Source organism: Streptomyces sp. NPDC014864, from assembly GCF_043081525.1.
Lineage (GTDB): Bacteria > Actinomycetota > Actinomycetes > Streptomycetales > Streptomycetaceae > Streptomyces.
In genome coordinates, this window is sequence record NZ_JBIBWT010000001.1 from 55,960 (window position 1) to 278,958 (window position 222,999).

Genomic DNA, 222,999 nt, shown 5'->3' on the forward strand with positions numbered 1-222,999 from the left:
CGAGCGGGTCGCCGAGCACCTCGCCTCGCGCGACGTCACCCATGTCGCCGCCTCCCCGCTGGAGCGGGCGCAGGAGACGGCGACGCCGATCGCCAAGGCGCACGGGCTGGACCTGGCGACCGACGAGCGGCTGATCGAGGCCGAGAACGTCTTCCAGGGCAAGTCCTTCGGCGTCGGCGACGGAGCGCTGCGCAAGCCGGGCAACTGGAAGCACCTGGTCAACCCGCTCAAGCCGTCGTGGGGCGAGCCCTACGTCGACCAGGTGGTCCGCATGATGGGCGCGCTGGACGCGGCCCGGGACCAGGCGCGCGGCCACGAAGCGGTGCTGGTCAGCCATCAGTTGCCGATCTGGATCGTCCGCTCCTACGTCGAGCGGCGGCGGCTGTGGCACGACCCGCGCAGGCGGCAGTGCACGCTCGCGTCGCTGACGACGTTCACGTACCGGGGCGACCGGATCGTCTCCGTCGGCTACACCGAGCCGGCCCGCGATCTGGTGCCGGCTCATCTCCTCGCGGGTGCCAAGCCGGTGAAGGGTCAGGGCAAGGCGTTCGGCGCCTGACAGTTTTCTTACATTTATTACAAAATATGTAATGAAGTGAGGAACCCCCCGGTTCGTCGCTGCCTCTCAGTGGGTGACCACCAGAGGACGTGACGGATCGGGGATCTTCATGCGCACCTTCAGCCGGAGGGGAATGCTCGGCCTCGGCGCGGGCACCGCGGCCGCCGTCGGACTCGCGGGCTGCGGCACCCTCAAGTCTTCGGACGGCACGGACCACGCCGGCGGTTCCGGAGGCGGGCGTTCACGCGGTACGGGGCATCCCGCCCGCCCCCTCGGTGACGGCTCGACCTCGTTCACCGGCAAGCAGCCGTATCAGCCCGCGCGGCCGGTGCCCCTGGAGCCGGGCCAGACCCCGCCCCAGTTCGTCGTCTTCTCCTGGGACGGGGCCGGCGAGGTCGGCAACGGACTGTTCCCGCGCTTCCTGGACCTCGCCAAGGAGCACGGCGCGCACATGACCTTCTTCCTCTCCGGGCTGTATCTGCTGCCGGAGTCGAAGAAGCGCCTCTACGACCCGCCGAACAACCCGCGCGGTGCCTCCGACATCGGCTACCTGACCGACGAGCACATCAAGTCCACGCTGGCGAACGTCCGCCGCGCCTGGCTCGAGGGCCACGAGATCGGCACCCACTTCAACGGCCACTTCTGCTCCGGCCGTGGCACGGTCGGCAACTGGACGCCGCAGCAGTGGCGCAGCGAGATCGACCAGGCCAAGTCCTTCGTGAAGCAGTGGAGGACCCACACCGGCTGGCACGACCTGCCCTCGCTGCCCTTCGACTACGACAAGGAACTCGTCGGCGGCCGCACCCCCTGCCTGCTCGGCCAGAACAACCTGCTGCCCACCGCCCGCGAGCTCGGCTGGCGCTACGACGCCTCCTCGCCCGGCGGCCGGCAGATGTGGCCGGAGAAGAAGAACGGCATATGGGACCTGCCGTTGCAGCAGATACCTTTTCCCGGACGCCGGTTCGAGGTCCTCTCCATGGACTACAACATGCTCGCCAACCAGTCCGTGAACTCCACCAAGGCCCCGGCCTACAACTACCCGGGCTGGCGGCAGCAGTCCGCGCAGGCCTATATCCAGGGCTTCCGGCGGGCGTACGAGTCGAACCGGGCGCCCTTCTTCATAGGCAACCACTTCGAGCATTGGAACGGCGGCATCTACATGGACGCCGTCGAAGAGGCCTTCAAGCACATCGCGCGGGAGAAGGAGAAGGGCGCGGACGTGCGCATGGTCTCCTTCCGGCAGTTCGTCGACTGGATGGACGTCCAGAAGCCGGAGGTGCTGGCCAAGCTGCGCACCCTGGAGGTCGGGCCGCGGCCGGCGGGCGGCTGGAAGGGCTTCCTCGGGGACGTCGGCACCACCTCCGGCGCCTCGTCCGCCACCACCGGCACGCAGCGCGCGAAAGGCACGTCGAACGGCACCCCGAAAGGCACCGCTTAAGACGCTTGACGTGCGACTCTCTCGCCGCCAGGGGGGTGGGCAAGATCCCCGGAACGGACATGCGAAACTTTTCACATGAGTGCCGCCAGCCGCGCCCCCCTGTGCCCGAAACGGTCGAACCGCACACGCCGCGCCGCCCTGACCGCCACGGGTGCCGCCGTCGCCGCACTCGTGCTGTCCGCGTGCGGCTCCGGAGGCACCTCCGGAGGCGGGAACAGCACCAACTTCGTCATGGGCAAGGACGGCATCGCCACCGTCGACCGGGGCGAGCGCACCGCCGCCCCCGACCTGTCCGGCAAGACCGTCGACGGGCAGCGGCTCGACGTCGCCTCCTTCAAGGGCAAGGTCGTCGTCCTCAACGTCTGGGGCTCCTGGTGCCCGCCGTGCCGCGCCGAGGCCCCCGGTTTCGAGAAGGTCTTCCAGAGCCTCAAGGGCCGGGGCGTGCAGTTCGTCGGCATCAACACCCGTGACACCAGCACCGCCCCCGCCGTCGCCTTCGAGAAGCAGCAGGGCGTCACCTACCCCAGCCTGTACGACCCCACGGGCCGGCTGATGCTCCGCTTCAAGAAGGGCACGCTCAACCCGCAGACCATCCCCTCCACGCTCGTACTGGACCGGCAGGGCAAGGTCGCCGCCCGCTCACTGTCCCCGCTGAGCGAGGAGAAGCTGCGCACCATGATCGACCCGGTCCTCGCGGAGAAGTGACGTGACCGGAGTGACCCTGCTCGCCGCGGTTCCCGGCCAGAACGCGACGGTTCTCAACGGAGCCCTGCTGCTCGCCCTCCCGGTGGCCGTGCTCGGCGGCCTCGTCTCCTTCTTCTCCCCGTGCGTCCTGCCGCTGGTGCCGGGATACCTCTCCTATGTGACCGGGGTCACCGGCACCGACCTGGCGGAGGCCCGGCGCGGCCGGATGGCCACCGGCGCCGCCCTCTTCGTCCTCGGCTTCACCGTCGTCTTCGTCTCCGGCGGAGCGCTCTTCGGCTACTTCGGGCAGACCCTCCAGGAGCACCGGGACACCCTGTCCGTCGTGCTCGGCGTGCTGATGATCCTGCTCGGCCTGTTCTTCATGGGCCTGATGCCGTGGCTGACCCAGCGCGAGTTCCGCTTCCACACCCGGCCCACCGCCGGGCTGGTCGGCGCGCCGCTGCTCGGCGCGCTGTTCGGGATCGGCTGGACCCCGTGCATCGGCCCGACCCTCGGCTCCGTGCTGGCCCTGTCCTCCCAGCAGTCGAGCGCGGCCCGCGGGGCCCTGCTCACGGTGGCGTACTGCGTCGGTCTCGGCCTGCCGTTCGTCCTCGCCGCGATCGCCTTCCGCAAGGCACTCGGCGCCTTCGGCTGGATCAAGCGCCACTATGTCTGGGTGATGCGCATCGGCGGCACGATGATGATCGTGACCGGTGTGCTGCTGCTGACCGGTGCCTGGGACCGCCTGGTGCAGGAGATGCAGACCTGGTCCGACGGCTTCACTGTGGGGATCTGATCGATGAGCAAGACCACGCACCCCGACGAGACGCCGGCCACCGGGTCCCCCGGTGACGAGGACCTGGGCGCCGCCGGCTCCCAGCTGTCCACCGCCCCCGAGGAGACCGCCGTCCCCGGTTCCTTCGGCGGCAACCGCGCCCCCGGCCTCGGCGGCCGGCTCGCCTGGACCGCACGGGAGATTTTCGGCTGGGCCCGCTGGTTCTGGCGGCAGCTGACCTCCATGCGGGTCGCGCTGCTGCTGCTGTTCCTGCTCTCGCTCGGCGCCGTCCCCGGCTCGCTGATCCCGCAGGACGGCAGCGACGCGCTCAAGGTCCAGGACTTCAGGACCACCCACACCACACTGGGGCCGATCTACGACAGCCTCGGCCTGTTCCACGTCTACAGCTCGGTGTGGTTCTCCGCGATCTACATCCTGCTGTTCGTCTCGCTCATCGGCTGCATCGTGCCGCGCACCTGGCAGTTCACCGGCCAGCTGCGCAGCCGCCCGCCGGGCGCCCCGAAGCGGCTGACCCGGCTGCCCGCCTACGCCACCTGGCGCACCTCCGCCTCCCCGCAGGAGGTCCGCGAGACCGCGCTGAAGGTGCTCAGGCAGCGCCGCTTCCGCGCGCACACCGCCCATGACGCGGTCGCCGCCGAGAAGGGCTATCTGCGCGAGGCCGGCAACCTGCTCTTCCACGTCGCGCTCATCGTCATGCTGGTCGCCTTCGCCTGGGGCCAGCTGTACAAGACCGAGGGCAACAAGCTGGTGGTCGAGGGCGGCGGGTTCTCCAACACCCTCACCCAGTACGACGACTTCAAGTCCGGCAACCTCTTCGACGACGACAACCTCGTACCGTTCAGCTTCGACCTGAACACCTTCACCGGCACGTACGAGCGCACCGGCCCGCAGAAGGGGACGCCGCGCGTGTACCGGGCGGACGTCGACTACAGCGTGGGCGCCGACGGCAAGGAGCGCACGGGCGTCATCTCGCCCAACCACCCGCTGGAGGTCGGCGACGCCCGGGTCTACCTGGTCAGCCACGGCTACGCCCCCACCATCACCGTCCGCGACGGCAAGGGCGCCGTGGTCTACCGCCAGGCCGTGCCCCTGCTGCCCATGGACGCCAACGTCACCTCGCAGGGCGCGATCAAGGTCCTCGACGGATACCGGAACGCGCAGGGAAAGAGCGAACAGCTCGGCTTCGAGGCGTTCTTCGTGCCGACCTTCGCCGGAGCCGGCAAGGGCACGATGTTCTCCCAGTTCCCCGCGCTGGACCGCCCGGTGCTCGCGGTGACCGGCTACCACGGCGACCTCGGCGTCGACGCGGGCGTCCCGCAGAACGTCTACCAGCTGAACACCAAGAACCTGAAGCAGTTCAAGGACGCCAAGGGCGACATCCTCAAGGCCCGCCTGACGCCCGGCCAGACCATGCGGTTGCCGAACGGCGCCGGGTCGATCACCTTCGACAAGGACATCAAGGAGTGGGCGGGCTTCCAGATCGTCCAGCAGCCCGGCACCGGCTGGGCACTGGGCGGTGCGGTCGCCGCGATCCTCGGTCTGGCCGCCTCCCTGTTCATCCAGCGCCGCCGCGTCTGGGTGCGCGCCGTCGAGGGCGTCGACGGCGTGACCGTCGTGGAGATCGCGGGCCTGGGCCGCAGCGAGTCCGCGAAACTCCCCGAGGAGATCGGCCACCTGGCCGCCCTCGTGCACGACCGGGCACCCACACAGACCGACGCCGACCCCGCCCGGGAGCCGGACGCCGACATCTCCGTATCTGCCGAAGGGGCTGAGAAGAAGTGACTCTCGCCGCCGCAACCGAGCTCGCCACGGCGACCAACGAACACCTCGCGAACATCAGCAACACGCTGATCTACTCCGCGATGGCCGTCTACACCCTGGCCTTCTTCGCGTACATCGCCGAATGGCTCTTCGGCAGCCGCAGCAAGGTCGCCCGCACGGCCGCCGCCCTCACCGCCAGGACCGAGGGCGCACAGGCCCAGGCCCCGGCGGTGACCGTGAAGTCGGCGGGCGGCACCGCCGTCCTGGAGCGCCCCAAGGTCGTCGTCCGGTCCGCCGCCGGCGCCCGGGACGTCCCCGACGGGCCCGGCGCGCACGGCGGCGACGAGCAGGGCGACCTGTACGGCCGGATCGCCGTGTCCCTCACCGTGCTCGCCTTCCTCGTCGAGCTCTGCGGCGTCGTCGCCCGCGCGGCCTCCGTGGAGCGGGCGCCGTGGGGCAACATGTACGAGTTCAACATCACCTTCTCCACGGTCGCCGTCGGCGTCTACGTCGCGCTGCTGGCGCTGAAGAAGAACGTGCGCTGGCTCGGTCTCTTCCTGACCACCACGGTCCTGCTCGACCTCGGCCTCGCCGTCACGGTGCTCTACACCGCCAGCGACCAGCTCGTCCCCGCGCTCCACTCGTACTGGCTCTACATCCACGTCTCCACCGCGATCTTCTGCGGCGCGGTCCTGTACGTCGGCGCGGTCTCCACGCTGCTGTACCTGTTCAAGGACTCGTACGAGAACAAGCTCGTCGCCGGCGGCAAGCCCGGCACCTTCGCCACCTCCGTCCTGGAGCGGCTGCCCGCCTCGGCGTCCCTGGACAAGTTCGCCTACCGGGTGAATGCGGCCGTCTTCCCCCTGTGGACGTTCACGATCATCGCGGGCGCCATCTGGGCGGAGTCCGCCTGGGGCCGCTACTGGGGCTGGGACCCCAAGGAGACCTGGGCCTTCATCACCTGGGTCGCCTACGCCTGCTACCTGCACGCCCGCTCCACGGCCGGCTGGAAGGGCCGCAAGGCCGCCTACATCGCGCTGATCGCGTTCGGCTGCTGGCTGTTCAACTACTACGGCGTCAACCTCTTCGTCGGCGGCAAGCACTCCTACGCGGGGGTATGAGCCGCGAGGGGCTTTCCCGGCCTGAATCGAGCCCCCGGCAACCGCGTGCGAAAGCCGGGGGCCCGGGTCAGGCTGGTGTCATGACCGGATCCGTCGAACAGGGCACCAGCCAGACCCACGGGAACACCCACATCCTGCACTTCCTGGTGCGGCTGCCCCGGCCGATGGAGACGGTCTGGCCGGCCCTGTCCACCCCGGAGGGCCTCGCGGGCTGGTTCACGCCGGCCGACGTCCTCCAGCCCCGGCTCGGCGGCGCGGTCACCCTGCGCGGCCTGGGCTCCGGGCAGGTCACCGCGTGGGACGTGGACCGGGTGGCCGAGTACACGGTGGGGGAGGGCGGGCGGATCCGCTTCCACCTGGAGCGGGACGGCGCGGACGCCTGCGTCCTGCGCTTCACGCACGAGTTCCGGGGCGGGACCGAGTCCGAGCGCCGCTGGCGGGACCGGTTCGAGCACCTGGTCGAGCGGGTCGAGGCCGGCCAGGGCACGCCCTAAGCGGGCCGTGCCGGGGGCTCGGCACCGATGTCCTCGTGCCACACGTCGGGGTGCTCCCGGGCGAAGTCGCGCATCAGCGCGCGGCACTCGGGGTCGTCGAGGAGCACGATCTCCACCCCGTGCTCCGCCAGCCAGTCGTCTCCGCCGCGGAAGGTGGCGGCCTCCCCGATCACGACCCGCGCGATGCCGAACTGGCGGACCAGACCGCTGCAGTACCAGCAGGGCGACAGGGTGGTCACCATCGTCGTACCGCGGTACGAGCGCTGCCGTCCCGCCGCCCGGAACGCGGCCGTCTCGGCGTGCGCCGACGGGTCGCCGTCCTGCACCCGCCGGTTGCGGCCGCGGCCGAGAAGGGTGCCGTCGGCGCCGTAGAGAGCCGCGCCGATCGGGATGCCGCCCTCGGCGAGCCCGGCGCGGGCCTCGGCGACCGCGGTGGTGAGCCATGCGCGCGCCTGTGCCTGGTCCATGCCCTCACTCTGCGGGCGGCGCGGCGCCGGGGCAACGGGCACGGGGCAACGGGTGACGCCCGGTGCCGCGCAGGTTGCGGCCCCCCTGCCGGGCGTGATCGCGTACGGTCCGGGAAGAGCGGCACGCACGAGGGCAGGAGAGCGCCATGGCCGAGAACAGGGACGAGCCCCGGGGCGGCGACGAGGAGACGGACCGGGACGAGGACGGCGCCTCCGACGAGGCCATGGCCCCGGACATCGTGGAGATCTCGATGAGTCTGCTGCGCCGGGTGGCCGGGGCCTACCCGGAGGAACGCATCCCCCAGGAGGCCCAGGCCGTCACCGACGAGGTCCTGGAGAAGTACGGCATGGAGGGGGTGCGCATCCTCGTCATGTGCCTCACCGCCTACGCGGCGGTCGAGGTCGAGCGCAACGCGCAGACGTCGGGCCGCAGCCTGGAGTCGATCCTGGACGAGATGGACGTGACCCGCTTCGAGATCGACTACGGCGACTGAACCGCCACGGCGACCGACGTCGGCCACGGTGTCCGGCATCGGCCACGGCTACCGGCAGGGGCGATCGCCCGCGGCCGCCGAGGCGGGGCCGGGAACTCAGCCCCCGGCCTCCTCGCCGCTCTCACGGCGGCGCAGCTCCTCCTCGCGGCGGCGCAGGTCGGCCTCCCAGTCCTTGAGGAGGGCCTCGTCCTTCCTGTTCTCCGCCTTCAGCGACTTGAGGAACTCCGGGTCGTCGTCGGGGGCGACCCACGTGCTGCGGTGGTTGCGGTGCCACTCGGAGGGGGTGGAGCCGCCCGCGGGGGCGTGGCGCACCTTGCCGGCGGCCAGCCAGGCGATCGGGCCGACCAGCACCTCGCCGAAGAGCAGGATGACGAGCACCCAGCCGACCTTCGGCAGCCCCCGTATCTCCTCCTCGGGAGTGTTCAGGCAGTCGATGAACGCGTAGATCCACAGTGCCAGGACCAGCAGGAACGGCAGATACCTGAACATGGTCGTGCGATCCCCCCACAGACGGCGACGGGCGTGATGCGGCCCCGGTGACGGGGTCAGGGTAGCGGGTGGCAGATACTGGGACGCATGGCTTACGACGATCTTCGCTCCCTGCTCAGGGCGCTGGAGCGCGAGGGCGACCTCAAGCGCATCAAGGCCGAGGTCGACCCGTATCTGGAGGTCGGTGAGATCGTCGACCGGGTGCAGAAGTCGGGTGGTCCCGCGCTGCTCTTCGAGAACGTGCGAGGGTCGAGCATGCCGCTCGCCATGAACGTCTTCGGGACGGACCGGCGGCTGCTGAAGGCGCTCGGCCTGAAGTCGTACGCGGAGATCTCCGACCGGATCGGCGGGCTGCTGAAGCCCGAACTGCCGCACGGGTTCGTCGGAGTGCGCGAGGCGTTCGGCAAGCTCGGCGCGATGACGCACGTGCCGCCGAAGAAGGTCAAGTCCGACAACGCGCCGGTGCACGAGGTCGTCCTGCACGGCGACGACGTGGACCTCGACCGGCTGCCGGCGCTGTTCACCTGGCCCCAGGACGGGGGGTCCTTCTTCAACCTGGGGCTGACGCACACCAAGGACCCCGAGTCCGGGGTCCGCAACCTCGGGCTGTACCGCCTCCAGCGTCACGACCAGCGCACCATCGGCATGCACTGGCAGATCCACAAGGACAGCCGCAACCACTACCAGGTGGCGGCCCGGCGCGGGGAGAGGCTGCCCGTCGCCATCGCCTTCGGCTGCCCGCCGGCCGTGACCTACGCGTCCACGGCGCCGCTGCCCGGCGACATCGACGAGTACCTGTTCGCCGGGTTCGTCGCGGGCCGGCGGATCGAGATGGTCGACTGCAAGACCGTGCCGCTCCAGGTGCCGGCCAACGCCGAGGTGGTCCTGGAGGGCTGGCTGGAGCCCGGGAAGATGCTCCCCGAGGGGCCGTTCGGCGACCACACCGGCTTCTACACCCCGCAGGAGCCCTTCCCGGCCCTGACCATCGACTGCGTGACGATGCGCCGGCGGCCCCTGCTCCAGTCGATCGTCGTGGGCCGCCCGCCGACCGAGGACGGGCCGCTCGGCCGGGCGACCGAGCGCTTCTTCCTCCCCCTGCTGAAGATCATCGTCCCGGACATCGTGGACTACCACCTCCCCGAGGCGGGCGGCTTCCACAACTGCGCGATCGTCTCGATCGACAAGAAGTACCCCAAGCACGCCCAGAAGGTGATGCACGCCATCTGGGGGGCGCACATGATGTCGCTCACCAAGCTGATCGTGGTCGTCGACGCCGACTGCGACGTGCACGACCTGCACGAGGTCGCCTGGCGGGCGCTCGGCAACACGGACTACTCCCGCGACCTCACCGTCGTCGAAGGCCCCGTCGACCATCTCGACCACGCCTCCTACCAGCAGTTCTGGGGCGGCAAGGCGGGCATCGACGCCACGCGGAAGCTGCCCGAGGAGGGGTACACGAGGGACGGGGGCTGGCCGGAGATGGTGCTGTCCGACCCCGAGACGGCGGCGAAGGTCGACCGCCGCTGGAAGGAGTACGGGCTGTGACTTCCGCTTCCGCCGCGATCCCGCAGCCGGGGCGCACCAAGGCCTTCCTGCGCCTGGTCATGATCGAGCACTCGGTGTTCGCGCTGCCCTTCGCGTACATCGCCTCGCTGACCGCCATGTACCAGTGGGACCGGAACATCCACTGGGGGCGGCTGCTGCTGGTCACCGTCTGCATGGTCGGCCTGCGCACGTTCGCGATGGCGGTCAACCGGATCATCGACCGGGAGATCGACGCCCGCAATCCGCGCACCGCCCACCGCGAGCTGGTGACCGGCGCGATGTCGGTCCGGCACGCCTGGACCGGTGCGCTGATCGCCCTGGCCGTCTTCCTGGGCGCGGCCGCCCTGCTCAACCCGCTGTGCCTGGCGCTGGCGCCCATCGCGGTGATGCCGATGGTGGTCTACCCCTACGGCAAGCGGTTCACGAACTTCCCGCAGGCCATCCTCGGTCTGGCCCAGGCGATGGGCCCGGTCGGCGGCTGGCTGGCGGTCACCGGCTCCTGGTCCTGGGAGGCGGTGATCCTCGGCCTGGCCGTCGGCATCTGGATCGGCGGCTTCGACCTGATCTACGCCTGCCAGGACGTCGAGACCGACCGCGAGATCGGCGTGATGTCGGTCCCGGCCCGCTTCGGCATCCCGGCGGCGATCTGGGGCGCCCGCGGCTGCCACGCCGTGACCACGGCCCTGTTCGTCTGGTACGCGCTCGCCACCGGCGCGGGAGCCTTCTTCTGGTTCGGCCTGCTGATCGTCGCCGTCGCCTTCGTCTACGAGCACACCATCGTGCGCCCCCACGACCTGTCCCGCCTCAACCGCGCCTTCTTCAGCGTCAACGGCTTCATCGGCATCGCCCTGTTCGCGTGCGCCCTGCTGGATCTGCTGGTCCGGGGTCTGAGCGTGTGAGGGCCCTCCGGCGCCCTTCGGCGCCCTCTTGGTGCCCCGGTGGCGCCGAGGGGACCGGCCGGTCCTGAGCGTGGGGCGCTGCGCCGGTAGGCTCAAGATGTGAACGCAGGAGAAACGCAGCGCACGCCTTGGATCGTGGGGGTGTCCGGAGCCTCCGGTACGCCGTATGCGGCCGCGGTGCTGCGCGCGCTCCTCGATGCGGGAGAGAGCGTCGACCTGGTGGTCAGTCGGGCCTCGCGGCTCACTCTGCTCGACGAGACCGGCATCGCCTTCCGGGACGCCCACTGGCGGGACGACCTGCGGGAATGGCTGTCGATGGGCGCCGACGGCAAGCCCGGCACCTTCGAGGTGGACCTCGCGGACGTGCGGTACTGGAGCGCCGGGGACCTGGCGGCCGGGCCGTCCTCGGGGTCGTACCCGGCGAAGGGCATGGTGGTCGTGCCCGCCTCCACGGCGTGCGTGGCGGGCGTGGCGCTCGGGCTGTCGAAGGACCTGCTGCAGCGGACCGCGAGCGTGACCCTCAAGGAGCGCCGCCCGCTGGCCCTGGCCGTGCGGGAGACCCCGCTGAACGGGCAGACGCTGCGGCACCTGGTGACGCTGGACGACGCGGGCGCGGCCGTCGTACCGGCCTCGCCGGCCTTCTACGCCGGGGCGACGCACATCCAGCACCTGGTGGACTTCGTCGCCGGCCGGGTCCTCGACGCGGTGGGCGTGCCCCACCGGCTCTACCGCCGCTGGGAGGGCGAACTGGGCGGCGCGCGGCCGGCCTGAGCATCAGCCGGCACCCGCGGCGCTCAGCACTCCCGGGAACACCACTTCAGGAACACCACTTCAGGAACTCTGCAGATCCTCATCGGATCTCTTCAGCGGAAGGCTTCGATCGCATGGACGCGGTGGACAGGCAGCTCATCCAGGCCCTGAGGGAGAACGGCCGGGCCTCCTACGCGGAGCTGGGGCGCCTCGTCGGCCTGTCGGGACCGAGCGTCACCGACCGCATCAACCGGTTGGAGGCGGCCGGGGTCATCACCGGCTACCGCGCCACGGTGGACGCGGCCTCCCTCGGCCTCGGCGTCATCGCCCTGATCGGCATCTCGCTCTCCGACGCCGCCGACCACGAGGACGTGGCGCAGCGGCTGAAGGATCTGCAGGAGATCGAGGACTGCTGGTTCATCGCCGGTGACGACTCCTTCATGCTCAAGGTCCGCGCCACGGACGTGGACGGCCTGGAGAAGATCATCCGGCGGCTCAGCGGCACCAAGGGCGTCTCCCGCACCCGGACCACGATCGTGCTCTCCACGAAGTGGGAGAACCGGGTGGGCGAGCTGCCCGAAGAGGTCCAGTAGGCCGGGCGTACGGTGGTCGGAGTCTTCCAGGAAAGAGGTAAGGGCATGGACGTCGGGCTCAAGCGCGAGCTGGAGGAGAAGGTCCGCTCCGGCGAGCGGCTGACCCGCGAGGACGGCATCGCGCTGTACGAGTCGGACGACCTGGCGTGGCTCGGCGGCCTCGCGCACGAGGTGCGCACGCGCAAGAACGGCGACGTCGTCCACTTCAACGTCAACCGTCACCTCAACATGACGAACGTGTGCACCGCGTCCTGCGCCTACTGCTCCTTCCAGCGCAAGCCGGGGGAGAAGGACGCGTACACGATGCGCATCGAGGAGGCCGTCAAGCTGGCCAGGACGATGGAGTCGGAGAACCTCACCGAGCTGCACATCGTCAACGGCCTGCACCCGAACCTGCCGTGGCGTTACTACCCCCGCTCGCTGCGCGAGCTGAAGGCGGCCCTGCCGAACGTCTCGCTGAAGGCGTTCACGGCGACGGAGATCCACCACTTCGAGACGATCTCCGGCCTGTCGGCCTCGGAGATCCTGGACGAGCTGATCGACGCCGGTCTGGAGTCGCTGACCGGCGGCGGCGCGGAGATCTTCGACTGGGAGGTGCGGCAGCACATCGTCGACCACCGCACCCACTGGGAGGACTGGTCGCGCATCCACCGGCTGGCGCACGAGAAGGGTCTGAAGACCCCGAGCACCATGCTCTACGGCCACATCGAGGAACCCCGCCACCGGGTCGACCACGTGCTGCGGCTGCGTGAGCTCCAGGACGAGACGAACGGCTTCCAGGTCTTCATCCCGCTGCGCTACCAGCACGACTTCGTCGACATGAAGGACGGCAAGGTCCGCAACCGCCTCCAGGCCCGCACGACCATGGCGAGCGGTGCCGAGGCGCTGAAGACCTTCGCCGTCTCCCGCCTGCTCTTCGACAACGTCCCGCACGTCAAGGTCTTCTGGGTGATGCACGGCGTGCAGACCGCGCAGCTCGCGCTCCAGCACGGCGCCGACGACATGGACGGCTCGGTCGTCGAGTACAAGATCACGCACGACGCGGACAACTTCGGCACCCCGAACAAGCTGACCCGCGAGGACCTGCTGGAACTCATCCGGGACGCGGGCTTCCGCCCGGTGGAGCGCAACACGCGCTACGAGATCATCCGCGAGTACGACGGCCCGGACCCGGCGCGCCGCGAGTCGCCGCAGCCGATGCGCGTCTGACGCGGATCCCCACCGCCGGGCCCGGTCGCGGGCCGCTGCACCCCGGCCCTGGTGGCGCACTGCCCCGGCGCCGGCCGTGAGGCCGGCCGCCGGGGGTACCCGTACGCCATGGCCACCACGAAGGCCCCCGAGGACGCATACACCGCCGAGCCCTTCGTGCCCGGGAAGGCCGGCGCTCTGGCCGAGCTGCGCGAGGCCGCGGCCGGCTGCCGGGGCTGCCCGCTGCACCGTGCGGCCACGCAGACCGTGTTCGGCGCCGGGGCGCAGGACGCGCGGGTCATGCTCGTCGGCGAGCAGCCCGGCGACCAGGAGGACCGGCAGGGCAGGCCGTTCGTCGGGCCGGCCGGGAAGCTGCTGGACCGGGCGCTGGCCGAGGTGGGCATCGACCCCGGTGAGGCGTACGTCACCAACGCGGTCAAGCACTTCAAGTTCACCCAGGCGGAGCCCCGCAAGCGCCGGATCCACAAGCAGCCCACGCTGCGGGAGACGACCGCCTGCGGTCCCTGGCTGGCGGCCGAGCTGGCCCTCGTCGAGCCCGAGCTGATCGTGGTCCTCGGCGCCACGGCGGGCAAGGCGCTGCTCGGCTCGTCGTTCCGGGTCACCCAGGCGCGCGGGACGGTGCTGGAACGGGAGATCCACGGGCGGCCGGAACGGCTCGTGCCGACCGTGCACCCGTCGTCGGTGCTGCGGGCCGACGACAGGGAGGCCGCATACCGGGGGCTGATCTCCGATCTGCGGGTGGCGGCCGACGCGCTGGAGTAATAGCTACAATCCTTTCATGCCCCTTACTTTCACGTTGGATCCCTCCGTGGACCGCGCCCTGCGCGACGGCATACTCGACCTGTGGACCGAGGTCACCGAGGCCGGCGGGGCGGTCGGCTTCGTGCCGCCGGTGACGCGGGAGACGATCCGGCCGGAGCTGGTCAGGCACCTGGTGGCGATGGCCGAAGGGCGCGCCCGGCTGCTGGTCGGCCACGACGAGGAGGGGCGGGTCGCCGCGACGGCCTTCCTCACCTTCAACACCCACCGGCTGATGACCCACTGGCTGTGGCTGTACACGGTGATGGTGCACCCGCGGCACCAGGGCAAGGGGTACGGGCGGGACCTGCTGGCGGCCGCGGCTCGGTCGGCCCGCGGCATCGACGGTATCGAGACGATCCGGCTCACCTGCCGCGGCGGCCACGGCCTGGAGCGGTTCTACGGCTCCTGCGGCTACAAGGAGGTCGGGCGGGTGCCCGGCGCCATCCGGGTCGGACCGGGCGACGACCGCGACGACGTGATCATGATGCTGCCGCTGACCTGAGCCGCCGCGGCCCCCGTGCAAGATCGGGTCCCGACCGTGCTTCACTGGATGAGCCGTTTGGGATTTTCGGAAACGAAAGAGTGGATTGAGATGCTCCGCTACACGCTGATGCGCCTCGGGATCTTCGTGGGCTGCTTCGTGGTCGTCTGGGGCCTCGTCTACTCCGGGATCGCCCCGCGCGGGCTCGGCGCCTCCAACGGCCTGTGGATGATCCTGCTCGCCATGGTCATCTCGGCCCCGATCAGCTTCGTCGTCCTGCGCAAGGAGCGGGACCGGGCGTCGGTCCAGGTCGCCGGCCGCGTGGACCGCATGAAGGCGAACATCGACGCCAACCGCGCCGTGGAGGACGGGGCCGACGACGCGGCGCGCGCCCAGAGCCGGACGTCGTGATTCGGCCGGTGTAGCCGCGCGGGTCCCGCATGGCCGCGCTGCCGCCGGTTCGCGAACCGTAGGCTTGCCCCCATGGGTGCCGTGAAGACCAAGCGGATGCCGCGGGCCGTGCGGGAACAGCAGATGCTGGACGCCGCCGTCCGGACCTTCGGCCGGCGCGGCTACATGGCCGCGTCGATGGACGAGATCGCCGAACTCGCGGGTGTCTCCAAGCCGTTGGTGTATCTGTACCTCAACTCCAAGGAAGACCTCTTCACCGCGTGCATCCGCCGCGAGGCCGCCGCGCTGACCGAGGCCGTGCGCGCCGGAGCGCGTTCCGGGCTGGCCGCCGACCGCCAACTCTGGGAAGGGCTGTGCGCGTTCTTCACACACACCGCGCGCCATCCGGACGGCTGGGCGGTGCTGCACCTGCAGGCCCGTACGCACGGTGAGCCGTTCGCGGCCGAGGTCGCCGTGATGCGCGCCGGGATGGTCGCGTTCGTCACGCAGCTGATCGTCGTCGCCGCCCGTGAGGCGCACCGCGATCCGGACCTGCCCGAGCGGGAGGTCGCAGGTCTCGCCGAGGCCCTCGTCGGCGCCGCCGAGTCCCTGGCCGACTGGGCCAACGCCACCCCGGGCGTCACCGCCCGGCAGGCGGCGGCCACCCTGATGAACTTCGCCTGGGCCGGCCTGGGCAGCCTGATGCGGGGCCGTCCCTGGACCCCGCCCCCCGCCCGCGCGGCCGGGAGCGCGGAGGGCGAGGTCACCCGGGCAGGGGACGCACCTCGCCCGTGAGGTGCACCCGGCCGCCGTCCGCGGCGCGCAGTTCGAAGCGGCCGCCGCGGTCCGCCGCGTAGGAGACGGAGGCGGGCAGCAGCACCGGCGCCCTGAACTCCGCCCGGACCAGGGCGGCCTGCGGTGTGCCGTGGGCGGCGACGCAGCGTGCCACGGTCCACATGCCGTGGGCGATGGCCCGGGGGAAGCCGAACAGGCGGGCGGTCAGCGGGGACAGGTGGATGGGGTTGCGGTCCCCGGACGCGGCGCCGTACCGCCGTCCGACGTCCCCCGCGATCCGCCACTCGGCGACGGCGGGCAGCGGCGCACGCTCCTCACGGGGCGGCTCGGCCGCAGGGCTCTCGGTCCGGTGGCGCGCCAGATAGGTGCTCGTCGACTCCCAGACCACGTCCCGGCCCGAGCGCACCTCGGTCACGACGGTGGCCTCGGTGCCGCGCCGGTGCGGGGCCAACCCGGCCACGTGCACGGTCAGTTCGTAGGTGCCCGTCGCGGTCAGGCCGGTGTGCCGGGTGGCGGTGAAGGACGTGTGCACCAGACCGAGCAGCGGAAGCGGGAAGTCCCGGCCGCTCATCAGGCGCATGGCCAGCGGGAAGCCGAGCACGTGCGGATAGGTGATCGGGAGCGCGTCGTCGCCGGTGGCGAAGCCGCACACCCGCTCGTAGGCGGCGAGCCGGGCGAGGTCCACGCGGACGGCGGGCAGCACCAACTGGGCCCGGGGGAAGGGCGCGTCGGCCCGGGGCCGCTTGACGGGGGAGCGCAGGGCGCCGCGGGCGAGCAGGGGCGCCAGGGCGGGGGAGCGGGCGAGGACGACCGGGGCGGGGTCGCCGGCGCGCGAGAGGGCCATGGTCAGGCCCCCAGCAGGCTCTGGCCGCAGACCCGGCCCACCTGGCCGTTGACGGCGCCGGAGGCCGGGTGGGCGAGCCGGGCCGTCGTCTCGGCGACGTCGGCGGGCAGGCCGCCCTGGGCCAGGGAGTTCATCCGGCGGCCCGCCTCGCGGAGGAACGGGGGGACCGCGGTGACCTCGTGGGCGTCGACGTGGATCGCCTGGCCGCTGACGCAGGCGGACCTGGGGGAGAGCAGGAGGCGCAGGGTGGACTCGGCGGCGGCCGCGTCGGTGAGCCGGACGAGGTTCACCGCCCTGCCCCGGCCGATCTCCTTGCCCAGCGAGCGCACGAAGCCCTCCAGTGCCTGCTGCGCGGCCGCCTGGTGGTGGTCGGCCGGGTCGAGCGGGGCGCCCAGCACGACCACGCGGCCGTTCGCGGCGACCGACCGCACGACGGGGTGCGGGGCGGCGTGCACCTCACCGAGCGCGTCGCCGTCCCGGACCCCGGCCGCGTCCAGGACGACGGCGGCGGGTTCCCGGTCGCCCTGGGTGAGTCCGGCGCGGTCCAGGACGGGAACGAGGCCCGGGAGGGCCGGTGTGTCCGCGGTGAGGCGGAGCAAGGGGCCGTCCAGGGAGGGCCGGTGTGCCGACCAGCGCCGCAGGGCGGCCGGCCGGGGAAGGCCCGGCCGGCGGGTCGGGAAGCGGCCGGGCGCGGTGCCGGTGAAGCTCAGACAGCGGTCGGCCATGGGGGTGTCTCCCGATCGGCTCACTTTTGCTTACTCTGAAGTAAGGTTACCGGTGGTAAGTCTATGTCACGGAGGAGGAGCAGGTCGAGATGAACCGAGCCCCGCGGGCAAGGAGCGCGGCCTGGCCCCGGGGGACCGCGCCCGGCTGAACGCGGCCGGGTCCTCGCCGGCCACCGGCCACCTCTTCCCCGCCACCGGCGCCCGGATCGTGGCGACCCGGGCCCGGCCGCTCGCCGAGCGCGGCGGCCCGGGGGCGCGGGCCGATCTCGGTCTGCGCGGCGGGCGGACAGGGGGTGGCGGCGGTCCTGGAGCGGGCCTGAGGGGCCATCGGGGAGCGGGGTCCGCGGGCCCAACGGCCGGGCCCCGCTGGAGTTTGAAGATTGCACAGCCCCGGCGCCGGACCATCTCGGGTCCCTCTCCGAACCCGCACGACCTCCCCACAGGCGAGCCGTACGATCGCGCTTCTGACCGGCGGTAACCCCCGCGTCGCACGCCACCGTGAACGGCGTCGCGCGCCACGGTGAACGACTCCGTACGTCCAGCACGTACCTCATGCAGCACAGCAGCGCGCAGCCGCTGGCGCTGCAGTCCCCAGGAGCTGCCATGCCCATCTCGTACTCGTCCCCGTCCTCCGTGCCGCCGGCCGCACCGGAGTTCGACTACGACCCCGACGGCGGGCCGGTGCTGTCCGCGCCGTTCACGCGCCGGCTGGACGGCGAGGTGCGGGAGGCCTACCTGCCTCCGCTGGTGCGGGCGGTGACCCACGGTTCGCTGGCCGACCTGCCGTTCGAGAACGCGGCCGCCGAACCCGGCAAGCCGGTGCTCAGCCGACGCGGCGCGGACGGCGGCTGGACGGACGTGACGGCGGCTCAGTTCGCCCACCAGGTACAGGCGGTGGCGAAGGGCCTGATCGCGGGAGGCCTGATGCCGGGCGACCGGATCGCGGTCATGGCCCGTACGCGCTACGAGTGGACGCTCCTCGACTTCGCCGCCTGGGCCGCCGGTCTGGTCACCGTCCCCGTCTACCCCACCTCCTCGGTCTTCCAGACCCGCTGGATCCTCCAGGACTCCGGCGCCGTCGCCCTGATCACCGAGACGACGGCCCAGGCGGCCGCACTCGGTCCCGAACGGCAGCACCTGCTCGGCCTGCGGCACCTCTGGGTCATCGAAGCCGGGCACGTGGACCAACTGGCGGAGGTGGGCGCGGCCGTCCACGACCAGGAGATCGACGTACGCCGGGGCGTCCTCGGCCCCGACACCCTGGCCACCCTGATCTACACATCCGGCACCACCGGCCGCCCGAAGGGCTGCGCGCTGACCCACGGCAACTTCCTCGCCGAGGTCGACAACGCGGTCGAGCTGCTCCACCCGGTCTTCCGGGCCAAGACGAAGGAAGAGCCGTCGACGCTGCTCTTCCTGCCGCTCTCCCACGTCTTCGGCCGCATGGTGGCGGTCGCCTGCGTGCGCGCCCGGGTCCGCCTCGGCCACGCGCCGAGCCTGCAGGCGGAGGACCTGCTGACCGACCTGGCGAGCTTCAGGCCGTCGTTCCTGCTCGCCATCCCGTACATGCTGGAGAAGATCTACAACAACGCGCGGGCGACCGCCGAGCGCGCCGGCCGGGCCTCCGCCTTCGACCGCGCGGCGGAGGTGGCCCGCCGCCACGGCGAGGCGACGGAGGCCCGTCAGCACGGCCAGGGCCGCGGCCCGACCCGCGCCCTGAAGACCGCGAGAGCCTTCTACGACCCGCTGGTCTACCGCCGTATCCGCAACGCCCTGGGCGGCCGCCTGCGCCACGTCATCTGCGGCGGCTCCCCGCTCGGCCGCCGCCTCGGCGCGTTCTTCGCCGGGGCGGGCATCGAGATCTACGAGGGCTACGGCCTGACCGAGACCACCGGCGCGGCCACGGTGACGCCCCCGCAGAGACCGCGCCTGGGCACGGTGGGCTGGCCGCTGCCGGGCACGAGGGTGCGCATCGCCGCGGACGGCGAGGTGCTCCTCTCCGGCGGTCAGGTCCTGCGCGGCTACTGGGACCCGAACGCGGGCGGGGTGGTGCCGGCCACCCAGGACGGCTGGTTCGCGACCGGCGACATCGGCCGCCTCGACGACGAGGGCTACCTGACGATCACGGGCCGCAAGAAGGAGATCCTGATCACGGCGGGCGGCAAGAACGTGGCACCGGCCCCGCTGGAGAACTGGCTCCGCTCCCACCCCCTGGTCTCCCAGTGCATGGTCCTCGGCGACGGCCGCCCCTACATCTCCGCCCTGATCACCCTGGACCCCGACGGCATCACGCACTGGCGCCAGATGCACGGCAAGCACCCGGTGCCCGCCGAGTTCCTCGTCGACGACGCCGATCTGGCCGCGGTGCTCCAGCGGGCGGTGGACGAGGCGAACAAGCTGGTCTCCCGTCCGGAGTCGATCCGCCGCTTCGCCGTCCTCCCCGTCGAGTTCACCGAGGAGGCGGGCCACCTGACCCCGTCCATGAAGCTCCGCCGCGAGGCGATCATGCGGGACTTCGCACGCGAGGTGGAGCGTCTGTACGTCAGGTGACCCGGGTTTGCCGGTCCCGGTCCGACCATGAAAGTCGCGGTCGGTCATGGCGGCGGCCACTGACAACAGGGCCTCGCCGGACGCGCCGCAAGGAGACCAGTGGGGCGCCGGGAACGGCGTCCGGCCGACGCCAGGAGTTCGCCGAGAATTCACCCGCCCACGGGCCGGACGGAGGGAAGCGGGCGGGAAAAGGCAGGAGCCCCGTCGCCGAAAGGCGCGGAGCTCCTTGGGTACTGCAATCAGAATTTTACTGCGCGTCGTCCGCTCAGACCGGGGTGACGTTCTCCGCCTGCGGGCCCTTCGGACCCTGGGTCACGTCGAAGCTCACCTGCTGGTTCTCTTCGAGGGAGCGGAAGCCGGTCGCGTTGATCGCGGAGTAGTGGACGAAGACGTCGGGGCCGCCGCCTTCCTGGGCGATGAAACCAAAGCCCTTTTCGGCGTTGAACCACTTCACGGTTCCGGTAGCCATAAGCCCTCCTTGGGCTCAAAGGGTCGCCCTGCTCCAGAACCTGCAAGTAATAACGGCACGGCCGCACAACTGCATGCGTCTGAAAACGATCAGAGCCCGCGGTTACATGCTCCGCAGGCTCTGTACTGCAAGGGAAACCAAACTGCAACTTGCTGGTGAGCCTAGCATGAGGGCAGCCGAAAGCAATAGAGGTCAAGATCACGTCACCCGGACGTTTGAAGGCTCTGGTGAGAGGTTGACGCTAAGGGGTGCTGGGGGTCCGCGTCCGAGCCCTCCGGGCAGGGTCTAGCCTCACGATGTGGACAATTCTCGCACCCGGCCGCGCGTCGGGCACATCCAGTTCCTGAACTGCCTGCCCCTGTACTGGGGGCTCGCGAGAACCGGCACCCTCCTCGACTTCGAGCTCACCAAGGACACCCCGGAGAAGCTCAGCGAGCAGCTGGTGCGAGGAGACCTCGACATCGGGCCCGTCACCCTGGTGGAGTTCCTCAAGAACGCCGACGACCTGGTCGCCTTCCCCGACATCGCCGTCGGCTGCGACGGCCCGGTGATGTCCTGCGTGATCGTCTCCCAGGTCCCGCTGGACCGGCTGGACGGCGCCCGGGTCGCCCTCGGCTCGACCTCCCGCACCTCCGTGCGCCTCGCCCAGCTGCTGCTGGCCGAGCGGTACGGCGTGACCCCGGACTACTACACCTGCCCGCCCGACCTGAGCCTGATGATGCAGGAGGCGGAGGCCGCGGTGCTCATCGGCGACGCCGCCCTGCGCGCCAACCTGCTCGACGGGCCCCGCTACGGCCTTGAGGTGCACGACCTGGGCGCTCTGTGGAAGGAGTGGACCGGGCTGCCGTTCGTCTTCGCGGTGTGGGCGGCGCGCCGGGACTACCTCGACCGCGAGCCGGTCATCACCCGCAAGGTCCACGAGGCCTTCCTCGCCTCCCGCAACCTCTCCCTGGAGGAGGTCGGCAAGGTCGCCGAGCAGGCGGCCCGCTGGGAGGCCTTCGACGAGCAGGTCCTGGAGCGGTACTTCACCACCCTCGACTTCAGCTTCGGCGGCCCGCAGCTCGCGGCGGTCCAGGAGTTCGCCCGGCGTGTCGGGGCGACCACCGGGTTCCCGGCGGACGTGAAGGTGGACCTGCTCCGGCCACTTCAGCCATAAGGATGCGGCCGACCGGCTGACGGGGGGCTGCCGGCGTACTGGCGTACGAACCTTCCGCTGCCTCGGACGGTGGCCCAGGCACTACCCCGCTGGAGCAGGCGTGCCAGCGGTCGCGTACCCCGCTGGAGCAGGCCCACCGGCGGTCGCGGACGCCGGTCCGCTGCCCGCCCACTCCGTACGGGGCCTGGGCGCGGGCCTCGCCGAGGTGCTGGGGGCGGTGCACGAACTGGGCCCGGTGCACCGGGACGTGAAGCAGTTCGTCGCGACGTCCGTGGGCGCCCCCGTCGATCACGCGGGCTGCGCGGGCCCCACACCGTGCGTCTCACCCCGGTCTGGGACGACCTCCAGTACACGGCGGACGGCTCGCCGGAGGGCATTCCGCGGGCGCGGGTGCCGAAGGTCAGGCAGCCGCGGGGGAGGAGGACTCGGCGGCCGCCTCGCCGGAATCGGCCTTTGCCTTGGAGAGTCTGACGAGCAGGGCGACGAGGAGCGCCCCCACGGCCAGCGCCGTGACCAGCCCGACCGCCCAGACGAACGGGTAGTGCGCGTGGACCCAGCACCCCCCGCCCCGCGCGTAGCAGCCGGCGTCCCAGTCGCGCCGGTGCTTCGGGCGCGTGGTGCTGCCGATCACGATCCCGAGCCCCCAGCACGCGGCCAGTCCCGGCAGCGCGGCGGCGGCCCAGCCCAGCGAACGCACCTTGCTCTCACGCCAGTTCATGCGGATCAACGCGGCGATCACCGAACCCAGGGCGACCGGCACCAGGGCTCCGACGGTCGCGGCGAACGCGTAGCCGCCACCGGGCCAGGCGGGAGCGAGACCGCCCCAGACGTCCCTGCCGTAGGCCCTCATCATCATGACCGTCGGCACGAGGAACGCGGTGAAGCCCAGAACCACCAGGCACGCGAAGAGGCACGAGGCACCCCGCTCCTTCTTGCGCGGCGCGGCGGACGGGCCCTTCCGGTGCTCGTAGCGCAGCGCCGCCGCGGCCGCCTTCCTCCGCTTCGGCTTCGCCGATCCCCCGCCCATGCCCGCCTGCCTCCGCCCGTCCGCCGGCCGTCCGCCGGTCATCGTCCTGCCGCCCGGTCCACGCCGCATCGTCCTGTCACTCGGTCGACGCCGGTCGCCACCCTGCCGCCCGCTCTACGCCGGTGTCGTGACCGCCATGTGCTCCCCGGTGCCCAGGTGCAGCATCCCCCTGCCCGGTGTGACCGCGCCGCCGACCATGCTCCGCGTCGTACGGATGCCGATCAGCTCGCCCGCGGAGGAGTCCTGCGGCGACAGCAGGATGCCCCGGCGGGCCTTCTTCGCGTCGACCTGCCAGCCGGAGAAGCCGTCGCAGATCTCCTCCTCGTCACCGGCGATGACGAGCGCCAGGCCCTCCTCGGCCCCGCGCTGGACGATCCGCTTGAACACGTCCTCGGCGTCGCAGTCGTCCAGCACCTCGGCGTCGTCGACCAGGACGGCCACCGGCTGCCCGGGGGAGGCGGACCCGACGGCCTCCTCCAGCTCGTCCTCGTCGATGTCCCGGCCCGTGAAGACCTTCAACACGCCCTCCTGGCCATCCAGTTCGCGCAGCGGTGACTGGCGCGGCGCGGCCACGACCAGGCGGACGCCCTGGGCGAGGTAGGAGCGGGCGAAGTTCAACAGCACCGTGCTGCGGCCGGACTTCGCCGGGCCGCCGATCACGAACGCGGGCACACCCTCGGCCAGGTCGGGTCCGAACGCGGTCAGTTCGTCGCCGCCGACGCCCACCAGGGCCCACAGCGGGGACGCGGCCGCGGCCGTGTCGCGCATCGCCCAGGCGTCCGCGAAGGAGATCCGGCTCGGCAGGACGTCCACCCGGAACGGCCGCCGCGCGCGCGGCACGTCCGCGTCCCGGGCCGCCGCCGCGTCGCCGATCGCCATCAGCGCGGCGGCCTGGCCCTGACCGGTGGTGTCCTCGCAGAGCAGCGCGAACTGCGTCTCCGCGGCGGTCTCGTTGCGGAACGCCCGGCCCGGCGGGATCTCCTCGGGCACCTTGCGGGCGTTGATGTCCAGCATGGAGAAGTCGCTGCGGTCCGCGAGGCGCAGACCGTACTTGTCCTCGGTCAGGGAGGAGATCCGGCCCGCGAGGACCTGCCGGTCACCGGTGATCACGACGTGCAGGCCCACGCTCGCGCCCTCGCGCATCATCGCGAAGAGCTGGTCGGTCAGGTCGCCGTGCTCGTACTCGCCCAGCGTGGGCAGCCAGCCCTCCCAGCGGTCGAGCAGCAGCACGATGTGCGGCAGCCGCTCGTCCTCGGCGACCGCGGCCCGCTGCTCGCCGATGTCCGCGAAGCCCTTCTCGGCCAACAGGTCCTGGCGGCGGCCGAGTTCGCCCGAGAGCCGGGTGAACAGCCGGACGACCCGCTCCACCTGGTTGCGTCCGACGACCGCGCCGCAGTGCGGCAGCCGGGTCAGCGCGTTCAGGGCGCCGTTGCCGCAGTCGATGCCGTACAGGTGCACGTCGGCGCACGAGTGGGTGCGCGCCAGCGAACCGGCGACGGTGCGCAGCAGCTGCGAGCGGCCGGTGCGCGGGGCGCCGGCGACGAGCAGGTGCCCGAAGGTCGCGAAGTCGACGGCGACCGGCCGGCGGGCCTGCTCGGCGGGCAGGTCCTCGAGGCCGTACGGAGCGGCGGGCAGCGCGCCCTGGGCCCGCACGGCCGGGATCTCGTCCAGCAGCAGGGTCTCCTCCAGCGCGGGCAGCCAGGGGGAGTGCTGGGCGGGGATGCCGAGCGCCCGGTCGGCCTCGCGGACGGCATCCACCAGCACCTTCAGGTCGGTGATCTCGTCGTCCTCGCGCGCCTCCGACTTGGGCTTGTGCAGCGCCCCGCGTCCCAGGTCCTGCCAGGCGAGCTGTCCCGCCCAGGGCGCCAGCGTCTGCGGGTCGGCCGCCCCCGGCCGCCGACCGCCGACCCGGCCGGACTGGAACGGGATCAGGGAGGCGTGCCCCAGACGGACGTACGCCCGGCCCGGGGTGCTCTTGGAGATGTGGCCGGCCTCGGGGGCGTCGATCACGTCGGTCGACTCACCGGCGTCGGTCACGCGCAGCGCGATGCGCAGGTTGGTGTTGGCGCGGATCTCGGGCGAGACGACACCGCTGGGGCGCTGGGTGGCCAGCAGCAGGTGGATGCCGAGGGAACGGCCGCGCTGCGCGATGTTGACCAGGCCGGTGACGAAGTCCGGCAGGTCGCGGACCATGGACGCGAACTCGTCGATGACGATGAGCAGTCGGGGTACCGGAGCGTGGGACGGATCCCGGCGCACCAGGTCCTGGTAGTCCTCGATGTCCTTGGCGTCGGCGGCCGCGAGGATGTGCTCGCGCCGCTTCAGCTCGGCACCCAGCGACTCCAGGGCGCGCTCGACGAGATGCGCGTCGAGGTCGGTGACCATGCCCACGGTGTGCGGCAGCTTCACACAGTCCTTGAACGCGGACCCGCCCTTGTAGTCGACGAGCACGAAGGTCATGTTCTCGGGCGTGTTGGCCACCGCGAGGGCCGCCACGATGGTCTGGAGCAGCTCCGACTTTCCGGAACCGGTCGTACCGGCGATCAGGCCGTGCGGGCCGTCCCTGCGGATGTCGATGCCGAAGGGACCGTCGTAGGACTCGCCGATGACGGCCATGGTGGACTGCCCGCCCATGCGCCAGCGCGCGGCGATCGCGTCGCGCGTCGGCGGCTCCAGCTGGAGCACGTCCAGCAGCCGGCTGGCGGCGGGCAGCGCGGAGTCCTCGGTCTCGCCGCTGATGTCGCGCAGCGGGGACAGCGCCCGGGCCAGCCTGGCGCACCACGCCGGCGAGACGAAGTCGGGCCGTACGTCGGTCCTGCGCCGGGCGCCGCTCTGCTCCACCCTCAGCCGCAGTTCGAGCGCGCGTTCCCGGGTCTCGTACGCGGTCTGCTCGGCGGTGTGGTGCCAGGCCTGGAAGGACGGGAACCCGCCGGCGGCGGCCGGCTGCGCGGCGGTCGGCGCGGGCGTCGCGGCGTCGCCCGCGCGCCGCGGCTCGGCCACGACGACGGCCTGGCACTCGCCGGGCAGGAACCGCTCCTCCTCGTCCAGGCAGATCGCGTGGATGGCGACCGCGGGACCCTCGCGCAGCAGCTTCACGACACCCGGCATCGACCGCAGCCTGCGGGAGCCGTCCCAGACGACGACGATGTCGGGGTCGGAGAACGCGGGGCCGTCTCCGTTGCGCCCGCTCTCCCGCAGCGCCTTCTGACGCGCCGTCAGGATCTGGGTCAGCTCACCGACGCGCGCGCCGACCGTCTCGGAGTCCGTCCCGATGAGGACGTTGACGTCCTGGCCGCCGGCCGGCCGCGCGTGCGGCAGCCAGCGCACCCAGTCCCACCGCTGGTGGGCGTCGTTGTCGGTGAGGACGTAGAACTGCACGTCCATGGGGCTGTGCAGCACCGCCGTCTGGGCGACCGCCCACCGCCCCAGGGCCTGCGCGGAGTCGTCCGGCCCCGCGATGCCGACGACCCCGAGGTCCTTCAGCGGCAGCGCGACGGGGGAGTCCTCCAGGGACCAGGTGACCTGCCGCTTGTGGTCGTCCTGCTCCGGGTCGCTCAGGACGACCTCGGACGGGACGCGGCCGGTGCCGACGCGGAGCAGGAGGTGGTCTGCGTCGGTGCGCCGCCGCTCCCACAGCCGGGTGCGCGGACCGGTGCCGAAGGCCAGCACGGCGGCCGGGTCGGGCATCGCCTGCCGCCGGTCGGCGCGTTCGGCGCCGAGGGCGTCCTCGGCGTCCTGCTCGATCCGCGCCTTGTGCTCCTTGTACTCCTTGAGCTGCTTGGCGTGCGACTTCCGGCCGTGCTTCTTGTCCATGAAGTAGTTGCCGAACAGCATGATCGGGCTCATCACGGCCATGATCAGGTAGTACCAGCGGCCGAAGATCACCACCGAGACCACGGCGCCGACCAGCGGGAACAGCGCCATCAGCCACGGCAGCGGCCGTGCCTCGTACTCGCCGGGCGGGGAGGGCAGCGCGAACTCGGTCCGGCGCTCGGCAGGCCGCAGCCGCGGCGGCCGGTTGTAGTCGAGTCCGGCACCGTCCTCCGACCACTTCAGCGCCGCGTTCGGCGCGGTGTAACCGGTGATCTCCAGCAGGCTGTTGCCGAGGGCGAGCTGCGCGCCGAGCGGCCAGGCGCCCCCGTCGAACTCCTCGCCGTCGAGCCGGGGGAGCCGGTGGTCCCTGTCACCGCCCTTTGCACCTTTACTCCTGCCGTCCTTGCTCCTGCTGTCCTTGCTCCTGCCGTCCTTGGCGTTGTCTTCCTTGGCCTTTTCGTCCTTCCCACCGGATCCGCCGCTCCGAACACGGCTGGACGTGCCCCCGTGCAGGGTCACCTCGCAGGTGCCGTCGATGGATATCGACAAGGTGGCGGCGCGTTCGGCGAGTTCGGGGTCGTCGATGCGCAGGTGCGCGGCCGGGCCGCTGCCGATGTCGTACCGGCCCACGCCGAGCCGGTGTACCGACCCGGCCCCGGGACCGCCGGCCACGCGGAACTCCACGACGCCGGTCGGCTCGCCGAGGACGCAGCCCGCCGGGTCGTGCAGGCTGACGACGGCCCCCTCCCGCAGCGGCGAACCGACCACGGTCGCCGCGGGGTCGAGGGGATAGCCGTCGACGTAGGCCTGGGGCGTGCCACCGGGGTTCCGCTGGCCGCCGATGGGGATGATCCGCGCACCCTCGGCCGCGCCGACCTGCCGGGCCAGCTCCCGCGTGATGTCACCGACCGTCGACTCCGGATCGGCGTCGAGCACCACGTCGGCGCCGCCCCCGCCGAGAGGGTCGACGACGGTCAGACTCAGGCGCACGTTCGTCCTCCTCGTGGGGCTGAGGCCGTCCCCGGAACGCTGAACACAGTGGAAGTGACCTTAGCCGCCGCGCCGTTGGCCCGGGCAACGGGATGCGCACGGCTGTGCGGGCCTTCACGGTCCTGTTGCCTGACGTCCCTGTCATCCCAACAGCCCCACCCGTAAGATCTTTGCTCATGCGGACGGCCGGTGGGCGACCGGACGACCGGACGACCGGGTCGGCCGCGCGACGCAAGCCACGGGGGCAGGCCCTGCGGCGTACGAAAACGGGAGGGAGCCGTCATGGCCGGCAAGGGCAAAGACACGGACCTTACTTATGCCGAGATGGAGAAGACCGCCAGCGATCTTCTCAAGGACATGCACGACCTGGAGACCCAGATCCACTCGGTCGAGAAGCGGGTCAAGAAGCTGGTCGAGGACGGCTTCACCACGCAGAAGGCGTCCGGTGCCTACGAGGACTCCATGCGCGAGTTCGCCAAGGGCGCCGTCAAGACCATCCACGGCCTCCACGGCCTCTCCGAGTTCCTGAAGAAGGCCAAGCAGGCCTACGAGGACCTGGACGACCAGCTGGCGCGGGGCGTCAAGGGCAGCTGAGGTCGGTCAGTAGGACCCCATTCCGGTGCAACGGAGCACGCATTGCTCCGTTGCACCGCTGTGTCGCCGACGAAAAGGTCGGCCATCCAGCGGAACTGCAACAGCGCACACGGGGGTGTCGTGGGCGGCGAAGCCGATCACACCCGGCTCGACCTTGAGGTGATCAGGGGCATGGGGACGGGGCTCAGCACTATCAAAAAGGCCTTCGACGGTCTGGAGAAACTCGGCGACAAGTACGAGGACGACTTCGGTGACGGCGATCTCGCCGAGAAGTTCGGGGACTTCGCGAGCAACTGGGAAATCAGCCGCGAGAAGCTGACCGGTGAGGTCGACGCGCTTGCTCAGATCGCGAAAGCGGCCGCGAAGGCGTACGAGGACATCGACCACCAGCTGGCCGAGGCGATTCGTGGTGCCCAGGACCCGAAAAAGGGGAGGAAATAGCCCATGACGGGACGGCCGCGTGACTGGCATCCGATAGCGGACAGCGACCCCGTACCGGGCGACCCGGATCGCATGGCGGCCCTGGGCAAGCAGCTGCGGAAGACGGCGGACGAACTCGAACGGCAGATCCGCAACCTCAAAGCGGTTGCCGAGGTGGACGCCTGGGACAGCAAGGCCGGCAAGGAGTTCCGCGAGAAGGCCAAGGGAAACGTCAAGAAGCTCGAGGCGGCTTTCAAGCGATACGACACGGCTGCCACAGCCATCGGATCCGAGGTCGTCGAGGAGGGGGGCGGCTACCAGGACAAACTGCATGCCCGCCCGCGGAACTATGCCTCGGACCTGAACCGCGCGCAGGAGATCGCCGACGCCGCACTGAAGGACGCGAAGGACGCCGAGGAGCGCAAGGGGGCCGCACAGAAGAGCCTGGACGGCCTGTCGAGACGGGACAAGAAGGACCACTCCGGCAAGGACCGCAAGGACTTCGAGGCGGAACGCGACCTGGCCGGGGACGACATCAGCGCGGCCCGCGAGAAGATCAACGAAGCGAAGAAGATCCGCGATATAGCTGCCAAGCGGGCTCGGGATTCCATCGACGCCGTCATCAGTCACGACTCCCTGAAGGACGGCTTCTGGGACACACTGGTCAAAGAGATCGCAGACATCACTTCGTTCATCGCGACATGGTGTGGGATCCTCTCTCTCGTCGTCGGATGGATTCCGGTCATCGGGCAGGCCTTGGCCGGCGTTTTGGGCGCTATCGCCATGATCGCCACGTTGATCAACTTTATTGCGACCTTCGTTCAGGTCCTCCAGGGAAACGCGGAGTGGCTGGACCTGGGTCTGGCCGCCCTCGGATTTGTCATGATGGGTGTCGGCAAGGGGTTCTCGAAGATCGCGGGCAAGTTCGCCAAGGGTGCCCTCGGTCGCCTGGGCAGGGCCGGAGTCGCCCGAACGGCTCGGCAGGTGAGCCGGGCGAACAAGAATCTGCGCAGCCTTTCCGGAAAGCAGTTCAAGCTCGGCAAGGGCGACGTCTGGAAGTCGATGAAGGAGCCGTTCACCGAGCCCTTCTCGAAGAGCGCGTGGAGCGACAATCTCAAGACTCTCAAGCCGGGGAGCGGCAACTACAACCAGGCCTGGAGCGAGTTGCGCGGGCGCGGTGGCGGGAGTCTGCTCAAGGGTCTCCCCAAGTCGTTCTCCATGGCCGACCCGGGAGTTGCCTCCGACCTGAAATCCGTCAAATTGGGCACGGCGGCTCTGGGCGGACAGTTCGATGTGAACGCCCTGAACAAGATCTCCAGCACCGCCAGCCGGATGTCCGTCGTGGGGGCCGGGATTACGCTGGGCGGCCTGGGCCTGGACGGAAACCTCAACCCGCTCCTCGGCTGAGCCGACGGCCACGTCCCGCGCGAAAGGAAACAGCATGACCCCATCGGACGACGCCGTCCCTCTGACCGAGACCTTCGAGTGCACGTTTGAGTTCCAGCCCGGTTGGGTCGACCTGACGCTGCAGGAAGGCACGAAGGCCGAGGCCAAAGCGCTGGCCACAGCGGTCGTCAACGATCTCAACCCGATGGCGCTGGAGATCGAGAAAAGCGCCGTATTCGACGACATGGTGGAACGGGCGGTCGACCTGAACGAGGACGTGCCCGTCCTCGCAGCCGCCTACTACACGGAGGCGGGCGAGGCCCTCGCCAACCTGGTGGTCGATTCGTACGGTGATGAGGGCGTGCCGAGGCCCGGCCCCGACGAGGTCATTCCCTTGCTGCTGCAGTGGGCGAATGCCGAGGTCACGGGCGATCCACAGATCACCCGGCACGACCTGGCGGTCGGCCCGGCGGTGCGTGTCCAGGCCATGCTTCAGGTGAAGCGGCTGTTCGGCTTCGGCCGCAAGCTCACCGAGTTCGTCAAGTGGGCCGTCTTTCCATCCGGCTTGCAGAGCCTCGTCGTGGTCACCGTGACCTGGGAGAAGATCGCCCTGACGGAGCAGATCACGGAGCTGGCCGACGAAGCCGTGCGAACTTTGCAGATCAACCGACTCCCCACCGGAGGATCGGAATGAAGACGGCGGATCAGTTCACCTCGCCGCCCCAGGACTACAACGTCGTGGTTCCGGACGGCTGGTTCCAGCTCTCGCTGGACCCGGAAGACCGCGACCGGGGAATTGTCGCCCTCGCCGACGTGACGTTCCGCGGTGTGGACAACGCCCCCCATCTCAAGCAGCAGTTCATGCGTGACCTCCAGCGCAGGGCGAAAGACGCCTATCGAGTGGGTGGCACCGAGCTGTACCTCTCCACGATGACGGTCGGCCCGGTGCCGCTGGCGTCCTCACTGCTCATCAGTGTTCCGGCCCCCGACGAATGGCCGCAGACCTCGGATGCGGACGAACTGGCCGAGCACCTGGCCGGGCAGGATCTCGGCGAGAACGGGGAACTCGGTGTCGTGGCACTGGACGCGGCGGGCAAGGCGGTACGGCACCGCTGCCGCGAGGCCGCCGACCCCGACACGCAGATGGGCAACACCCTGCCGACCACCAACCTCACGTACTACGTCCCGATCCCCGCGACCACCCGTTGGCTGCTGCTGAACTTCTCCACCCCCGTCGATCCGCTGGCGGACCGCATGGTGGAACTGTTCGACACCGTCGCGGGAACGCTGCACTGGGGATGACGGCGTCGCTCCCCAGCCGTGCCGCGGCGCTTGCCGCTCGCTTCCGTGAAGGGCGCTCGCCAACCAGAACCGAAGACCGGCACAGGATGCCTGGACAGCAAGCGTTGACTGGGCGATCGGTTGCCGAGACCAAGCTCCCGGAGCCAGTTCTGCGACCCCGCCTCGCCTCTGCTCATGCCGTGGACGTGGCGCGTCGCGCACGGATCTACGCGGTTGACGGCGAGATCGTCGTCAGGGACGGGCACGCGCGCGAGCGGTCCTATCCCCTCGGGGAGAACGGCATCGCGCGAGCCCGTTTTGTTCCGCCGGCCGTCCACGAGGGCGGTGGTGCGAAGAGGAATTCATCCGACCGGTGGGGTGTGGTCGACTTCCAGAAGGCCGACGGCCAGTCGATTCTTCAGGTTCCCCTGGCCGAGTGGCTGCCGGAGGCCGGGCTCACGGGGTTGATCGCCCTGACCCCTGAGGAGTGTCTCGAACGCACGGGACTGCGGTCACTCTTGACGCGGCTGCGCGTTCCCTGGGACGACACCGCTGCGCCGTGCGCAGTCTCACCCACGAGCAAGAGGCCGATCAGTCGTCCTGATCGGGCCGTTCACCGGGACTTGCCCGCCTGGCACAACTGGGTCCGAGGCGTCGGGACGCTCGTGTGGTTCGTCTGCTTCCTCCTCCTCCCCATGACGGGCAACGGCAATCGCTGGACGGTCCTGACGGCTGTCTCCGGGCTGCTCCTCGTGCCGGGAACAGACCTGCTCGTTCGTCTTCTCCTCAGTTTCCGCATGCGCAGGGACACCTCGCTCACCGGCGCCGTGGTGATCAGGCCCTGCCCTCCCACGCACTGCGGAGCATCGAACCGGTTCTGCGGCACTGCAGCCATACGCGTACTGCCGGGGGACGTCGTGATGACGAACACGGTGGGCGAGGAGCGCTGGCTCGCCAGGAACGCCGGCCATGGCGTGACTCGCCTCGTGCGGCTGCTGGACCCCTGCACCGGCGACGTGCTCGGTGTGGAGTTCCGTGACGGCGCGGATCATCCGCGAGTGCTGCTTCCCTGGCAGTGCTGGTTCTCGGGTGCAGGCGGCCAGGAGAGCTGGAGCCGTCTGGTCGCCGCTCTCGATGTACCCGTCTCGGACCGGGCCGCGCGGCGTGTGCGAGCGGAGGCTGCCTGGTGGGATGGCCACACTCTGGCTGCCGACGCCGTGAAGTTCTCGCCGGTCGAGGCGAATGAGGCTCGGCGGGCAACGAGCCGGTACTCCTCGGTCATCGGAGAAGGAGAAGCGATTGTCGTGCCCGTGCTCAGCCTGCTTCCCCTGCTGGGCCTCTTCTCGCATCAGCCTACGGCTCAAGTGGCAGGGGTTCTCGCCGCCCTGACCGTGATCGCCGGGCTCGGGCCGGCCCTCGGTCACCAGTTCACCAGCCGTTTCAAGCTCGACCGCCCCGCTGACCGGGAGCCACCCATTGGTGCTGCCGGATCGGGATCGCAGGCTGACGCACATGAGCGACGCGGTTGAGTTGCGCAAACGGGAGTTCATCGGCCGCAGAGGAACCCAGCCCGTGTGGGCCCCTTCCTTGCGATCGGTGTGAAGCCGTCAGACGTGAAGGGGCAGTCTTTGCGCGTTACCCGAGGTCCAACTGCCTCATCAGGTGCATATGGATGTCGCTGCGCGGCTCGTCGGTGACGACCGTCAGCCACGACCCGTCGGCGAACCTGATGCGCAGCCTGTCGCTGGGATGCAGCCCGGTGAGGGGATCCTCGATCACCGCATCCGTGGCCGGGATCTCGGCGACGATCTGCATCCGATCCTCCTGTCGTACGGATACCCGCTTGGGCGGCGCGGCCAGGACGATGCGGTCGGGAGCCAGGACAAGCAGCCGCTTGGGGTGGGACGAGTGGCTGTACCAGCGCAGCAGGAACTGGCCGGCCGCCGCGGTCCAGTCGCCGTCGAAGAGTTGGTCCAGGGCCTGCGCGGCGATCGCCGTCTTCGCCGCCTCGGCTTCCTGCGCCTCGGCGCGGGCTCTGGTCCCGTGCGCCTTGGAATTCAGCAGCCGCTGTGCTGCTTCCTCCACCACTGAGAGGAGTGCCAGGAGCATCACCAGGGGCGCGAAGAGCGCGGCCACCAGAGTGCCGAGGGCCCCCAGCGGGGTCATGCGGGCAGGCCGCAGGGGCGCGTTGCCGATGATGTCGCGTATTTCCTTCGGCGGCGTGGGAATCCTTTCGATTCGGCACCAGGAGGCGCACTCGGCCGCCACCCCAAGCTGCTCGCCTCTGCGTTTCGTGGGGTTCCTCCTGCTCATGTCCTCGACCAACACGTCACTCAGCGGTTCACGGACTGGATCTCCTGAACCGTGACGTCCTGGGTGGTCCCGAAGGTGCCGTCGGGGAGATCACCACCCGTGCCCCCGGTGCCGGTCCAGTTGATCTGCCATGTGACGGTTGCCCTGAGCTTGAAGGCTCCGTCGGCGGAGGAGCGGAGGTACTTGATGCCGCACGGTGGGGTCCGGTCAGCCTTGCCCTTGGCGTAGGGCTCGCCGATCGAGCCGTCGTCGTTGATCGTGCACTCGCCGGAGGCCGGGTATGTCCGCGCGTCCTCGGCGCCCGGTTCCAACTCGAGGGCGACCGGCTCGGCTGTCGTCGTCGCCTGGATGTCGAGGCCGGCGGCGTTGAGGGTCGCTGTGACGGAGACCCTTTTTGTGATGCGCGACTCGATGGCGTTACCGGATTTCTTCCCGGAGGTCTTCACTCCGCCGTCGAAGCCCCCCGGACCACGTGCTGCGAATGCGGGACCGGCGGCCAGCACGCACGCGATGGTGAGGACGCCGACGACCGGCCCGCCTCGCCGTGGCTTCACCGGGCGCACTTCTTGCTCCCCCTCTCGGACGCCAGCTCCGTAGTCTGCCAGACGCCATCCTTGTTCTTCTTCAAGTGCGTGTTGTAGTAGACGTAGGAATCGTCGTCCGCAGGCGTCCTGTCGACCTTCTTCGTCTTCCTGTTCTTGTTGAAGGCCTTGGTCTCGTCGGTGCAGAACGTGACGCCCGCCGACGTCTTTCCGTAGACCACCACGCTGGGGTTGAAGTACCGCACGGTGCCCGTGTAGGTGATCCCCGCGTCCACGAACGACTTGACCCACCTGGCGCCGCTGACGAGGGCGTCTCCCTGCCGGTAGAAGGCGAGGGCCGGCTCGTCCGGATCACCCTTGACGATGGCGTAGTTCGTGGCGGTCGGGGCTCGGCCGGCGTCGGCGAGGATGGCGTCCTTGGCCGCGTCCCCTGTCTTCCAGCTCTCGAAGTCGTCCCGGACATCACTGTGCAGAGTCGCCCTTCGAGTCGGTGTCGCCGCTGCCGCTGCCGCATCCGCTCAGCAGCAAGGTCGTGGCCGCGGCAAGCGCGACAGCAAAGGACAAAGAGCGGCGCTTCACAGTTGACTCCCCGTGAGACAAAGCCTCAGCCAAGGAACGTAACGGTACTGGGGCGTTGGCGGACCCGTCAGATGGCCCTTGGGTCACGGTGGTCAAGGTCACGCGGCGTTGGCGTCATGCGCCGCGTCGTCAAGGACGCGGTGCAGTCGTGGACGCGGGCCCCGGACTGGACAGAGAGCCACGGCCACTTCCACCTGACCGGGGTGTACTTGGCAAGGGTGCGTCGCCGTCGGCGACGGTGCCGCACACTCAGGTGAGTGAATGGTGCAGGCCTGATGGTCACCCCGTGACGAACGCCTCAGTCGGCCCTGTTCCGAGTTGGAGTGCGTTCGCTGTCGGTGCGGTGGCGGATTCGCTTCCGCACAGTGTTCAGGGTGCGTCGATGGGCCGCCCAACTGGAGTGCGTGAAAAGCCAGTTGCAGACGTAGAACACCGTGCGTCAGGAGGCCCCTGAGGTCGGGCGCGCCTTGAGGGGGATATGCGCTGCTGATACGGTGCGATCGCTTGACACTCATCCGAGCAGTGGCTAATCGCCCAGGTCGGGTGGTACGCCCGGTGCATCCCGCATGTGGGGGACGGGGCGGAGTGTCCTGAATGCTGAGAGTCTGACACATCTTCTTGGGTGTACGGGGAGCGGTTGCGTGAAGATCCAGGAGCGTACGGGGGCGGGCGCGGGACGTTCCGCGGCTCCGGCTCAGCCGTCGGTCGGTGACCGGCTTCCCACACCGCCTCGCGAGCGCAAACCGGCCCTGGCCGCCCTCGCGGTGCTGCTGATCCTGGTGGGTGCGCTGGGCGCCACGATGCTCGTCCTGCGCGCCGGGGACCGGGTCGAGGTCATCAAGCTGACGGGCGACATCCAGGCGGGCGAGTCCATCAGCGAGAGCAAGATCACCTCGGTGATGGTGTCCGAGGACTCGGGCGCCGACTTCGTGCCCTGGTCGCAGCGGCAGAGCCTGGAGAAGCTGCAGGCCAAGTCCACCCTCTACGAGGGCACCGTGGTCGTCGGCCAGATGTTCGCGGCAAAGACCTCCATGGGCGCCGGTAAGGCGACCGTCGGAGTCTCGCTCAAGGAGGGCCAGTACCCGATCAACCTCAAGCCCGGTGACAACGTCGCCGTCTACCGCGTGGGCAACGACAGCGCCGCCGGCAGCCGGGGCTCGTCGGGCTCCTCCTCGTCCTCCTCGTCGTCCGCCGCCGGCAACTCGCTGCTGGTGGAGCGTGCCGTGGTCAGCGACGTGAAGCGGGCCGGGGGCGACGTCATCAGCAGCACCAGCCTGCCGGTGGTCCTCACCGTCGACGCCTCCGAGGCCGCCGCCCTCACCCAGGCCGCGTCCGCGGGCGAGGTCGCCGTCGTCACCATTCCCGGCAACTGAGGGCGGCAGCGCACCCATGGCCCTCATCGCCCTCGCCGCCGACAAGGGTTCCCCCGGCGTCACCACCGCCGCCGTCGCCCTGGCCGCGGTCTGGCCGCGGCGCGTCCTGCTCGCCGAGACCGATCCGGCCGGCGGCGACCTCGTCTACCGCAGCGCCGCGGCGCACGGCGGGCCGCTCAATCCCAACGTCGGCATGTTGTCCATCGCCGCGACCGCGCGCCGCGGCCTCGTGCCCGACCAACTCTGGGATCACGTACAGCCGTTGAGTGGCGGCCTGGAAGTCCTGGTCGGGCTCGGTGTCGCCGAGCAGGCCGCCGGACTGACCGGGCTGTGGCCCACCCTCGGCCACGCCTTCGCCTCCCTCGCCGACTCCCCGAACGCACCCGCCGACGTCATCGCCGACTGCGGCCGCATCAGCGGGGACACGCCCGCCGTCGAACTGTTCCCGCACGCCGCCCTCGTCCTGCTGATCGCGCGCACCGAGCCGGAGTCGCTCGCCCGCGTCCGGGACCGCGCCGCCGCGCTCTCCGCCAAGCTGCACGGCGGCCCGCGCGGTGCCGCGAGCCTCGCCACGCCGGCCATCGGCGTCGTCCTCGTCGCCGACCCCAACAGCGCCGGCAAGGTCTCCGGCCAGGTCAACGACATGCTGGTGCACGCCCAGACCGGCGCCCGCGTGGTCGGCACCATCGCCGACGACCCGTCCGGCGCAGACCAGTTGGCCGGCCGCAGGCGGGGGCGGCTCGACAAGTCGCTGCTGATCCGCTCGGCCCGCAAGGTCACCGCGGACGTCTACCAGCAGTACGGCGCCGCGTGGGCCGCGGCGACACAGGCGCAGCAGGTCCCCCAGGCGCAGCCCCAGGCCCACCAGCCCCAGCCCCCGCAGCAGACCCACCCCACCCAGGGACGGACGACCGGTCACGCGGAGGCCGGCCGATGACCGCTGTCGACCACCAACTGGTCAAGCGGTTCCGGCAGGAAGCCGGTGACCGCATCGCCGAGCAGCGCCGCCTCGACCAGGTCAACGGCGTCACGCCGATGTCCGGCGAGGACGAACGGCAGTACGCGCGCGCGGTCATAGCCCAGATCCTGGAGGAGTACGCCCGCACCGAGATCAACGCCGGTCGCACCCCTCTCGACGCCGAGACCGAGGAGCAGTACGCGGCCGCCGTGCACGCGGCGCTCTTCGGCGTGGGTCGGCTGCAGCCGCTGCTCGACAACCCCGAGGTCGAGAACATCGACATCAACGGCTGCGACCAGGTCTTCGTCGGCTACGCCGACGGGCGCGAGGTCAAGGGCGATCCCGTCGCGGAGACCGACGAGGAGCTCATCGAGCTGATCCAGGTGCTCGGCGCGTACTCGGGGCTTTCCTCCCGGCCCTTCGACTCGGCCAACCCCCAGCTCGATCTGCGGCTTCCGGACGGTTCGCGTCTGTCGGCCGTCATGGACGTGGCCCGGCGCCCCGCCCTCTCCATCCGCCGCGCCCGCATGGGCAAGGTCTTCATCTCCGACCTGGTCGGCAACGGCACCCTGACCCCCGAGGTCGCCCACTTCCTCGCGTGCGCGGTCCGCGCCCGCAAGAACATCATGATCGCGGGGGCGACGAACGCGGGAAAGACCACCCTGCTGCGCGCCCTCGCCAACGAGATCCCGCCGCACGAGCGCCTCATCACCGTCGAACGGGCGCTGGAACTCGGGCTCGACACCTTCCCCGAACTGCACCCCAACGTGGTCGCCTTCGAGGAGCGCCTGCCCAACTCCGAGGGCCAGGGCACCATTTCCATGGCCGAGCTGGTCCGCCGCTCGCTCCGTATGAACCCCTCCCGGGTCATCGTCGGTGAGGTGCTCGGCGACGAGATCGTGACCATGCTCAACGCGATGTCGCAGGGCAACGACGGCTCGCTGTCCACGATCCACGCCAACAGCTCCAGCGAGGTCTTCAACCGCATCTCCACCTACGCGCTGCAGGCCTCGGAACGGCTTCCCATCGAGGCCAGCCAGATGCTGATCGCCGGAGCGGTGAACTTCGTCGTCTTCATCCAGCGGCGCAACAACTACCAGACCGGCGGCCGCCTCCAGCGCGTGGTCACCTCCGTCCGCGAGGTCAACGGCGTCGACGGACGCGTGCTGTCCAGCGAGGTGTTCGCCGAGGCGTCCGACGGCCGGATCGTGCCGCACGCGCCCATAGCCTGCCTGGAGGACCTGATGGCGTACGGCTACCAGCCCCACGGATCCTGGGGGTGACCGGCATGACAGGCATGACGGGTGCGACGAGTGTGACGGGCATGGCGTCGGAGGCCGGCCCCCTCGCCCTCGGTTCTGCCGGATCGCTCGGCTCCATGGGCGGTCTGTTCTCCACCACCGTCCTGTACTCCATCGGCTGCGGTGTCGCCGTCGGCGGCGGACTCGCGCTGCTGATGATCGCCGTACGCGGCCTGCCCGCGAAGCCCGAGCACGAGAAGCGGAAGGCGAGCCGGCGCGCGAACGAGCTGATCCGGTTCGCCGGTCAGCGGGGCTCCCTGGCCGCCATCGTCGGCCTCGTCGTCCTGCTGCTCACCCGCTGGGCGGTCGCCGGAATCGCCGCCGGTGTCCTGGTCTTCTTCTGGGACCGGCTCTTCGGCGGCGCGGCCGAGGAACGGGCCGCCATGCGCCGGGTGGAGGCGCTGGCCTCCTGGACGGAGTCGCTGCGCGACACGATCGCGGGCGCGGTCGGCCTGGAGCAGGCCATCCCGGCGTCCGCGCGGGCCGCCGCCCCCGTGCTGCGGCCCCACCTCGACTCGCTCGTCGACCGGTTGCGCGCCCGTACGCCGCTGCCCGACGCGCTGCAGATGCTCGCGGACGAGATCGACGACGCGTCCGCCGACATCATCGTCGCCGCGCTCATCCTCAACGCCCGCCTGCGCGGCCCGGGTCTGCGCCAAGTGCTGGGCGCGCTGGCCAAGTCGGCGCGCGAGGAGGTCGACATGCGCCAGCGCGTGATGGCCCAACGGGCCTCCACCCGCCGTTCGGTGCAGATCGTGGTGGCGGTGTCGATCGCCTTCGTGCTCGGCCTGTCCATCTTCAACCGCGAGTTCGTGGCGCCGTACGGGACCGCGGTCGGCCAGCTCGTCCTCGCGGTCGTGTGCGGGCTGTTCGCGCTCGGCTTCTGGTGGCTGCGCAAGCTGTCCACCATCGAGACGCCCGAGCGCTTCCTGGTGCGCGACGAGACGGCGGTGCAGTTCGTCCGCCCGCGGACGCCGGCTCAGTCAGGTCAGTCCGGCCAGCCGGGGCAGTCGCTGCCGTCCCAGTCGCCCCAAGCATCCCAGCCGTCTCAGCCGCCTCAGTCGTCTCAGTCGGTCCAGCAGGGAGAGGGGCTACGACGGTGAACCTGACGATGCCGATCGTGGTCGGCGCGGTCCTCGGCCTCGGCGTCTACGCCCTCGTACGCGCCCTCATGCCGTCCAAGCGCAGCGCGGTCGCCCAGGTCGCGCGGATCGACGCGATGCGGGCGCGCGGATCGGCGTACCAGACGTCGCGCCGGGCCCGGGAGGCCGGACGCTTCGGCTCGCTGCGGGCCGAAGTCGGCTCTCGTGTGGCCGAGTTCTACCTCCAGCAGGGCTGGGAGCAGCGCTCGCTGCGCGCGGACCTGGCCGTACTGGAGCGCAGCTGGGAGAAGTTCCTGGCGACGAAGGCGCTGCTGGCGGTCGCGGGGCTGTTCTTCGGGCCGTTCCTCTTCGCCGTCGTCTGGACGCTCGGCTTCGGCAGCGGCCCGGTCATCCCGGTCTGGCTGGCGCTGGTGTGCGCGGCGCTGTTCTTCTTCCTGCCGGACCTGGAGGTACGGCGGGACGCGGCCGAGAAGCGGCGCGACCTCCGGCGGGTCATCGGCGCCTACCTGGACCTGGTGTCGATGAGCCTGGCCGGCGGCCGCGGTCTGCCGGAGGCGCTGATGGCGGCGGCCGAGGTGTCCGACGGCTGGGCGAACCAGCGCATCCGCAACGCGCTCGCCGACGCCCGTATCACCGGCATCAGCCAGTGGCAGGCGCTGGGCCAGCTCGGCGAGGAGCTGGGCGTGGAGGAGCTGAAGGACCTGTCGGCCTCTCTGGCCCTGGTCGCCGACGACGGCGCGAAGGTGCGTGAGTCGCTCGCCTCCCGCGCGGAGACCATGCGCCACCGCGAACTGGCCGAGATCGAGGGCAGCGCGGGTGAGAAGTCGCAGTCGATGCTGGTGGCCCAGTTGCTGCTGTGCGCCGGCTTCCTGGTCTTCCTGATCTTCCCGGCGGCGATGCGGGTGTTCCAGGTGTGAGTCGTACGCAATGTGAGCCGGCGGCTGTCGGACGCCAACTACCCCTGATCTCCTGATCTTCAGCTGAGTCGAGAGGAAACTGTCATGAACGGACGAGACTTCCACACCGGGATCCCGGCCGTGGACTTCCTGGTCACCTTCCTGCGGGGCCGTGTGGAGCGGGCCCGCTCGGGCGAACTGGACCGCGGTGCCTCCGCGGTGGAGTGGGTCATCATCTCCGCCGTCGTCGTGGCGATCGTCGGCGTGGTGGCCGCCATCATCAACTCCGCGCTGAGCGAGGGCGCCAACAAGGTCGGCGACTGCATCAAGGGCGCGGACGCGGGCAAGACCTGCTGACCGCCGTACGAGGACGCCGGTCGACGGCGTGATCGGTCAACGGGGCGACAGGACCACGGGGTTACGGGGACACGGGTACACGGGGATGCTGGCGGACGTGAGCAGAGGGATGCGCCGCAGGGTGCGGGCCGCGCGTGAGGCGGCGGCGGACACCGGCGGCGACGCGGGCATGACCGCGATCGAGTTCGTGCTGCTCACCCCCGTACTGTTCTTCATGATCTTCGCCACCGTGCAGTTCGCGCTGTACTTCTTCGCCGACCACGTCGCCCAGGCGGCGGCCCAGGCGGGCGCCCGCAAGGCCCGCGCCACGGCCGACGAACAGCCCGGCGGCTGGCGCGGCGAGGCCCGGGACGTCGTGGACGCCTACATCCGCCAACTGGGCCCGCAACTGGTCCTGTCACCGGACGTCCAGACGGTCCAGCCCGACCAGGGCACGGTGGGCGTGGAGATCTCGGCCCGGGTGCCGACGGTGTTCCCCGGCCTCGACCTGACGGTGCACGCGCAGTCGGCGGGGCCGGTGGAGAGGTTCGTGAAGGAGGGGCAGAACTAGATGAACTGCCCACGCCGGAGTCGTCTTCGCCTCGCGCGCGACGACGACCGGGGCCTGTCCACCGTCGAGGTGGTGATCCTCGCCCCGGTGATGATCCTGTTCATCCTCGTCCTGGTGGCCTTCGGCCAACTGGTCGACGGACGTGGCGCGCTCGACGGCGCGGCCCGGGACGCGGCCCGCGCGGGCTCGATCCAGAAGGACCACGCGACGGCGATGGCCGAGGCGCGGAGGGCGGCCGAGGCGGACCTGTCGGACGTCTGCTCCGGTCCGGTCTCCGTCGTCCAGACGAGCCAGGGCTTCGAGCCCGACACCATCTTCACGGTCGAGGTGAGCTGCCAGGTGCGCGGCCTGGCCATGCTCGGCCTGGACGTCCCGACGACGCTGTCGGCCAGCTTCAGCTCCCCGCTGGACCCGTTCCGGAGGACGGCATGAACGGCCGCGGACGCATGAGGGACGCCGGGCGTATGAGGGGCCTTGGGCGTATGAGGGGCGGCGGAGGGATGAGGGGCGTCGGGCGAACGGGGAAGGCCGTGCGCACCTGGGGGACCACCCGCCGCTCGGCGCTGGACGACCGGGGCTCGGGTGCCGGCGCGGTGATCCTCTTCGCCCTGGTCTTCCTGTCCCTGTCGGCCTTCGTCATCGACGGCGGCCTGTCCATCTCCAAGCGCGAACGCGCCGCCGACATCGCGGAGCAGGCGGCCCGCTACGCCGCCCAGGACATCGACCGCGAGGCCCTCTACGACAACGAGGGCGGCCCCGCGCCGATCAACTACCAGGACTGCGACACCCGGGTGAAGACCTTCGCCCGCGAGATGGGGATGACGACCGTCGACATCGCCGCGAGCCACTGCGTCGCGGCCGACGTGGAGCAGGTCCAGGTCGAGATCCAGCTGACGTACTCCCCGGTCTTCACCGGCATGTTCTACGGCGGCGACGTCGTCGTCCACGGCCAGGCGGTGGCCAAGAACGAGGTCGGCTGACGCGGGCGGGGCGTCACTTGGCGCGTGAGCCGTTTGCCTCCCCGCTCGTCCGCGGTCCTTACCTCGCCCGTGGCCCTCTTGGCCAGGTCGTCATCGAGTCTCTTGAACTCGCGCACGACGGCGTCGGACATGTCGGCCAGGGCGTCGAGCTGCTGGGTGATGTCCTCGCGGCCGTCCTCCCAGTTGGACTCGAAATCGCTCGGTTGGTCTCCCCCGGGGCTGCGGGTGGGCAGCTGTTGCAGTAGGGAACGAAGCTGTCAACCTGTTTGCCTGGGCACGTGATGGTTGACGGGCGGGGTGGAGGGGCGGTCGGCACGGGGGCACTTCAGCGGTTGATCGACTGGATTTCCTGGACGTTCATGTCCTGGGTCGATACGAAGGTGCCGTCGGGCAGGTCGCCCTCGGTGCCATCGGATCCCTTCCATGTGATCTGCCAGGTGACACTGACCCTCAGGTGGTAGGGAGCACCGTTGCTTGCGCGGAGATAGGTGAGGCCGCAGGGCGGGGTCTTGTCGGCGTCGCCCGCGGTGTAGGGCGTACCGATGCTGCCGTCGTCGTTGATACGGCAGTTGCCGGAGCCGGGGTAGGTCGTGGCGTCGTCTGTGCCTGGCTCCAGATGCAGCGCGACCGGTTTCGCCGTCGTCTCCGCCCACAGACCCGTTTTCGGGAGGGAGGCGCGGACCTTCACGTCCTTGAATGTGCCCCGGTCCAGCCAGACCCAGGTCGGGAGGTTCACCGTCGACTTGGTCTCCGGCTTCAGCTCCACCTCGGTCTTGGGGACCTTGATCTTGTTGTAGGCGTACTCGGCGAGCGTCTTGGGAGTGGGAGTGTTCGGGTCGTCCGGGATCCGGCCGGCGGTGACCCAGAACATGATGCGACCGCAGTCCCATGAGTTCGGGTCGTTGTCGTCCGGTGCGACTCCACGCCAGAAGTAGCCGTGTTTCCCCAGGTTGTACTTCTTGTATCCCTCGGCGCTGCTGTTGGAGGCGGAGTGCAGGTCGAAGTTGTCTGCTGGCTTGCCGTCCCGGTAGTGATCGGTCCAGAGCCCTTTGCCCCACCACGACTCGTGAATGCCGACGTCGCCACCGCCGTCGGTGTCCACGAACCTCTTGAGCTCGGCGGGCGTGAAGACGGGCTCGTACCAGCAGGCCGGCGGCTTCCAGTTCGGATCGACCGCTCCGAGATTCCCCTGATTGTCCCCGCCGTCGTCGCCGCTCACATACGTGAGCTGGATGTGGGAAACCGAGGCCGAGAGCGTTCCCTTGCCGTCGGTGCCGCCGCTGGGCTGGTCGGCGGACGGCACAGTGGTGTTGTCTTCCGGTCCGGCGGCGTACGCCGTACTTCCGGACCACAGGACGGCCGCGACCGCCAGGGCAGCCGTGAATCGGCGAGGAGCAGGCCGCGTGGATGTCATCGCCGGCATTCCTTCACGCGTCCCTGCACCTCGATCTGAAGCACCTTCCAGGTCTTCTGCGCGCCCTTGGGTGCGGCCATGAGGAGGCGGAACTGCTGGTAGTCGTCGAGGCTCGGCTCGGTGTACTTGACCTTCTTTGTCTTGACGTTCTTGCCGTAGAACTTGCTCTGGTCGCGGCACATCGTGACGAGCACACCACCGGTGGAGCCGACGTCGTCGGTCCGGGCTCTGTAGTAGCTGTCGGTTCCGGTGGCGGTCCACTCGTCGTTCACCCACGCCTGGATCTGCTTCTTGGCGTATTTGGTGGCGTTCCCCAACGAATAGAACTGATACGCCGGGTCCTCGGGATCCTGGGCCGTGATGCCGTGATTCAGGGCGAGGACGTAGTTCTTCGCGTTCTCCAGGGCCGCGGCGTGATCTGCGTCCGACGGCTGTGTGACGTCGAACGTGACGCGCAGGTCCCTCGGCAGACTCACGTCCGGTCGGCCGGAACCGGACGCTGCGGTCGCGGAAGCCGACGGGCTCCCCGCCCCCGTGTCCGCGCCTTTGATGTCGTCCGGCTTTCCGGTGCCGCTTCCGCCGCAGGCGGTGAGCAGGAGGGTGGCTGTCGCGGTGAACGCGATGGCGGCGGCGGTCAGGGCGCGGCGGGCCACGGTTGGTCTCCCCCGAGTCGGTGGCTGGAAGGGTGTTGCAGCAGGGAACGAAGCTATCAGTTGCCCCTGAACGGCACTTGAGCGGTCATCGAAGACTGTGTGGGGGTGTGAGGACTGTGACGTGGCGGTTGTGAACGACGCAATTCGGCTCACAGTCGCGAAGTGCGGTTCCAGGGTTAACTCGGGAACCTCTGCGGAGCAGGGCAAGGGAGTCCGGTTCGCTGCCAGGGCGAACCGGCGCCTGTCACCGACAACCCAGGCAGTCACAAACGGATCGGTTAGTATGTGAGTTGTGGAGGTAACCCCCGTGAAGCGGGCGTTCAAGTACCGCTTCCATCCGACCGATGCGCAGGCGGCAGAGCTGTCGCGCACGTTCGGGTGCGTGCGGAAGGTCTACAACCTGGCGCTCGCCGCCCGTACGCAGGCGTGGACGCTGCAGGCCGAGCGGATCAACTACAGCGCCACGTCGGCGATGCTGACGGCGTGGAAGAAGACCGAGGAACTGGCCTACCTCAACGACGTCTCCTCCGTCCCCCTCCAGCAGGCCCTGCGCCACCTGCAGGCGGCGTTCACCGCGTTCTTCGCCAAGCGGGCCAAATATCCGCGGTTCAAGTCGAGGAAGAAGTCCCGCAGGTCCGCCGAATACACCACGTCCGCGTTCCGGTTCCGCGACGGGCGGCTGACGCTGGCGAAGATGGCCGAGCCGCTGGACATCGTCTGGTCGCGTCTCCTCCCGCAGGGGGCGCAGCCGTCGACGGTGACCGTCTCCCAGGACGCGGCCGGACGCTGGTACGTCTCCCTCCTCGTCGAGGACCCCGGCGTCGCACCGCTGCCCGCCACGGACACGGCCGTCGGCGTCGACGCCGGGCTGGACCACCTGCTCACCCTGTCCACCGGGGAGAAGATCGCCAACCCGCGGCACGAGCGCCGCGACCGGGCCCGCCTGGCCAGGGCCCAGCGGGAGCTGTCCCGCAAGCAGAGAGGGGCGAAGAACCGGGAGAAGGCCCGGCGCAGGGTCGCCCGCATCCATGCTCGGATCGCCGACCGGCGCCGTGACCACCTGCACAAGCTCACCACTCGGCTCGTTCGTGACAACCAAACGATCGTGATCGAGGACCTCACTGTCCGCAACCTGCTCAAGAACGGCAGACTCGCCCGCGCCATCAGCGAGGCGGCATGGTCGGACTTTCGCAGCATGCTGGAGTACAAGGCTCAGTGGTACGGCCGCGAGGTGATCGCGGTGGACCGCTGGTTCCCCTCCTCCAAGCTGTGCTCGCACTGCGGAGCCCTGCAGGAGAAGATGCCGCTGCACGTGCGCACCTGGACGTGCGAGGGCTGCGGCATCACCCATGACCGCGACGTGAACGCGGCGCACAACCTTCTGGCCGCCGGGCTGGCGGTGTCGGCCTGTGGAGCCGGTGTAAGACCTCAACGGAGAACTCCGGGCGGGCGACCGGCGATGAAGCAGGAAACCCTACGGCGCGAGCCGTAGGAATCCCCCTCCATCAGGAGGGGGAGGAAGTCAAAAGATCTCTGTAGGCTCAGCACACCCCCGTGCCCCACGCCCTCTCCACACGACCCAGGACTCCCGCCATGGCGCGACGCAGTACTTCCAGTCCGACCGGAAGCCCGACGGGCCCGAGGAACCGGACGCCGCAGCCGGTGCGGGTGCGGCGGCGCACGTTCGGGGATGTCGTGAAGGCGTTCCTCGCCTTCGTGGCCCTGCTCGTGCTGGTCGTCGGAGTGCCGGGTGCGCTCGCCGTGCTCGTCGGGTGGCCGCTGCCGCACGGGGCTCCCAGCCTGGACTGGCTGCAGCAGGAGATCACCGTCACGACCTTCCTGCACATCCTCACCGTCGTGGTCTGGCTCGCCTGGGCGCAGTTCACGGCGTGCGTGCTGGTCGAGGTGAAGGCCGCACTGTCCGGCGTCGGCGTGCCGGGGCGGGTGCCGGGCGCCGGGCCGACTCAGCTGCTCGCGCGGCAGCTCGTCGCCGCGCTGCTGCTCGTCGGCGCCACGGCCGCGAGCCTCACCCCGGGCCTGTCGCAGCTGGGGCACAGCCTGGAGGGGAACCAGAAGGGCACGGTCGCCGCGGCCCAGCAGCTGCCGGGTGGGCTGTTCGCGCAGCAGCAGGAGCAGGCCGCGAGCACGGCCGCCGCCGTGGCCGAGCAGGCCTCCCACGCCGCCGCCCACGCGGACACCGGCGGCGCCGCCAGGCAGGGGGACACCAAGTACTACCGGATCCAGCCCCCCGAGGGCCGGCATCACGACTCCCTCTGGGAGATCGCCCAGCGCCACCTCGGCGACGGACGCCGGTACAAGGAGATCTACGAGCTCAACAAGGACCGTGTCCAGCCGGACGGTTCCCGGCTCTCCGAGGCCAGCCTCATCCGGCCCGGCTGGATCATGGAGATGCCCGCGGACGCGCACGGCGGCGAACTCGTCGAGATGCCGGACCCGTCGGGCAAGGTCTCCGAGCAGGAGCAGCGGCAGATCCACGACTACGCCAGGACCGGCGACCACGCCCAGGGCGGCGGTGCGCAGGCCCAGGGCGGCGGCCACGCGCAGGAAGGCGCCCACGCGCAGGGCGGCGGCCACGGCGGCGCGGGCCGGGCCTCCGTGCCCGCCCAGCGCTCCGCCTCCGACGCCGGGCACGCCCAGCACGCCACCGGCTCCGAGTCCGGCGACCACTCCTTCGGCCTGCCCGAAGCCCTCCTCGGCGCCCCGCTCCTCGCCGCCGGCCTCCTCGGCGCCCTGGGCCGCCGGCGCCGGCAGGCGCTGTGGCAGTCGGCGTTCGGCGCCGTCGGCGGGCGGCGCGGCATGGAACCGCCGACGCCGACCGGGGACGCGCTGGACGTGCAGGACGCCCTGCTGGTGGGTGCGGACCCCGAGGGCGTACGCCTCCTCGACCGCTCCCTGCGCGCCCTCGCCGCAGCCCTCGCCGCCGAGTCCCGGCCGCTCCCCGTCGTCTACGCCGCCTGGCTCACCGGCGGCGACCTGCACCTGCAACTGGCCCAGCCGTCCGGGAAGCCGCCCGCGCCGTGGCAGACCGGGCAGGACGAGACGTTCTGGATGCTGGCGCGCGCCGACGCCGAGCGGTACGAGGACGTCGACACCGCCGCCCCGTACCCCGGCCTCGTCAGCCTCGGCACCATGGACGACTCGCGCCTGCTGCTCAACCTGGAGGCGGTGCCCGGCATCGTCTCGCTGAGCGGCCGCGAGGCCGACCGCGCCGCCGTCTTCGCCTCCGTCGCCGCCGAACTCGCCACCAACGGCTGGTCCGACCGCATGACCATCACGCTCGTCGGGTTCGGGCAGGACCTCACCCCGCTCGCCCCCAACCGGCTCCGCCACCTCGACGGCGTCGAGGCGCTCCTGGAGACCATGGAGGCCGAGACGCGGCAGCGGCGCGGGGCGCTCGGCGCCGCCGGGCACGACTCGGTGCTCACCGGGCGCACCGGCCCGGCCCAGCACACCCGTTGGGCCCCGCACCTGGTGCTGCTCGCCGCCCAGCCCTCCGCCGAGGAGGCCCGCAGGCTCGCCGAACTCGCCTCCGACGCGAGCCGGTTGGGCATCGGCTATCTCGTCGGCGCCGAGTCCGGTGAACTGCCCGGCGCCGCCTGGGAGATGGAGATCACCAGCGAGGGGAGGCTGCTCGCCCCGCTCCTCGGTCTCGAACTCGACGCCCAGCGGCTGCCGTTGACCCAGCAGCAGGCGGTCGTCGAACTGTTCGTCGAGGCCGACCCGGAGAGCGGCCCCGACGGGCCGACGACCACCCCGCCGTTCCTCGTCGACATCAGCGAGCAGGGACGTCCCGCGGTGTACGCGCGGCTGGTGGGCCCGTACGAGATCATCGGCCTCGACAGCCCGGACGGCGAGCGCAGCGCACTGCTGCACGAGGCGCTGGCCCTGCTGCTCCTGCACCGGGAGGGTGTGCACCCGCGGGTGCTGTCCTCCGCGCTGTGGCCACGTGGCGTCACCGACGACGTGCGGGAGGCGCTCCTGGAGCGGCTGCGGGCCTGGCTCGGCAACGACCCCGACGGCGGTGCCCGGCTGCGGACCGACGGCGCCGGGCGGCTCACGCTCGCCAAGTCCATCGTCTCCGACCTGGACGTGCTGCGGTCGCTGTACCACGAGGCCACGCAGGGCAAGGGCGTCGACAGCCGGGTCGTCCGCGGGCGGCTCCTCACCGACGCGCTGGTACTGGTCCGCGGTCCGTTGCTCGCCGACCGGCCCGAGGGCCGCTACCGCTGGCTCACCCACGAGATCGTCGACGCCCAACTCCCGCTGCTCGTGGCGGACATCGGGCTCGCCCTGTCCGCCTTCCACCTGGAGAAGGAGCGGGCGGAGAAGGCCATCGAGGCGCTGAACGCCGCGCTGCGCACCGCCCCCGCCGACGAGCGCCTGTGGCACGAGTTGCTGCGCGCCACCCACGCCACCGCGGACACCGACCGCCTCAGGGCCGTCGCCGCGGACCTCGCCGGCCGCAGCGGCGCCCGCGGCCTGCCACCACGCACCGAGGCGCTGCTGGACGAACTCCTGCCGACCTGGCGCGACGACGTCGCCGCAGTGGGATGAACGACCTGCTGCCGCTGGCCGGCGCCGCCGCGCTGTGGGGTGCGGCGGCGGGTGCGCTGCTGCCCCGGCCCGCGTACCGCTTCTCCGTGCCGGCGGGGGAGCCCTGGCGCGCGCACTGCCCCGCCGGGCACCCACTCCGCGGCTGGCTGGGCCCGGCCCGATGCGCCGGCTGCGCGACCGAGCCCGGCTCCGGGCCCGTGGGGCCTGCGGGTACGGAGGGGGCGGCGGACACGGCTGCCTCCGGCCGCCGGGAGGCCGGTACGGCGATACGTGCGGACGGGGAGTCGTCCGTGCGCCGCGACGCCGATATGCCCGAGCCCGGTGACGGTGACATAGATGCGGCCGCGCCGCGCGACGCTGATGCGCCTGGGCGTGGGGACGTTGAGAAGTCCGGGCCCAAGACCGGTCCGGCCGCCCCCGAGGTCGCCGGCAGGGCCGTACAGGCGGCTCCGGCTCCGGCTGCGGACCCGGCCTCGGCTCCGGCCCCTGATCCGGACCCGGCCAGGGGTGCGGACCCCGCCAGGGACACGGACCCGGCCAGGGCCACGGATCCGGCCAGGGACACGGACCCGGGCCCGATCCCGGACGTGTGTCCCGCCCCCGCCCCCCGAGCCCCCCGCACGTTCCCGACGGCCGTCGTCACCGCGGTCGTGTGTGCCGTGCTCGCCGCCGCCACCGGCGCCCGGCCCGAGATCGCCGTGTGGCTGATGCTCGCGCCCGTCGGGGTGCTGCTCGCGCTCGTCGACCTCCGGGTGCGGCGGCTGCCCGACGTGCTGACGCTGCCGCTCGCGGGCGCCGCACTCGCGCTGCTGGGCCTGGCCGCCCTGCTGCCCGAGCACGCGGGGCACTGGCCGACCGCCCTGTACGGCACCTTCGCGCTCGGCGGCGGCTACTTCGTCCTGTTCCTCATCAACCCCTCGGGCATGGGGTTCGGCGACGTGAAGCTGGCGCTCGGCGCGGGCGCCGTGCTCGGCTGGTACGGGTGGCCCACCGTGATGCTGGGCACCTTCGCCGGGTTCCTGCTCGGGGCGCTGTACGGCGGTGCGCTCGTCGTCACCCGGCGGGCGGGACGCAAGTCGGCCATCGCGTTCGGGCCGTTCCTGATCGCGGGCGCGTTCGTCGGGCTGCTGATCGGCGCGTACGCGGCCTGACCGGCAGCCCGTAGCGGGGCCTGTTCTCCGGTGCGGGGCCGGCCCGGTCGGTGGCGCGGGCGCAGCCTGGGGCCCGGGGCGGGAAACGGCTGTCGTAGGCTGGTTCGGTCCGTCCGACCCCTTACGAAAGGGACGCTCCGGTGACCGAGAAGGCCGACCTCACGTCTGTTGATGTCACAGCCGTCCTCGACCGTGCCGCCGCGGGCGGACGGATCACTCCAGAGGAGGCGCTCGACCTCTACCGCCACGCTCCGCTGCACGCGCTCGGCGCCGCCGCCGACGGCGTGCGCCGCCGTCTGTACGCGGGCACCGAGCACATCGCGACGTACATCATCGAGCGCAACATCAACTACACGAACGTGTGCGTCACGGCGTGCAGGTTCTGCGCCTTCTACGCGGCCCCCAAGGACACCGAGAAGGGCTGGACGCGCGACCTCGACGACATCCTGCGCCGCTGCGCGGAGACCGTGGAGCTCGGCGGCACCCAGATCATGTTCCAGGGCGGCCACCACCCCGACTACGGCGTGGAGTACTACGAGCAGCACTTCCGCGCCATCAAGGAGGCCTTCCCGCAGCTGGTGATCCACTCGCTGGGCGCGTCCGAGGTCGAGCACATGGCGCGCATCTCCGGCGTGAGCGTCGAGGAGGCGATCACCCGGATCCACGAGGCGGGTCTCGACTCCTTCGCCGGTGCCGGCGCCGAGCTGCTCCCGGAGCGGCCGCGCAAGGCCATCGCCCCGCTGAAGGAGTCCGGCGAGCGCTGGCTGGAGATCATGGAGGCGGCGCACAGGCTGGGCGTGGAGTCCACCTCCACCATGCTGATGGGCACCGGCGAGACCAACGCCGAGCGCATCGAGCACCTGCGGATGATCCGGGACGTGCAGGACCGCACGGGCGGCTTCCGCGCCTTCATCCCGTACACCTACCAGCCCGAGAACAACCACCTGAAGGGCCGCACCCAGGCGACCCTCTTCGAGTACCTGCGGATGATCGCGATCGCCCGACTGTTCCTCGACAACGTGCGGCACATCCAGGGCTCCTGGCTCACCACCGGCAAGGACGTCGGCCAGCTGACCCTGCACTACGGCGCCGACGACCTCGGCTCGATCATGCTGGAGGAGAACGTCGTCTCCTCCGCCGGCGCCAGGCACCGCTCCAACCGCCTGGAGATCATCGAGCTGATCCGCCGGGCGGGCCGCGTCCCGGCGCAGCGCTCGACGACGTACGAGCACCTCGTCGTCCACGACGACCCGGCGAACGACCCGGTCGACGACCGCGTGATGTCCCACATCTCCTCCACGGCGATCGCGGGCGGGACGGCACATCCCGAGCTGAAGCTGCTCACGTCCAACTAGGCGCGCCGTGCTGACGATTCACGCGGACTCCAGGGGCCGTGCGCTCGCGGTCGAGGGCGAATGGATCGTCGCCGCGGCCTCCCTGGAGGAACTCGCCGTCACCCACCCGCACGCGCGAGTGCGCCGGTGGCCCGGCATCCTCACGCCCGGCCTCCTGAACCCGCACGGCACGGAGCTGCTGGAGGAGGCCTACCACCCGGATCCGCGCGAGGCCGACGAACTCGGCACCGAGCCGCTGACCGGGGACGCGCTGACCGCGCTCGCCCTGGACGACGCGCGCTGGGGCGCGAGCGCCCGGCGCGGGGTGCAGCGGATGCTGGCGCACGGCACGGTGGCGGCGGCCTGCGCGCCCCTGACCAACCGTGCGGTGCGGGACGCCGTCCGGCGCACCGGGCTGGGGGTCGTGGGCCGCCTCGGGCGCCCCGCCGGGACTCCGTCCCTCGACCCGTACGCCTCCGGGCTCCCGGTGGAGTTCCAGCCCGAGCGTGAACGTGGATCCGCCGCCCGGTTCGCGGTGTTCGACGTGCGGGACGAGGCGGAACTGGCCGCACGCGGAGCCGGTACCTGCGTGGCGACCGTCGTGGCCGGGCGCCTGGTGTACCGGCGCCGCTGAGCCCGCGGGACCTCACCCGGCGAACACCTCCGCGAACGCCCCCGGAGCCTGCCTCACCCCGCTGCAGTCGGTCGCCGCGTCGTCCCTCGACGCGTCCCCTTTCTCGCACTGCCGGTCCCGGAAGGCCGACCACATCGAGACCCAGGCGATCTCCTTCTCCCGCGCGAAGGAACGCACCTGGGCCGCGTCGGAGAGTGTGAAGGTCTCGCCCGCGACGTCGTTGACGCCGATCATGGAGGTGAGGGCCATGCCCCTCCAGGCGTCCGCGTCGGACAGGCCGAAGACCTTCTTCAGCTGGGTGTGGGCGGCCTTCGCCGCGGTGACGGCGTAGTCGCCCATGTCGCCGTCGTACGACTCGCCGTAGTTCATGGTCATGATGTCGACAGTGGTGACCTGGACGTCGTAGGTGTTCGCGGATTCCAGCAGGGCCAGGCCGTCGGCGTCCAGACCGGACGGCATCACGGGGAGCGTGAAGGAGACGCTGAGGCCGGGACGTTCCCGCTGGAGCCGGGCGATCGCCCGCGAGCGCAGGGCGACCGAGGCGGAGTCGGTGAGTTCGTCGCCCTCGATGTCGAAGTCGGCCTGGGACGAGCCGGCCGCGTCCAGCGCCTCGCCGTACGCCGCGGCCAGTTCGGACACGCTGCCGCAGGTGGCCGCCAACTCCTTACCGGAGGCCCCGCCGAAGGAGACGCGCACCGTGGCGCCCGACGCCTTCAGGCGCGCGATCCGGGACTTCACCGCGGCGTCGCCGATCGCGCGGCCGCCGTCCCACTGCGGTGCGCAAGCGCCGCCGTCGGAGACGACGAAGGCGAGGTTGTACGTCCTCGGGGAGCCCGCGGAGTCGTTGCCGGCCGCCGTGGTGGCGCTGACGTAGGGGGCGTAGGAGGGAAGGGAGGCCGACGACGCCGCCGCCGGGGACGGCGAGGCGCTGCCCTGCCGGGGTGCCGCGGGGGCCGCAGGCGCCGCGTCGGCCGTGCCGCCGGAACCCGAGGAGCACCCCGTGACGGCCAGGGCGCACAGGCAGGCGAGCCCGGCCGCCGGCTTCAGGAAACTCCTCATCGCACGTGCACCAGCCCTCGTGATGTCCGTCCCGCGAGCGGGACGGAGCGGGATTTCAGGACTGGGAATCTGCCACAGGGGGCCGGGGGCGCGAGCGGTTTTCCGGAGGGTCGGCCGAGGGACCGTGTTCGTCCGGACGGCCGGGAGTCCGGTCGGGGGTGCCCGCGGCTGTACCGCCGGAGGCCGGTCGGGGGTCCCCCCGGCGGGAGGGCGCCCGGTGTGCCCGGCCCTCGGCGCCGTGGGGCCTGCTGCCACAATGGGCCCGTGACCCGCGCATCCCTGGAGAAGCAGCCGCACGAAGTCGCCTCGATGTTCGACGACGTGGCGGAACGGTACGACCTGACCAACGACGTGCTGTCCCTGGGACAGGACCGGCGCTGGCGCAAGGAGGTCGCCAGAGCGGTCGACGCCCGCCCGGCGCAGAAGATCCTCGACCTCGCCGCCGGTACGGCCACCTCCTCGCTGCCCTTCACCCGCGCCGGCGCCTACGTCGTCCCCTGCGACTTCTCCCTCGGGATGCTCCAGGTCGGCAAGCGGCGCAACGCGTGGCTGCCGTTCACGGCCGGCGACGCGACGAGGCTGCCGTTCAAGGACGACACCTTCGACGCCGTCACCATCTCCTTCGGGCTGCGCAACGTGCAGGAGACGGACACGGCCCTGCGGGAGATGTACCGGGTGACCAAGCCGGGCGGCCGCGTGGTGATCTGCGAGTTCTCGCACCCGACCTGGGTGCCGTTCCGCACCGTCTACACCGAGTACCTGATGCGCGCCCTGCCCCCGGTGGCGCGGGCGGTGTCGTCGAACCCCGACGCGTACGTCTACCTCGCCGAGTCCATCCGCGCCTGGCCGAACCAGCCGGCGCTCGGCGAACGGCTGCGTGCTGCGGGCTGGTCGAAGGTCGCCTGGCGCAACCTCAGCGGTGGCATCGTGGCCCTGCACCGGGGCTTCAAGGAGAGCTGAGCGCTTCCGGGTTCACGGGGGCCGACCCGCCGATCAGGTCGCGTCAGAGCCCGACGACCGCGAACGGATCGTCGGGTTCCCCGGCCTCGCGCCGGATCCCTCCGCTCGGCGGACGCGGTACGCGCGGCTCGCGCACGCCCGCGCCCCCGCCGCCCTCGCCCTCGGCGAGGTCGAACCAGACGGTCACCACCGCACCGCGCGGCACCTCGACGCCCGGCTGCGGGTACTGCCGTACGACGTAGTCGACCACGGTGCGGTGGAAGTCGGGCCGGTCCGGCGCGGTGAGCAGGACGCCCCGCGCGTGGGCCGTCTCGCGCGCGTCCACGGCCATGAGTCCGACCAGGCGCGGTACGCGCACTTCGGGTGTGTTGGGCGTTATGTACACAGACGTCACCCCCAGTGGTACTGGAAGGGTAACTCCCGCGGTGCACCGGCCGGAAGCGTCCGGTACCTTTCCGTGACAATCGACTACGTAGAGTCACCCGGTCGCAGGTCGAGGCGGTAACAGTGCCCCTTGCGCCGTGACACGGGCGTCAGGAAGGTCTCGCCGAGGCTCATGCCCAGCCGCCGCGTCACCGCGATCGAGCGCGCGTTGCGGGCGTCGACCATCGCGACCACGTCCGGCACGCCCGCCGTTCTCAGCCGCTCCAGCGTCATGTGCGCGGCCGTCGTGACGTACCCCTTGCCCCAGTGCTCCCGGCCCAGCCGCCAGCCGATCTCTATCTCGCCCTTCGGCCCCCACTCGTGCGGCCACGGCTGGGCTCCCGTGAATCCGATCACCTGGCCCGACTCGTCGAGCATGGTCCACAGACAGAAGCCGCGCTCGGCGTCGTGCCGCCGCTGCCGCGCGGTGAGTTCCTCGTAGACCGACAGCGCCGCGGACTTGCCGCCGTGGAACTCCATGACGTCCGGGTCGTCGAAGATCCGATGCCAGGCGACGGCGTCCTCGTCGGTGGGGACGCGGAGCCGTACGACGGGGAGAGGTCGGTTCACGGGGGCAGCCCTTCAGCCGGGTGATCAATTGTCCTGCATAGACTGCCCATGTCCAGTGCCGGTCGGCACGCAGATTTCGAACCTTGGGGAGATCCCGCCGTGACCGAGCCCCTCTCCGACAACACCGCCGATGTGATCGTCGTGGGCGCGGGGCCAGCCGGCTCCACCACCGCCTACCACCTGGCCCGGTCCGGACTCGACGTACTCCTGCTGGAGAAGACCGAGTTCCCCCGGGAGAAGGTCTGCGGCGACGGACTCACGCCGCGCGCCGTCAAGCAGCTCGTGGCCATGGGCATCGACATCTCCGAGGAGGCCGGCTGGCTGCGCAACAAGGGTCTGCGCATCATCGGCGGCGGCAGCCGCCTCCAGCTGGACTGGCCGGATCTCGCCTCCTTCCCGGACTACGGACTCGTCCGCAAGCGCGACGACTTCGACGAGCAACTCGCCCGTCAGGCCCAGAAGGCGGGAGCGCGCCTGTACGAGCGCTGCAACGTCTCGGGCCCGATCGTCGACGACCGCACCGGCCGCATCACCGGTGTCACCGCCAAGCTGGGCGAGGAGAAGCGCGAGGTCACCTTCCGCGCCCCGCTCGTCGTCGCCGCCGACGGCAACTCCACCCGCCTGTCCCTGGCGATGGGCCTGCACCGCCGCGAGGACCGCCCCATGGGCGTCGCGGTCCGTACGTACTTCACCTCGCCCCGGCACGACGACGACTACCTGGAGTCCTGGCTGGAGCTGTGGGACCGCCGCGGTCCCCAGGACCGCCTGCTGCCCGGTTACGGCTGGATCTTCGGCATGGGCGACGGAACCTCGAACGTCGGCCTGGGCGTCCTCAACACCTCCGACTCCTTCAAGGAGCTGGACTGGCGCGAGGTCCTGAAGGCCTGGTGCGCGTCGATGCCGGAGGACTGGGGCTACACCCCGGAGAACATGACCGGCCCGATCCGCGGCGCCGCGCTCCCCATGGCCTTCAACCGCCAGCCGCACTACACCAAGGGCCTGCTGCTCGTCGGCGACGCCGGCGGCCTGGTGAACCCCTTCAACGGCGAAGGCATCGCCTACGCCATGGAGTCCGGGCAGATCGCCGCCGACGTCATCGTCCAGGCACACGCCCGCACGACCCCGAGCCAGCGTGAACTCGCCCTCCAGCGCTACCCGCGCGTCCTGAAGGACACCTACGGCGGCTACTACACGCTGGGCCGGGCGTTCGTGAAGCTCATCGGCAACCCGAAGGTCATGCAGATCGCCACCCAGCGCGGCCTGACCCACCCGGTGCTGATGAAGTTCACCCTCAAGCTGCTCGCCAACCTCACCGACCCGACGGGCGGCGACGCCATGGACCGCATCATCAACGGACTGAGCAAGGTGGCGCCGAAGGCCTGAGCGACGGCCTGAGCGACCGTCCCGGCGAAGGCCCCGGCAGGGGCCTCAGCGAGGCTCTGAGCGACGACTGGAGGATGGTCCGGGGCGGGAACGCTCCCGGACCCTCCCGGACCCTCCCGTGGCCCGGAAGGGGCGCACGCCGACGAGCGTGCGCCCCTTCGTCGTGCCTCCCCGCTCTGCGCGCCCGTGTCGCCGCGGGGCCCTGCGCCCGGCCGCGGCTCATGCCGGAAGGGCCGCAGCCCTCGAGCGGCTGCGGCCCTTCACTCCCTACGGCTGTGCGGCTGCTCTCAGAGCACCCGGACCGCGCCGGTCGGCGGGTCGTACGACAGCGGCTTCTCGACGACGCCGGAGGACGGGTTCTGCGCGCCGACGAACATGCCGTCGCCGACGTACAGCGCCACGTGGTAGGCGCTGCCGGAGCTGCCCCAGTAGAGGATGTCGCCCGGCTGCAGGTTGGACAGGGAGACCTGGGTGCCCGCGGTGGACTGGTCCTGCGAGACACGCGGCAGGCTGATGCCGGCCTGCTTGAAGGCGGCCTGCATCAGGCTGGAGCAGTCCCAGGAGTTGGGGCCGGTGGCGCCCATGACGTAGGCGTCGCCGAGCTGCGCCTTGGCGAAGGCGATGACCGCGGCGGCCGAACCGGTCGCCGTGGAGGAGGTGGAGGTGCTCGCCGACGCGGCGAGCGTCGTCCGCGGGGCGCTGCGCGTCGCGCGCTCGGCGGCGGCCTTGCGGGCGGCCGCCTCGGCCGCCTTCTTCTTGGCCTCCGCCACCTGCTTCGCCTCGGCGAGGTCCGCCTTGGCCTGCTTTGCGGCCTTCGCGGCGGCCGCGTCACGCTCGGCCCGCAGCTGGTAGTTCGCGGCGGCCTGCTGGGTGGCGTCCGCGGACTGGGCGACCTGGGCGGCCAGGTCGGCGGTGAGGGTGGGCAGTTCGACGGTCTGCGTCACGGGCTCGGCGGCGTTGGCCGACGAGGCCGACGCGCCGGCCACTGCCAGCGTGCCGAGGACACCGCCGGCAACTCCCGCCCGCATCGCGATTTTCGACGCGCTACGGCGGGGCTTCCGGTGGCTGCGTATGTGAGCGGTGTGGGACATGGGAATAACCGGTACCAGGGGCTCCTTCATATCTTCAAGAAACGTGTGCTGCGCCACATTTACTCAACGGGCCGCCCAAATCCCCCTCGCCTACGTCCTTATTGACGCCGTAACGGACAATACGGACGCGAGTGATCATGGCTTTGATCATGGTGTTTCGCTTTTACGCCCGAATTGCCCCGCGCTTACCATTGGTTGGGACCGTTGGCCAAGCCCGGTTCTCACGCTCCTCTCATGAGTGTGGCCGAGGTCACGGAACGGTCACCGCGGCGGGGGCGTCTCGCGAGGCACTCCGTCCGGCCGCCGGGGGACCTGGAACGGCCTTCGACGGCCCGGTGGCACACGCCGCACCGGAAGGGGATGACATTCCGTCCGCTTTCATGGCGTCTGGCGCCGATTCGTCTCGCGCGGCGCCCCAGCCGAGCGGCCACCGCTGGATGCGGCGCTCCCGCAGGGAGTTGACTCGACGTAGTGGAGCGAGCGCGGAGGGTGCGCGGCCCGGTCGCCGCGGCGTGACCGGCGGCGGTGGTGACGCGCCGCCGCAGCCGGCACCGGGTCGGGCCGCGTCGCCGTCATGTCCCCGCCGCCTCGGCGCCGCCCCTGGGGGGTGCTTGTTCGTGAAGGCACGAACGTGTCCACATCACGGTTCGCCTGTCCCCCTGATGTGTGAATGACGGCCCCATACCAAGGGCTTGACACCCCGCGCCACTTTGCGCCGGACGCCAGGCATCTGATAGTGCAGGACCCCTCTCACCAGCAGAAACGAACAGAAATGTCACCGCTGGTGATCACAGATGAGCTTCGCGTGTGAAGATCACTGCTCATCCGACTTCATGATCGTTCGTCAGGTGGTGGAGATCACAAAGCTTGTGTAATACCCCGTGTCGCAGATCACAGACCGCCGGGCATAGGATGCGAGGCAGTTGGGCTTGTGACCTGCTTCACATGTTCCCGATCTTCGCCGGGACGGGCGGGGTTCGGGGTGCGGGTGAGGCAGATGTGAGTCCAGCGCAACCGCCAGCAGTCAGTGCCGACTGAGAGGAGCGAGGAGCGGTGAACGCGTATGCGCCCATCCTCGTACTGGGAGCCCTCGGGGCAGGCTTTGCGATCTTCTCCGTGGTCATGGCCACGCTGATCGGTCCGAAGCGGTACAACCGGGCCAAGCTCGAGGCCTACGAGTGCGGTATCGAGCCGACCCCCACGCCGGCCGGCGGCGGGCGCTTCCCCATCAAGTACTACCTGACGGCGATGCTCTTCATCGTCTTCGACATCGAGATCGTCTTCCTCTACCCGTGGGCCGTCACCTTCGACGCCCTGGGTGTTTTCGGGCTCGTGGAGATGCTGCTCTTCGTGCTCACCGTCTTCGTCGCGTACGCGTACGTATGGCGGCGCGGCGGCCTGGAATGGGACTGAGGGGCCTTTAAAGACATGGGACTCGAAGAAAAGCTGCCGAGCGGTTTCCTGCTGACCACCGTCGAGCAGGCCGCGGGCTGGGTGCGCAAGGCGTCGGTCTTCCCGGCCACCTTCGGCCTGGCCTGCTGCGCGATCGAGATGATGACCACCGGCGCCGGCCGCTACGACCTGGCGCGCTTCGGCATGGAGGTCTTCCGCGGTTCGCCCCGCCAGGCGGACCTGATGATCGTGGCCGGCCGGGTCAGCCAGAAGATGGCGCCGGTGCTGCGGCAGGTCTACGACCAGATGCCCAACCCCAAGTGGGTCATCTCCATGGGTGTCTGCGCCTCCTCCGGCGGCATGTTCAACAACTACGCGATCGTGCAGGGCGTCGACCACATCGTGCCCGTCGACATCTATCTGCCGGGCTGTCCGCCCCGGCCGGAGATGCTGATGGACGCGATCCTCAAGCTCCACCAGAAGATCCAGACCTCCAAGCTCGGCGTGAACGCCGAGGAAGCCGCCCGAGAGGCGGAGGAGGCGGCGCTCAAGGCCCTGCCCACGATCGAGATGAAGGGGCTGCTGCGGTGAGCGACGCACACGGCAACGGCGTGAACGGGTCGAACGGGGTCAACCCCGAGAAGGACCTGTCCGCCGACAACCTCCCCGGCCGGCGTGGCCAGGGCGGCGAGGAGATCCGCGTCCAGCGCGGCATGTTCGGCGCCAACAACGGCGGCGACACCTCCGGCTACGGCGGCCTCGTCCGCTCGGTCCGGCTTCCGGGGCCGGCGACCCGGCCCTACGGCGGCTGGTTCGACGAGGTCGCCGACGAACTCGAGGGCGCGCTGGAGGAGCAGGGACTCCTGCCCGGCAACGCGATCGAGAAGACGGTCGTCGACCGGGGCGAGCTCACCTTCCACATCGAGCGCGAGCACCTGGTCCGCGTGGCCCGCACCCTGCGCGACGACCCGGCCCTGCGCTTCGAGCTGTGCACCGGCGTCAGCGGGGTCCACTACCCGCACGACAAGGGCCGCGAGCTGCACGCCGTCTACCACCTGCGCTCGATCACCCACAACCGGCTGCTCCGCCTGGAGGTCAGCACCCCGGACGGCGACCCGCGCATCCCGTCCCTGGTATCCGTGTACCCGACCAACGACTGGCACGAGCGCGAGACCTACGACTTCTTCGGGATCGTCTTCGACGGTCACCCGGCCCTGACCCGGATCATGATGCCGGACGACTGGCAGGGCCATCCGCAGCGCAAGGACTACCCGCTCGGCGGCATCCCCGTCGAGTACAAGGGCGCCCAGATCCCGGCTCCGGACCAGCGGAGGTCCTACTCGTGAGCACTCAGTCAGCTTCGGCACGTGAGACAACCGAAGGCACCGTATACACGGTCACCGGTGGCGACTGGGACGAGGTCGTCCAGTCCGCGGCCCGCGCCGACGACGAGCGCATCGTCGTCAACATGGGCCCCCAGCACCCGTCCACCCACGGGGTGCTGCGCCTGATCCTGGAGATCGAGGGCGAGACGGTCACCGAGGCCCGCTGCGGCATCGGCTACCTGCACACCGGCATCGAGAAGAACCTCGAGTACCGCACGTGGACGCAGGGCACCACCTTCGTCACGCGCATGGACTACCTGACGTCCTTCTTCAACGAGACCGCCTACTGCCTCGGCGTCGAGAAGCTCCTCGGCATCGAGGACCAGATCACCGAGCGGGCCAAGATCATCCGGGTGCTCCTGATGGAGCTGAACCGGCTGTCCTCCCACCTGGTGTGCATCGCCACCGGCGGCATGGAGCTCGGCGCCACCACGATCATGATCTACGGCTTCCGTGATCGTGAAATGATTCTCGACATCTACGAGCTCATCACGGGCCTGCGGATGAACCACGCGTACATCCGCCCCGGCGGACTCGCCCAGGACCTGCCGCCCGGCGCGGTGGACCAGATCCGCGAGTTCGTGAAGAAGATGAGGAAGAACCTCCCGGAGTACGACAAGCTCGCCACCGGGAACACCATCTTCAAGGCCCGTATGCAGGACATCGGCTACCTCGACCTGGCCGGCTGCATGGCCCTCGGCGCCACCGGCCCGATCCTGCGCTCCACCGGCCTGCCGCACGACCTGCGCAAGGCCCAGCCGTACTGCGACTACGAGACGTACGACTTCGAGATCCCGACCGCCGACACCTGCGACGCCTACGGCCGCTTCCTCGTCCGCCTGGAGGAGATGCGCCAGTCGCTCGGAATCGTCGAACAGTGCCTGGACCGGCTCCAGCCCGGCCCGGTCATGGTCGCCGACAAGAAGATCGCCTGGCCCGCCCAGCTCGCCCTGGGACCGGACGGACTGGGCAACTCCCTCGACCACATCAAGAAGATCATGGGCACCTCCATGGAGGCCCTGATCCACCACTTCAAGCTGGTCACCGAGGGATTCCGCGTACCGGCGGGACAGGCGTACGCGGCGGTCGAGTCGCCCAAGGGCGAGCTCGGCGTGCACGTCGTGTCCGACGGCGGCACCCGCCCCTACCGGGTCCATTTCCGCGACCCGTCCTTCACCAACCTGCAGGCCATGGCCGCGATGTGCGAAGGCGGCCAGGTCGCCGACGTCATCGTCGCCGTGGCGTCCATCGACCCCGTGATGGGAGGCGTCGACCGGTGACCACCTCTTCTTCCGAGCGGGGCGTCAGCCTGGGCATGCCCGAACTGCCCGCGCCCGGCTACCCGGACGACGTTCGAGCACGACTCGAGGCCGACGCGCGCGAGATCATCGCCCGCTACCCGGACTCCCGGTCCGCGCTCCTTCCGCTGCTGCACCTGGTGCAGTCGGAGGAGGGGTACGTCACGCGCACCGGGATGCAGTTCTGCGCGGACGTGCTGGACCTGACCACGGCCGAGGTCACCGCGGTCGCGACCTTCTACACCATGTACCGGCGCAGGCCCAGCGGCGACTACCAGGTGGGCGTCTGCACCAACACCCTCTGCGCGGTGATGGGCGGCGACGCGATCTTCGAGTCGCTCCAGGAGTACCTCGGCGTCGGCAACGGCGGGACGACCGAGGACGGCAAGGTCACCCTGGAGCACATCGAGTGCAACGCGGCCTGCGACTTCGCGCCGGTCGTGATGGTCAACTGGGAGTTCTTCGACAACCAGACCCCGGCGACCGCCCGGAGTCTCGTCGACGACCTCCGCGCCGGCCGGCCGGTGACGCCGACGCGCGGGGCGCCCCTGTGCACCTTCAAGGAGACCGCCCGGATCCTGGCGGGCTTCCCCGACGAGCGGGAGGGGGCGACCGAGGCCGGCGGCAGCGCCGGACCCGCCTCGCTGGTGGGTCTCCGCCTGGCCAAGGGAGAGACCGCACCCGCGCGCGTGGTCCACCCGCGCGACGGCGGACCTCACGACGAGCCCCAGGACCGGGCCGTGCACGAGCCGTCGCCGAAGGAGCACCTCAGCTCCCACGACGCGCCGCAGGAATCCTCGGCCTCCGACCCGTCCCACCCCGCAGGGCCCACCGCAGAGGAGGGGGAGTGATGACCGTGGCCACCGAAGGTGGGGGCACCTCCCGCCCGAGCAAGTTCGAGGGTGGGGGAGTGTCCAGCCCCGAGAAGCTGCTCGCACCCGTGCTGTCGGCCTTCTGGGACGAGGACAGGTCCTGGTCGCTGGACGTGTACCGAAGGCACGAGGGGTACGAGGGACTCCGCAAGGCACTCGCCATGTCACCGGACGACGTCATCGCGTACGTCAAGGAATCCGGTCTGCGTGGACGCGGCGGGGCCGGCTTCCCGACCGGAATGAAGTGGCAGTTCATTCCGCAGGGTGATGGAAAACCGCACTATCTAGTTGTCAACGCCGACGAGTCGGAGCCCGGGACCTGCAAGGACATCCCGCTCCTCTTCGCGAACCCGCACAGCCTCATCGAGGGCATCGTCATCGCGTGTTACGCCATCAGGTCGTCGCATGCCTTCATCTATCTGCGGGGTGAAGTCGTCCCCGTACTGCGGCGGTTGCACGCGGCCGTGCGCGAGGCCTACGCGGCGGGCTACCTCGGCGAGAACATCCTCGGCAGCGGACTCGACCTCGAACTCACCGTGCACGCGGGCGCGGGCGCGTACATCTGCGGTGAGGAGACCGCGCTGCTGGACTCGCTCGAAGGCCGCCGTGGTCAACCGCGGCTTCGTCCCCCCTTCCCTGCCGTCGCGGGCCTCTATGCCTGCCCGACTGTGGTGAACAACGTCGAGTCGATCGCGTCAGTTCCCGCGATCCTGAAAAACGGCAAGGACTGGTTCAGGTCGATGGGCAGCGAGAAGTCCCCGGGCTTCACGCTCTACTCGCTCAGCGGCCACGTCGTGAGCCCCGGCCAGTACGAGGCCCCGCTCGGCATCACGCTGCGCCAGCTGCTCGACATGAGCGGGGGCATGCGCCCCGGGCACCGCCTGAAGTTCTGGACGCCGGGCGGCTCCTCGACGCCGATGTTCACCGACGAGCACCTCGACGTCCCCCTCGACTACGAAGGAGTGGGCGCCGCGGGTTCCATGCTCGGCACCAAGGCCCTGCAGTGCTTCGACGAGACCACCTGCGTCGTGCGCGCCGTGACCCGCTGGACCGAGTTCTACGCCCACGAGTCCTGCGGCAAGTGCACACCCTGTCGCGAAGGCACGTACTGGCTCGTCCAGTTGCTGCGCGACATCGAGGCGGGCAAGGGCGCCATGTCCGACCTCGACAAGCTCGCCGACATCGCGGACAACATCAACGGCAAGGCCTTCTGCGCCCTCGGCGACGGTGCCGCCTCGCCGATCTTCTCCTCGCTCAAGTACTTCCGCGAGGAGTACGAGCAGCACATCACGGGCCGGGGCTGCCCCTTCGACCCGGCAAAGTCGACGGCCTGGGCCGACCGCCCGGAGGTGAACGCATGACCGTACAGCAGGCTGACAGCGGCTCCGCCGCGGGCCGGCGCTCCGCGGGAGGGGGAGAGGCGGCGGTCCCGCCGGAGGACCTCGTCACGCTGACGATCGACGGCATCGAGATCAGCGTGCCCAAGGGCACCCTGGTCATCCGCGCCGCCGAGCAGCTCGGCATCGAGATCCCCCGCTTCTGCGACCATCCCCTCCTCGACCCGGCCGGCGCCTGCCGCCAGTGCATCGTCGAGGTCGAGGGCCAGCGCAAGCCCATGGCGTCCTGCACGATCACGTGTACGGACGGGATGGTGGTGAAGACTCAGCTCACCTCGCCGGTGGCCGAGAAGGCGCAGCACGGTGTGATGGAGCTGCTCCTCATCAACCACCCGCTGGACTGCCCGGTCTGCGACAAGGGCGGCGAGTGCCCGCTGCAGAACCAGGCCATGTCGCACGGCAACGCCGAGTCCCGCTTCGAGGGCCGCAAGCGGACGTACGAGAAGCCCGTCCCGATCTCCACGCAGGTGCTGCTCGACCGCGAGCGGTGCGTGCTGTGCGCCCGGTGCACCCGCTTCTCCAACCAGATCGCGGGCGACCCGATGATCGAGCTGCTGGAGCGGGGCGCGCTGCAGCAGGTCGGCATCGGTGAGGGCGACCCGTTCGAGTCGTACTTCTCCGGCAACACCATCCAGATCTGCCCGGTCGGCGCGCTCACCTCGGCGGCGTACCGCTTCCGCTCCCGCCCCTTCGACCTAGTCTCCTCGCCCTCGGTCTGCGAGCACTGCTCGGGCGGCTGCGCCACCCGCACCGACCACCGGCGCGGCAAGGTCATGCGGCGGCTCGCCGAGAACGACCCCGAGGTCAACGAGGAGTGGATCTGCGACAAGGGGCGGTTCGCGTTCCGGTACGCGCAGATGAAGGACAGGCTCCAGACGCCGCTGGTGCGCAACGCCGAGGGCGTCCTGGAACCCGCGTCCTGGCCGGAGGCCCTGCAGATCGCCGCGCAGGGGCTGCTCGCCTCGCGCGGCCGCACGGGTGTCCTCACCGGTGGCCGGCTCACCGTCGAGGACGCCTACGCCTACAGCAAGTTCGCGCGCGTGGCACTCGACACCAACGACATCGACTTCCGCGCGCGCGTGCACAGCGGTGAGGAGGCCGACTTCCTGGCCGCCCGGGTCGCCGGACGCGGGCGGGACGTCGACGGTACGGGCGTCACGTACACCTCGCTGGAGAAGGCGCCCGCCGTCCTGCTCATCGGCTTCGAGTCCGAGGAGGAGGCGCCCGGCGTCTTCCTGCGGCTGCGCAAGGCCTGGCGCGGGCACGGGCAGCAGGTGTTCGCGCTCGCCACGCACGCCACCCGGGGCCTGGAGAAGGCGGGCGGCACCCTGCTGCCGGCCGCGCCGGGCACCGAGACCGAGTGGCTGGACGCGCTCGCGAGCGGTGTCGGCCTGGAGGACGGCGGCGCGCAGGCCGCTCAGGCGCTGCGCGGCGAGGGCGCGGTGATCGTCGTCGGCGAGCGGCTGGCCGGTGTCGCGGGCGGTCTGACCGCCGCGGTACGGGCCGCGTCCGCGACCGGCGCCCACCTGGTGTGGATCCCGCGCCGGGCGGGCGAGCGCGGCGCCGTCGAGGCGGGCGCGCTGCCCTCGCTGCTGCCGGGCGGACGGCCCGCGACCGACCCGCGCGCGCGGGAGGAGGTCGCCGCCGTGTGGGGCGTCGCCGACCTGCCGCACCGCTACGGCCGCGACACAGGCCAGATCGTCGAGGCCGCCGCGCGGGGCGAACTGCAGGCGCTGCTCGTGGCCGGGGTGGAGATCGCCGATCTGCCCGATCCGGCACGCGCGCGTGAGGCACTCGCCGAGGCGGGCTTCCTGGTGTCGCTGGAGCTGCGGCCCAGCGAGGTCACCGAACACGCCGACGTCGTCCTGCCGGTCGCCGCCGTCGCCGAGAAGGCCGGCACGTTCCTCAACTGGGAGGGCCGGGTGCGTCCCTTCGAGGCCGCGCTCAAGCCCGACCAGATGACCCGCCGGCTGTCGCCCTCCGACGCGCGCGTGCTGCAGATGCTGGCCGACGCCATGGACGTCCACCTGGGTCTGCCGGACCTGCGGACCGCGCACACGGAACTGGACCGGCTCGGCGCCTGGGACGGCCCGCGCGCCACGGACCCGCTGGAGACGTCGGGCGTGCTGCCGCGGCCCGCCGCCGGGGAGGCCGTGCTCGCCGGGCACCGGCTGCTCCTCGACCGGGGAGTCCTCCAGGAGGGCGACGAGGCGCTCGCCGGGACGCGGCACGCCGCACACGCGCGCGTGTCGGCCGCCACGGCCGCCGAGGCGGGCGTCGACGACGGCGGGCTCATCGCCGTGACCGGCACCGCCGGGACGGTCGAACTCCCGCTGCGCATCACCGAGATGCCCGACCGGGTGGTCTGGCTCCCGCTGAACTCCGTCGGCGGGGGCGTCGCCTCCGACACCGGCGCACTGCCCGGCTCCCTCGTCCGCATCGGACCGGCGACCGTCGCCGGCGAGGCCCCCAAGGAGGTGGAGGCATGAGCCCGTACCTCGCCGCTGAAAACCTCTCGATGTTCGGCACCGACCCGTGGTGGCTGGTCGTCATCAAGGCGGTGTTCTGCTTCGCCTTCCTGATGATCACGGTGCTGTTCTCCATCGTCTGGGAGCGCAAGGTCGTCGCCTGGATGCAGCTGCGCATCGGCCCCAACCGGCACGGCCCCTGGGGCATGCTCCAGTCGCTCGCCGACGGCGTGAAGCTGATGCTCAAGGAGGACCTCGTCGTCAAGCGCGCGGACAAGGCGGTGTACGTCCTCGCGCCGATCGTCGCGGCCATCCCGGCCTTCATGGCGATCGCGGTGATCCCCTTCGGGCCCGCGGACAACGAGATCTCGATCTTCGGGCACCGCACCGCGATGCAGCTGACCGACCTGCCGATCGCGATGCTCTACATCCTCGCGGTCGCCTCGGTCGGCATCTACGGCATCGTGCTGGCGGGCTGGAGTTCCGGATCCACCTACCCGCTGCTGGGCGGGCTGCGCTCCTGCGCGCAGATGATCTCGTACGAGATCGCCATGGGCGCCGCGTTCGCCTCGGTGTTCCTGTACTCGGGGTCGATGTCGACGTCGACGATCGTCCAACAGCAGCACGACCGCTGGTACATCCTGCTGCTGCCGGTCTCCTTCATCCTCTACATCGTCACCATGGTCGGCGAGACCAACCGCGCCCCCTTCGACATGCCGGAGTCCGAGGGCGACCTGGTCGGCGGCTTCAACACCGAGTACTCGTCGATCAAGTTCGCGATGTTCATGCTCGCCGAGTACGTCAACATGGTGACCGTCTCGGCCGTGTCGACCACGCTCTTCCTTGGCGGCTGGCGGGCACCCTGGCCGATCAGCACCTTCTGGGCGGGCGCCAACCACGGCTGGTGGCCGCTGCTCTGGTTCGTGATCAAGGTCCAGCTGCTGCTGTTCTTCTTCATCTGGCTGCGCGGCACGCTCCCACGGGTCCGCTACGACCAGCTGATGAAGCTCGGCTGGAAGGTCCTCATTCCGGTCTCCGTGACCTGGCTGATGCTCGTCGCGACCGTGCGGACCCTGCGCAACGAGCACTACGACTTCGCCGACGTCGCGCTCTACGTCGGCGGTGGCGTCCTGGCCCTGCTGCTCCTGTCCTTCGTCGCCGACATGTTCCGCGAGAAGGCGAAGAAGGCCGAGCCGCCCGCCGAGGAACCGGCCGCCTTCGACCCGATGGCCGGCGGGTTCCCCGTACCGCCGCTGCCGGGACAGGACCTGCCGTCGGTGCCGCGCCGGCGCCCGCGCCACGAGCGGGAGCTGATTGTCAGTGGCGGGCCCGATACTGAGAGTGACGGATCTCTGGATGGAAAGGAGGCGTCCGATGGCTGAGGAACCCAAGGAGACCAAGCCCGGTTTCCTGAACCCCGTGGCCGGCTTCGGCGTGACCTTCAAGGCCATGTTCAAGAAGCGGCTGACCGAGCAGTACCCGGAGCAGAAGAAGACCACCGCTCCGCGTTTCCACGGACGGCACCAGCTCAACCGCCATCCGGACGGCCTGGAGAAGTGCGTCGGCTGTGAACTGTGCGCCTGGGCCTGCCCCGCCGACGCCATCTACGTCGAGGGCGCCGACAACACCGACGAGGAGCGCTACTCGCCGGGCGAGCGGTACGGCCGCGTGTACCAGATCAACTACGCCCGCTGCATCCTGTGCGGCCTGTGCATCGAGGCGTGCCCCACGCGCGCGTTGACGATGACGAACGAGTTCGAGCTGGCCGACTCCAGCCGGGCCAACCTCATCTACACCAAGGAACAGCTGCTCGCCGGCCTCGAAGAGGGCATGGTCGACACGCCCCACGCGATCTTCCCGGGGATGGACGAGCAGGACTACTACCGCGGCCTGGTCACGGAGTCCGCGCCCGGCACGGTGCGCCAGGTCGCCGTCTCCAAGGGGGAGCAGCCTCGCAAGGCGGGCCCCTCGGGCGTGGCGCAGGAACAGGGGGCCGACGCATGAGCCCGCAGCTCGCCGCCTACACCACCTCCACGGCCGAGGCCTTCCAGTTCTGGGTCCTCGGCACCGTGGCGGTGATCGGCGCCCTGTGCACCGTCTTCATGAAGAAGGCCGTCCACAGCGCGCTCTGCCTGGCCGGCACCATGATCGTCCTGGCGGTGTTCTACCTCGCCAACGGCGCGTACTTCCTCGGCATCGTGCAGATCGTCGTCTACACCGGCGCGATCATGATGCTCTTCCTGTTCGTGGTGATGCTCGTCGGCGTCACGGCCGCGGACTCCCTCAAGGAGACCATCAAGGGCCAGCGCTGGCTTGCCCTGCTCTGCGGGCTCGGCTTCGGGGTCCTGCTGCTCGGCGGGATCGCCAACGCCTCCCTCAAGGAGTTCGACGGCATCGGCAGGGCGAACGCCGGCGGCAACGTGGAGGGCCTGGCGGCCCTCATCTTCACCAAGTACGTCTTCGCCTTCGAGATCACCGGCGCCCTGCTGATCACGGCCGCGGTCGGCGCCATGGTGCTCACCCACCGCGAGCGCACCGAGCGGGCCCGGACCCAGCGCGAGCTGTCCGAGCAGCGCGTCCGGGACGGCAAGCACGTACCGCCGCTGCCGGCGCCCGGTGTGTACGCACGGCACAACGCGGTGGACATCGCGGGCCTGCTGCCCGACGGCACGCCCTCCGAGCTCACGGTCAGCAAGACGCTGCGCGAGCGCGGCCAGATCCGTGACGTGTCGGCCGCGGCGCTCAACGACCTGCGGGCCCTGGAGCAGCGCGCCGAGGAGCGCCTGGAGCGGACCGAGATCGAGCCGGCGACGTTCAAGCGGCCCGAGGAGGCGTCGAAGTGAACCCGGTCAACTACCTCTATCTCGCCGCCCTGCTGTTCACGATCGGCGCCACCGGTGTGCTGATCCGGCGCAACGCCATCGTGATCTTCATGTGCATCGAGCTGATGCTGAACGCCTGCAACCTCGCGTTCGTCGTCTTCTCCCGGATGCACGGCAACCTCGACGGCCAGATCATCGCCTTCTTCACGATGGTCGTCGCCGCAGCGGAGGTCGTGGTCGGGCTCGCGATCATCGTGTCGCTGTTCCGTTCCCGCCACTCGGCCTCGGTCGACGACGCCAGCCTGATGAAGCTGTAAGGGGTCGGAAGAATCGTGGACAACCTGATTGCGCTGCTCATCGCGGCGCCCCTGCTCGGAGCGGCCGTCCTCCTGGTCGGCGGCCGGCGTCTCGACGCCGTGGGCCACTGGCTCGGCACGCTCCTGTCGGCCGCCTCCTTCGTGATCGGCCTGGTCCTCTTCGCCGACCTGCTCGGCAAGGACCCCGAACACCGCACCCTGATCCAGCACCTCTTCACCTGGATCCCCGTCGAGAGCTTCCAGGCGGACGTCACCTTCCGCCTCGACCAGCTGTCGATGACGTTCGTGCTGCTGATCACCGGCGTCGGCTCGCTGATCCACCTGTACTCGGTCGGGTACATGGAGCACGACGAGCGCCGCCGCCGCTTCTTCGGCTATCTGAACCTCTTCCTCGCGGCGATGCTGCTGCTCGTCCTCGCCGACAACTACCTGTTGCTGTACGTCGGCTGGGAGGGCGTCGGTCTCGCCTCCTACCTGCTGATCGGCTTCTGGCAGCACAAGCCCAGCGCGGCCACCGCGGCGAAGAAGGCCTTCCTGGTCAACCGCGTCGGCGACATGGGACTGTCGATCGCGATCATGCTGATGTTCACGACGTTCGGATCCTTCGCCTTCGGGCCGGTGTTCAGCCACGCCGGCGACACCTCCGAGGGCAGGCTCACCGCCATCGGTCTGATGCTGCTGCTCGCCGCCTGCGGCAAGTCCGCCCAGGTGCCGCTGCAGTCCTGGCTCGGGGACGCGATGGAGGGCCCGACCCCGGTCTCCGCCCTCATCCACGCGGCGACCATGGTGACCGCGGGCGTCTACCTGATCGTCCGCTCCGCCGCGATCTTCAACCTCGCCCCCGACGCACAACTCGTCGTCACCGTCGTCGGCGCCGTCACGCTCCTGTTCGGTGCGATCGTCGGTTGCGCGAAGGACGACATCAAGAAGGCGCTGGCCGGCTCGACCATGTCGCAGATCGGCTACATGGTGCTCGCCGCGGGCCTCGGCCCCATCGGCTACGTCTTCGCCATCATGCACCTGGTGACGCACGGCTTCTTCAAGGCCGGGCTGTTCCTCGGCGCCGGTTCGGTCATGCACGGCATGAACGACGAGGTGGACATGCGCCGTTACGGCGGCCTGCGCACGTACATGCCCATCACGTTCATCACCTTCGGCCTCGGCTACCTCGCCATCATCGGCTTCCCGTTCCTGTCCGGCTTCTACTCCAAGGACGCGATCATCGAGGCGGCCTTCGCCAAGGGCGGCACCCAGGGCTGGATCCTCGGCGGCACGGCCCTCCTCGGCGCGGCCATCACCGCGTACTACATGACGCGCGTGATGCTGATGACCTTCTTCGGGGAGGAGCGTTGGAGGAACCGGCCGACGCCGTCCCCTGCCGAGCCCGGAGTGGAACCGGCGGCCGAGGAGCACGGCGACCATGCCGTACCCCACCCGCACGAGTCGCCCAAGGTCATGACGATCCCCATGATCGTGCTGGCCGTCGGATCGGTCTTCGCCGGCTTCTTCTTCCACCTCGGCGACCGCTTCCTGCACTGGCTGGAGCCGGTCACCGGGCACAGCGAGGGGAACTCGCCGGTCAGTGCCCTGACCGTCACCGGCGCCACCGTGTTCTGCCTGGTCGTGGGCGTCGCCATCGCCTACGCCCAGTACGGCCGCAAGCCGGTCCCGGACGTCGCCCCGCGCGGGTCGCTGCTCACCCGGGCCGCCCGGCGCGACCTGCTCCAGGACGACTTCAACCACGTCGTCCTCGTCCGCGGCGGCGAGCACCTGACGCGGTCCCTGGTGTACGTCGACCACACCCTGGTCGACGGCGTCGTCAACGGCACGGCGGCCTCGGTCGGCGGCCTGTCCGGACGGATGCGCCGGATGCAGAACGGCTTCGCGCGCTCCTACGCGGTCTCGATGTTCGGCGGTGCGGCACTCCTCGTCGCCGCGACCCTGCTGATGAGGGCGGTCTGATACCGATGTCCTTTCCTCTGCTGACAGCGACGGCGGTGCTCCCGGCCATCGGGGCGGTCGCCACGGCCGCCGTCCCGGCCGCGCGGCGCACTGCCGCCAAGTGGCTGGCGCTGGTCGTCTCCCTCGCCACGCTCGCCCTGGCCGCCATGGTCCTGGTCCGCTTCGACCCGGGCGGCGCCCGCTACCAGCTCACCGAGTCCCACGCGTGGATCGCGGACTTCGGGGTGAGGTACGAACTGGGCGTGGACGGCATCGCGGTGGCGCTCGTCGCGCTGACCGCCCTGCTGATGCCGTTCGTGATCCTCGCGGGCTGGCACGACGCGGATCCGGAAGAGACGGGCAACAGGCGGTGGCGGCCGACTCAGGGCTACTTCGCTCTCATTCTCGCCGTCGAGGCGATGGTGATCCTCTCCTTCGAGGCCACCGACGTCTTCCTCTTCTACATCTTCTTCGAAGCCATGCTCATCCCGATGTACTTCCTCATCGGCGGCTTCGGCGACCGTGCCCACGGCGCGTATCGATCTGCCGCTACCGCGGCGCGGGGCGAGGAGGCGGCGTCGACGCAGCGGTCGTACGCGGCCGTCAAGTTCCTCCTCTACAACCTGGTCGGCGGTCTGATCATGCTGGCCGCGGTGATCGGCCTGTACGTGGTCGCCGGGAACTTCTCGCTCACCGAGATCGTGCAGGCCCGCGCCAACGGCTCGCTGCACATGGCGACCGGCACCGAACGCTGGCTGTTCCTCGGCTTCTTCTTCGCCTTCGCGGTGAAGGCGCCGCTGTGGCCGCTGCACACCTGGCTGCCCAACGCCATGCAGGAGTCCACGGCGCCGGTCGCCGTGCTCATCACGGCGGTCGTCGACAAGGTGGGCACGTTCGCGATGCTCCGCTTCTGCCTCCAGCTCTTCCCGGAGGCCAGCAAGTGGGCGACGCCCGTCATCCTCGTCCTGGCGCTCGTCAGCATCGTCTACGGGGCGCTGCTCGCGGTGGGCCAGCGGGACATCAAGCGCCTGGTGGCGTACGCGTCGATCTCGCACTTCGGCTTCATCATCATGGGCATCTTCGCGATGACCAGCCAGGGCCAGTCCGGGGCGACGCTCTACATGGTCAACCACGGCATCTCGACGGCCGCGCTGATGCTGGTCGCCGGATTCCTGATCTCCCGGCGCGGCTCCCGGCTCATCGCCGACTACGGCGGCGTGCAGAAGGTCGCCCCGGTGCTCGCCGGCACCTTCCTGATCGGCGGTCTGGCGACCCTGTCGCTGCCGGGTCTGGCGCCGTTCGTCAGTGAGTTCCTGGTACTGGTCGGCACGTTCACCCGCTACCCGGTGATCGGGATCATCGCCACCTTCGGCATCGTGCTCGCCGCGCTGTACACCCTCGTCCTCTACCAGCGGACGATGACCGGCCCGGTGAAGCCGGAGGTCTCCGCGATGCCGGACCTGCGGGTGCGGGAGCTGGTGGTGGTAGCCCCGCTGATCGTGCTGCTGATCTTCCTGGGCGTCTACCCGAAGCCCGTCACGGACATCGTCAATCCGGCGGTCAAACAGACCATGTCGGACGTACACCAGACCGACCCCAAGCCCGAGGTGGAGGCGGCCAAGTGAGCGCAGCAGCCGTCCACAGCCTGTGGACAACCGCGGCCGACCCGATCTCGAAGATCGACGCGCCGAAGATCGAATACGGGCAGCTCTCGCCCACCCTGATCGTCGTGGGCGCGGCGATCATCGGGGTGCTGGTCGAGGCGTTCGTCCCGCGCAAGTCGCGTTATTTCGCCCAGCTGTTCGTCTCCGCCGTCGCACTCGCCGCCGCCTTCGCCGCGGTGATCGCGCTGGCGGCCGGCGGATACGGCACCACCAAGGCGCACATCGCGGCGATGGGTGCCATCGCGGTCGACGGCCCGTCGCTCTTCCTGCAGGGCACCATCCTGCTGGCGGGCCTGGTGGGCCTGTTCACCTTCGCCGAGCGGCGGCTGGACCCGGTCGCGCACGGCAACCGGGTCGACTCCTTCGCCGCGCAGGCCGCGTCCGTGCCGGGCAGCGACAGCGAGAAGGCCGCGGTGAAGGCCGGATTCACCACCACCGAGGCGTTTCCGCTCCTCCTCTTCGCCGTCGCCGGAATGCTGGTCTTCCCTTCGGCCAACGACCTGCTGACCCTGTTCGTGGCCCTGGAGGTCTTCTCGCTGCCGCTGTACCTGCTGTGCGCGCTGGCCCGCCGCAAGCGGCTGCTCTCGCAGGAGGCCGCGGTCAAGTACTTCCTGCTCGGCGCCTTCGCCTCCGCGTTCACGCTGTTCGGCATCGCGCTGCTGTACGGGTACGCGGGTTCGGTGTCGTACGCGACGATCGCGCAGGTCGTCGACGGGAACGTGGCGAGCGTCGACCCGGCGCTGGCGAACACCATGGGCAACGACGCACTGCTGCTCGTCGGCGCGGCCATGATCGTGATGGGCCTGCTGTTCAAGGTGGGCGCGGTGCCGTTCCACATGTGGACGCCCGACGTGTACCAGGGCGCTCCGACCCCGGTGACCGGGTTCATGGCGGCGGCGACCAAGGTGGCGGCCTTCGGCGCGCTGCTGCGGCTGCTGTACGTGGTGCTGCCGGGCATGCGCTGGGACTGGCGTCCGGTCATGTGGGGCGTCGCGATCGTCACCATGCTGGTGGGTGCGATCGTCGCGATCACGCAGACCGACATCAAGCGGCTGCTGGCCTACTCGTCGATCGCCCACGCGGGCTTCATCCTCGCCGGTGTCATCGCGACCTCGAAGGACGGTGTCTCCTCCGTCCTGTTCTACCTGGCCGCGTACTCCTTCGTGACGATCGGCGCCTTCGCCGTGGTGACGCTGGTGCGCGACGCGGGCGGCGAGGCGACGCACCTGTCCAAGTGGGCCGGTCTCGGCCGCCGCTCGCCGCTGGTGGCGGCCGTGTTCGCGGTGTTCCTCCTGGCCTTCGCCGGCATTCCGCTGACCTCCGGCTTCGCCGGAAAGTTCGCCGTGTTCAAGGCGGCGGCCGAGGGTGGCGCGGCTCCGCTGGTCGTGATCGGTGTGATCTCGTCGGCGATCGCGGCGTTCTTCTACATCCGGGTGATCGTGCTGATGTTCTTCAGCGAGCCGCGGCCCGAGGGCCCGACGGTGGCCGTCCCGTCACCCCTGACGATGACCGCGATCGGCCTCGGCGTGGTGGTCACCCTCGTACTCGGTGTGGCCCCGCAGTACTTCCTGGACCTGGCGAGCCAGGCAGGAGTCTTCGTCCGCTGAACCACCCTTCACCCAGCACTCTGCCCGGCATCATCATCAGGTGCCGGGCAGCGGCGTGTGCGGGTGTGCGCGGATCACCCTTCCTCGGCGAACCGTGCCTGGATCCGTGCTCCCAGGGGACTGAGTCTCGCGGCGCATTCGGACTGCCCGCCGGAAACGGGCAGGTCTCCCGCGAACGCGTGAACGACCATCGTGTCCTTGACATGGAGTGTGCCGGGCGGTCTGTGGATAACTGCGGTGCTGTCGGTGTCGGCCCCTATGGTGGAGGCAGTGGTCGAGGGACGACGTACGGGGGACGAGACGATGGGCGGGACGGGCGGTATCACCGAGATGCCAGTGACGCAGAGTGAAGCGCTGGCCGCGCTGCATCGTGTCTTCGGATACGAGGCCTTCCGGGGCGAGCAGGAAGCGGTCATCGAACACGTGGTGGCGGGCGGCGACGCAGTCGTGCTCATGCCCACCGGCGGAGGCAAGTCGCTCTGCTACCAGATCCCCGCCCTGGTCAGACCCGGCACGGGCATCGTGGTCTCGCCGCTGATCGCGCTGATGCAGGACCAGGTGGACGCGCTGCGGGCGCTGGGCGTGCGCGCCGGGTTCATCAACTCCACCCAGGATTTCGACGAGCGACGCGTGGTGGAGGCGGAGTTCCTGGCGGGCGAGCTCGACCTGCTCTATCTCGCCCCGGAGCGCTTGCGCGTGGACGCCACGCTGGACCTGCTGTCCCGGGGCAAGATCGCGGTCTTCGCGATCGACGAGGCCCACTGCGTCTCCCAGTGGGGCCACGACTTCCGCCCCGACTACCTCGCCCTGTCGCTGCTCGGCGAGCGCTGGCCGGACGTCCCGCGGATCGCGCTCACGGCGACCGCCACCCGCGCGACGCACCAGGAGATCACCCAGCGGCTGAACATGCCGCAGGCCCGTCACTTCGTGGCGAGCTTCGACCGGCCCAACATCCAGTACCGCATCGTCGGCAAGACGGACCCCAGGAAGCAGCTGCTGAGCTTCCTGCGCGAGGAGCACCCGGGCGACGCGGGCATCGTGTACTGCCTGTCGCGCAACTCGGTGGACAAGACGGCCGAGTTCCTCACCGCCAACGGCATCGAGGCGGTCCCCTACCACGCGGGCCTCGACGCGGGCACCCGCGCGGCGCACCAGTCCCGCTTCCTGCGCGAGGACGGCCTGGTCGTGGTCGCCACGATCGCCTTCGGCATGGGCATCGACAAGCCGGACGTCCGCTTCGTCGCCCACCTGGACCTGCCGAAGTCGGTCGAGGGCTACTACCAGGAGACCGGCCGCGCCGGCCGTGACGGACTGCCCTCCACGGCCTGGATGGCCTACGGGCTGAACGACGTCATCCAGCAGCGCAAGCTGATCCAGTCCGGCGAGGGCGACGAGGCGTTCCGCCGCCGGGCCGCGGCCCACCTCGACTCGATGCTCGCGCTGTGCGAGACGGTGCGGTGCCGTCGCGGCCAGCTGCTCGCCTACTTCGGCCAGGACCCGGACCCGGCGGGCTGCGGCAACTGCGACAGCTGCCTGACACCGCCGGAGACCTGGGACGGCACGGTCGCGGCCCAGAAGGTGCTGTCGACGGTGGTACGGCTGCAGAGGGAGCGGAGGCAGAAGTTCGGCGCGGGCCAGATCATCGACATCCTGCTCGGCAAGCGCACCGGCCGGGTGATCCAGTTCGACCACGACCAGTTGTCCGTGTTCGGCATCGGTGAGGAGCTGACCGAGGGCGAGTGGCGGGGCGTGGTGCGTCAGCTCCTGGCGCAGGGGCTGCTCGCGGTCGAGGGGGAGTACGGCACGCTGGTGCTGACCGACGCGAGCGCCTCGGTGCTGCGGCGGGAGCGGGAGGTGCCGCTGCGCAAGGACCCGAAGAAGCCGGCCGCGTCGCGGGGATCGGCCACCCGCTCCGACCGCAAGCCGAAGGCGGCTGCGGCCGAGCTGCCCGAGGCACTCCTGCCCGCCTTCGAGGCCCTGCGCGCCTGGCGCGCCGAACAGGCCCGCGAACAGGGCGTCCCGGCGTACGTCATCTTCCACGACGCCACGCTCCGGGAGATCGTCTCGGTCTGGCCCACGTCGGTGGCACAACTGGGCACGGTCGGCGGCGTCGGCGAGAAGAAGCTCGCGACGTACGGGGAAGGGGTGCTGGAAGTCCTCGAGTCGCTGAACGGCCCGTCCGTAGAAGGCCCGTCCGGGGAAGGCCCGTCCGGGGAAGGCCCGTCCGGCGACGGCCCGTCCGGGGAAGGCCCGTACGAGTCCGGCTCGCTCGGCCACGGCCCGGACCGGGCCGCCGCCCGCAGGTCCCCCACGACGGCGGACGAGGACTGGCCGGAGTCCGAGCCGGAGCCGGGCGAGCCCGGGGGGCCGGACGACTGGATATGACCCCCGCCGGGACGGTCTGAGGCGTCCACGGCCTCTTCTCCGACTCGCCCGCAGGGGGAGTCCGAGGGCGCCGGCCGAGCCCCTCTGTCCGAGCCCCGTCAGTCCAGGACCTTGAGCGTCCGAGCCCCGTCAGTCCAGGACCTTGAGCGTCCGTGCCCCGTCAGTCCAGGACCGTCACCCCAGTGCCGTCAGCCCCGGAGCGAAAGTGATCAGCAGAGGCAGCAGGGGCACCAGCGCCGCCGCTGTCGTCGTCAGGGCGCGGTGCCGGCGGCCCAGGCGGGGCGGGGGTTCCAGGAGGCGGTCCACGCGCTCGCCGAGCAGGCGGTGGCTGGAGGCGCAGGAGAGGACCCCGCGGTGCTGGTTGAGCTCGATCAGGGCCAGGGCCGTGGTCAGATGGCCGTGGCGGCGTGACGCCGTGTCGTCCGCGGCGAGTTCGACCAGCCGGTGGGTCTGGTCGCAGAAGTGGGAGAACAGCGGCACACGCGGGAAGCCGGTCGCCAGGGCCGTCGACAGATGCAGCAGCCAGTCGTGGTGGGCGCGGGCGTGACCGCGTTCGTGGGCGAGCACCGCGTCGAGCTGATGGCCGGTGAGACGGTGCAGGGCACCGGTGGTGACCACGAGCTGCGGCGGGTGGCCGGGCATCCACCAGGCGTCGGGGTACTCGTCCTCCAGCACCAGCAGGGGGCCGCGGCTCGGCGGCAGGCCCGCGGGCAGGTCGGGGGCGCGTTCACGCAGGTGTGCACGGGCCCGGCCGCGGCGCCGACGCGCCTCGGCGACCTCCCGTGCGAGCATCGCCGCGGTCCAGGCGGCGCCGCAGGCCAGCAGCAGGGTGAGGGCGGCCGACCAGAGCGGGGTGGCCGAGAGGTCGTACGCGGCGGTCACCGCGGGCGGCGCGGGGGCGAAGACCCGGTCGCGGACGGTGTGGAAGACGGCCGCGGCCCCCAGGACGAGGGCGGTCAGACAGCACAGCAGAACGGTCGCGACCAGGCACTGCCACACCCACAGCGCGACGACCGGTTCCCGCTCGGGCCAGGCGGCCCGGGTCAGCGCGCGGGGTGCCGGCACGGCGGCCGTCAGGGCGACGACGCTCAGCAGGAGCAGGCAGACGGTCATGCCACGGACTCCGCATCCTGATCGGAGGTGGGCGGGTGTCGGGTCGTGTTGTGGGGGCGGCCGGCGCGGTGCGCGCACGGCCTGCCGTCAGTATGACGGCGTCGGGCGGCGGGGGTGAGGGTTCGGCGGCAACCGATTCCCGCACCCCACCGCCCCCACGTGTCCGCCCGGCGTACGTCTTGGCCTTGCGTACCTCGCGCAGGTCTCTGCTTTCGCGGACGTCCCGGCCTCGCCCAGGAGTCCGTCCTCCGCACGTGGGTCCGGACCGGTCAGCCGGCCACGATGCGCCCGGTCACCTCCCCGAGGCCCACCCGGACGCCGTCCGGCCCCGGTGCCCAGGCCGTCAGGGTCACCACGTCGCCGTCCTCCAGGAACGTGCGCTTGCCGTCGGGCAGTTCAAGGGGGTCACGGCCGTTCCACGTCAGCTCCAGCAGGGAGCCGCGCTGGGCGGGCTCGGGGCCGCTGACGGTGCCGGAGCCGTACAGGTCCCCGGTGCGCAGCGAGGCGCCGTTGACCGTCATGTGGGCGAGTTGCTGCGCCGCCGTCCAGTACATGGTGGAGAAGGGGGGCTCGGACACCACGTGCCCGTTGATCGCGACGGAGATCCGCAGGTCGTAGCCGCCGGGCTCCTCATCGGCGTCGTCGAGGTACGGCAGGAGCGGGTGGGTGCGCCGCGGCGGTGCGACCCGGGCGTCCTCCAGCGCGTCCAGCGGGGTGATCCACGCCGACACCGAGGTGGCGAAGGACTTGCCGAGGAACGGGCCGAGGGGGACGTACTCCCAGGCCTGGACGTCACGCGCGGACCAGTCGTTCAGCAGGCACAGCCCGAAGACGTGCTCGCGGAAGTCGCCGAGCGGCACCGGCCTGCCGAGCGGCGAGGGCACGCCCACCACGAAGCCGACCTCCGCCTCGATGTCCAGCCGGACGGACGGCCCGAAGACCGGCGCGGGGTCGGACGGGGCCTTGCGCTGGCCCGACGGCCGTACGACGTCGGTGCCCGACACCACCACCGTGCCCGAGCGGCCGTGGTAGCCGATCGGCAGGTGCTTCCAGTTGGGCGTGAGGGAGTCCTGGGCGTCGGGGCGGAAGATCTGGCCGACGTTCCGGGCGTGGTTCTCGGAGGCGTAGAAGTCGACGTAGTCCGCGACGTCGAAGGGGAGGTGCAGGGTCACCGAGTCCAGCGGGTACAGGAACGGCGCGACGGCCTCCTGGTGGGACGGCACCGTCACCCATGCCGTCAGCGCCCGCCGGACGTCCGACCAGGCGGTGCGGCCCGCCGCCAGCAGCGGGCCGAGTGTGGGCCGGGCGAGCAGGGAGGCGTACGGCGAGCCGAGCGCCCGCGCCGCCGCGCCCGCGTCGAGGACGTGGTCGCCGAGCCGGACACCGACGGTCCTCTCCTGCGAGCCCTGCGAGCCCTGCGGACTCTGCGGAGCCTGCGAACTCTGCGACCCGGCGCGGGAGAAGACGCCGTAGGGGAGGTTGTGCGGGCCGAAGGGGTCGCCCTCGGGGACCTCGAAGGGGAGCATGGAGTGCTTGCCTTCCTCTCGTGCTCTCTCGTGCGCGCAGGGCACGGGACGTCTTCCATGTGGTCGCGCCACACGTTACGGCTGAGTTGGCCGTCTTGGGCAGTGCCTAAAGAGTTTGCAATGTCCGGTTTGGGGTTGTCGGAGCAGTCAATTCCGGCTTAGCGTCCTTTGGGGGACGGGCGGGGTGGGTCCGCTCCGTAGGGGGGACACGTGGGGGGACCCGTGGCCAGGAATGCCGCCGGTGTGCCTTTCGAGGCGGACCGTGATGTGCCGGGCCTGATCGTGAAGTTCGGCGACTACCCGCTGCACCACGGAGGCGTCGGCGCGATCCGCAGCCTGGGCCGTCTGGGCATCCCCATGTACGCGATCACGGAGGACCGCTGCACCCCAGCCGCCTCCTCCCGCTACCTCACCCGCGCGTTCGTCTGGCCCACCAGGGGCACGGAGGAGCCGGACCGTCTGGTCGAGGGCCTGCTGCGGATCGGCCGCCGCATCGGCCGGCCCACCGTCCTCGTCCCGACCGACGAGGAGGCCGCCGTCCTGATCGCCGAGCACCAGGAGGAGCTCGGGGGACCCTTCCTCTTCCCGCCCGTCGCCCCCCGCCTCCCGCGCCGCCTGGCCAGCAAGCAGGGGCTGCACGAACTGTGCGGGGAACACGGGGTCCCGAGCCCCGCGGCCGCCTTCCCGCGGTCGTACGACGACATCGCCGCGTTCGCCGAGAAGGCCCGCTTCCCGGTGGTGGCCAAGAACCGTGAGGCGTTCGTACGGCGCAGCCGCCCGGCCGTGAGCGGCACCACGCGGATCACCACCCGCGAGGGCCTGCTGAGGCTCGCCCGCGACTGGGGCGAGGAGCCGGGGGTGATCCTCCAGGAGTACCTTCCGCGGGAGGAGGCCGAGGACTGGATCGTGCACGCCTACTTCGGCGCGGACTCGACCCCGCTGGCGATGTTCACCGGCGTGAAGGTCCGCTCCTGGCCGCCGCACGCGGGCATGACCGCCCATGCCTACGTCGTCGACAACCCGGAACTCGCCGACCTCGCCGCACGTTTCATCAAACAGATCGGCTTCAGCGGCATCATCGACCTGGACCTGCGCTTCGACCGGCGCGACGGACAGTACAAGCTCCTCGACTTCAACCCGCGCATGGGCGCCCAGTTCCGGCTCTTCGAGAACGAGTCGGGGGTGGACGTCGTCCGGGCCATGCACCTCGATCTGACCGGACGCGCCGTTCCGGACGGGGAACAGCGGGCCGGCCACCGGTACGTCGTGGAGAACATCGACCTGCCCGCCCTGCTCGCCTACCGCCGCAGCGGCTACACCACGCCGCACGCGCCGGCCCGGTCGAGCGGGACGGAGCTGGCCTGGTTCGCGGGTGACGACCCACTGCCGTTCCTCACGATGCTCGCGCGCTTCGTGCGGCCGGGCGCGAAGCACCTCTATCAGCTGTGGCGGACCAACCGCCGTGGCAGCACCACCGGTTCGGGTGGCTGACCTGCTCGATCACCCATCTGCCCGCTGGCCGGGCCGGCCACGAAGTGACGAACAGTTCGTCCTGGGGAGGGACTTCGTGAACCAACCGGTAGCAGTCATCGGTGCCGGGCCGTATGGCCTGTCCACCGCCGCGCATCTGCGAGGGCGCGGCATCCCGGTCCGCGTCTTCGGGAAACCCATGGTGAGCTGGCGCGACCACATGCCCGCCGGGATGCTGCTGAAGTCGACCCCGGCCGCCTCGAACATCGACGCCCCGCAGCGCGGCCACACCCTCGCCGACTACTGCGACGCGGCCGGCACACGACGGCTGGTGACGGACGAGGACATCATCCCGGTCGAGACCTTCACCGCCTACGGCGAGTGGTTCCAGCAGCGACTGGTGCCCGGCCTGGAGCGGGTGCGGGTGGTGTCGGCCGACCGGCGGCCGGGCGGCGGATTCGAGCTGAAGCTGGACTCGGGGGAGCAGTTCGCCGCCCGCGCGGTCGTGGTGGCGACCGGCCTGTCCGGCCTGGCCCACCTGCCGCCGGAGCTGGCCGGGGCGGCGCCCGACGGCCCCACCCCGACCGGCCCGCTCTCCCACAGTTCCCAGCATCACGACCTGTCCCGGTTCGCCGGCCAGGAACTCGTCGTCGTCGGCGCGGGCCAGTCCGCGCTGGAGACGGCGGCGCTCGCGGCGGAGGCCGGCGCGCGGGTGCGACTGGTGTCCCGGGGCCGCGGCAGGGTCGCCTTCGGCGCGCCCCCGTGGCGGCAGCCGCGACTGCGCCCCGAGTCGCCCTTCGGCCGCGCCTGGTCCCTGTGGGCCCTCAGCCATTACCCGCACCCCTACCGCCACCTCCCGGCCCGGACCCGTCACTACCTGGTCCGCCGCGTCCTCGGACCGCTCGGCGCGTGGTGGCTGCGGGACCGCTTCGAGGGCGAGGTGCCGGTCCAGGAGGTCGCCGCCATCGTCCGCGCCGAGATCGGGGACGGCCGCCCGACGCTGACCGTGCGCACTCTCGGCGGCGGTACGCGGGACCTCACCGCGGACCACGTCATAGCCGCGACCGGCTATCGCGTCGACATCGCTGCCATGGACTTCCTCGGCCATGAACTGCGTGCCGAACTGGCGGTGAGCCGCGGCACCCCGAAGCTGGGTGCCGGGTACGTCTCCTCGGTTCCCGGTCTCTACTTCACGGGTCTGCCCGCGGCCGCCTCCTACGGGCCCGTGATGCGCTTCGTGTGCGGGACGGAGTTCGCCTCCCCGAGGCTGGCCGCCCACCTGGCGGGATCACACGGCTGAGCACACGCCCCCGGAGCGGTGTGGAGCTGACTGCGCGGGGCGTGAGGGGTGCAGGGGAAGCGGTGCGGGGGCGGGGAGTGGTGCCGTGATCTCGCTCACCCTCACTCCCGGCCGCTGCCGCGTCGCCCTCACGCCCCGCACGGCCGCGTGGACCGGCACGGGATGAAGAACCGCCGCATACAAAGGAGTTCAGGAGGTGCGGGCGGGAATGAGGCGGCGGCCGTCGTCGTCCGGTTCCCGTCGAGTCGGCGGCGCGGCGGATCCGTATTCTCTGATCATGGCCGCCTCCCTCGCATATGCCCTCATCGCCACTGACCTGGACGGAACGCTGCTGCGCGGCGACGACACCCCGTCCGAGCGGTCCCTCGCCGCGCTCGCGCGGGTGGCGGCCGCGGGTTCCCGGCACCTCGTGGTGACCGGGCGGCCGGCGCCGAGGGTGCGGCCGCTGCTCGACGCCCTGGGCACCACGGGCCTCGCGGTGTGCGGCCAGGGCGCGCAGCTCTACGACGCCGGGGCGAACCGCCTGCTGTGGTCGGTCACCCTGGACCGGGAGCCGGCCGAGACCGCGCTCGGCAAGATCGAGGCCGAGGTGGGGCAGGTGTACGCGGCGGTCGACCAGGACGGGGTGGACGGGCTGACGCTGACCGAGCCCGGGTATCTCATGCCGCACCCGACGCTGCCCGCCGTGCGGGTCGACCGGCGCGACGACCTGTGGAGCGCGCCCATCAGCAAGGTGCTGCTGCGCCACCCCGTGCTGTCCGACGACGAGTTGGCGGCGGTCGCGCGCGGGGTGGTCGGCTCCCTGGCGACGGTCACCATGTCGGGCCCGGGAACCGTCGAGCTCCAGCCCTGCGGCATCACCAAGGCGACCGGGCTGGCCATGGCCGCCGAACACCTGGGGCTGAGCGGTGAACACGCCCTCGCCTTCGGTGACATGCCGAACGACGTCCCCATGTTCCAGTGGGCCGCCCACGGTGTCGCCATGGCCAACGCCCACCCCGAACTCAAGGCGGTCGCCGACGAGATCACCTTGTCGAACGAGGACGACGGCATCGCCGTCGTCCTCGACCGGTTGTTCCCGGGGCGGTAGGCGCTCCGGGAGGCCTCCGCCCGCCGTTGGCACCTCGGGTGCCGCTGGGTGCCCGCCCCGGCGGCCGGTGGGCGCCGCTGGAGCGCCCACCGGCGTCCGTCAGTAGGCGCCGAAGACGTTGTCGATGGAGCCGTAGCGGGTGGCCGCGTACTTGCAGGCGGCCGTGATGTTGGCGACCGGGTCGTAGATGTTCCACGCCGTGCCGGGCACGTGGTAGGCGGTGAACGTCGGGTCGATGACCTGGAGCAGGCCCTTGGACGGGATGCCCGCGAGCGCGTTGGAGTCCCAGAGGTTGATGGCCAGCGGGTTGCCGGAGGACTCGCGCATGACGTTGCGGTGGATGCCGTTGTACGTGCCCGGGATGCCCTTGTTGGCCATGACCCGGAGCGACGCGCGGATCCAGCCGTCGAGGTTGTTCGGGTACCCGAGTGTGCTCGCGGTGACGGGGGCGGAGGTGGTGGCCGCGGACGCGTTGGTCGCGCCGATGAGCGGGAGGGCGAGCACGGCGGCACCGGTGCCGACGGCGGCGAGGGCGCGGGCGAGGCGGGTGGCGCGGGGACGGCGGAGCAGACCCTGGGCAGGCATGGTGAATTCCTCTCCGTCGCCTGCGAGGTGAGCTGTCGGGTTCGGGCGGGGAGGCGCCCGGCCGTGGCCCCTGAGGGCACGGCTTCACCCCGAGCCGTTCCGGCGCGGCGTACGACATGCGGTGTGCGACGTACGGCGTCCGGCCCGGCGACTTACCTGGGTCCCCCGCTCCTGCCATGCGTGGTTCGTTCGATGGGTTCATGGGCGGCGGCAGGATTCGGCGTCCGCCCGGTGGCCCGGAACGTATGCGAGAGCACATGTCCTGAACAAGTAGGCGATTCACAGCTCGTCCCTATTGACCTTGATGTGCGGCTAATGAGGTACTTGATCCTTTGCGTTCGCACAGGGTCAACTCGCCTGCGAGGAAAGGGGAAGCGCGGGTATGCGACCGGAGGGAAGGTGAGGGGATCGTGTGACCCAACTCACGGTTTAAGTCGGCGAAGAGCAATTGCGACCAAGGGGATTTGAGGCAGCAAGGTGGACTAATCGGACTTCGTCGCGCCTATCCATCCGGGCGGTGCCGGACGTCGTCGGCGGATGGCTCGCGTGTCACCCGGGTGCCACGAGTGTGCCGCGGTGCGAGTCGTTCGGCGGGAGGGTGGCGTACGGGTGTGTATGAACGTGGTGCGGGGGGATCGAAAGGGGCGAGTCGATATTTATGCGGTCATATGTATGGATCACTTGCATACCGGGCGTGATCCGATACCGCCTGGCCTGTATAGGTGGGCGCTAGCGGTGATCGAAACGTGACCGGATACGCTGACTTGAGTGAGGGCAGCGACCTATCGACAAACCGTGTAATCGCCAGCAGACACCAGCAGACAGGAGACCCCTCGTGACCGTCGTCGGGCCGTTCGGGCTGAGCGTGCGGGACCAGGCTCTGGAAGCCGATGTCCAGGCCGGATTGGCGGCTGTCGAGGAAGGGCTGCTCGAGGCCACCAAGAGCGAGGTCCCCTTCATCACGGAGGCCGCCCAGCACCTCGTACGGGCGGGCGGGAAGCGGTTCCGGCCGCTGCTCGTGATGCTCGCGGCGCAGTTCGGTGACCCGGAGGCGCCGGGGATCGTGCCGTCGGCCGTGGTCGTGGAGCTCACCCACCTGGCGACGCTGTACCACGACGACGTGATGGACGAGGCCGCGGTGCGCCGTGGAGTGGCCAGCGCGAACACCCGCTGGGGGAACTCGGTCGCCGTCCTGACCGGCGACTTCCTGTTCGCCCGGGCCTCGCAGATCCTCGCCGATCTCGGTCCGGAGGCGGTGCGCGTGCAGGCCGTGGCGTTCGAGCGGCTGGTCACCGGGCAGATCCTGGAGACGGCGGGGCCGCAGGACGGCCGCGACCCGGTCGATCACTACCTGGACGTGCTGAGCGGCAAGACCGGATCGCTGGTCGCGGTGTCCTGCCGGTTCGGGGCGATGATGTCCGGGGCCGACGAGAACGTCGTGGACGTGCTGACGCAGTACGGGGAGCGGCTCGGCGTCGCCTTCCAGCTGGCGGACGACGTGCTGGACATCGCCTCGGACTCGCACGAGTCGGGCAAGACGCCGGGGACGGACCTCCGGGAGGGGGTCGCGACACTTCCGGTGCTGCGGCTGCGGGAGCGGGCGGCGCGGCTCGGTCTGGCGGAGGACGTCGCGCTGTGCGAGCTGCTGGACTCCGACCTGACCGACGACGACCGGCTCGCGGAGGCGCTGGCGGCGCTGCGCACCCACCCGGCGCTGGAGCAGGCCCGCAAGGACACCGTGCGGTACGCGGAGGACGCGCGGGCCGCGCTGGCCCCGCTGCGGGAGTGCGACGCCAAGGCGGCGCTGATGGAGCTGTGCGACGCGGTGGTGCACCGGGCCGGCTAGCGACGCCCCCACCTGCGGAGCTGAGCCCTCGATCTCACGGCAGGCCCCTGTCGTAACGAGTCCCGGGAAGCCGGTGCAGGCAGCGTCGGCACAGTCGGTGCTCCCTGCCGTCCCGGGGCGCCTCGCCCCCACCCCGCCCCGCCCCGCCGCTCCGTACCACCCCCTACGGGGCGGCGGAGACGCAGCCCTCCGGCGTCATACCCCAGGCGTAGGCGGAGTTGAGTCCGCGGTCTGACGCATCCTCACGGCCGATTTGGTCAGATGGAACACACGGACAACACCACTCCTCACCGATTCGGGTGAGAATGGCGGCTCGGGGTGGTGGGTGCACCGCCCCGCTCGCGCGATGCCGGGAGCACCGGGGAGAGCGCGGACGAGCAGCCGCCGCCGACGACGGAGGTAAGGCACAGATGGCACCGTACGAATCCGACGACAGCACCGGCCTCGAGGACGCCGACGAACTGCGCTCGGGACGGCGCAGGGCCGCGCGCTACGTCGTACCGGCCGCGGTGGTGGGGGTCGCGGCGGCGACCATCGGGCTGGTCCCGGCGCTCGCCGACTCCGGCGACCCCGACCTGCCGAAGATCACCGCGCAGCAACTCATCGAGAAAATCGCCAAGTCGGACGTCCAGCAGCTCTCGGGGACGGTGAAGGTCAGCACGGACCTCGGTCTGCCGGACCTGGGCGGCCTGGAGAGCGGCCTCGCCTCCCGTGCGGCCGGCAGCGGTGACGGTTCGTCGGCCGACCCGACGTCCAGGCTGACCGAGCTGGCCTCCGGCACGCACACCCTGCGCGTCGCGTCCGACGGCGAGGACCGGCAGAAGGTGTCGCTGATCGAGCGCGCCGCCGAATACAGCCTCGTCCACAACGGCAAGGACGTCTGGGGCTACGACAGCAAGTCGAACGAGGTCTACCACGGCACCGCCTCCCAGGACGGCGGCAGGCGGCACGACCAGGTCCCCGCCACGCCGAAGGACTTCGCCGACCAGGCCCTGAAGTCGGTCGACGACACCACGTCGGTGACGGTCGACGGCACGGCGCGGGTGGCCGGCCGGGACGCCTACAAGCTGGTCGTGAAGCCGAAGCAGTCGGGGACCACGGTCGGTGCGATCAGCGTCGCGGTGGACGCGAAGACCGGGCTGCCGCTGAAGTTCACGCTGACCCCGGCGAGCGGCGGCGCCGCCGTCGTGGACGCGGGCTTCACCCAGGTGAGCTTCACCAGGCCGGCCGCCTCGACCTTCGCCTTCACCCCGCCCAAGGGCGCGAAGGTCACCGACGAGAAGGACGCGGCACACGACGGCGCCAAGGCGCCCGAGCACGGCCTCCTGCCCGGAATGCCCTCGCAGAAGGACCTCGCCAAGGACGGCCGGGGGGACTTCGCCAAGGAGGGCCCGAAGGTGCTCGGCAAGGGCTGGAACTCCATCGCCACCTTCGACACCGGCGGCAAGGGCGGCGCCCCGTCGGGCTCCGGCAGCGGAGACCTCGGCGGCATGCTCGGCTCGCTGGGCGACCAGGTGACCGGCAAGTTCGGCAAGGGCACGGTCTTCTCCACGCGCCTGATCAACGCGCTGATCACGGACGACGGCAAGGTCTACGTCGGTGCCGTCACCAAGGGCGCACTGGTGAAGGCGGCGAACGCCGGGTAGTAACCGTCCGGAACGCGGGTACGACGAATCGAGGGAGCCGATGGACGAGGCGTCCGCCAAGCCGCTCGCCGACCCGCCGGCCGGCCCCTCCGCCCGTCCGCCCGTAACGGGTCCGGACGCGGAGCCGGGGACCGCGGGGCCGGAGGCGGACGCGGGCCCGGAGGCGCGGGAGGGGGCCGCCGGGCCGAGCGTCATCCACACCCGCGGCCTCACCAAGCGCTACCGCGGCGGCCAGCTCGCCGTCGACGGTCTCGACCTGACCGTCCCGGCGGGCAGCGTCTTCGGCTTCCTCGGCCCGAACGGCTCGGGCAAGACCACCACCATCCGCATGCTGATGGGGCTGATCGAGCCCACCTCCGGCACGGCACGCGTCCTGGGCCGCCCGATGCCCCGGTCAACGCGGGCCGTGCTGCCGCACGTCGGAGCCCTGATCGAGGGGCCCGCGCTGTACGGCTTCCTCTCCGGCCGGGACAACCTGCTGCGCTACGACGCCGCCGACCCGTCCGCCGACCCGCGCACCCGGCGTGCGCGGGTCGCCGCCGCCCTGGACCGGGTGGGGCTCACGGCGGCGGCCGGCAGGAAGGCCAGGGCGTACTCCCTCGGCATGAAGCAGCGCCTCGGGCTGGCGGCCGCGCTGCTCCGGCCCCGGAAGCTGCTCGTCCTGGACGAGCCGACCAACGGCCTGGACCCGCAGGGGATGCGCGAGATCCGCTCCCTGGTCCGGGAACTGGCCTGCGACGGCACGACCGTCTTCCTCTCCTCCCACCTGCTGGACGAGATCGAGCAGGTGTGCACCCATGCGGCCGTCATGGCCCGGGGCAGACTGGTGACCCAGGGCCGGGTGGCCGAGCTGGCCGCCGGGATACGGGGCCGGCTCGTGGTGACCACGCCCGACACCGGGGACGCGACCCGGGTGCTGAAGGAGCGGGGGGTCGGCGACGTGGTCGTCGACGGCGACCGGGTCACCGGTGAACCGCCGGACCGCGACCTCGCCGAGCTGAACGCGGCGCTGGTCGCGGCGGGCGTGCGCGTCCGCGGCTTCGGCCTCGAACGCGCCTCCCTGGAGGACGCGTTCGTGGCCCTCACGGGGGAGGGGTTCGATGTCGCGGGCTGACACTCCGCCGGAGACGGCCGAAACACCCGGAGGACCGGCCGAGACCACCGTAGAGCCGGGCGGGACGGGGGACCGCGCTCCGCACGCGCTGTGGACGCTCGGGCTGCTGCGCAGCGAGCTGGTGACCACCTTCCGGCGCTGGCGCACCCTCGCCCTGCTGGGCGTGCTGGCGGCCGTCCCGGTCCTGGTCGGGATCGCCGTCCGGATCGAGACGAGGGGCGGTGCCCCGGCCGGGCGCGGGGGCGGTCAGGGCCCGGCGTTCATCGCACAGGTCACCAACAACGGCCTGTTCCTGGTCTTCACCGCGCTGGCGGCGACCCTGCCGTTCTTCCTGCCTATGGCCGTCGGCGTGGTCGCGGGCGACGCGATCGCCGGCGAGGCGAACGCGGGGACGCTGCGCTACCTGCTGGTCGCCCCCGCCGGCCGCACCCGCCTGCTGCTCACCAAGTACGCCACGACGATGGCCTTCTGCCTGGTCGCCACGCTCGTCGTCGCCGTCTCGGCGCTCACCGTCGGCGCGCTGCTCTTCCCGCTCGGGGACCTCACCACCATCTCGGGCACCCAGATCGACTTCGCCGAGGGACTGGGCCGGGCCCTGCTGATCGCCCTGGTCGTCGCGGCCTCCTTGACCGGCGTCGCGGCCCTCGGACTGTTCGTCTCGGCACTGACCGACAGCGGCATCGCGGCGATGGCGACGACCGTGGGCCTGCTGATCACCGTGCAGATCCTCGACCAGATCCCGCAGCTCCACGCGATCCAGCCGTACCTCCTCCCGCACTACTGGCTGTCCTTCGCCGACCTGATGCGCGATCCGGTCTACTGGGACGACCTGGTGAAGAACCTTCAGCTGCAGGCCGTGTACGCGGCCGTGTTCGGCTCGGCGGCCTGGGCGCGCTTCACGGCGAAGGACATCACCGCGTAGGCACCAAGGCGTCGGGCGTCATCGCGGAGGGGTCACCGCGTCACCGTTCCCGTGAGGCGGGTGAGCGCCTCCGTCTCGCGCGGGGGCCGGCCGTCGAGCTCGCCCACCCGCCAGGCAGGTACCCACGGGACGCGGTACACGTCGATGACGGCCTCGATCGGCTTCACGCGCTGCGCGAGCTGCCGCGGCAGCCGCCCCGGCGCGTCCGCGACCAGGACGACGGCGTCCAGATCCAGCCCGGCCGGTGCCTCGCCCCGGCGGAACACTTCCAGGGTCCGGATCGCGGCGTCCAGCCCGGCCGCGTGCGTCCGGGCGACGAGCAGGACCGAGCGGGGGGAGTCGGGACCGGGCCAGCCGCGGCCGCAGTCGTGACCGCCGTACACCGCCGCCAGCGTGGTCGTGCCCGCGCCGCCGTGGGTGGCCACCCACGAGAAGCGCCGGGGCGTGACCGGCCCGCCGACGGGCCGTTCGGGCGCACCCTCCCGAGCGTCGGCTTCGGCCACCGGCCCGCGAATCCAGATCTCCGGTCCCTGCTGCACGACTGTCCCCATGCCCGTTCCCCTCCTCCGTCATCCCGACGATCTTCACGCTCGGCGCGTTACCGACGACACGGCGGCGGAGTTCCTGGTGCGAGTCTGTGACGTCGTGGTGACGTGAGAACCGCAGGCGAGCGGAGAGACTCGACAGTACGCGTACGACCGGATCGCGCGCATCCGAGTGAGGGAGCCGATGTCTCGACTGAGCCGCGAGAAGAAGCGGGAACTGAAGCGTGCCGCGCGTGCGGCGGCACCCGCGGCCACACCGATCTCCGTGCACGTGCCCGCGGACGGCGCTGGAGCCTCGGTCGGAGGCGTACCGGTCCGTAACGCCGCCGGCGAGGAGATCCAGCACGCCGTCCTGAACCACCTGCACCGCCTCGCCCTCGCCACCGGCCACCCCGTCCTCGCCACGGTCACCGACGAACGCATCGGCTACGTCGTCCCCCTGCGCGTCCAGAGCGACGGCTCCAGCGACTTCACCGCCGAGCCCCTGCGCACGACCCCGCCCCAGCCGCCGCGTCCGCCGAGGCCGGTCTCCACGACGGCCGCACCGGAGCCCGCCGCCCCGTACGAGGGGGCCGCGCCGCCCGTGCCGTCGTCAGGCTCTGCCGAGCCCTCCGGTGCTCCCGGCCCCTCGCCCGAGGAGCCGGAGTCCGAGCCAGTCACGGACGCGCCGCGGTCGTCGGCCGATCGGCGCACGCACCTCCTGCGGAAGGTGCCGGAGCCGGTGCGGGAGTCCGCCCCCACGTTCCCGTTGCGGGCGGTGCCGGAGCCGCGGGGCGAGACGCCCCCGACCTTCCCGCTGCGCGCGGTGCCCGAGCCGCAGCCGTCCGCCGGACCCGCGCCGACCTTCCCGCTGCGGGCCATACCGGAGCCGGCCGACCTGCCGGACTCCGGCACGTCCGCCACGCCGGGGGACCGGTCGGCATTCGGCGCGGTGACCCCCGGCACCGTGAGCGCCCCGACCGGGCAGTTCGGGCCGCCCCCGGTGATGGACGCGCGGCCCACAGCCGCACCCGGCCCCGCGCCCGCGTCCGCACCGACGTCCGCGGTCGCCCCCGCGCGGACGCCCCCCGCCAAGCCGTCCACCCGGGAACCGGCGCCCGCTCCGGTCGCTCAGCCCGAGCGCGTACCCGTACCCGAACTCGAATCCGCACCGGAAGCCGTGTCCGAGGCCGAGATCGCCTCCGAGCCCGAGCCCGTAGCCGCCTCCGAGCCCGAGCCCGAGCCCGAGCCCGACCCCAAGCCCACTCCCGCCCGCGGTTTCGACGCCGTGGCCGAAGCGGTGCTCGGGGACGATCCCAGGACCGCGACCGGCGAGGGCGGTACCGTCCTGCTCGCCGAGCCCATGGCGCGGATCAACGGGGCCGTGAAGTCGGGCCGGATCGAGGAGGCGGCGACGCTGGCCGAGCGCACCGTCACCGAGGCGTCGGCCACGCTCGGCCCGGAGCACGCCGAGGTGCTGCGCCTGCGCGAGCTCACCGCGTACATCGCCTATCTGGCGACCGACCCGGTCCGCTCGTTCGGCCTGTCCCTCGAGCTGGCCCGCATCCGGCGCCGCGCCGGCGACGCGGAGGCCGCCTACGGCAACGTGCAGAGCGCGGCCGCCGCCTGGCGCGCGGTTCGTGACCCCGAGCAGGGCCTGCGGCTCGGCCGTGACCTGATCGGGCTGTGGACCGAACTCACGGCCGAGGAGGGTCCGGCCGCCGACGACATCGAGCAACTGGAGTCGGCCCGCGCCCGGATGGGCCGCCTCGCCGAACGGGCCGGGAGGGCGGCACCCCCGGCACGCTGACCCGGCCCCGCTCCCTGGGCTCCCTCGGCGCAGACGGGACTGGTCGGCTCACGCGGAAATCGTCGGGCTCACGCCGAACTCGTCAGCACACGCAGAACTCGTTGCCCTCCGGATCCGCCATCACCACCCACTCCCCGGCGGGCTCCCTCACGTGGCGCAGCACGCTCGCCCCGAGCTTCTCCAGCCGCTCCACCTCCACCACGCGCCGGTCCTCGCCGGGGTGCAGGTCGAGGTGGAGCCGGTTCTTGCCGCTCTTGGGCTCCGGCACGCGCTGGAACAGCAGCCGCCGCCCCAGTCCGGTGCCGCGCTCCTGGTCGTAGGGGTCGTCGGGATGGCGTACGCCGACCAGGTCCCGGAAGGCGGCGCGGCCGTGGAACTCCACGGTGGCCGCGCCCGGCAGCGCGCCGAGTTCCAGCAGCCGTTCGACGAGTGCGCTGTTGTCCTCGACCTCGTAGTGCAGCGCGCCGGCCCAGAAGTCGGCCTGCGCGTGCGGGTCGGCGGCGTCGATGACGAGCTTCCAGTGCAGCGGGATCGCCGCCGGCGTCTGAGTCATGTCACCAGTCATATGCGTTGCGTGAGCCGCGGACCAGGGGAACGCCGGAATCCCACCCGGCCCGACACCGCACCCCTGCGACGGCAGCTCCTGCCGAGCGGCACGCGCGGGCAGACGCTCCCTAGGCTTCCGCCGAGTCGGCCACCGGCCCCGTACCCGGCTCACCGGCGCCCGCCCCGGAGCCCGCCTGGGCGGGGACCGCCCCCAGGCCCGGTTCAGGGGCCACCGCTCCCGGGACCACCTGCGCGGCCACCACAGCGGAGGCCGGCAGGGTGTCCGCCGCCCCGGAGGCCCGCCCGGACCCTGCCACCCCGGACCCCGCCACCGTCCGCGGCGGGATGCCGAGCGTCGCCCGGAGCCGGGACGCCCGGCGCGCGGCGCGCAGCCCGTCCCAGGTCAGCAGGGACAGCGCCAGCCACACCAGGGAGAACCCGGCCCAGCGCTCGACGGGCATGGCCTCGTGGAAGTAGAGGATGCCCAGCAGGAACTGGAAGACCGGCGCGAGGTACTGGAGCAGCCCCAGCGTCGACAGCGGCACGCGGATCGCGGCGGCGCCGAAGAGGACCAGCGGCAGCGCGGTGACGAAGCCGGTCGAGGCGAGCAGGGCGGCGTGCCCGGCGCCCTCGGCGGCGAAGGTCGAGCGGCCCTGGGCGCTCAGCCACAGCAGATAGCCGAGCGCCGGCAGGAACTGGATCGCGGTCTCGGCGGCCAGCGACTCGACGCCGCCGAGGCCGACCTTCTTCTTCACCAGGCCATAGGTGGCGAAGGAGAAGGCGAGGCACAGGGAGATCCACGGCGGACGGCCGTACCCGACGGTGAGCGTGAGCACGGCCGCGAGGCCGACGCCGACCGCCGCCCACTGCACGGGCCGCAGCCGCTCCTTGAGGATCAGGACGCCCATGGCGATGGTGACCAGGGGGTTGATGAAGTAGCCGAGGGAGGCCTCGACGACATGGCCGCTGTTGACGGCCCAGATGTAGACGCCCCAGTTGACGGTGATCACCCCGGCGGCCAGGACGACCAGTGCCAGTCGGCGCGGCTGCCGCAGCAGCTCGCCGGCCCAGGCCCAGCGCCGTACGGCCAGCAGCGCGACGGCGACGAAGGCCAGGGACCACACCATCCGGTGGGCGAGGATCTCCGCCGCCCCGGCCGGCCTCAGCAGGGGCCAGAACAGGGGGACGAGCCCCCACATCCCGTAGGCCGCGAAGCCGTTCAGCAGTCCTGTGCGCCGCTCCCCGCTCGACCTCTCGGACACGGGCCCCTCCTTCGTGCGTGACTGCGTCCCGTGCAGCAAGGACGAAGGTAACGCCGAACACCCCCGCCTGTCATGTCCGTATCGCCATACGGTCATGACAGGCGGGGAAGGGGGATCCGAGGGTCCCGCCGGGGCGTCAGCCCTTGAGTGCGGCGGTGATCGCCTCGGCGACCGGCGTGGCCGGCCGGCCGATCAGACGGGAAAGGTCCCCGGAGCCGACGACCAGCTCGCCCTTCTCGATGTGGGCGTCCACGGCCGCCAGGATCGCGGCGAGCGGCGCGGGCAGCCCGGCGCCGGTCAGGACGGCCTCGTACTCCGCGACGGAGATCGGGGTGTACGCGATCTCCCGGCCGGCCTGCCTGCTCAGCTCGGCGGCGAACTCGGCGAAGCTCCATGCCTCGTCCCCGCCCAGCTCGTACGTCGAGTTCTCGTGGCCCTCGCCGGTCAGCACCGCCACCGCGGCGGCCGCGTAGTCGGCGCGGGCGGCGGAGGAGACCCGGCCCTCTCCGGCCGCGTGCACGAGGACGCCGTGCGCGAGCGCCGGGGCGAGCTGCTCGGTGTAGTTCTCGTGGTACCAGCCGTTGCGCAGCAGCGAGTACGGCAGGCCCGAGGCCTTCAGCGCCTGCTCGGTGCCGCGGTGGTCGTCGGCGAGGGCGGCCCGCAGGGTGCTGGGCGCGCTGGTGTACGCGAGCAGCGCCACGCCGGCCGCCTCGGCGGCGTCGATGACGACACGGTGCTGCCGGACCCGGTCGTCGGTGATCTCGTTGCCGGAGACGAGCAGGACCTTGTCGCCGGCCGCGAACAGGCCGTCGAAGGTCTCCGGCGCGTTGTAGTCGGCGACCGCGATCCGCACGCCCCGCTGCGCGAGGTCGGCGGCCTTCTCGGGGGAGCGCACGACCGCGGTGACGTGGCCGGCCGGAACCTTCTCCAGCAACTGCTCGACGACGAGGCGGCCGAGGTGTCCCGTGGCTCCGGTGACGACGATGCTCATGACGGAATCTCCTTGAAGGGGGTGTCTGACACTCACCCTAGGAGATGCGCTAACTATTGGAAAGTACCCACTTTCAAGTAAGGTACGGGCATGACAGTAAGTACCCCGCCGAGGAGCACCGGGCGCGACGGCGACGCGGCGATGTGCCCCCACCGCCTGGTCCTGGACCACGTCACCAGCCGCTGGGGCGTGCTCGTCCTGATCGAGTTGCTGGAGCGTCCCTGCCGCTTCGGTGAGCTGCGCCGGGCCGTCGGCCGGGGACGCGGGCGGACCGTCAGCGAGAAGATGCTGACCCAGACGCTCCAGACCCTGGAGCGCGACGGCCTGGTCCACCGGGACGCCAAGCCCGTCATCCCGCCGCGCGTCGACTACTCCCTCACCGGTCTCGGCCGCGAGGCGGCCGAGCACGTGCGGGCACTGGCGCGCTGGACCGAGGACCGTCTGACGGAGGTGGAGCAGGCCCGCCGGGCATACGACGAGGCCCGGGCGCCTGGGGCCCGGGCCTCGTGACGAAGAGCCGACACGCTCAGCCGACGACCGTCCAGGTGTCGCCGCCGGCCAGCAGCGCGGCCAGGTCGCCCTTGCCGCGCTGTTCGATCGCCGTGTCCAGCTGGTCGGCCATCGCCGTGTCGTAGACCGGGCGGTCGACGGACCGGAAGACGCCGATGGGGGTGTGGTGCAGCGTGTCCGGGTCGGCGAGCCGCGACAGCGCGAACGCCGTGGTCGGCGAGTCCGCGTGGGCGTCGTGGACCAGGACGTCGGCCTCGTTGTCCGCGGTGACGGTGACGACCTTGAGATCGCCGGTCTGCCGGTCCCGTACGACACCGCGCGCGCCGTCCGCGCCGAAGCGGATCCGCTGCCCGTGCTCCAGCCGGATCAGGGCCTCCTCGGCCCGCTGCCGGTCCTTCAGGGCGTCGAAGGCGCCGTCGTTGAAGATGTTGCAGTTCTGGTAGATCTCGATCAGCGCGGTGCCCGGGTGGGCGGCCGCGGCGCGCAGCACCTCGGTCAGGTGCTTGCGGTCGGAGTCGATGGTGCGGGCCACGAAGGAGGCCTCCGCACCGATCGCCAGCGAGACCGGGTTGAAGGGCGCGTCCAGCGAGCCCATCGGCGTCGACTTGGTGATCTTGCCGACCTCGGAGGTCGGGGAGTACTGGCCCTTGGTCAGGCCGTAGATCCGGTTGTTGAACAGCAGGATCTTGAGGTTGACGTTGCGGCGCAGGGCGTGGATGAGGTGGTTGCCGCCGATGGACAGCGCGTCGCCGTCGCCGGTGACCACCCAGACGCTCAGGTCGCGCCGCGAGGTCGCGAGGCCCGTGGCGATGGCGGGCGCGCGGCCGTGGATGGAGTGCATCCCGTAGGTGTTCATGTAGTACGGGAACCGGGAGGAGCAGCCGATGCCGGAGACGAAGACGACGTTCTCCCTGGCCAGGCCCAGCTCCGGCATGAAGCCCTGGACCGCCGCCAGGATCGCGTAGTCGCCGCAGCCGGGGCACCAGCGCACTTCCTGGTCCGACTTGAAGTCCTTCATGGACTGCCTGGCATCGGCCTTGGGCACCAGAGTGAGCGCCTCGACCGTGCCCGTGCCTTCCATGGACGTCTCAGCCATCGATGGCCTCCTTGAGAGCCTTGGCGAGCTGCTCCGCCTTGAACGGCATGCCGTTCACCTGGTTGTACGAGTGCGCGTCCACCAGGTACTTCGCTCGCACGAGTGTGGCGAGCTGCCCGAGGTTCATCTCGGGGATCACCACCTTGTCGTAGCGCTTCAGGACCGCGCCGAGGTTCTTCGGGAAGGGATTGAGGTGGCGCAGGTGCGCCTGGGCGACGGACTCCCCGGCCGTCCGCAGCCGGCGCACGGCGGCCGTGATCGGGCCGTACGTCGAGCCCCAGCCGAGCACCAGGGTGCATGCCTCGTGCGGGTCGTCGACCTCCACGTCGGGCACCTCGACGCCGTCGACCTTGGCCTGGCGGGTGCGCACCATGAAGTCGTGGTTGGCCGGGTCGTAGGAGATGTTGCCCGTGCCGTCCTGCTTCTCGATGCCGCCGATGCGGTGCTCCAGGCCCGGGGTACCCGGGATCGCCCACGGACGGGCCAGCGTCCTGGCGTCCCGCTTGTACGGCCAGAACACCTCGGTGCCGTCGGCGAGCGTGTGGTTCGGGCCCTGCGCGAACTGCACCCGCAGGTCGGGCAGCTCGTCCAGCTCGGGGATGCGCCACGGCTCGGAGCCGTTGGCCAGGTAGCCGTCGGACAGCAGCATCACCGGGGTGCGGTAGGTCAGCGCGATCCGGGCCGCCTCCAGCGCCGCGTCGAAGCAGTCGGCCGGGGTGCGCGGGGCGACCACCGGGACCGGCGCCTCGCCGTTGCGGCCGTACATCGCCTGCAGCAGGTCCGCCTGCTCGGTCTTGGTGGGCAGGCCCGTCGACGGCCCGCCGCGCTGGATGTCGATCACCAGCAGCGGCAGCTCCAGCGACACCGCGAGGCCGATCGTCTCGCTCTTCAGCGCGACACCCGGCCCGGACGTGGTCGTCACCGCCAGCGATCCGCCGAAGGCCGCGCCCAGCGCCGCGCCGATGCCGGCGATCTCGTCCTCGGCCTGGAAGGTCCGCACACCGAAGTTCTTGTGCTTGGACAGCTCGTGCAGGATGTCCGAGGCCGGGGTGATCGGGTACGAGCCCAGGAACAGCGGCAGGTCCGCCTGGCGAGAGGCGGCGACCAGACCGTAGGCCAGAGCAAGGTTGCCGGAGATGTTGCGGTAGGTGCCGACCGGGAAGGCCTGGGCGGCCGGGGCGACCTCGTAGGAGACCGCGAAGTCCTCCGTCGTCTCGCCGAAGTTCCAGCCCGCGCGGAAGGCGGCGATGTTGGCGGCCGCGATGTCCGGCTTCTTGGCGAACTTCGACTTCAGGAACTTCTCGGTGCCCTCCGTGGGCCGGTGGTACATCCAGCTCAGCAGGCCCAGCGCGAACATGTTCTTGCTGCGCTCGGCCTCCTTGCGGCTGAGCTCGAACTCCTTCAGCGCCTCGACCGTCAGCGTGGTCAGCGGCACCGGGTGGAGGTGGTAGCCGTCGAGCGAGCCGTCCTCCAGCGGGGAGGCGGCGTAGCCGACCTTCTGCATCGCGCGCTTGGTGAACTCGTCGGTGTTGACGATGATCTCCGCGCCGCGCGGCAGGTCGCCGATGTTGGCCTTCAGAGCGGCCGGGTTCATCGCGACCAGTACGTTCGGCGCGTCGCCCGGGGTGAGGATGTCGTGGTCGGCGAAGTGCAGCTGAAAGGACGACACGCCCGGCAGGGTGCCGGCGGGCGCCCGGATCTCGGCCGGGAAGTTCGGCAGCGTCGACAGGTCGTTCCCGAAGGACGCGGTCTCGGAGGTGAAACGGTCACCCGTGAGCTGCATACCGTCGCCCGAGTCGCCCGCGAACCGGATGATCACCCGGTCCAGACGCCGGACGTCCTTCGTCCCGGCCGCCCCGCGCTGCTCTCCCACGACGGCTCCGTCGGCCTGCTCCGCTGGACTGCTGACCTGGCTGGTCACTGAACTGGACCTCCTTCGAGGCGGCTGTGCGGGAGCGGCCTTCCCGAAGACCTTCCCAGGATCAACCCTACGACCGTGAGGGTCGCCTTCCTTGTGCCGTTCGCATCGTGGACGCGCTCATGAGACGCCCCTGTGCCCTGATGTGTCCCTCTTCCGTGCCTTTCTTCACACCGGGAAGACGCCTCCCGTCGGCTGTACGGTTCTAGGCTCGTCCCTCCGCCTCTTGCCGCGTTCGTATCTCGCTCGATCCCGGTGTCCGACCAGTGTCGGCCCCTCACGAGTTCAGATAGGTGAGCACGGCCAGAACACGCCGGTGGTCCCCGTCGCTCGGAGACAGACCGAGCTTCATGAAGATGTTGCTGACGTGCTTCTCGACCGCGCCGTCGCTCACCACCAGCTGCCGGGCGACCGCCGAGTTCGTCCGCCCCTCGGCCATCAGCCCCAGCACCTCGCGCTCCCGCGGGGTCAGCCCCGCGAGCACGTCCTGCTTGCGGCTGCGCCCGAGCAGCTGTGCGACCACCTCGGGGTCCAGCGCCGTACCCCCCTGGGCCACCCGAACCACCGCGTCCACGAACTCCCGCACCTCGGCCACGCGGTCCTTGAGCAGATAGCCGACCCCGCGACTGGAGCCGGCCAGCAGCTCGGTGGCATACCGCTCCTCCACGTACTGCGACAGCACGAGCACGCCCAGATCCGGGTGCGTCCTCCGCAGCCGCACCGCCGCCCGCACCCCCTCGTCGGTGTGCGTCGGCGGCATCCGCACGTCCGCCACGACGACGTCCGGCAGCTCGCCCTCCTCGTGCAGCGCGGTGACGGTCTTGATCAGCGCGTCCGCGTCGCCGACACCGGCCACCACCTCGTGCCCGCGGTCGGTCAGCAACCGGGTCAGGCCCTCCCTGAGCAGCACCGAGTCCTCGGCGATGACCACCCGCACCCTGTCCTCCACCTTCGCCGCCCCCCGCTTCGTGCCACGCCCGTCCCTGCGGCCGCGGCTTCGACCACGACATGGTCCAGCATTCCAGTACTTGGGCCCGGGCGCGCCCGAGCCGGGAGATCAGGGGAACAGTGGTGCGGATTAGGCCGTTCGGTGGCCTGTTCGTGATGGGTGAGCTGATCTAGGGAGGAAGAGAGGGGGAGGCCGAGAGGCGGGCGGGGAGTGACACGCGGACGCGAGGGGGAGTGAGAGGCGGGCCGGAGGGGAGAGGCGCCGTTCAGCGCCGCCAGGGCAGCTCCGCGGTCACCCGGGTGGGCCCGCCCGCCGGGGAGTCGACGACCAGGATCCCGTCCACCGCGTCCAGGCGCTCCGTCAGCCCGGCCAGCCCCGAGCCCCCGGACGTGTCGGCGCCGCCGACGCCGTCGTCCGTCACCTGCAGCAGCAGCCGGTCCTCCGCGCGCCACACGTCCACCGAGGCGGAGCGCGCCCCGCTGTGCCTGCTGATGTTCTGCAGCAGTTCGGAGACGGTGAAGTACGCGATCCCTTCGATCGCCGGGGCCGGCCGCTCGGCCAGGTCCACCTCCACGCGCACCGGAACCGTGCACCGGGAGGCGACCGCGGAGAGCGCGGCGTCCAGCCCGCGGTCCGTCAGCACCGCCGGATGGATCCCGCGCGCCAGGTCCCGCAGCTCCTGCAGTGCCGTCTTCACTTCGCCGTGCGCCTCGCCCACCATCCGCGCGGCCGCTCGCGGGTCCTCCGCCAGCTTCTCCTTCGCCAGCCCCAGGTCCATCGCCAGCGCCACCAGCCGGGCCTGCGCCCCGTCGTGCAGGTCCCGCTCGATGCGCCGCAGGTCCGCGGCGGCCGTGTCGACGACGACCCCCCGGTCCGACTCCAGCTCCACCACCCGCGCCGACAGCCGCGACGGTCCGAGCAGCCCGAGCACCAGCAGCCGGTCCACCGTCGTCAGCGCACGCACGATCCACGGCGCGGCCAGCGTGAACAGCATCCCGACGAGTGCGGTCACCGTGATCTCGAACGGGTTGTCGAGAAAGACGCGGTGGTGCTCGTCGCCGTAGAGCTGAAGGCCGCCCTGTCCGGCCCACATCGGGAACACCCAGAACCACAGCGGATACGTCAGCAGCGACCAGCCCAGCGTCCAGACGGTCACGGCAACCGTGAAGGAGAAGACCGCCCACGGGAAGTGCAGCACCGCGTACAGCATCGCCCGCCACGAGGTGCCGCTCCTCAGGACGGCCCCCATCCAGGCCGCCGGGCCCCGGTCCCGTGGACGCAACGGCTGCGGCTCGCCCACCTCCAGGCCGAGCAGCCCGCGCGCCCGCGCCCGCTCCATCGCGCCGAAGCCGCGGCAGCCCGCCAGACCCGCCGCCAGCACGGGTACGCCGAGGAAGGTGACCAGCAGACCGGCGCCCACCGACACCATCGTGACGGTGCAGGTGAACAGCAGGATGCTGATCGGCAGGCTCAGCAGGACGTACCCGAACTCGCGCAGGCTGCGGCCCTCGAAGGGCGCTCGCAGGCCGGCGGGCAGGCGGTGCCGGCCTGGGCCGGCCCCCGTGCCGGTCCATGGGTCCGTGCGCGGGTCGGTCCGTGCGCCCGCACCTGTTCCCGAGGTCTGTCCGTACCCCTGTCCGTATCCGGTGGCCATCGGTCTCGTCCCGTTCCCCTCGTCCGTCCTGAGGTCCGCGCCAGGCGGTCCGTGGTGTGCGGTCTCCAGCCTGTTCGGGTCCGGGGCACGGGACCATGGAGCGCGTCGGCGTCCCGGCCGGGGGGTTTTCCCCACCTACCGCCGGTCGGGGACCTCGGTCCGGTCCCGCCAGGGCAGCTCGGCCGTGACGGTCGTGGGGCCGCCCGGCGGAGACTCGACCACGAACAGGCCGTCGACGGCGTTCAGGCGCTCGGCCAGCCCCCGCATCCCCGTGCCCCCGTCCAGGCGCGCTCCGCCGCGGCCGTCGTCCCACACCTGGATGAGCAGCCGGCCGTCGGTCCGCCACACGTCGACGGAGGCGGACCGTGCCCCGCTGTGCTTGCTGACGTTCTGCAGCAGCTCGGAGACGGTGAAGTAGGCGATGCCCTCGATGGCCACGGCCGGACGTTCGTCCAGGTCGGCGGTCACCTTCACCGGAACCGTGCAGCGCGAGGCGACCGAGGAGAGGGCCGCGTCCAGGCCGCGGTCGGTCAGCACCGCCGGATGGATGCCGCGGGCCAGGTCGCGCAGCTCCTGCAGCGCGAGCTTCACCTCGCCGTGCGCCTCCTCGACCATCGCGGCGGCGGAGTCGGGGTCCTCCAGCAGCTTCTCCTTGGCCAGCCCCAGCCCCATGGCCAGATGGACCAGCCGGGCCTGCGCGCCGTCGTGCAGGTCCCGCTCGATGCGCCGCAGGTCGGCGGCCGCGGTGTCGACCACCACACCCCGGTCGGACTCCAGTTCGGCGATCCGCCGCTCCAGCTCGTCGGACGGCGACAGCAGCGCGCGTGCCATGGCCCGGTCCGCGTTCGTCAGTGCCCGCGCGACGAACGGCAGCACCGGCCACAGCACGAACAGCGAGGTCAGGGTCACGGCGAAGGTGAGGACGCCCCACGGCAGCCGTATGACCTCGTACAGGGCCGTGCGCCAGGCCACCGGGTCTGCCAGCGTCAACCACAGCCGGTTGAACCACCCCTTCGTCCGGTGCAGCGGCAGCGGACTCGGTTCGTCGATCCGCAGGGCGAGCAGGGACCGGAGCCGGGCGCGTTCGAGCCGGCCCAACTGCCGCGCCCCCAGCAGCCCGGCCGCGAGCAGCGGCAGCCCGACGACGGTGAGCGTCAGCCCGGCGCCGGTGGTGAGCACGACCACGACGTAGACGAAGCCGACCAGTGACACGGGCAGGTTCGTCAGGAGATGCGTGATCTCCTTCCAGGTGGGCAGGTCGTAGGCGAGACGGGCCGGGGGCAGGCGATCCTCGGGGCCGGACGCCGCCGGACCGGCGGCGGGGGTGCGTGCGGTCATGGGGGTCAGCGTGCCGTGCGGCGCGGCCCCGCGCCATGAGGTCGGCCGCCCCGGTGGACGGGGGAAAACCCCACCCCCGCGTCCCAAGGCGTGCACGGGCTTCTTACCGCGCCTTTATCAGGGCCTAGACTCCCGTGCGTACAGATCGTCGAACACAGGGTTCACGACGGTACGCGGCGGTCACGAAGACCACGAAAGCCGCGGACAGGACCACGAAGGCCACGGAGACCACGAAGGTCACCCGGGTCTCGAGGACAGGGAGCGAGGGAACGGACGGTGCGGGAGACGTTGCGGGGGTCGACCGTCGTCATCGCGGCCGACTACTTCCAGTCCTATGCGGTCGTCGGACTGCTCGCCTTCGTCGGCGTGCTCTTCGTCGCGGTCGCCTTCGGCGCGGGCCGCCTGCTGCGCCCGGTCGTGCCCACCCCGGAGAAACTCCTGACGTACGAGTGCGGCGTCGACCCGGTCGGCGAGGGCTGGGCCCACACCCAGGTCCGCTACTACGTCTACGCGTTCCTGTACGTCGTCTTCGCCGTCGACTCGATCTTCCTGTTCCCCTGGGCGACGGTCTTCGCCGCCCCCGGCTACGGCGCGGCGACGCTCGTGGAGATGTTCATCTTCCTCGGCTTCCTCGCCGTGGGCCTGCTGTACGCATACAAGAAGGGCGTCCTGGCATGGACGTGAACCCCTCGGCCCCCGAGACCCCCTCGGCCTCCGGGCCCGTCTCGGCTCCCGAGTCCGCCTCGGCCTCCGAGTCCGTCCCTCCTGCGGCTTCCGAGGCCGCCGCTCCCGGTCCCGTGCTCCTTCCGGAGCCGAAGCGGCTGGGCGCCCTCGCGCGCCTCGCCCCCGAGCCGATGAAGGTCGTCCTGAACTGGGGCCGCCGCTACTCGCTCTGGGTCTTCAACTTCGGCCTCGCCTGCTGCGCGATCGAGTTCATCGCCGCGTCGATGGCCCGGCACGACTTCATCCGCCTCGGCGTGATCCCCTTCGCGCCGGGTCCGCGCCAGGCCGACCTGATGGTCGTCTCCGGCACGGTGACCGACAAGATGGCCCCGGCGGTCAAACGCCTGTACGAGCAGATGCCCGAACCGAAGTACGTCATCTCCTTCGGCGCCTGCTCCAACTGCGGCGGCCCGTACTGGGACTCCTACTCCGTCACCAAGGGCGTCGACCAGATCATCCCGGTGGACGTCTACGTCCCAGGTTGCCCGCCGCGTCCCGAGGCGCTGCTCCAGGGCATCCTCAAGCTCCAGGAGAAGATCGCGCGCGAGTCGCTGGGGGAGCGGTACGCGACCGGGACAGCGCGCCCCTCGACGGCGGCGCTGCAGAGCGGACTCGTGCGACCGCCGGGCCCCGCCGCCGAGGAGGGACGATGACCGCCGTGGGATGGCTGCCCGCCACCGCCGAGGAACTGTTCGGCCCGGACGCCACGGCCGAGGAGTCCTACGAGGTCCTCACCGTCGACGTACCGCCGGCGTCCTGGGTCTCCGCGCTGCGCACCGCCCGTGACGAACTGGGCTGCACCTACTTCGACTGGCTGAGCGCGGTCGACGAACCGGGCACCGGCTTCCGCGTCTCGGCCCACGTCGTCGCCCTCGCCCCGGTACGCCGGCTGCTCCTGCGCACCACGGTCCCCCACGAGGCACCGGCCCTCGCCACGGCCGTCGACGTCTACGCGGGCGCGGCCTGGCACGAGCGCGAGACGCACGAAATGTTCGGCGTCGTCTTCGAGGGCCACCCGGCCCTGGACCACCTCCTCCTCCCGGAGAGCTTCGAGGGCAACCCCCTCCGCAAGGACTTCGTCCTCGCGGCCCGCGTCGCCAAGGCGTGGCCGGGCGCGAAGGAGCCGGGGGAGTCGGACCACGGCGGGCCCAAGCGCCGCCAGATGCTGCCCCCGGGCGTGCCCGACCCCAACGAGTGGGGCCCCCAGAAGGGCCAGCTCCCACCCGCCCCGGCCCGCCCGGCCCGTGGCGCCCGAGCGGCGGGGGAACGCCCGGCCCGCGCCGCGGGCGAGCGTCCGGCCCGTGCGGCACGCGGGGCAGGGGAGGGCACCGCGACCGCGGCGGGCGAGCGTGCCGTGCGCGCGGCCGGGGAGCGCCCGGCGCGGCGCATGCGCAGCGCGGCGGAGGGCTCGGCCAGCCAGACGGCAGAGCGACAGACGGCAGAGCGACAGACGGCAGAGCGACAGACGGCAGAGCGACAGACGGCAGAGCGACAGACGGCAGAGCGGCCTACGGCGGAACAGCAGGCCGGTGAGCAGCGGGCAGCCGGGCCGCGGGCGACTGAGGAGCGGTCGGCTGGGCGGTCGGCGGCCGAGGGTGCGTCGACGCGGGCCGCGGCCGCAGAGGGGCCGGCGGTGGCGGAAGCCCCCGCGACGGGGGACTCGGCGGCCCGCGAGCCGGTCAGCCCGCCCGCGACGACGACCGGCGACACCGACACCGACACCGGCGTCGGCGGCGGTACGGAGACCGGCACGGGCACCGGCACCACCCCGCGGCCTCCGGCGTCCGTGGACGCGGCCTCTCCGCCCGAGGGGCCGGCCTCCGGGGCCCCGGCCGGTCCGCGCCGCGCCCGCAGCGTGAGCGAGGGCTCGGCCTCGCAGCGGTCGCGGCCGGAGACTCCCACTTCGCCCCGGTCCCCCGCGGCCCCCCGCAGCTCGGACGCACCCTGGCACCACGCCCGCCCGGCCTTCGACGAGCCCGAGCCCGAGCCCGAGCCCGAGCCGGAGCAGAGCGCCGAGAAGAGCCCGAAGCCCGCCCCCGAGCCGGAGCGGCACGCCAGGAAGCCCGACCGGCCCGGCGGCGATGCGCCCGAGCAGCCCCCGGGCGACCGGACGGACGACCGGACCGGCGATCGAACGAACGACCGGACCGACGCCCGGACCAGCGACCGCGCCGGCGACCGGCAGAACGACTCCACGGACACCCCGACCCCCGACGCCCCCGAAGGAGGCCCGCAGTGAACGACGCGGTCGACGTCGCCCTGCGACTCCTGATCGTCTTCGTCGTCTTCCTCACCTTCCCGCTGATCGTCGGCCAGACCGAGCACAAGGTGATGGCGCACATGCAGGGCCGCCTCGGCCCGATGTACGCCGGCGGCTTCCACGGCTGGGCCCAGCTCGTCGCGGACGGTGTGAAGTTCGCGCAGAAGGAGGACGTGGTCCCGGCGGGTGCGGACCGCCGTATCTTCCAGCTCGCCCCCGCCGTCGCCCTGCTGCCGTACCTCCTGGTGCTGCTCGCCATCCCGATCGGCCCCGGCGAGGGTGCAGTCGGTCAGGTCCTGGACGCCGGTGTGTTCTTCGTGCTGGCCGTCATGGGCGTCGGCGTCCTCGGCTCCCTGATGGCCGGCTGGTCCTCCGCGAACAAGTTCTCCCTCCTGGGCGGCCTGCGCACCGCCGCCCAGCTCCTCGCCTACGAACTTCCGATGCTGCTCACCGCCGCCTCCGTGGCGATGGCGGCGGGCACGGTGTCCCTCCCCGGCATCGTCCACGCCTTCCACTGGTGGTGGCTGCCCTGGCAGATCGTCGGCGCGATCGTGTTCTTCGTCGCCGGCCTCGCCGAACTGCAGCGCCCGCCGTTCGACATGCCCGTCGCCGACTCGGAGATCATCTTCGGCGCGTACACCGAGTACACCGGACTGCGCTTCGCCCTGTTCCTCCTCGCCGAGTACGCCGGGATCGTCGTCCTGTGCGGCCTGACCACGGTCCTCTTCCTGGGCGGCTGGCACGGGCCGTGGGGCGCCGAGGGCCTCGGCTGGGTGTGGACCCTGCTGAAGACGGCCGTCCTCGCCTTCGTCGTCATCTGGCTCCGCGTGACCTACCCCCGTCTGCGCGAGGACCAGCTCCAGAAGCTCTCCTGGACCCTCCTGGTCCCCCTCTCCCTCGCCCAGATCGCCCTCACCGGCATCGTCAAGGTGGTGATCTCCTGATGTCGCCCTTCCCCGGCTCCGGCCTCGCCAAGGGCCTGGCCGTCACCCTGCGCACGATGACGAAGAAGACCGTCACCCAGCAGTACCCGGACGTCCAGCCGGACCTGCCGCCCCGCACCCGCGGGGTGATCGGCCTGTTCGAGGAGAACTGCACGGTCTGCATGCTGTGCGCCCGCGAGTGCCCGGACTGGTGCATCTACATCGACTCGCACAAGGAGACCGTCCCGGCGGCGACCCCCGGCGGCCGCGAACGCAGCCGCAACGTCCTCGACCGCTTCGCCATCGACTTCTCCCTGTGCATGTACTGCGGTATCTGCATCGAGGTCTGTCCTTTCGACGCCCTGTTCTGGTCCCCGGAGTTCGAGTACGCCGAGACCGACATCCGCGACCTCACACACGAGCGCGACAAGCTGCGCGAGTGGATGTGGACCGTCCCGGCCCCGCCCGCCCTGGACCCCGGCGCGGAGGAGCCCAAGGAGATCGCCGCCGCCCGCAAGACCGCCGAGAAGCTCGCCGCGGCACAGGCCGAGCCCCAGGAGGGAGACGCGTGATCCTCTCCGCCGCCGCCGCGACGGCGCACGTCACGACGACCGCCGCCGCCCCGGGCCACGGCTTCCTCTCCCCGACGGGTGTCGAGATCGCCTTCCTCCTGGTCGGCCTGGGCACCTTCGGCGCCGCGCTCGTCACCGTCACCACCCGCCAGCTGGTGCACGCCGCCCTCTGGCTGGTGGTGACCCTCGGCGGCCTGGCCGTCGAGTACCTCCTGCTCAGCGCCGAGTTCATCGCCTGGGTGCAGGTCCTCATCTACGTCGGTTCCGTGGTCGTCCTCCTCCTGTTCGGCCTGATGCTCACCCGGGCCCCCATCGGCGGCTCCCCGGACGCCGACTCCGGCAACCGCTGGGCGGCCCTCACGGTGGCCGTCGCCGCCGCGGCCGCCCTGGTCTGGGTCGTCGTCGACGCGTTCCGCACCACCTGGATCGACCTGGACGGCGCCCCCGCAGGATCGACCAGGGTCACCGGCGAGAGCCTCTTCCAGAACTGGGTCCTGCCCTTCGAGGCACTCTCCGTCCTCCTCCTCGCCGCGCTGGTCGGCGCGATCGTGCTCTCCCGCAGGGCGAAGGCAGACGCCACAGTCCCGGAACCCTCGGCCGCCGGGGCCGCGGGCGCACCGGAGTCTCCCGGCGCCCCCGGTGATCGGGCCGCCCAGGAAGGTGTCCGCTGATGCACCTCGCCTATCCCGCCGTGCTCTCAGCCCTCCTCTTCTGCACGGGCCTGTACGGCGTCCTCGCCCGCCGCAACGCGATCCTGGTCCTGATGTCGGTCGAGCTGATGCTCAACGCCGTCAACCTCAACCTCGTCGCCTTCGACGTCTGGCTCAGCAGGACCGCCGCGGAGACCCTGCACTCCGGCCAGGCCCTGACCCTGTTCACCATCGCCATCGCCGCCGCCGAGATCGGCATCGGCCTGGCGATCGTCCTCGCCGTCTACCGCAACCGCGGCACCTCGGACATCGACCGGCTCCGCGACGCCGCCGAAGGCCACGACGACGGCCCCGACAGTGACGCCCCCGCCACCACCGCACGGGCCGCGAAGAAGGCTGAGGCCACCGCGTGACCACGACCACCCTCGCCGTCCTCGTCCCCCTCCTTCCGTTCCTGGGCGCCGTCGCCGGCCTGCTGCTCGGCCGCACCGCCCCGGGATTCGTCCGCCCGCTCGCCGTCCTGCCGGCCCTCGCCTCCTTCGCGCTGGCCGTACTGGTCGCCGCGCGGCAGGGCGGCGGCCCGGCCGTCGACGCCGCCACCGAACTCACCCCCACCGGCTCGGTCCCGATCTACCTCGCCCTGCACATCGACGGCTTCGCCGCGCTCGTCGCCGTCCTGGTCGGCCTGGTCGCCGGCTGCGTGCAGATCTACTCGACGGGCTACCTGCGCGACGACCCGCGCTACTCCTCGTACGCCGCTCTCGTCTCCCTCTTCACCTCCGCGATGCTGCTCGTCGTCTACTCGGGCGACCTGATCGTGCTGCTGGTCGGCTGGGAAGTCATGGGCATCTGCTCCTACTTCCTCGTCGGCCACTACTGGGAGACCCCGGAGGCCCGCGCCGCCTCCCTCAAGGCCTTCCTGGTCACCAAACTCGGCGACGTGCCCTTCCTGATCGGGCTGTTCGCGCTCGGCACCGACGCCGGCTCCTTCCGGATCACCAGGATCCTCGGCACCGTGGCCGGCGGCGGGCTGCACCACCCGACCCTCGTCGCCCTGCTGCTCCTCGCCGGCGTGGCGGGCAAGTCGGCCCAGTTCCCGCTGCACACCTGGCTCCCCGACGCCATGGCGGGCCCGACGCCCGTCTCCGCGCTGATCCACGCCGCGACGATGGTCGCCGCCGGTGTCTACTTCGTCGCACGTCTCCTCCCCGTCTTCCAGGCCTCCTCGGCCGCGATGGTCGTCCTCGCGGTCATGGCCGCCGTCACGATGGCCGGCTCCGCCGTCGCCGCACTCGCCCAGGACGACATCAAGCGGGTCCTCGCCTACTCGACGATCGGCCAGCTCGGCTACATGACCGGCGCGCTCGCCGTCGGCGACCGCGGCGCCGCCGTCTTCCACCTCCTGTCCCACGGCGCCTTCAAGGCGCTGCTGTTCCTCGCCGCCGGCGTGATCATCCACGCCGCAGGCACCAACTCGCTGGCCGCCATGTCCCGCATGAGCCACCTGCGCGACCGCGTCCCCGACGCCTACTGGACGATGACCGTGGCGCTGCTCGCGCTCGCCGCGATCCCGCCCTTCAGCGGCTTCTTCTCCAAGGAGTCCGTCCTCGGCGCCGCCGAACAGGCCGCCACCGGCCACGCCGGCCACGCCCCCGGCGCGGCGGGCTGGGTCGTCCTCGTCTCCGCGCTGCTCACGGCCCTGCTGACCGCCGCCTACGCGATGCGCCTGTGGCTGCTGGCCTTCCGCGGCCGGGGCGCCGAGGCCCCCGACCACGGCAGGCAGCCCCTGGTCATGAACGCCGTGCTGTGGGTACTCGCCGTGCCCTCCCTCGCCTTCGGCGGGCTCGCCTTCCGGCTGCTGCCCGACTGGTTCGGCGGCGGCGACCTCACCCCGACCCTCACCACATCCGTGCTCGGCACCGGCCTGGCCCTGACCGGCGGGATCGTCACCTACGGCGCCTGGCGGCACACCACCGCCGTCGCCGCACGCGTCCCGCTCGGTGCGGTCGCCGCCCACCCGAAGGCCGACGCCGGAGCCGTCGAGGCCGAGGCCATCGCCAGCCACGCGCCCGCCTACGGCGACGTCGCCTACGCGCCCGACCCCGCGGACCCCGGACGGCTGCTGCTCGGCCCGCTGCACCGCCACGCCGCCGTCGGCTTCCACCTCGACGCCGTGTACGCGGTCCTCTTCGTCCGGCCGGTGCTGGCCGCAGCGAGTCTCGTCCGGTTCCTGGACCGCGAGGTCGTCGAGACCTACGTACGCGGTGCCGGGGCCCTGCCCCGGCTGCTCGGGGCCGCCGTACGGCGTGCCCAGACCGGCAATGTGCAGACCTATGTGAGCGCACTGCTCGCCGGCACCGTCGTCCTCGCGGTCGCCGCCGTCCTCGTCGCCACGGGAACGTGAGCAGGCGTGATCGATATCAGCGAGTCCGTGATGCAGTTCCTTCTGGCGTTCGTCGTCGTCGCCCCGCTCCTCGGCGCGCTCGCCGCTCTCCTGCCGGCCCCGCCCGGGCTGAAGGGGAAGTCGCCCGAGCAGGCCGTGCTGCGGCACGGCGTCACCGTGACCGGCGCGGTCCTTCTCGCCGCGATCGCCCTGGCGCTCGGCTTCGACCACGACCACCCGTCGAAGATGCAGGCCACGACCGACATCAGCTGGATCCCCGCACTCCACGTGCGCATCCACCTCGGCATCGACGGCATCTCCCTCCCCCTCGTCGTCCTGACCGCGCTGCTGACCTTCCTCTGCGCGCTGTACAGCTACTTCAAGATGCCTTCGGGACCCACCCCGAAGGCCTTCGTCGCGCTGGTGCTCGTCCTCGAGTCCGGCACCCTCGCGACCTTCGCCGTCCTCGACCTGCTGCTGTTCTTCCTCGCGTTCGAGACGGTGCTCGTCCCGATGTACTTCCTCATCGCCCGCTGGGGCGGAGAGGGCCGGCAGGCCGCCGCCTGGCGGTTCATCCTCTACACCCTGCTCGGTTCGGTCGTCATGCTGCTCGGCCTGCTCCTGATCGGAATCAAGGCGGGCACGTTCGACATGGTGGCACTCGCCACTGACAACGGCCGGTCGCTGACCACATCCGTGCAGGTCATCGCCGTTCTGGCGATCGGGATCGGGCTCGCGGTCAAGACCCCGATGTGGCCCCTGCACAGCTGGTTGCCGGACGCCCACACCGCCGCTCCGACCGTCGGCTCGGTCCTGTTGGCCGGTGTACTGCTGAAGATGGGTACGTACGGGTTCGTCCGTATTCTTCTGCCGGTCGCGCCCGACGGCTTCCGCACCTTCGCCCCCTACCTGGCCGCCCTCGCCGTCGTCGGGATCATCTACGGATCCCTGGCCTGTCTCGCCCTGGCCAAGCGGGGCGCCAAGGGCGACCTGAAGCGGCTCATCGCCTACTCGTCCGTCGGCCACATGGGCTTCGTACTGCTCGGCATCGCCACCATGACCCCGACCGGCGTGAACGGCGCGCTGTTCGCCAACATCGCCCACGGCCTCATCACCGGCCTGCTCTTCTTCCTGGTCGGCGCGCTGAAGGACCGCACCGGCAGCACCGACCTCGACACCCTCGCCGAGGACACCGGCGCCGCGCTGTACGGCAAGGCCCCGCGCCTCGGCGGTCTGCTCGCCTTCGGCGCCGTCGCCTCGCTCGGCCTGCCGGGCCTGGCCGGCTTCTGGGGCGAGATGCTGGCCCTGTTCGGCGCCTTCGAGCCCGCCACCGGCCTCAGCCGGCCCGCCTTCCTCACCTTCATGGCGATCGGCGCGTTCGGCACCCTGCTGACAGCCGCGTACATGCTCGTGGTGGTCCGCCGCGTCTGCATGGGCGCCGTACCCGAACAGGCACCGCGACTCGCCGACGTCCACACCTACGAGTTCGCGGCCTGGACCCCGCTCGTCGTCCTCACCGTCGTCGCCGGCCTCTGGCCGAAGGCCCTGCTCGGCCTGACCGACCCGGCCGTGCAGCAACTCCTCGCAGGAGGCACCCGATGAGCGCCCTGGCCCAGCCCACCACGCAGGCCGTGGCCCAGCCCCTGGCCGAATCGGCGGTCCAGTCCGTCGACTGGCTCGCCATCGCGCCCCCCACCCTCGCCGCGGTGGCCGCCCTCGTCGTCCTCGTCGCCGACCTCTTCGTCCCCGACGCGCGCAAGCCGCTCCTCGGCTGGACCTCGGTCGCCGGCCTCGCCGCCGCCACGCTGCTCCTGCTGCCCCTGCTCGACGGCGACCGCACCACCTTCTGCCTGACCGGCCACGCCGACGTCTGCAGCTACAGCGCCGACCGTTTCACCCTCGTCATCCAGTTCCTCGTCCTCGGCGGCGCCCTCCTCGTGGCCCTCCTGTCGGTCACCACCCTCAAGGACGCCCGCAAGGCGCTTCCCGAAGGGGAGTACTGGTTCCTGCTGCTGTCCTCGGCCGCGGGCGCCGCTCTACTGCCCGCGTCCCGCGATCTGGCCACCCTGATCGTCGCCCTGGAGGTCGCCTCCCTTCCCGCCTTCGCGCTCGCCGGCATCCGGCAGGGCGACCGCAGGTCCTCCGACGCCGCCCTGAAGTTCTTCCTGTCGTCGGTCACCGCCACCGCCGTCAGCCTCATGGGCATCAGCTTCGTCTACGCCTCGACCGGCACCCTCTACCTCACACAGGTGGCCGACCGGATCCAGCACGTCGACGGACAGCTCCACACACTCGCCCAGACCGGCGTCGTTCTCACCCTCGTCGGCTTCGCCTTCAAGACGGCCGCCGTCCCCTTCCACTTCTGGGTCCCCGACACCTACGCCGGCGCACCCCTGCCGATCGCCGCCTACCTGTCGGTCGTCGGTAAAGCGGTCGGCTTCACCGGCCTGATCCTCGTCACCGTCGTCGCCTTCCCGTCGTACGCGGACGTCTGGGGCCCGGCCCTCGCCGTCCTCGCCGCGCTCACCATGAGCGTCGGCAACGTCGGTGCCCTGCGACAGCAGGCCACGCGCGCGTACAGCGCGGTACGGCTGCTCGCCTGGTCCTCCGTCGGCCAGGCCGGCTACCTCCTGGTGCCGATCGCCGCCGCCGGCTACGCGAAGGACCCCCAGAAGGCGATCGGCTCCACCGTCGCGTACGCCCTCATGTACGCCGCCGTGAACCTCGGCGCCTTCGCGGTCGCCGCGCTCGTCGGCCGCACCAGGACCCGCAACCGCGTCACCGACTACCGCGGCCTGTACACCACCAACCCGCTGACCGCGCTCCTCCTGGCCTTCTTCCTGCTGTGCCTCGCCGGGCTCCCGCCTGGTGTCATCGGCCTCTTCGCCAAGGTCACGGTCTTCTCCTCGGCCGTCGACGCCGGACTCGGCTGGCTCGCCGTCGTCATGGCCGTCAACGTCGTCGTCGCGCTGTTCTACTACCTCCAGTGGACGGCCCTGCTGTTCCGCGCCCCCGAGGGCGAGCCCGCCGCGCACCGCCTCCCAGCCCCCCTCACGGCCGCGATCACCCTCACGGCCGTCCTCGGCGTCGCCCTGTCCGGCGCCCCCCAGCTCGTTCTCCGCTTCGCCGGTACGACCCTGTTCTGAGCCGCCGGCCGGTGCCGGGGCCCCGCCCGGCACCGGAAGGCCCAGGACCCGGCTCGACACCCGGGCGTCGGCACGTGCCCACGGGGCACTCACCCTCCACGCGCGCGTGCCGACCGGTCTCCCGCTCACCCGGACGGCCCGCGCGCCGACGCACGCACTAGGGAACCAGCGGCCCCCGCCTGGCGTTGACCAGTACGGAAGGGTCCACTGGACGTGACACCACGGCACCAGGGGCACCGCAGCACAGCAAGCGAAGGGTTCCCCTGCCGCACCACTTGGAGGGCGTACCGTGCACCGCCGGCACAACGGGCTCAGGACCGCAGTACTCCTCGGGGGACTGTCCGCACTCATCATCGTCATCGGCAGCTTCTTCGGCCGTACGGGCCTGATCGTCGCGGTCCTCGTCGCCATCGGCACCAACGCGTACGCGTACTGGAACAGCGACAAGCTCGCACTCCGCGCCATGCGCGCCCGCCCGGTCAGCGAGTTCGAGGCCCCGGCCCTCTACCGGATGGTCCGCGAACTCTCCACCCAGGCCCGCCAGCCCATGCCCCGCCTGTACATCTCCCCGACGGAGGCGCCGAACGCCTTCGCCACCGGCCGCAACCCGCGCAACGCCGCCGTGTGCTGCACGGAGGGCATCCTGCGCCTGCTCGACGAGCGCGAACTGCGCGGGGTCATCGGCCACGAGCTCAGCCACGTCTACAACCGCGACATCCTGATCTCGTCCGTCGCCGCCGCCCTGGCCTCCGTGATCATGTTCCTGGTCAACTTCGCCTGGCTCATCCCCGTGGGCCGCTCGGACGACGACGACGGCCCCGGCCTCCTCGGCCTGCTGCTGATCATGATTCTCGGGCCCCTCGCGGCCTCGCTCATCCAACTGGCCATCAGCCGCTCCCGGGAGTACGAGGCGGACGCCTCCGGCGCCCGGATCACCGGCGACCCCCTCGCCCTCGCGCGCGCCCTGCGCAAGCTGGAGATCGGCACCCAGCAGCTCCCCCTGCCCCCGGAGCCGCGCATCGAGGCCGCGAGCCACATGATGATCGCGAACCCGTTCCGCCCGGGGCAGGGGCTTGCCAGGATGTTCTCCACCCACCCGCCGATGGCGGAGCGCATCGCCCGACTCGAGCAGATGGCAGGTCGCCAACAGTGAAGACACTCCTCAACGTCATCTGGCTGATCCTCAGCGGCTTCTGGCTGTTCCTCGGCTACCTCCTGGCGGGCGTGCTGCTGTGCCTCACCCTCATCGGCATCCCGTTCGGCGTCGCGGCCTTCCGGATCGGCGTCTACGCCCTCTGGCCCTTCGGGTACACCACGGTCGAGCGCCGCGACGCGGGCGCCCCCTCGTGCGTCGGCAACGTCCTGTGGCTGCTCCTGGCGGGCTGGTGGCTGGCGCTCACCCACATCACCACGGGCATCGCCCTGTGCCTCACGATCATCGGCATCCCGTTCGGTATCGCCAACTTCAAGCTGATCCCGGTCTCCCTGTTCCCGCTGGGCCGCGAGATCGTCCGCACCGACGAGCCGTTCGCGACGCGCTGACGGACCGACGCGCTGACGGGCCGACCCGGTTGTCCACATCGCGCCGGTTGTCCACAGGCCCGCCCGACTGTCGGTGGCAGCCTGCATGATGAACCCATGACCACGCACGAGCAGTTGCTGACACGGCTGGAGGCCAAGGCCCGCGACACCCGTCCGTACGGGTGGACTTCGCTTCCCGCCCCCGTGGACACCGCCACGCTGGCCCGGGCCGAGGCCGCGCTGGGGTTCCGCCTGCCCCCGCTGCTCGCCCAGCTCTACCTGCGCGTAGGAGACGGCGGATTCGGCCCGGAGTACGGGCTGTTGCCCCTGCTCGACAGCCCCCCGGCCGGTGAACCCGCCGCCGTCCCGCACTACCTGTCCCAGCGTGAGAGCGGACGCAGGGACCCGGAGTGGCCCTGGCCCGAGGGCGTGCTGCCGATATCCCACTGGGGCTGCGCCATGTACGCGTGCGTGGACTGCTGGGCCCCGGAGGGCACCGTGCTGCTCTTCGAGCCGAACCCGGGCGACCCGGACCACGCCTGGTTCATCGACGCGCCCAGCCTCGCCGACTGGCTGCACACCTGGGTCGACGGCACGGGCTGGTACGAGGAGATGAACGAGGAGCTGGAGATGGCCCCCTGGCCCGACTTCCGCATACGCACGGGGCCGGCCCAGACGCCCTGAGCCTGCCCCAGGGAGCGCACGGCCACCGCACGCGCACCGCACCCGAGCCACAGCAACCGCGGCACCGACGCCCGAAGCACGGCCACCGCAGCCGCACCCGCACCCGCGCGCCCGAGTACGCGGCCACCGCGCCGAACCCGTGCGCCCGAGTGCAGGGTCACTGCACCCGCACCCTCACCCGTACCCGCGCGCCCGTCTACCGCGCCGCCGTCACCCACCGCCGTACGCCGTACGCGACCACGCCCACCGCCAGCACTCCCGCGCCCACGACCACGGAGATCCACGGCAGCGCGAACGCCAGCACCACGCACCCGACCAGACCCAGCGCCGGCACGACCCGCCGGACCGGGGCGGCGTCGAGGGTCCAGGCGGAGGCATTGGCCACCGCGTAGTACGCCAGCACACCGAAGGAGGAGAAACCGATCGCGCCCCGGACGTCCACCGTGGCGGCCAGGACCGCGACCACCGCACCCACGGCCAACTCCGCCCGGTGCGGCACCTGGAAACGCGGATGCACGCCGGCCAGAGGACGGGGCAGATGCCCGTCCCGGGCCATGGCCAGCGTGGTGCGCGAGACACCCAGGATCAGCGCCAGCAGCGACCCCAGCGCCGCCACGGCGGCCCCGGCGCGTACCACCGGGACCATCACCGGCGCTCCGGCCGCGCGCACCGCGTCGGCCAGCGGGGCGTTCGCGCTCCCGAGCCCACCCGGCCCCAGCACGGAAAGGGTGGCGACAGCCACGCACGTGTACACGGCGAGCGCGACACCGAGAGCGAGCGGGATCGCGCGCGGGATGGTGCGCGCGGGATCCCGTACCTCCTCGCCGAGGGTCGCGATCCGCGCGTACCCGGCGAACGCGAAGAACAGCAGCCCGGCCGCCTGCAGCACGCCGCTCGCACCACCGGAGTCGCCGATGGCGAGCCGTTGGGCGTCGGAGGCGCCGGAGCCCAGGCACACGACCACCACCGAAGCGAGGACCGCCAGGACCACCGCCACGATCGCCCGCGTCAGCCAGGCGGACTTCTGGATGCCGCCGTAGTTCACCGCAGTGAGTGCGGCCACCGCCGCGACCGCCACGGCGTGCGCCTGCCCCGGCCAGACGTATGTCCCCACGGTGAGCGCCATCGCCGCACAGGAGGCCGTCTTCCCCACCACGAACGCCCATCCCGCGAGGTATCCCCAGAACACGCCGAGCCGCTCACGGCCGTACACGTAGGTGCCGCCCGAGGCCGGGTACCGGGCGGCGAGCCGTGCCGACGACATGGCGTTGCAGTAGGCGACCACGGCGGCGACCCCGAGGCCGACCAGCAGACCGGATCCGGCCGCGCGCGCGGCCGGGCCCAGAGCGGCGAAGATCCCCGCCCCGATCATCGAGCCGAGGCCGATGACCACGGCGTCCCCGAGCCCCAGCGTGCGTCGCAGCTCGGTGGTGGAAGTGGGCGGTGTCATGGGCCGCACCCTACTGATCGACGCAACCGGAGGATGTCGCCCTGACGTCCCCTCCATCAACGCGGCACGAACACACGTGTGGCAGACCGCGTGTGGCAGACGCCACGACCAGCACCGGTCGGACACGACGAGGACGAGAACGGCGCACGGCCCGCGGGCACAGTCCGTCCGAACCGATTCCACAACGCCGGGACGGTGCGGACACAGCGTGGAAGGGCAGGTTCAGGGCATGGGCATCATCAGTTGGATCATTCTCGGGCTGTTGGCCGGGGCCATCGCGAAGTTTCTGCTGCCGGGCCGCGACCCGGGCGGCTTCATCGGCACGACGCTCATCGGCATCGCGGGCGCGTTCATCGGCGGCTGGATCTCGGCCCGCTGGCTGGACCACCCCGTCAGCAAGCACTTCTACGACGGCGCCACCTGGGCCGCGGCCATCGGCGGCTCCCTCGTGCTGCTGATCGCCTACCGCATCCTTTTCGGCAACTCGCGCGACTGACGCCGTACCGAGACGCACCGAAGACGGAAGGGTGGGCACCCTCGGGTGCCCACCCTTCTCGTACCACTGCAATCGTCGGACCGCCGACGGCTCGTACTACCGGCTACCGGTAGTTCACGAACTGCAGCGCGAAGTCGAAGTCCTTGCCCTTCAGGAGGGCGATCACGGCCTGGAGGTCGTCGCGGCTCTTGGAGGTGACGCGCAGCTCCTCGCCCTGGACCTGGGCCTTCACGCCCTTGGGACCCTCGTCGCGGATGATCTTCGCCACCTTCTTGGCGTTGTCCTGGGAGATGCCTTCCTCGATCGACGCGAAAAGCTTGTACTCCTTGCCGGAGAGCTGGGGCTCGCCGGCGTCCAGGGCCTTCAGCGAGATGCCGCGCTTGATCAGCTTGGACTGGAAGACGTCGAGGACAGCCTTCACCCGGTCCTCGGAGTTCGCCTCCATGAGGATCTTGTCCCCGGACCACGAGATCGAGGCGCCCACACCCTTGAAGTCGTAGCGCTGCGAGATCTCCTTCGCGGTCTGGTTGAGGGCGTTGTCGACCTCCTGCCGCTCGACCTTCGAGACGATGTCGAAACTGGAGTCGGCCATGTCCTGTGGCTCCTTCTGGGGTGCGAGTCGGGTGCGTGCCGGCGGGCGTGGGATGGCCGCCGAGCCCGGCCTGAGAGCCGGGCCGCATCCGGACAAGCCTAGCCACCCGGTGCCCCTGCGGCGCCGATCAATCGGGTGGCGAAGCACCCCTGCGTATCGGGTATTGTTTACGTCGTTGCCAGGGAGCACCGCCGAGAAGTGGTGCGAACGGCAGCGACCCCGGCGGTGTGCCCGAGCGGCCAAAGGGAGCAGACTGTAAATCTGCCGGCTCAGCCTTCCCAGGTTCGAATCCTGGCGCCGCCACAGTAACGGGAATCAGCCCCTGACCAGCAAGTTTGGTCGGGGGCTGATCTCGTCTACGGCTACCGCAAGTCTCCGTGATTTCCCCGGGGTTCCCCCCTTGCTCTGGCACGCTCGTGGCACGGCTCGGTGACCTTGATCACGCGGTCGGCGGAGTCTCAATGGGCGAGCCAAGAGTCGCCGAGGGCGATCAGTAGTCGGCAGCTCGACAGGAACTCACCGACCAAGGAACTGGAACTGGCTTGATCGCTACGGCACGGCAGCATCCAGGTCGGCGGAGCGGCCTGGAGTTTCAATGACCGAGTCAAGATCATGGGGCGCCCTCCGCTCAGTGAGGGCGGCACCTCGTCTCGGCGATCGTCTGTGCCTCAGCCGACGAAAGTCAGCCACGACGGCGGGCACACCGACCGATCAGGTGCGGGTGTGGCTCGCTGTAGCCCCGCCGGCCTCGACCACGCTGCCAGCTGTGTGGCTCGGGCTGAATCAAGCCGTCTGCCGTACCGGGCCGCAGCTGGCACTCTGACCACTCACGGGCCTGATCAGTCACTGCGGCAAGCGTCGGAGGGCACGTATGGGTACAGCTGGCATCTCGGCACCCCCGGAACGCGGAGGCGTCGCGAGAGGCTGTGTGACCGTGGGCCTGATCGTGGGGTTGGTGCCACTGGGTGGGCTGATCGCGCGGCGTTCATGGGTTTCGGTCCCGACAGCGACCGAGGTTGACGGCTGATGACGTACGGCTGCGTTCGGTGACGTTCGCGGGTGTTGCCGTCAGACTGCCGTCGGGTTGGCCGTTGAGGTTGGGCCTCAAGTGACCAGGGGCCATATCAATGATCGACGGTGCCGCCCAGCACGAAGAAGAGCGAGCCCAGGACAAAACCCAGGAAGCCCATGAGTGCGAGTGCCACAAGGGTGATCAAAAGGATCACCATGAGTGTCCCTCTGAGGCGGGTGCTGGTCTCGTGAAGCCTGTCCTGCACCGAGCCTTTGTCAGTCATGGACCCCTCCCTTGCCCGGACTGTACAGCGCGGGCGGCGTAGTGGCCGGGAGTTGCAATGGGCGAGTCAAGCGCTGCGGTGTGCGACCAGTAGCCGAAGAAGTGACCTGCCGGGTCCCTGACCTGCGGTCATCTAATCGATCAACGCTGCGACCTGCGACTTAGCCGTCGATGGTTGTCAGCGTTGGTCGTCGTGAGCTGCGTGGACGCCAGGACTAGTTGTCATCATCTGTCAACGCCGGTTCGCCTCGGACGGCTAAGAGACGGCCCACGCCCGGCCAGCTATCGCTTCAGTGCCCGGTACCGTTTCATCAGCGCGGTGATCTTGTCAGGGTTGGCGCCACCGTTGAGCCCCGTAAGGAGATCGTCGGGGCAGAATTCGTAGAGGTCGCCCCACCAACGCCGTGCCTTGTTGTCCCAGATTCGATAACCACCAGGCACTCCTCGCGCGACGTACCGTCTCTTGCTCATGCGGTCAGCTGACTTCCGGGGCGGCCAGCAGCACCACACGGTCCGCCTGCACATCGAACCCGAGCAGCGGATGCGCTCCGCCCTCTGCCGACATCAGCACCGGCTTGCCCAGCCTCCGCCCGATCGTCGCGAAGAACCCACACAGGATGTCCAGCCGCTTCTGCCCCTGCAGCTCCCGCAGGTCGACATCGAAGTCGATCACGTCGTCCGATAGGAACCGAAAGATCGCAAGAACCGCGGGGACAGGCCAGACACGCAGACTCGGGCACTCAGCGTCCGCAGGGCGCGACAGCGCCTGCTCAGCCGAAGGCAGCGGGATGACAGTTTCGCCCTCGCAATACTCATACCTCCAGCCGCTGACCTCGACCAGGTCGAGAACCGCCTGCCAGTCCTCGACCGAGGCGTCGTCAACCCACGCATCCGGCAGCGTCCCCATCAGGTCAGGGTCGAAGAAGCTCCTGACCTCATCCCACAACAGATCCGGCATCCCGCCATGCTGCACGCTGACCGGAGCCGACGCAGCCCACTTTCCTTGCCGAAGGACATGGCTGCCCACCTCCCGGCACACCCGAGAGGTCGGCGTGGCGACTTTGGCCGGGAGTTTCAATGACCGAGTCAAGGCGCTGGGCGCCGCCCCACGGTGAGGACGGCGCCCGTACGAGGTGAAGGCTTTGAAGTCTGGCCTCATCTTTATCAGGTCGACCATGTGGTGTCGGTAACGGCGGCGGTCAACCGCCAGGAGTCCTTGGCTGATCGTCTGTTGCGATCCGGCATCGGTCGGCGCTGTCCGCAACTGTTGGTGTCAGCCGGTGGTGTCAGCCGATCGATTCCCTCTTGACAGATCTGCCCCATATTGCTCGACCACCACCCTTGGATGGGCAAGATGTAGCCTCGGGGCATGCCGGATGTGGATCTTCAAGCGCTCTATGCCGAGTTCGAAAACCGGGAGTTTCCGGGGTCTTGGGTCGAATGGGTACGCGGTGATCTGACTGTTACCAGTAACGAGAGCGGCCATGCGATCGTGCTTGCTGAGTCCGATGAATTCTGGGATGACCATGATGGTTCAGCCGCCGCGGCGGCCGGAGAGCGCCTGGCGTCGGTGTACCGCAACTACGAGATTGCCGCCGCAGTCGCCTGGGGTGACCCGCGCCTGGTCGACATCACGCATCGGCTCGCAGAGGGTGAGACGTCGCCTTTCACCGAGCTGTTGCTAGAGCAGGGAACGATCAGCGGCAACTTCTGGGATCGCGGCGAACGAGCGCTCGGCCTGGCCATCTGCCAGATGGACAAGGAAACGGCGATTCAAATTGTCGCCTTTGTGGTATCAACCGGCGAGTTGCAGAAGTAGCTACGGCCCCAGTTTGGCAGAGCGCGTATGCGGACCGGGGCTGAGCTGGCAAGTCGCTGACGTGCGCGTTCTCGGAACCCTCTCCGGGGTTCCCCGCCACTCCCCGCCGGTCGCTGCCTCAGGCTGGCCCGATGATCTTTTACGGAGTCCCCTCAAGCGATGCCGTAGCCATGAGGATGGGCGGCGTTCCTCGTGCTGCTGCCACGGCTCTGGGCGCGCAGTGGAGTGCAGATGGAGGCCACCGACAGAGCTTCTCCGAGGCCGCGGGCGGCCCTTCGCCGTGCGCCCTGGTCAAGGGCCGCCTCCCGCCCCGCCCACGATCCTGCAAGGTCGAGTTCGGCCTGCGTCCCGGGCGGGGCACGGCCGGATTAGCGGTAGGGGGCTGCGGCCGACGGACGCCGCAGTGCATGGTGCCCGTCGGGGGTCCCCGCGCAGTGGCCGGACGCGGCCGTCGGCGGGCGACGGCCGCCAGTGTACGAAGAACAGCCACTGTCGGCTCCGGATATGCAGGATCCGCCGGCACTCTTCCGCCGTATACGCGTGGCGGACCGCACGGCGTCCGGCAGCGCTCCGTCACCGGGTGTCGCGCGGGCGAGGGGCCTACCGTGGGAGATGGTCCCGGCGTCGGCCCCGCCGACCGGCCGGTCGTTCACGCCGGGGGGCGGAAGGAGGCACGAGATGTCCGATGCGATACGGGACACCACGGCCCGGCGCGTACGACATTTCGTCGACGCCGGATATCCCGACGCCGGGCCCGTCGAGGCGGCGGTGGAGGGAGCCGTCTACCGACTCGGGGACGGAACGGTGGCCAAGGTGTGGGAGCGCCGACGGGGATCCGAACTGCGGCGGATGCAGCGTTTCTACGCCGATGCCGCGGCGCACCTGCCGTTCGGCTCCCCGGAGATCCTCGCCGTCGAGGACATCGACGGTGTCCCGATGACCGTGGAGCGGGAGCTGGCCGGCGAGCCCTTGGCGGGCAGGATCCGCACCGACGACCCGGACGAGGTGCTGCCCGAAGCGGTCGACTGCCTGGTCGGCGTGCTGCGCGCCCTCGCGGACGCCCATGACGTCGACGAGGTCAAGCACCTTCCTGTGCTGGACGAGGAACGCCCGCTGTGGGAAGGCCACACCACTTTCGGATCCGCCCTGGCGGACCTGGTGGACCGGCGGGTCAGCCGGTGCGCGGACCGGCTCTCCGCGCAAGTCCGCGACTTCGACGACACGCGCGCCCGGCTGCTTCGGAAGCTGCGCTCGCTGCCCCGTACCGACGAGGCGGTCGTCCACGGTGACGTCTTCCCGGAGACCGTGCTGGTGGACGACGACCTGCGGCCGCTCGCCCTCGTGGACTACGGCTTCCTGTCCACGGGCGGGGACCCCCGGTTCGACGCCGCCGTGGCCGCGGCCATCTTCCCGGCGGGCACCGAGCACGCCCCGGAGATCACCCGGCAGCTCACCACGCGCTTCGCCGACGAGTTCGGCTACGCGGTCGACGACCTCCTGCTGTACCGGGCCGCCTATGCGATGGCCACGAGCGACGCCTTCGCGCCGGGCGGTGGTGACGAGCACTTCGCCTGGTGCGTCACCGTGCTCGAGGACCCGGCCGTCGCCGAGTCCCTGCACCGGTGACGCACCGCGGGCAGCCGGCAGCCGGGAAGTTCCGGTGACGGTGTGTGCGGTGCCCTACGATCCCGAGCGGATCCAGGGGCACATGGCCCTGGGGTCGAGCGGCCGTTCCCTCTGCCGATGACGCTCGAGGAGGCCACGAAGACAGCGGGTGGATGGTCGAGCGGAAGGTCGGGGTTCCAAGCAGTCAGGCACTGCGCGCTTGATACAAACAGCGGCTGGGGTACTAGGGCCGCTCGCCCGGGTGCGAGGCAAGGCGTGACTGATCCCCCGAGCGTCCCAGCTGCTTCTGGTGCTGGGACGGGCTCATCGTCCGGGATGCCGGCATCCCCGCCATGGTCCGGGTCGTCGATGACCTCGTTGCCACCGGCGACTACAAAGAACCCCTTCGCGCACTCGGACCGGAGGATGACCGGGACGACCAACCCCGCGCCGCACGGTCCCTCGCGGTCGCGGAAAGGCATGGGCCGGGATACCGCAGGCCTCGTACCAGGCCGTTGTCAGCGTCCCAAGCTAGCTTGCCTACTGGGATGAGACCGGTCAGAGAACCTTCGAGGTCCGCGGTCAAGGGGGGTGGGCACAAAGGTCCCCGGGAGCCACCTCGGGACTATGTTGCAGGCCGCAGACCCCACCCCCCTCTCACCCATCAACACGCTCGACAAGTCTGTTGGCGCTGGACGGGGGAGAACGCCCCTGATCCATGGTGGACGAGACGGAAACTGAGACAGGGTCTGGGGCGGTTGTCAGCTCTCGGAGCCAGCCTGACGGCTGTTGGGGCGCCGACCCGATGCCTCGCCGCCGACAGTACGACGAAGACCTGCGGTGTCACCTTCACCCTCGATCCCCGCGACCTGCGGAAGAACGCGTGGGCGGGGCAGTGGAAGGTCGCCGTCGACGCCTTCGACAAGGGCAACGGCGGCATCTCGCTGGATGCGTACAAGTACGCCTACATCCAGCGCTACTCGAAGCTCAGCGTCAACGCGTCGCCGGAGCCGGTCACCAAGGGCGCGGCCATCACCGTCACCGGCAAACTGACCCGTGCCAACTGGGAGACCCACGACTACCGGGGCTACACCGACCAGCCGGTCAAGCTGCAGTTCCGCAAGGCAGGAACAAGCACCTACACGACGGTCAAAACCGTCTACACCAACAGCACCGGCAACCTGAAGACCACCGTCACAGCCTCCAGCGACGGCTATTGGCGCTACTTCTTCTCCGGCACAAGCACTACTGCGACGGTCAAGACAGCCGGCGACTACGTCGACGTGCGGTAGAGACGCGCCTGATGGGCTGGCCACCCACCGGCGAAGACATGAGGACTGACTCAGGAGGAAGGCGTCCTGAGTCAGTCTTCTTACGTGTGGGGGTCCGGTCCTCCAGGCCTTTGGCGTGCAGTCGGTTCGGCTCCATACGCCCTAGGCGCCGCACCGTCAGTCACCAGCAAGAGCGTCGTAGATCGCCTCATCCAAGTGCTTGCGCAGTGGTGCAACCAGTCCGTTCCACAGATCCTCGCGCTCCTGCCTCGACGCCAGGTGTCCTAGCGCCACGTCGTGTCGTAGGAGCTCGCACTCGGTTGTCAGCCTCGAAGCGAGGCCGGTGACGTTGTCCGGTCCAACCTCGGCGATTTCGTGGCCGGTGTCGTGGACTCCGTAATACGCCTCGCTCAGCCGCACCATGTCGACCTCATCGGACATGATCGTCCGCCGAAACTCAGACAGCGAGTGCTGGAACAGCCGGTAGGAAGCTCGACGTGCTTCAGTCAACCAACGGTGGCGCTCGCGTTCGGACTGAGCGCGTACCGCCTCCAGCGCGCCCTGCTGCGTGAGTTGAGCTGCCTCTAAGGTCGCGCGGTGACTGATCTCGGCCTGGGCCAACATGGCTCGCATCTGCCACCTGGCTATGAGCACGCTCACCGGGACACCAGCGAGAGCCAGGATGGCCGCGACTCCGGAGAGATCCATAGCAGACCATCATGCGGTCTCAGGGTGGTGACCGTGAATGCCTCTCCTCATCTCATCCTCACGCGAGATTGAGCGCCCGGTCCCGAACCTCGACCCGCCGCACGACCTCCTGGTCAAGCTCCTCGCCTACGGTCGACGGCCGGGAAGCACGATGAGAGCGGCCGCGCCCGACGGAGCTGCTGCCCGACCGTACGTCGTGGAGACGTGGTGGGGTGCCTGGGAGGCGGCCGGTTCCCGGTCCGGACAAGATCCAGGTGAGGTGGGCCGACCCACGCGGTCTGTGAATGGGCCGGGCCGGGCCCCGTGCTGCCGAGGGCGGCGGGCTGGGGTGGAGACGTGGGTTTCAGCGAGGCAGGCTTGGTGCATGAAGCTCTTGCGCTCACCCCCGGTGCCAGGAGCAGGCGGTCACAACCGGGTCATCTTCACGCTGATGCAGTGTGTGCCCTATCTGATCGCGCTGGCTGTGCTGGTCATCGAACTCACGCCCGCGCACTTCATCTATACCGGCCCCTTCCTCACCGCGGTGCCGGCGCTGGCGGCAGTGACGTTGGGGCCCAGGGGCACCACTGCGGCGGCGGCCCTGGCGCTGGCGATCAGTGTGACCACCGCGACCTACAACGGGGCATGGGGCACCCTGCAGGTCTACAGCAACTTCCTGGCTCTTGCCTTGGTCTCCGCGGCCAGCTTCATCACCAGCCGCACCATGCAGGAGCGCAGGCAGAGAGAGCTCGACCAGGTCCGCCGGATCGCCGTGGCGGCCCAGGAGGTCGTGCTGCGACCCGTGCCCGCGCGCCTCGGGCCAGTGTTGGCCGGCAGCCTGTGCCTTGCGGCCGGGACGGGGGCCCGGGTGGGCGGTGATCTGTACGAGGCCGTACAGACGCGGTACGGCGTCCGGATGATAGTCGGGGACGTCCGGGGCAAGGGGCTGTCCGCGGTGCGAGCCGTCGCGGTGGCGCTGGGCGCGTTCCGGGAGGCCGTGCACTACGAGGACGACCTGGTGGAGGTCATGAACCACTGCTCGGCTGCGCTGCGACGGGAACTCGCCGTGCCGGGTGCGTATGGTCAGGAGGTTCTGCTGGAGGGGTTCACCACCGCGCTCATCGCGCAGGTGCCGGACGAACCCGTGGTGCAGCTGGTCAACCGTGGGCATCCGCCACCCCTGCTGCTGCACCAGGGCAGGACTGCACCACTGACGCCGAGCTTGCCGTTGCCGCCTCTCGGCCTCGAAGACCTCATCAGCGACATCCCCCTGAAGCCTGAGAGCTATGCGTTCACCTCTGGTGACCGTCTGTTGCTGTATACCGACGGCGTGATCGAGGCGCGCAACCGCGACAGCGAATTCTTCGCTCTGCCGGAGGCCATGGAGGGGATAGGCGTCGGCACCACGCCACCGGAGTTCCTGGAGCAGCTGCACCAGGCGTTGATCCGCCACACCGGTGGCGACCTGGCCGACGATGTGGCGATGATCCTGGCTGACCGGTTGAACGGCCTACCGGAGCCGTCTCCCGGCGGGGCGGACGTGGGGTGACGGTTGTCGGGGGCGGCGAAACCGCCCCCGTCACGCCGGAATCCCGGGCCTGATCCGTACGCGCGCGCCTTCGGTGCCGGTCCTCGTCGGCCCGGGCCTCATCGGTCCAGCCCTGGCCGGGGCGTACGACTCCCTGGCGCGGTGCCAGCGTTCCCCAGCCGGTCTGGGGCAGATGGCCGGGCGCGGGCGGCCGTCGGCGCCCCCGCTCAGGTCACAGCCTCGCCCGGCACCGACGTCCGTCCCTTCTCGCCCAGGATTCAGTGGTCGGCCAGGATTCAGTGGTCGGCGGAGAAGATTTCCCGGACCTCACGGACGGCGTAGTAGACCAGGACATAGCCGGCGGCGGGGTCCGCCCACCACCAGCCGAGGGTGGTGTTGAGGAGCAGGCCGAGCAGGACGGCGGCGGCCAGGAGCCCGTCGATGAGGGTGACGCGGCCCTCGGTCTTCAGAACAGGGTTGTCGAGGGCGGCTCCGGTGCGGGCCTTGCCCGCGGCGAGGGCGAACATGGCGGCCGCGGTGAGGGCGGTCCAGCCGATCCCGAGCGGGGAGTGGTGCGGCTGGAGGCCGGTGGCGAGGGCCCAGCTCGACTGGACGAGAAGGTACAGGGCGAGGGCGGCGAAACCGACGCCGATCAGCTTCAGGCCGCGGCGCCGGCGTACCTCGCCCGTGCCGGAGAGCTCCCAGATCACCACGGTCGAGGCGCCGATCTCGATCAGGGAGTCCAGACCGAATCCGGCCAGGGCCACCGACCGGGCGGAGAGCGCGGCGGTCGCCAGTACGACGATGCCGGCGACGTTCCAGCCCAGGGTGGTGTACTCCAGGGCGAAGCCGCGGCGGATCAGGGTGGCGCGGTTGGTCTCCGTAATGGTGTTGGTCACCGGGCCAGTCTCCAGCGTCGGTCGGTGGCGGCCCCGGTCAGGCCGAGCAGACCCGCAGTGCGCGGGCCGAGCGTCCTCTGCGTCGCTACCGGAGCCGGGGCTCGGCGGGTGGCGGCGGGACGGTGGGCTGCGGCGGAAGCCGGTCGGTCATGGTCCCCCAGAGGTGTCGGAGCTGGAGGCCCCACCGGCACGCGGCGGGGCCGGGCGGGAGCGGCCAGGCCCTCTCTTTCGGATCTTGCCGGGGTCGTGGCGTCCGGCACGCACATCTGCCGCGTTGTCGTCACTCGCCGACTCCCCCGAGCTCTCGGCTGCGCTCGGGCAGGGGGACCCCCATCGCGTCGACTCCTTCCTCCGCCCTGCATCTGCACGCACCGGACGCCGCTCGGGCACCTCGGAAGGCACCGTCGCCCGGAGCCGGCCCGATCCGAAAGAAAGGCCCGCCCTAGTCCCAGCCGCCGAGAAGACCGGCGTTCAGCTGCGTCTGGCAGATGTTGTAGCCACCGGCGGCGTGACCCTTCTTCGTCTTGCCGCCGATGGTGACCGAGCAGTTGATGTCGCCGGAGCCCTGCAGCTGCGCCGTCACGCTGTAGTACATGGCGTCCTTGTTCACCGGCAGGGTGGCCTCGAACTTGCCGCTGGCGAACTTGCCCTTGCGGTTGTCGCTGTCGGAGCCGTAGGTGATGTCGAGCGAGCCGAGGGCGCCGGCGGGCGCGGTGCCCCACACCTTGAACACGACGGTCTTCTTGGCGCTGTCCTTCTTGGTGTCGTCGGCCTTGCTCTTGCCGGCGCTCTTGCCGCCGGCCTTGCCGGCGGCCGGCTTCTCCTGCTTGGACGCGGAGGTGGCCGACTTGGAGTCGTCCGACTTGCCGGAGCCACCACCGGAGACGGCGGAGACGATGCCGATCAGGACGACGACGCCGAGGCAGCCCAGGCCCGCGATCTTGCCCTTGCCCTTCTTCTTCGGCGGCTGGGGCGGCGGCGCGCCCCATCCCTGCTGCGGGTCGGGCTGCTGCGGGTACGGCTGGTGGCTCATGATGTCCCCTCGAGATATGGCTTGCATGTGTCCGACTCGTGAAAGTTCCGTGTGGTTGCATGCCTGAGGCAACTTCACCCGATCGTGACCAAGTCCGAAGCAACGTCCACCCCGCACATGACGTCCGGGACGTGACAGCGCCGTGGGGGCGGCCACCGCCGCAGGGCTTGGTCACCTCGTTCCGTGCCGGACGCACGGCGCACATGGGTCGGCGGAAAGTCGCAGCTCCGTGTGGTGCGGCGAAGGGATCGGGGAAACCTGCGGCTCGTGGGCAACCACAGCCCCGTCCCGGTGGTCTGGGATACGCCATCGCTGTTCCGCGTCGCGAGCGAGGACCGATGAGGAATCGGCAGACCTCGGGCGGGCGGGGACCGCGTGGCACTCCCAATGGCTCGGGGCGCCGTCCGGTGCCCCCGCATGCACTGGAGAACGCCCGCATGCACACACGTATACGTCTCGCCCTGGCGACGGCCGCGGCCGCGGCCCTCACCGGCAGCCTGCTGACGGCGGCCGCCGGCACCGCATCCGCGGCAGGCTCCGGCCTGCAGGGCGACTTCAACGGGGACGGCTACCGCGACGTCGCCATGTCCGCCCCGTACGCCACCGTGAGCGGCAAGTCCAACGCGGGCCAGATCGCCGTGATGTACGGATCGGCGAGCGGTCTGAAGGCCACCAGCCGTACGCTCATCAGCCAGGACTCCACCGGTGTCCCGGGCGCCGCGGAGACGAACGACTTCTTCGGCCGGGCCACCGCGGCCGGCGACTTCAACGGCGACGGCTACGCGGACCTCGCCGTGGGCGCCCCCGGTGAGGACGTCGGCAGCGACACCGACGGCGGCACCGTCGCCATCGTCTGGGGCTCCGCCTCCGGCCTCTCCGGCGCCACCACGGTCACCGACCCGAACCCCACGGGCCAGGACAAGTTCGGGCAGTCCCTGGCGGCCGGTGACTTCGACCCCGACGGCAAAATGGACCTGGCGGCCGGCGGCACCTCCGCCAAGGTGTGGATCTTCCGGGGCGGCTTCACCAAGTCCGGTGGCACGGGCGGCAGCTACTACCAGCCGTTCAACATCATCAGTGGAAGCGGCGCCGGAGCCCTGCACCTGGTCACCGCCGACTTCAACGGCGGCGGCGGAGACGACCTGATCGTCAACGGCTACAACGCCTCCACCCAGTACGACACCAACATCCTCATCTACGCCTCGCCCACCGGCACCAAGCTGGAAGGCGGCTCCGAGGAGAACCTGGCGCCCGGCTTCATCACCGCCACCGGGGACCTCAACGGCGACGGCAAGGACGACCTCGTCATCGGCGAGACCTGGGACGACGGCATCTCCGGCGCCACCAAGGGCGGCAAGATCAACGTCATCTACGGCAACGACTACAGCGGCTACTCGACCGTCTCCATCAGCCAGGGCACCTCCGGCGTCCCCAGCGACCCGGAGACCGGCGACGCCTTCGGCTGGGAGGTCTCCACCGGCGACATCAACGGCGACGGCTACGCCGACATCGCCGTCGGCGCGCCCGCCGAGAACATCACCACCGGCACCACCTCGGTGACCGACGCCGGCGCGGTCACCGTCCTCTACGGGTCCGCCTCCGGCGTCACCACCACCGGCAGCCAGTACTTCCACCAGAACACCACCGGCGTGCCCGGCGGCAACGAGGCGTCCGACAACTTCGGCGGCGAGGTCTTCCTGTCCGACGTCAACGGCGACCACAAGGCCGACCTGACCGTGGGCGCCAACGGCGAGAACGACTGGAACGGCAGCGTCGTCGGCCTTCTCTCCGACGGCGGGAGGATCGGCACCGGCGGCGCGGTCTCCTTCGGCCCGTCCAACGTCGGCGTCTCCACCAGTGGCCGCCCCGAGTTCGGCAGCATCATGGCCGGCTGATCCGCTCCGTACCGGCAGCCGCTCCGTGCGACTGCGCCCCGGCGGACCGCTCCGTACCGAATCGGTCCCCCGGCACCGCTTCGTCCCCGGTGGCGATGTCGGTGCCGGGCAGCACACTGGAGCCATGTCGCCCCGTCGCAGGTCCTGTCCCGTGTGCCGTCGTGAGATCGCCGTCGTCGCCGGGCGGTTCGCGCGGCACGACCCGCCCGGGGCGCGGGGCAACGGGGAGCTGACGTCCTGCCCCGGGTCGCGCCGCACGGCGCAACTCGGGGCGGAGCAGCCGTCGTTGGACGGCCATGTGGTTCCCGAGTTCCCCGGGCAGTTGCCGTTGTTCTAGCGAGCGTGCGGACGGATGCCGATGAGCGCGGGCGGGCGACCCCGCCGTCCCGCGCCGTGCCCTCCACCGCCAACCTCAGTCGACCGCGACGGCCTTGACCGACGCCACAGTCCTCAGTTGCCCGCCACGGACTTCACCGCCGCCGCAGTCCTCAGTTGCCCGCCACGGACTTCACCGCCACCGACACCGGCGTCGACCCGCCGACCAGTTCCAGGGTCAGGCCGCTCGTCGCCGGCGTGTCCACCAGCTCGGCCAGGACGGCGGCCACGTCGTCGCGCGGGATAGGGCCGCGGCCGGTGTGGGCCTCCAGGCGTACGAGACCGGTGCCCGCGTCGTTCGTCAGCGCGCCGGGCCGCAGGATCGTCCAGTCCAGGTCCCGCAGACCGCGGACGTGGTCGTCCGCCTCCCCCTTGGCACGCAGGTACGCGTCGAAGACCTCGTCGCCCTGGTGCCCCGAGTCCGCGCCCATCGACGACACGACCACGTGCCGCCGTACGCCCGCCCGGACCGCCGCGTCCGCGAACAGGATCGCCGCGCCCTTGTCCACGGTGGCCTTGCGGTCCGCACCGCTGCCCGGGCCCGCGCCCGCCGCGAACACCGCCGCGTCCGCGCCCCGCAGCCGCTCCGCGACGTCCTCGACCGAAGCCGACTCCAGGTCGAGCACGATCGGTTCGGCACCCGCCGCCCGCAGGTCGTCGCCCTGCTCGGCACGGCGGATGATGCCCGCGGCCTCGTCCCCGCGCGCGGCGAGCAACCGCTCCAGCCGCAACGCGATCTGTCCATGACCCCCAGCGATGACTATGCGCATGTTTCCGACCGTACGCCCGGACGGCCGCATTCGCCGCACGACTTCGGCCCCGCCCCATGGCCACCGTCGCAGCCCACAGGCACCCTCACAGGCATCCGACGCCCCGCCGGTGCGCTCCCAGGACGCTCGCCACGACCCCGACGCCCCTACGACTACGACAACTCCCCCCGCCCCTGCCGCGGCAGCCCCAGCTCCACCGTCGTCGCCGAGTCGCAGAACTCGCGTACCGCGCTGGTCCGGGCCACCACGCGCCCCCGGTGCACCACGATGCGGCTGTACGCGAGGGAGAGCGCGCCCGCCAGCCGGTCGCCGCGCACCGCGAGCAGTTCGGCGGGGAAACCGGCCTCCACCCGCACCTCGGGCAGGCCGAGCACCGCGCGGGCCGCCGCGCTCACCGTGTCGTAGGCGTCCTCGGGGGGCAGACCGTGGCGGGAGGCCAGCAGGTAGGCCGCCTCCAGGGGGTCCCCGCGTCCCACCGGATTGGCCACGTCCCGCAGGGCGCCGCTGCCGGCGGCCACCCGGACCCCGGCCGCCCGCAGCAGCCGTACCGGAGCCGTCCCGCGGCCCTCGGCGGCCCCGCAGCCGCCCTGCGGCAGGCACACCACCGACACGCCGGCGGCGGCGAGTTGGTCGGCGGTGCGCGAGGCCACCTCGGCGGGCAGGCGCGTGAGGCCGCCGCACGGGCCGAGCGCCACTCCGGGGCGCAATCCGCCCGCCATCGCCGCGATGCGGGTCAGGCGGGCCGGGTCGGTGCCGTCGGTGTGCAGGTCCACGGGGCAGCCGTGCTCGGAGGCGACCTCGAGGACCGCCTCGACGTAGCCGATGGGATCGGGGTCCACGTCGGGGCAGCCGCCGACCACGCACGCGCCCATCTTCAGCGCGTCCCGCAGCACCGCCAGCCCGTCCGCGCCGGCCGTCCCGGTCAGTACGCGGGGGACCGCCACCGTCGTCAGCTCGGTGAGCCCGCGCAGGGCCCGCCGCGCGCGCAGGACGGCGGTCAGGGCGCCCAGCCCCTGGACGTCGCCCACCCGCACGTGCGAGCGCAGCGCGGTCGCGCCGTGGCCCAGTTGCAGCAGCGCGGCCTCGGTGGCGCGGCGCTGGACGTCCTCGGGGCCGTCCGAGACCGGCCCGCCGCTGTCGGCGGTCAGCGCCGTGTCGCCGTGCGCGTGGGGCTCGGCCGGGGCCGGCAGGAGCAGGTAGCCGTCGAGGTCCACCCGGGGCACGGCGCCGCGCGCGGCCTCCGCGGCACGGCCGCCGCCCGTGCCGAGGCTGCCGGCCGTGCCGACCGCCTCGATGCGCCCGCCGGCCAGCCGTACGTCCACGGTCCGCCCGTCGGTCAGCCGTGCCCCGCACAGCAGCAGGCCGCCCGGGTCGGGCCGCCCCCAGGAACCGGACGAGGAGGACGAGTCGGGCGGCTGCGGCTCACTGTCGGGCATCGTGCTCCAGAAACGAGGTGTCAGGCGTCGTGCGGCGGCTCTCCGGCGGCGGAGGTGCTCCGGCCGCTTTCGCGGATGGTCCGGTTTGCGGGTGGTCTGGTGCTCGGACGCGTGGCCGCGCCGGCGGAGGCAAGATCACGCAGAGTGAGTCGAGCCTAGGATGGCTCCCCTCCTGGAAGGGGGAGGAGCGCAATAGTCGTACCGGTGTGGTCCGGAGGTCGACGGGCCCGGACGGCGGCCGAGAGGGGCGGGTGACGGTGCCGGACAGGTGCCCCGAAACGGATTTGGGCGAACGGCCACCGACCGTGTAATGTCTTCATCGCTCGCCCCAATAGCTCAGTCGGCAGAGCGTCTCCATGGTAAGGAGAAGGTCAACGGTTCGATTCCGTTTTGGGGCTCTGGTGTGAGAGGTACCCGCTGCGAGGCGGGGCCCGATCGCATCGCAGCGGTGTAGCTCAGTCGGTAGAGCAAGCGGCTCATAATCGCTGTGTCACCGGTTCAAGTCCGGTCACCGCTACTGACAGTAGCCGATTGCGGGGTCGGTCCTTCGATCGGCTACTCTTTCTTGCGTTGAATAACCTATCCGTTCGTCAAGGAGCACTCACGTGGCTGCCACCGACGTCCGCCCGAAGATCACGCTGGCCTGCGTGGAGTGCAAGGAGCGGAACTACATCACCAAGAAGAACCGGCGTAACAACCCGGACCGTCTTGAGATGAAGAAGCACTGCCCGCGTTGCAACGCGCACACCGCGCACCGCGAGACGCGATAAATCAGGCTCATCCATGAGGCCGCCCCCGCATGCGGGGGCGGCCTCATGGTGTTTCCTCATCCTGTTCCGTCCCGATCCACCATGAGCCACCCCGATCCATCTCGATCCATCCCGTTCAACCGCACGTGACATCAGGAGGTGCCGAGCCCATGGCGCTCGACCAGTCCTTCGTGGGGCGGTCCTACCCGCCCACCGCCCCCTACGAGGTGGGCCGGGAGAAGATCCGGGAGTTCGCGGAGGCCGTGGGGGACGCCAACCCGGCCTACACGGACCCGGAGGCCGCCAAGACGCTCGGCCACCCCGACGTGATCGCCCCGCCCACCTTCGTGTTCGCGATCACGTTCAAGGCCGCGGGACAGGTCGTCGAGGACCCGCAGCTCGGCCTCGACTACAGCCGCGTGGTGCACGGCGACCAGAAGTTCGCCTACACCCGCCCCGTGCGCGCCGGTGACCGCCTGGCGGTCACCTCCACCATCGAGGCGATCAAGTCGCTGGCCGGCAACGACATCCTGGACATCCGCGGCGAGGTGCACGACGAGGCGGGCGAGCACGTCGTGACCGCCTGGACCAAGCTCGTGGCCCGCGCGGCCGAGGAGGCGTGAGCAACCCATGACGGCGAAGATTTCGTACGCCGACGTCGAGGTCGGCACCGAGCTGCCGGCGCAGACCTTCCCCGTGACCCGCGCCACCCTCGTCCAGTACGCGGGCGCCTCCGGTGATTTCAACCCCATCCACTGGAACGAGCGGTTCGCCAAGGAGGTCGGGCTGCCGGACGTCATCGCGCACGGCATGTTCACCATGGCCGAGGCGATCCGCGTGGTCACCGACTGGACGGGCGACCCGGGCGCGGTCGTCGAGTACGGCGTCCGCTTCACCAGGCCCGTCGTCGTCCCGGACGACGACAAGGGCGCCACGATCGAGGTCAGCGGCAAGGTGGCGGCCAAGCTCGACGACAACACCGTGCGCGTGGACCTGACGGCCACCAGCGGCGGCCAGAAGGTGCTGGGCATGTCGCGGGCCGTCGTGCGGCTCGCCTGAGACGGTCCTACGGCGCGGGCCGTCGTACGGAGTCGCCCGAGGCGGTCGTACGGCCGGTCCGCAGGCCGTACGACCGCCTGGGGCCGCACGGCCGGCGGGCGCCGGGGAGCGGGGCCTTCGACGTCGTCTCGTAGTCTTGGGCGCGTGCAGGAACTCCACGACGCGCCCCTGGCCCCGCTGACCACCTTCCGGCTGGGCGGCCCCGCGACCCGGCTGATCACCGCGACGACCGACGCCGAGGTGATCGACGCCGTCCGCGAGGCCGACGCCGCCGGTGTCCCGCTGCTGGTCATCGGCGGCGGTTCGAACCTGGTCATCGGCGACAAGGGCTTCGACGGCACCGCCCTGCGCATCGCCACCACCGGCTTCGAGCTGACCGGCACGACGCTTGAGCTCGCCGCCGGCGAGGTGTGGGCCGACGCCGTCGCCCGCACCGTCGAGGCCGGACTCGCGGGCGTCGAGTGCCTGTCCGGCATCCCGGGCTCGGCCGGCGCGACCCCCATCCAGAACGTCGGGGCGTACGGCCAGGAGGTCTCCGCCACGATCACCGAGGTCGTCGCCTACGACCGCCGGGCAGGCGAGACGGTGACCCTCACCAACGAGGAGTGCGCCTTCTCCTACCGCCACAGCCGCTTCAAGGCGGACCCCGAACGGTACGTGGTGCTGCGCGTCCGCTTCCTGCTGGAGGACGCGGACGGGCTGTCCGCGCCCCTCAGGTACGCCGAGACGGCCCGCGCGCTCGGCGTGGAGCCGGGCGACCGGGTGCCGCTCGACACCGCGCGCGAGACCGTGCTGAAGCTGCGTGCCGGGAAGGGCATGGTGCTGGACCCCGAGGACCACGACACCTGGTCGGCCGGGTCCTTCTTCACCAACCCGATCCTCACGGACGCCGAGTTCGACGCCTTCCGCGCGCGTGTGGGGGAGCGGCTGGGCGACGGCGTCGAGCCGCCCGCGTACCCGGCGGGACAGGGGCACACCAAGACCTCGGCGGCCTGGCTGATCGACAAGGCGGGCTTCACCAAGGGGTACGGCACCGGGCCCGCCCGCATCTCCACCAAGCACACCCTCGCCCTCACCAACCGCGGGGCGGCCACCACCGAGGACCTGCTCACGCTGGCCCGTGAGGTGGTCACCGGGGTCCGCGAGGCGTTCGGCATCACCCTGGTCAACGAGCCGGTGACGGTGGGCGTGAGCCTCTAGCACCCCCTGCCCCCTGCCGTCTGCCGGACGCGGACGCCGCCCCGGCCGCCCTCCGTCCGTCGTCCCTGTTCCGCGGGCCCCCGGGGTCTGGCCGCCCGAACTCCCCGCCCGCCTCAGCCGACCGGCGTGCCGAGCCAGTCGTCGACGCCCGACAGCAGCTTGGCCCGGATGTCCTCCGGCGCCGCCGAGGCGCGGATCGACTGCCGGGCCAGCTCGGCCAGCTGCTCGTCCGTGAAGCCGTGGTGCCGACGGGCGATGTCGTACTGGGCGGCCAGCCGGGAGCCGAAGAGCAGCGGGTCGTCCGCGCCCAGGGCCATCGGCACGCCCGCCTCGAACAGGGTGCGCAGCGGGACGTCCTCGGGCTTCTCGTAGACGCCGAGCGCCACGTTCGACGCGGGGCAGACCTCGCAGGTCACGCCACGCTCGGCGAGGCGCCGCAGCAGACGCGGGTCCTCGGCCGCGCGCACCCCGTGCCCCACCCGGTGCGCGCTCAGGTCGTCCAGGCAGTCGCGGACCGAGGCCGGACCGGTCAGCTCGCCGCCGTGCGGGGCCGAGAGCAGCCCGCCGTCCCGGGCGATGGCGAAGGCGCGGTCGAAGTCCCGCGCCATGCCCCGCCGTTCGTCGTTGGAGAGGCCGAAGCCCACCACGCCCCGGTCCCGGTAGCGCACCGCGAGACGGGCCAGCGTGCGGGCGTCCAGCGGGTGCTTCATACGGTTGGCGGCCACCAGGACCCGCATGCCCAGGCCCGTCTCGCGCGACGCCGTCTCCACCGCGTCCAGGATGATCTCCAGCGCCGGGATCAGGCCGCCCAGGCGCGGCGCGTACGAGGTCGGGTCCACCTGGATCTCCAGCCACCCCGAGCCGTCGTTGAGGTCCTCCTCGGCCGCCTCCCGGACCAGCCGCCGGATGTCCTCCGGCTCCCGCAGGCACGCGCGCGCCGCGTCGTACAGCCGCTGGAAGCGGAACCAGCCCCGCTCGTCGGTCGCCCGCAGTCTCGGCGGCTCCCCGCTGAACAGCGCCTCGGTCAGCGCCTCGGGCAGTCGTACGCCGTACTTGTCGGCCAGTTCCAGCAGGGTGGTGGGCCGCATCGACCCGGTGAAGTGCAGGTGCAGATGGGCCTTCGGCAGCTGAGAGACATCACGTACACGCTCCATCCGAGGATCCTGCCGTACGTTCCCGGGCTCCCGGTAGCCGTTTCCCCGTTCGTGGTCTTGCTCGCACACAGGAGCGGCACGGACGAAGGGAGGGGCGGCGGGTGGTTGCCCGCTGCCCCTCCCTTCGAGGAGACGGACGTCAGTCCCGCGCCTCCGCCAGCAGCTTCTGGAGCCGGCTCACGCCCTCCACCAGGTCCTCGTCACCGAGGGCGTACGACAGCCGGAGGTAGCCCGGCGTGCCGAAGGCCTCGCCCGGGACGACCGCGACCTCGGCCTCCTCCAGGATGAGCGCGGCGAGCTCGACCGAGTTCTGCGGGCGCTTGCCGCGGATCTCCTTGCCGATCAGGGCCTTCACCGACGGGTACGCGTAGAAGGCGCCCTCCGGCTCGGGGCAGACCACGCCGTCGATCTCGTTGAGCATCCGCACGATGGTCCTACGGCGCCGGTCGAAGGCCTCACGCATCTTCGCGACCGCTTCCAGGTCGCCGGAGACCGCGGCCAGGGCCGCCGCCTGCGCGACGTTCGACACGTTCGAGGTGGCGTGCGACTGGAGGTTCGTCGCGGCCTTGACGACGTCCTTCGGGCCGATGACCCAGCCGACGCGCCAGCCGGTCATGGCGTACGTCTTGGCGACGCCGTTGACCACGACGCACTTGTCGCGCAGCTCGGGCAGGACCGCCGGCAGGGACACGGAGACGGCGTCGCCGTAGACCAGGTGCTCGTAGATCTCGTCGGTGAGCACCCACAGGCCGTGCTCCAGGGCCCAGCGGCCGACGGCCTCCGTCTCGGCCTCGGAGTACACCGCGCCGGTCGGGTTGGACGGCGACACGAAGAGGACGACCTTGGTCTTCTCCGTGCGCGCGGCCTCCAGCTGCTCCACGCTGACGCGGTAGCCGGTGGTCTCGTCCGCGACGACCTCCACCGGGACGCCACCGGCCAGGCGGATCGACTCCGGGTACGTCGTCCAGTACGGCGCCGGCACGATGACCTCGTCGCCCGGGTCGAGGATCGCGGCGAAGGCCTCGTAGATGGCCTGCTTACCGCCGTTGGTGACCAGGATCTGGGAGACGTCGGGCTCCCAGCCGGAGTCGCGCAGCGTCTTCGTGGCGATCGCGGACTTCAGCTCGGGCAGACCGCCGGCCGGGGTGTACCGGTGGTACTTCGGGTTCTTGCAGGCCTCGATCGCGGCCTCGACGATGTAGTCGGGAGTCGGGAAGTCGGGCTCACCGGCGCCGAAGCCGATCACCGGACGCCCGGCGGCCTTCAGGGCCTTCGCCTTGGCGTCCACGGCGAGGGTGGCGGACTCGGAGATCGCGCCGACTCGGGCGGAGACCCGGCGCTCGGTGGGAGGGGTTGCAGCGCTCATGCCGTCCATGGTTTCAGACCGGAAACGCACCCGGCACGCGGGTTTCACAGACTGAACAGGACGGGTCGAACCCCAGAACAACCGTCCGGATCCGGGCGCCGGGCTGGGCGATCTTCCGCCGGGCGGCCCCCGACGGGCGCTTTCTGTTCGACGACCGGCCCCGAACCACGTACACTCTCACCTCGTTGGCCTTCAGCAGCCGCAACCGCACCCGGTGCACACCGAGCATCCGGTCGGATGCGGTACGTTGGGGGACACACAGAGGGTCGTAGCTCAATTGGTAGAGCACCGGTCTCCAAAACCGGCGGTTGGGGGTTCAAGTCCCTCCGGCCCTGCTACACACACCTTCGCCAGGGATGTGTGCGCATGTACGTACAGCAATGCACCGCCGTGCGGCTCCGACCGGGCGCGGCACGGCCACGACCCGGAATCAGGTGAGGACGTAATGACGGACGCCGTGGGCTCCATCGACACGCCTGATGCCCAGGACGAGTTGCAGGAGAAGAAGGCCCGCAAGGGCGGCAAGCGGGGCAAGAAGGGCCCGCTGAAGCGCCTCGGTCTCTTCTACCGTCAGATCATCGCGGAACTGCGCAAGGTCGTCTGGCCCACGCGCGGCCAGCTCACGTCGTACACGACCGTGGTGATCTTCTTCGTTGCCATCATGATCGCCCTGGTGACCGTGATTGACTATGGGCTCAACCACGCGGCCAAGTACGTTTTCGGCTGAGCCAAGAGCGAAGGGCGCCGTGGATCCCGGCGCCCGTTTTCGCATGTTCCACCCCTATGTATCCAGGAAGAAGCAGCCACCGTGTCTGACCCGAACCTGAACGACGCCACCGAGCCTCGCGGGGAAGCCGTCGAGCCTGTGGATGTCGAGTCCGTGGACGACGAGCTCGACATCATCGAGGGCGCGGACGAGGTCGACGAGGCCGAGGCTGCCGAGGCCGCTGCGGGCGAGCCCGCCGAGGAGGCCGCCCTCCACATCGTGGACGAGGACGAGGTCGCCGAGGAGGCAGTCGCCGAGCAGGAGCCGGAGGAGGAGCTCGACCCGATCGAGAAGCTCCGCCAGGAACTGCGCGTGCTGCCCGGCGAGTGGTACGTCATCCACACCTACGCCGGCTACGAGAAGCGTGTGAAGGCCAACCTGGAGCAGCGCGCCGTCTCGCTCAACGTCGAGGACTTCATCTACCAGGCCGAGGTGCCCGAGGAAGAGATCGTCCAGATCAAGAACGGCGAGCGCAAGACCGTCCGGCAGAACAAGCTGCCCGGTTACGTCCTCGTCCGCATGGACCTGACGAACGAGTCCTGGGGCGTCGTCCGCAACACCCCGGGCGTCACCGGCTTCGTCGGCAACGCCTACGACCCGTACCCGCTGTCCCTGGACGAGATCGTCAAGATGCTCGCCCCGGAGGCCGAGGAGAAGGCCGCCCGCGAGGCCGCCGAGGCCGAGGGCAAGCCGGCCCCGCAGCGCAAGGTCGAGGTCCAGGTGCTGGACTTCGAGGTCGGCGACTCGGTCACCGTCACCGACGGCCCGTTCGCCACGCTCCAGGCGACCATCAACGAGATCAACCCGGACTCGAAGAAGGTCAAGGGCCTGGTGGAGATCTTCGGCCGCGAGACGCCGGTCGAGCTCTCCTTCGACCAGATCCAGAAGAACTGAGGTTCTTCCGGACCGAGTACTTCCGACCAGGTCAGACGGGCTGCGAATGCCGGTCTGACCTGCTCGGTTTTTGGCCGCGCATCCATACCCGTTATCGTTGTGCGGTATGCCTCCATCCGGATGATCCGGGCGATCACGCCCTGATCACCTCCCGGACGGCGGCGGACCACTCTCACTAAGGACCCGGAGAGAGCTATGCCTCCCAAGAAGAAGAAGGTCACGGGGCTCATCAAGCTCCAGATCCAGGCCGGCGCGGCCAACCCGGCCCCGCCGGTCGGCCCCGCGCTGGGTCAGCACGGCGTCAACATCATGGAGTTCTGCAAGGCCTACAACGCCGCGACCGAGTCGCAGCGTGGCTGGGTCATCCCGGTGGAGATCACGGTCTACGAGGACCGTTCCTTCACCTTCGTGACCAAGACGCCGCCGGCCGCCAAGATGATCCTCAAGGCCGCGGGCATCGAGAAGGGCTCCGGCGAGCCGCACAAGACCAAGGTCGCCAAGATCACCGAGGCGCAGGTCCGCGAGATCGCCACGACGAAGATGCCCGACCTCAACGCCAACGACCTGGACGCCGCCGCGAAGATCATCGCCGGCACCGCCCGTTCCATGGGCGTCACGGTCGAGGGCTGAGCCCCACCTTCGCAGAACATCTCGCGGCAGCGTCGCTGTCGCACGTGGAAGGGCCTGCTCGGCCCGTACCACGACTCCTTTCAGAACCCACAGGAGCAGTAGTGAGCAAGCGCAGCAAGGCTCTCAAGGCTGCGGACAACAAGATCGACCGGGAGAAGCTGTACGCCCCGCTCGAGGCTGTCCGTCTCGCCAAGGAGACCTCCACGACCAAGTTCGACGGCACCGTCGAGGTCGCCTTCCGTCTGGGTGTCGACCCGCGCAAGGCCGACCAGATGGTCCGTGGCACCGTGAACCTGCCGCACGGCACCGGCAAGACCGCCCGGGTCCTGGTCTTCGCGACCGGTGACCGTGCTGCGGCCGCGGAGGCCGCGGGCGCCGACATCGTCGGCTCCGACGAACTGATCGACGAGGTGGCGAAGGGCCGTCTGGACTTCGACGCCGTCGTCGCCACCCCGGACCTCATGGGCAAGGTCGGCCGCCTCGGCCGCGTGCTCGGTCCCCGTGGTCTCATGCCGAACCCCAAGACCGGCACCGTGACCCCGGACGTGGCCAAGGCCGTCACCGACATCAAGGGCGGCAAGATCGAGTTCCGCGTCGACAAGCACGCGAACCTCCACTTCATCATCGGCAAGACGTCGTTCGACGACAGCAAGCTGGTGGAGAACTACGGCGCCGCGCTGGAGGAGATCCTCCGTCTGAAGCCGTCCGCCGCCAAGGGTCGCTACATCAAGAAGGCCGCCATCAGCACCACGATGGGCCCCGGCATCCCGGTCGACTCGAACCGCACCCGCAACCTCCTCGTCGAGGAGGACCCGGCCGCGGTCTGAGCCTGAGGCTCGCCCAGTCGGACGACGGGCCCCGCACCTTCCGAGGTGCGGGGCCCGTCCCCTTTCTGTGCGATTTCCTGTGCGATTTCGCCCACGGGCGTCAGTGGCCTGCGCTAGCGTGCGGTGCACAGCAATCGCATAGGGGTGGGACGTATGACCAGCACGACCGTGCGCCGGGTGACGCTCTCGATCGCGGTGGTGACCGCGCTGACGGGCGTGGCCGCCTGCTCCTCGGGATCCTCCGGGGGCTCCGGCAGAGGCACGGCCGGCCAGGGCGTCACGCATGTCAGCCCCGTCGCCGCCCTGCGCTCCGCCGAGCGGTCGACCGACCGGGCCGACTCCGCCCGGGTCGAGATGACGACCAGCATCGGCACCATGATGTCGATGAAGGCGCACGGCACCGTGGGCTGGAGCCACGGCCTCACCGGCGACCTCACCATCGCGTACACCGGCGGCACCATGGCCGAGACGATGCGCCGGGTGGGCAGCACCTCGATGGAGGCCCGGTACCTGCCCGACGCCTTCTACGCGCGCATGGGCGAGCGGTTCGCCCAGCAGGCGGGCGGCAAGCACTGGCTCCGGTACGGGTACGCGGACCTCGCCGGGGTCGCCGGCGGCTCCGGAGCCTTCCTGAAGGACCAGATGCGCAACAACACCCCGAACCAGTCGGTGAAGCTGCTGCTGGCCTCCGGCGACGTCAAGAAGGCCGGTGAGGCCACCGTGCGCGGCCGGCACACCACCCACTACGCGGGCACGGTCGACGTCGCCGACCTCGTCGGCAAGAGCTCCCACCTCCCCGCGGACCAGCTCGCGGACCTGAAGAAGCAGCTCACCGCGGCCGGGGTGAGCACGGAGCGCGTCGACATCTGGGTCGACGACCAGAACCTGCTGGTCAAGCAGTCCTGCAAGGCGCGGATGGCCATGGGGGAGATGTCCCAGACCGCCTACTACACCGACTACGGCGTGCAGGTCTCCGCCCAGCGGCCCCCGGCGGGCGACACCGAGGACTTCAAGGACCTGCTGAAGAAGCAGGGCTCCACGCTCGGGGGCACGGGGACCGGGAGCGGCACCGGCGCGTCCTCCTGAGCGCGGCGCCGGGGAGCGGCCCGGGCTCGTCCCCAGAGGCACGTCCTCTCGGCGGGACGCCCGCGGCCGGCCCCGTACGGGCCGATTTGCCTGACGGGGAGCCGTTCACGTACTCTCCTACCGAAGCCAAAGACCGCTGGTCGTTGCCGCGCGCTCGTACGAGGGCGTGGTGGCCGAAGGATCCGCTGAAAATGCGGGCGACCCGCGCAGGTGACTGTGGAAGAACTCCCGGAGTGCGCGCCGACGCGCGTGTGCCCCGGTCGAGTCCGCCCCGTGCGCCTGCGCCCGGGGCGTTTCGTTTTCCCCAGTCCTCCTTCGGGTCCGCGCGGTCCGAATCACCCGGAAGGAGGCCGAGACTCTATGGCGAGGCCCGACAAGGCTGCTGCGGTTGCCGAGCTGACGGACAAGTTCCGCAGCTCCAGCGCCGCTGTGCTGACCGAGTACCGCGGTCTCACCGTGGCGCAGCTCAAGACGCTGCGTCGTTCGCTCGGTGAGAACGCCCAGTACGCCGTGGTGAAGAACACGCTGACCAAGATTGCGGCCAACGAGGCCGGGATCACGCTGGACGACCAGCTCTTCGCTGGTCCGACGGCCGTCGCCTTCGTCACCGGTGACCCGGTGGAGTCGGCGAAGGGTCTGCGCGACTTCGCCAAGGACAACCCGAATCTCGTCATCAAGGGCGGTGTCCTTGACGGCAAGGCGCTCAGCGCCGACGAGATCAAGAAGCTTGCGGACCTCGAGTCCCGCGAGGTTCTGCTCTCCAAGCTGGCCGGTGCCTTCAAGGGGAAGCAGTCCCAGGCTGCCTCCGTCTTCCAGGCGCTGCCGTCGAAGCTCGTCCGCACCGTGGACGCGCTTCGTGCCAAGCAGGACGAGCAGGGCGGTGCCGAGTAATTCGGCTCGCTTTCCGATCCTCGCCGCGTGAGGTGAGGGTCGATGCGGGCCCGACGTACGCCCGCCTCACCCAGTACATCCGGCACCTGCCGATTTAGTGGAAGGACCGCCATCATGGCGAAGCTCACCCAGGACGAGCTGCTTGCCCAGTTCGAGGAGATGACCCTCATCGAGCTCTCCGAGTTCGTGAAGGCCTTCGAGGAGAAGTTCGACGTCACCGCCGCCGCCGCGGTCGCCGTTGCCGGCCCGGCCGGTCCGGCCGCTGCCGCCGAGGCCGAGGAGGAGAAGGACGAGTTCGACGTCATCCTCACCGGTGCCGGCGACAAGAAGATCCAGGTCATCAAGGTCGTGCGTGAGCTGACCTCCCTGGGTCTGAAGGAGGCCAAGGACCTCGTGGACGGCGCCCCGAAGCCCGTCCTCGAGAAGGTCGCCAAGGACGCCGCCGAGAAGGCCGCCGAGTCCCTCAAGGCCGCCGGCGCCTCCGTCGAGGTCAAGTAAGACCTCTCGGGTCCGCCGAGGACTCACGCGCGCTGAACGCGGCCCCCTGGGGCTGTAACGCGAACGCACCGAAGGGCGATCATCCATCCGGGTGGTCGCTCTTCGGCGTTTCCGAGGGTCGCGGGCGGCTGCCTTGCACGCGCCACCGTGACGGGTATGGTGATCATCGTCGTGCCTCAGCGCCCCTGGTGACAGGCTGCGAGTGACGAGGGCAGTATCCGGTTCGGGCAAGGGGGGCCTTGACGAACCGCACGCAGCGCGCAATTCTCAGGACGCGTCGTCACAAGGATCCAATCCGAGGCATGGATCGACGGCGAAGAGGGCAGTATCAACGTGCGTTGAGGGCAGACATGCCGCAGGCGGTGACGACAACGAGGGTCTCGCAAAACCCGCACTGGACATCAGTGTGCCAACTGGCTACACTGACCCTTTGCGCTGCCTGTTAGCTGTCCCCTGCCCGTCACCAGGGGCATGCCCTCGCCTGAGCATCGTCGATCGGATGAGTCCTGACCTGGCCTTTTAGTCAGATCTGGCTCAGCCTGCCGTCGCTCGCCGGCGGGGGACCGGCACGCGCGTAGTGAGTCCGAGCCCTCGGAAGGACCCCCTCTTGGCCGCCTCGCGCAACGCCTCGACCGCGAATACGAACAACGGCGCCAGCACCGCCCCGCTGCGCATCTCCTTTGCAAAGATCAAGGAGCCCCTCGAGGTTCCGAACCTTCTCGCGCTGCAAACCGAGAGCTTTGACTGGCTGCTCGGCAACGACGCGTGGAAGGCTCGCGTCGAGGCGGCTCTGGAGTCCGGTCAGGACGTCCCCACCAAGTCCGGCCTCGAGGAGATCTTCGAGGAGATCTCCCCGATCGAGGACTTCTCCGGGTCGATGTCGCTGACGTTCCGCGACCACCGCTTCGAACCGCCGAAGAACTCGATCGACGAGTGCAAGGAGCGCGACTTCACGTACGCCGCCCCGCTCTTCGTCACGGCGGAGTTCACCAACAACGAGACCGGCGAGATCAAGTCCCAGACCGTCTTCATGGGCGACTTCCCGCTCATGACGAACAAGGGCACCTTCGTCATCAACGGCACCGAGCGTGTCGTGGTGTCGCAGCTGGTCCGTTCGCCCGGTGTCTACTTCGACTCCAGCATCGACAAGACGTCCGACAAGGACATCTTCTCGGCCAAGATCATCCCGTCCCGGGGTGCCTGGCTGGAGATGGAGATCGACAAGCGCGACATGGTCGGTGTCCGCATCGACCGCAAGCGCAAGCAGTCCGTCACCGTCCTCCTGAAGGCGCTCGGCTGGACCAACGAGCAGATCCTCGAGGAGTTCGGCGAGTACGAGTCGATGCGCGCCACCCTGGAGAAGGACCACACCCAGGGCCAGGACGACGCGCTGCTCGACATCTACCGCAAGCTGCGTCCGGGCGAGCCCCCCACGCGTGAGGCCGCGCAGACGCTTCTGGAGAACCTGTACTTCAACCCCAAGCGCTACGACCTCGCCAAGGTCGGCCGCTACAAGGTCAACAAGAAGCTGGGTGCGGACGCTCCGCTCGACGCGGGCATCCTGACCGTCGAGGACGTCATCTCGACGATCAAGTACCTGGTGAAGCTGCACGCCGGTGAGGCCGAGACGACCGGTGACAGCGGCGAGACGATCGTCGTCGAGACCGACGACATCGACCACTTCGGCAACCGTCGTCTGCGCAGCGTCGGCGAGCTCATCCAGAACCAGGTCCGTACGGGTCTGGCGCGTATGGAGCGCGTGGTCCGCGAGCGCATGACGACTCAGGACGTCGAGGCGATCACGCCGCAGACCCTGATCAACATCCGGCCGGTCGTCGCCTCCATCAAGGAGTTCTTCGGCACCAGCCAGCTGTCCCAGTTCATGGACCAGAACAACCCGCTCTCCGGGCTGACGCACAAGCGTCGTCTGTCCGCGCTGGGCCCGGGTGGTCTCTCCCGTGAGCGGGCCGGCTTCGAGGTCCGTGACGTGCACCCCTCGCACTACGGCCGCATGTGCCCGATCGAGACGCCGGAAGGCCCGAACATCGGTCTGATCGGCTCGCTCGCCTCGTACGGCCGGGTCAACGCGTTCGGTTTCGTCGAGACCCCGTACCGCAAGGTCGTCGACGGCCAGGTCACCGACGAGGTGGACTACCTGACCGCCGACGAGGAGGACCGCTTCGTCATCGCGCAGGCCAACGCCACCCTGACGGACGACCTGCGCTTCGCCGAGAACCGCGTCCTCGTCCGCCGCCGTGGCGGCGAGGTCGACTACGTCGCCGGTGACGACGTGGACTACATGGACGTCTCGCCGCGCCAGATGGTGTCGGTCGCGACCGCGATGATCCCGTTCCTCGAGCACGACGACGCCAACCGTGCCCTCATGGGCGCGAACATGATGCGTCAGGCCGTGCCGCTGATTAAGTCCGAGGCGCCGCTCGTCGGCACCGGCATGGAGTACCGCTCCGCGGTCGACGCCGGCGACGTGGTCAAGGCCGAGAAGGACGGTGTGGTCCAGGAGGTCTCCGCGGACTACATCACCACCGCCAACGACGACGGCACGTACATCACGTACCGCCTGGCCAAGTTCTCCCGGTCCAACCAGGGCACCTCGGTCAACCAGAAGGTCATCGTCAACGAGGGCGACCGGATCATCACGGGCCAGGTGCTCGCCGACGGTCCCGCCACCCAGAACGGCGAGATGGCCCTCGGCAAGAACCTGCTCGTGGCGTTCATGCCGTGGGAGGGTCACAACTACGAGGACGCGATCATCCTGTCGCAGCGCCTCGTGCAGGACGACGTCCTCTCCTCGATCCACATCGAGGAGCACGAGGTCGACGCCCGTGACACCAAGCTCGGCCCCGAGGAGATCACCCGGGACATCCCGAACGTCTCCGAGGAGGTCCTCGCCGACCTCGACGAGCGCGGCATCATCCGCATCGGTGCCGAGGTCATCGCCGGCGACATCCTCGTCGGCAAGGTGACCCCGAAGGGCGAGACCGAGCTGACCCCCGAGGAGCGCCTGCTGCGCGCGATCTTCGGCGAGAAGGCCCGTGAGGTCCGTGACACCTCGCTGAAGGTGCCGCACGGCGAGACCGGCAAGGTCATCGGCGTCCGCGTCTTCGACCGCGAGGAGGGCGACGAGCTTCCCCCCGGTGTGAACCAGCTGGTGCGCGTCTACGTCGCGCAGAAGCGCAAGATCACCGACGGTGACAAGCTCGCCGGCCGCCACGGCAACAAGGGTGTCATCTCCAAGATCCTGCCGATCGAGGACATGCCGTTCCTGGAGGACGGCACCCCGGTCGACATCATCCTGAACCCGCTGGGTGTGCCGTCCCGAATGAACCCGGGACAGGTCCTGGAGATCCACCTCGGCTGGCTCGCCAGCCGCGGCTGGGACGTCTCCGGCCTCGCGGACGAGTGGGCGCAGCGCCTCCAGGCGATCGGCGCCGACCAGGTCGACCCGGGCACCAACGTCGCGACCCCCGTCTTCGACGGTGCGCGCGAGGACGAGCTCGCGGGTCTGCTGCAGCACACCATCCCGAACCGCGACGGCGAGCGCATGGTGCTCCCCACCGGCAAGGCGCGGCTGTTCGACGGCCGTAGCGGTGAGCCGTTCCCGGACCCGATCTCGGTCGGCTTCATGTACATCCTGAAGCTGCACCACCTGGTCGACGACAAGCTGCACGCCCGCTCGACCGGTCCGTACTCGATGATCACCCAGCAGCCGCTGGGTGGTAAGGCGCAGTTCGGTGGCCAGCGCTTCGGCGAGATGGAGGTGTGGGCCCTCGAGGCCTACGGCGCCGCGTACGCGCTCCAGGAGCTGCTGACCATCAAGTCCGACGACGTCACCGGCCGCGTGAAGGTCTACGAGGCCATCGTCAAGGGCGAGAACATCCCGGAGCCCGGCATCCCCGAGTCCTTCAAGGTGCTCATCAAGGAGATGCAGTCGCTCTGCCTGAACGTGGAGGTGCTGTCCAGCGACGGTATGTCCATCGAGATGCGTGACACCGACGAGGATGTCTTCCGCGCTGCGGAGGAGCTCGGCATCGACCTGTCCCGGCGCGAGCCGAGCAGCGTCGAAGAGGTCTGACGGGAGTCCGGCGGGCCCTGTACCCACCAGGGCCCGCCGACCCCCAGGCCCCCGTTTCAGACCACAGACTTACGACCCTGAGAGGGATTGACGCATAGTGCTCGACGTCAACTTCTTCGACGAGCTCCGGATCGGCCTGGCCACCGCTGACGACATCCGTCAGTGGAGCCACGGCGAGGTCAAGAAGCCCGAGACCATCAACTACCGCACCCTCAAGCCGGAAAAGGACGGGCTCTTCTGCGAGAAGATCTTCGGCCCCACCCGGGACTGGGAGTGCTACTGCGGCAAGTACAAGCGCGTCCGCTTCAAGGGCATCATCTGCGAGCGCTGTGGCGTCGAGGTCACGCGCGCCAAGGTGCGCCGTGAGCGGATGGGCCACATCGAGCTGGCCGCCCCCGTCACCCACATCTGGTACTTCAAGGGCGTCCCGTCACGTCTGGGCTACCTGCTCGACCTGGCCCCGAAGGACCTGGAGAAGGTCATCTACTTCGCGGCGTACATGATCACGTACGTCGACGAGGAGCGCCGTACGCGCGACCTGCCCTCGCTGGAGGCCCATGTCTCCGTCGAGCGCCAGCAGATCGAGCAGCGCCGTGACGCCGACCTGGAGGCCCGGGCCAAGAAGCTCGAGACCGACCTGGCCGAGCTGGAGGCCGAGGGCGCCAAGGCCGACGTGCGCCGCAAGGTGCGCGAGGGTGCCGAGCGTGAGATGAAGCAGCTGCGCGACCGTGCGCAGCGCGAGATCGACCGTCTCGACGAGGTGTGGACCCGGTTCAAGAACCTCAAGGTCCAGGACCTCGAGGGCGACGAGCTGCTCTACCGCGAGCTGCGCGACCGCTTCGGCACGTACTTCGACGGCTCGATGGGTGCCGCGGCGCTGCAGAAGCGCCTGGAGTCCTTCGACCTCGACGAGGAGGCCGAGCGCCTCCGCGAGATCATCCGCACCGGCAAGGGCCAGAAGAAGACCCGTGCGCTCAAGCGCCTGAAGGTCGTCTCCGCGTTCCTGCAGACGTCCAACAGCCCCAAGGGCATGGTGCTCGACTGCGTGCCGGTCATCCCGCCGGACCTGCGTCCGATGGTGCAGCTGGACGGTGGCCGCTTCGCGACCTCCGACCTGAACGACCTGTACCGCCGTGTGATCAACCGCAACAACCGTCTGAAGAGGCTCCTGGACCTCGGTGCCCCGGAGATCATCGTCAACAACGAGAAGCGCATGCTTCAGGAGGCTGTTGACGCCCTCTTCGACAACGGTCGTCGCGGCCGCCCGGTGACGGGCCCCGGCAACCGCCCCCTGAAGTCCCTCAGCGACATGCTGAAGGGCAAGCAGGGCCGCTTCCGTCAGAACCTGCTCGGTAAGCGTGTGGACTACTCCGCGCGTTCCGTGATCGTCGTCGGCCCGCAGCTGAAGCTGCACCAGTGCGGTCTGCCGAAGGCGATGGCGCTGGAGCTCTTCAAGCCGTTCGTGATGAAGCGCCTGGTCGACCTGAACCACGCGCAGAACATCAAGAGCGCCAAGCGGATGGTCGAGCGCGGCCGCACGGTCGTGTACGACGTCCTCGAAGAGGTCATCGCCGAGCACCCGGTTCTGCTGAACCGTGCGCCCACCCTGCACCGCCTCGGCATCCAGGCCTTCGAGCCGCAGCTGGTCGAGGGCAAGGCCATCCAGATCCACCCGCTCGTCTGCACCGCGTTCAACGCGGACTTCGACGGTGACCAGATGGCCGTGCACCTGCCGCTGTCCGCGGAGGCGCAGGCCGAGGCCCGCATCCTGATGCTGTCCTCGAACAACATCCTCAAGCCGGCCGACGGCCGCCCGGTGACGATGCCGACCCAGGACATGGTCCTCGGTCTGTTCTTCCTCACCACCGACGGCGAGCTGCGTGACACCAAGGGCGAGGGCCGTTCCTTCGGCTCCACGGCCGAGGCGATCATGGCGTTCGACGCCGGCGAGCTGGCGCTGCAGTCGGCTGTGGACATCCGCTTCCCGGTGGGCACCATCCCGCCGCGCGGCTGGACCCCGCCGGCGCAGGAGGAGGGCGAGCCGGAGTGGCAGCAGGGTGACTCGTTCCGTCTGCGGACGACCCTGGGCCGTGCGCTCTTCAACGAGCTGCTGCCCGAGGACTACCCGTTCGTCGACTACTCGGTGGGCAAGAAGCAGCTCTCCGAGATCGTCAACGACCTCGCCGAGCGCTACCCGAAGGTCATCGTGGCGGCGACGCTCGACAACCTGAAGGCGGCCGGCTTCTACTGGGCGACCCGTTCCGGTGTCACCGTCGCCATCTCCGACGTCGTCGTTCCCGAGGCGAAGAAGGAGATCGTCCGCGGCTACGAGGCGCAGGACGAGAAGGTCCAGAAGCAGTACGAGCGCGGTCTGATCACCAAGGAAGAGCGCACTCAGGAGCTCATCGCGATCTGGACCAAGGCGACCAACGAGGTCGCCGAGGCGATGAACGAGAACTTCCCCAAGACGAACCCCATCTTCATGATGGTTGACTCGGGTGCCCGAGGAAACATGATGCAGATGCGGCAGATCGCCGGTATGCGTGGTCTGGTGTCGAACGCGAAGAACGAGACCATCCCGCGTCCGATCAAGGCGTCCTTCCGTGAGGGCCTCTCCGTGCTGGAGTACTTCATCTCCACGCACGGTGCCCGTAAGGGTCTGGCGGACACCGCCCTGCGTACCGCCGACTCGGGTTACCTCACCCGTCGTCTGGTGGACGTCTCGCAGGACGTCATCATCCGCGAGGAGGACTGCGGCACCGAGCGCGGTCTGAAGCTGCGGATCGCCTCGCGCGACGCCGACGGCGTGCTGCGCAAGGCCGACGACGTCGAGACCAGCGTCTACGCCCGTATGCTCGCCGAGGACGTCGTCATCGACGGCAAGGTGATCGCGCCGGCCAACGTGGACCTGGGCGACGTGCTGATCGACCAGCTCGTGCACCACGGTGTCGAGGAGGTCAAGACCCGCTCGATCCTGACCTGCGAGTCCCACGTCGGCACCTGCGCCATGTGCTACGGCCGTTCGCTGGCCACCGGCAAGCTGGTCGACATCGGTGAGGCGGTCGGCATCATCGCCGCCCAGTCCATCGGTGAGCCCGGTACCCAGCTGACGATGCGTACCTTCCACACCGGTGGTGTGGCCGGTGACGACATCACCCAGGGTCTGCCGCGTGTCGTCGAGCTCTTCGAGGCCCGTACCCCGAAGGGTGTCGCCCCGATCTCCGAGGCCTCCGGCCGCGTGCGGATCGAGGAGACCGAGAAGACCAAGAAGATCGTCGTCACCCCGGACGACGGCAGCGACGAGACGGCGTACCCGATCTCGAAGCGTGCCCGGCTCCTGGTCAGCGAGGGCGACCACGTCGAGGTGGGCCAGAAGCTCACCGTGGGTGCCACCAACCCGCACGACGTGCTGCGCATCCTGGGCCAGCGTGCCGTCCAGGTCCACCTGGTCGGCGAGGTCCAGAAGGTCTACAACTCGCAGGGTGTGTCGATCCACGACAAGCACATCGAGATCATCATCCGGCAGATGCTCCGCCGGGTGACGATCATCGAGTCCGGTGACGCCGAGCTGCTGCCCGGCGAGCTGGTCGAGCGCTCGAAGTTCGAGACCGAGAACCGTCGTGTGGTCCAGGAGGGCGGTCACCCGGCCTCCGGTCGTCCGCAGCTCATGGGTATCACCAAGGCCTCGCTGGCGACGGAATCCTGGCTGTCGGCCGCCTCCTTCCAGGAGACGACCCGAGTCCTGACGGACGCGGCGATCAACGCCAAGTCCGACAGCCTCATCGGCCTCAAGGAGAACGTCATCATCGGTAAGCTCATCCCGGCCGGTACGGGTCTGTCCCGCTACCGCAACATCCGGGTGGAGCCGACCGAGGAGGCCAAGGCCGCCATGTACTCGGCCGTCGGCTACGACGACATCGACTACTCGCCGTTCGGCACCGGCTCCGGCCAGGCCGTTCCGCTGGAGGACTACGACTACGGTCCGTACAACCAGTAAGCGAGCAGCATGACCGAAGGGCGGTCACCCCGCGAGGGGTGGCCGCCCTTCGGCGTTGGTCGGACGGCTCGGGCACCCGGCCCGCGGGGCGGCCTCACCAGGAGCCGCCGCACAAGACGTCCGCCACCGGTCAGCGGTGCAGGCGCAGATACGGCTCCAGGGCGGTGAGCCGGGTGTGGTGGTCGGGGTGGCTGGACAGCAGGCGGGACAGGGTGCCGGGGTCCTGGAGTTTCTGCCCCTGGGCCTCGGCGGCCGCCCTCGCCGCTGCCTCCTCCGTCTGGAAGTGGTGCAGCACTTCGGCCAGATGGCGGGCGAAGCCGAGTTCGGCGGCCTGCTGGTCGGCGCGGAGTTCGCCGCGGCGGCCCATGTGGGCGAGGAGGTAGGGGGCGGCGACCAGCGGGATGGTGACGTACCACATGGTGAGGAAGCCGGCGACGACCGTGATGCCGAGGAACAGGTACAGGAAGCCGGTCGCGGCGAGGGAGAAGACGCGGGAGACGGCGAGCGCGATCCGGGCCATGCCCCGCATGAACGCCCACGCGACGCGTCCGGGCAGCGAGTACCAGTAGCCGAGCAGGCCCGCCCAGGCGTGGCCGCCGGTGTGGTGGCCGAGTTCATGGGCGAGTACGGCGGCGAGGTTGCTGCTGGGGATGCGGTTCAGGGAGTAGGTGGTGACACCGACGACGTGTCCGGCGGCGGCCACGGCGTTCAGCTCGTCGCTGTTCTCCACCATGAGTTCGTAGGTGTGCGCCTCGACGCCGGCGCGCGCGGTCACCTCGCGCCAGACCGGTTCCAGGCGGGCGCGCTCGTCCGGGGTCGGCGGGCGGAGCTTGAGGACGTGCCGGGCGAAGGCGAGTTCGGTCGGGCGGTGGAAGACGAGGGCGCCGCTGGCGAGCCAGGCCAGCAGGACGATCGTCCCGGCGACGTCGCCGAACATGCCGAGCGCGATCGAGCTGACCACGGCCAGGCTGACCAGGAACCCCGGTACCTGCACGGCCAGCCGCCCGATCGCGGTCGCATCGGCCCCGCGCTGGTGCTCGGCGACGAGGACGCGTGACCCGCGGTGCCGGTAGTCGAGGTCGTCGGGCGCGACGGAGGGCTCCGGCACGGGCGGCGCCGCGGGCGCGGCCATCCCGGCACCCGTGGCGCCCGCGACGCTTGCGGCGCCGAACGGTGCCTGGGACGGCACGCCCGGCGGCGGGGGAGTGGCGGCCTGGGGGTGGGCGGGCGCGGTTCCCGGGTAGGCGGGGCCGCCTGCCGGATGCCCGGGTCCGGTACCGGGGTACGGCTGGGCGCCGCCCGGGTACGGCTGTGCGCCGCCGGGATGGCTGGACGCGGCGCCGGCGGTGAGGGGGTGGGCGCCGGGGTGAGGGGGCGGGCCGGCGGGGGCGTTGGGGTGCGGCGGGGCTGTGGTGGAGGAGGCGGCGGGATACGGCGGCGGGGCCGTCGCGGCGGAGGTGCCGGGGTACGGCGGGGCTGCGGTGGAGGCCGCCTGGTGGGCCGGGCCCGTGGACGAGGCGGCGGTGGTGCCGGGGTACGGCGGGGCTGCGGTCGAGGCCGCCTGGTGGGCCGGGCCCGTGGACGAGGCGGCGGTGGTGCCGGGGTACGGCGGTACGTCCGTGGAGGCGTTGGGGTACGCGGGCGCGCCCGCCGAGCCGCCCGGGTACCCGGGCGGCTCGGCGGAGGCACCCGGGTACGCGGGCGCACCCGCGGAGGAGGCAGCGTCCGGGTACGGCGGTGCGCCTGCGGAAGCGCTGGAGTACGGGGGCGCGCCCACGGAGTTGCCCGGGTACGCGGGTGCGCCTGCGGAGGCACCGGGGTACGCGGGCGCCCCCAAGGAGTCACCCGGACCCGGGTACGCGGGTGCATCCATGGAGGCACTGGGGTACCCGGGTGCGCCCGTGGCTGCGTCCGGGTACGGCGGGGTTGTGGTGGGGGAGGCGGCCGGGTGGGGCGCGGCACCGCTGTGGGCGTCGGGATACGCGGGCGCCGGTGGGGGTGCGGCTGGGTAGGAAGGCCCCGGGACGGGTGCGGCCGGGTACTGCGGCGGGGTGGCACCCGGGTACGGGAGGGCCGGGCCGGTGGTGTCGTACCGGGGTGGTTCGGCGGTGGGGTGGGAGGGACCGGGCGGCGGCACGGCCGGGTCCGGGGACTGGGACATGGAACGGGGCTCCTTGGGAGTGCGGTGGCGTCAGCCGATGAGTGGGGCGGCGGGCAGCAGGAGGGCGCCCGCGCAGAAGGCGAGCAGGCCGGTGCGGATCCACCGGTGCTTGCACGCGGCGATGCGGCTGGTCTCGGTGAGCGCCGCCAGCAGTCCGGCGGCGGGGTCGCGGTCGGTGTCGGCGAGCGCCTCGGCCAGGCGGCCCTGGCGGGCCGCTCGCTGGATGTCGCCGAAGTAGCACAGCGGCCGGCCCGCCGCCCAGGTGCCCTGGTAGCGGGGGAGGACGGCGAGCAGCAGCGCGCCCAGTGACAACGCCAGCGAGCCGGTTCCGGTCCACCACACGACGGCTCCGGGGGCGGACAGCTCATCCGGCGACCAGTTGTGCCCGGACAGCAGCCCGGTGAACACCCCGGCCGTCAGCCCCAGCGCCGCCACCAGTACGGACGCCTTGGAGTCGGCCCGCGCGATCTCCCCGCGCAACTCGCCCAGCAACCGTTCGGCCGTACGCATCCCGGGCACGGCCCCGGCGTCCGGGGCGTTCGCGGACGCGGCCGGGCCCGAGGAGCGCGGGGACGCCGTGGCCGAAGGGGCGGGGACGTTCGTCGCTGTGGGAGCCGGGGCCCGGGACGGCGCGGGCGTGCTGGTCGTAGGCGTCGTGGGCGTGTTCCGGGGCGTCATGCGGAGCCCGTCTCGGGGGGGTCCGCCGGGCTGTCCTGCGAGCCGGGCGGGCGGCCGGGCGGTGCGGGTACGACGGGGACCGGGCCCGCGCTGACGGGCGGGGGAGAGGCGAACGCGGCCTGGCCGTACGCCCCGGCGTTCCCCTGCGCCGCCGGATCGTACGGAGCGGGCGGGGCGCCTCCGGGCGCATACCCCCCGGGCGGCGGGCCGGGCTGCGAGCCGGGTGCATGCGGTGGGTGCGGCGGCGCGTACGGCTGCTGCTGGGGCAGGCCGGCGTACGGCGGCGCGCCCGCTCCCGGGGGCGGCGACTGCGGTCCCGTCCCGGCGTACGGCTGCCCGCCCCCGGGCCCCTGCTGCGGTCCCGCTCCCGCGTGAGGCGGCTGGGCGCCCGCGTCCGGCCCGGGCGTGACCCCGTAGGGCGGTGCGGAGGCCCCGTAGGGCTGTGCCGGCGGGGAGCCCGGGGCCGCCTGGCCGTCGTACGGCGGTACGGGGGGCGTGCCCGGGGGCAGCGCCTCGACCGGCGGTGTCAGCGAGGACTGCTCCTGCTGCTGGATCAGGCTGTCGACGTCGCGCAGCACCGAACGCGCCGACTCGGCCTTCTGGAAGTCCTCCATCGTGTCGCCCGCGATCAGCTCCAACTGCCGGCGGATGGTGCCGAGCTGGTCCTTGTGCAGGGTGCCGATCACCATCTTCGTGTCGCCGGGATGCTGGGCGAGGTGCAGCGCCCAGGCGGAGACGCCTCCGTGCTGCAGGTGGTACTGGTAGAACGCGATCTTCTGGGCCACCAGTTGCTGCGCCTGCTGATGCCGCAGCGCCTCCAGCTCGTACTCCTGGCGGGCCTGCTTGAGCCGGAACTCGTGCTCGGGGTCGAGCATTTCGGCCTCGTACCGCAGGCTGCGCTTGCGCCTCCGGTGCGCGATCGCCTCGTCGTCCAGCCGCAGCCGCACCACGCAGGTCACCGCGAGCCCGGTGCCCGCGGCGAAGCGGCTCTCGTCCATGACCGCCTCCAGCAGCGCCTGTTCGGCGTCGGGGCTGTCCTCGATCGAGAAGCGCCGGGTGACGGGGCGCGCCAGTTGCTGCAACTCCCGGTTGAGCCGCGTCGGCACGTCCCGCTCGCCGCTCGCCACGTAGGCCACCGGGTCCGCCACCCGCCAGGTCAGGTCGGCGACGGCACCGAAGGAGAACGCGTCGTCGTCGCTGGGCAGCCGCATCTTCAGCTGCACCGGGTGGCTGCCCATGTCCACCTCGTACACCGAGGTGTAGCGCCGGGTCGCCGCCTCGGCGCGGCTCGGCCGCTGCGGTGGCATGAAGACGTCGTAGGACCCGCCGGCGGTGACGAAGACCAGGGCGTGGTCGATCGCGCCGACCTGTCTGCGGGCGACGTAGTCGAACCGGGAGATCGGACGCACGGTCAGGACCGGGTCGATCAGGGTGCTGTGCCGGTCGGCGTCCTGCTGCCACTCCGGCGGCCGACGGAAGTCCGCCATGGGTCAACTCCTCTGCGAATTGCGGGAACAGGGGTCTTTCATCGGGTGGAAGCCGGGTGGCGCAGCAGTGCGAGCAGCCGGTCGGCCACCGGTGGGCGCGGACCGCCGTCCTCCGCGCGCAGCGTGCGCAGCTCGTGCTCGAGGCGCTTGCGGTCGTCCGCCGTGACGACCAGCGCGGGCAGCAGCAGCTCCAGCGCCTGGGCGGCGTCCGCGCGGCGCCCGGCGACATGCACCCAGGTGTGCAGGGCGTCGAGGGCCGCGCGGGTGCGGGCGCGGTCGTTCAGCGCGGTGCGCCAGAGGGTGGCCAGGTCGCGGGCCGAGTCCGTCTCGTACATGCCGGTCTCGGCGTACCAGCCGATGAGCGCGCCGTCCTCGGCGTTGTCGCAGGCGCGGACGAACGCGGCGAGGGCGACCTCGCGGACCGCCGGGGTGTCGAGATAGAGCAGCCGTACGAACTCGGACAGCACCTCGCCCCGTCGGCGCCCCTCGGAGAGCAGCAGGGCCGCGGACTCGGTGAGGTTGTCGCGCTCCGGCTTGTTGCTGGCGTCGGCGCGGGCCCGGGCGGCGAGCGCGCCGAGGGCGGTGCCGGCCAGGTCGGGGCGGAGCGGGGCGAGCAGGCCGAAGGCGCGGATGGCGGTCCAGCGGCGGCCCCAGTGGGGGTCCGAGCACCACTGGGTGAGCAGCCGGAGCACGACGGGCGCCCCGAGGAGCTGGGCCAGGGTCAGGGTGTTGGCGGCGGTGACACGCGGGCCGAAGGCGCGCGCGGTGGCCCAGCCGTCGACGAGCAGCGCGATCGCGGAGGGCAGGTCGGCGGCGGCGAGCAGGGCGGTGGCCGCGGCCGCGCGGGTGCGGACCAAGGGACGGCCGTCGCGGGCCAGTTGCCTGAGCCAGGCCACCAGCGCGGGCCTGGCGGAGGGGTGGTGGATCCACACCTCGGTGAGCAGCACGCGCGGGGTGCGTTCCTCGCGGAAGGCGGCCGTGAACTGGGGCACCGGCCCCCACTCGGTCTCCTCGCCGCGCAGTTCTCCCTCGGCCCGCGCGAGGGCGAGCCGGTTCTCGGCCGTCGGCCCGAACACCGGGATCTCCGGCGGCTGTTCGGGATTCTGCAACTGCTGAAGATGCACGAAGAGCTGGTCCGCGAGCTCGGCGGCGAGGACGTACGGGGCCTGATCGAAGACGGCCAGCGCGATGAGGAAGGCCTTGTCGCGCAGGCCGGTGTCCGGGTCGGCGAGCCAGTCGCGGCACTGCTTCTCGACCGCGGCCTGCCCGAAGTCCGCGAGCCGGGCCAGAGCCTGCTCACTCCCGTCGTACCCGGCCAGCGCCTCGGCGAAGGCGGCTGCCTCGGCGGGCCGGCGGTCGGCGGCGGCGAGGAACGCGGCCACCGGGTCGAGGGCGAGCAGGTCGTCGGCGTCCGGTCTGCCGGATAAGAGGTGCGCCCGTACGACCTCCGGCGCGCCCGGCGGAACCCACGGGCAGGGCGTGACGCCCGGCAGGTGGGGGGAGTTCTCGACGGTGACGACGAGGTAGCCGTCCACCTTCTCCAACTGGTCGCGCGCCGCGTACAGGTGCGTGTCGCGCAGCGGACGGTTGCGGCTGACCGGCAGGTCGCGCAGGACGTGCCCGCCGGGCCTGGTGAGCTGGGTGCTGAGCGCCGCGGGGGTGGTCTCGGCGTGCAGGGCGTGCACGGCGGGCACGTCCAGGCGGTGCAGCAGCATCAGCGCGGCGGCGTAGCGGCCGGTGGCGTGCGCGCCGCACAGGACCAGGACCCGTTCCTCGCGCAGCCGCCGCAGGGCGCCGGCGAAGGCGGGGCCGTCGGCGAAGACGGCGGCCAGCGCGTCCAGCCGGGCCCGCGGGATCTCGCCGGAGGCGTCCGGAGCCGTGGCCGCGGGACCGTGGTGGTGGATCTCGGTCCGGCCGCCCAGGTAGACGTCGCCGTCGACCCGCCCGCCGGAGACGCCGTGCTGGGCGCCGCCGACCAGACTGCCGCCGAAGGCCGCGGTCTCCCCGAGGATGAAGCCCGGGGTGTGCGCGAACAGCTCGCGCTGCGCGGCCCGCGCCTCCTGTGTGCGCTCCTCGGGCTCCGCGCCCTCCTCCGCGGGCGGCATCCCCGGCCCGGGAACACCGGAGCCCGCGGCGGCGCCGTCGGACGGCTCCACCGCCTCGGACACGGTCACGGGCTCTCCCCCGTCGTGCCGCCGAGGTGCACGTCACCGGTGACCTGGCCGCCGGACACCCCGTGCTGGTCCCCGCCGACGAGACTGCCGCCGAAGCGCGGCGACCCGCTCCCGAAGTTGAACACCACGCCACCGGAGACGGACTGAGCGGGGGCCGCGTCCGCCACGGCGGGTGCTGCGGCCGCGGCGGGCTCGGCGGCCTCTGCGGTCACGGCGGGCCCGGCAGCCTCGGCCGCCCCGGCCTGTCCGTCCTGCGGGCGAGGGGCCGCCGCGGACGGCACCCCCCGCTGCCCCGGTGCCGGGCCGTCCCCCGAGGAACCCGGCACCGGGGCCTCCCCCTTCCCCTCCCCCGTCCCACCGTGGTCGTCGCCGTCGCGCGGTACCGGGCCGTGCAGCCAGGCGCGCATCGGGCCGTTCTTGCCGGTCAGGGTCACCGGGTGGAAGGCGGCGGCCCGCACGCCGGCGTGGTCGTGGCGCACGATCCCCAGGTGCACGCCCTCCGACACGCACAACGCGAAGCCGTCCGCCCGCTCCCGCAGCGCCGCCCGCAGCAACGGGGCGTCGAGCAGCCGGCAGGCGTGGTTCAGGTCGGAACCGACCCAGCCGCCGTGCGCGTCGACGGCGACGTACCCGGTGGCCACCACGCCCCGCAGCCGGATCTGCGCCGTGCTCGACGCCAGCCGGTTGTACCCGTGCAGCTGGGCCGGCACCTCGGTGAGCAGCGCCCGCAGCAGCGCCGGGACCGAGGCGTTGGCGTCGATCAGCTCCATCACGGAGTCGCCCCGGTCGGCCCGTGACCGCAGGGTCTCGTCGATGCCCGCCTGTTCCAGGGCGCGGTCGGCGATGTCGTAGAGCACACGGCGCAGATACGCCTGCTCGACGTCGTCCCGGTCGCTGTACTTCTCGATGTCGAGCAGGAGGATGGTCCGGCTCACGGGGTCGGTCATGGTCGCCTTTCGGTGGCTCGCGTTCGTGGCGGCTCCCGCCGCCCGGTCAGAAGAGTGGCGCCCGGGGCGCCCGTGACGTGAGGGCGGATGACCCAGTCGAACTGTGACCGTGTGCACAGAAGGCAGCAGGCCCCTCGGCGCCCGCGCACCCGCCCCGGTCGCCTCAGCGGTCCGGCTCCGCGCGGGCGATCCGGCGCAGCACGTCCGGCCGTACGATCACCAGCGCCCGCCGCCCGGTGATCACCGCGCCGCGTTCCCGCAGCTCCTTCAGCAGCCGCTGCACCATCTCCCGGGAGGCCCCCACCGACCCGGCGAGCTCCTGCTTGCTGAGCGGCACGGAGAGCTCGACGCCCCCGGCGGTGCGCCGGCCGTGGGTGCGAGCCAGGTCCAGCAGCAGCGTCGCGAACCGCTCCCGGACGCTCATCGAGGCGAATTCCAGCCGGCGCCGGTCGGCGGCGCGGGTGCGGTCGGAGGCCAGGCCGAGCAGGGCGAAGGAGGCGGCGGGGGAGTGGGCGAGGAACTCGGTGAAGCGCTCGCGCGGGACGGCGACCGTCCGCACGTCCTCCAGCGCGGTCACGGTCGCCGAGCGGGTGCGCCCGGTCAGCGCGGCCGACTCGCCGACGACGTCGCCGGGGCCGCGCAGCGCCAGCAGCGCCTCGTACCCGTTGGCGGCCGACGCGGTCACCTTGGTCCAGCCGCGCACGATGAACAGCACGTGCGAGGACGGCTCGCTCTGGTGGATCAGCACCACCCGGGGCGCGAAGGACAGCTCGTGGCCGAGCCCGAGCAGCGCGGCCCGGTCCGCCTGCTCCAGCCGGGCCAGGAACGGCACCCGGTCGTCCAGGCCCTCGTCCCCCGGTATGCCCCCCGGCACGTCCCCCGGTGTGTCGGGTAAGCGACCAGCACTCATCGAACCCTCGTCCCCCCATCGGCACAGCGACCGCTCAACGTACTGAAGGGAGAACCCGGACGAGACGAGAACGAGCGGGATTCACGCGTACGCGGCACACTGAGCGGGAAAGAAGGCGGACAAGTCCGGCGTGTCGGGGTGGGCTCCATTTGTTTTGACCGAAGTCCGTGAGGTAGGTACGCTCAGACCTTGTGCCTGGGGTGTGCCCTGGCCCCCGTGCGTGCCTTCGACCGCACGGGGAGCCGCAATCGGCCACCGCAATCCGCGCCTCTTCCTGCCGTGCGGCGGGAGTTCGCGAGATTCGACACACCCGACCGCGTGGGTCGGTGACGTTCCAGGTTAGCTGTACCCATCGGCACACAGAAACCGGAGAAGTAGTGCCTACGATCCAGCAGCTGGTCCGCAAGGGCCGGCAGGACAAGGTCGAGAAGAACAAGACGCCCGCACTCGAGGGTTCCCCTCAGCGTCGTGGCGTCTGCACGCGTGTGTTCACGACCACCCCGAAGAAGCCGAACTCGGCCCTCCGCAAGGTCGCGCGTGTGCGTCTGACCAGCGGCATCGAGGTCACCGCTTACATTCCGGGTGAGGGACACAACCTGCAGGAGCACTCCATCGTGCTCGTGCGCGGCGGCCGTGTGAAGGACCTGCCGGGTGTTCGCTACAAGATCATCCGCGGCTCGCTCGACACCCAGGGTGTCAAGAACCGCAAGCAGGCTCGCAGCCGTTACGGCGCCAAGAAGGAGAAGTAAGAATGCCTCGTAAGGGCCCCGCCCCGAAGCGCCCGGTCATCATCGACCCGGTCTACGGTTCTCCTCTGGTGACCTCCCTGATCAACAAGGTGCTGCTGAACGGCAAGCGCTCCACCGCCGAGCGCATCGTCTACGGCGCCATGGAGGGCCTGCGCGAGAAGACCGGCAACGACCCGGTCATCACGCTGAAGCGCGCTCTCGAGAACATCAAGCCGACCCTCGAGGTCAAGTCCCGCCGTGTCGGTGGCGCCACCTACCAGGTCCCGGTCGAGGTCAAGCCCGGCCGTGCCAACACCCTGGCGCTGCGCTGGCTCGTGGGCTACTCCCGCGCCCGTCGCGAGAAGACCATGACCGAGCGTCTGCTCAACGAGCTCCTCGACGCGTCCAACGGCCTCGGTGCCGCTGTGAAGAAGCGCGAGGACACCCACAAGATGGCCGAGTCCAACAAGGCCTTCGCGCACTACCGCTGGTAGTCGCTACCCACATCGAGACCGAGAGAAGACTGAAGCCTTATGGCTACCACTTCACTTGACCTGGCCAGGGTCCGCAACATCGGGATCATGGCCCACATCGACGCGGGCAAGACGACCACCACCGAGCGGATCCTGTTCTACACCGGCGTTTCGTACAAGATCGGTGAGGTCCACGACGGCGCCGCCACCATGGACTGGATGGAGCAGGAGCAGGAGCGTGGCATCACGATCACCTCTGCTGCCACCACCTGCCACTGGCCGCTCGAGGACAACGACTACACGATCAACATCATCGACACGCCGGGTCACGTCGACTTCACCGTCGAGGTGGAGCGTTCCCTGCGTGTGCTCGACGGTGCCGTGACCGTGTTCGACGGTGTCGCCGGTGTCGAGCCCCAGTCCGAGACGGTGTGGCGTCAGGCCGACCGCTACGGTGTGCCGCGCATCTGCTTCGTCAACAAGCTGGACCGTACCGGCGCCGAGTTCCACCGCTGCGTGGACATGATCTCGGACCGTCTGGGTGCCCAGCCGCTCGTCATGCAGCTGCCGATCGGTGCCGAGGCCGACTTCAAGGGCGTCGTGGACCTGGTCCGCATGAAGGCGCTCGTGTGGTCCGCCGAGGCGGCGAAGGGCGAGATGTACGACGTCGTCGACATCCCGGCCACGCACACCGAGGCCGCCGAGGAGTGGCGCGGCAAGCTGGTCGAGGCCGTCGCGGAGAACGACGAGGAGATGATGGAGCTGTTCCTGGAGGGCCAGGAGCCCACCGAGGAGCAGCTGTACGCGGCGATCCGCCGCATCACCATCGCCTCCGGCAAGTCCAGCGACACCACGGTCACCCCGGTGTTCTGCGGCACCGCGTTCAAGAACAAGGGCGTTCAGCCCCTGCTCGACGCGGTCGTGCGCTACCTCCCGACCCCCCTCGACGTCGAGGCCATCGAGGGCCACGACGTGAAGGACCCGGAGGTCGTGGTCCGACGCAAGCCGTCGGACGACGAGCCGCTGTCCGCCCTCGCGTTCAAGATCATGAGCGACCCGCACCTGGGCAAGCTCACCTTCGTCCGGGTCTACTCGGGCCGCCTGGAGTCCGGCACCGCGGTGCTGAACTCCGTCAAGGGCAAGAAGGAGCGCATCGGCAAGATCTACCGCATGCACGCCAACAAGCGTGAGGAGATCGAGTCGGTGGGCGCCGGCGACATCGTCGCCGTCATGGGCCTGAAGCAGACCACCACCGGTGAGACGCTCTCGGACGACAAGAACCCGGTGATCCTGGAGTCCATGGACTTCCCGGCGCCGGTCATCCAGGTCGCCATCGAGCCCAAGTCCAAGGGTGACCAGGAGAAGCTGGGTGTCGCCATCCAGCGTCTCGCGGAGGAGGACCCCTCCTTCCAGGTCCACTCGGACGAGGAGACCGGCCAGACCATCATCGGTGGTATGGGCGAGCTGCACCTCGAGGTGCTGGTCGACCGTATGCGCCGTGAGTTCAAGGTCGAGGCCAACGTCGGCAAGCCGCAGGTCGCGTACCGCGAGACGATCCGCAAGGCCGTCGAGCGCGTGGACTACACCCACAAGAAGCAGACCGGTGGTACCGGTCAGTTCGCCAAGGTGCAGATCGCGATCGAGCCCATCGAGGGCGGCGACGCCTCGTACGAGTTCGTGAACAAGGTGACCGGTGGCCGCATCCCGAAGGAGTACATCCCTTCGGTCGACGCCGGTGCGCAGGAGGCCATGCAGTTCGGCATCCTCGCCGGCTACGAGATGACGGGCGTCCGCGTCACGCTCATCGACGGTGGCTACCACGAGGTCGACTCCTCCGAGCTCGCGTTCAAGATCGCCGGTTCGCAGGCCTTCAAGGAGGCCGCGCGCAAGGCCAGCCCCGTGCTGCTCGAGCCGATGATGGCCGTCGAGGTCACCACGCCCGAGGACTACATGGGCGAGGTCATCGGTGACATCAACTCCCGCCGTGGCCAGATCCAGGCCATGGAGGAGCGGGCGGGTGCCCGCGTCGTGAAGGGCCTCGTGCCCCTCTCGGAGATGTTCGGCTACGTCGGCGACCTGCGCAGCAAGACGTCCGGCCGTGCGAGCTACTCCATGCAGTTCGACTCCTACGCCGAGGTTCCGCGGAACGTCGCCGAGGAGATCATCGCGAAGGCCAAGGGCGAGTAACTCAACCGAGTTCCAGCCTTTAGGCTTGACTCCGGAGCCTCGCGGGGCATTCCACCCCTTCCGCGACGAAGCGGGTGGTGTGCCCCGGAGATCCGGGCCATCCAGCAAAGATCACCTGGCGCCGATGAAGTAAGGCGTACAGAACCACTCCACAGGAGGACCCCAGTGGCGAAGGCGAAGTTCGAGCGGACTAAGCCGCACGTCAACATCGGCACCATCGGTCACATCGACCACGGTAAGACGACCCTCACGGCCGCCATTACCAAGGTGCTGCACGACGCGTACCCGGAGCTGAACGAGGCCACCCCGTTCGACAACATCGACAAGGCGCCCGAGGAGCGCCAGCGCGGTATCACCATCTCCATCGCGCACGTCGAGTACCAGACCGAGGCGCGTCACTACGCCCACGTCGACTGCCCGGGTCACGCGGACTACATCAAGAACATGATCACCGGTGCCGCGCAGATGGACGGCGCGATCCTCGTGGTCGCCGCCACCGACGGCCCGATGCCGCAGACCAAGGAGCACGTGCTCCTGGCCCGCCAGGTCGGCGTTCCGTACATCGTGGTGGCCCTGAACAAGGCCGACATGGTGGACGACGAGGAGATCCTGGAGCTCGTCGAGCTCGAGGTCCGTGAGCTCCTCTCCGAGTACGAGTTCCCGGGCGACGACGTTCCGGTCGTCAAGGTCTCCGCGCTGAAGGCGCTCGAGGGCGACCCGAAGTGGACCCAGTCGGTCCTGGACCTCATGAACGCCGTCGACACCGCGATCCCGGAGCCGGAGCGCGACGTCGACAAGCCGTTCCTGATGCCGATCGAGGACGTCTTCACCATCACCGGTCGCGGTACGGTCGTCACCGGCCGTATCGAGCGTGGTGTCCTCAAGGTCAACGAGACCGTCGACATCATCGGCATCAAGACCGAGAAGACCACCACCACGGTCACCGGTATCGAGATGTTCCGCAAGCTGCTCGACGAGGGCCAGGCCGGTGAGAACGTCGGTCTGCTGCTCCGCGGCATCAAGCGCGAGGACGTCGAGCGCGGCCAGGTCATCATCAAGCCGGGCTCGGTCACCCCGCACACCGAGTTCGAGGCGCAGGCCTACATCCTCTCCAAGGACGAGGGTGGCCGCCACACGCCGTTCTTCAACAACTACCGTCCGCAGTTCTACTTCCGTACCACGGACGTGACGGGCGTTGTGACCCTCCCCGAGGGCACCGAGATGGTGATGCCGGGTGACAACACCGAGATGAAGGTGGAGCTCATCCAGCCCATCGCCATGGAGGAGGGCCTGAAGTTCGCCATCCGCGAGGGTGGCCGTACGGTGGGCGCCGGCCAGGTCACCAAGATCACCAAGTGAGCCTCGCTCTCTTGAAGGTCTGACCCTCCGGGGTCGCCTGACCTGAAGAGGCCCGTACGACTCCGGTCGTACGGGCCTCTTCGCTGTTCCCGGGGGCCACTGGACGCCGGGTCACCGCCCCGACCGCCCCCATCCTCCACAACCTCGAAGGCGAGGCAGGCGCCGGCGTTCTCGTGTAATTACCGCAGGGCGCGGGCCTGGTCTTAGACGCCGATGGACCCCGCGCATACTGCCTTCATCGCCTCGTCCAGGACGGCGCTCAGCTCCTGTAGGGCTTCCCTGGCGAGGACAGGGTCCTCATGTTCCAGATTGCGCTTGGCGCGAGCGTGGCGGGTGGCGAGGTCGGGGCGGCGGGCGATCTCGATGTCCCTGGCCCAGGCCAGGACCCAGCTCCTCACCGGGCTGAGTGACTGCCACTCCACGGCCTTGGCGAACGCCTCGTCCTTCGTCCGCTGTATCTCCGGCAGCCGGCCGGGATGGACGACGGCGAGGGCCGCCCGCAGGGCGTCCGGAGTCTGTTCGGGGCGGGGAACCAGTTCGTGTCCGTGGTCGGCCTGCGTGCTCATGGAGTCCTACGGCAGTCGCGGCAGCGTCCGGGTTCGGGGGCGCGGAAGCCGCGGTCGCAGTCGTCGCAGTTCTGCATGGAGCCTCGTACGGCTGGGGGTTCGGCCGGGGCGCGGAACGGGGGTGCGGGCGGCAGCCGGGTCGTGAGGCGGTGGGCCAGGAAGGCCGCCGGACGGCGTACGCCCTCGGGTGGCAGGTCGGTGGTCAGGGCGTGGCGTACGGCGGTCGCGGGCACCTCGCGTTGCAGCCAGGCGGCGACGCCGGGGGCGAGGTGGGCGGTGTCGCAGACGCTGAGCAGGAGGCGCGGGTCTTCGCGGTGCAGGGTGGCGAGGAGGTCCGTGGCCGTCTGGAGGAGGGTGGGGGAGGGGTACGCCGGCTGGGGGACCGGGGGGAGGGGGTGCTTCTTGCGGGGGGCGCGGGGCTTCCTGCTCTGGGGCGGGTGTTCCTCGTGCGTCTGGTCGCCCGTGGCGGCGGTGGGCGCGGGCTCGTGGTGGCGTGCGAGCTCGCGAGTCTTCGGTTGGGTCTTCGGCTGGTTGCAGGAGATCGTGCGGGTGACGATCCGGCCGCCGGGCGTATGTTCGCGGACGCGGCGCAGGTAGCCGTGGGTCTCCAGTTCGCGCAGTCCGGCGGCGATGCGGGTGCGGCCCTCCGGGAAGCGCTCGGCGAGGGTCTTGATGTCGACGGGGGCGTTGCTCGGCAGCGACTGGATGTGCACGGCCAGTGCGATGGCGACGAGCGACAGCTCGGGGTGCTGGGCGAGATGGTTGCCGATCACCGTGAAGCGGGTGGTGTGGCGGGTGTTGTCGTGCGTGACGCCGTAGGCGTGGGGGCGGGGGCGAGTACGCGTGCGTGGATTCGCCCGGGAGGGGGGTTCGCTCGCGGCAACGGCTGACTGGGCGTGCGGGGGCACGCTAGGGTCGTGGGTACCCATCGGGAAGTTGTGACCTTCCTCGGTGGCCAGGCCCTCGATCGGGATCGCTAGTCCCGGCCGGGGGCCGACGCATGTGTGCGGTTGTTTGCGCTGAGAGTAGGGGAGTTGGGGGCCCCGAAATCCAGCCGAGCCGGTGATGTTCACCCGCCCGAGTGAGCGTGCGCCGCGGGCGGGAGGGGTGGGGCTTGGCGGGGTTCTTTCTCCCTCACGTTCCTTGGGAAAAGGGGTCGGCGGCACCGGGGGCCTCGGGCGCGGGTTCCGGTGCTGAGCAGCGCAGTTCGGCCCATACGGTCTTGCGCGGGAACCGGTCCTCGCTCACGCCCCAGCGGTCCGCGAGCGCGTCCACGAGGATCAGGCCGCGGCCCGACTCGGCGTCCTCTGCCGGGCGTTGAGGCGCGGGGCGGCGGTCACCCCGCGTGTCCGTGACCTCGATACGGAGCGTGCCGCCGATCACGTAGAGCGTCAGCCGGAAGTCCCGCCCGGGTACGCGGCCGTGCGTGACGGCGTTGGCCGCCAGCTCGGCCACGAGGTGCTTCGCGGTCTCCGTGGGCAGCCCCCAGCGGCGCAGTTGCGCCTCCGCTACCAGCCGGGCCAGACGGGCTCCACGCCTCGTGGACGACAGCAGCACGGTGAAGTTGGGGCACTGGGTGGCTGGTTGGGCCGGGGTCTCGATTGCGGCGATTTCCTGGTTCACGTCACTCAGCGTGGCCGACGGCGCTTACCGTGAGGAGTGACTGGGTGGTTGCGTACCGTGACTGTCGGCGCGTTGTCCGGTGCTGTCCGGGCTGTCGGCACCGTTGCCACGGGTAGGGCGTCGCGGTACGGCGCGGGACTACGGAGGGGCGCGGAATGTCGGTGGACGGCGAGGCGGTACGGCTCAGGGGCGAGGCTGACGAGCCGGGGTGGGAGGTGGATCCGGACGACGAGTGGGGCGTCGCCGTGATCACCACGGTGGGGCGGCAGTTGAAGCTGCGGAGGGAGGCAGCGGGGCTGCGGGCCGCCGAGTTCGGGGCGGCCGTGGGGTACGGCGAGGACCTGGTCTACAAGGTCGAGGGCGGGAAGCGGATTCCCCGGCAGGAGTACCTGGACAGGGCCGACGAAGTATTGGGGGCGGGCGGCCTGATCGCGGCGGCCTGGGAGGACGTGAAGAAGGTCCGGTACCCGAAGACAGTTCGGGACATCGCGAAACTGGAGGCGCAAGCGGTCGAGATCGGGGTGTACGTGTGCAACAGCATCAGTGGGTTGTTGCAGACGCCGGACCATGCTCGGGCGCTCTTCCGAGCCGCGCAGCCGCCGTACTCGCCGGATGACGTGGAGCGCATGGTGGCAGCTCGCATGGCCCGGCGGTCGATCTACGAACGGGCCCCGGCTCCCTCCGTCAGCTTCGTGCTGGAAGAGGCGACGCTGAGGCGGGAGATTGGAGGCACAATGGTATGGAGACAGCAGCTCGAACGTCTGCTGGAGGTGGGGCGATTGCACCACGTCACACTTCAGGTGATGCCTACGAGGACCGACGCCCACCCCGGGATGGACGGCAGGATCGAGGTGCTGAAGTTCCCGGACGGCACGGCGGTGGGACGTTCCGATGGCGCGTTCAGTGGTCGGCCGACCTCCGACCCGAAGCAACTGCGCATCCTTGAGCTGCGGTATGGAACCGTCCGGGCGCAGGCCCTCACGCCCCGGGAGTCGCTGGCGTTCGTCGAGCAACTACTGCTGGGAGAAACATGATCCGCAAGGCCTCCTCCGGTGACGCCTTCGAACTGGCGTGGTTCAAGAGCACCTATAGCGATGGCACCGATGGTGAGTCCTGCGTCGAGATCGCCACCAGCCCCGGTGTCGTCCACGTCCGTGACTCCAAGCACACCGACGGCCCCCACCTCAGCTTCCCGCCGAGCACCTGGACCGCCTTCGTCCCGTACGCCTCCGCGGACTGAGGCCCGCCCGCCCCACCTCAGTCCTTCTTCTGCGCCTCGCTCCGCTTGTCCTCCATCTTCACCGCGTCGCCGGCCTTCTTGGCCAGGTCCACGTCCAGTTTCTTGAACTCGCGGACGACGGCGTCGGACATGTCGGCCAGCGCGTCGAGCTGCTGGGTGATGTCCTCGCGGCCGTCCTCCCAGTTGGACTCGAAGTCGTCGAGGGCGTCGTTGACCTTGCCGTCACCGATGTCGTCCCGGTAGGACTCGAAGAGCTTCTTGGTGTGGCTGAGGCGGGTCTTGATCGAGCGCAACTGGCGGCCGTAGTCCTCCAGCTCCGCCAGCGGCAGCGCGAGGTCGCTCTTGCCCTTGCCCACGTGACCGTCCCCCGTTCTCTTGTCTCGTAGTCTGGCCGCACGGTACATCAGCACGGTGTCTGAACGACCGATCGACGAAACGGGGACACGACGGCCATGGCCCGCTACATGGAGGCGCTCACCATCGAGCGCGGGGGGTTCCGGATCAAGGTGCCCGAGTCGTGGTGGGAGTTCGACGTGCGGCCGGAGTCGCGGGACGACTCGATCCGGCGCATGGTGAACGAACGGATCGAGGCTCACCCCGAGCTGGCCCAGTACCGCGACACCTACACGACCTTTCTGCAGAAGGCCGCGGCCGACGCCTGGAATTCCGGTGCGATGTACTGCGGCTGTATGGCGGAGAGCTTCGGCGGCGACACCCCGATCACCGGCTCGGTGACCGTCTCCCTCGTCGGCGGCCGCACGCGAGAGGGCGCGCCTTTGCCCAACGACCCCGCGTCCATCGCTTCTCAGCTCGCCGCCAAGGAGCCGAAGAAGGAGGGGGACTCCTGGCGCAAGGTGACGACCGTCGACATTCGGCCGTCGACCGTCTCGGCGAGGATCCTGCCCACCGCGTCGTAACCGAAGGTGACCGTGCTGTCCGGATTCGCCGCCTCGACCAGCCGGCCGACCGCGTCATAGCGCAGGAAGGTGACGGCGCCGTCCCCCGTGCGTGCCTCCACCGCGCGCGGTGAGCTCACCTTCACCTACGACGCGGCTGGCCGGGAAACCGCCCGGGGCCTGGCGGGCGCCGCCACACTCACGCAGTCCTGGGACGCCGGTCACCGCCTTGTGGAGCAGGTCATCCACTCGGGGACCGGCGCGGCCGGCCCCGGCGGTGACACGGTGCTCCAGGCCCGCTCCTACGCCTACCGGGGCGACGGACACCTCACCTCGGTAGGCGACAGGCTGGGCGGCACCCGCAGGTTCGACCTGGACCGGGCGGGCCGCGTCACCCGGGTGTCGGCCGAGAGCTGGACCGAGACCTATGCGTACGACGAACTCGGCAACCTCACGACCGCGACCTATCCCGGCACCGCCGGACAGGACGCGCAAGGCGCGGTCGGGCGCTCCGGTACGAGGATCACGTCGGCGGGGCGCACCACGTATGAGTACGACGGTCAGGGCCGTGTGGTCCGCATGATCCGGCGCACGCTGTCCGGGTTGCGGCGGATCTGGACGTACACCTGGAACGCCGACGACCGCCTCACCGAGGCCTCGACTCCCGACAGGGGTGTGTGGCGGTACCGCTACGACGTGTTCGGTCGGCGCACCGCCAAGTGGCGTGTGGCGGGCGACGGTTCGGCCGTCGACAAGACGCTCTTCACCTGGGACAACACCCAGCTCGCTGAGCAGGTGTCGGTCCGGGACGGCGTGGCGGACACCGACACCTGGGACTGGGAGCCGGGCACGCACCGCGCAGTCAGCCAACTGCGCACGAAGGGAGACGAAGCCGGAGCGGGCACGCTCGACAGGCAGTTCTACGCGATCGTCACCGACCTGGTGGGCACCCCTAGCGAACTGGTCACCCAGGACGGCACGATCGCCTGGAGGGCCACCGCCAGCCTGTGGGGAAGCCCTCTGGCTGGAGACGACGGCGGCCTGTGCCCCCTGGCTTTCCCGGGCCAGTACCGGGACCCCGAGACCGGCCTGCACTACAACCTGGCTCGGTACTACGACCCGGACACCGCGCACTACCTCTCCCCCGACCCACTGGGGCTGGTCCCCGCCCCGAACCACCACGCCTATGTGGACAACCCCTTCCGCTGGAGCGACCCGCTCGGCCTGGAGGGCAAGAGCACCGAGCCTGTTCGTATCTACGACGACTCGGAGTACGACAAGCACGGCTCGCGCAGCGGCGGATCGGCCAAGGGCGAGATCGGTCGCGCGCCGACAAACGGCCAGGCTGCGCTGGACCGGTCCATCCCCCTGGGAGACCCGAAAAACCCGGCCAATTTCCGACGAGTCGGCGTGGATCATGTCAACAACGAGATCGTGGTCCTGGACCGGACGAGAGAGGTCCTGGACAAGGAGGGCAATGTGCTCCACGAGCTCTACCACGGCCACGTTCAGAGTTCGTACCCGTCGGATAGCGTCAAGGAGAACGATCTGACGAGGATGGTGCGGGAGGGAATGATCAACAACAAGAAGAAGCAGAAGGTGCTTCCGCCCAAGTGCGATGGGTGACGGGCTGAAGGGAAGAGCGGTCATGACGTCGGCGTGGGACTGGGAGAGCGGCGAGGGTCTGCTGGGGCTCGATGATGTCGAGGAGTGGGATGCCGCGTTCGAGCGCGGTGAGCGGCATATCGGCACGGCGGCGATCGGGCTGGCGTTCAACTGTTCGCTGACGGAGGCGTCGCCGCGCATCGTCAGGGCGATGCAGTTGCCAGACCCTGCTCAGCGAGGATTCGCCTTCACGGCGGCGGGCGCCGCCGCTCGGCTCAACAACGCGCTCACACCGGAGTTGTACGAGGCACTGCGCGCGGAGGGACGCCGCGGCTTCGCCGAGACCGCCATCGACGACACGCTGACCTTCGTGCCGTTCCGGGATCTGCCACCGCGGTTCAAGTGGTGGAAGGTGCGGTCGACCGGGAGCAACAAGCTGCTGCACTGGTTGCTCTGGCCCCAGGACAAGTTCTGGGAACTACGGGAAGCCTTGCGCAGGCGCCGCTCCTGAGTGTGACGGAGGTAGGCCAGGCATGGCATCCGGGTGGGACTGGGAGAGCGGCGAGGGTCTGCTGGGGCTCGATGATCCCGCGGAGTGGGATGCCGCGTTCGAGCGCGGCGAGCGGCGCGTCGGTCAGACGTTGATCGGTCTGGCGTTCCACTGTTCGCTGGAGGAGGCGTCCCCCCGGATTGTGCGGGCGATGCAGTTGTCGGACGACCTCCAACGAGCGAACGCCTTCATCGCCACGGGACACGCGGCGCGGCTCAATGGGCGCTTGACCCCGGAGTTGTTCGCGGCCCTGAGGGCCGAGGGGCTCGGGGGCGTCGCCGAGCATCCCATCAGGGACACACTGACCTTCGTGCCGTTCCGGGATCTGCCGCCTTGGTTCAAGCGCCTGTGGGTGTATGTGACGGTACGTGACAAGCTGGACTACTGGTGGCTGCGCTCCACGGAGGTCATCTCCGGTGCCTGGCACGCCCTGCGGGGGCGCCGCTCCTGAGTGCGGCGGATGCCGGCGGAGATGCCCCGCTTTTTTCGGGCTTCGACCTCGGACACATCGATGTCCGAACTCCTATGTCGTGGAGAATTCCCTGCGACGACCGTGCCACGGCTGCGCGTCGCATACGAGGACGGCGCCGCCTGGAGATACCCCTTCCGAGCGGCAGATCTAGCGGCTCGACGCCGGACTCCACCGTGTCGTTGATCAACTCGGAATCAGGGCGGTGACGTAGTCATGAGTGGGGAGACCGCGCAGCGGTGGTCGGCGGAGACAGATCGTGTCCTGCGGGAGGCGGGCTGGTTCCCTGGCCGTGCAGTGGCCACCCAGCGGTGGGAGACCGTGCTCCAGGAGCACGGCGGCTTCGAGGTTCACGAGGCAGCCCGACGCTTTCTCGTCGAGTTCGGCGGGCTGGAGAGCAACGAGAGGGGGCCCGGGAAAACGATGGCCCGTATGGGCTTCAGGCTCGACCCGACCGTCGCCGAGTGGGACGACGAGATCTTCGATGTCCTCAGCGAGGAGGCCGGTGCGGATCTCTACCCGATCGGGGAGGCCGATCGACGCAATAGCTACCTGGGAATCGCGCCGAACGGTGCGGTCTACATCAGCATGGACAGCGTCACTCTCCTGGCGGCGACTGCCGACGAGGCGTTGGAGAAGCTGGCCGAGGGAATCCGCTGAAAGATCATTCGGAGAGCGAGTGTGTCCGCCCGTCATGACGCCCGCAGCCGGTTACGACTGGGAGAGCGGCGAAGGGCTGCTGGGGATCGACGACCCTGCCGCCGTGGATGCCGCCCTCGAGCGAGGCGAGCGGCGTGCTGGAGGGCTGGTTGCTGGGGTCCGAGGGCGCCGTCGGGGACGCCTGACAGGCGCTGCGCGGAAGCCGGCCCTGGGCGTCACCTCCGCCTCGGGTTTGACCTGCGTCACCCCGGGGGTACTCTCTCCGCCCCGATTGGCCAGCCCCCCGCCCCATATGGCAGACTGTCCGAGTTGCTCGGTCGAGTGTTGATGCTGCGCGCCTCCCGCCGGGGGGACCGGAAGCGAGTCCCACAGTACTCGTCGCCCTAACTGTCTGATGGCAGCGCTGGGGCGGACGTACGGGAATCTTCCGGGAAGTGTCAGCGCGGCACCGGCCAGGCACCCGGTGGGCCTTCGCCCCCGGCTCGCGGTTCCGGCAGGGCCGTGTGCAATCCCGCGGGGATGTTCTGACAAGGGACATCCATGTCAGCGAGAGTGCGACACGCCCGACCGCGTGGGTCGGAGGAATGTAGGCAGCAGCAAGGAAACCACCGGGTTCCAGAGCGTTAGAGAGACAGGACTACTGAGTAGCCATGGCGGGACAGAAGATCCGCATCCGGCTCAAGGCCTACGACCACGAGGTCATCGACTCCTCGGCGAAGAAGATCGTCGAGACGGTGACCCGCACTGGTGCGTCGGTCGCGGGCCCGGTGCCGCTGCCCACTGAGAAGAACGTGTACTGCGTCATCAAGTCGCCGCACAAGTACAAGGACTCGCGCGAGCACTTCGAGATGCGCACGCACAAGCGCCTGATCGACATCCTCGACCCGACCCCCAAGACCGTTGACTCTCTGATGCGACTCGACCTCCCGGCCGGTGTCGACATCGAGATCAAGCTCTGAGGCCGGTGATCTGAGAGATGACCAAGCAGATCAAGGGCATCCTGGGCGAGAAGCTCGGCATGACGCAGGTGTGGGACGAGAACAACCGTGTTGTTCCGGTCACCGTCGTCAAGGCCGGCCCCAACGTCGTCACCCAGGTCCGCACGAACGACGTCGACGGCTACGAGTCCGTCCAGATCGCGTTCGGCGAGATCGACCCCCGCAAGGTGAACAAGCCCCTCAAGGGCCACTTCGCCAAGGCCGATGTCACCCCCCGTCGCCACCTCGTCGAGATCCGCACCGCGGACGCCAGCGAGTACACCCTCGGCCAGGAAGTCACCGCCGAGGTGTTCGAGGCCGGCGTGAAGGTCGACGTGACCGGCAAGAGCAAGGGCAAGGGCTTCGCCGGTGTCATGAAGCGTCACAACTTCAAGGGCCTCGGCGCCGGACACGGCACCCAGCGCAAGCACCGCTCTCCCGGTTCCATCGGTGGCTGCGCCACCCCGGGCCGCGTGTTCAAGGGCCTCCGCATGGCGGGTCGCATGGGCAACGAGCGGGTCACCACCCAGAACCTGACCGTCCACGCCGTTGACGCGGAGAAGGGTCTGCTGCTCATCAAGGGCGCGGTTCCCGGTCCGAACGGCGGCCTCGTCCTGGTCCGCACCGCGGCCAAGGGGGCCTGAGGTAACCGATGAGCACTGTTGACATCCTTTCGCCTGCGGGCGAGAAGACCGGTAGCGTCGAGCTCCCCGCGGAGATCTTCGGCGTGGAGAAGATCAGCATCCCGCTGATCCACCAGGTCGTCGTCGCGCAGAACGCCGCTGCCCGCCAGGGCACGCACAAGACCAAGCGTCGCGGTGAAGTCCGTGGTGGCGGCAAGAAGCCGTACCGCCAGAAGGGCACCGGTCGCGCCCGTCAGGGTTCGACCCGCGCGCCGCAGTTCGCCGGCGGTGGCGTCGTCCACGGCCCGCAGCCGCGTGACTACTCGCAGCGGACCCCGAAGAAGATGAAGGCCGCGGCCCTGCGCCACGCCCTCACCGACCGGGCCCGCCACAACCGCATCCACGTCGTCTCCGGCGTGGTCGAGGGCGAGATCTCCACCAAGGCCGCCAAGACGCTGTTCGGCAAGATCAGCGAGCGCAAGAACCTGCTGCTCGTCGCCGACCGCGCCGACGAGGCCGCGTGGCTGTCCGCCCGCAACCTGCCCCAGGTCCACATCCTGGAGCCGGGCCAGCTGAACACGTACGACGTTCTCGTCTCGGACGACGTGGTCTTCACCAAGGCCGCTTTCGAGTCCTTCGTCGCCGGCCCGAACAAGGCCAACGACACCGAAGGGAGCGAGGCCTGATGGCTACGCGTCACCCCTCCATCGCCTCGAAGGCCGCCAAGGCCGCCAAGGCCGCGCGCGTCGCCAAGGCGCGCCGTCACGCCGCCGAGGGCAAGAACACCGTCGAGACCCCGCTGAGCAAGTCGTACACGGACCCCCGTGACGTCCTGCTGAAGCCGGTCGTCTCCGAGAAGAGCTACGCGCTCCTCGACGAGAACAAGTACACGTTCATCGTCGACCCGAACGCCAACAAGACCCAGATCAAGCAGGCCGTCCAGGCGGTCTTCGAGGTCAAGGTCACCGGGGTCAACACGATCAACCGCCAGGGCAAGCGCAAGCGCACGAAGACCGGCTTCGGTCAGCGTGCCGCCACCAAGCGCGCGATCGTGACCCTCGCCGAGGGCGACCGTATCGACATCTTCGGCGGTCCGACCGCCTGAGGGCGGTCCGGATCGTCCGATATCGGACGAGGACTGAGAAATGGGAATCCGCAAGTACAAGCCGACTACGCCGGGCCGCCGTGGTTCCAGCGTCGCCGACTTCGTCGAGGTCACGCGGTCCACGCCGGAGAAGTCGCTGGTCCGCCCGCTGCACAGCAAGGGCGGCCGTAACAACGCCGGTCGTGTGACCGTTCGCCACCAGGGTGGCGGACACAAGCGCGCCTACCGCGTGATCGACTTCCGTCGTCACGACAAGGACGGCGTGCCGGCGAAGGTCGCGCACATCGAGTACGACCCCAACCGCACCGCGCGCATCGCGCTGCTGCACTACGCCGACGGCGAGAAGCGCTACATCCTCGCCCCGCGCAACCTGCAGCAGGGCGACCGCGTGGAGAACGGTCCCGGGGCCGACATCAAGCCGGGCAACAACCTGGCCCTCCGCAACATCCCGGTCGGTACCACGATCCACGCGATCGAGCTCCGTCCCGGTGGCGGTGCCAAGTTCGCCCGCTCCGCCGGTGCCTCCGTGCAGCTGCTCGCGAAGGAGGGCTCGATGGCCCACCTCCGCATGCCTTCCGGTGAGATCCGCCTGGTCGACCAGCGCTGCCGCGCCACGGTCGGCGAGGTCGGCAACGCCGAGCAGAGCAACATCAACTGGGGCAAGGCCGGCCGCAAGCGCTGGCTGGGCGTTCGCCCGACCGTTCGCGGTGTGGCGATGAACCCGGTTGACCACCCGCACGGTGGTGGTGAGGGCAAGACCTCCGGTGGTCGCCACCCGGTCTCCCCGTGGGGTCAGAAGGAGGGTCGTACTCGTTCGCCGAAGAAGGCTTCGAACAAGTACATCGTCCGCCGCCGCAAGACGAACAAGAAGCGCTAGGAGCGGGTTTAGATGCCGCGCAGTCTCAAGAAGGGGCCCTTCGTCGACGACCACCTGATCAAGAAGGTGGACGCCCAGAACGAAGCCGGTTCCAAGAACGTCATCAAGACCTGGTCCCGTCGCTCGATGATCATCCCGGCCATGCTCGGCCACACGATCGCGGTGCACAACGGCAAGACCCACATCCCGGTGTTCGTCACCGAGTCGATGGTCGGCCACAAGCTCGGCGAGTTCTCGCCGACGCGCACCTTCCGGGGTCACGTCAAGGACGACCGGAAGTCGAAGCGCCGCTAGTAGCGGATCGCATTCAGACACGTAAGTAACTCTGAAGGGACAACCATGGAAGCCAGGGCCCAGGCGCGGTACATCCGCGTCACGCCCATGAAGGCCCGCCGTGTGGTGGACCTCATCCGTGGCATGGACGCCACGGAGGCCCAGGCTGTTCTGCGATTCGCTCCGCAGGCAGCCTCCGCACCGGTCGGCAAGGTGCTCGACAGCGCCATCGCCAACGCCGCGCACAACTACGACCACACCGATGTCGACAGCCTCTTCATCTCCGAGGCGTACGTCGACGAGGGCCCGACCCTGAAGCGGTTCCGTCCGCGTGCCCAGGGCCGTGCCTACCGGATCCGCAAGCGGACCAGCCACATCACCGTGGTCGTCAGCAGCAAGGAAGGAACCCGGTAATGGGCCAGAAGGTAAACCCGCACGGGTTCCGGCTCGGTGTCACGACCGACTTCAAGTCGCGTTGGTACGCCGACAAGCTGTACAAGGACTACGTCAAGGAAGACGTCGCCATCCGTCGGATGATGACGTCCGGCATGGAGCGCGCCGGCATCTCCAAGGTGGAGATCGAGCGCACCCGTGACCGTGTGCGTGTGGACATCCACACCGCTCGTCCGGGCATCGTCATCGGCCGCCGTGGCGCCGAGGCCGACCGTATCCGCGGTGACCTCGAGAAGCTCACGGGCAAGCAGGTCCAGCTGAACATCCTCGAGGTCAAGAACCCCGAGACGGACGCTCAGCTCGTGGCCCAGGCCGTCGCCGAGCAGCTCTCCTCCCGCGTCTCCTTCCGTCGGGCCATGCGCAAGAGCATGCAGTCCGCCATGAAGGCCGGCGCCAAGGGCATCAAGATCCAGTGCGGTGGCCGCCTCGGCGGCGCCGAGATGTCCCGCTCGGAGTTCTACCGCGAGGGCCGCGTGCCCCTGCACACGCTCCGTGCGAACGTGGACTACGGCTTCTTCGAGGCCAAGACGACCTTCGGCCGCATCGGTGTGAAGGTCTGGATCTACAAGGGCGATGTCAAGAACATCGCCGAGGTCCGCGCCGAGAACGCTGCCGCCCGTGCGGGTAACCGCCCGGCCCGCGGTGGCGCCGACCGCCCGGCCCGTGGTGGCCGCGGTGGCGAGCGGCGCGGTCGCAAGCCGCAGCAGGCTGCCGGCGCCGAGGCCCCCAAGGCCGAGGCTCCCGCCGCCGCTCCGGCTGAGAGCACCGGAACGGAGGCCTGACCGTCATGCTGATCCCCCGTAGGGTCAAGCACCGCAAGCAGCACCACCCGAAGCGCAACGGTATGTCCAAGGGTGGAACGCAGGTTGCGTTCGGCGAGTACGGCATCCAGGCGCTGACCCCGGCCTACGTGACGAACCGCCAGATCGAGGCGGCCCGTATCGCGATGACCCGTCACATCAAGCGTGGCGGCAAGGTCTGGATCAACATCTACCCGGACCGTCCCCTCACCAAGAAGCCTGCCGAGACCCGCATGGGTTCCGGTAAGGGTTCGCCGGAGTGGTGGATCGCGAACGTCAAGCCCGGACGTGTGATGTTCGAGCTGTCGTACCCCAACGAGAAGATCGCCCGTGAGGCGCTGACTCGTGCGGCCCACAAGCTGCCGATGAAGTGCCGGATCGTCAAGCGCGAGGCAGGTGAAGCGTGATGTCGGCCGGTACCAAGGCGTCCGAGCTGCGCGAGCTGGGCAACGAGGAGCTTCTGGGCAAGCTCCGCGAGGCCAAGGAAGAGCTGTTCAACCTCCGCTTCCAGGCGGCGACCGGTCAGCTCGAGAACCACGGCCGTCTCAAGGCGGTCCGCAAGGACATCGCCCGGATCTACACCCTCATGCGTGAGCGTGAGCTCGGCATCGAGACGGTGGAGAACGCCTGATGAGCGAGAGCAACGTGACTGAGAACAAGGAAGCTCGCGGTTTCCGCAAGACCCGTGAGGGTCTTGTCGTCAGCGACAAGATGGACAAGACCGTCGTCGTCGCCGTCGAGGACCGCGTCAAGCACGCGCTGTACGGCAAGGTCATCCGCCGTACGAACAAGCTCAAGGCGCACGACGAGCAGAACGCCGCTGGTGTCGGCGACCGCGTCCTCCTGATGGAGACCCGGCCGCTGTCCGCCACGAAGCGGTGGCGCGTCGTCGAGATCCTCGAGAAGGCCAAGTAAATCTCCTGCGGGGCATCCCTCGCAGGACAGTTCCGCCAGGCTCCGGGGGCCACTCGCCGAGTGGCCCCCGGGGAACCGGCAGACAAACAGGAGATAGACGTGATCCAGCAGGAGTCGCGACTGCGTGTCGCCGACAACACTGGTGCGAAGGAGATCCTTTGCATCCGTGTGCTCGGCGGCTCCGGTCGCCGCTACGCGGGCATCGGTGACGTCATCGTCGCCACCGTCAAGGACGCGATCCCCGGTGGCAACGTGAAGAAGGGTGACGTCGTCAAGGCGGTCATCGTTCGCACCGTCAAGGAGCGCCGCCGTCCGGACGGCTCGTACATCCGCTTCGACGAGAACGCCGCCGTCATTCTGAAGAACGACGGCGACCCTCGCGGCACCCGTATCTTCGGCCCGGTGGGCCGTGAGCTGCGCGAGAAGAAGTTCATGAAGATCATCTCCCTCGCGCCGGAGGTGCTGTGAGCATGAAGATCAAGAAGGGTGACCTGGTCCAGGTCATCACCGGCAAGGACAAGGGCAAGCAGGGCAAGGTCATTGCCGCTTACCCGCGCGAGGAGCGTGTCCTGGTCGAGGGTGTCAACCGGGTCAAGAAGCACACCAAGGCCGGTCCGACCGCCAGCGGTTCCCAGGCCGGCGGCATCGTGACGACCGAAGCCCCCATCCACGTGAGCAACGTTCAGCTCGTCGTGGAGAAGGACGGCAACAAGGTCGTGACCCGCGTCGGTTACCGCTTCGACGACGAAGGCAACAAGATCCGCGTTGCCAAGCGGACGGGTGAGGACATCTGATGGCTACCACCACTTCCCCGCGTCTGAAGCAGAAGTACCGCGACGAGATCGCCCCGAAGCTGCGTGACGAGTTCAAGTACGAGAACGTCATGCAGATCCCGGGCCTCGTCAAGATCGTGGTCAACATGGGTGTGGGCGACGCCGCCCGCGACTCCAAGCTGATCGAGGGCGCCATCCGCGACCTCACCACGATCACCGGTCAGAAGCCGGCCGTCACCAAGGCCCGCAAGTCCATCGCGCAGTTCAAGCTGCGTGAGGGTCAGCCGATCGGTGCCCACGTCACGCTCCGTGGCGACCGCATGTGGGAGTTCCTGGACCGCACCCTGTCGCTCGCGCTGCCGCGCATCCGCGACTTCCGCGGTCTGTCCCCCAAGCAGTTCGACGGCCGTGGCAACTACACCTTCGGTCTCACGGAGCAGGTCATGTTCCACGAGATCGACCAGGACAAGATCGACCGCGTCCGGGGTATGGACATCACCGTGGTCACCACGGCGACCAACGACGCTGAGGGCCGCGCGCTCCTTCGTCACCTCGGCTTCCCGTTCAAGGAGGCGTGAGCGAGATGGCGAAGAAGGCTCTGATCGCTAAGGCTGCTCGCAAGCCCAAGTTCGGTGTGCGTGGCTACACCCGCTGCCAGCGCTGTGGCCGCCCGCACTCCGTGTACCGCAAGTTCGGCCTGTGCCGCGTGTGCCTTCGTGAGATGGCTCACCGTGGCGAGCTGCCGGGCGTGACCAAGAGCTCCTGGTAATTCCGGTAATTCGGGATTCCCAAGGCTCTCGGTAAGCAACTGGGTCGGCAGGAGCCCCATCCCCCATGCCTTAGGCTTGTGGGGTTGGGCGCCTGCCGCGCCCGTACGACTTACTACGCCGTAGGTCCACCGCGCCGCACCCGTCCCGTCTCGGATCGGGGAGAGGGATGGCGCACCAGGAAACCCCGGCGAGAGAGGCCGAAGGCCAATTCATGACCATGACTGATCCGATCGCAGACATGCTCACGCGTCTGCGGAACGCGAACTCGGCGTACCACGACACCGTGGCGATGCCGCACTCGAAGATCAAGTCGCACATCGCGGAGATCCTCCAGCAGGAGGGCTTCATCACGGGCTGGAAGGTCGAGGACGCCCAGGTGGGCAAGAACCTCGTCCTGGAGCTGAAGTTCGGCCCCAACCGTGAGCGCTCCATCGCGGGCATCAAGCGGATCTCCAAGCCCGGTCTCCGGGTGTACGCGAAGTCCACCAACCTGCCGAAGGTGCTCGGCGGCCTCGGCGTGGCGATCATCTCCACGTCCCACGGGCTCCTCACCGACAAGCAGGCCGGCAAGAAGGGCGTGGGTGGGGAAGTCCTCGCCTACGTCTGGTAGCGGAAGGGAACGGAGGAAACAGCTATGTCGCGTATTGGCAAGCTCCCCATCACGGTTCCCGCCGGCGTGGACGTCACCATCGACGGCCGTACGGTCTCGGTCAAGGGCCCCAAGGGCGAGCTGACCCACACCGTCGTGGCACCGATCGAGATCGTCAAGGGTGAGGACGGCGTCCTGAACGTCACCCGCCCGAACGACGAGCGTCAGAACAAGGCTCTCCACGGCCTGTCCCGCACGCTGGTGGCGAACATGATCACCGGCGTGACCCAGGGTTACGTGAAGAAGCTCGAGATCAGCGGTGTCGGTTACCGCGTCACGGCCAAGGGTTCGAACCTCGAGTTCGCTCTCGGTTACAGCCACCCGATCACCGTCGAGGCGCCCGAGGGCATCACCTTCAAGGTGGATTCCCCGACTCGCTTCCAGGTCGAGGGCATCGACAAGCAGAAGGTCGGCGAGGTTGCGGCCAACATCCGCAAGCTGCGCAAGCCCGACCCGTACAAGGCCAAGGGCGTCAAGTACGAGGGCGAAGTCATCCGCCGCAAGGTCGGAAAGGCGGGTAAGTAAGCCATGGCATACGGGCAGAAGATCCTCAAGGGCGACGCCTACAAGCGCGCCGCGATCAAGCGCCGTCACATCCGGATCCGCAAGCGGATCGCCGGTACGGCGGAGCGTCCCCGTCTGGTCGTGACCCGCTCCAACCGCCACATCGTGGCGCAGGTGATCGACGACCTGAAGGGCCACACCCTGGCGTCCGCGTCCACCCTGGACACGTCCGTCCGCGGCGGCGAGGGCGACAAGTCCGCGCAGGCCAAGCAGGTCGGCGCCCTGGTCGCCGAGCGTGCCAAGGCCGCCGGTGTCGAGGCCGTCGTGTTCGACCGTGGTGGCAACCAGTACGCCGGGCGCATCGCCGCCCTGGCGGACGCCGCCCGCGAGGCCGGACTCAAGTTCTGAGTCGGTTCCGTAGCTAGCGGAAACAGAGAGAGGTAATTCCAATGGCTGGACCCCAGCGCCGCGGTGGCGGTGCCGGTGGCGGCGAGCGGCGGGACCGGAAGGGCCGTGACGGCGGCGCAGCTGCCGCCGAGAAGACCGCGTACGTTGAGCGCGTAGTCGCGATCAACCGCGTCGCCAAGGTTGTGAAGGGTGGTCGTCGCTTCAGCTTCACCGCGCTGGTCGTGGTGGGCGACGGTGACGGCACCGTGGGTGTCGGATACGGCAAGGCCAAGGAGGTGCCGGCCGCCATCGCCAAGGGCGTTGAGGAGGCCAAGAAGCACTTCTTCAAGGTCCCCCGTATCCAGGGCACCATCCCGCACCCGATCCAGGGTGAGAAGGCTGCCGGCGTCGTGCTGCTCAAGCCCGCGTCGCCCGGTACCGGTGTTATCGCCGGTGGCCCGGTGCGTGCCGTGCTCGAGTGCGCCGGTATCCACGACGTGCTGTCGAAGTCGCTCGGCTCCGACAACGCGATCAACATCGTGCACGCGACCGTGGAGGCCCTGAAGGGCCTGCAGCGTCCCGAGGAGATCGCGGCCCGCCGTGGTCTGCCGCTCGAGGACGTCGCCCCCGCGGCCCTCCTTCGTGCGCGTGCCGGGGCGGGTGCGTAATCATGGCGCAGCTCAAGATCACGCAGACGAAGTCCTACATCGGCAGCAAGCAGAACCACCGCGACACCCTGCGTTCCCTGGGCCTCAAGCGCCTGGGTGACGTGGTCGTCAAGGAGGACCGTCCCGAGTTCCGCGGCATGGTGCACACCGTCCGCCACCTCGTGACGGTCGAGGAGGTCGACTGATCATGGCGGAGCAGAACCCGCTCAAGATCCACAACCTCCGTCCCGCCCCGGGCGCCAAGACCGCCAAGACCCGTGTGGGTCGTGGTGAGGCGTCGAAGGGTAAGACGGCCGGTCGTGGTACGAAGGGCACGAAGGCCCGCTACCAGGTTCCGGAGCGCTTCGAGGGTGGCCAGATGCCGCTCCACATGCGTCTCCCGAAGCTGAAGGGCTTCAAGAACCCGTTCAAGACCGAGTACCAGGTCGTGAACCTCGACAAGCTGGCCACGCTCTACCCCGAGGGTGGCGAGGTCACGGTCGAGGGTCTGGTGGCCAAGGGTGCCGTTCGCAAGAACAGCCTCGTCAAGGTCCTCGGCCAGGGCGAGATCTCCGTGGCGCTGCAGGTGACGGTCGACGCCGTCTCCGGCTCCGCCAAGGAGAAGATCACCGCCGCCGGCGGTAGCGTCACCGAGCTCGTCTGATTCTCTCGGACGTCTCGATGACCTGAACGATCCCAACCGGGGATACCCACAAAAGGGGTATCCCCGGTTGGTCGTTCCAAGGGGGGCAGTGTCGCCGGTAAGGTGGCCTGCACTGTCCACTTTCACGGGCCGCCGCACCACGGGCACCCGGAGCGGCACTCGTCCGTTGTTAAGTCGTTGTTCTCTGTTGGAACCTCAAGACCGTCACCCTTGACGCAGTTGCGCGGGGGTCGCAGGAGGCACCGTGCTCACCGCGTTCGCCCGGGCGTTCAAGACGCCCGACCTGCGCAAGAAGCTGCTCTTCACGCTGGGCATCATCGTGGTCTACCGGGTCGGTACCCACATCCCGATCCCCGGCGTCAACTACAAGGCCGTCCAGACGTGCGTGAAGGAGGCGTCCGGCAACCAGGGCCTCTTCGGTCTGGTCAACATGTTCAGCGGTGGTGCGCTGCTGCAGATCACCGTCTTCGCCCTGGGGATCATGCCGTACATCACGGCGAGCATCATCCTCCAGCTGCTGACCGTGGTCATCCCGCGTCTGGAAGCCCTCAAGAAGGAGGGCCAGTCCGGCACGGCCAAGATCACCCAGTACACCCGGTACCTCACCGTCGCGCTGGCGATCCTGCAGGGCACCGGCCTGGTGGCCACCGCCCGCAGCGGAGCCCTGTTCGGCCAGTGCTCGGTCGCCGCGGACATCGTCCCCGACCGGGCGATCTTCACCACGATCACGATGGTCATCTGCATGACCGCCGGCACCGCGGTCGTCATGTGGCTGGGTGAGCTCGTCACCGATCGCGGCATCGGCAACGGCATGTCGATCCTGATGTTCATCTCGATCGCCGCGACGTTCCCGTCCGCGCTGTGGGCGATCAAGAAGCAGGGCAAGCTCGCCGACGGCTGGATCGAGTTCGGCACCGTGATCCTGGTCGGCCTGGTCATGGTCGGCCTGGTGGTCTTCGTGGAGCAGGCCCAGCGCCGCATCCCGGTGCAGTACGCGAAGCGCATGATCGGGCGCCGTTCCTACGGTGGCACCTCCACCTACATCCCGCTGAAGGTGAACCAGGCCGGTGTGATTCCGGTCATCTTCGCCTCGTCGCTGCTGTACATTCCGGCCCTGGTCGCCCAGTTCGCGGGAGGCAATTCCGGCTGGAAGACCTGGGTTCAGCAGAACCTGACCAAGGGCGATCACCCGATTTACATCACTACGTACTTCTTGCTCATCGTTTTCTTCGCGTTCTTCTACGTGGCGATCTCCTTCAACCCCGAAGAAGTCGCCGACAACATGAAGAAGTATGGTGGCTTCATCCCGGGCATCCGGGCTGGCCGACCGACCGCTGAGTACCTGAGCTACGTGCTCAACCGGATCACCTGGCCGGGTTCGCTGTATCTGGGTCTGATCGCTCTCGTACCAACAATGGCGTTGGTTGGCTTTGGGGCAAGCCAGAACTTCCCGTTCGGTGGCACCAGCATCCTGATCATCGTGGGTGTCGGTCTCGAAACGGTGAAGCAGATCGAGAGCCAGCTCCAGCAGCGCAATTACGAAGGGTTCCTCCGCTGATGCGAATCGTCCTCGTCGGGCCGCCGGGTGCAGGTAAGGGAACGCAGGCGACGCGCCTGGCCGAGAAGCTGCGCATCCCGCACATCTCCACGGGCGACCTGTTCCGCGCCAACATCAGCCGGCAGACCGAGCTGGGCAAGCTCGCGAAGTCCTACATGGACGCCGGCAACCTGGTACCGGACGAGGTCACCATCGCGATGGCCAAGGACCGCATGGAGCAGCCCGACGCCAGGAACGGCTTCCTGCTCGACGGCTTCCCGCGCAACGTCAAGCAGGCGGAGGCGCTGGACGAGCTGCTGGAGTCCGAGGGCATCACGCTGGACGCGGTGCTGGACCTGGAGGTCCCCGAGGAGGAGGTCGTGAAGCGGATCGCCGGCCGGCGCATCTGCCGCAACGACTCCAGCCACGTCTTCCACGTGACGTACAGCCCCCCGAAGCAGGACGGCGTGTGCGACGTCTGCGGCGGCGAGCTGTACCAGCGCGACGACGACTCCGAGGAGACCGTCCGCAAGCGGCTGGAGGTCTACCACACGCAGACCGAGCCGATCATCGACTACTACAAGGCGCAGGGCCTGGTCCGGACGATCTCGTCGCTCGGACCGGTGGACGAGATCACGCGCCGGGCGCTGGGAGCGCTGAAGCGCGAGGAAGCCACCCAGTAGTCCCACGCCGGTCGCAGCCGCGGTTCCCGTCAGGGGCCGCGGCTGCGCTGTGGGCCGGTGCGGCCGCCGGCGCCCCCCGTATCGTTGAAGGTGTTCGTACACTCCCCGGTCCGAGAAAGGCCGTAGCCCCCATGGTGCAGATCAAGACCCCCGAGCAGATCGCCACGATGCGTGCCGCGGGGCTGGTCGTCGCCGCGATTCACGCGGCCACCCGGGAGGCCGCCGTGCCCGGGGCGACCACGAAGGACCTCGACGAGGTGGCGCGGAAGGTGCTCGCCGAGCACAACGCCAAGCCGAACTTCCTCGGCTACGGCGGCTTCCCGGCCACCATCTGCACCTCCGTGAACGAGGTCGTGGTCCACGGCATCCCGTCCGACGAGGTCGTCCTCAAGGACGGCGACATCATCTCCATCGACTGCGGCGCGATCGTCGACGGCTGGCACGGCGACGCCGCCTACACGGCCTTCGTGGGCTCCGGTCACGCTCCGGAGCTGGTCGAGCTCTCCCGGGTGACCGAGGAGTCGATGTGGGCCGGCATCGCGGCGATGAAGCACGGCAACCGGCTGGTCGACATCTCCCGGGCCGTCGAGACCTACATCCGCCGCCAGCCCAAGCCGGGCGGCGGCAAGTACGGGATCATCGAGGACTACGGCGGCCACGGCATCGGCACCGAGATGCACATGGACCCGCACCTGCTGAACTACGTGGACCGCCGCCGGGGGAAGGGCCCCAAGCTCGTGCCCGGGTTCTGCCTGGCCATCGAGCCGATGGTGTCCCTGGGTACCCCGCGGACGCGGGTCCTCGAGGACGACTGGACCGTGATCACCACGGACGGCACCTGGTCCTCGCACTGGGAGCACTCCGTCGCCCTGACCGAGCAGGGGCCGCTGGTACTGACCGCCCCCGACGGCGGCAAGGCCAAGCTCGCCGAGCACGGCATCACGGCCGCCCCGGACCCGCTGGCCTGACGGGGCCGCTGCCCCACCGCCCCGCGGCCCTGGCGCGTGGCGCCGCCGGCCGCTCCGAAGGGGGCGGCTCCGCGACCGCCCCCGAGGCCGGCTCCGCGATTGCCCCCGAGGCCGGCTCCGCGACCGCCCCCGAGGCCGGCTCCGCGATTGCCCCGCATGATGATCTCCGGCGCGGGGCAGACTTCTCCGATTCGTCTTTCCGGGTGCGCTGACGTAGACTGACTCGTCGGCTCTCGTGCACCCGCATGTCCGCATGCGCTCGCGCGGAGTCGATCAAGGTAGTCGATTCGAAGGGCGAAGCGTGGCCAAGAAGCAAGGTGCCATCGAGATCGAGGGCACTGTCGTCGAGTCTCTGCCGAACGCCATGTTCAAGGTCGAGCTCCAGAACGGCCACCAGGTCCTGGCACACATCAGCGGCAAGATGCGTATGCACTACATCCGCATCCTCCCTGACGACCGGGTCGTGGTGGAGCTGTCTCCGTACGACCTGACGCGTGGCCGGATCGTCTACCGCTACAAGTAGATCTTGCCCGCACCCCGCGTTCGCGGGGTGCGCATCCCGTCTTAGGCGGGGTGGTGGCACTGACCCGGAGAACCTCAATCCCATGAAGGTCAAGCCGAGCGTCAAGAAGATCTGCGACAAGTGCAGGGTGATCCGCCGTCACGGTCGGGTCATGGTCATCTGCGAGAACCCGCGCCACAAGCAGCGCCAGGGCTGACGCACGACCGCACCCTCTGCACTCCGCAGGGATTCGCGCGACGCAAGCTGAATATGTTCATACGCAGGGCCCAGGCCGACGCGGCCTGACACCCCCGGTTCGGAGGCCGGGGACCCAGTTCGTACCTGGTACGGCGGCTGGGATCCGGCCCTGCGGAAGACCTCCGAGGATCAACTGGAGCCATTGAATGGCACGCGTTTCCGGTGTTGACATCCCGCGCGAAAAGCGCGTGGAGGTCGCCCTCACCTACGTGTTCGGCATCGGCCGGACCCTCTCGCAGCAGACGCTCGCTGCGACCGGCATCGACCCGAACACCCGGGTCCGTGAGCTCTCCGAGGAGCAGCTGGTCGCGATCCGCGAGTACGTCGACAACAACATCAAGACCGAGGGTGACCTCCGTCGTGAGATCCAGGCCGACATCCGCCGCAAGGTGGAGATCGGCTGCTACCAGGGTCTGCGTCACCGCCGCGGCCTGCCCGTCCGCGGTCAGCGCACCAGCACCAACGCCCGCACCCGCAAGGGCCCGCGTCGCGCCATCGCCGGCAAGAAGAAGCCGGGCAAGAAGTAGTCCGCAGCGGACGCCTGTCCACGGTCTTCGCTGTAGGACCGACCACCTCCCGTAGGAGTTAAGAGATGCCCCCCAAGGGACGTCAGGGCGCTGCCAAGAAGGTGCGCCGCAAGGAAAAGAAGAACGTCGCTCACGGCCACGCGCACATCAAGAGCACGTTCAACAACACGATCGTCTCCATCACGGACCCGTCCGGCAACGTGATCTCCTGGGCCTCCGCCGGCCACGTCGGCTTCAAGGGCTCCCGGAAGTCCACGCCGTTCGCCGCGCAGATGGCCGCCGAGTCGGCTGCCCGCCGCGCCCAGGAGCACGGCATGCGCAAGGTCGACGTCTTCGTCAAGGGCCCGGGCTCCGGTCGTGAGACCGCGATCCGCTCCCTGCAGGCCACGGGCCTCGAGGTCGGCTCCATCCAGGACGTCACCCCGACCCCGCACAACGGCTGCCGTCCGCCGAAGCGCCGTCGCGTCTGACGCACGGGCCGCTCAACGGTCTTCACGGGGTGTGGGCGGTACGGCTCCTTCGGGCCGTGCCGCCCGTACCCTTGCAGTACCCGCACTTCTCACGGGTGCGGTTTCCGTCGGGCGTCAAATAGCGGGCGTCCACGAAAGAAGGATCTGATCCACACATGCTGATCGCTCAGCGTCCCTCGTTGACCGAAGAGGTCGTCGACGAGTTCCGCTCCCGGTTCGTGATCGAGCCGCTGGAGCCGGGCTTCGGCTACACCCTCGGCAACTCGCTCCGCCGCACCCTCCTGTCGTCGATCCCCGGTGCCGCTGTCACCAGCATCCGCATCGACGGCGTCCTGCACGAGTTCACCACCGTGCCGGGCGTCAAGGAGGACGTCACCGACCTGATCCTCAACATCAAGCAGCTGGTCGTCTCCTCGGAGCACGACGAGCCGGTCGTGATGTACCTGCGCAAGCAGGGCCCGGGTCTGGTCACCGCCGCCGACATCGCGCCCCCGGCCGGTGTCGAGGTGCACAACCCCGACCTCGTCCTCGCCACGCTCAACGGCAAGGGCAAGCTGGAGATGGAGCTGACCGTCGAGCGCGGTCGCGGCTACGTCTCCGCCGTGCAGAACAAGCAGGTGGGCCAGGAGATCGGCCGTATCCCGGTCGACTCCATCTACTCGCCGGTGCTCAAGGTCACCTACAAGGTCGAGGCGACCCGTGTCGAGCAGCGCACCGACTTCGACAAGCTGATCGTCGACGTCGAGACCAAGCAGGCGATGCGTCCCCGTGACGCCATGGCCTCCGCCGGCAAGACCCTGGTCGAGCTGTTCGGTCTCGCCCGCGAGCTGAACATCGACGCCGAGGGCATCGACATGGGCCCGTCCCCCACGGACGCCGCCCTGGCCGCCGACCTGGCGCTGCCGATCGAGGAGCTGGAGCTCACCGTTCGGTCGTACAACTGCCTCAAGCGCGAGGGCATCCACTCCGTGGGCGAGCTCGTCGCCCGCTCCGAGGCCGACCTGCTCGACATCCGCAACTTCGGTGCGAAGTCGATCGACGAGGTCAAGGCGAAGCTGGCGGGTATGGGCCTGGCCCTCAAGGACAGCCCGCCCGGATTCGACCCGACCGCCGCCGCCGACGCGTTCGGCGCGGACGACGACGCGGACGCCGGGTTCGTGGAGACCGAGCAGTACTGAGCTCGGGCTCGACGGCCGGATGTCGGCCGACGGCCGGCTGTGGCTGGTCGCGCAGTTCCCCGCGCCCCTTGGGGCGCGGGCCCTTCCGGGGTTGAAGAGAACCCCGGATCTCCGACAGGCGACCGCCTGCTCGGATACTGACCCCGGTACCTGATACGGCCGGGGCAGACACACAGGAGAAGAACCATGCCGAAGCCCACCAAGGGTGCCCGTCTGGGCGGCAGCGCCGCGCACGAGAAGCTGCTCCTCGCGAACCTCGCGAAGGCGCTGTTCGAGCACGGCCGTATCACCACCACCGAGGCGAAGGCCCGCCGCCTGCGCCCGTACGCCGAGCGTCTGGTCACCAAGGCGAAGAAGGGCGACCTTCACAACCGCCGTCAGGTGCTCCAGGTGATCACGGACAAGAGCATCGTCCACACGCTCTTCACCGAGATCGGCCCGCGCTACGAGAACCGTCCCGGTGGCTACACCCGCATCACCAAGATCGGTAACCGCCGTGGCGACAACGCGCCCATGGCCGTCATCGAGCTGGTCGAGGCGCTGACGGTGCAGCAGAAGGCCGTGGGCGAGGCCGAGGCCGCCACCAAGCGTGCGGTCAAGGAGTCCGAGGGGACCAAGGCCGAGGAGACCAAGGCCGAGGCCACCGAGGCTCCGGCCGAGGAGTCCAAGGACGCCTGAGGCTCTGCCTGACGTCGAGAGCGGGTCCGTCCCTCGGGGCGGGCCCGCTTTCGCGTACCCGAGTACCTGAGAGGATTCCCGTGTGAGTGACGAAGTACAGCCCGGCCACGTCCGGATCCGTCTCGACCTCTCCTACGACGGCACCGACTTCCACGGCTGGGCCAAGCAGGCCGGCGGGAAGCGGACCGTGCAGGGCGAGATCGAGGACGCTCTCCGTACGGTGACGCGGTCGAGGGAGACGACCTACGAGCTGACCGTGGCCGGGCGGACCGACGCCGGGGTGCACGCGCGCGGCCAGGTCGCCCACGTCGACCTGCCGGTGGAGCTGTGGGGCGAGCACCGGGAGAAGCTGCTCAAGCGGCTCGCCGGGCGGCTGCCCAAGGACGTGCGCGTCTGGTCCCTCACCGAGGCCCCGGCCGGCTTCAACGCCCGTTTCTCCGCCGTCTGGCGCCGGTACGCCTACCGCGTCACCGACAACCCGGGCGGGGTCGACCCGCTGCTGCGGGGCCACGTGCTGTGGCACGACTGGCCGCTCGACGTGGACGCCATGAACGAGGCCGCCCGGCGGCTGCTGGGCGAGCACGACTTCGCCGCCTACTGCAAGCGCCGCGAGGGCGCGACCACCATCCGGACCCTGCATGAGCTGAGCCTGGTGCGCGGGGCGGACGGGGTCGTGACCGCCACCGTCCGCGCCGACGCCTTCTGCCACAACATGGTGCGGTCGCTGATCGGGGCCCTGCTGTTCGTCGGGGACGGGCACCGCCCGCCGGACTGGCCGGGCAAGGTGCTGGCCGCGGGTGTGCGGGACTCCGCCGTGCACGTCGTACGGCCGCACGGGCTGACGCTGGAGGAGGTCGGCTACCCGGCGGACGAGCTGCTGGCCGCGCGGAACAGGGAGGCGCGCAACAGACGGTCCCTGCCCACGGCGGGCTGCTGCTGAGAAGTGGGGCGCCCGCCGGGCGGTCCGGGCGCGGCGGGCGGGGTAGAACAGCGGCATGACGGACCACGAGGCGTACGACGGCATACCCGTCACAGTGGTGATGCCGACGTACAACGAGGCGGGGAACCTGCCGCGGATGGCCGAGGCGGTGCTGGGGCTGCCGCTGGACGGACTGCATCTGAAGATCGTCGACGACTCCAGCCCGGACGGCACCGGGCGGATCGCCGAGGAGCTCGCCGAGAAGTACAACGCCGACCGGCCCGCCGGGCGGCCCCGGATGAGCGTGCTGCACCGCACCGCCAAGGACGGGCTCGGGCGGGCCTACGTCGCGGGCATGGGCGCCGCCCTGGCGGAGGGCGCCGCGTACGTGGTGCAGATGGACGCCGACGGAAGCCACCCCGTGGAGGCGGTGCCGCGGATGCTGCGGACCGCGGTCGACTCCGGCGCGGGCCTGGTCGTCGGCAGCCGGTACGTCGAGGGCGGCGCCCTGGACGAGGAGTGGGGCGTGCACCGGGTGCTGCTGTCACGCTTCGCCAACCACTACGTACGGGCCGTGCTCGGCACCGAGATCAGGGACATCACGGCGGGCTTCAACCTGTGGTCGGCACGGACCCTGCGGGACGTGGACCTCGCCACGCTGGGCAGCGCCGGGTACGGCTTCCAGGTCGAGCTGAAGTACGAGGCCGTCCGGGCGGGGCACCGGGCCGTCGAGATCCCGATCCGCTTCGAGGAGCGGACCGAGGGGGTCTCGAAGATGTCGCTGCGCACCCAGCTGGAGTCGGCGGTGCTGCCGATCCGGCTGCGTCTGAAGCACTGGTAGGGCGCCGGACACCGGGCGCGGCGGCCACGCGGGGGAGCGGGCCCGTCGGCCGCGGACGGGCGGTTCCGGAGCCGGCCCCCGCGTCGCCTACCGGGCGGCCGCCGCCGACGCCTGCGCCTCACCGCGCCGGCGGATCTGCCGGAAGGCGAACTCGGCGAGGTCGTCGCCGGTGCGGAACACCTGGGTGTCCTTGGCCGTGACGTCCTTGCCGCTGGTGAAGCCGGTGAGGGTGAAGTAGGCGTAGCGGCCGTAGGAGTTGGTCGTGGAGCGGCAGACGGCGCCGGTGCAGAAGGCCTTGATCCCGCCGCCGGACAGCGGCTTCACGATGCTCTTCTTGTCGGCCTGGCCCTTGGCCTTGGTCGCCTGCGCCTCGGTGTCGAAGACGGCGACGCCGACGGTGACCGCGATGCCGTCCTTGGCGTAGCTCACGCGCATCAGCCGGGTGCAGCCGTTGGCCGTCAGGATCTGCGGCAGCGTGCCCTGCGTGGCCGTTCCACAACTCTTCGTGTCCGCCGTGGGGCCCTTCTTGTACACGGTCTCGCCCATGGTGAGCTGCGTGCCCGGGAAGAGGCCGGCGGGGCTGAGCGGTGCCGTGTCCTTCCGGGCGCTGGATATGAAGTCCTTGGGGTCCAGCGGCGGCGGGGCGCTGGTGGGCGCGAAGGACGGCGCCGTGGCCGAGTCGCTCGGCAGGGACGCGGTGGAGGGCAGGGAGCCGGGGCCCGACGCCTCGTCCTTGCCGTTCGCGGACACCACGGCCATGGCGACGGCCGCGCCGATCGCGACGGTCGCCAGCACGCCGCCGCCGATGAACAGCAGGCGGCGCCGCTTGTTCCGGGTCTCGGACGCCTCGGCGAGCGCGGCCCAGTCAGGCGTCTGGTCGCTCCCGTCGCTGCTCCACGGCTGCTGAGAATTCGGTTTCCAGGGATCCCACTGGGACTGCGAGCCCCCCTGCCCATAGCTCATGGGGCGCATCTTAGACGGGCGTTGGGGGGTGCCGGTGCGCGCGTGAAGGCGCTTCGGTGCAGGCTGGTACAAAGCGACCGGCGTGTTCCTCCTACACTGGTGGGGACCAGGCGGGACCCGCAGCGGCGCCCCCGTTTTGACCGCGATGTGGCGCCGCGGGTATCCTGCATCTTCGTTGTGTATTGGCTTGGCTCTTCTCACGGACCCGGCCCTTACACCGGTCCACCGGGCCGATGACCAGCGACCTGCACGCGGTTTGCGTCACCGCAGTGCGGTCAGGGCTGTCGTGATCGTCTTCGGTGACCTTGTCAGGACCATTCACTGAAGAAGCGAAGGCTACGAACCGTGCGTACGTACAGCCCCAAGCCCGGCGATGTGACGCGCCAGTGGCACGTCATCGACGCTCAGGACGTTGTCCTGGGCCGTCTCGCCACCACTGCCGCCACCCTTCTGCGGGGCAAGCACAAGCCGATCTACGCGCCGCACGTCGACGCTGGTGACTTCGTCATCATCATCAACGCCGACAAGGTGCACCTCTCCGGCAACAAGCGGACCCAGAAGATGGCGTACCGCCACTCCGGCTACCCGGGTGGTCTGCGCTCCGTCCGTTACGACGAGCTGCTCGCCAAGAACCCCGAGAAGGCCGTCGAGAAGGCCGTCAAGGGCATGCTCCCCAAGAACACCCTGGGCCGTCAGATGCTTTCCAAGCTGAAGGTCTACTCGGGCGACCAGCACCCGCACGCTGCCCAGCAGCCGGTGCCGTTCGAGATCACCCAGGTCGCGCAGTAAGTCCGGCCACCCCCTAAGACTGAAGAGAATCTGAGGAGCATCGTGGCCGAGACCACTGCCGAGCAGCCGCTCGAAGAGCTTGACATCGACAGCTACACCACCGAGTCCGAGGTCCCCGTCGAGGGCGAGTACACCTCGGAGTCCATGGCCTCCCGCTTCGGCGAGCCGCAGCCGGCCGCCGGCCTGGGCCGTCGCAAGAACGCCATCGCCCGCGTCCGGATCGTCCCGGGCACCGGCAAGTGGAAGATCAACGGTCGTACCCTCGAGGACTACTTCCCGAACAAGGTGCACCAGCAGGAAGTCAACGAGCCCTTCAAGGTGCTCGAGCTCGAGGGCCGTTACGACGTCGTCGCCCGCATCGCCGGTGGCGGTGTCTCCGGTCAGGCCGGTGCGCTCCGTCTCGGTGTCGCCCGCGCGCTGAACGAGGCCGACGTGGACAACAACCGCGGCCCGCTGAAGAAGGCCGGCTTCCTCAAGCGCGACGACCGTGCGGTCGAGCGCAAGAAGGCCGGTCTCAAGAAGGCCCGCAAGGCCCCGCAGTACAGCAAGCGCTAATCACAGCTGCCTGCTCGTACCTCGAACGCCCCGGCGGCACGACACTGTGCCGCCGGGGCGTTCGTTTATCACAGCCCTTCGGCGTATAACGGCACAAGGCGCTCGAAGGTTAGTGTGATCGGATGTTCAGGCATCGGAATGCCCGCGATGCGGGAGCCGCAGACGCGTCGAGAACATCGAACCCGGTGAACACGCGCTGAACCCATCGGCACGGCATTTCGAACGGACGCTTTCTCAGGAGGACAAGTGGGACGACTCTTCGGCACGGACGGCGTGCGCGGCGTCGCCAATGCGGACCTGACCGCCGAGATGGCGCTCGGCCTGTCCGTCGCGGCGGCGCACGTGCTGGCCGAGGCGGGCACCTTCGAGGGCCACAAGCCGAAGGCGGTGGTCGGTCGGGACCCGCGCGCGTCCGGGGAGTTCCTGGAGGCCGCCGTGGTCGCGGGCCTGGCCAGCGCGGGTGTGGACGTGCTGCGCGTCGGTGTGCTGCCGACGCCCGCGGTGGCGTACCTCACCGGCGCGCTCGGCGCCGACCTCGGCGTGATGCTGTCGGCCAGCCACAACGCCATGCCCGACAACGGCATCAAGTTCTTCGCCCGCGGCGGCCACAAACTCGCCGACGAGCTGGAGAACCGCATCGAGGGCGTCTACGAGGAGCACCGCACCGGCGCTCCCTGGGACCGTCCGACCGGTGCGGGTGTCGGCCGGGTGCGTGACTACGGCGAGGGCTTCGACCAGTACGTCGCCCACCTCCTCGGTGTGCTGCCGAACCGCCTGGACGGCCTGAAGATCGTCCTCGACGAGGCGCACGGCGCGGCCTCCCGGGTCTCGCCGGAGGCGTTCGCGCGCGCCGGCGCCGAGATCGTCACCATCGGCGCCGAGCCGGACGGGCTCAACATCAACGACGGCTGCGGCTCGACCCACCTCGACAAGATCAAGGCCGCCGTACTCGAGCACGGCGCCGCCCTCGGCATCGCGCATGACGGCGACGCGGACCGGTGCCTGGCCGTGGACCACACCGGCGAGGAGGTCGACGGCGACCAGATCCTGGCGGTGCTCGCGCTGGCGATGCGGGAGCGTTCCGCGCTGCGCTCCGACACCGTCGTCGCGACCGTGATGTCGAACCTGGGCTTCAAGCTGGCCATGGAGCGCGAGGGCATCCATCTGGTGCAGACCGCGGTCGGCGACCGCTATGTGCTGGAGGAGATGAAGGAGAAGGACTTCGCCCTCGGCGGCGAGCAGTCCGGCCATGTCATCGTCCTCGACCACGCCACGACCGGCGACGGCACGCTGACCGGCCTGCTGCTGGCGGCCCGGGTCGCCGAGAGCGGCCGTACGCTGCGGGAGCTGGCGTCGGTGATGGAGCGGCTGCCGCAGGTGCTCATCAACGTGCCGGACGTGGACAAGTCGCGGGTGAAGACCTCCGCGGACCTCGCCGCGGCCGTCACCGAGGCCGAGCGGGAACTGGGGGAGACCGGGCGGGTGCTGCTGCGGCCGTCCGGCACCGAGCCGCTGGTGCGGGTCATGGTGGAGGCGGCCGACATCGACCAGGCGCGGTCGGTGGCGGGTCGGCTGGCGGACGCGGTGAAGTCCGCGCTCGGCTAACCGACTTCCTGGGAACGCTGGGTGCGCTCGCGCTGTCTGGTCCAGAAGTACTTCTGGGTCAGCAGCGTGAGCGTGCCCGCCACCACGATGCCGAGCAGGTTCAGCAGGAGTTGCTGCGTCGAGCCCCAGGTCTGCACCGTGTCGCCGTAGCTCAGCGCGACGGCCGCGTTGGCGGCGGCCGGGACCGTGGTCACGGAGATGGCGACGCCGACCAGGGCGCCGGACTTGGCCGAGGTCAGGGAGAGCGTGCCGGCGGCTCCGGCGAGCACCGCCACGACGAAGGAGAACGCGTCGGGTGCGTACACGAAGTTCGTGTTGGGCCGTGTGCCCTCCAGCTTCGCCTTGCTGAACAGCCCGACCGCGTCCATGACGAGGCTGAAGCCCACCGTCACCGCCATCGCCAGCGCGAAGCCCGCCAGCAGCGCGATCAGCGACCGCAGCGCCAGCCGTGGTGCCCGCTGCACCAGCGCGGTGCTGACACCGGCCAGGGGACCGAACTCCGGGCCGACCGCCATCGCGCCCACGATCAGGATCGCGTTGTCGAGCAGCACACCGCAGGCCGCGATCATCGTGGCCAGCGTGAGGAAGGCGAGATAGGTGACGGAGAGGGTCGACTCCTCGTGCGTCGCCTCGGTCAGGTGCTCCCACAGCACCGCGTCCGCGCCCTCGCCAGGCGCCTCCTTCTCGGCCCGGTCGGCCCGCTCGGACAGCGACAGGTCGATGCTCTCGACGGCGATGGAACCGGCCTCGTCGAGGCCCAACTCCTGCAGACTGCTCAGCAGCTCGTCCGCCGCCTCGCGGGCGACGTCGCACATCACCACGTCCCCGGCCGGGTTGCGGGCGGCGCCCGCGAGCACGACCAGGTGGGCGGTGCCGACCGTCTTCTCGATCACACGCAGCACGTCGTCGGTCCGGTCGGGCGGGGTGATCAGGCGCAGATGAAGCATGCACCCTGTCTAACAGACCCGGCCCGCCCTCCCTACAGCTTGCGCAGGCTGAGCCGTTGCACCTTGTGGTCCGGCCCCTTGCGCAGCACGAGCGTGGCCCGGCCGCGGGTGGGGGCGATGTTCTCCACCAGGTTCGGCTTGTTGATCGTGCGCCACATGGTGCGGGCGTAGTCCAGGGCGTCCTCCTCGGACACCTGGGTGTACTTGCGGAAGTACGAGGAGGGGTCCTGGAAGGCGGTCCCGCGCAGCTTGCGGAACCGGTTGAGGTACCACCGCTCGATGTCCTCGGTGCGCGCGTCGACGTACACGCTGAAGTCGAAGTAGTCGGCGAGCCCGACCCGGGTGCGGCCGTCCTTGCCGGGCAGTGCGGGCTGGAGGACGTTCAGGCCCTCGACGATGAGGATGTCCGGACGGCGGACGACGAGCCGCTCCCCGGGCACGATGTCGTAGATCAGGTGCGAGTAGACGGGGGCGGTGACCTCCCCCTTGCCCGCCTTGATGTCGGCGACGAACCGGGTCAGCGCCCGGCGGTCGTACGACTCCGGGAAGCCCTTGCGCGACATCAGGCCCCGGCGCTCCAGCTCCTGCGTGGGCAGCAGGAACCCGTCGGTCGTGACCAGCTCGACGCGCGGGTGCTCGGGCCAGCGGGACAGCAGGGCCTGGAGCAGGCGGGCCACGGTGGACTTGCCGACGGCGACCGAGCCGGCGACCCCTATGACGAAGGGGGTGCCGGACTGGGAGCCCTGCTCGCCGAGGAAGGTGTTCAGCGCGCCGCGCAGGCCGTCCGTGGCCCCGACGTACAGATTGAGCAGCCGGGACAGCGGGAGGTAGATGTCCCGCACCTCGTCGAGGTCGATGACGTCGCCGAGGCCGCGCAGCCGCTCCACCTCCTCGGCGGACAGCGGCAACGGCGTCTTGTCGCGCAGCGCGCTCCACTCGGCACGAGTGAGGTCGACGTAGGGAGTCGCCTCCGGCCGCTGCCGGTGGGCGCTCCGGGGCATCGAGGGGACCGGAGAGATCACAGTCCATTGTTAGCGGAGTTTGAACGGGGGCGCGGGGTGGGGTGCGTCACGTGGGAGCGTCCGCCCGGGGGCGCCACGCGGGCGCGTCGGCCCCGGGGTGGGCGTCGGGCGAAGATCACGCCGGCGTCACGGTCGGGTACCGGGTGATCGTTTGATGATCAACTGTGTGGCCGCTGTGGTTAAAGTGCGGGCAAAGCAATGGGAAAGCGTGGCTCTTGGGGCCGCGCCGACGCGAAGAGAAAGAGCTGCTCCTTGAGATCCACCGCCGTTCGCCGCACCGCCCTCGCCGCCTCCGCCGCTGCCCTCGCCCTGTTGACCACCGCCTGCGGCGGCTCCTCCGAGGGCGGGGAGGAGAAGGGCGGCGACTCGACGGCGCGGGCGGAGCGGACCGCCACCGCCGTGAAGCCGCTGACCGCCGCCGAGCTGGAGAAGGCCGCCCTCACCCAGGCCGACGTCAAGAGCGGCAAGGTCACCACCAAGGTGCCGGCGCGGGACGACATCGCGCGGGACAAGGTGAAGACGGACGACGCCGACTGCGCGCCGCTCGCGTACCTCCAGGTCGGCTCCTACGTCGGCACGCCGGCGGCCACGGTGAAGCGCTCCTGGACGAGCGACGCGAAGAAGCCCGCGGCGGGCGCGAGCGCCGAGGACACGATGATGGCCGCGCTCGACCGCGCCAAGGTCGTGGACACCCTCGCCTCCTACGCGGACGGCGGCGCCGAGCAGGCCATGAAGGACCTGAAGGCGGCCGCCCGCAAGTGCGCCGGCGGCTTCTCGTACACCGTCGGCGGCACGACGAACAAGATTGTCGGCGTCACCCCGACCCAGGCGCCCGGCGGCGCGGACGAGGCGTTCGCCGTGACGATGACCATCGACGCCGAGGAGGGTATGAAGGCGCCGGTCAAGGCCGTCGTCGTCCGCAAGGGCGCCACCCTCGCCCACCTCCCGGCCGTCAACCTCGCCTCCGCCGCCACGGGCAAGGACTTCGACTTCCCGGCCGAACTCGTCCAGGCGCAGCTGGCCAAGCTGGGATGACCGCGGATTCCCGCCGGGGTGGTTCGTACCCCGGCGGGAATTTCCGATTTCGGGCACCGAGTGCGGTGATCGGAAGCGGCCCGGCCCGTAGGCTGCCGCCCATGTGCGGAATCGTGGGATACGTGGGGTCGCAGTCGGCGCTCGAGGTCGTGATGGCCGGGCTGAAGCGACTGGAGTACCGGGGTTATGACTCGGCGGGTGTCGCCGTGCTCGCGGACGGCGGGCTGGCGGCGGCCAAGAAGGCCGGGAAACTGGTCAACCTGGAGAAGGAACTCGTCGACCGGCCGCTGCCGAGCGGCACGACGGGCATCGGGCACACCCGGTGGGCCACGCACGGCGGGCCCACGGACGCCAACGCGCATCCGCACCTGGACAACGCCGGGCGGGTCGCCGTCGTCCACAACGGCATCATCGAGAACTTCGCCGCGCTGCGCGCCGAGTTGGCGGAGCGCGGCCACGAGCTGACGTCCGAGACGGACACGGAGGTCGTCGCGCACCTGCTCGCCGAGGAGTTCTCCTCCTGCGCGGACCTCGCGGAGTCGATGCGGCTGGTGTGCCGGCGCCTGGAGGGCGCCTTCACCCTGGTCGCCGTGCACGCGGACGAGCCGGACGTGGTCGTCGGCGCCCGCCGCAACTCGCCGCTGGTGGTGGGTGTCGGCGAGGGCGAGTCCTTCCTCGCCTCCGACGTCGCCGCGTTCATCGCCCACACCCGCTCGGCGATCGAGCTGGGCCAGGACCAGGTGGTCGAGCTGCGCCGCGACGGCGTGACGGTCACCGGGTTCGACGGCAGTCCCGCCGAGGTGCGCTCCTACAACGTCGACTGGGACGCGGCCGCCGCCGAGAAGGGCGGCTACGACTACTTCATGCTCAAGGAGATCGCCGAGCAGCCCAAGGCGGTCGCCGACACCCTGCTGGGCCGTATCGACGCCTCCGGCAGCCTGACGCTCGACGAGGTCCGCATCTCCGCCTCCGAACTGCGCGAGATGGACAAGGTCGTCATCATCGCCTGCGGTACGGCCTTCCACGCCGGGATGATCGCCAAGTACGCCATCGAGCACTGGACCCGCATCCCCTGCGAGGTCGAGCTGGCCAGCGAGTTCCGCTACCGGGACCCGATCCTCGACCAGCAGACCCTGGTCATCGCCATCTCCCAGTCCGGCGAGACCATGGACACCCTGATGGCGCTGCGGCACGCCCGCGAGCAGGGCGCCAAGGTACTGGCCATCTGCAACACCAACGGCTCCACCATCCCGCGCGAGTCGGACGCGGTGCTCTACACCCATGCCGGGCCCGAGGTCGCGGTCGCCTCCACCAAGGCGTTCCTCACCCAGCTCGTGGCCTGCTACCTGGTCGCCCTGTACCTCGGCCAGGTCCGCGGCACCAAGTGGGGCGACGAGATCCAGGACGTCGTCCGGGACCTCTCCCAGATCTCCGGCGAGGTCGAGCAGGTCCTCGAGACCATGGAGCCGGTACGGGCCCTGGCCCGCTCCCTCGCCGACAAGAACACGGTCCTGTTCCTCGGCCGGCACGTGGGATACCCGGTCGCCCTCGAAGGCGCGCTGAAGCTCAAGGAGTTGGCGTACATGCACGCCGAGGGCTTCGCCGCGGGCGAGCTGAAGCACGGGCCGATCGCCCTGATCGAGCAGGACCTCCCGGTCGTCGTGGTCGTCCCGTCCCCGCGCGGCCGCTCCCTGCTGCACGACAAGATCGTCTCCAACATCCAGGAGATCCGGGCGCGGGGTGCCCGCACCATCGTGATCGCGGAGGAGGGGGACGAGGCGGTCGTCCCGTACGCCGACCACCTCATCCGCATCCCGGTCACCCCCACCCTGCTCCAGCCCCTGGTCGCCACGGTGCCGCTCCAGGTCTTCGCCTGCGAACTGGCCACCGCCCGCGGCAACGAGGTGGACCAGCCGCGCAACCTGGCGAAGTCGGTGACGGTGGAGTAGTTCCCATCTCGTGCGTCCGGTGCGCCGCCGGGAGTCCGTCCCTGTCGCTGACGGGACGTCCGAGGAGGAAGCTCCCGGCGGCGGCCGGGGTCAGGGACAGGCCGGCCGGTTCACACCGTAGAGGAACCGGCTGTGGGTGCCCCGGTGCTCGGTGAGGGTCCACAGCTGATTGGCCGAGCGCAGCCAGTAGAGGTCCTGCAGACCTCGACCGCCGAGCTGCGACCTCGGCGTCCTGTTGCCCGTCGTGTTGGCCCACACGAGGTCGCGGTTACCGCCCCCGCCGCCCGTGTTGAAGTAGTAGCAGCCGCGGGAGAAGGCGCCCTGCACGTAGCGGACGGGCTGGTGCCACGCGATGTACGGATGGATGGTGCCCTGGAAGCGGGTCATCGCGGAGTCCGTCCAGCGTGCCACCCGGCCGACGCTGTCCCTGCGGAATTCGCTGGTCAGGAAGGCCACGCTCCCGGAGGGGGGACGCTCCAGCGACATGGAGTCGTAGCGGGTGCCGGATGCCGTGTTGCTCCAGCGTCCGATCTCGGGCAGCAGGTAGTGGTATCCGCGCCCGCAGTACCTGCCGTTCTGGAGCCCGGTCGGGCAGCCGGGGCTGATGTTCCCCTTCGGGTTGTTCGCGAGCTGCAGCAGGTTGTTGGTGTCGAAGACGTGCACCCCGCCCTCGTTGGCGGCGACGAAGATGTAGTGCTGGTACCAGACGATGCCGCCCGCGTGGACGGTCACATCGCTGTAGTCGTTCCCCGCACTGTTCGGCACCACGAGCAGCACGTGGATGTACCTGTTGCTGGTGCGGTCCAGGAAGCTCAGCCGGGTGCCCGTATCCGTGGGAGCCGGCCTCTCACCGCCGGCGTGCCAGGAGAAGACGATGGCCCTGTGCCCGTCCACCGTGCCGGCCCCCGGCTGAGCGTCCTCGGTGCCGCTGACGCCCTGCGGGGTCCAGTTGTCGGTGTTGGCGTCGTCGCTTCGCAGACAGTAGTAGGCGACCGCGTGCGCTCCGTTCAGTGCGCTGTCGTTCGCACGGGCCTGAGCCCCGCAGTCCGCGTTGTTCTGCGTGTGTGCCTGGCGGTTGGCCGCGTTCAGCATCGACCCCACCGGGACCCGGTCGCCGTTCGGGTTCACCGCCGTCCTCAGTTGGAGAGCCTGGGTCACCCGGTCGTGGTCCCACCGGAGTGCGAAGGCGCTCGGATCGGCGGCGGTCATCGGTACGGGGGGCGGGTTGGGTACGGCGGCCGGGGCCGCGGGTGTGGGTGCGGCTGCGGCGAGCAGGCCGAGTACAGCGAGGAAGAACGCTGCGCCGGGCAGACGCCGACGCCTGGGAATTCTCATGACCTCTCCGAGGGCAGGGGGCGGGAAGCGCCAAGGCGTCCGCCGCCCATGACCGACGACGGCGCAACGGCAGGAACGTGATTCCACCCCGCTGCGGGAGAGGTGCGTGGGTGATCGGGAAATCACTCGCCCCGTGCTCCCCACGGGCTCATTCGGCCGCAGGCTCGGCGCGTCCGCTCGCGGTCTTCGGACCCCGTGGCTTTAGTGATCTCGTCGTTTCATCTTTCTGTTCACTTCCGGAATTGTCGGACATTGCGACACGAGCAAAGGTTCTGGTGGGAGGTTCGTTGAGATCGTCAACAAGGTGTGCCGGCTTCGCGGCTGCGCTCGGCCTGGCCGGTTCTCTGGTCATGGGCGCTTCCGTCTCCTCGGCGGCGCCCGCGTCCGAGGACGGTAGTCGGAGCGGGCCCCTCGGCCAGGTCCGGTCGCAGACGTCGACGCCGCGAGCGGGAGCAGCGCCCGGAATGCCGGGGGACGGGCGTGGCGACTCCGATGATCGGCGTGTGTGCAGGGGTCTGGTGCCCCTCACCGTTCCCCCGGAATACCGCGTGTTCTTCTTCTGCGGTGACTGGCGGCTCGGTCCCAGGCAGTTGCCGACCCAGGGGCTGCTGGGCGACATCCTCGAGGGATACGACCGGCTCGGGGGCCTCACCCCCGTGCACTTCCTGGACCGGTGGTGGGACCCCATCAAGGAGGACTGGAGGTATCCGCGCGACGACGGCTTCGCGCGCAACGCCCAGGGCCCGATCGCGGCGCCGACGTCGCTCGAAGTCGGCCAGCTGGTCGACAGGTTCGGCAACGAGAACGGCCGCTTCCTCTCTCCGGCGGGCGTGAAGTTCGGGCAGCGGGCGATTCCGCCGTCCAACCTCAACACCGAGGACCCGCGCTTCCCGAACGACTACCACCTGTACCAGGTGGCGAAGGAGGTCACCGTGTGCGCGGGTCCGGCCGCCCCGGCGTTCGAACAACCGGGCGGAGGCCTCCAGTACGCGACGTCGAGCGACGCCTGCTCGAGTCCCTCCCGCGTCACCGTGGGCAACCTGGTCGCCAACGGCACCCTGGTACCGGTGGCGGTCCCCTTCGCCGAGGGCAAGTCGATGACGCCGAAGCGGCCGGCCTGGGTGAAGGCCGCGGCCCGGTGACCAGCGGAGCCGGGCCAGCGCCTGGCGTCGGGCCCGGCTCCACCCCTGGTAGGAGACTTGCTTCATGGACCGCTTCCAGCTCTGCCGGGCCCTTCGGGCCGCCGGGGTCCCGGAGACCTACTACGAGATCCCCGGCTGCACTCACGGCCCTCACCTGCCCACCGATCGCTACTTCCTCGAAGAGCGCGGCGGTGAGTGGGTCGTGGGGATCCACGAACGCGGCAGCCGCGAGGTGCTGGAGCGGTTCCCGGACGAGGACGGGGCGTGCTGGTGGCTCCACGACCGCCTGACCGAGGAGGGACCGCCGCCCGTCCCGGCCACGCCCGAGGAGATCGACGCGCTGCTGCACGACAGCGAAGGCATCCAGCGGCGCGCCCGCGAGGAGTTCGAGCGCGCCCTCGCCGAGTCCCGCCGCCGCGCTCACGAGGGGCCCGCCGTGGACAACGGCCGTACGGAGCCGCCGCCGAGGCCGTGAGCCGCGGCAGCCGGTCGTCTGCCGCGTCGACTCGGGCTCGCCCGCCAGCAGTCCTCACTCCTGAGGGCTTCGACGAAGTGGAGGGAGGTGCCGACCGGGACGAGAGAGGGGTTCTGGCCGGGGCCATGCACGGGTGGTGCGAACTCGGGGACGCTCAGCGGGCGCGCAAGACCGAGGTCTGGCGCCCGCGGGGCAAAACAAATGCGGGCCCCCCAATTCTCCTGGGGTGCCCACATCTGTCGTTCGCCCGAATGGGTCAGGCTTTTGATCGGCTCAGTGGCGGAAGGCGTCCTTCGTCTTCTCCTTGGCCTCGCGGGCGTCGCCGCGTGACTGCTCCATCCGGCCCTCGGCCTCCATGCGCTCGTTGCCGATCGCGCGGCCGACCGTCTCCTTGGTCTTGCCCTTGGCCTGCTCGGTCTTGGCCTGTGCCTTCTGGTTCTCAGCCATGGGTTTCACATCCCAACGTCGTCATGGCGCTCGGTGGTGATCGGATAACCCCCGTCCTCGCGCATAAACATCACCGCAATTCGTGGCCTTACGACTCGGAGTCCCGTGCGAACCTCCCCGGATTCCCCGGGGCTTCGGAAAAAAACCGCGAGTTCGGGATGCGTGTTCGCCAAGTCAGGGGGAACTCGAACGATCGGAGGTTGATAGACATGGTTCCCTTGCTTCTCGTTCTTCTGCTGGCTCTGATCCTCTTCGGTGCGGGCTTCGCACTGAAGGCACTGTGGTGGATCGCCGTGATCGTGCTCGTCGTATGGCTGCTGGGCTTCGTGGTGCGCCCGGCGGGCAGCGGTGGCCGACGCGGCCGCTGGTATCGCTGGTAACGCGTCTCACGCCGAGAGGGGCTCCGACCGAGGTCGGGGCCCCTTTTCGTGTGCCCTCTGCGCAGGGGTGCCACACGCCTCCCGTAGGGCACTCCTGCGCATGCGCGCAGAAAGTGTGAAAACGGGCGTAACTCTCAGTTCATGGGGCACGCGTAGCACGTCGGGCGCCGGTGCGCCAAGGGAACCAGCGCCTCCACCCCGGCGCCCGGCGTCCCAACGGCCGCCGGGCGGTCCGCCCTCGGCCGGGGGTGGCGCGAGCCGCGTAGGGTGCTCGGCATGAGCATCATCGGGGTCGGCATCGACGTGGCCGAGATCGACCGGTTCGCGGCGTCTTTGGAGCGGACGCCCACGCTGGCGCAACGGCTCTTCCTGGACAGCGAGTTGCTGCTGCCGAGCGGTGAGCGCCGTGGCATGGCCTCGCTCGCCGTCCGGTTCGCCGCCAAGGAGGCGCTCGCCAAGGCACTCGGCGCCCCGGCCGGGCTGCACTGGACCGACGCGGAGGTCTTCGTCGAGGACTCCGGGCAGCCCCGGCTGCGGGTGAAGGGGACCGTGGCGGCGCGGGCGGCCGAACTCGGGGTCCGCTCCTGGCACGTGTCGCTGAGCCACGACGCGGGGGTGGCGTCGGCCGTGGTGATCGCGGAGGGGTGACCACCGGGGTGGTCGCGCAGACGCCGGTCGTGGTGTGCCGGGCAGAGGACGGCGGTCGCGGGGACGGTGGGCGGCCACGGGCGGTCGGGCGAGTCGCTGGGTGATGAGCCGCGCGGTGATTCCCCGGTCGTCACGGAGGGCGCTCCCGCGCCCCGCCCCTGCGCGTGCGGGACCCGCCCGTGCGCGTGCAGAACCCGCCCCATCCGGGGCAGACTCGACCGCATGCGTACTGCCTACAGCGTGGACACGGTCAGGACAGCCGAACGTGAGCTGATGGCGCGGCTCCCCGAGGGCGCGCTGATGCAGCGCGCCGCCGCCGGACTCGCCGCCGCCTGCGCGGACTTGCTGGGCCGGGTCTACGGCCGCCGGGTGGTGCTCCTCGTCGGCAGTGGCGACAACGGCGGTGACGCCCTGTACGCCGGTGCCCGGCTGGCCCGCCGCGGCGCCGGAGTCACGGCGGTGCTGCTCGCCCCCGACCACACGCACCCCGGCGGTCTCGCGGCCCTGCGGCGCGCGGGCGGCAGCGTCGCCCGCCCCGGCACGGCGGAGAAGCTGATCGACCGGGCCGACCTCGTGGTCGACGGCATCGTCGGCATCGGCGGCAAGGGCGGGCTGCGCCCGGACGCGGCGCCGCTGGCCGAACGGGCGGCCAGGTCCCGCGCGGCCGTCGTCGCCGTGGACCTGCCGAGCGGGGTGGAGGCCGACACGGGCGAGGTGCGCGGCGCCGCCGTCCGCGCGGACCTCACCGTCACCTTCGGCACGCACAAGCCGGGGCTGCTCGTCGACCCGGCACGCGAGTACGCCGGCACCGTACGCCTCGTCGACATCGGGCTCGACCTGCCGGCCGAGCCCGAACTCGAGGCACTCCAGCACGCAGACGTGGCCGCGCTGCTGCCGCGGCCCGCCGCCGAGAGCGACAAGTACCGGCGGGGCGTGGTCGGCATCGCGGCCGGCTCGGCACGCTATCCCGGCGCGGCCGTGCTCGCCGTGTCGGGGGCGCTGCGGGGCGGAGCCGGTGCCGTGCGCTACGTCGGCCCCGCCGGGCATGCGGTGATCGCCCGCTTCCCGGAGACCCTCGTCTCCGACCAGGGGCCGCACAAGGCGGGCCGGGTGCAGGCGTGGGTCGTGGGTCCCGGCGTCGGGGACGACGCGGCCACCGTCGCCGAGGTGTTGGAGACGGACGTACCGGTGCTGATCGACGCGGACGGGCTGCGGCTGGCCCATCGGGACGCCGTACGCGCCCGCACCGCGCCCACCCTGATGACCCCGCACGCCGGAGAGGCCGCCGCCCTGCTCGGCGTGGCCCGCGAGGAGGTGGAGGGAGCCCGGTTGTCCTCCGCCCGCGAACTCGCCGCCCGCTACGGCGCCACCGTCCTGCTCAAGGGCTCCACCACCCTGGTCGCCGCCCCGGACGGCGGCCCGGTGCGCGTCAACCCGACGGGCACGCCCTGGCTCGCCACGGCCGGCAGCGGAGACGTCCTGTCCGGCCTCGCCGGATCCCTGCTGGCGGCGGGCCTGTCCCCCCTGGACGCGGGCAGCACGGCCGCCTACCTCCACGGCCTGGCCGGCCGCTTCGCCGCGGCGGGCGCCCCGGCCGGCGCCCACGACGTGGCCGAGGCGATCCCGGAGGCGTGGCGGGACGTCCACGACTGACACCCAGCCGCGCCGACCCGGTCCTGGGTCCGGCGCGTCCGGCTCGCGCGGCCGCGTCGGGGCCGTAGGACGGGGAGTGTGCGGTCGGTGGCCCCGGCCGCGGCCGGGTCGCGGCGGTGTCACGGGAGCGGGACCGGGGGGCTGCGCCGTGTCCAGGGCCCGGGTGCCGAGGGGGCGTTCCGGTGCTCTGAGACACTGGGGGCGCGATGACTGAGACAGCACACCCGCGGACGGCACCGCTGCGCGCCCGCGCCGAGATCGATCTGTCCGCCCTGCGGGCCAACGTGCGGGCCCTGCGCGCCCAGGCGCCCGGCGCGGCGCTGATGGCCGTGGTCAAGTCCGACGCGTACGGCCACGGCGCCGTCCCGTGCGCCCGCGCCGCCCTCGCCGCCGGGGCGACCTGGCTCGGCACCGCCACGCCCGAGGAGGCCCTCGCCCTGCGCGCCGCCGGACTGGCGCCACCGGTGCGGATCATGTGCTGGCTGTGGACTCCGGGCGGCCCCTGGCGGGAGGCCATCGAGGCCGATCTGGACGTGTCGGTGAGCGGACTGTGGGCGCTGGCCGAGGTCCGCACGGCCGCCCGGGCCGCGGGCCGTCCCGCGCGCGTGCAGCTGAAGGCCGACACCGGCCTCGGCCGCAACGGCTGCCAGCCCGCCGACTGGCCCGAACTCGTCGCCGAGGCCCTGCGCGCCGAGGCCGAGGGGCTCGTCCGCGTCACCGGTCTGTGGTCCCACTTCGCCTGCGCCGACGAGCCCGGCCACCCGTCCATCGCCGCCCAGCTCACCCTCTTCCGGGAGATGGTGGCCCACGCCGAGCGGCAGGGCGTCCGCCCCGAGGTGCGGCACATCGCCAACTCGCCCGCCACGCTCACCCTCCCCGAGACCCACTTCGACCTCGTCCGCACCGGGATCGCCCTCTACGGCGTCTCGCCCAGCCCCGAGCTGGGCGCTCCGGCCGACTTCGGGCTGCGCCCCGTGATGACCCTGGCCGCCTCACTGGCCCTGGTGAAGCACGTGCCGGGCGGCCACGGCGTGAGCTACGGGCACCACTACGTGACGCCGGGCGAGACCACCCTCGGCCTGGTGCCCGTCGGTTACGCGGACGGCATCCCGCGCCACGCCTCCGGGGCCGGACCCGTGCTGGTCGGCGGCAAGTGGCGCACCGTCGCGGGCCGGATCGCCATGGACCAGTTCGTCGTCGACCTCGGCGGGGACGAGCCCGAGGCCGGCGCCGAGGCGCTGCTCTTCGGCCCCGGCGACCGCGGCGAACCCACCGCCGAGGACTGGGCGCAGGCCGCGGGCACCATCGCCTACGAGGTCGTCACCCGGATCGGAACCCGCGTTCCGCGCGTCTATGTGAACGAGGAAGACGAAGGACGCGGTGACGAAGGCCACGCACGGGACGGCGGCCGGGACGGGTAGCAGGACGGGTAACCCGCACAGGGCCCCGGCCCGCGCCACCTCCACCGGCCCCACCGGGCCGGGCACAGGCACGGCACCGACACCGGCAGCACCAGGACCACCAGAACCATCAGGACCAATGGAGCCGGCACGGCCGGCCACACCCCACCCGGCGAACATCAGTTTGGCGAAGAGGAGCGGTACGTGAGCGAGAGCAGCGCGGGGCCCGTCGCGCAGGCCGCGTCGGCGGTCGCCGCCTCCGCCGCGGGGGCCTCCGCCGCGGGGGCCGCCGGCGGCTGGCGCAGGGCGACGGGCATCGCGGGCGCCGCGATAGGCGTGGTCGCCGCGGGCGCGGCCGCCGGTGTCGCCCTCGAGCGGATGACCGTAGGACGCGGGATACGGCGCAAGGCGCGGCTGGCCCTGGACTCGGCGGGCCCCTACGGGACGCTGCGCGGCACCCCCGGCAAGGCGTACGCCGACGACGGCACCGAACTCCACTACGAGGTCGACGAACTCGACCCGGAGATCGCGGCGAGCCTGGCCCCGCGCCGCCGCCGGCTCTTCGGCCGCAAGGCCCCCGCCCCCGTCACCGTGGTCTTCAGTCACGGCTACTGCCTCAGCCAGGACTCCTGGCACTTCCAGCGCGCCGCGCTGCGCGGCGTGGTGCGCACCGTGTACTGGGACCAGCGCAGCCACGGCCGGTCCGCGCGGGGTGTGGCCCAGACGCGCGACGAGGTGCCGGTCAGCATCGACCAGCTCGGCCGGGACCTGAAGGCCGTCATCGACGCGGCCGCGCCGGAGGGGCCGATCGTGCTGGCGGGGCACTCCATGGGCGGCATGACGGTGATGGCGCTGGCCTCCGAGTGCCCCGAGCTGATCCGCGACCGCGTCGTCGCCACGGCCTTCGTCGGTACGTCCTCCGGGCGGCTCGGCGAGGTCAACTTCGGGCTGCCGGTCGCCGGCGTCAACGCGGTGCGCCGGGTGCTGCCGGGGGTGCTGAAGGCGCTCGGGCAGCAGGCCGATCTGGTGGAGAAGGGGCGGCGGGCCACCGCCGACCTGTTCGCCGGCATCATCAAGCGCTACTCGTTCGGGTCACGCGACGTCGACCCGGCGATCGCCCGGTTCGCCGAGCGGATGATCGAGGGCACCCCGATCGACGTGGTCGCCGAGTTCTACCCGGCCTTCACCGATCACGACAAGACCGACGCGCTCACCCACTTCCAGAACATGCCGGTGCTCATACTGGCCGGGGTGAAGGACCTGGTCACGCCCAGCGAGCACAGCGAGGCCATCGCCGACCTGCTGCCGGAGGCGGAGCTGGTGCTGGTCCCGGACGCCGGGCACCTGGTCATGCTGGAGCACCCGGAGATCGTCACCGACCGGCTCGCCGACCTGCTGACCCGCGTGGGAGCCGTGCCGGCAGGAGCTACCGTGGGTGGTTATGGAAGCACCAGCAGCACCGCACAGCCCGGCTGACCCCGCGTCCGTCGAGATCACCGTCACCTCCCCGGAACAGATGCGGGAACTGGGCCGCCGCGTCGCCAAGCTGCTGCGCGCGGGCGACCTCGTGATGCTCAGCGGGGAGCTCGGCGCGGGCAAGACGACGCTGACCCGCGGGCTCGGCGAGGGCCTCGGCGTGCGCGGCGCCGTCACCTCCCCGACATTCGTGATCGCCCGTGTGCACCCCTCCCTCGGCGACGGTCCGCCCCTCGTCCACGTCGACGCCTACCGACTGTCCGGCGGCCTGGACGAGATGGAGGACCTCGACCTCGACGTCTCGCTGCCCGACTCCGTGGTCGTGGTCGAGTGGGGCGAGGGCAAGGTCGAGGAGCTGACCGACGAGCGGCTCCAGATCCTCATCCACCGGGCCGTCGGCGACACGACCGACGAGGTGCGGCACGTGACGGTGGCCGGGCTCGGGCAGCGATGGTCGCCGGTGGACCTGAGCGTCCTGACGGCCTGAGCGCCCTGACGGCCACCCACCGCTTCCGGACACCTTCCCCGGCACACGGACTCTGCGGAGGTGAACATTCCGACAGGGCGTCGGCATGTTCTTGCGTCCGGTGTCCTCGCCGTGGTCACATGGGAGGCAGATCATGGTTAGGCATACCTAACTATCGTCGCCCCCGACCCGCAGGAGGCGCCATGTCGGCCACCGGAAGCACGCCCCAGCCACGGCCGTACCGGGTCGGCGGTGTCCGCGTGAGCGACCTGCTGGCCTCCTGCGCCGCGGCCGACGTGATCTCACGGCCGCCCCGCGACCCGGAGCCGGCGCCGGAGCGCGCCCGGGACGTCCACGGCGCCCGCGACGCCCGTAAGGCGGAAGAACGCGGCGAAGCGGCTTAGCCCTATCGGATGACGACGACCTTCTGCCCGATCGTCGCGAACATCCACATCGTCTCGCCGTCGACGCGGGACTCGCGGATGCCGCCGGTCCGCACGGCCGGATCCGGTGCCGGGACGGCCCCGTCCACCGCCGCGCTGAAGCCGATGACGACCCCGCCCACGCCGGTGAAGCGCACGACGTGCTCGACCAGGGTGCCGTCGGTCCCGGTGACCTGCTGCGACCGGGAGGTGACGGCGTAGGTGCCCGGGGCCGGGTCGACGCTGCCGGGGGTGACCGGGAAGGTGTTCTCCACCCGGTCGCCCGCGCTGACCAGCCACACCCGGTCGTCGTCCAGCGAGTACACGACCCGCTCACCGGTGCCGGAGCCGGAGGGCAGGGCGGTGGGGTTGCTGGCGTCCCGGGGCGCCTTGGTGGCGGAGGGCTTCGCGCTCGCGCCGGGCCGGCTGCCCAGGTCGGGGGGCACGCTCGCCTGCGCCCGGTAGGCGAGGAAACCGACCGCGGCGAGGGACGTGGCGGTGAGCGCGGCCACGAAAGCCGAACTGCCCCTTGCCACCGTCGACCACCTCCGTGTCGGGCCGGCACGGAGGTGCCGGCCGCCTCGCCGTGACGGTAGCAGCCGGGCACCGTCCGCCCGGGGCGTCCGTGCCCGTGCCGCGGGAGCCGTAGGCTGTTTGCGTGCTCTTGCTCGCTCTGGATACCGCCACCCCCGCCGTCACCGTCGCCCTGCACGACGGATCGGCCGTCGTCGCCTCGTCGAGTCAGGTGGACGCCCGCCGGCACGGAGAGCTGCTGCTGCCGGCCGTCGACCGGGTGCTCGCCGAGGCGGGGCTGAAGCTGGACGCCGTCACGGACATCGCCGTCGGCGTCGGCCCCGGCCCGTACACGGGCCTGCGCGTCGGGCTGATGACCGCCGAGACCTTCGGGCTCGCGCTCGGCGTCCCCGTGCACGGCCTGTGCACGCTCGACGCCCTCGCCTACGCGGCCGACGTTCCCGGCCCCTTCGTCGTGGCGACCGACGCCCGCCGCAAGGAGGTGTACTGGGCGCGGTACGCCGACTCCCGCACCCGTGTCACCGACCCGGCCGTCGACCGGCCCGCCGACATCGCCGACGAGGTCAGGGGCCTGCCCGCGGTCGGCGCGGGCGCGCTGCTGTACCCCGGCACCTTCCCGAAGACGCACGAGCCCGAGCACGTGTCGGCCGCCGCCCTCGCCCGCCTGGCCGCCGAGAGACTGGCCGCCGGCGAGGAGCTGCCCGCGCCCCGGCCCCTGTACCTGCGGCGGCCGGACGCCCAGGTGCCCAAGAACTACAAGGTGGTCACCCCCAAGTGACGGGACAGACGACGACCGGACCCGCCACCGGCGGTGCCGCGACTCCCGTGCTGCGGGAGATGCGCTGGTGGGACATCGACCCGGTGCTGGAACTGGAGAAGGACCTGTTCCCGGAGGACGCCTGGTCCCGGGGCATGTTCTGGTCCGAGCTGGCGCACTCGCGGGGCCCGGAGGCGACGCGGCGGTACGTCGTCGCCGTCGAGGACGACCGGATCGTCGGGTACGCCGGGCTGGTCGCCTCCGGGGACCAGGGGGACATCCAGACCATCGCCGTCGCCCGCGACCACTGGGGCACCGGGCTCGGCTCCCGGCTGCTGACCGAGCTGCTGCGGGCCGCGACCGCCTTCGAGTGCGCCGAGGTGATGCTCGAGTGCCGCGTGGACAACGTCCGCGCGCAGAAGCTCTACGAGCGTTTCGGCTTCGAACCCATCGGCTTCAGACGCGGCTACTACCAGCCGGGGAACGTGGACGCCCTGGTGATGCGCCTGTCCACCGCCTCCGGCAGCGGCCCCGCCGCGGGTGCCCCCGCCCCCTCCGACAACGGCGTACAAGGAACCGACATCCATGACTGACATCCGCGACGAGCCGCTCGTCCTCGGCATCGAGACCTCCTGCGACGAGACCGGCGTCGGCATCGTCCGCGGCACCACCCTGCTGGCCGACGCGGTCGCCTCCAGCGTCGACGAGCACGCCCGCTTCGGCGGGGTGGTGCCCGAGGTGGCGTCGCGGGCGCACCTGGAGGCGATGGTCCCCACCGTCGAGCGGGCCCTGAAGGAAGCGGGCGTCTCGGCGAAGGACCTGGACGGCATCGCCGTCACCGCGGGCCCGGGCCTGGCCGGCGCCCTCCTGGTCGGCGTCTCCGCCGCGAAGGCGTACGCCTACGCGCTCGGCAAGCCGCTGTACGGCGTCAACCACCTCGCCTCGCACATCTGCGTGGACCAGCTCGAGCACGGCCCGCTGCCGGAGCCGACCATGGCGCTGCTGGTGAGCGGCGGCCACTCCTCCCTGCTGCTGTCCACCGACATCACCTCCGACGTCCGCCCGATGGGCGCGACGATCGACGACGCGGCCGGCGAGGCCTTCGACAAGATCGCGCGCGTGCTGAACCTGGGCTTCCCCGGCGGCCCGGTGATCGACCGGTACGCGAAGGAGGGCGACCCCGAGGCGATCGCCTTCCCGCGGGGCCTGACCGGCCCGCGCGACCCCGCCTACGACTTCTCCTTCTCCGGCCTGAAGACGGCGGTGGCCCGCTGGATCGAGGCCAGGCGGGCGGCGGGGGAGGAGGTCCCGGTGCGGGACGTGTCGGCCTCCTTCCAGGAGGCGGTCGTGGACGTGCTGACCCGCAAGGCCGTGCGGGCCTGCAAGGACCAGGGCGTCGACCACCTGATGATCGGCGGCGGTGTCGCGGCCAACTCCCGGCTGCGCGCGCTGGCGCGGGAGCGGTGCGAGGCGGCCGGGATCCGGCTGCGGGTGCCCCGCCCCAAGCTGTGCACGGACAACGGCGCGATGGTCGCCGCGCTCGGCGCGGAGATGGTGAGCCGGGGGCGTGCGGCGTCGAGCTGGGATCTGTCGGCGGACTCGTCCCTGCCGGTGACGGACCCGCACGTGCCGGGCGACGACGGCCACGGTCATGATCACGATCACGTGCACGAGGTGAGCAAGGAGAACCTCTACTCATGACCGTCGCCCTCATGTGGGAGGCGCGCGCGGCCCCCGGCCGGGGCGAGGAGCTCCTGGCCTGGGCCCGCGCACAGGAACTCGCCGCGCGGCCGGTTCGCCGGGAGTTCTTCCGGGCCCCGCAGGACCGCGTCCTGGTGGTCACCTGGTGGGACGCCGCGTACGACGCCGACCTTCCCGAACTGCCCGAGCCGGACGGCGAGTTGGTCACCCGCGCGGTGCACCGCTGGCGCTTCGAGTCGGCGGGGGAGGACCGGGGCGGGGCGTAGGACCGAGGTGGCGTCGGTGATCTCGCTGACGGCCCCGGTTCGCCCGGAGTCCGGCGCGGACCAGTACTTGGCGAGCAGCGTGCGCTCACCCCCGCTTCCCCTCGGTCCCACCGTCTTCGGGTACGACGGCGTCGTCCAGCCCGTTCTGGCGCCGCTACACCCGCACTGGGCTGCTGTGGACCCTGATCGGAGGATCCCTCGCCACCCCGGTCCCCATGACCGGCACCGACCTGGTCTCCGGATCCCCTGCCTCCGCCTTCCCGGACGCCGACTTCAACTGGTACCCGTTCACCACCACCGGCCTGGTCTCCGTCCCCCTCGGCTTCGCCCTCGGCTGGGCGGGGACGGTGATCTCCGGGCGGCGCAGGGCGGAGGAGCAGCGCCGGCAGTACGAGGCGGTCGAGGCCCGGATCCTGGCGGGGGCGACACGACGCGGACGCCGACGCCCGGGCCGTATCCCCTGCGCCACGCTGCGGGAGCACCCCCGCGAGCGGCCGGAGCCCGGCCCGGAGCGGCGGCGGACAAGGCGGGCGCACCCCTGCGCACCGGCCGGTGAGACCGGCCGGTGCCCGGCTGGAACACCGCTGCGGTGCCGGGCCGCTGCCGAGATGCAGGGGCCGATGCGCGGAGTGAGCATGGAAAGGCGGGGGGCGACCGGGGGATGATGTGGCGGAGGATCTTATGGCAGACAACAACGAGGCATTCGTCCGCGGACTTTTCGAGGCGTGGAACAACCGCGACTACGACTCCATCGCGGGGTCCGTGGCGCCCGACTGCACCCTCATCGACGAGGGCAGCGGCAGGACCCTGCAGGGCCCGGAGGGCTTCACACAGCTGGCCAAGGCGCTGTTCGACGCCATGCCCGACGGGAAGTTCACCCTGGACCACCTCACGGCCCAGGGGGACACGGTGGTCATCGAGTACACGGGCAGCGGCACCCAGACCGGAGACCTGAAGCTCAACGTCGGCACCGTGCCCGCCACGGGACGCGCCGTCACGGTGCACGGGGTCGACGTCTACGAGGTGAAGAACGGCAAGGTCCAGGAGGCCCGCGCCTACCTCGACTCCGGCTCGATCATGTCCCAGCTCGGCCTGACGGAGCGGATGGGGGCCTGACCCTCAGTCAACTGCGGCGGCCTGCGCCACGGTCGTCCCGCAGCGCAGCCGCCGGTCCGGGCCCGGCACCCGCACCGGACCCGTCAGGGTCAGCCGGGCTGTGTGCCGTACTTCCGCCGCTGACGACGTCAGGCGCAGTTCCAGCGCGCCCGGTTGCACCACCCGCGCGCCCGAGGCGTCGGTGAACGCCGAGAGGTCGCGTGGAAGTGGAAGGCCACGCGGCGGGACTCGCCCGGCGCCAACCGCACGCGCCGGCAGCCGATGAGGCGGACGCCCGGACGCGTGACGCTCGCCACCGGGTCGTGCGGACGGAGCTGGACGACCTCCGCGCCCGGCCGCGCGCCGGTGTTGCGGACCGTGAGCCACCTCGTACGCGCCGTCCGTGCCGATCTCGCCGCCGCTCTCCGTGCCGCTGCCGGTCGTGACGTCGTCCCGGGCGAACGTCGTGTACGAGCGCCCGTGGCGGCCACGAGCCTGGTGGTGCGCGGCAGCACGGTGCCGCCCGTGGGGTGGGCGGGGCCGGCCCGGGCGCTCTCGAAACTGTCGAAGCGAGGGCGCCGGGCCGGCCGGAGCCCTGCCGGAACACGAGATGACAGGAACACCCAGCCACCTGCGGAACGCCCCCGGAGAAAAATCTCCGGGGAATTCCGGCGCGGGTGTCGATTCCCGGTGTCCCCGTTCGACGCAGGGGGTGAGAGGCGGGGAAGGGCCCCGTCCTCGACCCGAGGAGACACCATGCCGCGCTACCTGTCGCTCGTGAAGATCGACGAGTCCACCGCCCCCGCCGAGGGCCCGAGCTGCGAGCTGACGCAGCGGATGGGGGAGCTGATCGAGGAGATCACCAAGGCCGGGGTCATGCTCGACACGGCCGGGCTGACCCCTTCCGCCCAGGGCGCCCGGGTGCACTGGGAGGGCGGGAAGATCTCCGTCACCGACGGGCCGTTCACCGAGTCCAAGGAGGTCGTCGGCGGCTACGCGCTCATGCAGTGCAAGGACATGGCCGAGGCCCTGGAGTGGACCAAGCGGTTCCTGAAGGCCCACGAGGAGTTCTGGACGGTGACCTGCGAGGTGCGGGAGATCGCCGAGGGCTGAGTCCTCCTTGGCCGGGGGCCGTCGGCGGTGTTGCATGGGGAACTGTGGAAGTGGACAGGCAGCCCACCGGGCCCACCGGCGCCCTCGAAACCGTCTTCCGGCTGGAGTCGCCGCGTGTCGTCGCCGCCGTGGCCCGGATCGTGCGGGACGTCGGCATCGCCGAGGAGCTGACCCAGGACGCCCTGGTCGCGGCGCTGGAGCAGTGGCCCCGGGACGGGGTGCCGGACAACCCCGGCGCCTGGCTCATGACCACCGCCCGCCACCGTGCCGTCGACCTGGTGCGCCGCCGGGAGCGGTACGCCCGCAAGCTGGCCGGGATCGGGCGTGATCTGGAGACCACGTCCGGGCCGGAGGAACCCTCCGGCCCGGACGACATCGACGACGACCTGCTGCGGCTGGTCTTCACCACCTGCCACCCGGTGCTGTCCGCCGAGGCACGCATCGCCCTCACCCTGCGGCTGCTCGGCGGTCTGACCACGGCCGAGATCGCCCGCGCCTTCCTCGCGCCCGAGCCGACGGTCGCCCAGCGCATCGTGCGCGCCAAGCGGACGCTGGCCACCCGGAACGTCGCCTTCGAGGTGCCGTACGGCCCCGACCGGGAGGCCCGCCTCGGTTCCGTGCTCGACGTCATCTACCTCGTCTTCAACGAGGGGTACGCCGCCACGGCCGGCGACGACTGGCTGCGCCCCGCCCTGTGCGAGGACGCGCTGCGCCTGGCCCGGCTGCTGAGCGGGCTGATGCCCAAGGAGCCCGAGGTGCACGGGCTGACCGCGCTGCTGGAGTTCCAGATGTCGCGCGCCGCCGCCCGCACCGGCGCGGACGGTGAGCCGGTGCTGCTCCAGGACCAGAACAGGCGCCGCTGGAACCGCATGCTCGTCGCCCGCGGCGTCACCGCCCTGGCCCGCGCCGACGCCGTGGCCACCGGAGCCCCCGGCCCCTACGTCCTCCAGGCCGCCATCGCCGCCTGCCACGCCCACGCGCTCACCTACGAGGAGACCGACTGGCCCGCCATCGCCACCCTGTACGGCCTGCTGGCCTCCCGGGCCCCGTCCCCGGTGGTGGAGTTGAACCGCGCGGTGGCCGTCTCGATGGCGGACGGCCCGGCCCCGGCGCTGGAGATCGTGGACGCTCTCGCCGCCGAACCGGCCCTGCGCGACTACCACTTGCTCCCCAGCGTCCGCGGCGACCTCCTGTCCCGTCTCGGCCGCCGGGCGGAGGCCCGGGCGGAGTTCGAACGGGCGGCAACCCTCACCCACAACACCCGCGAACGGGCCCTGCTGCTACGCCGCGCGGCCGCGTCCGGCTGATCCGCCGGGCGCGCTCACCCGTTCGGATGGCCGGCAGCGGTTACGGTGAGTCAGCGACCGAGGCCTCCGTAGCGTCACGACGTCGCTTGTGCCGTAGTGGCGCTCACGCCCACACTTGGAGGTGCTTCACGATGACCGCTCTCGCAGAAGAGGTGGCCCCGGTGATCGTCGACGACTTCGACGACGAGGGAGCCGTCGTCGTTCTGACCTCCCCCGACGCCAAGAAGGCCAAGTACACCGGCGAGCACCGCGTTCCCTACGGCACCGACGCGGTGATCCCGGAAGGCCCGGCCAAGGGCTTCGCCGTGGGCAAGGGGATCGTGGCGTCCTGAGCGGCCCGGTCCGCGCCGCCGCCCCCGTCAGTCCGCCGGGTGGCCGATCAGCATGGTCGGGGCTCCCGCGACGCGGGTCAGGAACACCGTCGCCGTGTTCCGTCCGTGCGGCCTGGGCAGCACCTTGCGGCGCAGTTCCTCCGGTTCGACCGCGGAGCCCCGCTTCTTCACGGTCAGGACGCCGATCTCGCGCTCCCGCAGCAGGGCCCTCAGCTTCTTGACGTTGAAGGGGAGCCGGTCGGTGATCTCGTAGGCGCGCGCGTACGGTGTGGGGCGCAGGGTGTCGGCGGTGACGTAGGCGATGGTCTCGTCGAGCAGGCCCCCGTCGAGCTCCTCGGCGACCTCGGCGACCAGGTGGGCCCGGATGACGGCGCCGTCGGGCTCGTACAGAAAGCGGCCCACCGGGCGCACCTCCGGGTCGGGCAGGCCGCGGCCGAGCAGGGTGCGCGGACCGGGGAGCAGGGTGGCGCGGACGCGGCCGGGTTCGGTGCCGAACCAGAGCACCGCCTCCTTCACGTCCCCGCCGTCGGAGATCCACTCGGCCTCGGCCTCGGCGGGGACGGCCTCGTGCGGGATGCCCGGGGCGACCTTCAGCGCCGCCCGGGGGGCCTTCAGCGCGGTGTCCACCGCCCAGGACAGCGGCGGCGAGTACGCCTCGGGGTCGAAGATCCGGCCCCGGCCGCCGCGCCGCGCGGGGTCCACGAAGACGGCGTCGTACGCCGAGGTGTCGACCTCGGTGACATCCTCCTCGCGGACCTCGATCAGGTCACTCAGCCCCAGCGCCTCGGCGTTCGCCCGCGCCACGGCCGCCGTAAGCGGGTCCCGGTCCACGGCCAGCACGCGGATCCCGGCGCGGGCGAGCGCGATCGCGTCCCCGCCGATCCCGCAGCACAGGTCGGCCACGGAGGTCACGCCGAGGTCCCGGAAACGGTGCGCCCGGTGGGCCGCCACGCTCGTCCGGGTCGACTGCTCGACCCCGTTCGCCGTGAAGAACATCCGCTCCGCGTCCTGGGCCCCGAACTTCGCCGCCGCCCGTTGCCGCAGCCGCGCCTGCCCCAGCGCGGCCGACACCAGCTCGGCGGGGTGCTCGCGGCGCAGCCGGGTGGCGACGGCGAGTTCTCCCGCGGGGTCGGTGCCGCGCACCTCGTCCAGGAGGGCACGGCCCTCGGGGGTGAGCAGCGGGGCGAAGTCGCGCAGGTGATGGTCGTTCACCGGCTCATTGTGGGCCAGTCGGTGGACGGCGCGCCTCCCGCCGCGGTGTCGGCTCGGGTTCCGTGCGGAAGCCTGCGAAGATCCGGCGCCATGGGAGCAGTAGGACAAAATGACAAAAAGCGCACCACGGTGGCGGTGTGCCGGAAGGCCGTGACCCGCGGCGGTCTCGCGCTCCTCGTGGCCGCCGCACTCGCCTCGGGCTGCACGCCCTCCAAGACCCAGGTCCGTCCGGCCCCCGGCCAGGAGCCCCTCCTCCAGGCTCCCCCGGCCCGCGCCCTCCACTCCTACGCCGGCCGCCTGCGCGCCGCCTACGAGGCCCGCGTGGCCGCCGCCCGGCGCTGGGGCCTCCCGCGGGTCCCGATCGCACCCCCGCCCCCGCCCGCCGTCAAGCCGAGGATCCACGCCCGCCCCGGCTTCCAGGTGACGAACCAGGAGGAGTGGGACCTGCCCCCGGTCTTCACCACCGTCCCCACCAGGGACCGCGTCGTCTTCCTCACCATCGACGACGGCGCGGAGAAGGACCCCGAGTTCCTGGAGATGATGCGGGACCTGAACCTCCCGTACACCGCCTTCCTCAGCAACTACCTGGTGAAGGACGACTACGGGTACTTCCGGAAGGTGCAGGACTACGGCAACACCCTCGAGAACCACACCCTGCACCACCCCTACCTGCCGGGCCTGTCCTACGAGGACCAGGAGCGCGAGATCTGCGACATGCAGGACATCATGCGGCGCCAGTTCGGCAAGCGCCCGAAGGTCTTCCGCCCGCCCTACGGCAACTACAACCAGGACACCCTGGTCGCCGCCAAGTCCTGCGGCATCGAGTACGCGCCGATCTGGAACGAGGAGGTCTTCGTCGACCACTGGGAGTACCGCGAGGACGACCAGCGGATCCACCGCGGCGACATCGTCCTCACCCACTTCCGCGGGCCGGGCGAATGGAACGGCACGATGATCGACGACATGCGCCGGTTCCTGAACAAGGTCACGGCCGAGGGGTACGCGGTGGCCCGTCTGGAGGACTACCTGTGAGGCCGCGGCGCGTGGCCGCGGCCCTGCTCGCGGCCGCGCTGCTGACCGGCTGCGCGCCGTCCGTCGACCCCATCGAGCGGCTCGGCAGGAAGGCGGCCCAGCGGGTAAGGCCCGCGGACCCGGCCGCCGAACCGCCCTACCGCCGCTGGGGCCTGGCGGCCCCGCTGCCCGCGCCCCCGCCCCCGCCCGCCCGGCCCCGGCTCACCGGCGCCTCCGGCCCGGGAATGCCACCGGTCGTGGACCACGTCCGGACCTCCGACAAGGTCGTCTTCCTCACCTACGACGACGGGGCCGAGCGTGATCCGCGGTTCGTCGACATGGTCCGTGAGCTGAGGCTGCCGGTCAGCATGTTCCTCACGGACCGTGTCGTGGGACCGGAGTACGGGCACTTCGCCCACCTGATGTCGGTCGGCGCGGACCTCCAGAACCACACCCTCGACCACTCCTCGCTGCGCGGCCTGCCCTACGCCGGCCAGCGCGCCGAGATCTGCGGCCAGCGGGACAAGCTGCACGCCCGCTTCGGCGTGCGCGCCCGCCTGTTCCGGCCGCCGTACCGCGCGTTCGACCGCACGACCCTGCGCGCGGCGGCCGACTGCGGGGTCGCGGCGGTCGTCCTGTGGCGGGCCTCGATGTCGGACACCGACCTGCGCTTCACCCACGGTCACCACGGTCTGCGCCCCGGCGACATCCTCCTCGTCGCCTCGGACGACGACGACCTCGACGGCCCGCCCCTGCGCGAACGCACGACACGGCTGCTGCGCCGGATCCAGGAACGGGGCCTGACGGTGGGGCGGCTCCAGGACTACCTGTGAGCCGGAGTCACGCACTCAGCCCGTCCGGCGCTCGAGGACGAGGTCGTTAGGCCGAAGCGGGGGTTCGGGGGCGGCAGCCCCGGGACCGGTCACACCAGCAGACAGCGTGCTGCACAACCCCGCGCTCACAAGGAACCCCCGCGACGCGCCGCAGGCAATTGGCACTCCGCTTGACCGAGTGCTAACGACGGTCATAGTCTCAGGTCTGGCACTCCCCCCTGGAGAGTGCCAACACAGCGACGGGCAGGTCCGGCACCCGCGACGACGGATCGACCTGGTCGCCACCTCAGACAGTTAACCCCGTGAGATCTCCGAAGGGGGAGGTCGGATCGTGACGACCGCCAGCTCCAAGGTTGCCATCAAGCCGCTCGAGGACCGCATCGTGGTCCAGCCGCTGGACGCCGAGCAGACCACGGCCTCGGGCCTGGTCATTCCGGACACCGCCAAGGAGAAGCCCCAGGAGGGCGTCGTCCTGGCCGTGGGCCCGGGCCGCTTCGAGGACGGCAACCGCCTTCCGCTCGACGTCAGCGTCGGCGACGTCGTTCTCTACAGCAAGTACGGCGGCACCGAGGTGAAGTACAACGGCGAGGAGTACCTCGTCCTCTCGGCCCGCGACGTGCTCGCGATCATCGAGAAGTAATCACCTCAGCATTCCTGCTGTGAGCTGCGCCCCTGGCCCCCGCGACCGATAAGAAGCCGGGCGCCCGGGGCGCAGTGTCTTTTTCACCCAGATTTCCGAGAGGGCTCCCGCTGCCATGGCGAAGATCCTGAAGTTCGACGAGGACGCCCGTCGCGCCCTCGAGCGCGGCGTCAACAAGCTTGCCGACACGGTCAAGGTGACGATCGGCCCCAAGGGCCGCAACGTCGTCATCGACAAGAAGTTCGGCGCGCCCACCATCACCAACGACGGCGTCACCATCGCCCGCGAGGTCGAGGTCGAGGACCCGTACGAGAACCTCGGCGCCCAGCTGGTGAAGGAGGTGGCGACCAAGACCAACGACATCGCGGGTGACGGCACCACCACCGCCACCGTGCTCGCCCAGGCGCTGGTGCGCGAGGGCCTGAAGAACGTCGCCGCCGGTGCCTCCCCGGCCGCCCTGAAGAAGGGCATCGACGCCGCGGTCAAGGCCGTCTCCGACGACCTGCTGGCCACCGCCCGCCCGATCGACGAGAAGTCCGACATCGCCGCGGTCGCCGCGCTGTCCGCGCAGGACCAGCAGGTCGGCGAGCTCATCGCCGAGGCCATGGACAAGGTCGGCAAGGACGGCGTCATCACCGTCGAGGAGTCCAACACCTTCGGTCTGGAGCTGGACTTCACCGAGGGCATGGCCTTCGACAAGGGCTACCTCTCGCCGTACTTCGTGACCGACCAGGAGCGTATGGAGGCCGTCCTCGACGACCCGTACATCCTGATCCACCAGGGCAAGATCTCCGCGATCGCGGACATGCTCCCGCTCCTCGAGAAGATCATCCAGGCGAACGCCTCGAAGCCGCTGCTGATCATCGCCGAGGACGTCGACGGCGAGGCCCTGTCGACCCTGGTCGTCAACAAGATCCGCGGCACGTTCAACGCCGTGGCCGTCAAGGCTCCGGGCTTCGGCGACCGCCGCAAGGCGATGCTGCAGGACATGGCCGTCCTCACCGGTGCCACCGTCATCTCCGAGGAGGTCGGCCTCAAGCTCGACCAGGCCGGTCTGGACGTCCTCGGCTCCGCCCGCCGCGTCACCGTCACCAAGGACGACACCACGATCGTCGACGGCGCCGGCAAGAAGGAGGACGTCGAGGCCCGCATCGCGCAGATCAAGGCCGAGATCGAGTCCACCGACTCCGACTGGGACCGCGAGAAGCTCCAGGAGCGCCTCGCGAAGCTGGCCGGCGGCGTGTGCGTGATCAAGGTCGGCGCCGCCACCGAGGTGGAGCTGAAGGAGAAGAAGCACCGTCTGGAGGACGCCATCTCCGCGACCCGCGCCGCGGTCGAGGAGGGCATCGTCTCCGGTGGTGGCTCCGCCCTGGTCCACGCCGTCAAGGTCCTCGAGGGCAACCTCGGCAAGACCGGCGACGAGGCCACCGGTGTCGCCGTCGTCCGCCGCGCGGCCGTCGAGCCGCTGCGCTGGATCGCGGAGAACGCGGGCCTGGAGGGCTACGTCATCGTCTCCAAGGTCGCCGAGCTGCAGAAGGGCCACGGCTACAACGCCGCCACCGGCGAGTACGGCGACCTGGTCAAGGCCGGCGTCATCGACCCGGTCAAGGTCACCCGCTCCGCCCTGGAGAACGCCGCCTCCATCGCCTCCCTCCTCCTCACGACCGAGACCCTGGTCGTCGAGAAGAAGGAAGAGGAAGAGCCGGCCGCCGCGGGCCACGGCCACGGCCACGCCCACTGACGCAGTCCGGCGAGCCGTACCGAGGTACGGCGCCGAGCCCACCGAGGCCCGGTCCCCCCTGCTGGGGGGCCGGGCCTCGGCGCGTCCCACGACGTCAGTCGAAGCACGCCTCGGCCGCCCCCGCGCCATGAACCGCGCCTCAGTAGGCACCCACGACGGCCCAGACCGTCTTGCCGTGTGCGCCCGGCCGTGGGGCCGTGCCCTACTCCTTGGCGAGCGATCCGACGAGGAGAAGTCCCCGGCCGCCCCTCTTCTCGCCTTCGGTGCCCCACGGCGTCGGCAGCGCTCCCCGCGGGCGTCGCTCACCTCGACGCGCACGTGCCCTGGCTCCGCGCCGAGCCTCAGCTCGGCGTCCCGGCCGGGCACGAGGCCGGGGGTGACGGCGTTCGCGGCCAGCTCGGCGACGACCCGTTCCACGGCGTCGTGGACCGGCGGGCCGTAGGGCCACCCGCAGGCGTCCATCCGCTGTGAGGCGAGTCTGCGGGCCAACCGGGCGCCGCGCGGGGACGCGGTGAAGCGGAGGGAGAGGACCGGTTGCTCGGCGGCCGCGGCACCGCCGCCTCTTGTGAAGCGGCGGGCCACTCGTATTACTTCTGCTGCGGCCAAGACCGTTTGAAAAACAATGCCCTAATTCTGACTGTCCCGGACTGTGCGCTTGTTCACTTTGTCGATCAGCAGTGCGTAGGCGCCGGCCAGAATGAACGTAGCCACGTATTGAGCCCAATCGGTCCCGGTGAGCAGCTTGTTCACTCCGATGAGTACGGCAATCCAGACGAGCGTGACAAGGATCTTGGCCGTCATGTGGTGCGCTCCCGATTTCTTACGTGAAGGACGACAGACAGGCCGAGGCCCCTGCG

225 protein-coding genes, 4 tRNA genes, 6 pseudogenes and 1 riboswitch (2 of these 236 cut by a window edge) are annotated in these 222,999 nt (G+C 70.6%); of the genes and pseudogenes, 174 read left to right on the plus strand and 61 right to left on the minus strand.

Features of this window, described 5'->3' with window-relative positions; all coding sequences use genetic code 11:
- The 7 genes from ACF1A5_RS00285 to ACF1A5_RS00315 form a co-directional block, all read left to right on the plus strand.
- A protein-coding gene (locus ACF1A5_RS00285; protein ID WP_392191180.1) for a histidine phosphatase family protein crosses the window boundary here: on the plus strand, positions 1-559 show its 3' portion. Its footprint begins 152 nt before the window's first position; the window shows 559 of its 711 coding nt (coding positions 153-711); its start codon lies beyond the left edge, outside the window; it ends in the stop codon at positions 557-559.
- A 109-nt stretch (positions 560-668) separates the two neighbouring features.
- A complete protein-coding gene (locus tag ACF1A5_RS00290) occupies positions 669-1,997 on the plus strand; it encodes a hypothetical protein (RefSeq protein ID WP_392190586.1) in 1,329 nt (442 codons plus the stop codon).
- 75 nt (positions 1,998-2,072) lie between these two features.
- On the plus strand, positions 2,073-2,702 hold the full coding sequence (locus tag ACF1A5_RS00295; protein WP_392190587.1) for a TlpA family protein disulfide reductase: 630 nt from the start codon (positions 2,073-2,075) through the stop codon (positions 2,700-2,702).
- Position 2,703: 1 nt separating this feature from the next.
- Positions 2,704-3,477, plus strand: coding sequence for a cytochrome c biogenesis CcdA family protein (locus ACF1A5_RS00300; protein WP_392190588.1), 774 nt, complete (start codon positions 2,704-2,706; stop codon positions 3,475-3,477).
- 3 nt (positions 3,478-3,480) lie between these two features.
- Positions 3,481-5,259 (plus strand): cytochrome c biogenesis protein ResB, encoded by a 1,779-nt coding sequence (locus tag ACF1A5_RS00305; protein WP_392190589.1) that lies wholly within the window; start codon positions 3,481-3,483, stop codon positions 5,257-5,259.
- Positions 5,256-6,359 (plus strand): c-type cytochrome biogenesis protein CcsB, encoded by a 1,104-nt coding sequence (gene ccsB, locus ACF1A5_RS00310; RefSeq protein WP_392190590.1) that lies wholly within the window; start codon positions 5,256-5,258, stop codon positions 6,357-6,359. The genes ACF1A5_RS00305 and ccsB overlap by 4 nt, the downstream gene beginning before the upstream one ends.
- Positions 6,360-6,439: 80 nt before the next feature.
- Positions 6,440-6,853 carry an SRPBCC domain-containing protein gene (locus ACF1A5_RS00315; RefSeq protein WP_392190591.1) on the plus strand — a complete coding sequence of 138 codons (414 nt, stop codon included), beginning with the start codon at positions 6,440-6,442 and terminating at the stop codon, positions 6,851-6,853.
- Here the strand turns inward: ACF1A5_RS00315 and ACF1A5_RS00320 are convergent.
- Positions 6,850-7,320, minus strand: coding sequence for a nucleoside deaminase (locus ACF1A5_RS00320; protein WP_392190592.1), 471 nt, complete (start codon positions 7,318-7,320; stop codon positions 6,850-6,852). The two genes, ACF1A5_RS00315 and ACF1A5_RS00320, sit on opposite strands and share 4 nt — an antisense overlap.
- A gap of 146 nt (positions 7,321-7,466) precedes the next feature.
- Between ACF1A5_RS00320 and ACF1A5_RS00325 the strand changes: the two genes are divergently transcribed.
- Positions 7,467-7,814, plus strand: coding sequence for a hypothetical protein (locus ACF1A5_RS00325; protein WP_392190593.1), 348 nt, complete (start codon positions 7,467-7,469; stop codon positions 7,812-7,814).
- A 96-nt stretch (positions 7,815-7,910) separates the two neighbouring features.
- Here the strand turns inward: ACF1A5_RS00325 and ACF1A5_RS00330 are convergent, their stop codons facing one another.
- Positions 7,911-8,303 carry a PLD nuclease N-terminal domain-containing protein gene (locus ACF1A5_RS00330; protein WP_392190594.1) on the minus strand — a complete coding sequence of 131 codons (393 nt, stop codon included), beginning with the start codon at positions 8,301-8,303 and terminating at the stop codon, positions 7,911-7,913.
- Positions 8,304-8,390: 87 nt separating this feature from the next.
- On the opposite strand from ACF1A5_RS00330, the gene ACF1A5_RS00335 reads away from it, so the two are divergent.
- The 9 genes from ACF1A5_RS00335 (at position 8,391) to ACF1A5_RS00375 (ending at position 15,766) form a co-directional block, all read left to right on the plus strand.
- Positions 8,391-9,848, plus strand: a complete 1,458-nt coding sequence (locus ACF1A5_RS00335; protein ID WP_392190595.1) for a menaquinone biosynthesis decarboxylase — start codon at positions 8,391-8,393, stop codon at positions 9,846-9,848.
- Complete coding sequence (gene mqnP / locus ACF1A5_RS00340; protein WP_392190596.1) at positions 9,845-10,747, plus strand: menaquinone biosynthesis prenyltransferase MqnP; 903 nt, start codon at positions 9,845-9,847, stop codon at positions 10,745-10,747. Before ACF1A5_RS00335 ends, mqnP begins: the two co-directional genes overlap by 4 nt.
- A gap of 99 nt (positions 10,748-10,846) precedes the next feature.
- A complete protein-coding gene (locus ACF1A5_RS00345) occupies positions 10,847-11,518 on the plus strand; it encodes a UbiX family flavin prenyltransferase (protein WP_392190597.1) in 672 nt (223 codons plus the stop codon).
- Between the two features lie 113 nt (positions 11,519-11,631).
- Positions 11,632-12,090: an Lrp/AsnC family transcriptional regulator gene (locus ACF1A5_RS00350; protein WP_356187536.1), complete on the plus strand. Its 459-nt coding sequence runs from the start codon at positions 11,632-11,634 to the stop codon at positions 12,088-12,090.
- A gap of 45 nt (positions 12,091-12,135) precedes the next feature.
- Positions 12,136-13,299 (plus strand): aminofutalosine synthase MqnE, encoded by a 1,164-nt coding sequence (gene mqnE, locus ACF1A5_RS00355; protein WP_392190598.1) that lies wholly within the window; start codon positions 12,136-12,138, stop codon positions 13,297-13,299.
- Positions 13,300-13,407: 108 nt separating this feature from the next.
- Positions 13,408-14,061, plus strand: coding sequence for a UdgX family uracil-DNA binding protein (locus tag ACF1A5_RS00360; protein WP_392190599.1), 654 nt, complete (start codon positions 13,408-13,410; stop codon positions 14,059-14,061).
- 16 nt (positions 14,062-14,077) lie between these two features.
- The gene (locus ACF1A5_RS00365) at positions 14,078-14,602 is read left to right on the plus strand and encodes a GNAT family N-acetyltransferase (RefSeq protein WP_392190600.1); all 525 of its coding nucleotides are present in this window, start codon (positions 14,078-14,080) and stop codon (positions 14,600-14,602) included.
- 90 nt (positions 14,603-14,692) lie between these two features.
- Positions 14,693-14,992, plus strand: a complete 300-nt coding sequence (locus tag ACF1A5_RS00370; RefSeq protein WP_392190601.1) for a DUF4229 domain-containing protein — start codon at positions 14,693-14,695, stop codon at positions 14,990-14,992.
- Positions 14,993-15,064: 72 nt separating this feature from the next.
- Positions 15,065-15,766, plus strand: coding sequence for a TetR/AcrR family transcriptional regulator (locus ACF1A5_RS00375; protein ID WP_392190602.1), 702 nt, complete (start codon positions 15,065-15,067; stop codon positions 15,764-15,766).
- On the opposite strand, the gene ACF1A5_RS00380 is transcribed toward ACF1A5_RS00375, so the two are convergent.
- Together ACF1A5_RS00380 and ACF1A5_RS00385 are read right to left on the minus strand one after the other, a co-directional pair.
- On the minus strand, positions 15,735-16,610 hold the full coding sequence (locus tag ACF1A5_RS00380; RefSeq protein ID WP_392190603.1) for a MaoC family dehydratase: 876 nt from the start codon (positions 16,608-16,610) through the stop codon (positions 15,735-15,737). The two genes, ACF1A5_RS00375 and ACF1A5_RS00380, sit on opposite strands and share 32 nt — an antisense overlap.
- Before the next feature lie 2 nt (positions 16,611-16,612).
- Entirely contained in the window at positions 16,613-17,335 is a 723-nt protein-coding gene (locus tag ACF1A5_RS00385) for a hypothetical protein (protein WP_392190604.1), read from the minus strand.
- A 103-nt stretch (positions 17,336-17,438) separates the two neighbouring features.
- Between ACF1A5_RS00385 and ACF1A5_RS00390 the strand changes: the two are divergent.
- Positions 17,439-17,655: pseudogene (locus tag ACF1A5_RS00390) on the plus strand (acetyl-CoA C-acyltransferase); the annotation flags it as partial.
- A 283-nt stretch (positions 17,656-17,938) separates the two neighbouring features.
- Positions 17,939-19,885, plus strand: a complete 1,947-nt coding sequence (locus ACF1A5_RS00395) for an AMP-dependent synthetase/ligase (RefSeq protein WP_392190605.1) — start codon at positions 17,939-17,941, stop codon at positions 19,883-19,885.
- Positions 19,886-20,150: 265 nt separating this feature from the next.
- Here ACF1A5_RS00395 and ACF1A5_RS00400 read toward each other — a convergent pair whose 3' ends face one another.
- Positions 20,151-20,354 carry a cold-shock protein gene (locus ACF1A5_RS00400; protein WP_004984723.1) on the minus strand — a complete coding sequence of 68 codons (204 nt, stop codon included), beginning with the start codon at positions 20,352-20,354 and terminating at the stop codon, positions 20,151-20,153.
- Positions 20,355-20,652: 298 nt separating this feature from the next.
- On the opposite strand from ACF1A5_RS00400, the gene ACF1A5_RS00405 reads away from it, so the two are divergent.
- Entirely contained in the window at positions 20,653-21,510 is an 858-nt protein-coding gene (locus tag ACF1A5_RS00405) for a menaquinone biosynthetic enzyme MqnA/MqnD family protein (protein WP_392190606.1), read from the plus strand.
- 400 nt (positions 21,511-21,910) lie between these two features.
- Here the strand turns inward: ACF1A5_RS00405 and ACF1A5_RS00410 are convergent, their stop codons facing one another.
- The gene (locus tag ACF1A5_RS00410; protein WP_392190607.1) at positions 21,911-22,537 is read right to left on the minus strand and encodes a hypothetical protein; all 627 of its coding nucleotides are present in this window, start codon (positions 22,535-22,537) and stop codon (positions 21,911-21,913) included.
- A 114-nt stretch (positions 22,538-22,651) separates the two neighbouring features.
- A complete protein-coding gene (locus tag ACF1A5_RS00415; RefSeq protein ID WP_392190608.1) occupies positions 22,652-27,340 on the minus strand; it encodes an FtsK/SpoIIIE domain-containing protein in 4,689 nt (1,562 codons plus the stop codon).
- A 282-nt stretch (positions 27,341-27,622) separates the two neighbouring features.
- On the opposite strand from ACF1A5_RS00415, the gene ACF1A5_RS00420 reads away from it, so the two are divergent.
- The 6 genes from ACF1A5_RS00420 to ACF1A5_RS00445 all read left to right on the plus strand — a co-directional run bounded on the left by ACF1A5_RS00420 (position 27,623) and on the right by ACF1A5_RS00445 (position 32,550).
- Positions 27,623-27,934, plus strand: a complete 312-nt coding sequence (locus ACF1A5_RS00420) for a WXG100 family type VII secretion target (RefSeq protein ID WP_392190609.1) — start codon at positions 27,623-27,625, stop codon at positions 27,932-27,934.
- Positions 27,935-28,054: 120 nt separating this feature from the next.
- Positions 28,055-28,375 (plus strand): hypothetical protein, encoded by a 321-nt coding sequence (locus ACF1A5_RS00425; RefSeq protein WP_392190610.1) that lies wholly within the window; start codon positions 28,055-28,057, stop codon positions 28,373-28,375.
- Between the two features lie 3 nt (positions 28,376-28,378).
- Positions 28,379-29,761, plus strand: coding sequence for a hypothetical protein (locus ACF1A5_RS00430; RefSeq protein WP_392190611.1), 1,383 nt, complete (start codon positions 28,379-28,381; stop codon positions 29,759-29,761).
- Positions 29,762-29,795: 34 nt separating this feature from the next.
- Entirely contained in the window at positions 29,796-30,434 is a 639-nt protein-coding gene (locus tag ACF1A5_RS00435; RefSeq protein ID WP_392190612.1) for a hypothetical protein, read from the plus strand.
- A complete protein-coding gene (locus ACF1A5_RS00440) occupies positions 30,431-31,042 on the plus strand; it encodes a hypothetical protein (RefSeq protein WP_392190613.1) in 612 nt (203 codons plus the stop codon). Before ACF1A5_RS00435 ends, ACF1A5_RS00440 begins: the two co-directional genes overlap by 4 nt.
- 179 nt (positions 31,043-31,221) lie before the next feature.
- Complete coding sequence (locus tag ACF1A5_RS00445) at positions 31,222-32,550, plus strand: hypothetical protein (RefSeq protein ID WP_392190614.1); 1,329 nt, start codon at positions 31,222-31,224, stop codon at positions 32,548-32,550.
- Between the two features lie 106 nt (positions 32,551-32,656).
- Here ACF1A5_RS00445 and ACF1A5_RS00450 read toward each other — a convergent pair whose 3' ends face one another.
- The 3 genes and pseudogenes from ACF1A5_RS00450 to ACF1A5_RS00460 all read right to left on the minus strand — a co-directional run bounded on the left by ACF1A5_RS00450 (position 32,657) and on the right by ACF1A5_RS00460 (position 34,151).
- Positions 32,657-33,187 (minus strand): hypothetical protein, encoded by a 531-nt coding sequence (locus ACF1A5_RS00450; protein ID WP_392190615.1) that lies wholly within the window; start codon positions 33,185-33,187, stop codon positions 32,657-32,659.
- A 167-nt stretch (positions 33,188-33,354) separates the two neighbouring features.
- Positions 33,355-33,723, minus strand: a pseudogene (locus tag ACF1A5_RS00455) (hypothetical protein); the annotation flags it as partial.
- A gap of 161 nt (positions 33,724-33,884) precedes the next feature.
- Positions 33,885-34,151 carry a hypothetical protein gene (locus ACF1A5_RS00460; protein WP_392190616.1) on the minus strand — a complete coding sequence of 89 codons (267 nt, stop codon included), beginning with the start codon at positions 34,149-34,151 and terminating at the stop codon, positions 33,885-33,887.
- Positions 34,152-35,096: 945 nt separating this feature from the next.
- Here ACF1A5_RS00460 and ACF1A5_RS00465 point away from each other — a divergent pair.
- The 9 genes from ACF1A5_RS00465 (at position 35,097) to ACF1A5_RS00505 (ending at position 41,973) form a co-directional block, all read left to right on the plus strand.
- The gene (locus ACF1A5_RS00465) at positions 35,097-35,828 is read left to right on the plus strand and encodes a hypothetical protein (RefSeq protein WP_392190617.1); all 732 of its coding nucleotides are present in this window, start codon (positions 35,097-35,099) and stop codon (positions 35,826-35,828) included.
- 16 nt (positions 35,829-35,844) lie between these two features.
- On the plus strand, positions 35,845-36,765 hold the full coding sequence (locus ACF1A5_RS00470) for a hypothetical protein (protein WP_392190618.1): 921 nt from the start codon (positions 35,845-35,847) through the stop codon (positions 36,763-36,765).
- Positions 36,762-38,069 (plus strand): CpaF family protein, encoded by a 1,308-nt coding sequence (locus ACF1A5_RS00475; protein WP_392190619.1) that lies wholly within the window; start codon positions 36,762-36,764, stop codon positions 38,067-38,069. Before ACF1A5_RS00470 ends, ACF1A5_RS00475 begins: the two co-directional genes overlap by 4 nt.
- A gap of 95 nt (positions 38,070-38,164) precedes the next feature.
- The gene (locus ACF1A5_RS00480) at positions 38,165-39,190 is read left to right on the plus strand and encodes a type II secretion system F family protein (RefSeq protein WP_392191181.1); all 1,026 of its coding nucleotides are present in this window, start codon (positions 38,165-38,167) and stop codon (positions 39,188-39,190) included.
- Positions 39,187-40,107 (plus strand): type II secretion system F family protein, encoded by a 921-nt coding sequence (locus tag ACF1A5_RS00485; protein WP_392190620.1) that lies wholly within the window; start codon positions 39,187-39,189, stop codon positions 40,105-40,107. The genes ACF1A5_RS00480 and ACF1A5_RS00485 overlap by 4 nt, the downstream gene beginning before the upstream one ends.
- A gap of 84 nt (positions 40,108-40,191) precedes the next feature.
- A complete protein-coding gene (locus ACF1A5_RS00490) occupies positions 40,192-40,443 on the plus strand; it encodes a hypothetical protein (RefSeq protein ID WP_356187490.1) in 252 nt (83 codons plus the stop codon).
- A gap of 109 nt (positions 40,444-40,552) precedes the next feature.
- Positions 40,553-40,993 carry a TadE family protein gene (locus ACF1A5_RS00495; RefSeq protein WP_392191182.1) on the plus strand — a complete coding sequence of 147 codons (441 nt, stop codon included), beginning with the start codon at positions 40,553-40,555 and terminating at the stop codon, positions 40,991-40,993.
- A complete protein-coding gene (locus tag ACF1A5_RS00500; protein ID WP_392190621.1) occupies positions 40,994-41,425 on the plus strand; it encodes a TadE/TadG family type IV pilus assembly protein in 432 nt (143 codons plus the stop codon).
- Positions 41,426-41,493: 68 nt separating this feature from the next.
- Positions 41,494-41,973 (plus strand): TadE/TadG family type IV pilus assembly protein, encoded by a 480-nt coding sequence (locus ACF1A5_RS00505; RefSeq protein ID WP_392190622.1) that lies wholly within the window; start codon positions 41,494-41,496, stop codon positions 41,971-41,973.
- 325 nt (positions 41,974-42,298) lie between these two features.
- Here the strand turns inward: ACF1A5_RS00505 and ACF1A5_RS00510 are convergent, their stop codons facing one another.
- Together ACF1A5_RS00510 and ACF1A5_RS00515 are read right to left on the minus strand one after the other, a co-directional pair.
- Entirely contained in the window at positions 42,299-43,396 is a 1,098-nt protein-coding gene (locus ACF1A5_RS00510) for a hypothetical protein (protein WP_392190623.1), read from the minus strand.
- Positions 43,384-44,040, minus strand: coding sequence for a hypothetical protein (locus ACF1A5_RS00515; protein WP_392190624.1), 657 nt, complete (start codon positions 44,038-44,040; stop codon positions 43,384-43,386). The genes ACF1A5_RS00510 and ACF1A5_RS00515 overlap by 13 nt, the downstream gene beginning before the upstream one ends.
- Positions 44,041-44,332: 292 nt before the next feature.
- On the opposite strand from ACF1A5_RS00515, the gene ACF1A5_RS00520 reads away from it, so the two are divergent.
- From ACF1A5_RS00520 to ACF1A5_RS00540, 5 genes and pseudogenes are all read left to right on the plus strand, one after another.
- Positions 44,333-45,532 (plus strand): RNA-guided endonuclease InsQ/TnpB family protein, encoded by a 1,200-nt coding sequence (locus ACF1A5_RS00520; protein ID WP_392190625.1) that lies wholly within the window; start codon positions 44,333-44,335, stop codon positions 45,530-45,532.
- 101 nt (positions 45,533-45,633) lie between these two features.
- Positions 45,634-48,615, plus strand: a complete 2,982-nt coding sequence (locus tag ACF1A5_RS00525) for a BTAD domain-containing putative transcriptional regulator (protein ID WP_392190626.1) — start codon at positions 45,634-45,636, stop codon at positions 48,613-48,615.
- A 620-nt stretch (positions 48,616-49,235) separates the two neighbouring features.
- Positions 49,236-49,766, plus strand: a pseudogene (locus ACF1A5_RS00530) (prepilin peptidase); the annotation flags it as partial.
- Between the two features lie 140 nt (positions 49,767-49,906).
- Positions 49,907-51,121 (plus strand): cyclic dehypoxanthinyl futalosine synthase, encoded by a 1,215-nt coding sequence (gene mqnC, locus ACF1A5_RS00535; RefSeq protein WP_392190627.1) that lies wholly within the window; start codon positions 49,907-49,909, stop codon positions 51,119-51,121.
- Positions 51,122-51,128: 7 nt separating this feature from the next.
- Positions 51,129-51,734, plus strand: a complete 606-nt coding sequence (locus tag ACF1A5_RS00540; protein WP_392190628.1) for a hypothetical protein — start codon at positions 51,129-51,131, stop codon at positions 51,732-51,734.
- Between the two features lie 12 nt (positions 51,735-51,746).
- On the opposite strand, the gene ACF1A5_RS00545 is transcribed toward ACF1A5_RS00540, so the two are convergent.
- Complete coding sequence (locus tag ACF1A5_RS00545) at positions 51,747-52,793, minus strand: chitinase (protein WP_392190629.1); 1,047 nt, start codon at positions 52,791-52,793, stop codon at positions 51,747-51,749.
- 264 nt (positions 52,794-53,057) lie between these two features.
- Between ACF1A5_RS00545 and ACF1A5_RS00550 the strand changes: the two genes are divergently transcribed.
- Positions 53,058-53,753 carry a demethylmenaquinone methyltransferase gene (locus ACF1A5_RS00550; RefSeq protein WP_392190630.1) on the plus strand — a complete coding sequence of 232 codons (696 nt, stop codon included), beginning with the start codon at positions 53,058-53,060 and terminating at the stop codon, positions 53,751-53,753.
- Positions 53,754-53,796: 43 nt separating this feature from the next.
- Here the strand turns inward: ACF1A5_RS00550 and ACF1A5_RS00555 are convergent, their stop codons facing one another.
- Both ACF1A5_RS00555 and ACF1A5_RS00560 read right to left on the minus strand, forming a co-directional pair.
- Positions 53,797-54,111, minus strand: a complete 315-nt coding sequence (locus ACF1A5_RS00555) for a PASTA domain-containing protein (protein WP_392190631.1) — start codon at positions 54,109-54,111, stop codon at positions 53,797-53,799.
- Positions 54,112-54,221: 110 nt separating this feature from the next.
- The gene (locus ACF1A5_RS00560) at positions 54,222-54,746 is read right to left on the minus strand and encodes a GNAT family N-acetyltransferase (protein ID WP_392190632.1); all 525 of its coding nucleotides are present in this window, start codon (positions 54,744-54,746) and stop codon (positions 54,222-54,224) included.
- Positions 54,747-54,794: 48 nt separating this feature from the next.
- Here ACF1A5_RS00560 and ACF1A5_RS00565 point away from each other — a divergent pair, with 48 nt between their 5' ends.
- Positions 54,795-56,129: a geranylgeranyl reductase family protein gene (locus ACF1A5_RS00565; RefSeq protein WP_392190633.1), complete on the plus strand. Its 1,335-nt coding sequence runs from the start codon at positions 54,795-54,797 to the stop codon at positions 56,127-56,129.
- 287 nt (positions 56,130-56,416) lie between these two features.
- Here the strand turns inward: ACF1A5_RS00565 and ACF1A5_RS00570 are convergent, their stop codons facing one another.
- A complete protein-coding gene (locus tag ACF1A5_RS00570; protein ID WP_392190634.1) occupies positions 56,417-57,220 on the minus strand; it encodes a C40 family peptidase in 804 nt (267 codons plus the stop codon).
- A 1,053-nt stretch (positions 57,221-58,273) separates the two neighbouring features.
- Between ACF1A5_RS00570 and ACF1A5_RS00575 the strand changes: the two genes are divergently transcribed.
- The 15 genes from ACF1A5_RS00575 to recQ all read left to right on the plus strand — a co-directional run bounded on the left by ACF1A5_RS00575 (position 58,274) and on the right by recQ (position 76,768).
- A complete protein-coding gene (locus ACF1A5_RS00575) occupies positions 58,274-58,633 on the plus strand; it encodes an NADH-quinone oxidoreductase subunit A (protein WP_007383963.1) in 360 nt (119 codons plus the stop codon).
- 15 nt (positions 58,634-58,648) lie between these two features.
- Positions 58,649-59,203, plus strand: a complete 555-nt coding sequence (locus ACF1A5_RS00580; protein WP_003998928.1) for an NADH-quinone oxidoreductase subunit B family protein — start codon at positions 58,649-58,651, stop codon at positions 59,201-59,203.
- A complete protein-coding gene (locus ACF1A5_RS00585) occupies positions 59,200-59,958 on the plus strand; it encodes an NADH-quinone oxidoreductase subunit C (RefSeq protein ID WP_392190635.1) in 759 nt (252 codons plus the stop codon). The genes ACF1A5_RS00580 and ACF1A5_RS00585 overlap by 4 nt, the downstream gene beginning before the upstream one ends.
- The gene (locus ACF1A5_RS00590; RefSeq protein ID WP_392190636.1) at positions 59,955-61,277 is read left to right on the plus strand and encodes an NADH-quinone oxidoreductase subunit D; all 1,323 of its coding nucleotides are present in this window, start codon (positions 59,955-59,957) and stop codon (positions 61,275-61,277) included. The genes ACF1A5_RS00585 and ACF1A5_RS00590 overlap by 4 nt, the downstream gene beginning before the upstream one ends.
- Positions 61,274-62,146, plus strand: coding sequence for an NADH-quinone oxidoreductase subunit NuoE (gene nuoE / locus ACF1A5_RS00595; RefSeq protein WP_392190637.1), 873 nt, complete (start codon positions 61,274-61,276; stop codon positions 62,144-62,146). The genes ACF1A5_RS00590 and nuoE overlap by 4 nt, the downstream gene beginning before the upstream one ends.
- Positions 62,143-63,528 carry an NADH-quinone oxidoreductase subunit NuoF gene (gene nuoF, locus ACF1A5_RS00600; protein ID WP_392190638.1) on the plus strand — a complete coding sequence of 462 codons (1,386 nt, stop codon included), beginning with the start codon at positions 62,143-62,145 and terminating at the stop codon, positions 63,526-63,528. The genes nuoE and nuoF overlap by 4 nt, the downstream gene beginning before the upstream one ends.
- Positions 63,525-66,053, plus strand: coding sequence for an NADH-quinone oxidoreductase subunit G (locus ACF1A5_RS00605; RefSeq protein WP_392190639.1), 2,529 nt, complete (start codon positions 63,525-63,527; stop codon positions 66,051-66,053). Before nuoF ends, ACF1A5_RS00605 begins: the two co-directional genes overlap by 4 nt.
- Positions 66,050-67,414 (plus strand): NADH-quinone oxidoreductase subunit NuoH, encoded by a 1,365-nt coding sequence (nuoH, locus tag ACF1A5_RS00610; RefSeq protein ID WP_392190640.1) that lies wholly within the window; start codon positions 66,050-66,052, stop codon positions 67,412-67,414. Before ACF1A5_RS00605 ends, nuoH begins: the two co-directional genes overlap by 4 nt.
- Entirely contained in the window at positions 67,407-68,036 is a 630-nt protein-coding gene (nuoI, locus tag ACF1A5_RS00615) for an NADH-quinone oxidoreductase subunit NuoI (RefSeq protein ID WP_392190641.1), read from the plus strand. Before nuoH ends, nuoI begins: the two co-directional genes overlap by 8 nt.
- Complete coding sequence (locus ACF1A5_RS00620) at positions 68,033-68,875, plus strand: NADH-quinone oxidoreductase subunit J (protein WP_392190642.1); 843 nt, start codon at positions 68,033-68,035, stop codon at positions 68,873-68,875. Before nuoI ends, ACF1A5_RS00620 begins: the two co-directional genes overlap by 4 nt.
- Entirely contained in the window at positions 68,872-69,171 is a 300-nt protein-coding gene (nuoK, locus tag ACF1A5_RS00625; protein ID WP_392190643.1) for an NADH-quinone oxidoreductase subunit NuoK, read from the plus strand. The genes ACF1A5_RS00620 and nuoK (ACF1A5_RS00625) overlap by 4 nt, the downstream gene beginning before the upstream one ends.
- Before the next feature lie 15 nt (positions 69,172-69,186).
- Complete coding sequence (gene nuoL / locus ACF1A5_RS00630) at positions 69,187-71,133, plus strand: NADH-quinone oxidoreductase subunit L (RefSeq protein WP_392190644.1); 1,947 nt, start codon at positions 69,187-69,189, stop codon at positions 71,131-71,133.
- A gap of 5 nt (positions 71,134-71,138) precedes the next feature.
- Positions 71,139-72,737, plus strand: coding sequence for an NADH-quinone oxidoreductase subunit M (locus ACF1A5_RS00635; RefSeq protein WP_392190645.1), 1,599 nt, complete (start codon positions 71,139-71,141; stop codon positions 72,735-72,737).
- Positions 72,734-74,383, plus strand: coding sequence for an NADH-quinone oxidoreductase subunit NuoN (gene nuoN / locus ACF1A5_RS00640; protein ID WP_392190646.1), 1,650 nt, complete (start codon positions 72,734-72,736; stop codon positions 74,381-74,383). The genes ACF1A5_RS00635 and nuoN overlap by 4 nt, the downstream gene beginning before the upstream one ends.
- 303 nt (positions 74,384-74,686) lie before the next feature.
- Complete coding sequence (gene recQ, locus ACF1A5_RS00645) at positions 74,687-76,768, plus strand: DNA helicase RecQ (RefSeq protein ID WP_392191183.1); 2,082 nt, start codon at positions 74,687-74,689, stop codon at positions 76,766-76,768.
- Between the two features lie 174 nt (positions 76,769-76,942).
- Here the strand turns inward: recQ and ACF1A5_RS00650 are convergent, their stop codons facing one another.
- Together ACF1A5_RS00650 and fahA are read right to left on the minus strand one after the other, a co-directional pair.
- Positions 76,943-77,881 (minus strand): M56 family metallopeptidase, encoded by a 939-nt coding sequence (locus ACF1A5_RS00650; protein WP_392190647.1) that lies wholly within the window; start codon positions 77,879-77,881, stop codon positions 76,943-76,945.
- A gap of 269 nt (positions 77,882-78,150) precedes the next feature.
- A complete protein-coding gene (gene fahA / locus ACF1A5_RS00655; RefSeq protein WP_392190648.1) occupies positions 78,151-79,407 on the minus strand; it encodes a fumarylacetoacetase in 1,257 nt (418 codons plus the stop codon).
- A 243-nt stretch (positions 79,408-79,650) separates the two neighbouring features.
- Between fahA and ACF1A5_RS00660 the strand changes: the two genes are divergently transcribed.
- The 3 genes from ACF1A5_RS00660 to ACF1A5_RS00670 all read left to right on the plus strand — a co-directional run bounded on the left by ACF1A5_RS00660 (position 79,651) and on the right by ACF1A5_RS00670 (position 83,267).
- Positions 79,651-80,898, plus strand: coding sequence for an ATP-grasp domain-containing protein (locus tag ACF1A5_RS00660; RefSeq protein ID WP_392190649.1), 1,248 nt, complete (start codon positions 79,651-79,653; stop codon positions 80,896-80,898).
- A gap of 76 nt (positions 80,899-80,974) precedes the next feature.
- Positions 80,975-82,177 (plus strand): FAD-dependent oxidoreductase, encoded by a 1,203-nt coding sequence (locus ACF1A5_RS00665; RefSeq protein WP_392190650.1) that lies wholly within the window; start codon positions 80,975-80,977, stop codon positions 82,175-82,177.
- A 277-nt stretch (positions 82,178-82,454) separates the two neighbouring features.
- On the plus strand, positions 82,455-83,267 hold the full coding sequence (locus ACF1A5_RS00670) for an HAD family hydrolase (RefSeq protein WP_392190651.1): 813 nt from the start codon (positions 82,455-82,457) through the stop codon (positions 83,265-83,267).
- Positions 83,268-83,366: 99 nt separating this feature from the next.
- On the opposite strand, the gene ACF1A5_RS00675 is transcribed toward ACF1A5_RS00670, so the two are convergent.
- Positions 83,367-83,852, minus strand: coding sequence for a transglycosylase SLT domain-containing protein (locus ACF1A5_RS00675; protein WP_392190652.1), 486 nt, complete (start codon positions 83,850-83,852; stop codon positions 83,367-83,369).
- A 4-nt stretch (positions 83,853-83,856) separates the two neighbouring features.
- Positions 83,857-83,986: riboswitch (cyclic di-AMP (ydaO/yuaA leader) on the minus strand.
- Between the two features lie 701 nt (positions 83,987-84,687).
- Between ACF1A5_RS00675 and ACF1A5_RS00680 the strand changes: the two genes are divergently transcribed.
- The 4 genes from ACF1A5_RS00680 (at position 84,688) to ACF1A5_RS00695 (ending at position 89,380) form a co-directional block, all read left to right on the plus strand.
- Positions 84,688-85,698 carry a polyprenyl synthetase family protein gene (locus ACF1A5_RS00680; RefSeq protein WP_392190653.1) on the plus strand — a complete coding sequence of 337 codons (1,011 nt, stop codon included), beginning with the start codon at positions 84,688-84,690 and terminating at the stop codon, positions 85,696-85,698.
- 410 nt (positions 85,699-86,108) lie between these two features.
- Entirely contained in the window at positions 86,109-87,344 is a 1,236-nt protein-coding gene (locus ACF1A5_RS00685) for an outer membrane lipoprotein carrier protein LolA (RefSeq protein ID WP_392190654.1), read from the plus strand.
- Between the two features lie 40 nt (positions 87,345-87,384).
- Positions 87,385-88,458 (plus strand): ABC transporter ATP-binding protein, encoded by a 1,074-nt coding sequence (locus ACF1A5_RS00690; protein WP_392190655.1) that lies wholly within the window; start codon positions 87,385-87,387, stop codon positions 88,456-88,458.
- On the plus strand, positions 88,445-89,380 hold the full coding sequence (locus ACF1A5_RS00695; protein WP_392190656.1) for an ABC transporter permease: 936 nt from the start codon (positions 88,445-88,447) through the stop codon (positions 89,378-89,380). The genes ACF1A5_RS00690 and ACF1A5_RS00695 overlap by 14 nt, the downstream gene beginning before the upstream one ends.
- Before the next feature lie 32 nt (positions 89,381-89,412).
- Here ACF1A5_RS00695 and ACF1A5_RS00700 read toward each other — a convergent pair whose 3' ends face one another.
- Positions 89,413-89,931, minus strand: a complete 519-nt coding sequence (locus ACF1A5_RS00700; RefSeq protein WP_392190657.1) for a DUF6668 family protein — start codon at positions 89,929-89,931, stop codon at positions 89,413-89,415.
- A 178-nt stretch (positions 89,932-90,109) separates the two neighbouring features.
- On the opposite strand from ACF1A5_RS00700, the gene ACF1A5_RS00705 reads away from it, so the two are divergent.
- Positions 90,110-91,714, plus strand: coding sequence for a tetratricopeptide repeat protein (locus ACF1A5_RS00705; RefSeq protein ID WP_392190658.1), 1,605 nt, complete (start codon positions 90,110-90,112; stop codon positions 91,712-91,714).
- Positions 91,715-91,796: 82 nt separating this feature from the next.
- Here ACF1A5_RS00705 and ACF1A5_RS00710 read toward each other — a convergent pair whose 3' ends face one another.
- The 3 genes from ACF1A5_RS00710 to ACF1A5_RS00720 all read right to left on the minus strand — a co-directional run bounded on the left by ACF1A5_RS00710 (position 91,797) and on the right by ACF1A5_RS00720 (position 94,513).
- Positions 91,797-92,267, minus strand: coding sequence for a VOC family protein (locus tag ACF1A5_RS00710; RefSeq protein WP_392190659.1), 471 nt, complete (start codon positions 92,265-92,267; stop codon positions 91,797-91,799).
- 121 nt (positions 92,268-92,388) lie between these two features.
- Entirely contained in the window at positions 92,389-93,459 is a 1,071-nt protein-coding gene (rarD, locus tag ACF1A5_RS00715) for an EamA family transporter RarD (protein WP_392191184.1), read from the minus strand.
- A gap of 199 nt (positions 93,460-93,658) precedes the next feature.
- Positions 93,659-94,513, minus strand: a complete 855-nt coding sequence (locus ACF1A5_RS00720) for an SDR family oxidoreductase (RefSeq protein ID WP_392190660.1) — start codon at positions 94,511-94,513, stop codon at positions 93,659-93,661.
- A 90-nt stretch (positions 94,514-94,603) separates the two neighbouring features.
- On the opposite strand from ACF1A5_RS00720, the gene ACF1A5_RS00725 reads away from it, so the two are divergent.
- Complete coding sequence (locus tag ACF1A5_RS00725) at positions 94,604-95,023, plus strand: winged helix-turn-helix transcriptional regulator (RefSeq protein ID WP_392190661.1); 420 nt, start codon at positions 94,604-94,606, stop codon at positions 95,021-95,023.
- A gap of 16 nt (positions 95,024-95,039) precedes the next feature.
- Here the strand turns inward: ACF1A5_RS00725 and ACF1A5_RS00730 are convergent, their stop codons facing one another.
- The 5 genes from ACF1A5_RS00730 to ACF1A5_RS00750 form a co-directional block, all read right to left on the minus strand.
- The gene (locus tag ACF1A5_RS00730; RefSeq protein WP_392190662.1) at positions 95,040-96,119 is read right to left on the minus strand and encodes a 2-oxoacid:ferredoxin oxidoreductase subunit beta; all 1,080 of its coding nucleotides are present in this window, start codon (positions 96,117-96,119) and stop codon (positions 95,040-95,042) included.
- Positions 96,112-98,040 carry a 2-oxoacid:acceptor oxidoreductase subunit alpha gene (locus ACF1A5_RS00735; RefSeq protein WP_392190663.1) on the minus strand — a complete coding sequence of 643 codons (1,929 nt, stop codon included), beginning with the start codon at positions 98,038-98,040 and terminating at the stop codon, positions 96,112-96,114. The genes ACF1A5_RS00730 and ACF1A5_RS00735 overlap by 8 nt, the downstream gene beginning before the upstream one ends.
- A 274-nt stretch (positions 98,041-98,314) precedes the next feature.
- Complete coding sequence (locus tag ACF1A5_RS00740) at positions 98,315-98,974, minus strand: LuxR C-terminal-related transcriptional regulator (RefSeq protein WP_392191185.1); 660 nt, start codon at positions 98,972-98,974, stop codon at positions 98,315-98,317.
- Positions 98,975-99,251: 277 nt separating this feature from the next.
- Positions 99,252-100,640, minus strand: a complete 1,389-nt coding sequence (locus ACF1A5_RS00745; RefSeq protein ID WP_392190664.1) for a sensor histidine kinase — start codon at positions 100,638-100,640, stop codon at positions 99,252-99,254.
- Positions 100,641-100,775: 135 nt separating this feature from the next.
- Positions 100,776-101,978, minus strand: coding sequence for a sensor histidine kinase (locus tag ACF1A5_RS00750; protein WP_392190665.1), 1,203 nt, complete (start codon positions 101,976-101,978; stop codon positions 100,776-100,778).
- Positions 101,979-102,254: 276 nt separating this feature from the next.
- Here ACF1A5_RS00750 and ACF1A5_RS00755 point away from each other — a divergent pair, with 276 nt between their 5' ends.
- The 13 genes from ACF1A5_RS00755 to ACF1A5_RS00815 all read left to right on the plus strand — a co-directional run bounded on the left by ACF1A5_RS00755 (position 102,255) and on the right by ACF1A5_RS00815 (position 114,840).
- Positions 102,255-102,662 carry an NADH-quinone oxidoreductase subunit A gene (locus ACF1A5_RS00755; RefSeq protein WP_392190666.1) on the plus strand — a complete coding sequence of 136 codons (408 nt, stop codon included), beginning with the start codon at positions 102,255-102,257 and terminating at the stop codon, positions 102,660-102,662.
- Complete coding sequence (locus ACF1A5_RS00760) at positions 102,653-103,354, plus strand: NADH-quinone oxidoreductase subunit B (protein ID WP_392190667.1); 702 nt, start codon at positions 102,653-102,655, stop codon at positions 103,352-103,354. Before ACF1A5_RS00755 ends, ACF1A5_RS00760 begins: the two co-directional genes overlap by 10 nt.
- A complete protein-coding gene (locus ACF1A5_RS00765; protein ID WP_392190668.1) occupies positions 103,351-104,940 on the plus strand; it encodes an NADH-quinone oxidoreductase subunit C in 1,590 nt (529 codons plus the stop codon). Before ACF1A5_RS00760 ends, ACF1A5_RS00765 begins: the two co-directional genes overlap by 4 nt.
- On the plus strand, positions 104,937-105,905 hold the full coding sequence (locus ACF1A5_RS00770) for an NADH-quinone oxidoreductase subunit H (RefSeq protein ID WP_392190669.1): 969 nt from the start codon (positions 104,937-104,939) through the stop codon (positions 105,903-105,905). The genes ACF1A5_RS00765 and ACF1A5_RS00770 overlap by 4 nt, the downstream gene beginning before the upstream one ends.
- Positions 105,905-106,456, plus strand: a complete 552-nt coding sequence (locus ACF1A5_RS00775) for a NuoI/complex I 23 kDa subunit family protein (protein ID WP_392190670.1) — start codon at positions 105,905-105,907, stop codon at positions 106,454-106,456. The genes ACF1A5_RS00770 and ACF1A5_RS00775 overlap by 1 nt, the downstream gene beginning before the upstream one ends.
- Positions 106,453-107,127: an NADH-quinone oxidoreductase subunit J gene (locus tag ACF1A5_RS00780; protein ID WP_392190671.1), complete on the plus strand. Its 675-nt coding sequence runs from the start codon at positions 106,453-106,455 to the stop codon at positions 107,125-107,127. Before ACF1A5_RS00775 ends, ACF1A5_RS00780 begins: the two co-directional genes overlap by 4 nt.
- On the plus strand, positions 107,127-107,519 hold the full coding sequence (gene nuoK / locus ACF1A5_RS00785; protein ID WP_392190672.1) for an NADH-quinone oxidoreductase subunit NuoK: 393 nt from the start codon (positions 107,127-107,129) through the stop codon (positions 107,517-107,519). The genes ACF1A5_RS00780 and nuoK (ACF1A5_RS00785) overlap by 1 nt, the downstream gene beginning before the upstream one ends.
- Entirely contained in the window at positions 107,516-109,510 is a 1,995-nt protein-coding gene (locus tag ACF1A5_RS00790; RefSeq protein WP_392190673.1) for an NADH-quinone oxidoreductase subunit L, read from the plus strand. Before nuoK (ACF1A5_RS00785) ends, ACF1A5_RS00790 begins: the two co-directional genes overlap by 4 nt.
- A 6-nt stretch (positions 109,511-109,516) precedes the next feature.
- Positions 109,517-111,091: a NuoM family protein gene (locus ACF1A5_RS00795; RefSeq protein WP_392190674.1), complete on the plus strand. Its 1,575-nt coding sequence runs from the start codon at positions 109,517-109,519 to the stop codon at positions 111,089-111,091.
- Positions 111,088-112,635 carry an NADH-quinone oxidoreductase subunit N gene (locus ACF1A5_RS00800; RefSeq protein WP_392190675.1) on the plus strand — a complete coding sequence of 516 codons (1,548 nt, stop codon included), beginning with the start codon at positions 111,088-111,090 and terminating at the stop codon, positions 112,633-112,635. Before ACF1A5_RS00795 ends, ACF1A5_RS00800 begins: the two co-directional genes overlap by 4 nt.
- 289 nt (positions 112,636-112,924) lie before the next feature.
- Positions 112,925-113,788, plus strand: coding sequence for a zinc metalloprotease HtpX (gene htpX / locus ACF1A5_RS00805; protein WP_392190676.1), 864 nt, complete (start codon positions 112,925-112,927; stop codon positions 113,786-113,788).
- Positions 113,785-114,177, plus strand: coding sequence for a YccF domain-containing protein (locus ACF1A5_RS00810; RefSeq protein WP_392190677.1), 393 nt, complete (start codon positions 113,785-113,787; stop codon positions 114,175-114,177). The genes htpX and ACF1A5_RS00810 overlap by 4 nt, the downstream gene beginning before the upstream one ends.
- A gap of 96 nt (positions 114,178-114,273) precedes the next feature.
- A complete protein-coding gene (locus tag ACF1A5_RS00815; RefSeq protein ID WP_392190678.1) occupies positions 114,274-114,840 on the plus strand; it encodes an SMI1/KNR4 family protein in 567 nt (188 codons plus the stop codon).
- A 196-nt stretch (positions 114,841-115,036) separates the two neighbouring features.
- Here ACF1A5_RS00815 and ACF1A5_RS00820 read toward each other — a convergent pair whose 3' ends face one another.
- Positions 115,037-116,290 (minus strand): APC family permease, encoded by a 1,254-nt coding sequence (locus ACF1A5_RS00820; protein ID WP_392190679.1) that lies wholly within the window; start codon positions 116,288-116,290, stop codon positions 115,037-115,039.
- A gap of 229 nt (positions 116,291-116,519) precedes the next feature.
- Between ACF1A5_RS00820 and ACF1A5_RS00825 the strand changes: the two genes are divergently transcribed.
- Positions 116,520-116,786 (plus strand): GlsB/YeaQ/YmgE family stress response membrane protein, encoded by a 267-nt coding sequence (locus tag ACF1A5_RS00825; RefSeq protein WP_356189389.1) that lies wholly within the window; start codon positions 116,520-116,522, stop codon positions 116,784-116,786.
- Positions 116,787-116,889: 103 nt separating this feature from the next.
- Here ACF1A5_RS00825 and ACF1A5_RS00830 read toward each other — a convergent pair whose 3' ends face one another.
- Complete coding sequence (locus tag ACF1A5_RS00830) at positions 116,890-117,378, minus strand: YajQ family cyclic di-GMP-binding protein (RefSeq protein ID WP_392190680.1); 489 nt, start codon at positions 117,376-117,378, stop codon at positions 116,890-116,892.
- A gap of 221 nt (positions 117,379-117,599) precedes the next feature.
- On the opposite strand from ACF1A5_RS00830, the gene ACF1A5_RS00835 reads away from it, so the two are divergent.
- Positions 117,600-117,681, plus strand: a tRNA-Tyr gene (locus ACF1A5_RS00835).
- An 821-nt stretch (positions 117,682-118,502) separates the two neighbouring features.
- Here the strand turns inward: ACF1A5_RS00835 and ACF1A5_RS00840 are convergent.
- The 3 genes from ACF1A5_RS00840 to ACF1A5_RS00850 form a co-directional block, all read right to left on the minus strand.
- On the minus strand, positions 118,503-118,673 hold the full coding sequence (locus ACF1A5_RS00840) for a hypothetical protein (protein ID WP_392190681.1): 171 nt from the start codon (positions 118,671-118,673) through the stop codon (positions 118,503-118,505).
- Positions 118,674-118,954: 281 nt separating this feature from the next.
- On the minus strand, positions 118,955-119,143 hold the full coding sequence (locus ACF1A5_RS00845) for a hypothetical protein (RefSeq protein WP_392190682.1): 189 nt from the start codon (positions 119,141-119,143) through the stop codon (positions 118,955-118,957).
- 4 nt (positions 119,144-119,147) lie between these two features.
- Positions 119,148-119,630 (minus strand): hypothetical protein, encoded by a 483-nt coding sequence (locus tag ACF1A5_RS00850; RefSeq protein ID WP_392190683.1) that lies wholly within the window; start codon positions 119,628-119,630, stop codon positions 119,148-119,150.
- Between the two features lie 411 nt (positions 119,631-120,041).
- Here ACF1A5_RS00850 and ACF1A5_RS00855 point away from each other — a divergent pair, with 411 nt between their 5' ends.
- From ACF1A5_RS00855 to ACF1A5_RS00865, 3 genes are all read left to right on the plus strand, one after another.
- Positions 120,042-120,491 carry a hypothetical protein gene (locus ACF1A5_RS00855; protein WP_392190684.1) on the plus strand — a complete coding sequence of 150 codons (450 nt, stop codon included), beginning with the start codon at positions 120,042-120,044 and terminating at the stop codon, positions 120,489-120,491.
- A gap of 678 nt (positions 120,492-121,169) precedes the next feature.
- Positions 121,170-122,117: a phosphotransferase family protein gene (locus ACF1A5_RS00860; protein WP_392190685.1), complete on the plus strand. Its 948-nt coding sequence runs from the start codon at positions 121,170-121,172 to the stop codon at positions 122,115-122,117.
- Positions 122,118-122,854: 737 nt separating this feature from the next.
- Positions 122,855-123,388: a hypothetical protein gene (locus ACF1A5_RS00865; protein ID WP_392190686.1), complete on the plus strand. Its 534-nt coding sequence runs from the start codon at positions 122,855-122,857 to the stop codon at positions 123,386-123,388.
- A 156-nt stretch (positions 123,389-123,544) separates the two neighbouring features.
- Here ACF1A5_RS00865 and ACF1A5_RS00870 read toward each other — a convergent pair whose 3' ends face one another.
- Positions 123,545-124,075 carry a hypothetical protein gene (locus ACF1A5_RS00870; RefSeq protein WP_392190687.1) on the minus strand — a complete coding sequence of 177 codons (531 nt, stop codon included), beginning with the start codon at positions 124,073-124,075 and terminating at the stop codon, positions 123,545-123,547.
- Positions 124,076-124,439: 364 nt separating this feature from the next.
- Here ACF1A5_RS00870 and ACF1A5_RS00875 point away from each other — a divergent pair, with 364 nt between their 5' ends.
- Positions 124,440-125,603: a PP2C family protein-serine/threonine phosphatase gene (locus ACF1A5_RS00875; protein ID WP_392190688.1), complete on the plus strand. Its 1,164-nt coding sequence runs from the start codon at positions 124,440-124,442 to the stop codon at positions 125,601-125,603.
- Between the two features lie 275 nt (positions 125,604-125,878).
- On the opposite strand, the gene ACF1A5_RS00880 is transcribed toward ACF1A5_RS00875, so the two are convergent.
- Positions 125,879-126,481, minus strand: a complete 603-nt coding sequence (locus ACF1A5_RS00880; RefSeq protein ID WP_392190689.1) for a cation transporter — start codon at positions 126,479-126,481, stop codon at positions 125,879-125,881.
- A 442-nt stretch (positions 126,482-126,923) separates the two neighbouring features.
- Positions 126,924-127,514 carry a hypothetical protein gene (locus ACF1A5_RS00885; protein WP_392190690.1) on the minus strand — a complete coding sequence of 197 codons (591 nt, stop codon included), beginning with the start codon at positions 127,512-127,514 and terminating at the stop codon, positions 126,924-126,926.
- Between the two features lie 437 nt (positions 127,515-127,951).
- On the opposite strand from ACF1A5_RS00885, the gene ACF1A5_RS00890 reads away from it, so the two are divergent.
- Both ACF1A5_RS00890 and ACF1A5_RS00895 read left to right on the plus strand, forming a co-directional pair.
- Complete coding sequence (locus ACF1A5_RS00890) at positions 127,952-129,409, plus strand: FG-GAP repeat protein (protein WP_392190691.1); 1,458 nt, start codon at positions 127,952-127,954, stop codon at positions 129,407-129,409.
- A 124-nt stretch (positions 129,410-129,533) separates the two neighbouring features.
- Positions 129,534-129,746, plus strand: coding sequence for a hypothetical protein (locus tag ACF1A5_RS00895; RefSeq protein ID WP_392190692.1), 213 nt, complete (start codon positions 129,534-129,536; stop codon positions 129,744-129,746).
- A 151-nt stretch (positions 129,747-129,897) separates the two neighbouring features.
- Here ACF1A5_RS00895 and ACF1A5_RS00900 read toward each other — a convergent pair whose 3' ends face one another.
- Positions 129,898-130,554, minus strand: coding sequence for an SDR family oxidoreductase (locus ACF1A5_RS00900; protein ID WP_392190693.1), 657 nt, complete (start codon positions 130,552-130,554; stop codon positions 129,898-129,900).
- 152 nt (positions 130,555-130,706) lie between these two features.
- The gene (locus ACF1A5_RS00905; RefSeq protein WP_392190694.1) at positions 130,707-131,990 is read right to left on the minus strand and encodes an amidohydrolase family protein; all 1,284 of its coding nucleotides are present in this window, start codon (positions 131,988-131,990) and stop codon (positions 130,707-130,709) included.
- Positions 131,991-132,315: 325 nt separating this feature from the next.
- Here ACF1A5_RS00905 and ACF1A5_RS00910 point away from each other — a divergent pair.
- From ACF1A5_RS00910 to ACF1A5_RS00935, 6 genes are all read left to right on the plus strand, one after another.
- Positions 132,316-132,388, plus strand: a tRNA-Thr gene (locus tag ACF1A5_RS00910).
- Between the two features lie 46 nt (positions 132,389-132,434).
- Positions 132,435-132,507 (plus strand) — tRNA-Met (locus ACF1A5_RS00915).
- An 88-nt stretch (positions 132,508-132,595) separates the two neighbouring features.
- Positions 132,596-132,760, plus strand: a complete 165-nt coding sequence (rpmG, locus tag ACF1A5_RS00920) for a 50S ribosomal protein L33 (protein ID WP_003948671.1) — start codon at positions 132,596-132,598, stop codon at positions 132,758-132,760.
- A gap of 149 nt (positions 132,761-132,909) precedes the next feature.
- Positions 132,910-133,362 carry a MaoC family dehydratase N-terminal domain-containing protein gene (locus tag ACF1A5_RS00925; RefSeq protein ID WP_392190695.1) on the plus strand — a complete coding sequence of 151 codons (453 nt, stop codon included), beginning with the start codon at positions 132,910-132,912 and terminating at the stop codon, positions 133,360-133,362.
- Positions 133,363-133,369: 7 nt separating this feature from the next.
- On the plus strand, positions 133,370-133,798 hold the full coding sequence (locus ACF1A5_RS00930; protein WP_392190696.1) for a MaoC family dehydratase: 429 nt from the start codon (positions 133,370-133,372) through the stop codon (positions 133,796-133,798).
- Between the two features lie 144 nt (positions 133,799-133,942).
- Positions 133,943-134,998, plus strand: a complete 1,056-nt coding sequence (locus tag ACF1A5_RS00935; RefSeq protein ID WP_392190697.1) for a UDP-N-acetylmuramate dehydrogenase — start codon at positions 133,943-133,945, stop codon at positions 134,996-134,998.
- Between the two features lie 113 nt (positions 134,999-135,111).
- Here the strand turns inward: ACF1A5_RS00935 and ACF1A5_RS00940 are convergent, their stop codons facing one another.
- Positions 135,112-136,152 (minus strand): adenosine deaminase, encoded by a 1,041-nt coding sequence (locus ACF1A5_RS00940; RefSeq protein WP_392190698.1) that lies wholly within the window; start codon positions 136,150-136,152, stop codon positions 135,112-135,114.
- 139 nt (positions 136,153-136,291) lie between these two features.
- Positions 136,292-137,518 (minus strand): pyridoxal phosphate-dependent aminotransferase, encoded by a 1,227-nt coding sequence (locus tag ACF1A5_RS00945; protein WP_392190699.1) that lies wholly within the window; start codon positions 137,516-137,518, stop codon positions 136,292-136,294.
- 262 nt (positions 137,519-137,780) lie between these two features.
- Between ACF1A5_RS00945 and ACF1A5_RS00950 the strand changes: the two genes are divergently transcribed.
- The 10 genes from ACF1A5_RS00950 to ACF1A5_RS00995 all read left to right on the plus strand — a co-directional run bounded on the left by ACF1A5_RS00950 (position 137,781) and on the right by ACF1A5_RS00995 (position 151,200).
- A tRNA-Trp gene (locus tag ACF1A5_RS00950) sits at positions 137,781-137,853 on the plus strand.
- Between the two features lie 110 nt (positions 137,854-137,963).
- Positions 137,964-138,245: a preprotein translocase subunit SecE gene (gene secE / locus ACF1A5_RS00955; RefSeq protein ID WP_356189359.1), complete on the plus strand. Its 282-nt coding sequence runs from the start codon at positions 137,964-137,966 to the stop codon at positions 138,243-138,245.
- Positions 138,246-138,326: 81 nt separating this feature from the next.
- The gene (gene nusG, locus ACF1A5_RS00960) at positions 138,327-139,178 is read left to right on the plus strand and encodes a transcription termination/antitermination protein NusG (protein WP_392190700.1); all 852 of its coding nucleotides are present in this window, start codon (positions 138,327-138,329) and stop codon (positions 139,176-139,178) included.
- 195 nt (positions 139,179-139,373) lie between these two features.
- Positions 139,374-139,808, plus strand: a complete 435-nt coding sequence (rplK, locus tag ACF1A5_RS00965) for a 50S ribosomal protein L11 (protein WP_033528316.1) — start codon at positions 139,374-139,376, stop codon at positions 139,806-139,808.
- A 101-nt stretch (positions 139,809-139,909) separates the two neighbouring features.
- A complete protein-coding gene (rplA, locus tag ACF1A5_RS00970; protein ID WP_392190701.1) occupies positions 139,910-140,635 on the plus strand; it encodes a 50S ribosomal protein L1 in 726 nt (241 codons plus the stop codon).
- A gap of 153 nt (positions 140,636-140,788) precedes the next feature.
- Entirely contained in the window at positions 140,789-141,721 is a 933-nt protein-coding gene (locus ACF1A5_RS00975; protein ID WP_392190702.1) for a hypothetical protein, read from the plus strand.
- A gap of 360 nt (positions 141,722-142,081) precedes the next feature.
- The gene (gene rplJ / locus ACF1A5_RS00980) at positions 142,082-142,612 is read left to right on the plus strand and encodes a 50S ribosomal protein L10 (RefSeq protein ID WP_356189350.1); all 531 of its coding nucleotides are present in this window, start codon (positions 142,082-142,084) and stop codon (positions 142,610-142,612) included.
- Positions 142,613-142,726: 114 nt separating this feature from the next.
- Positions 142,727-143,110, plus strand: coding sequence for a 50S ribosomal protein L7/L12 (gene rplL, locus ACF1A5_RS00985; protein WP_392190703.1), 384 nt, complete (start codon positions 142,727-142,729; stop codon positions 143,108-143,110).
- Positions 143,111-143,717: 607 nt separating this feature from the next.
- Positions 143,718-147,203: a DNA-directed RNA polymerase subunit beta gene (gene rpoB, locus ACF1A5_RS00990; RefSeq protein WP_392190704.1), complete on the plus strand. Its 3,486-nt coding sequence runs from the start codon at positions 143,718-143,720 to the stop codon at positions 147,201-147,203.
- 97 nt (positions 147,204-147,300) lie between these two features.
- On the plus strand, positions 147,301-151,200 hold the full coding sequence (locus ACF1A5_RS00995) for a DNA-directed RNA polymerase subunit beta' (RefSeq protein ID WP_392190705.1): 3,900 nt from the start codon (positions 147,301-147,303) through the stop codon (positions 151,198-151,200).
- Positions 151,201-151,330: 130 nt separating this feature from the next.
- Here ACF1A5_RS00995 and ACF1A5_RS01000 read toward each other — a convergent pair whose 3' ends face one another.
- On the minus strand, positions 151,331-152,332 hold the full coding sequence (locus tag ACF1A5_RS01000) for a M48 family metalloprotease (RefSeq protein ID WP_392190706.1): 1,002 nt from the start codon (positions 152,330-152,332) through the stop codon (positions 151,331-151,333).
- Positions 152,333-152,609: 277 nt separating this feature from the next.
- On the opposite strand from ACF1A5_RS01000, the gene ACF1A5_RS01005 reads away from it, so the two are divergent.
- The gene (locus ACF1A5_RS01005; RefSeq protein WP_392190707.1) at positions 152,610-153,212 is read left to right on the plus strand and encodes a hypothetical protein; all 603 of its coding nucleotides are present in this window, start codon (positions 152,610-152,612) and stop codon (positions 153,210-153,212) included.
- A gap of 179 nt (positions 153,213-153,391) precedes the next feature.
- Here ACF1A5_RS01005 and ACF1A5_RS01010 read toward each other — a convergent pair whose 3' ends face one another.
- The 5 genes from ACF1A5_RS01010 to ACF1A5_RS01030 form a co-directional block, all read right to left on the minus strand.
- A complete protein-coding gene (locus tag ACF1A5_RS01010) occupies positions 153,392-153,871 on the minus strand; it encodes a Pycsar system effector family protein (RefSeq protein WP_392191186.1) in 480 nt (159 codons plus the stop codon).
- A gap of 164 nt (positions 153,872-154,035) precedes the next feature.
- Positions 154,036-155,526 (minus strand): hypothetical protein, encoded by a 1,491-nt coding sequence (locus ACF1A5_RS01015; protein ID WP_392190708.1) that lies wholly within the window; start codon positions 155,524-155,526, stop codon positions 154,036-154,038.
- Between the two features lie 38 nt (positions 155,527-155,564).
- Positions 155,565-157,700 carry a hypothetical protein gene (locus tag ACF1A5_RS01020; protein WP_392190709.1) on the minus strand — a complete coding sequence of 712 codons (2,136 nt, stop codon included), beginning with the start codon at positions 157,698-157,700 and terminating at the stop codon, positions 155,565-155,567.
- Positions 157,697-158,647: a hypothetical protein gene (locus ACF1A5_RS01025; RefSeq protein ID WP_392190710.1), complete on the minus strand. Its 951-nt coding sequence runs from the start codon at positions 158,645-158,647 to the stop codon at positions 157,697-157,699. The genes ACF1A5_RS01020 and ACF1A5_RS01025 overlap by 4 nt, the downstream gene beginning before the upstream one ends.
- A 163-nt stretch (positions 158,648-158,810) precedes the next feature.
- Positions 158,811-159,521: a Crp/Fnr family transcriptional regulator gene (locus ACF1A5_RS01030; protein ID WP_392190711.1), complete on the minus strand. Its 711-nt coding sequence runs from the start codon at positions 159,519-159,521 to the stop codon at positions 158,811-158,813.
- Positions 159,522-159,934: 413 nt separating this feature from the next.
- On the opposite strand from ACF1A5_RS01030, the gene rpsL reads away from it, so the two are divergent.
- The 4 genes from rpsL to tuf all read left to right on the plus strand — a co-directional run bounded on the left by rpsL (position 159,935) and on the right by tuf (position 164,304).
- Entirely contained in the window at positions 159,935-160,306 is a 372-nt protein-coding gene (gene rpsL, locus ACF1A5_RS01035) for a 30S ribosomal protein S12 (RefSeq protein ID WP_003948652.1), read from the plus strand.
- Between the two features lie 2 nt (positions 160,307-160,308).
- Positions 160,309-160,779: a 30S ribosomal protein S7 gene (gene rpsG / locus ACF1A5_RS01040; protein WP_003998848.1), complete on the plus strand. Its 471-nt coding sequence runs from the start codon at positions 160,309-160,311 to the stop codon at positions 160,777-160,779.
- A 39-nt stretch (positions 160,780-160,818) separates the two neighbouring features.
- Entirely contained in the window at positions 160,819-162,945 is a 2,127-nt protein-coding gene (gene fusA, locus ACF1A5_RS01045) for an elongation factor G (protein WP_356189328.1), read from the plus strand.
- A 165-nt stretch (positions 162,946-163,110) separates the two neighbouring features.
- A complete protein-coding gene (tuf, locus tag ACF1A5_RS01050; RefSeq protein WP_356189326.1) occupies positions 163,111-164,304 on the plus strand; it encodes an elongation factor Tu in 1,194 nt (397 codons plus the stop codon).
- Positions 164,305-164,507: 203 nt separating this feature from the next.
- On the opposite strand, the gene ACF1A5_RS01055 is transcribed toward tuf, so the two are convergent.
- The 3 genes from ACF1A5_RS01055 to ACF1A5_RS01065 all read right to left on the minus strand — a co-directional run bounded on the left by ACF1A5_RS01055 (position 164,508) and on the right by ACF1A5_RS01065 (position 166,493).
- Positions 164,508-164,870, minus strand: a complete 363-nt coding sequence (locus ACF1A5_RS01055; protein WP_392190712.1) for a hypothetical protein — start codon at positions 164,868-164,870, stop codon at positions 164,508-164,510.
- Complete coding sequence (locus tag ACF1A5_RS01060; RefSeq protein WP_392190713.1) at positions 164,867-165,799, minus strand: helix-turn-helix domain-containing protein; 933 nt, start codon at positions 165,797-165,799, stop codon at positions 164,867-164,869. The genes ACF1A5_RS01055 and ACF1A5_RS01060 overlap by 4 nt, the downstream gene beginning before the upstream one ends.
- Before the next feature lie 205 nt (positions 165,800-166,004).
- Complete coding sequence (locus ACF1A5_RS01065; protein ID WP_392190714.1) at positions 166,005-166,493, minus strand: ATP-binding protein; 489 nt, start codon at positions 166,491-166,493, stop codon at positions 166,005-166,007.
- A 155-nt stretch (positions 166,494-166,648) separates the two neighbouring features.
- Here ACF1A5_RS01065 and ACF1A5_RS01070 point away from each other — a divergent pair, with 155 nt between their 5' ends.
- Both ACF1A5_RS01070 and ACF1A5_RS01075 read left to right on the plus strand, forming a co-directional pair.
- Positions 166,649-167,527: a helix-turn-helix domain-containing protein gene (locus ACF1A5_RS01070; RefSeq protein ID WP_392190715.1), complete on the plus strand. Its 879-nt coding sequence runs from the start codon at positions 166,649-166,651 to the stop codon at positions 167,525-167,527.
- A complete protein-coding gene (locus tag ACF1A5_RS01075; RefSeq protein WP_392190716.1) occupies positions 167,524-167,733 on the plus strand; it encodes a DUF397 domain-containing protein in 210 nt (69 codons plus the stop codon). Before ACF1A5_RS01070 ends, ACF1A5_RS01075 begins: the two co-directional genes overlap by 4 nt.
- Before the next feature lie 17 nt (positions 167,734-167,750).
- On the opposite strand, the gene ACF1A5_RS01080 is transcribed toward ACF1A5_RS01075, so the two are convergent.
- A complete protein-coding gene (locus ACF1A5_RS01080) occupies positions 167,751-168,089 on the minus strand; it encodes a hypothetical protein (RefSeq protein ID WP_392190717.1) in 339 nt (112 codons plus the stop codon).
- A 96-nt stretch (positions 168,090-168,185) separates the two neighbouring features.
- Here ACF1A5_RS01080 and ACF1A5_RS01085 point away from each other — a divergent pair.
- Positions 168,186-168,605, plus strand: a pseudogene (locus ACF1A5_RS01085) (hypothetical protein); the annotation flags it as partial.
- On the opposite strand, the gene ACF1A5_RS01090 reads toward ACF1A5_RS01085, so the two are convergent.
- Positions 168,539-168,775, minus strand: a complete 237-nt coding sequence (locus ACF1A5_RS01090; RefSeq protein ID WP_392190718.1) for an RHS repeat domain-containing protein — start codon at positions 168,773-168,775, stop codon at positions 168,539-168,541. The pseudogene ACF1A5_RS01085 and the gene ACF1A5_RS01090 overlap by 67 nt on opposite strands.
- Here ACF1A5_RS01090 and ACF1A5_RS01095 point away from each other — a divergent pair.
- The 36 genes from ACF1A5_RS01095 to ACF1A5_RS01270 all read left to right on the plus strand — a co-directional run bounded on the left by ACF1A5_RS01095 (position 168,720) and on the right by ACF1A5_RS01270 (position 190,891).
- Positions 168,720-170,255 carry an RHS repeat-associated core domain-containing protein gene (locus ACF1A5_RS01095; protein WP_392190719.1) on the plus strand — a complete coding sequence of 512 codons (1,536 nt, stop codon included), beginning with the start codon at positions 168,720-168,722 and terminating at the stop codon, positions 170,253-170,255. The genes ACF1A5_RS01090 and ACF1A5_RS01095 overlap by 56 nt on opposite strands.
- A gap of 22 nt (positions 170,256-170,277) precedes the next feature.
- A complete protein-coding gene (locus ACF1A5_RS01100) occupies positions 170,278-170,745 on the plus strand; it encodes a hypothetical protein (protein WP_392190720.1) in 468 nt (155 codons plus the stop codon).
- 22 nt (positions 170,746-170,767) lie between these two features.
- Positions 170,768-171,235, plus strand: coding sequence for a hypothetical protein (locus ACF1A5_RS01105; RefSeq protein ID WP_392190721.1), 468 nt, complete (start codon positions 170,768-170,770; stop codon positions 171,233-171,235).
- A 234-nt stretch (positions 171,236-171,469) separates the two neighbouring features.
- Positions 171,470-171,913, plus strand: coding sequence for an SUKH-3 domain-containing protein (locus tag ACF1A5_RS01110; RefSeq protein WP_392190722.1), 444 nt, complete (start codon positions 171,470-171,472; stop codon positions 171,911-171,913).
- Positions 171,914-172,563: 650 nt separating this feature from the next.
- The gene (gene rpsJ / locus ACF1A5_RS01115) at positions 172,564-172,872 is read left to right on the plus strand and encodes a 30S ribosomal protein S10 (RefSeq protein ID WP_003948644.1); all 309 of its coding nucleotides are present in this window, start codon (positions 172,564-172,566) and stop codon (positions 172,870-172,872) included.
- 17 nt (positions 172,873-172,889) lie between these two features.
- Complete coding sequence (gene rplC / locus ACF1A5_RS01120; protein ID WP_037929559.1) at positions 172,890-173,534, plus strand: 50S ribosomal protein L3; 645 nt, start codon at positions 172,890-172,892, stop codon at positions 173,532-173,534.
- A gap of 8 nt (positions 173,535-173,542) precedes the next feature.
- Positions 173,543-174,199: a 50S ribosomal protein L4 gene (gene rplD, locus ACF1A5_RS01125; RefSeq protein ID WP_356189310.1), complete on the plus strand. Its 657-nt coding sequence runs from the start codon at positions 173,543-173,545 to the stop codon at positions 174,197-174,199.
- Positions 174,199-174,618 (plus strand): 50S ribosomal protein L23, encoded by a 420-nt coding sequence (gene rplW / locus ACF1A5_RS01130; protein WP_356189308.1) that lies wholly within the window; start codon positions 174,199-174,201, stop codon positions 174,616-174,618. The genes rplD and rplW overlap by 1 nt, the downstream gene beginning before the upstream one ends.
- Before the next feature lie 40 nt (positions 174,619-174,658).
- Positions 174,659-175,495, plus strand: coding sequence for a 50S ribosomal protein L2 (gene rplB / locus ACF1A5_RS01135; RefSeq protein WP_007494772.1), 837 nt, complete (start codon positions 174,659-174,661; stop codon positions 175,493-175,495).
- 12 nt (positions 175,496-175,507) lie between these two features.
- On the plus strand, positions 175,508-175,789 hold the full coding sequence (gene rpsS / locus ACF1A5_RS01140; RefSeq protein WP_010986346.1) for a 30S ribosomal protein S19: 282 nt from the start codon (positions 175,508-175,510) through the stop codon (positions 175,787-175,789).
- A 45-nt stretch (positions 175,790-175,834) separates the two neighbouring features.
- Positions 175,835-176,182 carry a 50S ribosomal protein L22 gene (gene rplV / locus ACF1A5_RS01145; RefSeq protein ID WP_392190723.1) on the plus strand — a complete coding sequence of 116 codons (348 nt, stop codon included), beginning with the start codon at positions 175,835-175,837 and terminating at the stop codon, positions 176,180-176,182.
- Complete coding sequence (gene rpsC, locus ACF1A5_RS01150; protein ID WP_014674374.1) at positions 176,182-177,003, plus strand: 30S ribosomal protein S3; 822 nt, start codon at positions 176,182-176,184, stop codon at positions 177,001-177,003. Before rplV ends, rpsC begins: the two co-directional genes overlap by 1 nt.
- Before the next feature lie 5 nt (positions 177,004-177,008).
- Positions 177,009-177,428 (plus strand): 50S ribosomal protein L16, encoded by a 420-nt coding sequence (gene rplP, locus ACF1A5_RS01155; RefSeq protein WP_009190136.1) that lies wholly within the window; start codon positions 177,009-177,011, stop codon positions 177,426-177,428.
- Positions 177,428-177,652: a 50S ribosomal protein L29 gene (rpmC, locus tag ACF1A5_RS01160; RefSeq protein ID WP_018564811.1), complete on the plus strand. Its 225-nt coding sequence runs from the start codon at positions 177,428-177,430 to the stop codon at positions 177,650-177,652. The genes rplP and rpmC overlap by 1 nt, the downstream gene beginning before the upstream one ends.
- Positions 177,652-177,936 (plus strand): 30S ribosomal protein S17, encoded by a 285-nt coding sequence (gene rpsQ, locus ACF1A5_RS01165; RefSeq protein WP_039656223.1) that lies wholly within the window; start codon positions 177,652-177,654, stop codon positions 177,934-177,936. The genes rpmC and rpsQ overlap by 1 nt, the downstream gene beginning before the upstream one ends.
- A 99-nt stretch (positions 177,937-178,035) precedes the next feature.
- Entirely contained in the window at positions 178,036-178,404 is a 369-nt protein-coding gene (gene rplN / locus ACF1A5_RS01170) for a 50S ribosomal protein L14 (RefSeq protein ID WP_003998823.1), read from the plus strand.
- A 2-nt stretch (positions 178,405-178,406) separates the two neighbouring features.
- A complete protein-coding gene (gene rplX / locus ACF1A5_RS01175) occupies positions 178,407-178,730 on the plus strand; it encodes a 50S ribosomal protein L24 (RefSeq protein WP_030930498.1) in 324 nt (107 codons plus the stop codon).
- Positions 178,730-179,287, plus strand: a complete 558-nt coding sequence (gene rplE, locus ACF1A5_RS01180) for a 50S ribosomal protein L5 (RefSeq protein WP_190181495.1) — start codon at positions 178,730-178,732, stop codon at positions 179,285-179,287. The genes rplX and rplE overlap by 1 nt, the downstream gene beginning before the upstream one ends.
- Positions 179,288-179,292: 5 nt before the next feature.
- Positions 179,293-179,478 (plus strand): type Z 30S ribosomal protein S14, encoded by a 186-nt coding sequence (locus ACF1A5_RS01185; protein WP_003948630.1) that lies wholly within the window; start codon positions 179,293-179,295, stop codon positions 179,476-179,478.
- A 212-nt stretch (positions 179,479-179,690) separates the two neighbouring features.
- On the plus strand, positions 179,691-180,089 hold the full coding sequence (rpsH, locus tag ACF1A5_RS01190) for a 30S ribosomal protein S8 (protein WP_276110731.1): 399 nt from the start codon (positions 179,691-179,693) through the stop codon (positions 180,087-180,089).
- 24 nt (positions 180,090-180,113) lie between these two features.
- On the plus strand, positions 180,114-180,653 hold the full coding sequence (gene rplF / locus ACF1A5_RS01195) for a 50S ribosomal protein L6 (RefSeq protein WP_392190724.1): 540 nt from the start codon (positions 180,114-180,116) through the stop codon (positions 180,651-180,653).
- A 3-nt stretch (positions 180,654-180,656) separates the two neighbouring features.
- Positions 180,657-181,040 carry a 50S ribosomal protein L18 gene (rplR, locus tag ACF1A5_RS01200; RefSeq protein WP_356189295.1) on the plus strand — a complete coding sequence of 128 codons (384 nt, stop codon included), beginning with the start codon at positions 180,657-180,659 and terminating at the stop codon, positions 181,038-181,040.
- A gap of 41 nt (positions 181,041-181,081) precedes the next feature.
- Positions 181,082-181,687: a 30S ribosomal protein S5 gene (rpsE, locus tag ACF1A5_RS01205; RefSeq protein WP_009190144.1), complete on the plus strand. Its 606-nt coding sequence runs from the start codon at positions 181,082-181,084 to the stop codon at positions 181,685-181,687.
- Between the two features lie 2 nt (positions 181,688-181,689).
- Positions 181,690-181,872: a 50S ribosomal protein L30 gene (gene rpmD / locus ACF1A5_RS01210; protein WP_009190145.1), complete on the plus strand. Its 183-nt coding sequence runs from the start codon at positions 181,690-181,692 to the stop codon at positions 181,870-181,872.
- 2 nt (positions 181,873-181,874) lie between these two features.
- Entirely contained in the window at positions 181,875-182,330 is a 456-nt protein-coding gene (rplO, locus tag ACF1A5_RS01215) for a 50S ribosomal protein L15 (RefSeq protein WP_392190725.1), read from the plus strand.
- A gap of 244 nt (positions 182,331-182,574) precedes the next feature.
- Positions 182,575-183,888, plus strand: coding sequence for a preprotein translocase subunit SecY (secY, locus tag ACF1A5_RS01220; protein ID WP_392190726.1), 1,314 nt, complete (start codon positions 182,575-182,577; stop codon positions 183,886-183,888).
- Positions 183,888-184,550 (plus strand): adenylate kinase, encoded by a 663-nt coding sequence (locus ACF1A5_RS01225; protein WP_392190727.1) that lies wholly within the window; start codon positions 183,888-183,890, stop codon positions 184,548-184,550. The genes secY and ACF1A5_RS01225 overlap by 1 nt, the downstream gene beginning before the upstream one ends.
- 131 nt (positions 184,551-184,681) lie before the next feature.
- Positions 184,682-185,518, plus strand: a complete 837-nt coding sequence (gene map / locus ACF1A5_RS01230) for a type I methionyl aminopeptidase (RefSeq protein ID WP_392190728.1) — start codon at positions 184,682-184,684, stop codon at positions 185,516-185,518.
- Positions 185,519-185,819: 301 nt separating this feature from the next.
- A complete protein-coding gene (gene infA / locus ACF1A5_RS01235; protein WP_003948620.1) occupies positions 185,820-186,041 on the plus strand; it encodes a translation initiation factor IF-1 in 222 nt (73 codons plus the stop codon).
- A gap of 82 nt (positions 186,042-186,123) precedes the next feature.
- Positions 186,124-186,237, plus strand: coding sequence for a 50S ribosomal protein L36 (gene rpmJ / locus ACF1A5_RS01240; protein ID WP_003998809.1), 114 nt, complete (start codon positions 186,124-186,126; stop codon positions 186,235-186,237).
- 187 nt (positions 186,238-186,424) lie between these two features.
- Positions 186,425-186,805 carry a 30S ribosomal protein S13 gene (gene rpsM / locus ACF1A5_RS01245; protein ID WP_392190729.1) on the plus strand — a complete coding sequence of 127 codons (381 nt, stop codon included), beginning with the start codon at positions 186,425-186,427 and terminating at the stop codon, positions 186,803-186,805.
- Between the two features lie 65 nt (positions 186,806-186,870).
- The gene (gene rpsK / locus ACF1A5_RS01250) at positions 186,871-187,275 is read left to right on the plus strand and encodes a 30S ribosomal protein S11 (RefSeq protein ID WP_003956432.1); all 405 of its coding nucleotides are present in this window, start codon (positions 186,871-186,873) and stop codon (positions 187,273-187,275) included.
- Between the two features lie 155 nt (positions 187,276-187,430).
- Complete coding sequence (locus ACF1A5_RS01255; RefSeq protein ID WP_003966937.1) at positions 187,431-188,453, plus strand: DNA-directed RNA polymerase subunit alpha; 1,023 nt, start codon at positions 187,431-187,433, stop codon at positions 188,451-188,453.
- 186 nt (positions 188,454-188,639) lie between these two features.
- Entirely contained in the window at positions 188,640-189,131 is a 492-nt protein-coding gene (gene rplQ, locus ACF1A5_RS01260; RefSeq protein ID WP_392190730.1) for a 50S ribosomal protein L17, read from the plus strand.
- A gap of 82 nt (positions 189,132-189,213) precedes the next feature.
- The gene (gene truA, locus ACF1A5_RS01265; RefSeq protein WP_392190731.1) at positions 189,214-190,071 is read left to right on the plus strand and encodes a tRNA pseudouridine(38-40) synthase TruA; all 858 of its coding nucleotides are present in this window, start codon (positions 189,214-189,216) and stop codon (positions 190,069-190,071) included.
- 55 nt (positions 190,072-190,126) lie between these two features.
- A complete protein-coding gene (locus ACF1A5_RS01270; protein ID WP_392190732.1) occupies positions 190,127-190,891 on the plus strand; it encodes a polyprenol monophosphomannose synthase in 765 nt (254 codons plus the stop codon).
- 87 nt (positions 190,892-190,978) lie between these two features.
- Here the strand turns inward: ACF1A5_RS01270 and ACF1A5_RS01275 are convergent, their stop codons facing one another.
- The gene (locus ACF1A5_RS01275) at positions 190,979-191,854 is read right to left on the minus strand and encodes a hypothetical protein (protein ID WP_392190733.1); all 876 of its coding nucleotides are present in this window, start codon (positions 191,852-191,854) and stop codon (positions 190,979-190,981) included.
- A 345-nt stretch (positions 191,855-192,199) separates the two neighbouring features.
- Here ACF1A5_RS01275 and rplM point away from each other — a divergent pair, with 345 nt between their 5' ends.
- The 3 genes from rplM to glmM all read left to right on the plus strand — a co-directional run bounded on the left by rplM (position 192,200) and on the right by glmM (position 194,803).
- On the plus strand, positions 192,200-192,643 hold the full coding sequence (gene rplM / locus ACF1A5_RS01280; protein ID WP_276110719.1) for a 50S ribosomal protein L13: 444 nt from the start codon (positions 192,200-192,202) through the stop codon (positions 192,641-192,643).
- Positions 192,644-192,685: 42 nt separating this feature from the next.
- The gene (gene rpsI / locus ACF1A5_RS01285) at positions 192,686-193,198 is read left to right on the plus strand and encodes a 30S ribosomal protein S9 (RefSeq protein WP_020276276.1); all 513 of its coding nucleotides are present in this window, start codon (positions 192,686-192,688) and stop codon (positions 193,196-193,198) included.
- A gap of 246 nt (positions 193,199-193,444) precedes the next feature.
- Positions 193,445-194,803: a phosphoglucosamine mutase gene (gene glmM, locus ACF1A5_RS01290; RefSeq protein WP_392190734.1), complete on the plus strand. Its 1,359-nt coding sequence runs from the start codon at positions 193,445-193,447 to the stop codon at positions 194,801-194,803.
- Here glmM and ACF1A5_RS01295 read toward each other — a convergent pair.
- Together ACF1A5_RS01295 and coaA are read right to left on the minus strand one after the other, a co-directional pair.
- Positions 194,800-195,750 carry a DUF389 domain-containing protein gene (locus ACF1A5_RS01295; protein WP_392190735.1) on the minus strand — a complete coding sequence of 317 codons (951 nt, stop codon included), beginning with the start codon at positions 195,748-195,750 and terminating at the stop codon, positions 194,800-194,802. The two genes, glmM and ACF1A5_RS01295, sit on opposite strands and share 4 nt — an antisense overlap.
- Positions 195,751-195,782: 32 nt before the next feature.
- A complete protein-coding gene (gene coaA / locus ACF1A5_RS01300; RefSeq protein ID WP_392190736.1) occupies positions 195,783-196,751 on the minus strand; it encodes a type I pantothenate kinase in 969 nt (322 codons plus the stop codon).
- Between the two features lie 273 nt (positions 196,752-197,024).
- On the opposite strand from coaA, the gene ACF1A5_RS01305 reads away from it, so the two are divergent.
- Positions 197,025-197,807: a hypothetical protein gene (locus tag ACF1A5_RS01305; RefSeq protein ID WP_392190737.1), complete on the plus strand. Its 783-nt coding sequence runs from the start codon at positions 197,025-197,027 to the stop codon at positions 197,805-197,807.
- Positions 197,808-197,908: 101 nt separating this feature from the next.
- Entirely contained in the window at positions 197,909-199,756 is a 1,848-nt protein-coding gene (gene glmS, locus ACF1A5_RS01310; protein ID WP_392190738.1) for a glutamine--fructose-6-phosphate transaminase (isomerizing), read from the plus strand.
- Positions 199,757-199,846: 90 nt separating this feature from the next.
- On the opposite strand, the gene ACF1A5_RS01315 is transcribed toward glmS, so the two are convergent.
- On the minus strand, positions 199,847-201,091 hold the full coding sequence (locus tag ACF1A5_RS01315; RefSeq protein WP_392190739.1) for a hypothetical protein: 1,245 nt from the start codon (positions 201,089-201,091) through the stop codon (positions 199,847-199,849).
- A 503-nt stretch (positions 201,092-201,594) separates the two neighbouring features.
- Between ACF1A5_RS01315 and ACF1A5_RS01320 the strand changes: the two genes are divergently transcribed.
- Entirely contained in the window at positions 201,595-202,233 is a 639-nt protein-coding gene (locus tag ACF1A5_RS01320; protein WP_392190740.1) for a TNT domain-containing protein, read from the plus strand.
- Positions 202,234-202,297: 64 nt separating this feature from the next.
- Entirely contained in the window at positions 202,298-202,708 is a 411-nt protein-coding gene (locus ACF1A5_RS01325) for a hypothetical protein (RefSeq protein WP_392190741.1), read from the plus strand.
- A gap of 273 nt (positions 202,709-202,981) precedes the next feature.
- Here ACF1A5_RS01325 and ACF1A5_RS01330 read toward each other — a convergent pair whose 3' ends face one another.
- Positions 202,982-203,155, minus strand: coding sequence for a CsbD family protein (locus tag ACF1A5_RS01330; RefSeq protein ID WP_356193731.1), 174 nt, complete (start codon positions 203,153-203,155; stop codon positions 202,982-202,984).
- Between the two features lie 209 nt (positions 203,156-203,364).
- On the opposite strand from ACF1A5_RS01330, the gene ACF1A5_RS01335 reads away from it, so the two are divergent.
- From ACF1A5_RS01335 to ACF1A5_RS01365, 7 genes are all read left to right on the plus strand, one after another.
- Positions 203,365-203,535, plus strand: a complete 171-nt coding sequence (locus ACF1A5_RS01335; protein WP_356193734.1) for a hydrophobic protein — start codon at positions 203,365-203,367, stop codon at positions 203,533-203,535.
- Positions 203,536-203,811: 276 nt separating this feature from the next.
- The gene (locus ACF1A5_RS01340; RefSeq protein WP_356193736.1) at positions 203,812-204,183 is read left to right on the plus strand and encodes a holo-ACP synthase; all 372 of its coding nucleotides are present in this window, start codon (positions 203,812-203,814) and stop codon (positions 204,181-204,183) included.
- 222 nt (positions 204,184-204,405) lie between these two features.
- A complete protein-coding gene (locus tag ACF1A5_RS01345) occupies positions 204,406-205,836 on the plus strand; it encodes an NAD(P)H-hydrate dehydratase (RefSeq protein ID WP_392190742.1) in 1,431 nt (476 codons plus the stop codon).
- A gap of 206 nt (positions 205,837-206,042) precedes the next feature.
- Positions 206,043-207,257: an alanine racemase gene (alr, locus tag ACF1A5_RS01350; protein ID WP_392190743.1), complete on the plus strand. Its 1,215-nt coding sequence runs from the start codon at positions 206,043-206,045 to the stop codon at positions 207,255-207,257.
- A 183-nt stretch (positions 207,258-207,440) separates the two neighbouring features.
- Positions 207,441-208,712 carry an alpha/beta fold hydrolase gene (locus ACF1A5_RS01355; protein WP_392190744.1) on the plus strand — a complete coding sequence of 424 codons (1,272 nt, stop codon included), beginning with the start codon at positions 207,441-207,443 and terminating at the stop codon, positions 208,710-208,712.
- Entirely contained in the window at positions 208,678-209,199 is a 522-nt protein-coding gene (tsaE, locus tag ACF1A5_RS01360; protein ID WP_392190745.1) for a tRNA (adenosine(37)-N6)-threonylcarbamoyltransferase complex ATPase subunit type 1 TsaE, read from the plus strand. Before ACF1A5_RS01355 ends, tsaE begins: the two co-directional genes overlap by 35 nt.
- 182 nt (positions 209,200-209,381) lie before the next feature.
- Positions 209,382-209,582 carry a hypothetical protein gene (locus ACF1A5_RS01365; RefSeq protein WP_392190746.1) on the plus strand — a complete coding sequence of 67 codons (201 nt, stop codon included), beginning with the start codon at positions 209,382-209,384 and terminating at the stop codon, positions 209,580-209,582.
- A gap of 2 nt (positions 209,583-209,584) precedes the next feature.
- On the opposite strand, the gene ACF1A5_RS01370 is transcribed toward ACF1A5_RS01365, so the two are convergent.
- The gene (locus tag ACF1A5_RS01370; protein WP_392190747.1) at positions 209,585-210,136 is read right to left on the minus strand and encodes a hypothetical protein; all 552 of its coding nucleotides are present in this window, start codon (positions 210,134-210,136) and stop codon (positions 209,585-209,587) included.
- A 122-nt stretch (positions 210,137-210,258) separates the two neighbouring features.
- Here ACF1A5_RS01370 and tsaB point away from each other — a divergent pair, with 122 nt between their 5' ends.
- From tsaB to ACF1A5_RS01400, 6 genes and pseudogenes are all read left to right on the plus strand, one after another.
- The gene (gene tsaB, locus ACF1A5_RS01375) at positions 210,259-210,912 is read left to right on the plus strand and encodes a tRNA (adenosine(37)-N6)-threonylcarbamoyltransferase complex dimerization subunit type 1 TsaB (RefSeq protein WP_392190748.1); all 654 of its coding nucleotides are present in this window, start codon (positions 210,259-210,261) and stop codon (positions 210,910-210,912) included.
- 59 nt (positions 210,913-210,971) lie between these two features.
- Positions 210,972-211,484, plus strand: coding sequence for a ribosomal protein S18-alanine N-acetyltransferase (gene rimI / locus ACF1A5_RS01380; RefSeq protein WP_392191187.1), 513 nt, complete (start codon positions 210,972-210,974; stop codon positions 211,482-211,484).
- Entirely contained in the window at positions 211,477-212,592 is a 1,116-nt protein-coding gene (tsaD, locus tag ACF1A5_RS01385; protein WP_392190749.1) for a tRNA (adenosine(37)-N6)-threonylcarbamoyltransferase complex transferase subunit TsaD, read from the plus strand. The genes rimI and tsaD overlap by 8 nt, the downstream gene beginning before the upstream one ends.
- Entirely contained in the window at positions 212,589-212,858 is a 270-nt protein-coding gene (locus ACF1A5_RS01390; RefSeq protein WP_392190750.1) for a hypothetical protein, read from the plus strand. Before tsaD ends, ACF1A5_RS01390 begins: the two co-directional genes overlap by 4 nt.
- Before the next feature lie 137 nt (positions 212,859-212,995).
- Positions 212,996-213,292 (plus strand): annotated as a pseudogene (locus ACF1A5_RS01395) (cation acetate symporter); the annotation flags it as partial.
- A gap of 247 nt (positions 213,293-213,539) precedes the next feature.
- Positions 213,540-213,974, plus strand: coding sequence for an ester cyclase (locus ACF1A5_RS01400; protein ID WP_392190751.1), 435 nt, complete (start codon positions 213,540-213,542; stop codon positions 213,972-213,974).
- A gap of 3 nt (positions 213,975-213,977) precedes the next feature.
- On the opposite strand, the pseudogene ACF1A5_RS01405 reads toward ACF1A5_RS01400, so the two are convergent.
- A pseudogene (locus tag ACF1A5_RS01405) lies at positions 213,978-214,436 on the minus strand (fibronectin type III-like domain-contianing protein); the annotation flags it as partial.
- 273 nt (positions 214,437-214,709) lie between these two features.
- Between ACF1A5_RS01405 and ACF1A5_RS01410 the strand changes: the two are divergent.
- From ACF1A5_RS01410 to ACF1A5_RS01420, 3 genes are all read left to right on the plus strand, one after another.
- Entirely contained in the window at positions 214,710-215,066 is a 357-nt protein-coding gene (locus tag ACF1A5_RS01410) for a YciI family protein (RefSeq protein WP_392190752.1), read from the plus strand.
- A 50-nt stretch (positions 215,067-215,116) separates the two neighbouring features.
- Positions 215,117-216,373: an RNA polymerase sigma factor gene (locus ACF1A5_RS01415; protein WP_392190753.1), complete on the plus strand. Its 1,257-nt coding sequence runs from the start codon at positions 215,117-215,119 to the stop codon at positions 216,371-216,373.
- A gap of 131 nt (positions 216,374-216,504) precedes the next feature.
- Positions 216,505-216,705, plus strand: a complete 201-nt coding sequence (locus tag ACF1A5_RS01420) for a hypothetical protein (protein ID WP_392190754.1) — start codon at positions 216,505-216,507, stop codon at positions 216,703-216,705.
- A gap of 27 nt (positions 216,706-216,732) precedes the next feature.
- On the opposite strand, the gene ACF1A5_RS01425 is transcribed toward ACF1A5_RS01420, so the two are convergent.
- Positions 216,733-217,902 carry a methyltransferase domain-containing protein gene (locus ACF1A5_RS01425; protein WP_392191188.1) on the minus strand — a complete coding sequence of 390 codons (1,170 nt, stop codon included), beginning with the start codon at positions 217,900-217,902 and terminating at the stop codon, positions 216,733-216,735.
- A gap of 105 nt (positions 217,903-218,007) precedes the next feature.
- On the opposite strand from ACF1A5_RS01425, the gene ACF1A5_RS01430 reads away from it, so the two are divergent.
- The 4 genes from ACF1A5_RS01430 to groL all read left to right on the plus strand — a co-directional run bounded on the left by ACF1A5_RS01430 (position 218,008) and on the right by groL (position 222,142).
- A complete protein-coding gene (locus tag ACF1A5_RS01430) occupies positions 218,008-218,949 on the plus strand; it encodes a polysaccharide deacetylase family protein (protein WP_392190755.1) in 942 nt (313 codons plus the stop codon).
- Positions 218,946-219,761, plus strand: a complete 816-nt coding sequence (locus ACF1A5_RS01435; protein WP_392190756.1) for a polysaccharide deacetylase family protein — start codon at positions 218,946-218,948, stop codon at positions 219,759-219,761. The genes ACF1A5_RS01430 and ACF1A5_RS01435 overlap by 4 nt, the downstream gene beginning before the upstream one ends.
- 331 nt (positions 219,762-220,092) lie before the next feature.
- Positions 220,093-220,401 (plus strand): co-chaperone GroES, encoded by a 309-nt coding sequence (gene groES / locus ACF1A5_RS01440; RefSeq protein WP_014178834.1) that lies wholly within the window; start codon positions 220,093-220,095, stop codon positions 220,399-220,401.
- Positions 220,402-220,516: 115 nt separating this feature from the next.
- On the plus strand, positions 220,517-222,142 hold the full coding sequence (groL, locus tag ACF1A5_RS01445; protein WP_392190757.1) for a chaperonin GroEL: 1,626 nt from the start codon (positions 220,517-220,519) through the stop codon (positions 222,140-222,142).
- Positions 222,143-222,769: 627 nt separating this feature from the next.
- On the opposite strand, the gene ACF1A5_RS01450 is transcribed toward groL, so the two are convergent.
- A complete protein-coding gene (locus tag ACF1A5_RS01450; RefSeq protein ID WP_392190758.1) occupies positions 222,770-222,943 on the minus strand; it encodes a hypothetical protein in 174 nt (57 codons plus the stop codon).
- Between the two features lie 19 nt (positions 222,944-222,962).
- Positions 222,963-222,999, minus strand: partial view of a hypothetical protein gene (locus tag ACF1A5_RS01455; RefSeq protein ID WP_392190759.1) — the 3' portion only. The gene runs 332 nt beyond the window's last position; only the last 37 of its 369 coding nucleotides appear in the window; its start codon lies beyond the right edge, outside the window; the stop codon is at positions 222,963-222,965.

Bases quoted from the DNA above. Each gene is read 5' to 3' on its own strand.
- ACF1A5_RS00470 (WP_392190618.1), top strand. From the start codon at position 35,845: ATGGCCCTCATCGCCCTCGCCGCCGACAAGGGTTCCCCCGGCGTCACC.
- ACF1A5_RS00705 (WP_392190658.1), top strand. From the start codon at position 90,110: ATGTCTCGACTGAGCCGCGAGAAGAAGCGGGAACTGAAGCGTGCCGCG.
- rplB (WP_007494772.1), top strand. From the start codon at position 174,659: ATGGGAATCCGCAAGTACAAGCCGACTACGCCGGGCCGCCGTGGTTCC.
- ACF1A5_RS00895 (WP_392190692.1), top strand. From the start codon at position 129,534: ATGTCGCCCCGTCGCAGGTCCTGTCCCGTGTGCCGTCGTGAGATCGCC.
- rplX (WP_030930498.1), top strand. From the start codon at position 178,407: ATGAAGATCAAGAAGGGTGACCTGGTCCAGGTCATCACCGGCAAGGAC.
- ACF1A5_RS00695 (WP_392190656.1), top strand. From the start codon at position 88,445: ATGTCGCGGGCTGACACTCCGCCGGAGACGGCCGAAACACCCGGAGGA.
- ACF1A5_RS00900 (WP_392190693.1), bottom strand. From the start codon at position 130,554: ATGCGCATAGTCATCGCTGGGGGTCATGGACAGATCGCGTTGCGGCTG.
- rplC (WP_037929559.1), top strand. From the start codon at position 172,890: ATGACCAAGCAGATCAAGGGCATCCTGGGCGAGAAGCTCGGCATGACG.
- groL (WP_392190757.1), top strand. From the start codon at position 220,517: ATGGCGAAGATCCTGAAGTTCGACGAGGACGCCCGTCGCGCCCTCGAG.
- ACF1A5_RS00430 (WP_392190611.1), top strand. From the start codon at position 28,379: ATGACGGGACGGCCGCGTGACTGGCATCCGATAGCGGACAGCGACCCC.
- ACF1A5_RS00840 (WP_392190681.1), bottom strand. From the start codon at position 118,673: ATGACTGACAAAGGCTCGGTGCAGGACAGGCTTCACGAGACCAGCACC.
- ACF1A5_RS00975 (WP_392190702.1), top strand. From the start codon at position 140,789: ATGACCAGCACGACCGTGCGCCGGGTGACGCTCTCGATCGCGGTGGTG.
- rpsE (WP_009190144.1), top strand. From the start codon at position 181,082: ATGGCTGGACCCCAGCGCCGCGGTGGCGGTGCCGGTGGCGGCGAGCGG.
- ACF1A5_RS00905 (WP_392190694.1), bottom strand. From the start codon at position 131,990: ATGCCCGACAGTGAGCCGCAGCCGCCCGACTCGTCCTCCTCGTCCGGT.
- ACF1A5_RS00365 (WP_392190600.1), top strand. From the start codon at position 14,078: ATGCCCCTTACTTTCACGTTGGATCCCTCCGTGGACCGCGCCCTGCGC.
- rplE (WP_190181495.1), top strand. From the start codon at position 178,730: ATGGCTACCACCACTTCCCCGCGTCTGAAGCAGAAGTACCGCGACGAG.
- rpsS (WP_010986346.1), top strand. From the start codon at position 175,508: ATGCCGCGCAGTCTCAAGAAGGGGCCCTTCGTCGACGACCACCTGATC.
- ACF1A5_RS00775 (WP_392190670.1), top strand. From the start codon at position 105,905: ATGTCGCCCTTCCCCGGCTCCGGCCTCGCCAAGGGCCTGGCCGTCACC.
- ACF1A5_RS01015 (WP_392190708.1), bottom strand. From the start codon at position 155,526: ATGGCGGACTTCCGTCGGCCGCCGGAGTGGCAGCAGGACGCCGACCGG.
- ACF1A5_RS00885 (WP_392190690.1), bottom strand. From the start codon at position 127,514: ATGAGCCACCAGCCGTACCCGCAGCAGCCCGACCCGCAGCAGGGATGG.
- ACF1A5_RS00570 (WP_392190634.1), bottom strand. From the start codon at position 57,220: ATGTCCCACACCGCTCACATACGCAGCCACCGGAAGCCCCGCCGTAGC.
- ACF1A5_RS01185 (WP_003948630.1), top strand. From the start codon at position 179,293: ATGGCGAAGAAGGCTCTGATCGCTAAGGCTGCTCGCAAGCCCAAGTTC.
- rplR (WP_356189295.1), top strand. From the start codon at position 180,657: ATGGCATACGGGCAGAAGATCCTCAAGGGCGACGCCTACAAGCGCGCC.
- rpsQ (WP_039656223.1), top strand. From the start codon at position 177,652: ATGAGCGAGAGCAACGTGACTGAGAACAAGGAAGCTCGCGGTTTCCGC.
- rplQ (WP_392190730.1), top strand. From the start codon at position 188,640: ATGCCGAAGCCCACCAAGGGTGCCCGTCTGGGCGGCAGCGCCGCGCAC.
- ACF1A5_RS00945 (WP_392190699.1), bottom strand. From the start codon at position 137,518: ATGAGCGCTGCAACCCCTCCCACCGAGCGCCGGGTCTCCGCCCGAGTC.
- ACF1A5_RS01315 (WP_392190739.1), bottom strand. From the start codon at position 201,091: ATGAGAATTCCCAGGCGTCGGCGTCTGCCCGGCGCAGCGTTCTTCCTC.
- ACF1A5_RS00315 (WP_392190591.1), top strand. From the start codon at position 6,440: ATGACCGGATCCGTCGAACAGGGCACCAGCCAGACCCACGGGAACACC.
- ACF1A5_RS00605 (WP_392190639.1), top strand. From the start codon at position 63,525: ATGACCGTACAGCAGGCTGACAGCGGCTCCGCCGCGGGCCGGCGCTCC.
- rpsH (WP_276110731.1), top strand. From the start codon at position 179,691: ATGACCATGACTGATCCGATCGCAGACATGCTCACGCGTCTGCGGAAC.
- rplP (WP_009190136.1), top strand. From the start codon at position 177,009: ATGCTGATCCCCCGTAGGGTCAAGCACCGCAAGCAGCACCACCCGAAG.
- ACF1A5_RS01000 (WP_392190706.1), bottom strand. From the start codon at position 152,332: ATGGCCGCGCCCGCGGCGCCGCCCGTGCCGGAGCCCTCCGTCGCGCCC.
- ACF1A5_RS00765 (WP_392190668.1), top strand. From the start codon at position 103,351: ATGACCGCCGTGGGATGGCTGCCCGCCACCGCCGAGGAACTGTTCGGC.
- ACF1A5_RS00875 (WP_392190688.1), top strand. From the start codon at position 124,440: ATGAAGCTCTTGCGCTCACCCCCGGTGCCAGGAGCAGGCGGTCACAAC.
- ACF1A5_RS00940 (WP_392190698.1), bottom strand. From the start codon at position 136,152: ATGGAGCGTGTACGTGATGTCTCTCAGCTGCCGAAGGCCCATCTGCAC.
- rimI (WP_392191187.1), top strand. From the start codon at position 210,972: ATGCGCTGGTGGGACATCGACCCGGTGCTGGAACTGGAGAAGGACCTG.
- ACF1A5_RS01410 (WP_392190752.1), top strand. From the start codon at position 214,710: ATGCCGCGCTACCTGTCGCTCGTGAAGATCGACGAGTCCACCGCCCCC.
- ACF1A5_RS01330 (WP_356193731.1), bottom strand. From the start codon at position 203,155: ATGGCTGAGAACCAGAAGGCACAGGCCAAGACCGAGCAGGCCAAGGGC.
- ACF1A5_RS00760 (WP_392190667.1), top strand. From the start codon at position 102,653: ATGGACGTGAACCCCTCGGCCCCCGAGACCCCCTCGGCCTCCGGGCCC.
- ACF1A5_RS00745 (WP_392190664.1), bottom strand. From the start codon at position 100,640: ATGGCCACCGGATACGGACAGGGGTACGGACAGACCTCGGGAACAGGT.
- ACF1A5_RS00815 (WP_392190678.1), top strand. From the start codon at position 114,274: ATGACCACGCACGAGCAGTTGCTGACACGGCTGGAGGCCAAGGCCCGC.
- ACF1A5_RS00335 (WP_392190595.1), top strand. From the start codon at position 8,391: ATGGCTTACGACGATCTTCGCTCCCTGCTCAGGGCGCTGGAGCGCGAG.
- ACF1A5_RS00320 (WP_392190592.1), bottom strand. From the start codon at position 7,320: ATGGACCAGGCACAGGCGCGCGCATGGCTCACCACCGCGGTCGCCGAG.
- map (WP_392190728.1), top strand. From the start codon at position 184,682: ATGGTGCAGATCAAGACCCCCGAGCAGATCGCCACGATGCGTGCCGCG.
- ACF1A5_RS00295 (WP_392190587.1), top strand. From the start codon at position 2,073: ATGAGTGCCGCCAGCCGCGCCCCCCTGTGCCCGAAACGGTCGAACCGC.
- tsaD (WP_392190749.1), top strand. From the start codon at position 211,477: ATGACTGACATCCGCGACGAGCCGCTCGTCCTCGGCATCGAGACCTCC.
- ACF1A5_RS01075 (WP_392190716.1), top strand. From the start codon at position 167,524: ATGATCCGCAAGGCCTCCTCCGGTGACGCCTTCGAACTGGCGTGGTTC.
- rpmD (WP_009190145.1), top strand. From the start codon at position 181,690: ATGGCGCAGCTCAAGATCACGCAGACGAAGTCCTACATCGGCAGCAAG.
- nuoK (WP_392190672.1), top strand. From the start codon at position 107,127: ATGCACCTCGCCTATCCCGCCGTGCTCTCAGCCCTCCTCTTCTGCACG.
- nuoH (WP_392190640.1), top strand. From the start codon at position 66,050: ATGAGCCCGTACCTCGCCGCTGAAAACCTCTCGATGTTCGGCACCGAC.
- ACF1A5_RS00925 (WP_392190695.1), top strand. From the start codon at position 132,910: ATGGCGCTCGACCAGTCCTTCGTGGGGCGGTCCTACCCGCCCACCGCC.
- ACF1A5_RS00400 (WP_004984723.1), bottom strand. From the start codon at position 20,354: ATGGCTACCGGAACCGTGAAGTGGTTCAACGCCGAAAAGGGCTTTGGT.
- ACF1A5_RS01365 (WP_392190746.1), top strand. From the start codon at position 209,382: ATGTCGGCCACCGGAAGCACGCCCCAGCCACGGCCGTACCGGGTCGGC.
- ACF1A5_RS00845 (WP_392190682.1), bottom strand. From the start codon at position 119,143: ATGAGCAAGAGACGGTACGTCGCGCGAGGAGTGCCTGGTGGTTATCGA.
- rplJ (WP_356189350.1), top strand. From the start codon at position 142,082: ATGGCGAGGCCCGACAAGGCTGCTGCGGTTGCCGAGCTGACGGACAAG.
- ACF1A5_RS00375 (WP_392190602.1), top strand. From the start codon at position 15,065: ATGGGTGCCGTGAAGACCAAGCGGATGCCGCGGGCCGTGCGGGAACAG.
- ACF1A5_RS01055 (WP_392190712.1), bottom strand. From the start codon at position 164,870: ATGAGCACGCAGGCCGACCACGGACACGAACTGGTTCCCCGCCCCGAA.
- nuoI (WP_392190641.1), top strand. From the start codon at position 67,407: ATGGCTGAGGAACCCAAGGAGACCAAGCCCGGTTTCCTGAACCCCGTG.
- ACF1A5_RS00565 (WP_392190633.1), top strand. From the start codon at position 54,795: ATGTCCAGTGCCGGTCGGCACGCAGATTTCGAACCTTGGGGAGATCCC.
- rplD (WP_356189310.1), top strand. From the start codon at position 173,543: ATGAGCACTGTTGACATCCTTTCGCCTGCGGGCGAGAAGACCGGTAGC.
- glmS (WP_392190738.1), top strand. From the start codon at position 197,909: ATGTGCGGAATCGTGGGATACGTGGGGTCGCAGTCGGCGCTCGAGGTC.
- ACF1A5_RS01420 (WP_392190754.1), top strand. From the start codon at position 216,505: ATGACCGCTCTCGCAGAAGAGGTGGCCCCGGTGATCGTCGACGACTTC.
- ACF1A5_RS00620 (WP_392190642.1), top strand. From the start codon at position 68,033: ATGAGCCCGCAGCTCGCCGCCTACACCACCTCCACGGCCGAGGCCTTC.
- ACF1A5_RS00730 (WP_392190662.1), bottom strand. From the start codon at position 96,119: ATGGCTGAGACGTCCATGGAAGGCACGGGCACGGTCGAGGCGCTCACT.
- rarD (WP_392191184.1), bottom strand. From the start codon at position 93,459: ATGTGGGGGCTCGTCCCCCTGTTCTGGCCCCTGCTGAGGCCGGCCGGG.
- ACF1A5_RS00635 (WP_392190645.1), top strand. From the start codon at position 71,139: ATGTCCTTTCCTCTGCTGACAGCGACGGCGGTGCTCCCGGCCATCGGG.
- ACF1A5_RS00675 (WP_392190652.1), bottom strand. From the start codon at position 83,852: ATGCCTGCCCAGGGTCTGCTCCGCCGTCCCCGCGCCACCCGCCTCGCC.
- ACF1A5_RS00410 (WP_392190607.1), bottom strand. From the start codon at position 22,537: ATGGGCGGGGGATCGGCGAAGCCGAAGCGGAGGAAGGCGGCCGCGGCG.
- ACF1A5_RS00480 (WP_392191181.1), top strand. From the start codon at position 38,165: ATGGGCGGTCTGTTCTCCACCACCGTCCTGTACTCCATCGGCTGCGGT.
- secE (WP_356189359.1), top strand. From the start codon at position 137,964: ATGACGGACGCCGTGGGCTCCATCGACACGCCTGATGCCCAGGACGAG.
- ACF1A5_RS00725 (WP_392190661.1), top strand. From the start codon at position 94,604: ATGACAGTAAGTACCCCGCCGAGGAGCACCGGGCGCGACGGCGACGCG.
- ACF1A5_RS00685 (WP_392190654.1), top strand. From the start codon at position 86,109: ATGGCACCGTACGAATCCGACGACAGCACCGGCCTCGAGGACGCCGAC.
- ACF1A5_RS01335 (WP_356193734.1), top strand. From the start codon at position 203,365: ATGGTTCCCTTGCTTCTCGTTCTTCTGCTGGCTCTGATCCTCTTCGGT.
- ACF1A5_RS00380 (WP_392190603.1), bottom strand. From the start codon at position 16,610: ATGGCCCTCTCGCGCGCCGGCGACCCCGCCCCGGTCGTCCTCGCCCGC.
- ACF1A5_RS00370 (WP_392190601.1), top strand. From the start codon at position 14,693: ATGCTCCGCTACACGCTGATGCGCCTCGGGATCTTCGTGGGCTGCTTC.
- ACF1A5_RS00750 (WP_392190665.1), bottom strand. From the start codon at position 101,978: ATGACCGCACGCACCCCCGCCGCCGGTCCGGCGGCGTCCGGCCCCGAG.
- alr (WP_392190743.1), top strand. From the start codon at position 206,043: ATGACTGAGACAGCACACCCGCGGACGGCACCGCTGCGCGCCCGCGCC.
- ACF1A5_RS00825 (WP_356189389.1), top strand. From the start codon at position 116,520: ATGGGCATCATCAGTTGGATCATTCTCGGGCTGTTGGCCGGGGCCATC.
- fahA (WP_392190648.1), bottom strand. From the start codon at position 79,407: ATGCTCCCCTTCGAGGTCCCCGAGGGCGACCCCTTCGGCCCGCACAAC.
- rplO (WP_392190725.1), top strand. From the start codon at position 181,875: ATGGCGGAGCAGAACCCGCTCAAGATCCACAACCTCCGTCCCGCCCCG.
- ACF1A5_RS01060 (WP_392190713.1), bottom strand. From the start codon at position 165,799: ATGGGTACCCACGACCCTAGCGTGCCCCCGCACGCCCAGTCAGCCGTT.
- ACF1A5_RS01105 (WP_392190721.1), top strand. From the start codon at position 170,768: ATGGCATCCGGGTGGGACTGGGAGAGCGGCGAGGGTCTGCTGGGGCTC.
- ACF1A5_RS00440 (WP_392190613.1), top strand. From the start codon at position 30,431: ATGAAGACGGCGGATCAGTTCACCTCGCCGCCCCAGGACTACAACGTC.
- ACF1A5_RS00580 (WP_003998928.1), top strand. From the start codon at position 58,649: ATGGGACTCGAAGAAAAGCTGCCGAGCGGTTTCCTGCTGACCACCGTC.
- mqnE (WP_392190598.1), top strand. From the start codon at position 12,136: ATGGACGTCGGGCTCAAGCGCGAGCTGGAGGAGAAGGTCCGCTCCGGC.
- ACF1A5_RS01325 (WP_392190741.1), top strand. From the start codon at position 202,298: ATGGACCGCTTCCAGCTCTGCCGGGCCCTTCGGGCCGCCGGGGTCCCG.
- ACF1A5_RS00495 (WP_392191182.1), top strand. From the start codon at position 40,553: ATGCGCCGCAGGGTGCGGGCCGCGCGTGAGGCGGCGGCGGACACCGGC.
- ACF1A5_RS00930 (WP_392190696.1), top strand. From the start codon at position 133,370: ATGACGGCGAAGATTTCGTACGCCGACGTCGAGGTCGGCACCGAGCTG.
- rpmJ (WP_003998809.1), top strand. From the start codon at position 186,124: ATGAAGGTCAAGCCGAGCGTCAAGAAGATCTGCGACAAGTGCAGGGTG.
- ACF1A5_RS00545 (WP_392190629.1), bottom strand. From the start codon at position 52,793: ATGAGGAGTTTCCTGAAGCCGGCGGCCGGGCTCGCCTGCCTGTGCGCC.
- ACF1A5_RS01450 (WP_392190758.1), bottom strand. From the start codon at position 222,943: ATGACGGCCAAGATCCTTGTCACGCTCGTCTGGATTGCCGTACTCATC.
- rpmC (WP_018564811.1), top strand. From the start codon at position 177,428: ATGTCGGCCGGTACCAAGGCGTCCGAGCTGCGCGAGCTGGGCAACGAG.
- tsaE (WP_392190745.1), top strand. From the start codon at position 208,678: ATGGAAGCACCAGCAGCACCGCACAGCCCGGCTGACCCCGCGTCCGTC.
- ACF1A5_RS00305 (WP_392190589.1), top strand. From the start codon at position 3,481: ATGAGCAAGACCACGCACCCCGACGAGACGCCGGCCACCGGGTCCCCC.
- rpsK (WP_003956432.1), top strand. From the start codon at position 186,871: ATGCCCCCCAAGGGACGTCAGGGCGCTGCCAAGAAGGTGCGCCGCAAG.
- ACF1A5_RS01430 (WP_392190755.1), top strand. From the start codon at position 218,008: ATGGGAGCAGTAGGACAAAATGACAAAAAGCGCACCACGGTGGCGGTG.
- rpsJ (WP_003948644.1), top strand. From the start codon at position 172,564: ATGGCGGGACAGAAGATCCGCATCCGGCTCAAGGCCTACGACCACGAG.
- ACF1A5_RS00420 (WP_392190609.1), top strand. From the start codon at position 27,623: ATGGCCGGCAAGGGCAAAGACACGGACCTTACTTATGCCGAGATGGAG.
- ACF1A5_RS00350 (WP_356187536.1), top strand. From the start codon at position 11,632: ATGGACGCGGTGGACAGGCAGCTCATCCAGGCCCTGAGGGAGAACGGC.
- ACF1A5_RS00385 (WP_392190604.1), bottom strand. From the start codon at position 17,335: ATGGCCGACCGCTGTCTGAGCTTCACCGGCACCGCGCCCGGCCGCTTC.
- rplF (WP_392190724.1), top strand. From the start codon at position 180,114: ATGTCGCGTATTGGCAAGCTCCCCATCACGGTTCCCGCCGGCGTGGAC.
- recQ (WP_392191183.1), top strand. From the start codon at position 74,687: ATGGGCGGGACGGGCGGTATCACCGAGATGCCAGTGACGCAGAGTGAA.
- ACF1A5_RS00855 (WP_392190684.1), top strand. From the start codon at position 120,042: ATGCCGGATGTGGATCTTCAAGCGCTCTATGCCGAGTTCGAAAACCGG.
- rplW (WP_356189308.1), top strand. From the start codon at position 174,199: ATGGCTACGCGTCACCCCTCCATCGCCTCGAAGGCCGCCAAGGCCGCC.
- ACF1A5_RS00800 (WP_392190675.1), top strand. From the start codon at position 111,088: ATGAGCGCCCTGGCCCAGCCCACCACGCAGGCCGTGGCCCAGCCCCTG.
- ACF1A5_RS01295 (WP_392190735.1), bottom strand. From the start codon at position 195,750: ATGCTTCATCTGCGCCTGATCACCCCGCCCGACCGGACCGACGACGTG.
- ACF1A5_RS00505 (WP_392190622.1), top strand. From the start codon at position 41,494: ATGAGGGGCGTCGGGCGAACGGGGAAGGCCGTGCGCACCTGGGGGACC.
- ACF1A5_RS01255 (WP_003966937.1), top strand. From the start codon at position 187,431: ATGCTGATCGCTCAGCGTCCCTCGTTGACCGAAGAGGTCGTCGACGAG.
- ACF1A5_RS00700 (WP_392190657.1), bottom strand. From the start codon at position 89,931: ATGGGGACAGTCGTGCAGCAGGGACCGGAGATCTGGATTCGCGGGCCG.
- ACF1A5_RS00870 (WP_392190687.1), bottom strand. From the start codon at position 124,075: ATGGATCTCTCCGGAGTCGCGGCCATCCTGGCTCTCGCTGGTGTCCCG.
- rpsG (WP_003998848.1), top strand. From the start codon at position 160,309: ATGCCTCGTAAGGGCCCCGCCCCGAAGCGCCCGGTCATCATCGACCCG.
- ACF1A5_RS00325 (WP_392190593.1), top strand. From the start codon at position 7,467: ATGGCCGAGAACAGGGACGAGCCCCGGGGCGGCGACGAGGAGACGGAC.
- ACF1A5_RS00475 (WP_392190619.1), top strand. From the start codon at position 36,762: ATGACCGCTGTCGACCACCAACTGGTCAAGCGGTTCCGGCAGGAAGCC.
- ACF1A5_RS01400 (WP_392190751.1), top strand. From the start codon at position 213,540: ATGGCAGACAACAACGAGGCATTCGTCCGCGGACTTTTCGAGGCGTGG.
- ACF1A5_RS00830 (WP_392190680.1), bottom strand. From the start codon at position 117,378: ATGGCCGACTCCAGTTTCGACATCGTCTCGAAGGTCGAGCGGCAGGAG.
- ACF1A5_RS01100 (WP_392190720.1), top strand. From the start codon at position 170,278: ATGACGTCGGCGTGGGACTGGGAGAGCGGCGAGGGTCTGCTGGGGCTC.
- ACF1A5_RS00890 (WP_392190691.1), top strand. From the start codon at position 127,952: ATGCACACACGTATACGTCTCGCCCTGGCGACGGCCGCGGCCGCGGCC.
- ACF1A5_RS01225 (WP_392190727.1), top strand. From the start codon at position 183,888: ATGCGAATCGTCCTCGTCGGGCCGCCGGGTGCAGGTAAGGGAACGCAG.
- ACF1A5_RS00500 (WP_392190621.1), top strand. From the start codon at position 40,994: ATGAACTGCCCACGCCGGAGTCGTCTTCGCCTCGCGCGCGACGACGAC.
- ACF1A5_RS01070 (WP_392190715.1), top strand. From the start codon at position 166,649: ATGTCGGTGGACGGCGAGGCGGTACGGCTCAGGGGCGAGGCTGACGAG.
- ACF1A5_RS00290 (WP_392190586.1), top strand. From the start codon at position 669: ATGCGCACCTTCAGCCGGAGGGGAATGCTCGGCCTCGGCGCGGGCACC.
- ACF1A5_RS00330 (WP_392190594.1), bottom strand. From the start codon at position 8,303: ATGTTCAGGTATCTGCCGTTCCTGCTGGTCCTGGCACTGTGGATCTAC.
- ACF1A5_RS00820 (WP_392190679.1), bottom strand. From the start codon at position 116,290: ATGACACCGCCCACTTCCACCACCGAGCTGCGACGCACGCTGGGGCTC.
- ACF1A5_RS01275 (WP_392190733.1), bottom strand. From the start codon at position 191,854: ATGAGCTATGGGCAGGGGGGCTCGCAGTCCCAGTGGGATCCCTGGAAA.
- ACF1A5_RS01010 (WP_392191186.1), bottom strand. From the start codon at position 153,871: ATGCGTACGGCCGAACGGTTGCTGGGCGAGTTGCGCGGGGAGATCGCG.
- ACF1A5_RS01340 (WP_356193736.1), top strand. From the start codon at position 203,812: ATGAGCATCATCGGGGTCGGCATCGACGTGGCCGAGATCGACCGGTTC.
- rplK (WP_033528316.1), top strand. From the start codon at position 139,374: ATGCCTCCCAAGAAGAAGAAGGTCACGGGGCTCATCAAGCTCCAGATC.
- ACF1A5_RS00720 (WP_392190660.1), bottom strand. From the start codon at position 94,513: ATGAGCATCGTCGTCACCGGAGCCACGGGACACCTCGGCCGCCTCGTC.
- ACF1A5_RS01025 (WP_392190710.1), bottom strand. From the start codon at position 158,647: ATGACCGACCCCGTGAGCCGGACCATCCTCCTGCTCGACATCGAGAAG.
- ACF1A5_RS01110 (WP_392190722.1), top strand. From the start codon at position 171,470: ATGAGTGGGGAGACCGCGCAGCGGTGGTCGGCGGAGACAGATCGTGTC.
- ACF1A5_RS00450 (WP_392190615.1), bottom strand. From the start codon at position 33,187: ATGACCCCGCTGGGGGCCCTCGGCACTCTGGTGGCCGCGCTCTTCGCG.
- rplV (WP_392190723.1), top strand. From the start codon at position 175,835: ATGGAAGCCAGGGCCCAGGCGCGGTACATCCGCGTCACGCCCATGAAG.
- ACF1A5_RS00435 (WP_392190612.1), top strand. From the start codon at position 29,796: ATGACCCCATCGGACGACGCCGTCCCTCTGACCGAGACCTTCGAGTGC.
- ACF1A5_RS00510 (WP_392190623.1), bottom strand. From the start codon at position 43,396: ATGCCGGCGATGACATCCACGCGGCCTGCTCCTCGCCGATTCACGGCT.
- ACF1A5_RS00690 (WP_392190655.1), top strand. From the start codon at position 87,385: ATGGACGAGGCGTCCGCCAAGCCGCTCGCCGACCCGCCGGCCGGCCCC.
- rpsC (WP_014674374.1), top strand. From the start codon at position 176,182: ATGGGCCAGAAGGTAAACCCGCACGGGTTCCGGCTCGGTGTCACGACC.
- ACF1A5_RS00850 (WP_392190683.1), bottom strand. From the start codon at position 119,630: ATGCCGGATCTGTTGTGGGATGAGGTCAGGAGCTTCTTCGACCCTGAC.
- ACF1A5_RS00525 (WP_392190626.1), top strand. From the start codon at position 45,634: ATGGCGCGACGCAGTACTTCCAGTCCGACCGGAAGCCCGACGGGCCCG.
- ACF1A5_RS01270 (WP_392190732.1), top strand. From the start codon at position 190,127: ATGACGGACCACGAGGCGTACGACGGCATACCCGTCACAGTGGTGATG.
- ACF1A5_RS00490 (WP_356187490.1), top strand. From the start codon at position 40,192: ATGAACGGACGAGACTTCCACACCGGGATCCCGGCCGTGGACTTCCTG.
- ACF1A5_RS01390 (WP_392190750.1), top strand. From the start codon at position 212,589: ATGACCGTCGCCCTCATGTGGGAGGCGCGCGCGGCCCCCGGCCGGGGC.
- rpsM (WP_392190729.1), top strand. From the start codon at position 186,425: ATGGCACGCGTTTCCGGTGTTGACATCCCGCGCGAAAAGCGCGTGGAG.
- fusA (WP_356189328.1), top strand. From the start codon at position 160,819: ATGGCTACCACTTCACTTGACCTGGCCAGGGTCCGCAACATCGGGATC.
- ACF1A5_RS00670 (WP_392190651.1), top strand. From the start codon at position 82,455: ATGGCCGCCTCCCTCGCATATGCCCTCATCGCCACTGACCTGGACGGA.
- ACF1A5_RS00860 (WP_392190685.1), top strand. From the start codon at position 121,170: ATGTCCGATGCGATACGGGACACCACGGCCCGGCGCGTACGACATTTC.
- ACF1A5_RS01345 (WP_392190742.1), top strand. From the start codon at position 204,406: ATGCGTACTGCCTACAGCGTGGACACGGTCAGGACAGCCGAACGTGAG.
- coaA (WP_392190736.1), bottom strand. From the start codon at position 196,751: ATGCCCCGGAGCGCCCACCGGCAGCGGCCGGAGGCGACTCCCTACGTC.
- rplL (WP_392190703.1), top strand. From the start codon at position 142,727: ATGGCGAAGCTCACCCAGGACGAGCTGCTTGCCCAGTTCGAGGAGATG.
- ACF1A5_RS00650 (WP_392190647.1), bottom strand. From the start codon at position 77,881: ATGACCGTCTGCCTGCTCCTGCTGAGCGTCGTCGCCCTGACGGCCGCC.
- ACF1A5_RS00395 (WP_392190605.1), top strand. From the start codon at position 17,939: ATGCCCATCTCGTACTCGTCCCCGTCCTCCGTGCCGCCGGCCGCACCG.
- ACF1A5_RS00360 (WP_392190599.1), top strand. From the start codon at position 13,408: ATGGCCACCACGAAGGCCCCCGAGGACGCATACACCGCCGAGCCCTTC.
- ACF1A5_RS00710 (WP_392190659.1), bottom strand. From the start codon at position 92,267: ATGACTCAGACGCCGGCGGCGATCCCGCTGCACTGGAAGCTCGTCATC.